Genomic DNA, 223,644 nt, shown 5'->3' on the forward strand with positions numbered 1-223,644 from the left:
CAGAGCAATTTCTACTCCGTCCTGGGTATCTCCCCGTGGCTGTTCGTGGCGGTGCTTGTGGCTGCGGTGGCCCTGGCCGTCCGGCACCACCTGGCCAAGCCGAAATTCGCCATGGCCGCCCTGCCGGCGTCGAAAACCGGACTGGCGCACCTCTTGTTCGAAAAGCCGTGGAATGCCTTCGCCACTGCCGTTGTCATCGGGCTCATTGCCACGGCAGCCTGGCCGCTGAGCTGGGCCACCGGCCGGGAGGACGGCCTGGGCATCACCACCCCCTCCTCCAAGCTGGTCAGCTACCTGGTCACCGGCGACGCCGAACTCGTGGACTGGGGCGTGTACCTGGTCATCGGCATCCTGCTCGGCTCCTTCATCGCAGCCAAAGGCAGCGGCGAATTCCGGGTCCGGGTCCCCGACGCCGCCACGGCAGTCAAGAGCCTCGGCGGCGGTGCCCTGATGGGCATCGGTGCCGCCCTGGCCGGAGGCTGCACCATCGGCAACGCCATGGTGCAGACGGCCCAGTTCACCTTCCAGGGCTGGACCGCGCTGATCTTCATGATCCTCGGCACCGGCGTGGCTGCGAGACTCACCATCATGAACCGCCGCCCGGCGCCTGCCTCCGCACGCGTTCCCGTCGGCGTCTAATTCCCCCACCAAAAGCTAGAAAAGGAAATACACCATGGCACAGGTCACCCTGGAAACCAACGGATCCGTCTGCCCCTTCCCCCTCGTGGAGGCCAAGCAGGCCATGACAACGCTTACGAGCGGCGACGAACTCGTCATCCACTTCGACTGCACCCAGGCCACGGACGCCATTCCGCGCTGGGCTGCGGAGAGCGGCTACCCGGTCACGGATTTCTCCAAGCGCGGTCCCGCGGAGTGGTCCATCACGGTGCAGAAGGCCTAGTCCTTCCGACGGGCACGGCTGGGCTGGACCCGCGGCGGCTCCCCCGGCATCTTCGGATAGTCCGGCGGGAAGGGCAGCTCGCCCAGCCCGTTGGCCAGGTCCCGTTCCCACCAGTCCAGCAGGACGTCGATGGACCCCGGCCGGGCTGACATTTCCGCCCAGGGGTCCCCGACAGTGCGCAGCCGCTCCGGGACGGTCTGCATCGTGAAGTCCCCCGGATGCACCCTTTCCAGTTCATCCCAGGTGATCGGGCAGGAGACGGGTGCGTTCGGGAGCGCCCGGGGGCTGTACGCACCCGCCATGGTGCGGTCGCGGTTGGCCTGGTTGAAGTCCACGAACACGCGTTGGCCGCGCTCCTCCTTCCACCAGGCCGTGGTCACCTTGTCCGGCATCCGGCGCTCCACCTCCCTGGCCGCCGCAATCACCGCGTGCCGGACGTCCAGGAATTCACGCTCCGGCCGGATCGGGGCGAACAGGTGGATGCCCCGGTTGCCCGAGGTCTTGATGAACGCGTCGAGCCCGGCCTCCGCGAGGATGGACCGCAGTTCCCGGGCCGGACGCACGGCGTCGTCGAAATCCGTGCCCGGCTGGGGATCGAGGTCGATCCGCAGCTGGTCCGGGTTGTCGGTATCTTCCGCCCTTGACGGCCAGGGATGGAAAACCACCGTGTTCATCTGGGCCGCCCACACCGCGGCGGCCGGCTCATCCAGCACCACCTGCGGGTGTGAACGGGCGCTCGGGTATTTCACGGTGACGGCGCGCATCCAGTCCGGCATTCCACGCGGCGGATTCTTGGAAAAGAACACCTCGCCGTCGATGCCCTCCGGAAAGCGCTCCAGCGAGACGGGCCGGCCGCCGTTGGCCCGGATGAATGCCTCGCCCACCTCCGCGAGATAACGGGCCAGATCCAGTTTCGTGATTCCGGGATTCGGCCAGAGGACCCGTCCCGGACTGGAGATGCGGACCTGCCGCTCCCCCTCCGGGCCGGGAACGGTCAAGGTGGTTTCCTCGCGTGCCATGGCTCTGCTTTCCCTCATCGGACAGTGTGGGAAAGAGGTTACCGTGTCAGGCGGCAGGCTTCGCCGGTACCGGTTCCGACGGTGCGCCGGGCCGGTAGTTCTTCCGCCCGTGGACAAAGTGGTACAGCACCGTGGAGGCCAGCAGGACGGCGGCCAGCACCCAGTACATGCCGTGGAATCCCATCAGCGGCAGGAGCATTCCCAGCAGCAGCGGGCCAAGGCCCACCCCGGCATCCATCAGGATGAAGAATGTGGACGTGGCCAGGCCGATTCGAGCCGGCGGCGCCGTCGTCACGGCAATCGCCTGCGCACACGGCATCAGCGCACCGAAGCCGAACCCCACGAACACGCCGGCCAGGGCCATCACCGTGTCATTGGGGGCGTAGGCCAGCAGCGCCAGGCCGACGGCGAAGGACACGAGCGTGGGATAGACCACGGCGTTGTCGCCGTGCCGGTCCTGGATGCGCCCCACAAACAGCCGTGAAACCAGCACCACGCACGCATAGACCACAAAGAAGAGGCTGGCGCCGAGCACCAGGCCTTCTGTCTGCGCGTAGGAGTTCAGGAAGGAGAGGATGCCGGCATAAGCCGCGCCGGCAATAAACATCACCGATGCAATGGCCAGGGCCGACGGATCGATGATGTCCGTTAGGTGCATCCGCCACTTGTTCTCCTGTTCCTCGGCGGTTGGCGTGCGTTCAGGCAGGGACAGCACCAGGGACAACACCAGTGCGACGGCAGCGCAGCCGGCAGCAAACAGGAACAGCGCGCGGTAACTGACGGACTCCGCCAGGAACACGGCCAGGAACGGGCCCACTGCAGTGGCCAGCGTGGTGGAGATGCCGAAGTAGCCGGTGCCCTCACCCCGCCGGTGAACGGGAATCAATCCCATTACGGAGGCGGAAATACTCGTGCTGGCCGCTCCGAATGCCATGCCGTGCAGGATCCGGACGGTCAGGAGCAGCGCCAGGCTGGACGCGGGGATGTACAGCAGCGACGCGACCACGAACACCGCAAGGCTCACGACCAGCAGCCTCCGCCGCCCCACGAAGTCCAGGAACTTGCCGGCGAACACCCTTGCCGCCAAGGCACCGAGGACGAAGGATCCGGAAGCGAATCCGGCGGCACTGTCGGATGCGGAGAACTCCTGCACCGTATAGAGCGCCATGGTGGTCATCAATAGATAAAACACCAGTGAGATAAAGAGATTGGTGATGATCGCCAGCACAAATCCCCTAGTCCATAATTTAGAACCGCTGCCAGCCACTGCCTTCTCCTGTTTGCTCGGAACAAGCGACCCAGATTGAAAGGCCGCCTAACAACCTTACGCGCCGTCTCCGCCGGCCGGGAAATCGGCCTGCTGCCTCCGCCCACGGGCTGGATTGGAGGAAATTTCAGTGATCCCGGACACTTTTTGCCCGTGCACTGGTGCGGTTGTGACGCAGGGGAAAACATCAGTCACTCCTGTACCGGAGGGTGGAATTCTCCGGCCCCAAGTCGCACCGGGCTGGACGCCGTTTCCGGAGTAGTGATACAGCTGTTACTAGTGGGATCACACGCGTAACACCTGCCACGACGCCTGGAAACTGCGGGCCGATCGGCATAAAGGGCGACGCTGTTAATATTGAGACTGGAGCAGGCCGAAGTGGCCGTTGAGGCCTATTTCGGGTAGCATATCGCGCCCCCGATCACACGCCCGAGAGAAGCAGATCACACAATGGTTATCCAACCGTAACTATCTTGTACGGTTATACCCATGCCGCTTTCTGATGCGGCTCCCCCGGGCTTGTTACCTAGCTCTGCCGCTGGTCCCGGGGTCCACAGAACGCACAACCACGGCAGAGGCGGGGGAACCAATTATGGGTTCCTTGAATCCTTGGGGTTAAGTCTCCGGTTTCACCGGCGGCCGGGTGTCTCCCATCCGAATCCGACAGCTCACCTCGCAGGTATCGGGAGAGGTTATTACATGACTTTCAACAAGACTCGTGGACGCCACCGCGCCGAGAACACCGTCGCAGCAGGCCGTGCACGGACCATCGGCAGCACCGCAGCCGTCGTCGTTGCCGGCTCCGGCATCATGCTCGGTATGGCCGCACCGGCCTCCGCCGGTGTTGTCGCCAACGACAACTACACCCCGGCACAGGCCGTTGCACCGGCTGCTCCGGTAGCTGCCGCACCGGTGGAAGCCGCACCGGTAGCTGCCCCCGCAGCTGCTGCCGCCACCCACACCGTTGTATCCGGTGACACCCTGGGCCAGATCTCCGCCGCTTACGGCGTTGGCCTGGACTCCGTCCTGGCACTCAACGGCTTGTCCCTGGCATCCATCATCTACCCCGGCGACGTCATCACCGTTGCCGGCGAAGCTGCTCCGGCTGCCGCACCCGCTGCGTTCTACGCCGCTCCGGCAGCTGCAGTAGCTGCACCGGCTGAGCCCGCCAACACCGGTGTGGTCACCACCCAGTCCACCAACATCACGCCGGCTGCAGCAACCCCCGCAGCCAGCGGCACCAATGCCATCATGCTGGCTTCGGCACAGTCGCAGCTGGGCGCAGCCCAGGACTGCACCGTCCTGGTTGAGGTTGCCCTGCGCGCCGCAGGCCACAGCGTCGGAGACCTCGGTCCCGCACAGCTGGCCGCCTACGGCACCCAGGTCTCCACCCCGGAGCCCGGTGACATGGTCTACTACGCTGACGGCGGCATGGGCCTGGCCCACATTGCCATCTACATCGGCAACGGCGAGGCCATCCACAGCGGCTGGAACGGCAACCAGACCGTAGTCCAGTCCGTCAACGTCGGCTCCGGCCCCGTGTTCTACCGCGCATAAGGCTTCCTAGCCCCACAGCGCCAAAATGAGCGTCCGACCCGCAAGGGCCGGGCGCTCATTGCGTTAAGCGGCCAGCCCCCGGATGCATCAGGGGACAAACCGGTAGCCCATGCCGTGTTCGGTGAGCAGATGCTCCGGAGCAGCAGGGTCACGCTCCAGTTTCCGCCTCAGCTGTCCGATGTACAGCCGCAGATAGCCCGAGTCCGTGGTGCCGGGCCCCCAGACATTGGTCAGCAGCGCCTGCTGGGTGACCAGCATCCCCGGATGGGCGAGCAGTTCGGACAGGAACCGCCACTCGGTGGGCGTCAGGCGGATGTCCGAGCCGTCGTCGAGCCGGGCGATGCGCCGCGCGGCGAGGTCCACCCGCACCGTTCCGAACGTGATTTCGCTGGGTCCGGCAGCCGCGGGCGATCGGCGGGAAAGCGCCCGGATCCGGGCCAGCAGCTCCTCGGTGGAGAAGGGTTTGGTGACGTAGTCATCCGCCCCCAGATCCAGCGCCCGGACCTTGTCCGCCGGGTCGATCCGGCCCGAGACCACCAGGATGGGCACGGCACTCCAGCCGCGGACGGCCTCGATGACATCCATGCCGCTGAGCCCCGGCATGCCCAGGTCCAGCACCAACAGGTCCGGATGGGTGTCCACGGCCTTCCGGATTGCGGCACTGCCGCTTTCCGCTGTCACTACCTCATAGCCGTAGGCGCTCAGGGTGATCCGCAGCGCCCGGAGGATCTGCACGTCATCGTCGGCGATCAGGATCTTCATCCGGCCACCGCCGGGGAGTGTTGTCCACCCGCGGGGACGCGGTGCCTGGCGGCCGGCAGTGAGAGGACCATGGTCAGTCCGCCGCCGGGGGTGTCTTCGGTTTCCAGTGTTCCGCCCATTCCTTCCGTAAATCCCTTGGCCAGGGCCAGGCCCAGGCCGAGCCCGGTCGAGTTATCGATGTCCCCCAGCCGCTGGAAGGGCACAAAGATCTCACCCCGCCGCTGCTCCGGAACGCCCGGTCCCGAGTCTATGACGCGGATTTCCACCCGGCCGGCAAACTCGCTGACGGACAGCACGCATTTGACGCCGTCCGGGCTGAAGCGCACCGCATTGGCCAGCAGGTTGACCAGCACCCGCTGCAGCAGCACCGGATCCGCCAGGACCACGCGGGGAACCGTGGGGATCTCCAGTTCCACGTCCGCCGGGCCCAGTTCCAGCTCCTCGAGTGCGGGCAGCACCGCATCCACGACATTCAGCGGCTCCAGGCTCACGCCCACGACGCCGGCCTGCAGTCTGCTCACATCCAGCAGGCTGGTGACCAGGCCGGAAAGGGACGCCAGCGATTCCTCGGCGGTGGCAAGAAGTTCGCTGCGGTCCTGCTCGGACCAGGTGACGTCCGTGGCCCGCAGGCCGGTGACGGCCGCGGTCGCGGCGGTCAGCGGACGGCGCAGGTCGTGCCCGACGGCGGCCAGCAGCGCCGTGCGGACCTTGTCCGCCGCGGCCAGGGAGCCCAGTCCCCTGGCGGTTTCTGTCAGTTCCCGGTGTTCCAGTGCTGCCTCCATCTGCGCGGTGATGACCGCCAGCAGCCGCCGGTCAGACGCCGCCAGTTCGCGCCCCCACAGGTCCAGGAAGCACCGCTCCCCGACCGGCAGGCGGGTCAAGGCGGGGTCGTCGGGAGAGACGGAGGCCGGCCAGTCGCCGTCGGCATACAGGTCTTCACCCTCTGACCGGATACGTGCGGCGCTCACATTGAAGGCCTCGCGGGTGCGGCTCACCAGGGCACCCAGTGCGTCCTCCCCGCGCAGCACGCTGCCGGCGACGGACGCCAGCAGCTCGGATTCCGACGCCGAACGCCGGGCGGTGCGGGCGCGCCGGGCGGCGGCATCCACCACGTAACTGACGAGCATCGCGTTTACGACGTAGAGTCCCAGCGCAAGCATGTGCGACGGCGTGGCGACGGTAACGGTATAGAGCGGCTGGATGAAGAAGAAGTCCAGGGTCAGGCCCGAGAGCAGGGCGGCGAACAGCGCCGGCCAGATGCCGCCGACCAGGGCCACCAGGATGACCAGCAGCTGGTAGCTCAGCACGTCGCCGGTGATCGTTTCGGAACTTCGGGCCGTGACCAGCCCGGCCGTAAGCAGCGGGCCGCCCACCAGGGCGAAGGCGAAGCCCAGCAGGCGCCGGCGCACCGAGAGGGCGCTGCCGAAATGCGGGAGTACCAGGGTCCGGGCGGCGGCCGAATGCGAGACCATGTGCACGTCAATGTCGCCGGACTCACGGATGACCGTGGCGCCGATTCCCGGCCCGGACAGCAGGGCGGCGATCCGGGGGCGCCGGCTGACGCCCACCACCAGCTGGGTGGCATTGACGCTGCGGGCAAAGTCCACCAGTGCACGCGGAACGTCGTTGCCCACGACCTGGTGGAAGCTGCCGCCGAGCTTTTCCACCAGGAGCCGCTGTGCGGCCAGCTCTGCCGGTTCCGGCCCGCGCAGTCCGTCGGCTCCGGAGACGTGGACGGCCAGCAGCTTGCCGCCGGCGGACCGGGCAGCAATCCGTGCCCCGCGGCGCAGCAGGGTGCGCCCTTCGGGGCCGCCGGTGAGCGCCACCACCACCCGCTCCCGTGCCTCCCATTTGCTGCTGATGCCGTGCTCTTCGCGGTAGCGGTTCAGGGCCGAATCCACCTCGTCGGCCAGCCACAGCAGCGCCAGTTCGCGCAGCGCCGTCAGGTTTCCGAGGCGGAAATAGTTGGACAGGGCCGCGTCCACCCGTTCGGCGGTATAAATGACGCCGTCGGCCAGGCGGCCGCGCAGCGACTGCGGCGTGAGGTCCACCAGCTCCACCTGTTCGGCTCCGCGCAGGACGGCGTCCGGCACGGTTTCGGCCTGCAGGGTGCCGGTGATCTGCTCGATCACGTCGTTCAGGGAATCGATGTGCTGGATGTTCACGGTGGACAGGACGTTGATCCCGGCGTCGAGCAGGGCCTGCACGTCCTGCCACCGCTTCTCGTGCTGCAGCCCGGGCACGTTGGTATGGGCCAGTTCATCCACCAGCGCGTATTCAGGCGCCCGGGCCAGGACGGCAGGCAGGTCCATCTCCTGCAGTTCCAGCCCGCGGTGGCGCAGGACGGCGCGCGGGACGGTCTCCAGGCCTTCGGCCACGGCGGCCGTCCCGGCACGTCCATGCGTTTCAACCAGCGCGATGACGACGTCGGATCCCTCATCCCGGAGGCGGCGCCCCTCTTCGAGCATGGCGTAGGTTTTGCCTACGCCGGGTGCCGCCCCCAGAAAAACCCTCAGTTGTCCTCGCGTCATGGACTAAGTGTCCAGCTCCGCCAGCGAAATGTTCAAAAGCAACACGTTGACGGTACTGCTCCCGAGAACTCCGGCGAACGGTGCCTGCGTGGCCTCGTCCACCAGGGCCTGCACCTGCTCCGGATCCAGTCCGCGTTCGGCGGCCACCCGGTCTACCTGCATCCGGGCGTATTCCGGGCTGATGTGCGGATCCAGTCCGGATCCCGATGCCGTGACGGCATCGGCGGGGACATCTTCCGGAGCCACACCTTCCAGCTCCGCCACGGCGGCCCGGCGCTCCGTTACGGCGGCGGCCAGGTCCTCGCTCAGCGGGCCGAGGTTGGAACCGCTGGAGGCACCGCCGTCGTACCCGTCCCCCGCTGCGGAGGGCCGGGACTGGAACCACTCGGGCAGCGCCGCGCCGTCGGCGTCCGTGAACGGCTGGCCGATCAGCTCGGATCCCACTTCACTGCCGCCGCTGCTGACCATCGAACCGTTGGCCCGGCCGTGCAGAGCGGCCTGGCCGATCCCGGCCACTGCCAGCGGATATACGACGCCGAGCAGGAGCGTAAGCACCGCCAGGGCGCGGAGGGAGACGCCAAGCTGGCGCATGCTGCTGCGGACGGGGTTCATTTCCTGCTCCTAGTAAAGGGGATGGTGCGGATGATGGTTGCCATGTCAGAACCCCGGGACCAGGCTGATCAGCAGGTCAATGAGCTTGATGCCGATGAACGGCGCAATCACGCCGCCCACCCCGTAGATCAGCAGGTTGCGGCTGAGGATCGAGGAGGATCCGGCAGCCCGGTACTTCACGCCGCGCAGCGCCAGCGGAATCAGCGCCACGATGATCACCGCGTTGAAGATCACCGCGGAGAGGATGGCCGAGGCCGGAGAGTGGAGCTGCATCAGGTTCAGTGCGGCAAGGCCGGGGAAAATCCCCACGAACATCGCCGGGATGATGGCGAAATACTTGGCAATGTCGTTGGCGATCGAGAAGGTGGTCAGGGCGCCGCGGGTAATAAGCAGCTGTTTGCCGATCCCGACAATGTCAATCAGCTTGGTGGGGTCCGAGTCCAGGTCCACCATGTTGCCGGCTTCCTTGGCCGCGGACGTGCCGGTGTTCATGGCCACGCCGACGTCGGCCTGGGCCAGCGCCGGGGCGTCGTTGGTGCCGTCGCCCGTCATGGCCACCAGATGCCCGCCCGCCTGTTCGCGGCGGATCAGGGCCATCTTGTCCTCGGGGGTGGCTTCGGCCAGGAAGTCGTCCACGCCTGCCTCGGCGGCAATGGCCTTGGCGGTGTAAGGGTTGTCGCCGGTGATCATCACGGTCCGGATGCCCATGGCCCGCAGCTGCGTGAAGCGTTCCTTCAGGCCGTCCTTGACCACGTCCTTCAGGTGGATCACACCGAGCACCCGGGTGCCGCCGTCGGCGTCCCGAACGGCCACCAGCAGCGGAGTGCCGCCGCCGGTGGAGATCTTCTTGACCTGGTCCTCGACCGCGATGAGGACGTCGACGTCGATGCCGCCGGACTCCGCCGTCCAGTCCAGGATGGCGGCGGAGGCGCCCTTGCGGATCTTCGCCCCGTCGGGGAAGTCCATGCCGCTCATCCGCGTCTGGGCAGTGAAGGGAACACTGGTGGAGCCGGCCGGCGGTTCCGGGCGGCAGCCCTTCGCGGCGGCCAGGTCCACCACGGACTTGCCCTCCGGGGTGGGATCACCGAAGGAGGACAACACGGCGGCGTCGATCAGGTCGGTGCTGTCGGTGCCGTTGATCGGGATGAACCCGGCGGCCTGGCGGTTGCCGTACGTGATGGTGCCCGTCTTGTCGAGCAGCAGCGTGGTGACGTCACCGGCGGCCTCTACCGCTCGGCCGGACATGGCCAGGACGTTGCGCTGGACCAGGCGGTCCATGCCGGCAATGCCGATGGCCGAAAGCAACGCGCCGATGGTGGTGGGGATCAGACAGACCAGCAGGGCCACCAGGACGGGGATGCTGACCGTGGCGGAGGAGTAGCTTGCCAGCGGGTTCAGCGTCAGCACCACCACGATGAAGATGAGCGACAGCGTGGCCAGGAGGATGTTCAGGGCAATTTCGTTGGGCGTCTTCTGCCGCGCGGCGCCTTCAACGAGCCGGATCATCCGGTCTACGAAGGTTTCCCCGGGCTTGCTGGTGATCCGGACAATAATCCGGTCGGACAGGACCCGGGTACCGCCGGTAACCGCCGAGCGGTCGCCGCCGGATTCGCGGACGACCGGGGCGGATTCGCCGGTGATTGCCGACTCGTCCACGGACGCGATGCCGTCAATGATGTCGCCGTCGCCGGGGATGATCTGCCCGGCCTCGACCACCACTACGTCGTCCAGCCCAAGGTCGGCCGAGGGGACCTCCGAGATGGTTGCCCCGAGGCCGGCGGGATCGCGGCCGGAGTCGTAACCCTCCAGCCGGTAGGCGGTGGTGGTAGCCCGGCTGTTGCGCAGGCTGGCCGCCTGCGCCTTCCCGCGGCCCTCGGCCACGGCTTCAGCGAGGTTGGCAAAGATGACGGTGGCCCAGAGCCAGCCGGCAATCAGCCAGGAGAAAGCACCGGGGACGGGGGTGCCGCCGGAGTCCTGCGGGCCGCCGAGGAAGGGCTCGGCGACGGCGATCGCGGTGATCAGTACGGCACCCGCTTCGACGATAAACATCACCGGGGTGCGGACCATCAGCCGCGGGTCCAGTTTCCGGAAGGCTCCGGGCAGGGCGGCGGCCAGCGAGCCTGCGGTTATGCCACGGGCGGCGGGAGCCCCTTCCGAAGCCGCTTCGGACTCCAGGGGTTTGGTAAGTGTGGACATGGTTATTGCAGTCCTTCCGCCAGGGGACCCAGCGCGAGTACGGGAAAGAAGGTCAGTGCAGTCACGATCACGGTGACGCCGCACAGCAGCGTCACGGACTGCGGCCGGTGGGTGGGCAGGGTGCCGGCCGAAGCGGGGACCTTGCCCTGCTCGGCGAAGGCTCCGGCCAGGGCGACCACGAAGACCATCGGCAGGAAGCGGCCCACAAGCATGGCCACGCCGAGTGCGGTGTTCAGCCACGGGGTGTTGGCCGTGAGTCCGGCGAACGCGGAGCCGTTGTTATTGGCTGCCGACGTGAAGGCGTACAGGACCTCGCTGAAGCCGTGGAGTCCGGTGTTCAGGATGGAGGTGCCCTCGATGTCTGCCCGGATGCCGGGAACCGCGAAGCTCAGCGCCGTCCCGACCAGGACCAGGGTGGGCATGGTGAGGATGTAGAGGCTGGCGAGTTTGATTTCCCTCGGGCCGATTTTCTTGCCGAGGTACTCGGGAGTGCGTCCCACCAGGAGCCCGGCCACAAACGCGGTGATGATCGCCAGGATCAGCATGCCGTAGAGCCCGGACCCGACGCCGCCCGGCGCCACTTCGCCGAGCATCATGTTCAGCATTGCCATCATGCCGCCCAGCGGGCTGAAGCTGTCATGCATGGCGTTCACCGCACCGGTGGACGTCAGCGTGCTGGTGGAGCCAAAGAGCGTCGACGCGGCAATGCCGAACCGTTGTTCCTTGCCTTCCATGGAACCGGCTGCACCGTCCGCGGCACCGAATTCGAAAGCGGTCATGGCCGCCAGGGAAACCGTGAAGATGGAGGCCATGGCCGCCAGGATGGCGTAACCCTGCCTGCGGTCCCCCACCATGGTGCCGAACGTGCGCGGCAGGCTGAACGGGATGACGAGCATCAGGAAGATTTCCACCAGGTTGGTCCACCCGCTGGGGTTTTCAAACGGGTGCGCGGAGTTGGCATTGAAGAAGCCGCCGCCGTTGGTGCCCAGCAGCTTAATGGCTTCCTGGGAGGCCACCGGCCCGCCGGGGATCGTGGAGGTTCCGCCGAGAAGGTTGGTGACGGAGGTGAAGCCGTTGAAGTTCTGGATCACGCCGCCGAGGATCAGCACCACGGCGCCCAGGAAAGCCCCGGGCAGCAGCAGCCGCAGCACGCTGCGGGTCAAATCCACCCAAAAGTTGCCGATGGTGGACGAGTTGCGGCCGGCCAGGCCGCGGATCAGTGCCACGGCCACGGCCAGGCCCACAGCTGCGGACAGGAAGTTCTGCACCGCCAGGCCGGCCATCTGCACCGCGTAGCCCATGGTGACCTCGGGCGAGTAGGACTGCCAGTTGGTGTTGGCCACGAAGGAAGCCGCAGTGTTGAAGGACAGGGCCTCGGGCACCGCCGGAAGGCCGAGCGAGCCCGGCAGCAGGTGCTGGAGGCGCTGCAGCAGGTAAAGCAGGAGCATGCTGGCCCCGGAGAAAACCAGCACTCCGCGCAGGTAGCTCTGCCAGGCCTGGCCGGAGGAACCGTCCACTCCGATCAGGCGGTAGAAGCCGCGCTCCGCACGGAGGTGTTTCTCGGAGGAGTAGAGCCGGGCCATGTAGTCGCCGAGCGGCCGGTAGACCGCCGCGAGCAGGACCACCAGGCTGAGTACCTGTGCGGCCGTTACCCAGCCGCCCATCAGAACCGCTCCGGTCGGACAAGTGCCACCAGGAGATAGCCGACGGCCGCCACCCCGAGGCAGAGTGCAAGGACGTTGAAAACGATCACAGCTTTTCCACCGCCCCGGCCATCAGGACAAACGCAGCGAAAAGCCCTACGAAGCCCACTACAAATAAAACGTCAAGCACGGGAATTGCCCCCAGCCGTTGAGCGTGCCGCCGCTTTGGCAGCACGGGCACACCTTGTGCCGCATTCGATTAGATGCCCTGGCCCGGGCGTAAAAGGCCATCCTCACGGTTTCCTCACGCCGGCACTCCAAACCCTTACGGAATGCGCATGCAAACGGCCTATTGCGACGCCGGGACACCGAGGCGGGAAGAGGCCGGGCCGGCGCGGTATACACTGTAAACTGACAACCACCGAAGGAACTGCCGTGTCCAGGAACCACCCCCTCAGCCCCGCCGCGATAGCTGCGGCCGCAGTCCGGATAGCGGACGCGGACGGCTTGGATGCCGTTTCCATGCGCAGGGTTGCGGCGGAGTTCGGGGTTTCAGCAATGGCACTTTACCGCCATGTGGCGGACCGCAGCGCACTGCTGCTGCTGATGGCCGATGCCGCCACCAAGGACTACGCGCTCCTGCCTGCCCGGAACCTGTCGTGGCAGGAAACCCTGGGCCACCTGGCCGATGCCCAGTGGCGGGCCTTCACCGCCCACCCGTGGCTGCTGCGCATTGTGCTGACTCCGCGCCGGCTCGTGAACATGGCCACCCCGGCCGAGGTGGAGCTGGTGCTCTCCCGGCTGGTCTCGGCCGGCCTGACCGAGGACGAGGGCTTCGACTGCCTGCTGGGCATTTCCGCGGCCGTGATCGGCACTGCGTCCATCACGGCCGCTGCCCACTTCGGCCCCCCGGGGAAGGCAGACGGCCCCGGGCCGGACGGCCACCTCCGCTGGGCGCCGGACGCCGTCGCGCAGCACCCGCAGGCGGCCCGGTTCCAGGCCCGGGGCATCAGCTATTCGGGCTCGCGCCGCTCACTGGACTTCTTCGTCGCCAGTTTCATTGCCGGCGTCGAACAGGACCTCAACAAAGCTCCGGGCGGCCCTACCCGCCCGGTTTCATGGAAGGAAGAAAATGAAACTCAGCAATAAGACCGCCATCATCACCGGCGGGGCCGGCGGAATCGGCCAGGGCATTGTCCGCCGTTTCCTTGCCGAAGGCGCCAAAGTCGCTGTGGTGGACATCGACCAGGCCCAGGGCGACAAGCTGCTGGCCGATCTTGAGGGCAAGGGCGAGGTCATTTTCATCGCCAAGGACATTTCCAAGCCCGAGAACGCCGCTGCCATCGTTGCCGAAACCGTCGAGCGTTTCGGGGGCCTGGACATCCTGGTCAACAACGCGCACGCGTCCAAGCAGGCGCCCATCATGGAAACCACGCCGGAGATCTGGGACCTGTCCTTCAATACGGGCACCATGGCAACCTTCCACCTGATGCGTGCCGCATACCCGGAACTGAAGAAGACGCGGGGCAGCATCATCAACTTCGGCTCCGGCGCCGGCATCAAGGGCCTGCCGAACCAGGTGGCCTACGCCGCGGCAAAGGAAGCCATCCGCGCCATTTCCCGCACGGCCGCCAATGAATGGGCCGTGGACGGCATCCGCGTCAACGTGGTTTCCCCCGTCGCCCTGACCCCCGGCATCGTCCAGTGGAGCCAGGCCTTCCCGGAGGCCTACCAGGAAGTCGTCGACGGCGTTCCCCTGGGCCGCCTGGGCGATCCCGAAACGGACATTGCCCCCATCGTGGTGTTCCTCGCCAGCGAGGATTCGCAGTACCTGACCGGCCAGACCCTCATGGCCGACGGCGGAACCATCAAGCTGTACTAGCCGCCGGTCGGCGCCAGGATTGCCCAGCCTTTCGCCGGCAGGGCCAGCCGCCTGCCCGGAACGTCCAGCCCGCCCGCGCCGGCCAGGACGTCCCGGGCAGCTTCGGGCACCTGTACGGTGACCGACGTGTCCTCAAGGTTCATGGCCACGAACAGGGAGTGGGCGGCGTCGAACACCTCGTAGACCAGCTGCTCGTTGGCCAGCGAATGCACCCGCGTGCGGGCGGCATGCACCCAGTGGTGCCGGCGGCGCAGGCCGATCAGTTCCTGGTGCAGGTGGTACAGCGGCTGCCCCACGGCCGAAAGCTCCCCGGGGGAAGCCGGGAAGGACGGACGGATGTCGTCGTCCCCTCCGGCACGGTCCTCCTTGTCGCCCCGGTAGCCCTGCTCGTCGCCGTAGTACACCGTCGGGGTGCCCGGCAGGGTGAACAGCAGCACCAGTGCGTGTGCGAGCCGGCCCGACGGCGCCAGGCGGCTGGCGATACGGGTGACGTCATGGTTGCCGACAAAGGTCAACGGCACAAAGGTGTCCAGGAACGTGTTGTGCCGCTCCAGCGCCGCGGACAGTTCGTAGAAGTTCGCTTCCGCCAGCGAACTCCAGACGGCCTTCCACAGTTCGTACTGGGTCACCGAATCCAGGTGCCCGGCGCGTACCTCCGCCGGGTAGTCCCCGTGGATGTACTCCCCCACGAAGTAGGCGTCGGGGAACTCCGTGCGGACGTCATCCAGCACGGGCGCCCAGAACGACGACGGCACGGCGTAAGCAGCGTCCAGCCGCCAGCCGTCGGCACCTCGGCGCAGCCAGTGCTTCATCACGTCGGCCACGAAGTCCGCCACCGCCGGCTCGGCATGGTTCAGGGCCGCCAGGTGGTGATGGCCCTCGAAGTCTCGATACCCGGGCTCCGTGCCCGGCGTCCAGCCGTCCGGCCAGATGAAGCTGAACCAGTCCGCCGTCGTCGCCCCCGGGCCCTGCTCGAGCGCCTGGCGGAAGGGGGCGAAGGAGCGGCCGGTGTGGTTGAAGACGCCGTCAAGGAGCACCCTGATCCCGCGTGCGTGCGCCTGGGCCACCAGTTCGTCGAAGTCGGCATCGTCGCCGAGCCGGGAATCGATCCGGTAATAGTCGGTGGTGTCGTACCCGTGGGTTTCGGAGGCAAACACGGGCCCGAGGGCAAGCCCGGAGGCCCCCATCTCCACGAGGTAATCGAGCCAAGGGACCAGCTGCGCCAGCCCGTGCCGCGCCGGGGCCTGCTCCGGGAGCGCAGACTTTTCCGCTCCGGCAAAGCCCAGCGGATAGACCTGCCACCACACCACGTGCTCCACCCAGTCCGGCGTCGTCATGCGTTTAGTTCCCTTCGCGTGGTGGAGTAATGCCTCTTACAGTCTGCCATCAGCACGCTTACCTTCGGGAATTTCCTCCCGGCTCGCGGCGCTTAAAACAGGAGAACCAACCGGACAAGAGAAGGACACCATGGCCTCAACAGCCGATTCCAAGCCCGAGCTTTCCACCCAGCAGCGCGTCATTGACTACGTCCGCCGCTACGGCAGGGTCCAGCCGCAGGACATCGCGGAGGAGTTTGACCTGGGCGGGGTTGAAACCCTCAACGTGCTGACCGCCCTCGAAGAGATGGGTGCGCTCCGGCTGGTCTCCGGCGGCGACGGCGTTGCCGCCGTCCCCACCGGCCAGTCCCTGTGTGATCCCTACACCGGCACCTGCATCTAGCCCTAGAGCATGCTGTCCGGAACGGAGGGGAAGTCCTTCGCTTCGTAGAGCTTGGCAACGGCGCTCATGTAGTCGGTCCACTGGGCACCGGCAATGGCGGATCCGTCCACGTAGGAGCGGGTGACGCCGTTGATCTCCTGGTTGTTCAGGGAGGAGTAGGAGTTCCAGTTCCCCACCCAGGACGCCGTGGCAATGCCGGTGGTGTAGCCGACGGTCCAGGTCTGCTCGGACATGTCGGTGGTGCCGGTCTTGGCCGCGGCCGGTACGCCGATGGGGTGGATGCTGCCCGGTGACCCCTCGACCAGTTTCTGCAGCGGCTGCGTCACGGCGGCGGCCACATCCGCACTGATGGCGCGGGTGCATTCGCCTGAGTCGACGTCGTAGGCGTTGCCGGAACCGTCGGTCACCTCGGTGAGGGCGGTGGGCTTGCAGTACTCGCCGCCGCTGGCGAAGGTGGCGTAGGCCGAAGCGATGGTCAGCGGGGAGACTTCCTGTCCGCCGAGGACAAAGGAGGGACTGGTGACTTCCAGGGGTTCCCCGTCCACTGCACGGTGGACACCCATGCTGGTGGCGGTATCCCGGATGTCGCACAGGTCGAGCTGGGCTGCCTGCGCCACCGTGGCGGTGTTGACGGACTGCCGCAGGCCCTCCGCAACGGTCATCTTCTTCTCAAAGCCCTCGGAGGCGTTCTTGAATTTCCATTCGTCGAACTCCGCATTCGGGCCGAGGCAGCTGGCCTTCCAGTCGAAGCCTGCCGGGTAGGACGTGCGCGTGGCGTCGATGGTGTCGTTGAGTCCGTGGCCGGCCGCCAGCCAGGCCGCGGTGGTGAAGGGCTTCATGGTGGAGCCGGGCTGGAAACCGTAGGGGGTGCCGCCCATGTCCGCGTCCACGTTGAAGTTGAGCTGGGTCTTACCGTTGCCAAGCTCCGGCGTGTACTCGGTGTTCTGGGCCATGGCAAGGATCTTGCCCGTACCCGGTTCCACGGAAACTATGGCAGAGCCGGCCCCGGAGGGATCCCCCACCGGAACCTGGGCTTCGATCTGCTTCTGTGCCTGCGACTGCAGCCTCGAGTCCAGGGTGGTCCTGATGGTCAGCCCGCCCCGTGCCAGGAGCTTGGCGCGCTCTTTGACGTCGGCGCCGAAGGCTTCCGACTGCAGGATGGTTTGTTCCACATAGCTGCAGAAGTACTGGGCCATCTCGGCTCCCGTGCATCCGGAGGTCACCGTCTGCGGGTTCAGGTCCAGTCCGCTTGCCACCGCTTCGTCATACTCGGCCTGGCTGATCTTGTCGTTTTTCAGCATGGCCGCAAGCACGGTGTCCCGGCGTGCCTGCGTCCCCTCGGGGTTGGTAAACGGGTTGTAATGGCTGGGCGACTGCACCATGCCGGCCAGCATGGCCGACTGTGCCGGATTGAGCTCCGAGGCGGAGATGCCGAAGTAGCTCTGAGCCGCAGCCTCCACACCGTAGGTCTGTCCCCCGAAGAGCACGATATTGAGGTAGCCCTCGAGGATCTCCTCCTTCGAGTACTCCTTTTCCACGGCGACGGCGAGCTTGGCTTCCCGGAGCTTGTCCCCCATGTCCTTGGTACCGCTGAGCGTAAGGTCGCTGCCGCCCTTGCCGGAGGCGATGTCACGGCTGATCAGCACGTTGTTCACGTACTGCATGGTCAGGGTCGAGGCGCCCTGCGTATTCGAGCCCGAGGCGTTGGAGGCCACGGCACGGGCAATCCCCATGAAGTCAATGCCGTTGTGCTCGTAGAAGCGCGCGTCCTCGATGGAGACTATGGCGTCCTGCATGCTCTGCGACATCTCGTCCAGCTCCACCGGAACCCGGTTCTGGGCATAGAAGGTGGCCAGCAGCACACCGTCGGCGCTGTAGATCTTCGATCCCTCGTCCAGGGGGCCGGTTTCCAGCTCGTCGGGCAGCTGGTCCAGCACTCCGACGGCCATGTCCGTGCCCGTGGCTGCGACTGCCGTCATGGGGATCAGGGTGCTGGCGGCCAACACGCCGGCCAGCAGGCTTACGAGGAGGAACGCGACTAACCGTCCGGGCACGGAAAGTCTCTCGAGGAATGAGGATTTGGGGGGACGCATCCCTACAAGTTATCGAGTTTGTCTGTGAAGGGTCTTGACCGAATGAGTCACATCGGGTAAAGGCGGGTGGATCCGGCGTCCCCGAAGCGGGCCGGAATCCCGCTCCAGCACTGGGATCGGGCCGGTGCCGCTCCGCGCTCCGGGCAACCCGCACCGGGGCCGACCCGGAAGCCCTGCGAGAACAAGATCACAGCAAACCCGCACTTCGCGCAGTGCAAAAGGAGGGGCCGCAGGTCGCTGGTGCGACTTACGGCCCCTCCTTTGGTGTGCTGGCTAAAGCCTCACAGCTGCGGCGACTTAGGCGTCAACGACAATCGCGGTGATCGCCGGCGTGCGGTTGTAGAAGCGGCGCATCCAGTTGGCGACGGCGCGCTCGATGACGTCTTCGAGGTCCTCGCTCTTCGGTCCGCGGCGGCTGCCCGCGGCGGCGTTGGCCAGGGCCTTCTCCACGGCTTCCTCCGCCTTGCGCAGGTCCTCGGGCTTGCAGGTGAAGCCCTTGGTGAAGAACTCGGCGGGCTCGGCGATCGTGCCGGTGTCGGCGTCGACCAGGGCCAGGACGGTGACGGCGCCTTCCTCGGCCAGCTGCATGCGTTCCTTCAGGGTCTCCTCGGTGGTATGGCCGACGCTGTCGCCGTCCACGAAGACCAGGTCCACCTGGTGCTTGCCGGAAATCGTGGCACGGCCGCGGCGCAGGTCGACGGTCATGCCGTTTTCCGCGATGACCACGTCGCGGGGATCCATTCCGGTCGCCTCTGCGATGGCTCCGTTGGCCTTGAGGTGGCGCCATTCGCCGTGCACCGGCATCACGTTGCGCGGCTTGACGATGTTGTAGCAGTAGGCGAGTTCGCCGGCACTGGCGTGGCCGGAGACGTGCACCTTGGCATTGCCCTTGTGCACCACATTGGCGCCGATCTTGGTCAGGTTGTTGATGATGCCGTAGATGGCGTTCTCGTTACCCGGGATCAGCGAACTGGCCATCAACACCGTGTCACCCTCGTGGATGCGGATCTGGTGGTCCTTGTTGGCCATGCGGGACAGGGCAGCCATGGGCTCGCCCTGCGAACCGGTGCAGATCAGCACCACCTTGTGGTCATCGGTGCGCTGCAGCGACTTGAAGTCCACCAGGATGCCCTTGGGGATGTTCAGGTAGCCCAGTTCCTCGGCGATGGTCATGTTGCGGATCATCGAGCGGCCCACGAAGGAGACCTTGCGGTTGTAGCGCGATGCCGCGTCGATGACCTGCTGGATGCGGTGGATGTGGCTGGCGAAGCTGGAAACGATGATCCGGCGCGGGGCGGTGCGGAACACGGTGTCGATGGCCGGGGCCAGTTCCTTCTCCGAAGCCATGAAGCCGGGGACCTCGGCATTGGTGGAGTCGGTCAAGAACAGGTCCACGCCCTCCACGCCCAGCCGGGCGAAGCCGGTGAGGTCGGTGATGCGGCGGTCCAGCGGGAACTGGTCCATCTTGAAGTCGCCGGTGTGCAGCGCCATGCCGGCCGCCGTGCGGATGGCGATGGCCAGGCCGTCGGGGATGGAGTGGTTCACGGCGAGGAACTCAAGGTCGAAGCCGCCGATGGTGCGGCGGTCGCCTTCCTTGACCTGGATCAGCTTGGGCTTGATCCGGTGTTCCTTCAGCTTGGCCTCGATGAACGCCAGGGTCAGCTTGGAGCCGACAATGGGGATGTCGGAGCGCTCACGAAGCAGGTACGGCACGCCGCCGATGTGGTCTTCGTGGCCGTGCGTCAGGACCACGGCGACGACGTCGTTCAGGCGGTCGCGGATGGCGGTGAAGTCCGGCAGGATCAGGTTTACGCCCGGGTGTTCTTCTTCGGGGAAGAGCACGCCGCAGTCGACGATCAGCAGCTTGCCGTCGAATTCGAAAACGGTCATGTTCCTGCCGATTTCGCCAAGGCCGCCGAGGTTCATGACACGCATGGTTCCCTTGGCGAGTTCCCGGGGGGCTTTCAGGACGGCAGGTGTTCTATTCACGGATGAGGGTTCTTTCGTTGGGGAGCGGATTGCAGGGTGGAACGGCAGCCGTACGGCGGCATTCCGGAAGTCTGTGGTGCGGCCAGAACAGGGCCGACAGCTGTTGTGCTTCTTTCATTCTATTGACTTTTCCGGCGCGCCGGGGACACCCGGCTCTCCCGGAGAGTCTCGGGCGGTTCCGGAGGGTGTTCGGCGGCCTGATTCCTTCGGTGCGGAAACGGCTCAGCCCCGTTGCAGGGCGTTCTTCTGCGACTTGTTGATCCCGGTGCTGCGGCCGCAGTTGGAGCAGGTAAAGGCGTAGCGGCGGCTGGTGGTGAGGACGGGGATGAAGAAAAGCGTCAACCGGTTGGCGCGCTCTTCCACATACTGCTCTGCGTAGACGCCGCAGTACTGGCAGGTGGCCGGCCGCGAAAAGAGTGATGAGAGCACGGTCTTGAATCCAATGAGCACGAACATCAGACCACTCTACGTCGGGCAGGCGGGCCGGGGCATGCGGACACGCGGCTTTTACTAAGGTTGCTTACCAACCGGGGTGTTGGATATCTTTCGGGCATGGAACGCCGCCTCCCCCAACTGGAGTACCTGCTGCCGCTGAAGTGGGCAGAGGACACCGGCCTGAACGAGCTGGTGGAATATCTGGAACTGCTGAGCAGGCACGTGCGGGTCCTGGTGGTGGACGGTTCCGGCGACGAGTTGTACTCCCGCCACGAGCGGGCCTTTCCTGCCGGGGTGCTCCACTGCCGGCCCAAGCACCCCGAGTGCCGGAACGGCAAAGTCGACGGCGTCCTCACCGGCGTCGACCTGGCCGAGGGGCAGCAGCTCATCATTGCCGACGACGACGTCCGCTACACGCCGCAGCAGCTGGAGCGGATCTGCGCACTATTGGAGGCGGCCGACGTCGTGCGTCCACAGAACTACTTTTCCTCGTCCTCTCCCCTGCCGTGGCATGCCCGGTGGGATACCGGCCGCATCCTCCTGAACCGTGCGTTCGGTGCCGACTACCCGGGAACGCTCGCGGTGCGGACCGAGGTCCTTCGGCAGGCCGGCGGCTACAGCGGGGACGTGTTGTTCGAGAACCTCGAACTGTTGCGTACCGTCCGGGCGGCCGGCGGTCTGGAGGTGCGTGCCGATGACCTGTTTGTTGCCCGGCTCCCCTCCTCCACAGCGCTCTTCTTCCGGCAGCGCGTGCGTCAGGCCTACGACGATTTTGCCCAGCCGCTGCGGCTGGCTGCCGAGCTGTCGCTGCTTCCGGTGCTGTGCTGGAGTGCCCGGAAGCCTCTGCGCCTGGCGGCACTGGCCGTCTCCGCCACCGCAGCCGCGGAATACGGGCGACGTCGCGACGGCGGGTGGCAGGTGTTCGGCCCGGCGTCGGCGCTGTGGGCTCCACTGTGGCTGGTTGAGCGGGCCTTGTGTGTCTGGCTGGCCGTGTATTGGCGGCTGCGGGGCGGCATTCCCTACTCAGGTGCGCGGCTGAGGACGGCTGCGCACTCGGTGCGCCGGATCCGGGAGCTTCGGGGGTTGGGTTAGGGGCTCTTCGGGGGCTGTCGGGCGGGAGTCCGCCTGCGAGCGCCGAAGGTCGGGGTAAGCCGGGAGGGTCTTCGTCTTGCGAGCGCTCAACTCCAGGGTGAGTCGGGAGCCCGCCTGCGAGTGCTGAACTCCGGGGCCTAACCTCAGGACAGGTTTCCGCCTATGAGCCCCCACCGGGGGGCGGCACCCACCCCCGGCACGAGCAATCAATCAGCCAGCCAGGCATTTGACCCCGGTTAGCGGACCGCAAAGACAGGTAGTAGTTCAGGTATTCCCCTCCTTCTCCTTGCCGCTTACCGTCGATAGACTCGAACACATGTTCGAATATCGTCCGGCGGAACACCACTTTAGAGCTGACCCCTCCCGTGTCAGCAGCGCCTCAGTGAACGCATGGGTGGGCGTTTTGAGTGAGGATGGCGACGCTGAGCATGCCCCAGAGCCGGACACAGAGCTGATCGACCGGATTCGTGCCCTGGAAGAGCTGAAGGCAGCAGCATCGGCAGCGCAGGCCCGGGCCGCCGCGGCGTTTGACGCCTCCCAGCGCCGGAAGCAGGCGTTGGAGGGAGTACCTAGGGACAAGCAGGGATGGGGCGTTGCTTCGCAGATGGCTTTGGCCCGGAGGGAATCGGCGAACCGCGGCGGGCGCCTGCTGGGGTTCGCCAAGGCCCTTACACAGGACATGCCCTGCACCCTTTACGCCCTGAGCCACGGAAAGATCAGCGAATGGCGGGCCACACTGCTGGTGCGTGAAACCGCGTGCCTAAGCAGAGAAGATCGGCAGCGCGTGGATGCGGAAGTGGCCGGGGATCCGGAGCTGCTGGAAACCCTGGGAGATCGGCAGCTGATTTCCCGCACCAGGGGTGCCTCTTACCGGCTGGACCCGCAGGCTGCCGTGAACCGGGCGGCCAAGGCTGCATCCGAACGTTTCGTTTCCTGCCGTCCCGCGCCGGACACCATGACGTATCTGACGGGACTTCTGCCGGTCGCCCAGGGTGTAGGCGTTTACGCTGCCCTCTCCCGTGAGGCAGATCGGCTGACTGCCGCCGGGGACGGGCGTACCCGCGGCCAGATCATGGCGGACACACTTGTAGGCCGAATCACCGGTCAGACACAGGCGGACGCCATGAAGGTGGAGGTCCAGCTGGTGATGACGGACCGGACACTGCTGGCCGGAGAATCAGAACCGGCTTTCGTTCCTGGCTATGGTCCGGTTCCGGCGCAATGGGCCAGGGATCTGGTCCGCAACCGGGATGGGGCCAAGGCCGTTCGCGATGACCGTAACCGCAAGGGCAAGGGCGAGAGCCGGTTCAGGGAGAACGCCGGTCGTGACGTCGATGGCACCGGCGACGCCCCGCCCGGCGGCACGAACAGGGGCCGTCCTCGGGATCGGAGCGACAGACCCGCCAAGGATGTCCAGACCTTCATCCGCAGGCTGTACACGGCTCCGGAAACCGGCGAGCTGGTCGCTATGGACGCCCGGGCACGCTTGTTCCCCACCTCCCTGGCCCGGTTCATCGCTGCACGGGACGCCACCTGCCGGATGCCGTGGTGTGGTGCTCCAATCCGAGCGTTCGACCATGTCCGGCGGCACAGCGACGGAGGTCCCACCAGCCTCGTGAACGGACAAGGACTCTGCGAAGCGTGCAACCACGCCAAGGAAGCGCCGGGCTGGTCTGCAAAGGTAATCAAACCTCCCGGCGCAACATCTGCAACCGGTGCAGAAACCGGCGCGGCGGGCGTGGCCGGGCAAGGCTCACCCGCACTACCCGCCCACACGGTGGAGACCTCCACCCCAACCGGACACACATATCGTTCCACTGCGCCGCCATTGGCAGGTGCTCCTGTTGAGGCGGGCCTCTCTGCCGTCGAAAGGATAGTGGTGGATCTGATCCGGGCTGCATAGCCGGGCGGCGTCGTCGGACAGCGAGCGCTCGCCGGCAGTCCCCGTCAGTCCCGGTCAGCGGCCGCCACCGGTAGGCTGTGGAGATGGCCAGATACTTTGACGTACACCCGGAAAACCCGCAGCCCAGGGCCATCGGCCAGATAGTGAACCTGCTCGAATCCGGCGGATTGATCGCCTACCCCACCGACTCCTGCTATGCGCTGGGAGTGCAGCTGGGCAACCGGGAGGGACTGGAACGCATCCGGCAGATCCGTCAGCTGGACGAGAAGCACCACTTCACCCTGGTCTGCCGCAACTTCGCGCAGCTGGGCCAGTTCGTGCAGCTGGACAACTCGGTGTTCCGCAGCATCAAGGCCGCCACCCCCGGAAGCTACACCTTCATCCTGCCGGCGGTGAAGGAAGTGCCCAAGTGGCTGCTCCAGCCCAAGAAGCGGACAGTCGGCGTGCGGATCCCGGACAACACGGTGGTGCAGTCGATCCTGGACGGCCTCGGCGAACCGCTGCTCTCCAGCACACTGCTGCTGCCCGGCGACGAGGATCCCATGACCCAGGGCTGGGAAATCAAGGAGCGTCTGGACCACCAGGTGGATGCCGTCATCGATTCCGGGTTCTGCGGCCCCGAGCCCACAACAGTCATCGATTTCTCCGGCGACTCGCCGGAAATCGTGCGGCGCGGAACCGGAGATCCGACGCCCTTCGAGTAACCCCTGCGGCCCGGAACCTTTATCGGTTCCTGCGGTTGACTCTCCCTTGGCATGCACGAAGTCTGGCACGCGTCAGGGGGAACCATCGCTAGGCACTCGCAGGGGAAACCACATGAAGAAGACGGCTAAAACACTATCAACGGCGATATTGGGTATCTGCGTCCTGGCGGGATGCGGCGTAGGTACCGGGCTTCCGGGCATAGGCGGCGGGAGCGGCCATCCCACCGGCTCCCCCGGACCCACCAAGACTTCCACAGCCACTCCCACCGCAACTTCCACACCCACCTCGTCCCCTACCGGAACACCCACACCAACGAAGACCCCGACCCCCTCACCGACAGACGACGGCGGCGGGCACGGGAACGACGACGCCGTCAACGTGATCCTGATGGTCGGCGACGGGATGGGGACGGCTCAACGCGACGCCATCCGGCTGGCCTCGGTAGGCCTGAGCGGGGAACTGGCCATGGATTCGCTGCCCGCGGTGGGCCGGGTCCACACCAACTCCGCGGATCCCGGCACCTTCATCACCGACTCGGCCGCTGCGGCCACGTCCATGGCCACCGGGGTGAAAACCTACAACGGCGCCATCGGTGTGGATCTGGAGCAGCAGCCCGTGACCTCGGCGCTGGAAATCGCCGAACGGCTCGGAAAGTCCTCCGGACTGGTTACGACCGCCCAGGTTACGGATGCAACCCCCGCCGCTTTCGGCTCGCATGTACTGGACCGGGATGAGCAGAGCGCCATCGCTGCCCAGTTCCTGCGCAGTTCCCACCCGGAAGTGATCCTGGGCGGCGGCGAGGACTACTGGTACCCGGCGGGCAATCCGGGCAGGTACCCCGACAATCCCGCAGAGGACGAATCCGAGGAAAGTGCCGGCACCGAGGGCAACCTGGTGGAAGAGGCCCAAGACCTGGGGTATGAATACGTCTGGGATCTGCCCGGCCTGCAGGCGGCAGATAGCGACATGCTCCTGGGACTCTTCGCCAACGAGGAGATGTTCCAGTACGGGGACGACGTCGAAGAGGCTTATGAGCCCACGGTTCCGCTGACCGAAATGACCCGGAAAGCCATTGACGTCCTGAACAACAACCAGGATGACAACGGCTTCTTCCTCATGGTGGAGGAAGAAGGCATCGACGCCATGAGCCATGTCAATAACGGGGCGTTGACCATCGAGTCCGGCATTCAGTTCGACAACTCCGTCGCCCTGGCCAAGGAGTTCGCCGAGCAGGACGGCAATACCCTGCTGATCACGGTGGGCGACCACCAGACCGGCGGTATGACCATCGAACCGCTGGGGGATGCTTCCAACCCGGACAGCCCGGTGCAGGAAGGTCCGTTCGACGTCGCTGGTTCCGACCAGCAGTTCCAGATCGATTGGACTACCGGCGGCCATACGGGCGACGACGTACCCCTGACCGCGATGGGACCCGGCGCAGAAATGCTGACGGGCGTCTACGAGAACACCAACATCTTCGATGTCATGGTTTCGGTGATGCGCTCCGGCACGGAACGGGACTTTGACCTCCAGGCGCACCGCGGCGGACGCGGAGAAGTAACCGAAGAATCCCTGGCAGCCTTCGCACACGCATTGGAACTGGGCGTCACCACCCTGGAACTGGACACGCACCTGACCGAGGACGGCCGGGTGATCGTCTGGCACGACGACATCATCCTGACCACAAAATGCGCTGATACGGCCCCTGCCACTTCCGGGGATCCGGAATTCCCCTACGTGGGCGACCGCGTAGCGGAATTGAGCCTTTTGCAGCTCCAGACCCTGAACTGCGGCTACCAGCAGCTGCCGGGTTACCCGGAGCAGGATGTCGCGGAGGGCAACCGGATTGCTGAGCTGAGCGATGTCTACCGCCTCGCCCGCGAGTACGGTGCACGCAAAATCCACTTCAATGTCGAAACCAAGGTTGAGGAGGGCCAGGCCGGCGGGCCGGGCAGTGTGGCCCTGACCGAGGCGGTGGTGGACGTGGTCCGGGATGCGAACCGGGAACGCCGCACCACCATCCAGTCCTTTGACTGGTCCACCCTGAACCTGCTCGAGCGGATCGCCCCGGAATTGACGCGGGTGGCATTGGCCAGCACGCCAAAAGACCTCGGCGTAGGCCAGCCGGGCGCAGCGCCGCAGCTGGGCGGAATCGATATAGATGACTTCGGCGGGTCCGTGGCCCGTGCCGCCCATGCCCAGGGTTACGACGTGCTGTCCCCCATCTACACCACCGTCACAGCGGAGATGATCGCCGAGGCACACGAACTCGGCCTGCCGGTCATTCCCTGGACCGTCAATGAGCTGGCAGACATGCACCGGCTCATTGACCTGGGTGTCGACGGACTCATCACCGACTACCCCACCCGGCTGCGCGCGGTAATGGAGGAGCGGGGCTTCGACCTGCCCCGGGCCTACCGCCCCTGAGTTCCTTCAAGGACTCGGGCAGCAAAGAACGGCCAAACACCGGACACCGTGCCGGGACCGAAGCATCGGTCCCGGCACGGTGCTGTCCAAGTACGGTGCTGTCCAAGTACGGTGCCGTTTCGGCAGGACAGATTCCGGATGGCATGCTGAACTAATGCCCGGTCTCTACATCCTCCCCTCCAGCTGGCTGCTCAATGCGACCCCCGAGACGGTGTGGGAGACCGTGGCCAGCCCGGAAATGAGCTGGCCGCGCTGGTGGCCCGGCTGCACGCTCCAGGACCTCGCCACCGACCCGGGGGCCGATACCGCAGACCCAACGTCACAACTGCTGGCCACTACCGTCCGTCTGCGCTTCCGTGCCGCTCTGGGCTACGACCTGTCCATCACCATCCAACCCACCGCCGCGGTCCGGCCACGGATCATAGAGTTCGACGCCGGCGGAGACCTGGCGGGCACCGGCAGGATCCGCCTGTTCCCCGTGGCGGCAGCCACCACCGGGAACGCCCCCGGTGGTGCGGCGCAGACCCGGATGGACATCGACTGGCGGGTACGGCCCACCCGGCGCTGGATGCGCCTGCTCACCCCCGTGGCACGGCCGGCCTTCACTGCCGCCCACTCGCTGCTGATGCGGCAGGGCGAACGCGGCCTGCGCCGGGAGCTGGCTCAGGCCACCCGTCGCGGACTGCCGAACAAGGTCCGCACCCCGGGCGAGTAATGCACCGTGTCCGGCGGCCCCTCGACGGGAAGTCCGGCCGCAGGCACCAGTTCATCGTGAAAGTGCGTCAGCCGTGCCGGATGCAGCGGCCACGGCCGGTGCGAGATGGGAATGAACGCTGTCCGGCCGGCGAAAGCCGCGTGCAGTCCGAAGCGTGCCGTGAGCAGGACGGACAGCTCATCATCAGCCTGCCGGGCATAGTCCGGCACCGCCGCGAAAGACGAGCGGGCCTGCCTCCCGAACCGCTCGACGTCGTACCCCACCCCCCACCCCGAACGGGTGGGACGGCAGCGGGACCAGACGTAGGGGATGCGCAGCGAACGGGCGGCCAGCACCGGGGCGAGCCTCGAGGCATCCAGGCTCAGGAACAGCACGCCCCGGCTGCCGTCCCTGCCGCGCGAATACAGGCGGACATTAACCTCGGTGAAGGATCCGAAAAACGGCACGGGGACCCTGCCGAGCTCGGTCTGCGACGCCCGGAAACCGATGAGCCCCACCCAGGTGGAACCGTGGAAGACATCCGGTTCGACGCCGGGCGGCATGTACGGGGCGGCAGCAGACGCGGGAATGCGCCAGTGGAGGAAAACCGTGCCGGCCCAGGTCTGGGCCATCAGTATCGGCGGCGTCACCCTTGGTCCCGCGGGCCAGGGATCCTCCGTGCCGTGGACGGGGGTACCCATGGCGCCAAGGTAACAGCGCGCCGGCCGGGCGGAAAGGGCAGGCTCGGGCTAGACCGCCGTATCCGGCCGTTCTTCGCCGAAGCGTTCCACGGCCGTCTTGCGGCGGATGCGGTCCAGCCGGTTGATCACCGGTGCTGCCGTGATCCCGTGCAGCACGATGGATGAGGCCACCACCAGGCCAAGCAGGCCCCACAGCTGCTCAGCGTCGTCGAAGTTCCCCTTGCCCAACGCGTAACCGAGGTAATAGAGGGAGCCGATGCCGCGGACTCCGAAGAAGGCGATAGCCATCCGCTCGCGGGGGCCGGGCCGGCCGCCCAGCAGACCCACCCATCCGGCGAGGGGCCGGACCAAGAGCAGGAATGCGGCGGCCACCGCCACCTCGCGCCAGCCGACGCCCGACAGCAGTCCGCGGGCAATGGCACCGCCGAGCAGCAGCAGCAGGACCACGGTCAGCAGCCGCTCCAGCTGCTCCACGTAGCTGTGCAGCACCCGGTGGTAGCCGTGGGTGCGTTCAGCGGCCCGGATGGTGACGGCACAGACGAAGACGGCAACAAAACCGTAGCCGTCCAGCATCTCGGTGATGCCGTAGGCCAGGAACGTGGCCGCCAGGGCCACAAAGCCTTCGGAGTGGTTGGAAAGGCGGATGCTTTCCAGCCGCGCGGAGAAGAAGAGGCGGCTCAGGACCTTGCCGGTGACGAGGCCGAGGAGGACGCCCATGCCGATCCGCCAGAAAACGTCCACGGCGATCCAGTGCGGGAACCAGTCCGACGGCGCCGTCCCCACCAGGCTCATGCCGATGGCCAGGTAGACAAACGGGAAGGCCAGGCCGTCATTCAGCCCGGCTTCGGAAGTCAGGCCGAACCGGACCTCGTCCTCGGCTTCGTGCTCCGAGTCCTCTTCCTCGTCGTCGGCCGGTTCGCCCACCTGCACTTCGGAAGCCAGGACCGGATCGGTCGGGGCCAGCGCCGCGGCCAGCAGGACGGCCGCTGCCAGGCCCAGTCCGAGGATCCACAGGTTCAGCAGGGTCAGGCCCAGCAGGCTCAGCGGCATGGCAATGCCCAGCATCCGCCAGGTGGTGGACCACCGCCGCCAGCCGACCGGCCGGTCCAGTGCCAGTCCCGCGCCCATCAGGGAAATGATCACGCACACCTCGGTCAGGTGCGTGGTGAATTCTCCATAGCGCACCGGGTCCGGGTCCGGCAGGTCCTTCAGGAGGCTGAACGTCAGGATGCCCGCACCAAGGAACACCATGGGCATGGAAACCGGAACGTTGCGCAGCACCTTGGGCAGCACGGCTGCAAGGAAAACTGCTAGGCCGGCTGCAAGGAAGACAAGGCTGGGTCCGTCAAACACCCCCCGACATTACCTTCGGCATCGGGCGCCCCGACAGGTGCCGCGCCGAACCGGCGTCGGCTCCCCTAGGCTTCGCGGATGGTGACCTGCCCGGGCTCCGCTCCCTCGGCACCGAAGACGAGCCAGCGGGTGGCGATTTTTTCGGTGAAGAACCGGTCGTGGCTGACCACTATGACGGCGCCGGGGAAATGCAGCAGGGCGCGTTCCATGACCTGCGTGCTGGACATGTCCAGGTGGTTGGTGGGTTCGTCCAGCAGCAGGACGGGAGCGCCCGAAAGCAGGCACTGGGCCATGGCGACGCGGGCGCGCTGCCCGCCGGAAAGGTTGCCGATCTTCTGTACCAGGTCCGCTTCGGAGAACTGGAACATCGTCAGGAAGCGGTTGACGGACTTTTTCGTGGCGCTGAAGGCGAGGGATCCCGGCAGCGAGTTCACCGCGTGGGTGACGGTGTCGGCGTCGTCGAGTTCCGCCAGCATCTTGTTGTAGGACACCATGGCCGGCCCCTTCGGCCAGGTGACGTCGCCGGCGTCGGGCTGTTCTTCGCCCGTGAGCACGCGCAGCAGCGTGGTCTTGCCGCTGCCGTTGGTTCCGGTGACGGCGATGCGGTCCCCCTTGTTCACCTCGAAGCTCAGGTCCTCGAAGAGCACCTTTTCCCCGTACGACTTGGACACACCGCGGACGCGGCCGAGTACGTCCTTGACGTGCAGGCCGTCGTAGATGCCGGTGATGATTTCATCCACGGGCCGGGGCGCGCGGGATTTCTTGATGCGGGCCAGCTGGGTGCTGAGCCGCCCGCCGGCTTTGGCCGCCTCGCGGCGGTCCGCAATGCCTTCGGCTTCAAAGGCCAGCAGTTCCGCCTCGTGGACGAACTGGGCCTGGAGGTTCTTCAAGCGGAACTGCTTCTGCACCACATACTCGGCGAAGTTCCCCGGGTATTCGTGCAGGTGGAAGTTCTCCACCTCGATGATGCGGGTTACGACGGCGTCGAGGAACTTCCGGTCGTGGGAGACGATGATGGCCGCTCCCCGGAAGTCGCGGAACCAGCCCTCAAGCCATTCGACGCCGGCCACGTCCAGGTAGTTGGTGGGTTCGTCGAGCAGCAGCACATCGGGCTGCTCCAGCAGGATCTTCGCCAGTGCCGCACGGTTCCGCCAGCCGCCGGACAGGGCGTCGATGGGGCAGATCCGGTGCGCGGCGGTGAAGCCGAGGGTGGTGAGCACGCTGTCAATGCGGCGCGGATAGTCCCAGCCATCGAGCCGGTCCATGGTTTCGAACAGTTCCGACTGGCGGCGGATGAGCCGGTCCATTTCCTTGCCGGAGGGATCTGCAGCAATAGCTTCATCGATGCCCGCCAGCTCAGCCTCGACGTCCTTGATTTCCGTGAAGACGGAGTCCAGGACCTCGGCAATGCTCGCCTGGCCGTCCAGTTCGGAGAACTGGGAGAAGTAGCCGATCTTCACGCCCGGTTCCACGGTCACGGTACCGGAGTCGGGCTGCACCTGGTCCAGGACCAGCTTCAGGATGGTGGATTTGCCGGAGCCGTTCCGGCCGATCAGGCCGATCCGGTCCTTGGGTTCGAGCCGCAGGAACGCTTCACGCAGCACCTGCTTGTTCTCGAAGGAAGTATTGACGTCCTGCAGCCGGATCAGGCTCATGGTGTCCTCTCAAAGGGGTTGGTTTCCTCGCCCCGCGGGACAACGACCATTCATCCTATCCGCTGCTGCCGGCCGCAGCGGCGGGAGGCCGGCCTGCCGGCCCGGACTAGCCGCGCAGGGTGTAGCTGCCCTGGGGGCGGCGGTTGAGGTGTGTGGAGGTGTCCACGTAGCTGCCCAGGTTGCGGGGGCGGGTGAGCGCCCGGCGGCCGGTGGAGACGTAGGTCCCCTCGGCACGCGGGGTGCCCAGCGGGCAGTCGTAGCGGCTGGTGTAGGTGCCCACTCGACGGGGCTGGGTTGCCGAAGCGGCATGTTCGGCAGAAGCCGTGGGAGCCGGGGTGCTTTCGGCGGCGGCTGTGCGGGGGGCGGCGGTTTCGGTGGTGGCCGCGGCGGTGTTTCGGTTGAGCAAGGTAGTCATGGGTGTCTCCTCAGTTGACGCTTGGGGTGAGACTCGGGCCGCGGCGGCAGGTTTTTGGGCAGCGTTCAGCCCGGGATGTGTCGCCGTTGATTGGTGCCCGCCGTAGGTATGGGCGGTGGTGCGCGTTAGCGGGCGGAGGAATCCGCCTGCTTGGCGCAGGTGCTGCAGATGCCGCTGAAGGTTACTTCGGCAGCCAGTACGGTAAAGCCGGAGTCGTCCGACGGGGTCAGGCAGGGTGCCTGGCCAATGACGCAGTCGACGTCCTTGATGGCTCCGCAGCGGATGCAGACCAGGTGGTGGTGGTTATCCCCCACCCGCGACTCGTACAGTGCCGGCGAACCGGCGGGCTCCACCCGCCTGGCCAGTCCGGCCTCGGTAAAGGCGGACAGGATGCCGTAGACGGCCTGCGCGGAAATGCCCGGCAGTTCCGCTCGGACGGAAGCCAGGACCTTGTCGGCGCTGGAATGCGGTTCCCGCTGCAGTGCTCCCAGCACTGCAGCGCGCTGTGACGTGGCTTTCAGCCCCGCTGACCGGATGTTTCCGGCCAGGGTTTCTGCTGTTTCCGCCGCGTTCTGCATACCTAAAACACTAACAGTTGTTTTGATTGCCTCAAGACAACTATGGCCCTTTTGCGCTGTGATTCCGGACGCTGTGACCGCCGCCGCAAGAAGGCGTTGACGCTGGCGAAATGCTTTAGTTTCCTTGGGTACCGAGTGCTTATCAACCAAAGGAGCCGGCTTGCGGAAGTCCACGGCGGCAGTCTGGGAGGCCGTACACGCTGAGCGGCGGCGTCTCGCTGCGGACCTCTCCCCGCTGCGGGCCGAACAGTGGGAGGTGCCCTCGCTCTGTCCCGGGTGGAGCGTCCATGATGTCCTGGCCCATCTCGTTGACACGGCACGCACCGGCAGGGTTGGCTTCGTACGCGGAATGCTCGGCGCACGCCTGAATTTCGACCGCCTGCCCCTCGGCCTCGTCGGAAGCTATCCGGAACCCGCGGTTGTCCAGGCCCTTGCCTACCAGGTCCGGACCCCGGTTGCGTTCGGCGGAGGACGCGAGCGGGCTGCGGGCCTGCGGTTGGTCGACCGGCGCACCGGGACGGCGTGGGGCGCCGGCACCGAGATCGAAGCCGATGCCCTGGACCTGCTGCTCACCGTGTCCGGGCGCCCCGTGGAGCTCGACCCGCCCGGATAGGGGACGATGGAAAGGAAAGTAGTACATCACCGTAAGGACGAGGGACCATGGGCACTTTGAAAGAGCAGCTGCAGGCGGACATGAAGACGCACATGAAGTCGGGCAACCGTGTGGCCCTGACCACCGTGCGCAACGTACTGGGCGAAATCACTACCCGGGAGAAGTCGGGGAAGACGCCGGTGGAGCTCGACGACGTCCAGATCGTGTCCCTGCTGCAGAAGGAAGCAGCCAAGCGCCGCGATACCGCCGGGATCTACACGGCGGCCGGTGAGACCGAGCGTGCTGCCGCCGAGGCGGCCGAGGCGGAAATCATCGAAGCCTACCTGCCCGCTCCCCTGACCCGGGCCGACGTGGAAGCCATTGTGGATGAAGCAATCGCGGATCTGCGTGCCGGCGGGGAAGAGCCGTCGATGCGGCAGATGGGACAGGTCATGAAGCCCGTCACCGCGAAGGTGGCCGGACGGTTTGACGGCAAGACCGTGAGCGAGATCGTCCGTTCCCGACTCGCCTAGCGGCAGCCGGTCCCACTGCTACTCTGGTTGCTGAACGCTCATTCCGCTGATCATCCGGAGGTACAGGTGCCCGCAACAGGTACGGGCCAGCGCCTGCTGGATTCCGCCACGGAGGCCTTCGCGGCGAAGGGTTTCCACGGCACCACCACCCGCGACATCGCCACGGCCGCCGGGGTCACCCCCGGCGCCGTCTATGTCCACCACCGTTCCAAGGAAGAGCTGCTCTACAGCATTTCCCGCCTCGGACACGAGCGCACCCTGGAACTGGTCCGTTCCGGTGCCGCTTCAAGCAGCGATCCGGTGCAGCAGATCTCGACCATGGTGCGCGACTTCGTCCAGTGGCAGGCAGCCAACCGCACCAAGTCCAGCGTGGTGAACTTCGAGCTTGCCGCCCTCACGGAGGACCACCGGGCCGAGGTGCTGAAGATCCGCCGGTCCGTGGACGCGGAGTTCCGGACCGTCGTCGACCGCGGACGGCAGGAAGGCCTGTTCGATATCGAGGACACCGGCCTTGCCGTCCTGGCCCTGCTCTCCCTCTGCGTGGACGTGGCGCGTTGGTACCGCAGCGACGGACGGCAGACCGCGGCCGGCATCGGGGAACACCACAGCCGGTTGGCGCTGCGGATGCTGGGCGCCGCCGTACCCGCGGAGCCCTAGCCCTGTTATCCGCCTCGGGGTGCCCGGCATACTGGAAGCCCGAACCTCAACAAGCGAGGTGCAGCATGGCTGAACCGACAACGCTGGTCTCCGGGATCGGCATGGGTGAATCCGCCCGCTGGCACGCCGACGAACTTTGGTTCGCGGACTGGACGGCGGGGACCATCTCCGCACTGAGCCCGGACGGGGACGTGCGGCGGGTGACGGCGGTGCCGTCCTTCCCCATCAGCTTTGACTGGCTGCCGGACGGGCGGATGGCCGTGGTCTCCGGGACGGACCGAACCGTCTTCCTGGAAATTCCCAATGCAGGACTGGTCCCGCACGCGGATTTGAGCGGACTGTCGGACCACCCCTGGAACGAGATTGCCGTGCACCCTTCCGGCAACATCTATGTGAACGGCTTGGGCTACGACTATTCGGCCGACCCGCAGAGCAGCGGGATCGTCGCGCTCATCCGGCCGGACGGCTCAGTGGTGCAGGTGGCTGACGGCCTGGCATTCCCCAACGGCATGCTGGTCTCCGACGACGGCGCCAGCCTCGTGGTCGCCGAGTCCCACGCCGGCCGCCTGACGTCCTTCGCTATTGCCGACGACGGCGCCCTCACGCCTGCCGGGGAATGGGCAGCGGTCTCGGGCAGCGCCCCCGACGGCATCTGCTGGGACGGCACCGGAGGCATCTGGTTCGCCGAAGTGCCCGGCGAACGCTGCGTCCGGGTCCGGGAGGGCGGGACCGTGCTGGAAACGGTGCAGCTGGACCAGGGCTGCTTCTCCTGCGCCATCGGAGGCAACGACGGCGGACTGCTGTTTATGCTGACCGCCCAGTGGCCGGCGGTGATGGATCCGGCCACCCCCGGCACCGGGCAGGTCCTGGGCCTGCGGGTCCGCTGACGCCGCTGACCCGAGAAGCAGCCGCCGAGCCGCCTTAAGCGAACGCGGACAGCCCGGTAATGTGCCGGCCCAGGATCAGTGACTGCATGGAATCGGTGCCCTCATAGGTGAACACCACCTCCATATCGGTCAGGTGCCGGGCCACATGGTTCTCCAGGAGCAGGCCGTTGCCGCCCATGATGTCGCGGGCCTCCGAGCAGACCCAGCGGCCCTGCCGGGCGGCGAACATCTTGGCCATGGATGCCATGGGGCCGGTCATCTTTCCCTGGTCGCCAAGCTCGTTGAGGCGGAAACAGGTCAGCTTGATCGCGGTGACCTGGGCAAGCATGTTCGCAAGCTTGTTCTGCACCAGCTGGAACCCGGCAAGGGGCTGACCGAACTGCACCCGGTCCTTGGCATACGCCACGGCAATCTCGTAGGCGGCCACGGCGTGCCCCAGCGCTTCCCACGCGACTCCCCCGCGGGTGGCCGCCAGCACCTTGTTGACGTCCTTGAACGAGTTGCAGTTTGCCAGGCGGTTTTCCGCGGGAATGCGGAGGTCCTCAATGACGATGTCCGGCTGCAGCACGGCCCGCTTGCCGATCTTGCCGGTGATTACGGTCGCCTGGTAGCCGGCGGGGTGGTTGCCGTCGGCATCCTTTTCCATCACGAACGCCTTGACTGCACCGTCAGCTTCGTCGCGGGCATAAATGATCACGATGTCGGCAAAGCTGGCGTTGCCGATCCACCGCTTGTTGCCGTTCAGAATGTAGGAATCGCCCTCCCGGCGGGCGGTGGTTTCCAGCGACACCGAATCGGACCCGTGGGTGGGCTCGGTCAGGGCAAACGCGCCGATCTTCTCGAACCTGGCCATGGCGGGCAGCCAGCGCTGCTTCTGTTCCTCGCTGCCAAGCATGTCGATGCTGCCCATCGCCAGGCCGGAGTGCACGCCGAAGAACGTGTTGATGGAACCGTCGCCCCGGGCAAGCTCGGCCGCGGCGGTGGAGGCGGCCAGCCGGCTCATCCCCGGGCAGCCGTGCCCCTTGATGGTGCCGCCGGCGATGTTCAGCGCGGCCAGCTTGGGCACGAGCTCGTACGGGACCTCTGCCCGCTCCCAGTAGTCGTTGATGACCGGCAGCAGATCGTTGTCAACGAACGCCCGGACCCGGTCCCGCACGTCGCGGGCCTCGTCGTCCAGCAGTTCGTCGAGAAGGTAAAGGTCAGCGTCGACGTCGCCCACTGCGGTGGGGTCGAAGGCTGGGCGCGCGGTCTGCGTGACGGTCATGGGGGCTCCTGACGGAAGGGCTAACTAATCGTTCATTTAGTATGGCGCGGATCACATTAGCGGTCAATGACGGTTTTTACCGGGTGGTGGGTTGGCCCGGTGCGCGGTCCGGGCGGCCGGATGCGCCGGTGCGCAGATGGCCGGCTACCAGTTCGCCGATCAGGACAGCTGTGGCAGCCGGTCCGCGCCGCGGTGCCGTAGGCAGGATCGAGGTATCCGCCACCCGGAGTCCGTGGATACCGTGGACGCGGCCGAAAGAGTCAACAACGGAATCCGGATCGTGCCGCGGTCCCATTCTGGCCGTTCCGCTCATGTGCAGGGCCGTACCCAGGTTTGACTCCATCCACTCATCAAGGAGGTGGTCATGAGCCAAGGCGGCCGGCAATGGTTCCGTGATCCGGGCGACCAGTGGCCGGAACGCGCGGGTCGAAAGGAGGGCTACGGCTGTCCGTACCGCGTAACGCATCCGCTGCCGGTCGGATTCCACGGCCAGGTAGTTGTACTCGAGCCGCGGCTGGACGTCCGGATTGGCGGACAAAATTGTGAGCCGGCCTCTGGCATGTTCCTCCTGGAGGGCAACCAGGAACTCCAGGTCCTCGCGGTGACCCGCCCGGCCCACCCGCGAGGTGCCGGCTGACAGCAGATAACTCATCGGCTTCAACATGGGCAGAATTTCCAGGTCACCCGCACCGCTCGCCTGCTGCCCGCCGGCATTGAAATTCAGGGAGCTTTCCATGATGCGCGGAACCGTGGTGTCCACCACGCCCCGCCGAGGGTTCCACCGGACCGCGACTTCCGGATGGTCGGTGAAACCTGCTCCCACGCCGGGTCTGTCGGCTGTGACAGGGATGCCTTGGGCCCGCAGGGCCGCTGCCGGCCCGATGCCCGAGAGCAGCAGCAGGTGCGCCGACTGGATGGCACCGGCGCAGAGCACTATCTCGTTGCCCCGGATTACCGATACTTTCCCCTCTGACTGCACCTCGACGCCCACTGCACGGGCGCCCTCGAAGAGGACCCGGCGGACTCTGGTCTGCCCCAGAATGGTCAGGTTCGCGGGGACACCCCGGGACACCAGATAGGTGAGCGCCGTATTGCATCGGAGGCCTCCTGCCACGTTCATGGGTACCGGCCCGACGCCGGGCTCACCGTCGGCGTTCTTATCCGGTTCCTCGGGGAACCCTAGTTCCCGGGCGGCCTGATGGAAGGCACGGGTGATGCTGTGGGACTGCGGCGGCCGCTGCACCGGCACCGGGCCCGCCGACCCGTGTCCCGGCACGGCCCCGAAGTCCTGGTCCGCTTCGAGTGCCGAATACAGCCTCGTCGCCTCGGCAAAGGACCACGCCGGTCCTCCCACTCGGGCCCACTGGTCAAAATCCTCCTTGGGTGCACGGACAAAATAGCCCCCGTTCAGCGCCGTCGATCCTCCGAGGATCCTGCCCCGGGCAATCGAATACGGCCTGCCGGGAGTGAGCTCACCCAGGAAGGACCAGTTGTTGGGATGCCCGGGCATTGCGCCTTGCACAGTGCCCGCGTCCAGAAGTTCGGAAGGGTATCCGGCGCGGTCTTCCGGAGCCGGACCTGCCTCAATCAGCGCCACCCGGCGGTCCGGATCCTCAGCCACACGGGCAGCGAGGGGTGCTCCGCTGCCTCCGCCACCCACCACAATCACGTCGTAGTGCTCCGGCATGTCCACCCCCATCCGCACCGGTTATTCTTCGGTCTGCCCCTCCAGAACATCCGGAAACAGCTTCAAAGACTCCTGCAGGATCCCGGTAAGTTCCGTGTCCGTTGTTTCCAGCCACTGCTCGTACGCAGCCAGGCACAAGCCCAGCAGCGCCCAGGCGATCGCCTGTGGCTTGAGGCTGCTCTCCGGCAGATCCAGCCGCTTGCCTGCAAACCTGGCCACCACCTGCCGCCAGGCAGCGTACCTCAGTGTGGAGTGTGCCAGCAGCGTAGGAACGCCCAGCAGGAGTTCCATCCGCTGCCGGTGATACGGAACCTCCTCGGGCGGCAGCCGGTTGAACTCAATGACCGCGTTGCAGAGTGCGCTGGCCAGCGGCACGGTTTCCGGCAGCGAATCCAGGTACCCGTCCATCCGGGCCAGGAGCTCCTCGAAGTCTCCCCACGGCAAATCGTTCTTCGACGGAAAGTACCGGAAAAAGGTCCGCCTGCCTATCCCCGCTGCGGCAGCGATCTCATCCACGGTGACCTGGTCAAAACCCTTCCGGTCAAAGAGGACCAGCGCCGTATGGCTGAGCTCTGCCTTGGAAGTGACCGGTTTCCTGCCGGCTCGTTCCGATTTCCCCAACGCCGCTGCAGTTGCCACGAAATTACCTCTTCCCAATGGCACTCGGTGCCGTTACTCTCGCCGGCACACAGAGTATCGCCGCCGAAGCCGGATTCTGCCAGAAGGAGCACCAATGCGAGCTGCACAAGACCCGATTGCAACCCCGCTCACCGGTTCCGTCCCCGAAGGACCCTTACGCACCGGCGCGGAACCGGAAGCCACGGAGGACCTGCTGCTGGAGGAAGTCTCCATCGACGGTATGTGCGGCGTTTACTAGGACCGGCGCGGAATGCAGACGTTTGATCTCAACCTCCCCTGGCGGCTGCACCCCCAGGTCTCGGTCCGTCCGGAACCTTTCGGCGCGCTGCTGTACCACTTCGGCACCCGCCGGCTGTCCTTTCTCAAGGACACGACCCTCCTGGCAATCGTGCAGCAGCTGCGTACCGAGCCGAGTGCCGGCGCGGCCTGTGCATCCGCCGGCGTCGACCTCGCGGACCTGCCCCGCTACCAGCGGGCCCTGGGCGCACTGGCCTCCTCAAATATGGTGATCGAGAGGACGCCATGACGGTGCTCTCCACTCCCCGGCCGGGGACCCTGGTCGATCTGTTCGAGACCGGCCTCGACGCTCCGATCTGCCTCACCTGGGAACTGACCTACGCCTGCAACCTCTCCTGCGTCCACTGTCTCTCCAGCTCCGGCCGGCGGGATCCCCGGGAACTGACCACGCTGGAGTGCAAGGCAGTGATCGACGAACTCGAAAGAATGCAGGTGTTCTATGTGAACATCGGCGGCGGGGAGCCCACGGTCCGCCCGGACTTCTGGGAGCTCGTCGACTACGCCACCGCCCACCACGTGGGCGTGAAGTTCTCCACCAACGGCGTGAAGATCACTCCCGACGTGGCAGCCCGGCTCGCGGCGAGCGATTACGTCGACGTGCAGATTTCCCTTGACGGGGCCACCGCGGACGTCAATGACGCCGTCCGCGGTCCCGGTTCGTTCGACACCGCGCTGCGCGCCATGCAGAACATGGCCGACGCAGGGTTCACCGGTTTCAAGATCTCCGTGGTCTGTACCCGGCAGAACATTCCCCAGCTGGACCGGTTCAAGGCCATTGCGGACAAGTACCAGGCCCAGCTGCGCCTGACCCGGCTGCGGCCCTCCGGCCGCGGCGCCGATGTTTGGGACGACCTGCACCCTACAGCCGCGCAGCAGCGGGAGCTCTACGACTGGCTGGTGGAACACGGCGAGGACGTGCTCACCGGCGATTCCTTCTTCCACCTGTCCGCGTACGGCGGATCCCTGCCGGGGCTGAATATGTGCGGTGCCGGCCGGGTGGTCTGCCTGATCGATCCGGTGGGCGACGTTTACGCCTGTCCCTTTGCCATCCACGACGAGTTCCTGGCCGGCAGCATCCGCAATCCCGGCGGGTTCTCCGAGGTATGGCGGCACTCGGAGCTTTTTACCCGGCTGCGTTCCCCGCAGACCGGCGGGGCCTGCTCCGGCTGCCCGTTCTTCGACACCTGCCGCGGCGGGTGCATGGCGGCCAAGTTCTTCACGGGGCTGCCGCTGGACGGACCGGACCCGGAGTGCGTCCGGGGACTGGGCGAGGCAGCCCTCGAGGCGCGGGCCGGGGAAGCCCTGCCCCGCCCCGACGGAGACCATTCCCACCGCACCTCTCCCCCGCGTCCTCGGACCGGGCCCGTGCCGGTCACCATCTCCCGGCGCCGGCCCGATGCCGCGCCGGTCAGTGCCTGTGCTGAAGATCCGCTCGCGGGCTTCAACCCTGCACCTGTTCCATCCGGCTGCGGCGGGAGCTGCGGCACCTAAGGTCCGGGCCGCAGCCGGCGGCCCGTCAAAAAAAGAAAGAAGGTACACGCAATGGGGCGTGTTGAAGGCAAAGTCGCATTCATTACCGGAGCCGCCCGCGGGCAAGGACGCAGCCACGCGCTGCGGCTGGCGCAGGAAGGGGCGGACATCATCGCCGTCGACCTCTGCGGCCAGGTGGGCACCGTCCACTATCCCATGGCTACTCCTGAGGATCTGGCGCAGACCGTCAAGGATGTGGAGGCGCTGGACCGCCGCATCGTGGCGCTCGAAGCCGACGTCAGGGATTACGGCGCGCTCAAGGCCGCGGTCGACGACGGCGTGGCCCAGTTGGGGCGACTGGACATCGTCAGTGCCAACGCAGGGATTGCGGGATTCGGTGCCGTCGATGAGCTGACTGATGAGGAATGGGGGGACATGCTGGACATCAACCTGACCGGTGTCTGGCACACGGCCAAGGCCGCCATCCCCCATCTGCGCGCCGGCGGGAACGGCGGATCCATCATCCTGACCAGCTCCACCGCCGGATTGATGGGCATCGCAAACCTTGCGCACTACGTGTCTGCGAAGCACGGTGTCGTCGGGTTGATGCGCGCCCTGGCGCTCGAGCTCGCGCCGGACATGATCCGGGTCAATTCCGTGCACCCCACAAGCGTGGATACGGACATGATCCACAACAGTGCCACCTACAACCTCTTCGCACCCGATCTGGACAATCCGACGCGCGAGCAGATCGGGGAACGGTTCCAAGCCTTGAATGTGCTGCCCATCAAGTGGGTGGACGCGGTGGACATTTCCAACGCCGTCCTGTTCCTCGCTTCCGATGAGGCCCGGTACATCACGGGCGTGACCCTTCCCATCGACGCCGGATCAACCGCGAAATAACCCTTTCGAGAATCAGGAGGCATGCCATGGGGCGTGTAGAAGGAAAAGTCGCTTTTATTACCGGAGCTGCCCGGGGGCAGGGCCGCAGCCATGCAGTCCGGCTGGCACAGGAGGGCGCGGACATCATCGCCGTGGACCTCTGCGACACCCTGCCGGGGGTCGGCTACCCGTCCGCCACGGAGGAAGATCTGGCCCAGACCGTCAAGGAAGTTGAGGCACTCGACCGGCGCATCATCGCCACCAAAGCCGACGTCCGGGACCGAGGCGCCCTGCAGAAAGCCATCGACACCGGCGTCGCGGAGCTCGGCCGGCTGGACATCGTGGTGGCCAACGCCGGCATCTGCATCATGAAGCCGTGGAACGAGGTCACCCCGGAGATCTGGAACGACACCGTGGGCACCAACCTGACCGGGGTGTGGAACACGGTACAGCTCGCGGCCCCGCATCTGGTGGAAGCGGGCGGCGGCTCCATCATTCTCACCAGCTCCGCCGCGGGGCTGAAGGGACTGCCGTTCCTGACCCCCTATGTCGCAGCCAAGCACGGCGTGGTGGGAATTATGCGTGCTTTCGCCACGGAACTGGCCGAGCACAACATCCGGGTCAACACGGTGCATCCCACCGGTGTCGATACGGCGATGGCTTCCGGTGACGGGATGGCGGCCATGGGCTCAATGCTGGAAGCCCACCCCCGGATCGGCGGCATGATGACCAACCTGCTGCCGGTGGACATTACGCAGCCGGTGGACATATCCAACGCCGTGCTTTTCCTTGCCTCGGATGAGGCACGTTACGTCACCTCGCTCGCGATGGCCGTCGACGCCGGCAACACCCAGTACTAAAACCAATCGAAGGGAGCACGCAATGGGGCGTGTCGAAGGAAAAGTAGCGTTCATCACCGGTGCCGCCCGCGGTCAGGGCCGGAGCCACGCCATCCGGCTGGCACAGGAGGGCGCGGACATCATCGCGGTCGATCTCTGCGACTCCGTCCCGGGTGTGAATTACCCGGCCGCCACGGAAGAGGACCTGGCGCAGACGGTCAAGGAGGTGGAGGCCCTGGACCGGCGGATCGTCGCCGCGAAAGCCGACGTCCGGGACCGGGCCGCCATGCAGCGGGTGCTCGACGCCGGCGTGGCCGAGCTGGGCAGACTGGACATCGTTGTCGCGAACGCCGGAATCATGATCATGAAGCCCTGGGATGAAACCACCCCGGACATGTGGGAGGAAACCGTCGGCATCAATCTCACCGGGGTCTGGAACACCGTCCAGCTGGCGGCCCCGCATCTGGTCGAGTCCGGCGGCGGCTCCATCATTCTCACCAGCTCCGCCGCCGGGCTGAAGGGACTGCCGTTCCTGGCCCCCTATGTGGCCGCCAAGCACGGCGTGGTGGGACTGATGCGGGCCTTTGCCACGGAGCTGGCCGAACACCATATCCGGGTCAATTCCATCCATCCCACCGGGGTGATGACCACCATGATCAGCGGCGAGGACATGCAGTCCTTTCCCGTCTGGCTGGAGGAGCACGCCCGGCTGGCCGGCATGTCAACCAACCTGCTGGACGTCCAGGCCGTACAGCCGGCGGATATTTCCAATGCGGTGCTGTTCCTCGCCTCCGACGAGGCCCGCTACGTGACATCCCTGGCCATGACCGTGGATGCAGGGGTTACCCAGTACTAAACCGACCGGCAACACACTCCCAGAAAAGGAAAGCACCATGGGAAACCTAGAAGGAAAAGTAGCGTTTATCACCGGTGCGGCCCGCGGCCAGGGACGGGCACACGCGCTGCGTCTGGCCCGGGAGGGGGCGGACATCATCGCCGTCGATCTCTGCGGGCCGGTGGACACCGTGACGGACTTCTATCCCCCGGCAACCCCGGAGGATCTCAAGGAAACAACGCAGCAGGTCGAAGCCCTGGACCGGCGCATTGTTGCGGTGGAGGCCGACGTCCGCGACATTGAGGCGCTCACTGCGGCCGTGAACGAGGGGGTGGCGCAGCTGGGCAGGCTGGACATCGTGGTGGCCAACGCCGGGATCTTCACCTTCGGTTCTGCCACGCACAAGGTTGACGAGCAGTCCTGGCAGGACCTGATGGACATCAATGTCACCGGTGTCTGGCATACCTATAAGGCGGCCGCCGAGCACCTGATCGCGTCCGGCCCCGGCGGCTCAGTGGTCATCATTTCCTCGCTGGCCGGGTTCAAGGGGCTGGCAAACGTCGCGGCGTACACCACCACCAAGCATGCAGTTGTGGGCCTGATGAAGGTGCTTGCCAACGAGCTCGGCCCGTTCGGGATCCGGGTCAACACCATCCATCCGAACTCCGTGGACACCCCGATGGTGAAGAACCGGAAGACCTATCAGTTGTTCCGGCCCGAACTGGACGATCCGCAGGCCGAGGACGCCGAAGCGGCGTTCGCGGGCACCAATCCCATGGGCAAGGCGTGGATCGAGCCCGAGCATGTGTCCAACGCCGTGGCATGGCTGGCCTCCGACCAGTCCTACTACGTTTCCGGCGGCCAGATCCCGGTCGACGCCGGCGGCGCCGTTCACTGACCGGCCGGGAAAGGAACCCTGTGCAGACCACGGATATCGGGGCCACCCGGGACCGCATCGCCGCGCACCTCGTCGGCCGTGAGCGTGAGCTGGAACTTACGCTCGCGGCCGTCGCCGCCGGCCGCGACATTGTCCTGGAGGGCCCTCCGGGCACCAGCAAAACCACCATGCTCAAGGCCATCACTGCCGAATGGGGCATTCCGCTGCTCTTCGTCGAGGGGAACGCGGATCTGACCCCGTCCAAACTCGTAGGACACCACAACCCGGCACGGGTACTGCGCGAGGACTACAGTGCGGACAACTTCGTTGCCGGTCCCCTGGTGGAAGCCATGCAGACCGGCGGATTCCTTTACATCGAAGAATTCAACCGGGCTCCGGAGGACACGCTCAACACGCTGCTGGCTGCCATGGCGGACCGTTCCATCACGGTCCCCCGTGTCGGCAACATACCGGCCCTGGACACATTCCGGGTGATCGCGTCCATGAATCCCTACGACAACCAAGGCACCACCCGGCTTTCCACTTCCGTGCATGACCGTTTGAACCGGCTCGCCGTCGGCTATCAGGACGACGACGCCGAGCGCGGCATCGTGGCACTGCGCACCAGCGCGCCGGGGGTACTCGGAGAAGCCCTCATCGCCGACGCCGTGGCACTGACGCGCGCCACCCGGAACCATCCGGATATCCGCCAAGGCTCCAGCGTCCGCGGCGCCATTGACTGCGTGCTGGTGTCCGGCCAGCTCGCCGGACTCCGCAGGATCTCGGATCCGGGTGGCGCCGGCTACCGCGAGTTGGTCTATGACGCGATGGCGGTTTCCCTCTCGGGACGGATCCACCTGGACGAAGCGGCCGAGACGACTCCTGAACGGGTGCTGCGGGAGATCTGGGAAGACCACTTCATCCTTAATCCTGCCGCGGCGGCACCGGGTTGAAGAGAGGTTTCCGCCGATTCACCGGTGTCGCGACGCACCGGACGCAGGCCGGACCGGCGCCCGCCGCTGCGCCGCGTCCCGAAACAGCTGACCGAGGATCCCTCCGTGTTTGAGCCGGTGCCCGGCGGTGGGCCGGGCGCGGTGATCCAGCCCGCCGGGGCACGCCGCCGCAGTCGGGGCGGCGCGGCCCCTCCCGGGGTGTCCCGCCCGGGATTCACCGATGATGTCGCTGCATCGGCCGCTGCCGAGGTAACCCCGGTGCCTGTGGACCCGGCGGTCCGCGCACGGGTGCGGCATATCGCCGCCCTGCTGTCCGTGCCCCGACCGCGGGCGGACGCGGTGCCGCGCCGCGGCAGCGGATCGCTCGCCAGTCTGCCCTACCGGGGCGGCAGCGATGACATCGATCTGGACCGGACACTGGAAGTGCTGGCCGAACGGCCGGTCCCCGAAGATGAAGACATCGTGGTCCGGGACCGGGTGCGCACCCGCCGGTCCGTGGTGCTCGCGGTGGACGTTTCGGGGTCGATGAAGGGCGAACGCCTGCAGACGGCCGCCGCCACTGTGGGGGCGTTGGCCGCCGAACTGCACCGCGACGCGCTGGCAGTTATTGCCTTCTGGTCCGATGCCGCCCTGCTGCTGCCGCTGGGCTCCGAGCTGAAGCCGATGGAGCTGTTGGACACGCTGCTGCGCATCCCGGCCCGGGGGCTCACCAACATCAGCTTTCCGCTGGAGCTCGCCCACCGTGAACTGCTGCGGATCCCGGTGAGGGACGCAAGGGTGCTGCTGCTCTCGGACTGCGTCCACAACGCCGGCCCGGATCCCCGGATTGCCGCTGCACGCCTGCCTCGGCTGGACGTCCTGATCGACACCAGTGCCGAAACCGACGTCGAACTGGGCCGTGAGCTCGCCCGGGAAGGACGCGGTACCGCCCGAACCATCCATACCTACCGGGACGTTGCACCTGCCGTAAGCGCAGTGTTCGCCACCTGAAGATCCAGTCTCAACCATGAAAGGCAGTGCCATGTTCACCAATCCCTGGTTCGAAACCGTTGCCGAGGCCCAGCGCCGCGCCAAGAGAAACCTGCCGAAGTCCGTCTACGGGGCCCTGGTCGCCGGGTCGGAGCGCGGCGTCACCGTGGAGGACAACATTGCCGCGTTTTCGGAGCTGGGCTTCGCCCCGCACGTGGTCGGACAGTCCGCAAAGCGCGACCTGACCACCACGGTCATGGGGCAGCAAATCGCGCTGCCGGTGATCATCTCCCCCACCGGCGTGCAGGCCGTGCACCCCGAGGGCGAGGTAGCAGTGGCACGTGCGGCCGCAAACCGCGGCACCGTGATGAGCCTGAGTTCGTTCGCCAGTAAACCCGTGGAACAGGTAGGAGCGGCTGCTCCCCAGCTGTTCTTCCAGATGTACTGGAGCGGAACGCGGGAGGCGATGGTCCAGCGGATGGAGCGTGCCCGGGCCGCCGGTGCCACGGGACTGATCTCCACTCTGGACTGGTCCTTCTCCAACGGCCGGGACTGGGGCAGTCCGGTGATCCCGGAAAAGATGACCCTGAAGGCCATGACCCGACTGGCTCCGGAAGTCATTCCGCATCCCCGCTGGCTGTTGGCTTTTGCCCGGTCCGGCCGGGTACCGGACCTGACGGTGCCGAACCTGGTCCCGCCGGGAGGTGAAGCCCCCACCTTCTTCGGGGCGTACGGCGAGTGGATGCAGACCCCGCCGCCTACCTGGGAGGACGTGGCCTGGCTGCGCGAGACGTGGGGAGGGCCGTTTATGCTCAAGGGCGTCACCCGCGTGGATGATGCCCGCCGGGCGGTCGACGCCGGCGTCACCGCACTGTCTGTCTCCAACCACGGCGGCAACAACCTCGACGGCACCCCGGCCACCATCCGGCTCCTCCCCGCCGTCGCCCAGGCCGTCGGCGGCCAGGTTGAGGTGCTGCTCGACGGGGGTATCCGGCGCGGCAGCGACGTGGCCAAGGCGTTGGCCCTGGGTGCCCGGGCCGTGATGATCGGCCGGGCCTACCTCTGGGGCCTGGCCGCGAACGGCCAGGCAGGGGTGGAGAACGTCCTGGACATTCTCCAGGGCGGCTTGGACTCCGCCCTGCGGGGGCTGGGGAAGACCTCCATCCATGAACTGCGTCCCGAGGACCTGGTCATTCCGCCCGGGTTCACCAGGTCAGTGGGAGACCCGCCCAAGGACAGGGAAAGCTGAGTGGCACCGTCCACGCCCTTGCCGCCGACGTCGTGGAGCCTGGCTGCACGCACCTGGCCGGAGGTCCGCAGGGGGGCCACGGTCCTGGTGCCCACCGGCTCCACCGAACAGCACGGCCCGCACCTGCCGCTGGACACGGATACCGTGATTGCGGCGGCGGTCGCGGCGGAGGCTGCCGCGATAACCGGGCGGGCCGACGTCGTCGTCGCCCCGGCGCTGGCCTACGGTGCCAGTGGGGAGCATCAGGACTTTCCCGGCACGGTGTCGCTGGGACATGAGGCACTGAACCTGATGCTGGTGGAGCTGGTCCGCTCGCTTTCGACCTGGGCGCGCCGGATTGTCTTCGTCAACGCGCACGGAGGAAACGCTGCGGGACTGGTCCGGGCGGTGGGGCAGCTGCTTGCCGAGAACCACTCGGTCGGATGGGTGCCCTGTACCTTCGGACCCGGGGATGCCCATGCGGGCCGGACGGAAACGTCGCTGATGCTGTATCTATCGCCCGGGAACGTCCACCTGGACCGGGCAGTCTGCGGCAACATACGCCCGCTTCCCGAGCTGATGCCGGTGCTGCGGTCCCGCGGCGTGAAGGCCGTCTCCCCGCTCGGCGTCCTGGGCGATCCGGCCGGGGCCTCCGCGGCGGAAGGGCAGGAGCTCCTCACGGGGGCCGCCGGGGCCGTGGCCGCCCGTTTGGCCGGCGCTCCGGATCGGTACGGGTGCCTCCAGCCCCTGCCGGCGGCAGTTCCGTGACCGGCCTTCCCGTCGGCTTCGGCATCCGGCTCTCCGACAGCGTGCGGGTGGGCGGCAGGGCGCAGGTGCTCACCGGCGGTTCTCCCCTGCGCGTACTGTTCCCGGGCGCGGCGGCACGGGATCTGCTCGCAACAGGCGGCTTCTCGGTCAGCGACGGTCCTTCCGCAGAGCTGGCGGAGAAACTGCTTGCCTTCGGGATGGCCGACCCCGCGGCCGCCAGCCTTGCGGCACCGGCCGACCAGGCAGTGACGTTCGTGGTGCCCGTGCGGGACCGCCCGGACCACCTGCGCCGGCTGCTGCAGAGTATCGGTCCGGGACAGCGCGTGGTGGTGGTGGATGACGCTTCCCTGTCCCCGCAGCCGATCGCCGACGCCGCGTCCGCCTACGCTGCCGAGTATGTTCCCCTGGCGGTGAACGCGGGGCCCGCGGCTGCCCGCAATGCCGGGCTGGCACGGGTCCGGACACCCTACGTGGCGTTTGTGGATTCCGACATGGTGCTGGATCCCGGGACCGTTCCTGCACTGCTGCGGCATTTCGCCGATCCCGGCGTAGCGCTTGTTGCGCCGCGGATCCTGGGCTGGAATCCGGGCAATGACGCCGGGTGGATCTGCCGTTATGAGGATTCCCGGTCCTCCCTCGATCTCGGCAGGCGCCCGGCACTGGTGCATCCACGCGGGACCGTGTCATGGCTCCCCGCGGCGTGTCTGGTGGGACGCGTGGAGGCGCTTGGAGGCGGATTCAGCGCCGAACTGCGGGTCGCGGAAGACGTGGATCTGGTCTGGAACCTGGTCCGTGAAGGCAAGCGCGTGCGTTACGACGCGTCGGTGGCTGCCCGGCACGAGCACCGGCGGGAGCTTGTACCGTGGCTTGCACGCAAGATGTTCTACGGGACCGGGGCGCACGAGCTTTCCCGGCGGCACGGCAGCAACGTGGCCCCTGCGGTGCTGGCACCGTGGAGCGTCGTGTTCCTTCTCGCCCTTTTGGCCCAGCGCCGCTGGTCACTGCCGGTGGCCGCCGCGCGGGCGGCGGCCACCCCGCTTCGCCGGGGCCGCCCCCACCGGCGCCGCCCAAAGCCCCTGCGGCTGGCATCTGTCCTCGTGGGACAGGGCGTCCTGGCTGCACTGGGGCAGGGATCAGCGCTGCTGCTGCGGCACTGGTGGCCGCTGACGGCCGTGGGCTGCCTGTTTTCCGGTCGCCTGCGCCGGGCAGCGCTTCTCGCCGGAGTGGTGGACGCTGCCGTGGAGTACCGACGCACCGGGGCCGAGCTGGATCCCGTCCGGTTCGCTGTGGCCCGCCGCCTGGACGATCTGGCCTACGGCGCCGGAGTGTGGTTGGGGGCGGTCCGGGGACACTCGGCGGGAGCGCTGCTGCCGGAAATCACCGGCCTCCGTACTACCCGACGGCGCCGACGGCGTTAGTGGATAGCCACACCCTCGGGCAGTTCGTTGGTGGGCCGGCGGACCAGGAACGACGCCGCGACGGCCACCAGCGAAACAACGGCTCCCCAGAAGAACGCCGTGTGCACGCCCGAGGCGGCAGCGGAGACCGGTGACGCGCCGTCGGCCAGGGCCGCCGTCGTGCCCGTGGTCATCAGGGTGATGAAGACTGCCGTTCCCGCTGCACCGGCAAGCTGCTGCAGCGTGTTGATGATGGCGCTGCCGTGGGAGTACAGGGACTTGTCCAACGAACCCAGGGCCGAGGTGAACAGCGGAGTGAAGATGAACCCCAGCCCGGCGTTCAGGAAGCAGTGCAGCAGGATCACGAGGCCCACGGGGGTTTCTTCCGTCAGCAGGGTCATCCCCCACAGGGCACCGCTGAGCACCAAGGCGCCCGGAACCACCAGCGGGCGGGGACCGAAACGGTCAAACAGGTTGCCGACTATCGGCGAGAGAACGGCCATCACGGCGCCGCCGGGGAGCAGCAGCAGGCCGGTGCGAAGCGTGTCCAGGCCCAGGACGTTCTGCAGGTACAGGGGCAGCACGATCAGGCAGCCGAACAGCGCCATCATGGACACCAGGACCATGATGATCGCCACCACGAAGGGCTTGCTGGTGAAGGTGCGCAGGTCCATCAGGGCGCGGTCGGTACGCTGGAGCACCAGCTGGCGCAGCACAAAGCCGGCCATGGCCAGGACGCCGACGGTCAGCGGGATCCACAGCGGCATCAGTTCCTTGCCCTGAGCGGCCTCGCCGATGCTGCTGAGGCCGAAGATGAGCCCGCCGAACGCGAAGGTGGACAACACGATCGACAGCACGTCGAACGGCAGGCGCTTGGTTTCAGTAAGATTCTGGATCTTCAACGCGCCAAGGCCCAGCGACAGCAGGGCAATGGGCAGGACCAGCCAGAACATCCAGCGCCAGTCCAGCGCGTTGAGGATGATGCCGGAGACCGTCGGGCCGATGGCCGGTGCAACTGCGATGACGATGGAAATGGTGCCCATCATCTGTCCGCGCTTATGGGCCGGAACAGCGTTCAGGACGGTGGTCATCAGCAGCGGCAGCATGATGGCGGTGCCGCCGGCCTGGATGATCCGGCCGCCCAGCAGGGTGCCGAACCCGGGGGCCAGGGCTGCGAGCAGCGTCCCGGCGCTGAAGAGGGACATGGCGGTCAGGAACAGGCCGCGCATGGAAAAACGCTGCAGCAGGAAGCCGGTGGCCGGAATGACCACGGCCATCGTCAGCATAAAGCCCGTGGTCAGCCACTGGGCGGTTCCGGCAGTGATGTCCAGGTCAGCCATGAGCCGGGGCAGGGCCACGCTCATGATTGTTTCGTTCAGGATGACCACGAACGAGGAGACCAGCAGCAGGCCGATCACGGTCTTGGTGCGGGGATCCAGGGTGGACGGAGCCCGCGTCGTTGCCGCGCGCCCGGAGGTTCCGGCAGCAGGCACGGGTTTTGCGGAGGGATCGATACTCAAAGAGGGAGGGTCCTATTCATGATGCGGATGCGCCGCATGCGTTCGGCGCGCGGAAACGGACGGCACTTCAGCGGGCCCGGCCTGCCATCCTATGCGGCGGCAGCTGCCTGCCCCGACGCCGGTACCCGTCCACCCGGCGTGTTCCACCGGATATTCGCCCAGCGCTGAACCGGGCACCCGGGCCGGAGGCCGGAACCGGCTAGAACCCGGTGACCAGCAGTCCGAAGCCGAGCACAAACAGCACCACCATCCAGCACCCGCCCACAATCGCGGCAGCTGCCGTGAGTACCAGCACCACCCAGCTGCGCTGGAACCGGTTGCGGATCCACTCGAAGACCAACGGCGCGGAGAGCAGCAGCATTACCGCCGAGGCCAGGATCAGGGCCAGCAGCACTATCGCCTGGACGGTTTCGGGAAAGACCCAGAGCTGCAGCACGACGACGGTGACGGCCAGCACCGCGGCCGCAGCCGACTGCACCAGCCAGGCAACGCCGAGATGCGGCCACGATTCCACGTTCTTGCTCATGTACGGGAAGTCTAGTGGCGTTCCGGACGGTCCATGGTGACGGTGCGCAGATCCAGGCGGCGCAGTACACGGTCCACGGCCTCCGGATCCATGCCGCGCTGCCGGCGGGCCTCGAGTACTTCCCGGCGTGCGGCGTCCATGGCTTCACGCTGGACCACGTCCATGATCTCCAGGGTGGCCTTTCGGTCCAGCATCTTCTGCGATTCATCCTCTTCGTCGCTCTCCAGCATGGAATGCAGCGAGGCCATCCGCTTGGCCAGTGCGGCGCGGCGGTCCGGCGGCAGCTGCTGGATCGCCGCAGAGCGCTTCATGGTCTCGACGGCGACCCGTTCGGCCCGGAGCGCGAGCTCGCGTTCCATCCGGTCCGCTTCCTTGTGGTCGTTAGGCAGCTTCAGGGCCCGCATCAGCCAAGGGAGGGTCAATCCCGGCAGCACCAGGGTCACCACCAGGACGGCGCACGCGCAGGCCACAACGAAGTTGCGTCCGGGCAGCGGGTCGCCGGCAAGCGTGGTGCCCGGCAGGGCGAGGGCAAGAGCCAGGGTTGCCAGACCGCGCATCCCGCACCAGGAAAGGACCAGGACCTCTTTCAGCGAACCCGGGACATGGTTCTTTTCGGTCCCGCCCATCCGGTAGATCGCCATCATCCACAGGAACCGGACAATGAGCACAGCTGCGCACACTGCCACGATCCCGGGGATGAAACTCAGGAGCTGGGCTCCCTCGTCCTCGATGATGTACCGCATCTCGATTCCCACCAGGCCAAACGCGGCACCGGTGGTCAGCAGTTCCACCACATCCCAGAAAGCGGTGCGGGTCAGCCGCTCCTCCGAGTCCTGGGGGCGGGCGCGCCGGCCGAGTTCCAATGCGGTGACGACGACGGCGACCACTCCGGAGAAGTGCACTTCTTCGGCGAGCAGGTAAACGGCGAACGGCGCAACCAGGGTGGATGCCGAACGTGCCACCAGGTTCGGTACGAACCGGTTCAGGCTGCCGACGATCCACGCCATCGCCAGGCCCAGCACCACGGCGCCGGCTGCGGCAATAAGGAATTCCGGCACAACCTCCCAGCCCACGTGCCCGCCGCTGGTGCTCGCCGCGACGGCTGCCTGGAAGATGACGATGGCGATGGCGTCGTTGAAGAGGCCCTCGGTCTGCAGCACCGTGATGAGCCGCCGCGGCATCCGGACCTTACCGGCGACCGCTTCCACGGCCACCGGATCGGGCGGAGCAACGATGGCTCCGAGTGCAATCGCGGCCGGCAGCCCGAGCGCCGGCACCATAATCCAGGACACACCGGCCACCACGGCCACAGTGACTGCCACCAATGCCACCGCCAGCAGCACCAGGGAGCGCCAGCGCAGCCGGAAAACGGACCAGGAGCTGCGCTGTGCGGCCGCAAAGAGCAGCGGGGGAAGGAACAGCGGGAGGATCAGTTCAGGGTTGATGTGCACTTCGGGGATGATCGGCAGGAACGCGATCAGGGCCGATGAGATCAGCATCAGTACGGGGTACGGCAGCCGGATGCGTTCGCCGATCCCTGCGGCCAGCACGGTTCCGAAAAGCAGCCCGACCAGGAGTATCAGGAAATCCACCGGCTCAGCCGTCCACTCGGAAGGTGCCTCGGACCGACCGCGCCGCGTATTCCATCCCCGCACCTGCTTCTTTCGGATTTGTAAGTATTTCGTTAATTATTGCATCGAGTGCATCTAACCACGGAGAGGTTTCAACTGTGTGTCCGGCGGCACGCCGCAGGAGGGTGGGTGGAGTAGTAGGTCATACGGGCCGGTAACTGAGATCACGGAAAACCGGGAGCCCGGGAACCTCCGCACGGCGCCGGAAACCCGGTAAACTTGAACGGAAATCTTTCCGTGTGTCCAAGGAAGCCGTCCTGGTGTCCATGAGCGACATCGGGCAAGGTCCCGGTGAATTGAGTTGAAGGTAGCCTGCTCCCGCCTTGTTGTATTGACCCCGCCTGCCATCCGTAAGGAGGCGTTGCACTCGTGACTGCCGTCTACGGTCTGGTAAGGGAAACCCGCAACCCCGCAGCTGCAATGAATGCACTGAGGGACAAGGCCTCCGGGCAGCCCGGCCAGGGCAGCCGGGAAAATTCTCCTTCCGCCACAGGTGCCGTCATTACCTGGGATCCCGATGACCTCCCCGGTGCCCTCAATCGGCTTCTTACGGCCCACCCCCGCCATTTCTCCAATCCGGAGGAAGTACCGGCTCGCCCTATCCCTTTCCGGATGCACCTCCTGGACGCGGATGTGCCCAAGCCGATCCAGCTGCACCCGCGGCCGGACCAGGCGTTGGCCGGTTATGTCCGTGAACAGACCCGCGGGGTCCCCTTGAACGCCGGAAACCGGAACTATAAGGACAGGTACGCCAAGTTTGAAGTAGCGGTAGCGCTCACTCCCCTTCGCGTGCTGTCAGGAGAGCGCAGCAGGGAAGAACTGCGTGCCATTGCCGACGGAGTGGACCTTCCATGGCTTCGCGCCTTATTGACGTTCCGGCATGAGATGCCGGTGCACGCCCTCCTCCGCATGGAGCCTTCCGAGACTGCGCGTGCACTCAGGGAAACCAGGGCCGCCATGGCCGGAGTGGCGGAAACGGACGGTCCCGCCGCAGACGCTGCTGCCGTTTTCCGCCGGCTTGAGCCGCTTTTCCCGGGCGACCGCGGGATTCTCATAGCCATCTGCATGAACCTCCTCAAGCTGGACCCCGGACAGGCCATGGTTACGCCCGCGGGGTGCCTCCACTCTTATCTATCCGGGCAGGCGCTGGTGGTTATGGGCCTGTCCGACAATGCCCTGAAGGCCGGGTTAACCACGGACTACGTGGACGTTGCCGAGCTGCAGCAGGTCCTGGACAACGGCCAGCCCGGCCCGGCACCTCTTAAGGTGGAGCGTATTGATGAGTGCCAGGAACATATTCCGCTCTGGAGCGAAGATCTCGACCTGCGCCGGACGGTGATCCACGGCGGCACCGCATCCATCCCGCTGGAACGGTTCACCGTTGTGCTCGCCGCACTGGGAGAAGCGATGGTTTCGGTGGGCGACGTGAGCACCTACTTGGAACAGGGTGCCAGCATGCTCTATCTGGGTGACCCGACGACGGCCGACGTCGAGGGCTCGGCACAGCTCTTCAGCGCGTCGAGGGAGTAGCAGCCGTCGGGCCCCTGCGGGTAGTGGCGGCAATGACCGCCACGGCCACGAGCGCCCCGATGGTCGTTTGGACGGCCCGGTCCAAGGTCACCGCCAGCACCGGCTGGCTAGCGACAAACCCCGTCATCAGCAGGGCCACCGGCGTCAGGAACACCATGGCCAGGCCGTAGTGCCGCACCACGTAGATTTCCCCGCATAACTGCAGCATGGCCAACAGCACCGCCAGCTCGACCGGCGACCACTGAACCTGGAGCAGCACTGCAGAGACCAGCACACCGGCGTAGGTGCCCAGGATGAAGTGCACGGCGCGGATCGCTCCCCCGGCTGCATCCACCGCCGCGATCGGAGCACAGGCGGCGAGCATCGCCCAGTATCCGTGCCCCAGTCCAAGCCCGGCCGAGACCGATCCGGCGGCGGCCACGGCAACGGCGTAGCGGCCCGAGTGACGCAGGATCCGCCCCCACGACGGCGGCCGGTACGGCGGCAGCGGGCGCGGAGTATGCCGGCGCGCGTGCAGCCGGCCGGCAAAACCCAGCACTACGGCGAGCAGTACGCTGCCCGTCACGGTCAGCGCCGCTTCCCACAACCGGCCCGGGAACGGCGCCGCGGACGTGGCGGTGAACGCGAAGATGTAGGTAAACGGACCGGCGGGCCGGACCCTGAGATAACTGGCCGCCACCGCAATGAGGCCGGCGATCAGGGTTCCGGCGCCCACGACAGTCCAGGAATCCGCGCCGGAAAGGGACAGGAACACACCGGCCACCACGGTCAGGACCATCAGCAGGCCCGACAGGGACTGGTGCTGCAGGCGCCGCCAGTGCAGTTCCGCACGACCGAAAATACCGGTCAGCGAACCGAAGATGGCGCACATCGTGAGATCGGTCCGTCCCAGCAGGATCAGGACCAGCAGCGGCAGGAACACCCCGAGCGCCACGCGGACGGCAGGCACCCGGTGCCCGCGCCCTGGAGGCACGGTGAGGAAGCTGCTGAGATGCTGCTGCACGGGGAACTGCACGGGGAACAAAGAACCTTTCACTGCGGCCGGAGGCACATGAGCCGCAGTTCAAGCCTAAAACCCTGGGACGACGGCGCCCGGCAGCTTCCCGTGTGACGGTCCTCGCACCCGCTGTTACATCCGGGCTTTTGTCCTTGCAGTGGCCTTGGCAGACCAGGGGTCCTCCGGCCACGGGTGCCTGGGGTACCGGCCGCGCATCTCGGACCGGACCTGTGCATAGGGGCCGGACCAGAAGGACGCCAGGTCGTCGGTGACGGCAAGCGGCCTGCCTGCCGGGGACAGCAGGTGGAAGAGCACCGGGACGCGTCCCTCCACGAGCCGCGGGGTTTCGGACCATCCGAAGCACTCCTGGAGCTTGACCGCCACCACGGGCCGGCCGTCGTCGTGCTCCGGATCCGGATAGTCGATCCGGACCCGTGAACCGCTGGGCACCTGGAGCCGTTCCGGTACGAGGTCGCCCAGCCGGGAAGCGTCCGGCCAGGGCAGCAGCCGCCGGAGCGCATCGGTGAGGTCGATGCTGTTGGCGGATGCCCCGCGGGCCAGTGCGTCCAGTTCCGGGCCGAGCCAGTCCTGGAGCCGGTCCAGCAGCGCCGGCTCACTGACGTCCGGCCACGGCTCCCCCAGCTCACGGTGGAGCAGGGCCAGTCGACGGCGCAGCGCGTCGGCTGCCGCGGAGAAACCAATCAGGCCCAGCCCCTGTACCGTCAGGGCGCGGGCGACGGCGGCGCGTCCCTCTTCGGCGGACGGGCGTACCGGGGTGGAGCCCAGCAGGATCGCGCCGAGCCGGCGTTCCCGGCGCGCGGTGACCCGGCCGCCGGCGAACTCCGCTTCAACGGTGTCCGTGACGAGGTGTTCGGCGGCTGCTTCGGCGGTGTCCAGGGTCAGCGGTGCTGCGGACCGGATCACCGCACCGGTGCCCGCGGCGTCGCGCCCCTCGGCCCGGGCGACATCGGCGACGGCCAGCCAGTCCTGTCCCGTGAGGGAGCTGCCCGCCGGCAACCCGGCACGGGTTCCGGAGGCGAGCAGGTAACGCTCCGGGCCCGCGCCGGGAACGCGCCGCGCAATCCGGTCCGGGAAGGCCAGGGCAATCACGTAGCCCGGCGCTTCGACGCCCGCGATCTCCCGTGCGCCCGGGGCTCCCCTTTCGGCAGGGCCGGCAGACTTTTCCCGGCGGGCCAGCTGCTCCAGCCGCCTTACGTCTTCGGACCACCGGCGGTCACCGGGCTCGCGTCCGGTCCGCATGCCGGCCAGCAAGCGGGGAAGGTCCGCTCCGGGTGCACGGTTGTCCCCCGAAAGCAGGGCAACAACCTCGGCAGCGGTCCGGGCACCCACCGCACCGGCGCCGTCGAGCAGTGCCCGTGCGAGCCGGGGATCGGCGGGCACGCGCGCGAGTGTTTTGCCCCGGGCCGTGGCCAGCCCCTCGGCGTCCACGGCACCGATCCCGCGCAGCACCTGGAGGGCGTCGCGCATGGCGGCCGGCGGCGGTGCGTCGGGAAGGGACAGGCCCTCGCCTCCGGGAGCACCCCAGCACGCCAGCACCAGGGCCGCGGCCGTGAGGTCCGCGACGGCGATTTCCGGGGTCTGGTGTGCGGGCGCGGCTCCGTAAGCCTTGTCGTCATAGCAGCGCACCACTGTACCCGGCCCCAGCCGGGCGGCGCGGCCGGCCCGCTGCTCCGCGGAGGCACGGGAGCAGGAGACGGTGACGAGGCCGGACATCCCGCGCATCGCATCCCGGCGCGGTTCGCGGGCGAGCCCCGAGTCAACCACCAGCCGGACGCCGGGAACGGTCAGCGAGGATTCAGCCAGCGACGTGGACACAATGATCCGGGCCGGCTCGCCCGGGGCGCGGCCGGAAACGGCCCGGTCCTGCTCCGCCGGACTGATCTGCCCATGCAGTTCCAAGACGTCTGTTCCCGCCGGGACCCGCGAACGCAGCCGGCCGGCCACCGTGGACACCTCGCGTGCGCCGGGCACAAACACCAAGGCATCGATGTCCGGATCCAGGGCCGCGGCACGGGAGTGGGCCTGCAGTGCGGTGTCGGCCACATGGTCCAGGAATCCGCGTGTCACGCCGCGTTCGTCGAAGCGGGGAACCGGCGCGGGAGCCCAGACCGTCCGGAGCGGGTGCAGCGCTGCCGGGCAGCCGACCACGGGTGCCGGCCCGGCGCCGTCGGGCGAACCGATCAGCACAGCGAACCGCGGCGCGTCCAGGGTTGCGGACATAGCCACGAGGGTCAGGTCTTCGCGCAGCTGGCGGACCTCGGTGAGCATGCCGAGCAGCAGGTCCGTTTCCAGCCCGCGTTCGTGGACTTCGTCCAGGATGACCGCGGCTGTTCCTTCCAGGCCGGGGTCGGCCAGCAGGCGGCGCAGCAGGATGCCCGGCGTCACGAATTCCACCAGCGTGGACGGGCCCGTGCGGCTTTCGCCCCGGACCGTGTAGCCAACCCGCCCGCCGAGGGCGGTGCCGTCCAGCGCTGCCAGCCGACGCGCTGCCGAGCGGACGGCCACGCGGCGGGGCTGGGTGACCACAACCCGGGGCTGGGTCCCGCCGCGGGCCAGAACGTTCGCGACGAGCGGCGGCACCAGGGTTGTCTTGCCGGTTCCCGGGGGTGCCTGGACGACGGCGGTGCCGGCTCCGTGGATTTCACCGGAACCGCCGTCGAGCACCGCCGCGAGCTGCGGGACCGACTCGGCAAAAACCAATCCCCCGCCGATGGCCGCAAGGTTGAAGGGCGGGTCGGTTGGATGCGGGGAGGCCGGAGAAGTCACTCCTACAGTCTGCCTCGTGCGGGAAGCGGTAAAATGTAAAGAGTCTCATCACTCGCCCCTGCCCTTCCTCTTCCTTGGAGGTAGCAGTTGCCATTTTCCAAAGGCCAGATCCTGGTCCATCCCCATCACGGCCCCGCCGTTGTCAGCTCCTTCCAAACGCATCCGCGCATGCAGAAGGACTGCATTGTCCTGGAGGTCCAGTCCTCCCACCTGATGGTCTGGGTGCCCGTTGACCAAGTGGACCACGTCGGCCTCCGTCCCGTCCTGGACCGGGCTGGACTCGACGCACTGTTTGGCGTCCTTCGCGCCCCCGCCGATAACGAAGACCCCCAGTGGTCGCGCCGGTACAAGGACAACACGGAGAAGATTGCCACCGGTGATCCGATGGTGATTGCCGCCGTGGTCCGCAACCTCATGCTGCGCGAGGCGGACCGCGGCCTCTCGCAGGCCGAACGGGAAATGCTCCGGCATGCCCGGCGGCCGCTGCTGACGGAGATTTCCCTGTCGCTCGGGCTCTCTGAAGGAGAAGCCGGGGAGAAACTGGACGCTGTGTGGCGTCCGTCCACCGCAGTCGCCTAGGCGTACAGGTCCGTTACCGAACGGCATGCCCTGCGGGCGTGCCGTTTCTGCTGCCTCCGCACAACCATGGGTGTGACGGACATCACCATGGCGCAGCCCTCGTTCTGCACTCCTCCGGGGTTTACTTGAAGCGTCAAGTGTCTGGAGACACGAACCGTTACCCCAAGGAGGTGTGCTGCGTATGAACGACGGCACTCTGGAGTCCATCCCCGCCATCGATGCCGCAGCCCTCGGCCTCCTCTTCCGTGACGCGCGCACGGTCTCGGAATTCACTACGGCCGCTGTCACAGACGAGCAGCTTCAAGCCATCTACGACTTGACCAAGATGGGTCCGACGGCGATGAACATCCAGCCGCTGCGGATCACCTGGGTGCGTTCCGCCGCGGCTCGGCAGCGGCTGGTGCAGCACATGGCAGAAGGCAACAAGGCCAAGACAGCCGAGGCTCCCATGGTTGCCGTGCTGAGCTTCGACCGCGACTGGCCGGAGCATTTCCCCACCGTTTTCCCGCCGGCTCCGCAGCAGGGTGCAGTCTTTGCCGCCAACCCGGAACTGAGTGCCGTGATGGGCAATGACAATGCGCATCTGCAGGCCGGCTACTTCCTCTTGGCAGTCCGCGCACTGGGCCTGGCCGCGGGGCCGATGGGCGGTTTCGACGCCGCCGGGCTGGATGCCGACCTGCACGCAGGCCTGAACCTGCAGTCCTTCCTCGTCGTCAACATCGGTGTGCCTGCCGGCGGGCCACGCCACCCGCGGCTGCCTCGACTGGATTACGCGACGGCGACCGCCGAACTCTAGGCCGCAGACAGTAGACCGCCGCCCTGGCTACCAGTGGCGGCGGTCGCTGGTTAAGCCTCGCCGCAGAGCAGGTGGTGCCAGCTGTCGGCAAGCACCTCCAGGGCGTGCTCACGGTTCGGTTCGAACTTCCGGCGCGTCCAGAGCGTTGCCACATAGTCCAGCTGCGTAAAGGCAAGGGTTCCGCGGATGTGACGGGTCTCTTCTGTGTAGCGTCCGGCCAGCTGCAGTCCGGTGACTATGTCGGAGATGACTTCCTCATGCCACGCGTCCATGATTTTCCGGATTTCCGGATCTGAGGCTGCCGCCTCATCCAGCACATCGAGGTAAGGCCGGAACACCGGCCACAGGGCTGCCCGCGATTCGAGCCAGGCGAGGATGCCGGGCAGCTCCCCGACCCGGACGACGGCGACCAGGTCCACGGCGGTGGAGGTGCTGCCCGGCCCCGCGGCACGCTCCAGGACGGAGTTCACGCGGCTCATGAAATCCTTCATGAGGTCAGTGCGCGAAGGGTAATACGCGTAGAAAGTCACACGCGTGGTCCCGGCAGCTGAGGCAATCTCGTCAATCGTCGTCGACGCGTACCCCTTGGCTGTGAAAAGCTCCAAGGCGCAGTCGACAATCCGGTCCCGCGTCAATTGTTTCTGGGCTTCACGGAGCGACGACATGAATCCCACCCTAACAGCGGTTATCGCCCCGCCGGCACCGGGGACCGAAGCGCGTCCGGGCCGATATTGGCCAGCCGCCGAAGCTTCGGAATCGGGATGCGGTAATTGACCGCAACGGACGTCCCCGAGCCGCCCGGGTGGGCCCACCGCAGGAGCATTGAGTTTTCCGCTCCGCCTGCTTCACGGAATTCGGGCGGGCCGGTCAGGGGTGTAAAGCCGACTGATTTCAGTGCCAGGCCGAACCCTTCCGTCCAGAAGTAGGGCTGGAAGTCATGTTCGGGAGCCTCGTCTCCGCGGAGCAATCCCAACGCCGCGGTTTTCGCCTGGTCGATAGCGCTGGTCCAGAGAGGAACCCTCTCTGTGCCCCGACGGGTCGGGAAGACGGCCACGTCCCCGGCAGCCACAATGGACGGCCCCACCCGTCCCCGTGAATCCGTGTGCAGCACGCCGTTCGCCAGGAGTCCGGATCCGGTGAGCCAGCCGGTGTTCGGCTCATCTCCGATGGCCGTAACCACCAGTTGGGCTTCCAGGACCGTGCCGTCGGCCAGGACTACCCGCGTCCCCTCGCCGGCGGACAGCAAAGATGCCCTGCCGCCCGCCACTATCCGCAGTCCGCGGCCAACGGCGGCGGATACAAAGAGCTCGGACAGATACCCGCCGAGTTGCCGGATAAGGGGCGGGCCGTCCGAAACCAGGGTGACCTCACAGCCGGCCTGCACGCAGCCCGAGGCCACTTCCATCCCGAGCGCACCGCCGCCGATGACGATGACCGACGGACGCGCTGCCACGCGCTGTTTCAAGGCAACGGCGTCTTCCAAGGTGCGCAGGGTCAGCTCCTGCGCGGGCATACCCGCCTCGGCCTCCGGAGAAAGCCGCCTTGCCCGGGAGCCGGACGCAATCACCAGCCCGTCGTAAGGCAGTGTTTCTCCCCCGGCCAGCCGGACGACCTGCGCCTCCGGATCCAGTCCCGCCGCGCTGACCCCTCTCAGTTCGGTGGCCCCATGCGTAGGGTGCGGCAGCTCGTGGGCAGTGCTTCCACCCTCACCGTGCAGCAGGGCCTTAGACAGCGCGGGGCGGCTGTAGGGACGGTGCACCTCGGAGCCCACCACCGTCAACTCGCCGTCGAATCCCGCCGAACGCAGGGAATCACAGGCAGTCAGCCCGGCGATGCCGTTGCCGACGACGACGACGCGGCGCATCCTCACGAAGCCAGCTTCAGGGCGGCAACCGGGCAGATCCGAACGGCCGCCTGCGCGGCTCCCATGTCCCCCTCGTCCACCTCAGGGACATCGATAATGAGCTCGCCGTCGTCGTCGAGATGCATCAGGTCGGGGGCGACCTCTTCGCACAGTCCATGGCCTTCACAGCGCGGCCGGTCCAGTTCGATCTTCATGCTGCCTCCACAATCGTCACCTGCAGCTTTTCCAGGCTGCGCGTCATGTTGCTTGGTATCCGGGCCTCGCCGTTCACGGTCAGGACCTCCGCCCGGCGGGCCAGGGCCGCAACGATGGCGTGTCCTTCGAGGCGGGCCAGGCCTTGTCCAGCGCAGCCGTGGGGGCCGTACCCGAAGGACAGGTGGTCCACCGGATTACGGGTCACGTCAAAGGAGTCCGGGTTTTCATAATGCCGCGGATCGCGGTTGCCGGCGCCGAACAAAATGCCGACCTGGGCACCTTCGGGAATAGTGACGCCGTCAACTTGCACGTCCCGCGTTGCCCGGCGCCCCCAGACGTGGATGGGAACCCAGTACCGAAGCACTTCGGCAAAGGCAGACGGTACCAGTTCCGGATTCTCGCGCACGAGGGCGAACTGTTCCGGATGCCGTCCGAACAGCGCCACTATGTTGCCGATGGATGCGATGGTCGTATCCACGCCGGCGCCAAGGTACTGGTGGATGATGTTTCCGGCGTATCCCTCGGGAATATCCCCGCGGGTTTCCGCATCGAAGATACCGCGGCCTATCGAACCGGGCGTCAGGTCTTCCGCTGTCACCGAAGAGCACCAGCCGTAAAGCTCACCGGCAATGGGAAAGCTCTCCTGCGTACGCTGGTTCAACGGTCCCAGCACCTGCATCGCGGCTTGTCCCCAGCGAAGCATGTTGTCCTTGACCTGCCCGTTGAAACCAATCAGGTCCGCAACGATCTCCAGCGGGAACGCCCGGGCCAGGGAATCCACGGCCTCAAAGCTTCCGGCGGCGGCCAGCTCGGCTACCAGCTTGTCCGCCTTTTCATCAATAACCACTTTGAGGCCGCGCAGCGCGCGGGGCGTGAGGTTCTGCGAGAGCGTTGCCCTGAGCTGCGTGTGCAGCGGGGGGTCGGACGCCAGGGACGTGCCCTGCAGCGCCTCGTTGACCATGGGGTTGAAGCCGATGGAGGTCGAGGAAAAGGCCTCCGGATCCCCGAGTGCGTCACGGATCAGGTCATACCTGGTCAGGGCGTAGACGTCGTTCCTGGGCAGATAAACCACCCCTGCCTGTTCGCGCAGTGCGGAGTAGGTGGGATAGGGATCGGCAAGGACGGCATCGTCCCAGAGGTCGATGTCTGATTCGGCGGGTGTCGTCATAACACTCTCCTGTCGGTGGATGCGTAGCGGCTGTCTTACAACCGTGCGTTCCCGAGACAGTGTGACTGGAAGCTTTACAATGTGTCAAGGATCACACTTGGACGCCGCGGCACATCTGGTCACCGAGACAAATTACTTGACATCGTGTAAAGAAAAGTGGAAAGCTGGCCACTCCGCATCATCCGCAGTGACGTCAGTCACGCAAATCCCCCTAGCTTCAAAGGAGAGGCAAGTGAGCCACTTCGCAGGCGCCGACGCCGCGTCCACATCCACCGGTACCCTGGGCGTCAACGGCCCAGGTAATATTCCGGGGGCTCTGGCCAACACCGTCCTGGGTCCCGTACCCGCCGCAGACCTGGGTGTTGTCGCCGTTCACGAAGCACTCCTCTCGGTGGTTCCGGGAGCGGAGCATGCCCCGGATATCAGCATGGACCGGGCCGAAATCTTCGAAACCCTTGCCGGGAAGCTGACGGACTTCCGGAAACACGGCGGCGGCGCCGTCGTCGACAGCACCGGCATGTTCCACGGCCGGGATCTTCCGCTGTATGAGGCCCTGTCCCGGGCAACCGGCGTGCATATCATCGCCTCCACCGGCATGGGGCCTGAGGAAATGCTCGGCGGCTACTTCCTGACCCCGCAGACCAACCCGCCCACGCCGTGGCCGGCGGACAAGTTCGCGGATCTCTTCTCCAAGGAGGTCACCGAGGGCATGGTGGTCCCCCGGGTTGAGCGCCGGGGCGCCGCCGGTCTCGTAACCACGGCCGCGGCCCGTTCCGGCATCACCCCCACCGAGGAAAGCCTGTTCCGCGGCGCCGCCAAGACTTCTCTGGCCACCGGTGTTCCGGTGTCGATCCGCTTCGGCACCGACGCGGTTGGCGAACTGGACCTGGTCCTGGCGGAGAACCTTCCGGCGGACCGCGTGCTGGTCGGCGGTCTGGACCGCAAGGACGCCGCCGGTGCCGCCCTCGAGGTGGCGCGCCGCGGCGCCTTCGTCGGCATCGACCATGTGGGTTCCACCGGCGGGGACGTCATCGACGACGAGTCACGGGCCGCCCTGGTCCTGGAACTGGTGCAGGCCGGCCATGCGGACCGGATCATTCTCTCCGCCAACGCCGTCGGCGTCGCCAAGGGCCAGCCGGACTACGACGTGCCGTACAGCTATGTCCTGTCCACGTTTATGCCGCTCCTCTCGGCCAGGGGCCTCAGCGATGAAGATGCCCGGCGCATTCTCACTGATAATCCGCACGCCCTGCTAACGGTGCGCTAAAAGCCGTGCGGCAGCGATGACCATAAAAGCTTTCTATTCTTTGAGGTGTAGGCATTGGCAAAGGTAAACACGGTACTAGGCACCATCCCGGCCGAAGAGCTGGGCATAGTGGCAGTCCACGAGCACATCGGCTACGGCATGCCCGGCAGCGAACTGGACTCCACCTGGTGGAAGACGCCGGAGCAGCGGTACGCGGAAACCGTGCCGAAGCTGCGGCAGTTCCATGAATACGGCGGCGGCACCTTCGTGGATGCGACCGGCATCTGCAACGGCCGCGACGTCGACTATTACAAGTCCCTCTCCGCCAAGACAGGTGTCCACATCGTGGCCTGCACCGGCTTCGTCGGCGGGGACACCGCGCTGCCGCACTTCGCCCGGGCCAGCGTGGAATACCTGGCCGAGGTGTTCATTCATGAAATCACCGTGGGCATCGGCACCACCGGCAGCAAGGCCGGCGTGATCAAAGTGGGCGTCAGTCGCGGCGGGCGCATGACCGAACTGGACAAGCGCATCTACCGCGCCGCCGCCCGCGCCTCAGTGGCCACCGGTGTACCGATCCTCACCCACCTGGCCATCGACCCGCAGCCGGCCATCGACATCTTCGCCGAAGAGTCCCTGCCGCTGGACCGTGTCCTCTTCGGGCACGCCGACGACGGCCTCAACGCAGAGAACACCCCCAGCGAATGGATCATGGGGCAGGGCGGGCGCATCGGCTTCGACACCTTCGGCTACGAGACCGAGCTCCCGGACCCGCCCTTCTGGGCCCGCCCCCGCAAGGAGCGGCTGGACCACTTTATGTCCTTGGTGGAGAAGGGGCACCTGAACCAGCTCCTGGTTTCCGCCGACGCCAACTGCAGCCCGCTTGGCTGGCCCGGAGTGAAGGGCCACACCGTGAACTACATCTTCGAGGACCTGATCCCCGACCTGCGCGGTGCCGGTCTCGATGAAGCAGCCATCAAAACCCTCTTCATCGACAACCCCGCCGGATTCCTTTCCATCTCCTCCTGACCCAGCCATATCCCGGCGCATAGGCGCGCCGGACACGAGAAAGCGAAGCAACCATGAAGACTTCCGAACTCAAAGACCTGAAGATCGCCATTGTCGGCGGCGGCTACGGCGGCGCGGCCGCAGCCATTGCCCTGCGGAACATCGGTGCCGGCAACGTCCACGTATACGAGCAGGCTCCCGCACTGGGCCAAGTGGGCGCCGGCATCGGCCTGCGCCCGATCACGGTTGAACTCTTCCGCCGGTGGGGCATCTTCGAGGAAATCGCTGCCGTGAGCTCGCCGAGCGACTACCTGGAAATCCTCAGCGCCGACGGACAGCAGGTCTATGCGCAGGAAGTCTGGCCCCAGCTCAACGACTTCGACCAGCCGAACCACACCCGCATCATCCACCGGGGCGATTTCATTGACGCGCTCCTGGGCGTCCTGCCGGCCGAGATGGTGCACATGGGCCACAAGCTCACCGGCATCAAGGACGACGGCGATGCGGCGACCCTCACCTTCGAAAACGGAAACACAGTCACGGCCGATCTGGTGATCGGCGCCGACGGCATCCGTTCCTTGATCCGCAAGGAACTGTTCTCCGACAATGAACCGATCTTCGCGGGGGAACACGCTTACCGGGCGGTCATCTCCGCAGACAATGCCTTCGGACTGGGAGTCGAGGACGACAACCCCCGCTTCTACATGGGTGACAACGGCACCATCGCCTACAACCTTCCGCTGCGCCACCGCAACCAGCTTTCCTACGACATCACCACCCGCTCCGAGGACGGCTCCTGGGCACCGGTTATCACCAATGACTACCTCGTCTCCCTGCTCGACGGCTTTGACGAACGCATTGTGGACATTGCCCGGAACCTGGACATCAGCCAGGTCACCAGCCGCTCCGTGTTCGACATCGATCCGGTGGATAACTGGCACACCGACAGCGTCGCCCTGCTCGGCGACTCGGCGCACGCCATGCTGCACCACCAGGGCCAGGGTGCGAACTCAGCCATCCAGGACGCCGCCGGGCTCGCGGATGCCCTGCTGCAGGCGGATTCCGTGAAGGAAGCCCTCACCCAGTACCAGGCCATCCGGAAACCGGTTACGGACGAACTGCAGCGCCTGTCACGCCTTGGCTGGAACCCCGGATCGGTGGAAACCGCCTTCCCCGAGCAGACCCCGGCGAAGTAGCCAGGCACTTCCGCTTCCCCCGCCCCGCAATACAGCAAGGACAAGCAATGACCATTCATCCCGAAATCGCCAAGGTACTCCGCAGCATCCCGGCCCCTGACGGTTCGCCGCTGGATCCGGCGGCGATGCGGGCCGGCGAGGCCGCGCAGGTTCCGCCGCTCGAGGACCGGATTCCGCTGCACGCGGTTGAGGACACCATCGCCTCCACCGACGCCGGGGAGGTCCCGGTACGCATTTACACACCCGTCGACGCCGACTCCTACGGGCTGATCGTGTACCTCCACGGCGGTGCCTTCTTCCTGGGCAGCCTGGACACCCACGACCACGTGGCACGCTCGCTGGCGAAGGAATCGGGCCACAAGGTCATCTCCGTCGGCTACCGGCTGGCACCGGAAGCCGCGTTCCCGGCTGGCCTGGCGGACAGCTACGGCGTGGTCCGCTGGGCCGCCGAGCAGGGCCAGGCCCTGAAGTGGAACGGCGGAACCCTTGCCGTCGCCGGTGACAGCTCGGGCGGGAACTTCGCCGCGGCTGTAACCGCCATGGCCCGCGAGGACGGCTTCAGCGGAATCACGCACCAGATCCTGTTCTACCCGTCGCTGGACCTGGACTTCGACGTCGACCGTTATGCCTCAATGCGGGAGAACGCCGAGGGTTACGGCTTGGAGACCGCAGGGCTGAAGCCCTTCAACGCGTTTTACCTCGAGAACGGTGCTGACCCGGCGGACCCGCTCGTCTCCCCCATCAAGCGTGTTGACCTCAGCGGCCTGCCGCAGGCACTCATCCTCACAGCGGAACACGATCCCCTGCGCGATGAGGGCGAACTGTACGGGCAGCGGCTCAAAGAAGCCGGCGTTGACGCAACCGTCCACCGCTACGCAGGGGCGAACCACGGCTTTGTTGCCAATTTCTCCTGGCTTCCGGAGTTCTACCGGGCCTTCCGGGAAGCCGGGGATTTCCTGAACGGCACCCCCTCCGACCGTCCCGCCTGAGAGAGGCACCCATGAGCAAAGGTACGGTTCACCCGCTGGTGTCCCCCTGGGGACGGTTTGGCCTCTACAGCTACTTCATCGATGCACCGGAGCCGGCGATCGTGGACACCGGCATAGGCTCCTCGCCGGCGGAGGGCATGATCCCCGCACTGGAGAAGCTGGGCCGGAGCATCGACGAGGTCCGCTGGATCCTGCTGACCCACGGCCACATCGATCACCTGGGCGGAGCGAAGGCCCTGTGGGAACTGACCGGTGGCAAAGCGAAGGTGGTAATCCACGAAGCCGACGCCCACCTGCTGCGGTCCCGCAAAGCGCACGTCGAAGAGTACGTGAACGGGCGCAGCAGGTACCTGAACGCGCCGGACGGCGCAGCAGCGCAGACCCGGACCACGCAGGCGGTCATTTCAGGCGAAATGGAACCGTCCGTGCTGGTGCGGGGAGGCGAAAAGCTGTCGCTGGGCGGGGACGTCACGGTCTCCGTGCACCATGTTCCGGGCCACACGGCCGGGTCCGTTGCCTACGAACTGGAGGGGGCCGCCTTTGTCGGCGATGCCGTGCAGATCCACGGCGCGGCCAACCGGTTCCCCGGCTACGAGGATCCGGATGCCTACCGCTCCAGCCTGGAGTATCTGCGCGACGTCCTCCGTCCGGAGCGGCTTTACCTCGGCCACCCGTACCGTCGGACCGACGGCCGGGAGTACGGCGTCGAACTTGATCACCGGCAGGCACGCGAGGCGCTCCAGGAGAGCCTGGACATCGAAGGCCGGGTCCGTGCCGCCGTCGCCGGCTATCTGCGGGACGGCCTCCGGGAAACCGATTCGGTGTACTCCCCGTTCGAACGGGTGGCCGAAGAGCTCGCCTACCAGGGCGATCCCACGCTGGACCCGTCCCCCTTCTTCACTACGCTGCACGGGTACCGCACCCGCTTCGGCAATGCCTAACGCAAGGAGCTACGCACTAATGGCTACTACCCACCACATCGACGCGGGCGGACAGGCGATTCGGGTCGCCAAGGACCTCCGCGTGCCGATGCGCGACGGCGTCGAGCTGGCCGCGGACGTCTATTCCGGCACCGAAGACCGGCCCCGGCCCGCACTGGTCGCGCTGAGCCCCTACGGCAAGGAGCTGCAGGCCCTGGCCCTGACCATGCCCCCGCAGCGGCGGCCCAGCCCGATGTGGGACGGCTGCATCGAAGCGGGCGATATTGCCCGGATCGTGAAGGAGGACTATGCACACGTCATCGGCGACCTGCGTGGTTCCGGCGCCTCCGGCGGCGAACACATCGGCAACTACAACGCTGGCGGGGTTTCCCTGGGCCAGGACGCCTACGACTTCATCGAATGGGTTGCCGAACAGCCGTGGTGCGACGGCAACGTGGGCATGGTCGGCATCTCCTACTTCGGTTCCATGCAGGTCCTGGCCGCCGCCGAACGGCCCCCGCATCTGAAGGCGATCTTCGTTTCCGGCGGGCACTACGACTTCTACGAGACCACCTACCACGGCGGAGTCATGTGGTTCATGCCGCGCGCCGCCCGCGAGGGCCGCGGCGGGGATTCCGGCTGGGCGTTCACCGACCAGACCAAGTCCCGCATGCTTGAGACCTATTCCCCGGGCGAGCTGCAGAAACTCGTTGCAGCACGCCTGGCGGACCCGGACGTCGCAGCATGGCCCAACCTCGTGCACGTACTGAACTACCCCAAGCACCACGAGGCATGGTTCGACATTGTGATGAACGAGCTCGACGGCGACTGGTACGAGGAACGCAATCCCATCACCCTGGCCCCGAACATCGACATCCCGGTCTACCTGCAGATCGACCAGGGCCGCGGCTGGACCATGGACGGGACCATCGAGCTGTTCGACGCCCTGAAGGGCCCGAAAAAGCTGGACATCGGCCCCTACCCGCCGATGCAGTCCCGGCCCTTCATCGAGGAACACGACAAGATGTTCCGGTGGTACGACTACTGGATCAAGGGCATCGACAACGGCATCATGGACGAGCCCGAAGTCAGCGTTTTCGTGGAAGGTTCCCGCGAGCACGTCACCGGCAGCGCCTGGCCGCCGAAGGACGTTGAGTACCGGCCGCTGTACCTGCGCCCCCGGCGCAAGCTGTCTCCCGAACCGGAACCGATGGGTGCTGAGTACGCTGCACCGGACGGCTTCTACCAGGCGCCGCTGACCGTGACGGACAAGGTGGAGATCCTGGACTGGAGCACGGATGCCTTCACCGAACCCACCGAGCTGATCGGCACCGGCGCCGCGCACATTTTCGCCGAGATCGACCAGGAGGACACCAACTTCATCCTCCGGCTCTGGGACAACGCCCCCAACGGGAAACGCCAGCTCGTCACCACCGGGTACCTGAAGGCCTCCCACCGCGAACTCGATGACCGGACCACGGAGGGCAACCCGCACCACCCGCACACGCGGGCCGTTCCCGTGGAGCCGGGCAGGATTGAGGAGTATGTGGTGCGGCTCTACCCGTTTGCCACGACGTTCCTCCCGGGCCACCGGCTGACCGTGGAACTGTCCAACGACGAACCGCTGGCGGATGAGCACAATGCGCTGCTACCGCCGGATTCGTTCCACCTGCCGGTCGGCCGTCCGGTCACGCACAAGATCTACCGCGACGCAGCGCACCCCTCGCGGCTGGTGCTGCCGTTCACCCGGCGGTCGGCAGGGTAAACGGATACGAAAAACAGCAGAGGGCGGACACCGTATCGGTGTCCGCCCTCTGCTGTTGTTGCTTTGTCTCTTTGCTTTACTCCGGGTTAGGAAGCCAGCGCCGGGATCTTCATGCCGTGCATGGTGACCAGCAGCTCGCGGGCGAACTCAGCCTGGCGGCGCTTTTCGGCGTCGTCCCAGCCCAGCTGCGGGGCCAGCAGGTCCGCCAGCTCGGTCAGCATGGCTTCGGACACCAGGCCGCGGAAGGCCAGTGAGGTGCGGCGGATCAGGATGTCGGCGAGCTGCGTGATCTGCTCGTTTTCCACCATGTAGGTCAGCTCGCGGGTGCTGAGCTCGTTGGTGGAGGCCAGCAGCTGGTCGCCGCCCTGGGACAGGAACTCCAGGACGTCGACGGCGCGCGTGCCGTAGCGGGTCAGCAGGACGCGGACGCGGTCACGGTCGGCCACGTCGGAGGCCATGCGGTTGACCCACAGGCGTTCCTCGGCCTCGGTGCGCGGGAAGTCCTTGCCGCCGCCGATCTGCAGTTCCGCCGTCGTCGTCTTCCGCGGCATGCCCAGAGCGGTCATCGCCTCGGTGGCCAGCGTCTCGGACAGCGCACGGAAGGTGGTCCACTTGCCGCCGACCAGGGACAGGCTCGTGACGTTCTTGCCGGCGCGGTTGTCCGTGCGCTTTTCCACGCGGTAGTCGCGGGACACGAAGCCGGGCTGCGTGTCGTCGTGCTTGGGCAGCGGGCGGACGCCGGAGAAGGTGTAGACGATGTGGTCGCGGCGCACGTCAACCGTGGGGAAGACGTGGGCGATCAGTTCGAAGAAGTACTCGATCTCTTCGTCGGTGCAGACCGATGCCTCGTTGATGTCCGCGTCGATGTCCGTGGTGCCCACCAGGACGCGGTCGCCCATCGGGTAGATCAGGACGATGCGGCCGTCGGTGTGCTCGAAGAACATTTCGCGGCCGGAGCAGGCTTCCAGCAGTTCCGGGTGGTCCAGGACGATGTGCGAGCCCTTGGTGCCGCCCATGAAGCTGGTGCGCTTGCCGAAGGAGTCGTTGGTCTCGTCAACCCAGGCGCCGGTGGCGTTGATGACGACGTCGGCGTCGAAGACGAACTCTTCGCCGGTGACCTCGTCGCGCAGCACGGTGCCGGCGTCGGTGGTGCCGACGGCGCTGACGTAGTTGCTGGCGCGGGACTGCGGGTTCGCCTCGAGGCCGTCGCGCAGCACGTCGAGGGTGAGGCGCTCGGGGTTGTGTACCGAGGCGTCAAAGTACGTAGCCGTGTACTTTACGTCCGGGCGCAGCTTCGGCAGTTCCTGCAGGGACTTCTTCTTGCCGACGAAGTTGTGCTTGGGGGCCACGCGGCCGCCGCGGGAGAAGAAGTCATACATCAGCAGGCCGGCCTTGATCAGCACGGCGCCGCGCTCGGTGTGCTTGCCCTGCTTGTGCGTCAGGAAACGCAGCGGAGCAGCAGTGATGCCCGAGAAGGTGGTGGTGATGGGGATGGTGGTCTGCAGCGGCTTGACGTAGTGCGGGGCCAGCCGGAGCAGGGCGTTGCGCTCGACGACGGACTCGTGCACGAGGCGGAACTCGCCGTTCTCCAGGTAGCGGATGCCGCCGTGGATCATGTGGGAAGACGCACCCGAAGCGCCCTGGCAGTAATCACCGCGCTCCACGAGGGCTACGTCCACGCCCTGCAGCGACAGGTCACGGAAGGTGCCGACGCCGTTGATGCCGCCGCCGATGATCAGCACCGAGGCCTTGGGCCGGTCCTTCAGCTGCTGTACCACCGGACGGGTCCGGGCGGCGGTCTTTGCCTTGCTGGGGTTCACGGAATTGTCCACGTATATCTCCAAACGCTTCTGTGGCTGCATTGCCATATCTACTCAATGGTCGAAGCCCGCGGCTCCCGGGACCCAACCAATGCACATACGTGCACCCTGCGATAATGGATTCATGGAGTACGCAACCGTGTCGATGGACGGCAAATGAACATTGGTGTCAGTGGCCGCTTCCCGGACGCCTCCGGGGCCGGACCTGCGGCGAACGAAAAGGAAAGCCGAGACCGGGATGCCCTCCGGGCCGCGCAGATGTACTACCTGCAGAGCCTGACCATGGAGGCCATCGCCCGGGAGCTCCGGATTTCGCGTTCCACCGTTTCCCGCCTGCTCTCCTACGCGCGCAGCACCGGGCTGGTCCGGATCGAAATCCGCAACCCGTCGGACCGTGCTCCGGCACTGGAACAGGAGATTGCCTCCCGCTTCCGGATCCAGGCCCACGTGGTTCCGGTCGCCGAAACCGTCTCCCCTGCCCAGGCACTGCAGCGGGTCGCCGTGCAGGCGGCACACCTGATCGGTCCGCTCATCGATTCGGATGCGATTATCGGCGTCGCGTGGGGTTCAACCCTGACGGCCGTGAGCCAGCACCTGCCGATCAAGAACACCCATGACAGCACAATCGTGCAGATGAACGGGGCAGGCAACTTCCGCACGTCGGGCATCACCTACGCCAGCGAAATCCTGCAGCGTTTCGGCCACGCCTACGGTGCGCGGGTGGTCCAGTTCCCGGTTCCGGCGTTCTTCGACCACGCCGAAACCAAGGAAGCGATGTGGCGGGAACGTCCGGTCCGCCGGGTGCTCGATCTGCAGGCGCGGATGAACACGGCGATTTTCGGCGTCGGTTCCATGGAGGCGGGGGTACCCAGCCATGTCTACAACGGCGCCTACCTCGACGAGGAAGACCTCCATGAGCTCATGGCCGAGGGGGTAGTGGGCGACGTCGCCACCATGTTCTACCGGGCGGACGGCACCTGGGACGGGATCAAGCTGAATTACCGCAGCACCGGCCCCGATCTGTCCACGCTGCGGCAGGTTCCGCGCCGGATCTGCGTGGTGGCCGGCGAAACCAAGACCACCAGCCTGCTCGGCGCCCTGCGTGCCGGCCTGGTCACGGACCTGATTCTGGACGAGAATTCGGCCCGGCGGCTGGCCGCGTCCTAGCCCTTGTATCCTGCAAGGGCTAGGTAAAGCCCGACCAGGAGGCCTCCGCATGGACAACAACGAACCAGCCCTCCGGCTGCAGTCGCTGCAGGCCGGTACCGACGCCGGGACCGCCTTGGAGTACTTTGATTCCCTGCCGCCGGTGCAGGTGCCGGAGCTGTACGGCTCCTGGCGGGGTACCGAAATACCTACTGGTCACCGTCTCGATGGGCTCCTCGAACCGCTGGGCTGGTACGGGAAACGGTTCGACGGCGCCGAGGACGTGTTTCCGCTGGTGTTTTCCGGAGCCGGCGGCGGTGTGTTCAACGTGAATCCGGGGTTGGTCCCGCTTTCGGCCGTGCTGCGTTTCGGCCCCTTGCTGCGGAAGCCTGGGCTGCTTTCGCAGGTCCGTCCGGCTCTGCGGTTGGCGAGGACGCGGCGCGTCGGCGCCCGGCTGCGGATGACCGAGTACCGCGGGGTATTGAGCGCGGCCATGATCTATGACGCCCTGCCTGTCGTGGATGTTTTCCGCCGGGTCGACGCCGGAACAGTGCTGGGTGCGATGGACCTCCGTGGTCCCGGGGCGCCGTTCTTTTTCGCCCTGCAGCGGGACTAGCTGTTCGGTATGTTTCTCTGCCGCAAAGCGTCCCGGCCTTTGGGGTAGAAGTAACCTCCAGCTATTTCATCAGCAACAGCAGCACCACTTAGTGGGATGCTGTGCTTGCTGGACCGGCAGAGCAGCTATTGGCAGAGCTGCGTGCCCGGATCGACCGAGATGGTTTCAATGACCTTGCCGGTGGAGGTGTCGATCACTACGGCTGAATCTTTGGGCCAGGTTTCGTCGGGGACGGGCTGGTAGCTGACATCGGACACGGCGGTGGGCTTGCCGGCGTCGTTCCGGCTGCGGTTGAAGGCGTCGATGGTCTTCCCGGTGTTGGTGTCAACAGTCACGGTTTCCTCCGGCAGATCGGTCGTATTCCCGGACACCGGCGTCGAATTCCACCAACCCTCGAAGCCGCCCACGCAAGCGGGCTCTTCGTTTGCGTCTTCCGCGCTGCTGGGCCCGTTGCTGCCGCAGCCGGATAGCACGGCGCCCAGTACCAGCAGGCCCGCAACCGCCATCTTCTTCATACCCCAGCCTCTCCCCCGATGATCCGGGGGAAGCCTAGCAGGCCTCGTCGGTTGTCCTGGCTTATTCGGCCATGCTCCGCACCGGTTGTACACATAACGGGCCTATGCGGCCAGCCCCCCGCACCCGATGTACAGATAACGGGCTTATCTGGCCGGCCCCCGCACCGGATGTACACATAACGGGCTTATCCGCTGCTCAGAGGGCCGTTATCTGTACTAGCGATGCGGTGGGCCCACTATCCAGCCGCTCCCGCACCCGTTGTACACATAACGGGCTTATCCGGCCAGACCCCGCACCCGATGTACAGATAACGGGCTTATCCGGCCGGCCCCCGCACCGGATGTACACATAACGGGCTTATCCGCTGCTCAGAGGGCCGTTATCTGTACTAGCGATGCGGTGGGCCCACTATCCGGCCAGACCCCGCACCGGTTGTACACATAACGGGCCTATGCGGCCAGACCCCGCACCGGATGTACACATAACGGGCTTATCCGCTGCTCAGAGGGCCGTTATCTGTACTAGCGATGCTGTGGGCCCACTATCCAGCCAGACCACCCCGCAGCGCCACGGCCGGAGTCGCCAGCTAATTCCGACCAGCCCCGCGTCACTTCGCGAGCATCGCCACCGAGCGGTTCCAGAGGCCCAAAGCCAGAGCGGCGTCCCCGGCCTGCTTGTTGGGCTTGGCCACCTTGCTCCGGACAAAGTACTTGCCGGTGGGATAGTCCGTTCCCGGCGTCCCCTCCGCCAGGAACACCAGCGTCCGGGCACCCTTTTCGGGCGTCGGAAGGAACCTGCGCAGGAGCGGCGACTGATAGACCGCACGCATTGCCGAACCCTCGGCGCTGGAGAAGCTCGACCCGATTACGCCCGGGTGGAAGGCTGTGGAAGTTGCACCATGCGAACGGTAGCGCCGGTCGAACTCCTCCGTGAACAGGATCTGCTCCAGCTTGGCGTTCCCATACGCCTTGCTGGGGTTGTACCCGTTTTCATTCTCGAGATCGTCCAGGTCCACGTTGCCAAACAACCGGTTTGCCAGGCTGGAAGTGTTGATGACCGTGCCCTTGGACTCAAGAAGCCGGTCGGTCAGCAGCTGGGTGAGCAGGAACGGCGCCAGATAGTTCACCTGGAACGTCATCTCGTGTCCGTCCGAGGTGACCTGCCGCTCATTGCCGAAAACCGCCCCCGCGTTGTTGGCCAGGACGTCGATGCGCGGGTAGCGCTGGAGCAGTTCCGAAGCCAGGGTACGCACGCTGCCCAGGTCCGCGAAGTCGGCCAGGAAGTACTCGCCGCCCGTGTCCTTTGCGACGGCGGCGGTCTTCTCGGGCGACCGTCCCACCACCACTACGTGATGCCCGTTTTCAGTGAGCTGCCTTGCTGCGGCGGCACCGATTCCGTCACTGGCGCCGGTGATCACGATGGTTTTGGGAGACACGAAGGCCTGCTTTCTTCAGAGCGCGGCCGTGGCGGCAGCACCCTGTCCACCTTAGCGGCGCGTGCCGCGGACACGGTAGGCGGTTTTCTTCCGCGGCATCAAAGAGCGCCGCATCAAAAAGCGCAGCGGAGTCGCCATGCAGCTGGGACCTGCTGTACCGGCTCAGCCGGGCTGGCCGCCTAGGAGATTTCTAGAACTTCCCGCGCTTATACTCAGCAAATAGACCCCTTCATCTGCTCACTAGATGCCGCTCCGGACGTTCATAGTGCAGTAAATGTTGCATGCTGACCGGCCAGGGGCATCTACCGCACTATGACTCGGCATGAGACTCCCATCGACGGCACAGCGTCCCACCGGGTGGTGTGAGTGTTCCTGATGTGACAGCCACGCCTGTCACAGCGACTGGGAAACCGTACCGGGTAGTCCACGTTCCAGCCGGCACCGCACCTGTCGCAGCCGCTGCCCCATTTCTTTTCCCGGCCACCGCACGCACCTATGTGTCCAGGCTGCTCGCGAAGCTGGGCGCCCGGGACCGGGCCCAGCTGGTGGGGATTGCGTACGAAACCGGGCTGGTGGTCCCGGGCGGCTGAGCACGTGCGCGGACCCAAACCCTAACCCTGCAGCCGCACCAGCTTGTCCGGATTGCGCATCGCGTACACCGCCTGCACCCGGCCATCCACCAGTTCCAGCTGAAACACGGTAGTGACCGCTCCTTCTTCCCGGAACGCCACCGCGGGCAGCCCGTTGAGCTCGACGAATTCGGGGACGGCCCCGGCGCCGTACTTGTCCGCCAGACCGATCATCAACCGTGCCACCTTCTCCGGACCGTAGACCGGCCGAAGCGCGGCGCTGACCTTGCCTCCGCCGTCGGATACCAAGACCACGTCCGGAGCCAGCACGTCCAGCAGGGCCTGGATCTGCCCGGTCATAGTGGCGGCCAGAAAACGTTCGACGGCGGCACGGTGCTCACCTGAGTCCGGCACAGTCCGGGACGTGCCGGATCTCAGGCGGGTCCGTGCCCGGTGAACGGTCTGCCGCACCGCGGGCACGCCCATCTCGAGGGTCGCCGCAATTTCGGGATAACCGAAGCCGAAAACCTCGTGCAGGATGAACGCCGCGCGCTCCGGACCGCTCAGGGTCTGCAGCAGTACCAGCATGGCCGTTGACACCTCGCTGGCGGTGAGTACCGCCGCCTCCGGATCCGCCGGCAGCCGTGCAGCGCCGGTAGGCAGCGGTTCGGGCAGCCACTCACCCGGATAATCCTCCCGCCGCCGGGACGCTGAGCGGAGGGAATTCAGCGCCTGTCGCGAGGCAATCCGGGCCAGGTAGGCCCGCGGGTTCTCCACCCGCTCCGCTACCTCCCGCCATCGCAGATAGGTTTCCTGCACAACGTCCTCGGCATCGGATACGGTGCCGAGGACGTCGTAGGCAATGGTGAAGAGCATCCCGCGGTGCTTCAGGAACTCGGAGTCACGGCAGGTCCGGACTCCGGTCAGCTCCGTGTCGTCGGTGCGGGAGCCGCCGTCGGCGCGGGCGCCGTCGTCCGCGCGGGAGCCGCCGTCGTCGCCTTGCCGGCCTGCGGACCTGTTGGCCATGTGTACGCTCCGCTTCGTTTCGCTTCACCGCGGATCCACCGCAGTGTCATCCGGCAGATTATTTCCTTTTGGACGGCTGCCGTCCTGCCGTGCAGGTGGAAGCGGATCGGAGAATCGTCGGCAGACAGGAACTGAACCGCTCCGTCACTGCGGCCCAGACTAATGCACAGGCCGCGGAATCCGCTGTCGTGCCGAACTTCGGCCTTTCCGTCCAGGGCCCGGAGGATGTTTCCCGCCGCTTCGGCCCCCATCGGCATGGCCGCCGCGCAGCACATCCGCAGGTAGGCGTAGAACGGGTCATCAATCACGGCTGCGTCGCCGGCTCCGTAAATGCGGTCCTGGCCGCGTACCCGCAGGGTCGGATCCAGGCTCAGCCGGCCGCCGTCGTTCACCGGAAGTCCGCTCGCCGCGGCCAGATCGGGCACTCCGAAGCCGGCACACCAGAGCACGACGTCGGCACCCAGGCCGGCGCGAACGTCTCCGCCGGCAGGCACAGGCGTCCCGCTGCGCAGTTCCACTCCTGCCCGTCGGAGGCTCTTCTCCACGGACCGGCGGGTCTGCGTGCGGAGCCCCGGCACCACGGGACCGGCGCTGTGCAGGCTCACCCGCAGGGAGCCGAAGGACCTGGCCGTCTCGGCGGCCGTCTCGACCGCGGTCAGCCCGCCGCCCACCACGGCAACGCGGGCACCGGCGGGCAGGGCGGCCAACTCCCTGCGAGCCGACGCTGCCCCTTCCAGGTGTTCGATCCGCACTGCACCGTCCGGCGCCGTCCCCGCTGCCGAGCCCACGGCGTACACCAGATAGTCGTAACCCGCTTCTGCTCCCCCGGCCAGCTGCACGGTCCGTTCCGGCCGAATCTGCACCGCCCGGTCCTGGATCCGACGCACGCCCGGATGCAGGAGAGAGCCAAAATCGGCAGTGGCATCGGCACGGACTCCGGCAGCGTATTCATGCAACCGGATCCGCTCCACGAACCGGGGCTCAGGCGTCACCAGGACGACGTCTAGTCCCGGCCTCCCACTGGCCGCCAGCCGGTTCGCTGCCATTACCCCTGCGTATCCCCCGCCCAGAACGACTGCTGTGGTGCCCATGAGTGCACTCCCTGCTTTCGCGTCTCATCCGGCTTCCGCGCCGGCTGAACATGAGACACCGCCCGGGGTGGTTTTGTGACCGGTTACGGAGAAATTACTCGGGCCGGACGGACACCGTGCCCGCAATTTCCTGCAGGGCCAACACATGCGCGTCGAAGCTCTTCCTGCCGGCGGGGGTAAGCGCCACCCAAGTGATCCGGCGGGCGTCCCGGCGGGCCGGCGACGTCGTCTTGGCCAGGCGCACGTAGCCGGCCTCCGCGAGGATCTTCAGTTGCTTCGAGAGCGTGGCATCGGAAATCCCCAGGGTGTCCCGGAGAACGGCGAAGTCCATCTCCTCCAGGGGGCGCAGCAGCCCGCAGATCCGCAACCGCGTCGGCGGGTGCACAACATCGTCAAACCGGGATTCAGGCATGCGGCAGGCTGACCGTACGGAGGTGGTCCACAGCGGCACGGTACGCAACTTCGGCGAGCCATGAGACAAGCACGAAAGCCGCAAGGCCGGTGAGCGTCACCGCCCACGTGATCCCCAGCGACACCAATCCCAGGCTCACTGAGAAAAGAAAGAGGCAGAGCAGAACAGCCGCGCTGACGGCTCCGGTGGCCCGCGGACCCAACCGGCGGAACTTCAGCCCGGTGTCGCGCTGGATCAAATGCAGGATGACGAACAGCAGTCCCACGAGCAGCCACGTCCAAGACGGCGATTCGTAGGCCGCTCCGGGATGGGTGTCTGCTGCTCCAGCCACCCAGCAGGCAGCCACGCCGCCGAGTCCGGCCAGCAGGGTACGCGGAGGAGCGGCACCTGCTGCCAGGGCGTTGCGGTCCGCGGCAAGGTTCCTGAGCCGGGCGGCAGCATCCTCAGCCGCACCCAAGTTGTTTTCCATGTTGGAAAGAGTATTGTCCGGCGACCCCGGAGTCAACGGTCGGCAGTCAACACCCGGGACACGGCTTACGGCAAGGGCTCGTGCGCCGGCTTCGTGGCCGGCTTGGGCGGGGCCGGAGGATGGTACAGCCCGGCGTACTCCTCCAGCGTGATGCCGGCCTCGTGGATCTTCCCGGCCGCGTCGGGGCCCAGATAACGCAGGTGCCACGACTCGTAGGCGTAGCCGGTAATAGCTTCGGCACCTGCGGGGTAGCGGATGATGAAGCCGTACCGATGGGCGTTCGCGGCTGCCCAGGCCCCGGCACCGGTCCCCTCGAAGCAGGCCTGCAGGGAGCACGCGCCGTCGGCGGCACCGATGTCCACGGCCAGCCCGGTCTGGTGTTCGCTGTGGCCAGGCATCGCCGAAATCGATTCCGCCAGCGCGGAGCCGTAGCGTCCGGTGTAGGCATCGTGCAGCCGGGACTGGGCTTCGGCGGTCCGGAATCCGCTCACGGCGTCAATGACGACGCCGGCCGCTGCGGCGTCGTTCTTCAGCTGGGCAAAGGCGTCCGCTGCTTCGCGGCGCAGCGGAACGCCACCGGCGTCGACCACGTCCTCCGGTGCGTAGCCGGGGTCACCGAGCGGCCGCTCCTTGTTCACAACCACGGAAACGCTGCCGGGAGAATCGAAATCCTGCCCCGGCGGTGCCGTGAAGGCGGACACCGGCTGGTCCACGGAAAAGAGGTAGGCCAGCAGCCCGAGGCACACGCAACCGAGGATAGCGATGTGCGTGGTGATGTGCTGGCGCGGCATTGGTCTTCCCTCCCCTCCCACTTTCCCATAGCTGCGGCCGGTCCGGGAGGATCGACGCGTAGGTTCGACAGTTCACACCCCGGTCACGCACAGATAAATGCCTAAAAACTCTGCATAGACCGACCTTGTTTCCACTGAAACCTAACGGTAAATTTAGGCGGCCGCTTCCTTTTCCGTACCGCAGCGCCGAAGGGACCATCATCAGCGACACCCAGAAAAACAGCTCCACATTATCCGCGCTTTGGACAATCCAAGCTCTTCTCGCAATAGTCGGTTCTGCTTCTTCGCTCGCCGTTTCCCTGGTCCTTTTTGAGAATTCTGCCAGCGCCGCGGTCCTTGCCGTTTCCACGTTCCTGGGAGCGGCAGCCGCCATCTATCTGGCCCCGTTGATCGGCGGGCTGACCGACCTCTTTTCCCGCCGTACCGCCATCTGCACGGTCAACACCGCCAACGCCGCCGCCATGGCTGCCATGGCCTGGGCGACCGCCATCCACAGCACGGCCCTGATGCTCGTTTTCGTTTTTGTCACGGCCATCTGTTCCACCGCCTTGGCCCTTACCCTGCAGGCATCGGTCCGGGTGCTGCGAACCGAAAAGGATCTGACCAAGGTCAACGGAATGCTCGGACTTATTGATTCAGCTCCCGTGCTGCTCGGTCCGCTGTTGGGTGCCGTCCTGTATTCGCTCGGGATACCCGTCGCAGTCTTCCTGGCCGACGCCGTACTGAGCGTTGCGGGGGCCGCGCTCGTCCTGCTGCTCCCCTGGCCGGCGGAGGAACCCCGGGCACGGAAAGTGCAGTATTTCGGCGGCAATGTGAAAGCCGGTTTCCGGTTCATCAATGAGCGCCGTGATTTACTGCGGCTCCAACTCGCCTTTGCGGTCTACAATTTTGCCGGCGGCCTCTGCGTACCGGTGGTAATTGTCTTTATCCTCTCTTTTCCGGGCACCGGAACACCGGAATGGAATCTTTCCGCAAGCAATATCGCCAGTGCCCTGGGCCTGATGGCCGGCGCTGCCCTGGTCGCCAGATTCGGCACCTCCGTCTCCCGGGCCAACCTCGTGTGCGGCTCAACGTTCCTGGGGTCGCTGTTCGGCCGCGCGCTGGTGGTGGTGGCGCCGACCCTCTGGCTCGTCATCCCGGGGATGTTTCTGCGGAATGCGATGGTGCAGGCCACCAATGCCCCGCTGACGGCGCTGTGGCAGGAACGGACACCGGTTCAGATCCAGGGCATCGTCTTCGGCTGCCGGCGGCTCCTCGGCCAGGGCCTCTTCCCGGTGGCAGTCCTGCTGGGCGGCGTGCTGGTGGATGCACTGGCAACGGTGGGCGGAATGGACCAGCTCAGTGCCGCCAAGGCAGTGCTCATCATCGGCGGAGCACTTGAAATCGCCTGCATCGCCTACATTCGCTTTTCCCGGACGAGCAGGGTCTTCGAACCGGTGGAGGTCCCGCAGTCCACGGCTCCGTGAGGTGCGCTTAAACAGCCGTGGGGGGGGGGGGGGGGGGGGGGGGGCGGGCGGGGGGGGGGGGGGGGGGGGGGTGGGCGCTGTCACCGCCGCGCGGCCGGGGGCGGGGGCCCCCCCCCCACGGCCGGTTTCTCCTTGACGCGGGCTAGACGCCTGCGGGAACCCGTTCCTGCTCTGCCGGGGCATCACCGTCGACCGGGTGCCCCTCGGTGCGCGGCGGCTTGAAGTGGTCGATAACGGCCACCGCTGCCAGTGAGGCTGCACCCCAGATGCCGAGGGTCAGCAGGTGGGACCAGACGGTATCCGAGCCGAAGTACAGGATCGAGCGGATCGACTCCACAGCGGCCGGCATCGGCAGCACCTCGTGCAGGAAGCGGAAGATCTCCGGTTCCATGTAGATGGACATCGCCGCACCGGAGGCGGGTACGCCGAGGAACATCAGGATGCCGATCACCGGAAGGATCGCGAGCATCCCCATGAACCGTTCGAAGACCGTGGTGAACATGGCGACGCAGAAAATAGCGACGGCGCCGGCTCCCGAAAGCGGAAGGAAGTGCCCGTCAATCGCCCCGACGAAGACGTCGGCGATGACCCAGAGGAAGGCCGACATACCGACGGCCCAGGCCGCGACGATGGGGAGCAGCATGCGCAGCGGACGGCTGGCCGGAGCCGCCGTCGAGCCGACCACAATGATCATGAACCCGGCCATGATCCAGCCCATCGCCAGGTACATGGTGGCCATGCCCATGGAGTCCGAATCCTTCAGCGGAGCAACATTGTCATGTCCCATCTCCATTTGCTGTCCCGCGGAGACCTGGCCGAACACCGAGGTGAGGACCTGCTGCTGACTCATGCCGCCGGCCTCGTTGGTGATGAGCGTGGCCGTGGGGTTTTCGGCCGAAGGCAGGACATAGGCGCCGACAACGGTCCGGTCCCGTACCTGCTCGCGGGCGTCGTCTGCGTTGCCCATCGCGCGCAGGTCAAAGAGCCCGGACATGTTTTCGTCCAGGCCGGACACCGCCTGCTCCGCCTGTTGCGCGGTGGAGCCGACGACGGCGACGGGCATGTCCCGCGGCGTCGGCTCGTACATCGCGCCCAGCATAAACGAGAGCATCATCGTGACCATGGCCAGCGGGAAGAAGGCCAGGGTGCCGTAGCGCCAGCGGCGGGTCTTCGGGCGCGGCCCGCCGTGCAGCGAGGCGACGTTGATTGCCGGCGGAGCAGCATTGGGCTTGCGGCGGCGCTTGACTGCATCAAGGATGAGGGTGAGCAGCAGGGCCGCCACCGCACCGATCACGAGCACCAGCAGGTGGGGACCGGCGCCGTTGCCGTCGAAGTACAGGAACGAACGCAGCGATTCACCGGTGGCGGCCGCAGGCAGGAAGCTGTGGAGGTACGGGTAGAGACCCGGCATGGTGTGGACCGACATGCTCATGTTGGAGGCGGGAACGCCCAGCACCATCAGGAACAGCATGCCGGCAAGGACGGCCATGGGGCCGAGGATCCGGGTGAGGAACAGCTGGACGCTGCCGACGGCGAAAACCGTCAGCCACGAGATCCCCAGCACGGCGGCGGAGTGTCCCTCGACGACGCCGAGCATCGGTCCCGTGACGGCCCAGACGAGACCGGCTATCAGTGCTGCCCAGCCGGCAAGCAGGGGAACGAAGCGGCGGAAGCGAAGCAGTTCGGGTGAGTTGGAAAGGACCAGGCTCAGCGGCATGTAGCCGGCCAGCATCAGGGCCGTGGTCAGGAACATTGCGCCCAGTCCGGCCATGTCATGGTCCGGCAGCGGGGCGAGGTCCTCGGACTGCAGGACCAGGCCCTGTCCCAGGACCTGCGGGGCCAGCAGCGCCGTGACGGTGCTGGACTGCGAGGCGCCGGCAGCACTTGCGGTATAAACCGAGGCAGTGCCCTCATTCAGCGACACTGCACCCGAGACTTCGCGGTCCAGGATCAGCTGGCGCGCTTCGGCGTCGGATTCCACCACGCGGACGTCGACGGCGTCGGGATCGGCGGATTCCAGTGCGTCGGCGAAGCGGTCCGCCTGCTGGCCGGAACCCGTGACGGCAATGGGCATGTTGTTCGGAACAGGTGCGTGCATGGCGGCGAGGTAGCCGCCCACCAGCATGGAAACCATCAGCAACGGCATCAGGAACATGGCGACATAACGGCCGATCTTCTCGGCCTTTGCGCGTTTGGCCGCGGCAAGGCCCTCGGCGTCCGACGACGGCGCCGGGGTTTCTCCTGCTGGATCCGTATCCGGCGGAGAACCTGGGGATGTCGGGGAAGTACTGGTCAAGGACGTGCTCCTGTAGCTGAATTCATGGGTGATGGTGCGAAGTGCGCGTCGACGCGATCGTCAAGGCGGGGTCTGTGGGACCAACTCGTCAAAATTACGCCATGTGGCGTAAATTAGATAATCGAAGCCGCATCAACGCCGACACAAGGGAACGCACATGGGACAGCACGGTGCGAAGGCACGCGAAACCCTGCTCGATGCCGCCGAAGAGCTGTTTGCCCGCTACGGCATCGACGCCGTGTCCAACCGCCGCATCGCCGAGCATGCCGGAACTGCCAACCATTCCGCCGTCGCCTATCACTTCGGCGGCCGGGATGAACTGCTGGAAGCCTTGATCACCCGCCATCTCGAGGACACCCACCGCCGCCGTGCGGTGCTCACCGAACAGCTGGACGACGGCGCCGGGCTCCGCGACCTCCTGGCCTGCCTGGTCTTGCCCTGGGTGGACCACCTGGCATCCCTGCCGGTGCCGAGCTGGCGGGCGCGTTTCCTGCACCAGATGCGTGCGGTGCCGTCCATGCAATCCGTACTTCAGCGGTCGGCCGTGGCCAACCCCGTCAGCGAGGACCTGATCCGCAGGACCCAGGCCGCGGTCGGGGACCTCGCCCCCGCTGTCCTGCACGGCCGTTCGTGGATCCTGGGCACCATGACCATCGGGGTCTGCGCGGAGTACGAGGCACGCATCCAAGACGGAGCCGAGACCCCGAACTGGACCGGTGTGGGCTACTTCCTCATCGATTCCTGTGCCGGAATGCTCTCCGCCCCGGTAACCCACCCCGGCGACTTCCTTCCGCAGCCGTCCCCGGTCTACCTGCTTTAGGGCTGCCGGCTCTAGGGCTGCCCGGCGGGACTACCCGCCAGCTCTACCCGGCGGCGGCCGAACTTCCGGTCATAAAGCACCGCGAAGATCATGGCGACCGCAACGGCTATGAGTATGAGGATGAGCATGCCGATGATCCCGCTCTGCAGGCCCGCGTCACCTTCGGCGTCAAAGTACAGGACCGCCCGGTTGGCCATGGTCATGTGGTAGAGCGGCTCGCCGCGGGCAATGAACGTGAAGAACCCCGGCAGGGCCTCCAGCGGCACCACTCCGGTCGCGGCAGGCAGGCCCATAAACACCACGTAGATCAGCGAGAGCACCATGCCGATGCTGCCGAACAGGGTGATCAGCGCCGTGGTGACCGCCGATACCGTGACAATGGACAGCCAGGTGGTGAGGAAGAACCAGCCGCCGTGCGGGATCGGCATCCCGACGGCGGAGGCCACCCACATCATGAAGCCCGCCGTCGGGAGGGCACCCAGGACAACGATGCCCCACTTGATCAGATAGGTTTTCCAGCGGGCAGGCTGCACCCTCGGCCCCAGGGAGAACCTCGGCCCCATTTCGACCGGCGCCACTCCGAGCCGCGAATCCACCAGGAAGTGGATTGCCACGGAACCACTGACGCCCACCACCATCAGCAGCACGGAGTAGAAGAACGCACCCATGCCAAGGGCGGAACCTTCCGGCGGGGTTTCATAGGCGGTGGTGGTGACAGAGATCGGCGCCCGGAGCAGGTCCGTTGATGTGCCGTCCACGGTTGGCGCCACCTGCTGCTGCACCTCTGCCGGCAGGCCCAGCTCCCCGAGCTCGCGCTGTTGTTCCGCCCGGGCTTCCATCTGCGCGTCCTCTGCAGCCGAGGCCAGCTGCTCCCCCAGGCCGGTGTTGGCCTGCTCGAGCGCCGGGTCGACGGCGGACGTCGCCAAGCTGCTCGCCAGTGGCCCGGCCAACGGGTTCGAGTAGACGGTGATGGACGGCCGCGTAACTTCCGTGTCCGTCAATGCACCGCTCACCAGCCCCAGGGCGTCAGCCGAAAAGGACTCGGGGATAACGACGGCGCCGTGGATCTGCCCCTTGCGCAGCTGCTCCTGGGCGTCGTCCCAGGACAGGACACGCAGATCGATTTCGTCGTTTTGCGCGAAGCCCTGCTGCATCTGGTCCGTGATGTTCTGCCCGAGGTTCTCCGGGCTGCCCCCGTCGGCCGGCGTCGCACCCCTGTCCTGGTTGACCACGGCCAGCGGAAAGTGCTTGAGGTGGTCCCCCGGGCTGCCCAGACCGCCGATGTACAGGGCAGTGCCGGCGCCGCCCAGCAGCAGAAGCACCAGCAGCGGCAGGAGCCAGAACCGCGGGGACCAATACGAGTGCCTGCCGTGCCCGCGCCCTCGGGAACGGGAATCGGATTCCATCGCATGTGCCGACATGGACACACCTCCCAGCTGAGCCTGAGTCGGGATTCGTCCTACCGTTTGAGGGTAGCCGCCGTGCAGGGCTGCGGATACAGCAGTGGGCCCGGCTGCGTCCGGATGGCCGATACCTGTGCCCGTCGCCTGCCTGACCGCCACGTGTCGCGCCTGACAACCGTGCCCGTTGCCGGACATCGCCCCTGAAGCTAGCCTCGGCAGATGAATGACCTCACCCTCGCCAACCTGCTCGAGCGCGAACACCTCGGCTGGCAGTCGCTGTGCCGCGGACAGGGCGGAGACTTCCACGGTGGGCTTATGACTCCGGATGCCGTGATGGTCCTGGTCAACGGCATGGTGCTGGACCGTTCCACTATCGCCTCTACCCTCAACGCGGCGCCGCCGTGGACTTCCTACCGCATCACGGATGAACACGTGGTGGCGGCAAGCACCGGCGCAGCAGCGCTGGTCTACCGTGCGGCTGCGTACCGCGCCGGGCAGGAGCCGTTCGAGGCGTTGATGTCCAGCGTTTACTGTCTCGTCGACGGGCGGATCCGGCTGGCCCTGTATCAGCAGACGACGGTTACCCACTAGTTCCTTGACCTTGCCGCAGCGTCAACTTCTAGGGTTGGTGGTGTCGAGAAGGAGCACCATGGACTGGTCCATTGCGGACGTGGCGAAACTGGCCGGGACAACCTCCCGGACCCTGCGCCACTACGACGGCATCGGGCTGCTGGCCCCCTCACGGGTCGGCGCCAACGGCTACCGGTATTACGACCGGGCAGCACTGGTCCGGCTACAGCGGATCCTGTTGCTGCGCCAGCTCGGGATGGGCCTGCCGCAGATCGGGCAGGTGTTGGAAGGCCAGCAGGATGATGCCGCTGCCTTGGCCGCGCATCTGGTGTATCTCCAGGACGAACAGGCCCGGCTGCACACACAGATACGTGCAGTGCGCTCGACGTTGAAGGCCCTGAAAGGAGATGAGGAAATCATGGCGGAAAAAATGTTCGAAGGTTTTGACCACACGCAGTACCGCGAGGAGGTGGAAGAACGCTGGGGCTCGGAGGCGTACGCCGAGTCCGACCAGTGGTGGCGTTCGCTGGACGACGCCGGGAAGCTCGGCTTCTCCGCGGAACATGCAGCACTGCAGGACGCGTGGGACGAGGCCCAGCGTCGGGGGCTGGCACCTGCGAGCGCCGAAGCGCAGGAACTCGCACGGCGGCATGCGGAATGGATCGCAGCCGGTACCCGGAAGGAGCCCGATCCGGAGATGCTGATCGGCCTCGCGGAAATGTATGTGGCTGATAACCGGTTCGGGGCCAACTACACCCGTGCATTCGAATCGGGTGCGAAGTATGTCCGCGACGCGCTGGTCACCTACGCCCGGGGTCTGCAGGGCTAGTCCGGATAGCTAATGTACAGATAACGGGGCTAAGAGCACCGGATAACCCCGTTACCTGTACACCGGACACCACACCAGAGGCGCCGGCAGCCCCGCTAGCTCCCCGCCTCCGCCAGCACCCGAAGGAGTGCGTCCAGCACCTGGGCCTGCCCCTTGACCAGCTTCCTGCGCGCCACAGCCTCCGGAAACCAGCCGGCCCGGTCGATCTCCGGATACTCGCGGACGGTGCCCGATCCCCGCGGCCATTCCAACTCGAACGTCACGGTCTTTTGCGCCGACTGCCGGAAACTGCCCAGCAGCAGGTACTCGGCCTCGGGGGCCTGCGTGCCCATCTCCTCGGCGAACTCCCGCAGCGCAGCCGCCAGCGGTTCTTCCTCCGGCTGGTACTCCCCCTTGGGAAGAGACCAGGCATGCTCGTCCTTCCGCGCCCAGAACGGGCCACCCATATGGCCGATCCACACTTCCAGGCCCACGGTACCGCGCCGGTACAGCAGGATCGCTGCACTGGAAATCATGTCGTTCTCCCCTCGAAGGCTCAGACGTCCGCAAACCCGAATGTGACAATGGGCGGCAGTCCGCTGCGCAACCGCTCTAAAACAAACCTTTCATGCGGGACGACGGCGCCGGGCAGGTCGTCGAGGGAAAACCATTCCAGCCGGGCCGCCTTGCCGGGCTCCATGATGCGCGGCTCCCCCGACCAACCGGAGCAGAGGAAGAAGAAGTCCACCCGCTCGTCCACGGCAGTCCCGGTGTCCTCCTGCGTGCGGTGCATGGACGTCAGCGGGACGACGTCGTCGGGCGCCACCGCTATCCCGAGTTCCTCCCGCGCCTCCCGCACGGCGGCCTGCACGGCCGATTCCCCCGCCTCCACATGTCCGGCTGCGGCCGTGGCCCAGTAGCCGTCCATGTACTCGGTGCCCTGCCTAAGCTGCAGCAGCACCCGGTCCCCGCGCTGGAAGATGAGATAGCTGGCCGGCACAACCTGGAATCGGTTCAACAACGCGGAGGTCCCCTCGGTCGGAAAGCTGGTGCCTCAGCCTATAGGTGTGCACGGGTATCCCGGCGGATCAGGTCTCCACGAAGGCGCCCCTCACCGCATGATCCGTGCGAGGATCGGCCTATGACCCAGCGCCTGATGCTCCTCGACACCGCGTCACTGTACTTCCGCGCCTTCTACGGCGTCCCCGACAGCATCCGCCGGTCCGACGGTACGCCGGTGAACGCCGTACGCGGCCTGCTGGACATGATCGCCAGGCTCACCACCGACTACGAGGCCACGCACCTGATCGCCTGCTGGGACGACGACTGGCGGCCGCAGTGGCGGGTGGAGCTGCTCCCTACCTACAAGGCGCACCGGGTGGCCGAAGAGGTGAGCGGGAACCCCGACGTCGAAACGGTTCCCGATCCCCTCGAGGCCCAGATCCCGATGATCCGCCGCACGCTGGAGCTGGCGGGCATCGCCGTCGTCGGCGCCGCGGAACACGAGGCCGACGACGTGATCGGCACCTACGCGTCCACTGCGTCCATGCCGGTGGACGTGGTGACCGGGGACCGTGACCTGTTCCAGGTGATCGACGACCGCAGGGACGCGCGCGTGATCTACACCGCCCGCGGCATGAAGAACCTGGACGTGATGACCGATGCGTCAATGGTGGCAAAGTACCAGGTGCTGCCCGAGCAGTACGCGGACTACGCAACCCTGCGTGGCGATGCCTCCGACGGACTGCCCGGCGTGTCCGGGATCGGTGAGAAAACCGCGGCGTCGCTGCTGGCCGAATATGGCACCCTGGATTCCCTGCTGGCCGCGGCGCAGGACCCGGACAGCGGCCTTGCGGGCCCGGTCCGGTCCAAGCTCGCCAAGGCGGCGGACTATCTGGCGGTTGCACCGAAGGTAGTAAAGGTGGTGAGGGACCTGGATCTTCCCACGCCCAAGAAGGCGGGGGCCGAGCTGCATGCGATCGCCGGGGAAGAGCGTTCCGAACTTGAGCGCCTGGCCGAGGACTGGAACCTGGGCGGGTCCGTGAAGCGGCTGCTGGACGCCTTCGACCGCTACGCGTAGGCAGCGCGGCAAAAGAAAACACCCCGGTCCGAAGACCGGGGTGTTTCCGTCTGCAACAAACTGGTGCCCGAAGTGGGACTCGAACCCACACACCTTTCGATACTGCATTTTGAGTGCAGCGCGTCTGCCAATTCCGCCATTCGGGCGTGCCCTGCGTCACGAAGCACTAGTACTTACCGTGTTGAGCGCAAAACTACTCTACATGCGGATACGCTGATTGTGTGAACCGCCGGTCTGCCGGCGGGAGAGACCGTATCTGAGGAGCCATCTGTGTCTGAGTCCACCGAGTCCGCGCCCGCCGCGTCGACCAACGCTGCGTCTGCCAACACCGCGCCGTCCAACAGCCCGGCCCGCCGTGTACTCGTCGCCGAAGACGAGACCCTGATCCGTCTGGACATTGTCGAGATCCTCACCGGCGAGGGTTACGACGTCGTGGGCGAGGCGGACAACGGTGAGAAGGCCGTCCAGCTGGCCAACGAGTTGAAGCCGGACCTGGTCCTGATGGACGTCAAGATGCCACTGATGGACGGCATCACGGCCGCCGAACAGATCGTCAAGGCACGCATTGCCCCTGTGGTGCTGCTGACAGCGTTCAGCCAGAAGGAACTGGTGGAGCGTGCACGCGAGGCCGGCGCCATGGCCTACGTGGTCAAGCCCTTCACCCCCGCGGACCTGATTCCCGCCATCGAGATCGCCCTGTCCCGCCACGAGGAGATCAAGGCCCTCGAAGCCGAGGTCACCGACCTGAAGGAACAGTTCGCCACCCGCAAGCTGGTCGAACGCGCCAAGTCGCTGTTGACCACCAAGATGGGCCTCACCGAACCCGAGGCCTTCCGCTGGATCCAGAAGACCTCCATGGACCGCCGGCTGAGCATGCGCGAAGTTGCCGAGACCATCATCAACCAGGTCAACTAGCACCTACTCCCCCGCAGGAACCAACAGGAAAGGTCCCGTCCAATCGGACGGGACCTTTCCTTTTAGTGCAGGGAAGCCGGAAACCTAGATGGCCTTGGCCTGGCCCTTCTTGCTTTCCTTGACCGGCCACGGGCCGACCTTTTCCTTGACCCGCTCCTGGCCGTCAGCGCGCTGGCCTGCGTCGGCGATGTCGCCCACGCGGTGCACCTTGATGCTGTTGGTGGAGCCGGCCTGTCCGGGAGGCGAACCGGCAGCGATAACCACCAGGTCATCGTCTTCCACCAGGCCCTCTTCGAGCAGGGTGCGGTCCACCTGGGCGGTCATCTGGTCGGTGTGCTCGGCGAACTCCACGAGCATGGGGGCCACGCCCCAGAACAGCGTCATGTAGCGGTAGGTGTCCTCCACGGGGGTGAACGCAAATACCGGCTTGGACGGACGCAGGCGGGAGAGGCGGCGGGCGGAGTCGCCGGACTGGGTGAAGGTACAGATGTACTTCGCATCCAGCTGGTCGGAGATCTCCACTGCTGCACGGGTGATGGCGCCGCCGCGGGTCCGCGGCTTGGAGCCCAGCGGCGGAACGCGGTTCAGGCCGTGCTGCTCGGTGGACTCAATGATCCGGGCCATGGTTTCGACGGTTTCGATCGCGTAGGAACCCACCGAGGTTTCACCCGAGAGCATGACGGCGTCCGCGCCGTCGAGTACGGCGTTGGCGCAGTCGGAGGCCTCGGCACGGGTCGGGCGGGGGTTGTCGATCATGGATTCGAGCACCTGGGTGGCCACGATGACGGGCTTGGCCCAGCGGCGGGCCAGTTCAATGGCTTTCTTCTGCACGATCGGAACCTCTTCGAGCGGCAGTTCGACGCCGAGGTCACCGCGGGCAACCATGATGGAGTCGAACGCGTCGATGATCTCTTCGAGGTTCTCCACGGCCTGCGGCTTCTCGATCTTGGCGATGACCGGCACGCGGCGGCCTTCCTCGTCCATGATCTCGTGCACGCGGGAAATATCGCCGGCGTTGCGGACGAAGGAAAGGGCAACCATGTCGACGCCGCGGCGCATGGCCCAGCGGAGGTCGTCCTCATCCTTTTCGCTCAGTGCCGGAACGTTGACGGCTACGCCGGGGAGGTTGATGCCCTTGTTGTTCGACACCTTGCCCGGCACTACTACCTCGGTGACAACGTTGTTGGCGGTCACCTCAACGGCACGCAGCTTGACCTTGCCGTCGTCAATCAGCAGGAAGTCGCCCGCCTTCACGTCGCCGGGCAGGCCCTTGTACGTGGTGGAGCAGATTTCCTTGGTGCCGGGAATGTCATCAGTGGTGATGGTGAAGGTATCGCCCACGTTCAGGAAGTGGGGTTCCTCGGTGAACCGGCCGAGCCGGATCTTGGGGCCCTGGAGGTCGGCGAAGATGCCCACGGGCATCCCCAGCTCGGCGGAGGCCTTGCGCACGTTTTCGTACGTGGCGTTGTGTACGGAGTGGTCGCCGTGGCTCATATTCATACGGGCGACATTCACGCCCGCGCGAAGAACCGCTACGGTATTTTCATAGCTGGCGATCGCTGGTCCAAATGTGGCAACAATCTTTGCGCGTCTCATACTTCTAGCCTAGTCTCCCTCGGCAGTTTGCGCATGGGACGGGGCCGTCTGCGCGGCCGGAACCAGAGCCGGGAGGCACTGCCATGCACCTGTTGACCCCTACGGGTAGTGGGGTGGCGTGCACAGATTCCCAGAAAGCGGGAAAGGCCAAGGATTCCGGGCGTCGGTAGGCGGTATGCCGGCCAGCCGGGGTGGGAATCTGTGCACGCCCCCAGCCCCGTTTAGTTCACCCGACGCCGGTAAATGGCCGTGGCACCGGCGTAAGCGAGGCCCAGAATGCCGACCAGCCAGAGAAGTGCGACCCAGAAATCGCTGCCGACGGGTTCCTGGGCAAGCATTGCCCGGAGGGTGTCCACAATGGAAGTCACGGGCTGGTTCTCGGCAAACCACGCCACCGGCCCGGGCATGGTGCTGGTGGGCACAAACGCCGAGCTGATGAACGGCAGGAAAATCAGCGGGTAACTGAACGCACTCGCGCCCTCAACTGTTTTCGCGCCCAGCCCGGCAATCACGGCCAGCCACGTCAGGGCGAGGGTGAACAGGACCAGGATGCCGACGACGGCGAGCCACGCCGCCGGCGACGCACCGGTGCGGAAGCCCGCGATCAGGGCCACGCCGATGACGAGCGCGAGCGAGGCCAGGTTCGCACTCACGGAGGTGAGGACGTGTGCCCAGAGCACACCGGAGCGCGAAATGGGCATCGATTGGAAGCGTTCGAACATTCCCCCCTGCCGATCAAGGAACAAACGGTAGGCGGTGTAGGCCACGCCGGAGGCAACGGTGATCAGCAGGATGCCGGGCAGTGTGTAGTTGATGTAGGACTCCCCCGATCCGGTGCTGATTGCGCCGCCGAAAACGTACACAAACATCAGCATCAGCGCGACCGGCGTAACCGCCGTCGTAATAATCGTGTCCGGACTGCGGAGGACGTGGCGCAGGGAGCGGCCGGTGAGGGCGGCGGTGTCATGAAACATCTGGGTGGTCATCGGTTTCCCTCTTTCTGCTGCGCCGGGGGAAGTCCGTCCCGGGGCGGTGTGTCCTCACCGGTGTCGCCGGTGAGGGCGAGGAAGACGTCCTCGAGGGACGGCTGTTTTGTGACGTACTCGGCCTTCGCCGGCGGCAGGAGTTGCTGCAGTTCAACCAGGGTCCCGTTCTGGATGATGACGCCCCGGTGCAGGATCCCGATCCGGTCCGCAAGCTGCTCCGCCTCGTCGAGGTACTGCGTGGTGAGCAGCACCGTCGTGCCGCCGTCGGCAAGCTCCCGGATGGTTTTCCACACCTCGTTGCGCGCCTGCGGATCCAGGCCCGCCGTCGGCTCGTCAAGGAAGATGATTTTCGGGTTCCCCACCAGGCTCATGGCGATATCCAGCCGGCGGCGCATACCGCCGGAGTACGCCCCAGCCTTCCGGTTCCCCGCGTCGGTGAGAGCGAAACGGGCCAGCATGTCATCCGCGACCGAGCCCGGGTCCTTCCGGTGGCGGAGCTTCGCGATAAGGACCAGGTTCTCCCGGCCTGTCAGCACTTCGTCGATTGCGGCGAATTGCCCGGTCAGGCTGATCGACCGCCGCACGTCCCCCGGACGGGCGGCGACGTCGAACCCGTCCACTGCGGCCGTACCGTCGTCGGCCTTCAACAGCGTTGACAGGATCCGCACCAGCGTTGTCTTGCCCGCTCCGTTGGAGCCCAGCAGCGCGAAGATGCTGCCGGCAGTCACGTCAAAGTCGACGCCGCGCAGCACCTGCAGATCCCGAAAGGATTTCTTGATGCCCTGTACCCGGATGGCGGGTTCGAGGGTTTGGTCGGTATACATATCCGGTCTCCAATCCGGTGTTTTATACCTCTTCGGCGGACCGGTCGATGGTCTCGACAAGGCGCCTGCGCTCCTTGTCGATCCACTGGCCGTCCGCGTAATTCGCAATGAAGGCCTCCGCGAACTCCACCGGATCCTCTCCGACAATGCTGCGGACCGGAGTGCCGTCAACAGCGGCACGCTCAACCAGATCAACAAGGTCTTCGAGCATCTGGACGTAAACATCGCCCTTCGCAATCGGCGCCGCATACATGAAGTAGCGTTCGAGGCCGTCCATGGCCCTTCGGTATCCGGCGGGCAGTTGTTCCTTGCGCTGCTTGAACCTGCGCCAGCGCCTTTTTTCCTCCAATGGTCCCGTGACCAGCTCTATCCATTTGGCGGTCATGATGGGTCTCCTTCGTGCGGGTGCTTAACAAGCTGTTGGAGTTGTTCGATCCGGGAAGCCAGGAAGCCCCAGGTTCCCCAGAACTCATCGAGGTACTCGGCGCCCTGGGTGCTCAAGGTGTAGACCTTCCGCGGCGGTCCCTTTTCCGAGGGAACCTTCTCGACGTCGACCAGTCCGCGTTTCTCGATCCGGACCAGGAGCGCATACACGGTTCCCTCGGCAATCTCGGTGAAGCCCTGCTCACGCAGCCGCGCGGTGATGTCGTAACCGTAGGCGGGCGAAACGGCGAGGATCCCCAGGATGATGCCTTCGAGGGTCCCCTTTAGCATCTCCGTCATCTGCTTACCCATGGAGCCGTGCCTATCTACCTAGTAGTGCTATCTACCGGTAGACAGTAACACTAGGTACCGGTGCCGCAAAGGGTTTTCGGCAAAGAAAAAGCCCGGAGATCACGTGGGTGATCTCCGGGCTCAGACGGCGCGTCCTACTGCTTGCCGGGTCCCGGCGCAGGCGGAGCGGTGTAGTCGGCCGGTGCGTTGTACTGCGGCGGAGACTGCGGCGCCGCGGTGTACGGGGCCGGAGCGGTGTAGCCCGGCGGGGCGGTGTAGCCCGCCGGGGCGTTGTACTGCGGCGCCGCGTTGGCGAATCCCGGGTACTGGGGCGGGGCCGCCACTCCCCCGGGAGCCGGCGCGGGAACGGGCTTGGGATTGAGCTCTGCACCGATCTCGGCCAACACGAAAGGCAGTCCGGCCTTGGAAAGGTACAGGGGACGGACCACCGTGGCCACCAATATGGCTGCGACGGAGACGGCATAGGTGGGCACGCCCCGATAGATCACGAGGAACAAACCCAGGCTCACGGTCAGCAACATAACGCCGATGAGCAGGGCCAGACCGATGAGCCCCCTCGGACTAAACCGGACCTCCATCTGCGGGCGCAGCGGGTGCCGCTTGAGTTGCCGGGCCTTCACCAGATACATCACCAGCACGGCGCCCCCGAAGCCGAACACCGCGCACACGACCATCGTCGTGAAAGCAATCCACATATTTCTGTCCCCCAACATAAGCGTGCTTGTGTATGTGTGCACCGACACCCTACCGGACTTCGGAAGCAGGCCGGCGCAGTAAAGCAGGCGCCGGAAAGTCTCCGACGCCTGCTTTGTTTATGCGGTTTTCTACAGCACCGTGATGGCCCGGTCCGTCGGCGCCACCGGTGCGGGCAGGCGGGTCGATCCCATCAGCCACTGGTCTACGGCAGCCGCAGCGGCCCGGCCTTCGGCGATGGCCCAGACAATCAGGGACTGTCCACGCCCGGCGTCACCGGCAGCGAAGACCCCCGGGGTTCCGGTCATGTAGTAGCCGTCGCGGGCCACGTTGCCGCGGTCGTCGAACTCCGCGGAGACCTGCTCGGCCAGACCGGCCGGCTCCGGGCCGGTGAAGCCCAGGGACAGGAACACCAGGTCCGCCGGAATAATCCGCTCCGTACCGGCCTTCGGCAGCCGTCGTCCGTCCACGAATTCGGTCTCAGCCACCTTCACCCCGGTGAGCTTCCCGTCCTCCCCCACGAACTCCACGGTGGACGCCAGGAACGTGCGTTCCCCGCCTTCCTCGTGGGCGCTGGCCATCTCGAACAGCGTCGGGTACATCGGCCACGGCTGGTGCGCGGCCCGCTCGGCGGGCGGCTGCTGGCCGATCGCCAGGGTGGTCACCGAGGCAGCCTGCTGGCGGTGCGCGGTGCCGAGGCAGTCCGCCCCGGTGTCGCCGCCGCCAAGAATGACGACGTGCTTACCCTCGGCGCTGATCTGGTTCTTCACGCTGTCTCCGGCCACGGCACGGTTGGACTGCACCAGGTAGTCCATGGCGAAATGCACGCCGGACAGTTCCCGGCCCGGGATCGGCAGGTTCCGCGGAACGGTGGCGCCGGTGGCGATCACCACGGCGTCGTAGCGGCGGCGCAGCTGCTCCCAGCTGATGTCCTTGCCCACTTCGACGCCGGTGCGGAAGCGGGTGCCTTCGGCGCGCATCTGCTCCAGCCGGCGGTCCACCTGGATTTTTTCCATCTTGAAATCCGGGATGCCGTACCGCAGCAGCCCGCCGATCCGGTCATCCCGCTCGTAGACGGCCACGGTGTGCCCGGCACGGGTGAGCTGCTGCGCGGCAGCCAGACCGGCGGGGCCGGAGCCGACGACGGCGATGGTCCGGTCGGTCAGCCGCTCCGGCGGATGCGGGGTAACCCAGCCCTCGCCCCAGGCTTCGTCGATGATGGAGACCTCTACCTGCTTGATGGTGACCGGCGGCTGGTTGATGCCCAGCACGCAGGAGGCCTCGCAGGGCGCGGGGCAGAGCCGGCCGGTGAACTCCGGGAAGTTGTTCGTGGCGTGCAGCCGTTCAATGGCCTCGGCGCCCTTGTCCCGCCACATCAGGTCATTCCACTCCGGAATGAGGTTGCCCAGTGGGCAGCCCTGGTGGCAGAACGGGATGCCGCAGTCCATGCAGCGTCCGGCCTGGGCCTGCAGCACACCTTTTTCCTGCGCTTCGTAGACCTCCTTGTAGTCCATGATGCGCACCGGCACCGGACGCCGCGGCTGGGTTTCCCGCTCCCGTACCTTCAAGAATCCGCGTGGATCAGCCACCGGTAACCTCCAAAATCTTGTTCCATGCCTCGGCGCCGTCGGGATCGAGTCCCGCTTCGGCGGCGGAGGCGCGGGCGCCGAGCACTGCCGCGTAGTCCCGCGGCAGCACCTTGGTAATGCGGGTAACCGTGTCCTCGAAGTTCTCCAGCATTTTCTGGGCCAGGTCCGAGCCGGTCTCCTCCAGGTGCCGGACCAGCAGCCCGCGGATGATGTCGACGTCCTCGGCGTCCGGGGCAACGAGCAGCAGCTCGCCGCGCTCCAGGGACTCCTTGTTGACGCGGGCGGATTCCAGGTCCACCACAAACGCGGTGCCGCCGGACATACCCGCGCCGAAGTTCCGGCCCGTGGGTCCCAGGATCAGGGCCTGACCGCCGGTCATGTACTCACAGCCGTGGTCGCCGATGCCTTCGACGACGGCGGTGGCCCCGGAGTTGCGGACCAGGAAGCGTTCGCCCACCTGGCCGCTGAGGAACATCTCGCCGCTGGTGGCGCCGTAGCCGATCACGTTGCCGGCAATGACGTTGCGTTCCGCCGCGAAGACGTTGCCACGGTCCGGGCGGACGATGATCCGGCCGCCGGACAGGCCCTTGCCCACGTAGTCGTTCGAGTCGCCGAACAGCCGCAGGGTGATCCCGGCAGGCAGGAACGCGCCGAGCGACTGCCCGGCCTGCCCGGTGAGGGTGACGTCGATGGTGTCCGGAGCCAGGGTGTCCACGCCGAAGGTCTTGGTGACGGTGTGCCCGAGCATGGTGCCCACGGACCGGTCGGTGTTGACTACATCCAGCGCAATCCGCACCGGCGCCCGGTTCTGCAGCGCGTCGGCGCTCATCTCAATGAGCTTGTTGTCGAAGTGCTGATCCAGTTCGTGGTTCTGCTGCACCAGGTTCCGCAGCGGCGCGCCGGGGTCCACCTCGGGTCCCCGCAGGATCGGTTCCAGGTCCAGGCCGTCCGCCTTCCAGTGGTCGATGGCGGCCTGCGTGTCCAGCAGCTCGGTGCGGCCAATGGCCTCTTCGAGGGTCCGGAAGCCCAGCTCGGCCAGGATTTCGCGGATCTCTTCGGCAATGAACTCGAAGAAGTTCACCACGAACTCCGGCTTGCCGGTGAAGCGCGCCCGCAGTTCGGGGTTCTGCGTCGCCACGCCCACCGGGCAGGTGTCCAGATGGCAGACGCGCATCATCACGCAGCCGGAGACCACCAGCGGTGCGGTGGCGAAACCGAATTCCTCGCCGCCCAGCAGCGCCGCCATCACGACGTCGCGACCCGTCTTGAGCTGGCCGTCCACCTGGACCACCACCCGGTCCCGCAGGCCGTTGAGCATCAGGGTCTGCTGGGTTTCGGCCAGGCCGAGTTCCCAGGGAGCCCCGGCATGCTTGAGCGAGTTCAGCGGCGAGGCGCCCGTGCCGCCGTCGTGCCCGGAGACCAGCACGACGTCGGCCTTCGCCTTGGTCACGCCGGCCGCCACGGTGCCGATCCCGGCTTCGGACACCAGCTTCACGTGCACCCGGGCGCTCGGGTTGGAGCGCTTCAGGTCATAGATCAGCTGGGCGAGGTCCTCGATGGAATAGATGTCGTGGTGCGGCGGCGGGGAGATCAGCCCGACGCCGGGGGTCGAGTGGCGGGTGCGGGCCACCCACGGGTAGACCTTCTGGGCCATCAGCTGGCCGCCCTCGCCGGGCTTGGCGCCCTGGGCCATCTTGATCTGGATGTCCTGCGCGTTGGTCAGGTACAGGCTGGTGACGCCGAACCGGCCGGAGGCCACCTGCTTGATCGCCGAGTTGCGCTCGGGGTCCAGCAGCCGTTCCGGGTCTTCGCCGCCCTCACCGGTGTTGGACTTGGCGCCCAGGCGGTTCATCGCGATGGCCAGCGTTTCGTGTGCTTCCTGGGAGATGGAGCCGTAGCTCATGGCTCCGGTGGAGAAGCGCTTGACGATGCTGGAGACGGGCTCCACCTCGTCCAGCGGCACGGGTGTGCGGTCCCCGGTGCGGAAGTCCAGCAGCCCGCGCAGGGTCATGAGGTTCCGGGACTGGTCGTTCACGCCGTTGGTGTAGGCCTTGAACACGTCATACCGGCGTTCGCGGGTGGCGTGCTGCAGCCGGAAGACCGTCTCGGGGTTGAACAGGTGCGGCGGTCCTTCGCGGCGCCACTGGTATTCGCCGCCGTTGTCCAGGGCGCGGTGCGGTTCCTCCACGCCGTCGCTCGGGTACGCATCGGCATGCCGGGCAGCGGCTTCGGCGGCGACCACGTCCAGCCCGACGCCGCCGAGCTGGGTCTGCGTGCCGTGGAAGAACTCGTCCACCAGTTCCTGGCCCAGGCCAAGTGCCTCGAAGGTCTGCGCGCCGCAGTAGGACGCGACGGTGGAAATGCCCATCTTGGACATGATCTTCAGGACGCCCTTGCCCAGGCCCTTGATCAGGTTGGCGACGGCCTCTTCGCCGGTGACACCGGTGATGTCGCCGTTGCGGACCAGTTCCTCGCAGCTTTCCATGGCCAGGTACGGGTTCACGGCGGAGGCGCCGTAGCCGATCAGCAGGGCCACGTGGTGGACCTCGCGGACGTCGCCGGCTTCCACCAGCAGGGAGATCTTGGTGCGGTTGGCGCTCTTGAGCAGGTGGTTGTGCACCGCGGAGAGCAGCAGCAGGGACGGGATGGGTGCCCACTGCGCGTTGGAGTCCCGGTCCGAGAGCACGATGTACTGCACACCGCGGTTCACTGCACCGGAAACCTTTTCGCAGATCTCGCTGATCCTTGCCCGCAGTTCGGCTTCGCCGCCTTCAGGGCGGTAGAGGCCGCGGACCTTCAGCGCTATCCGGTCGCCCTCGTCGTCGGTGAGGTTGGCGATCTTGGCGAGCTCGTCGTTGTTGATCACCGGGAACTTCAACGCAACCTGGCTGGTTTTCACCTGCTTCAGGGACAGCAGGTTTCCGTTGGGGCCAATCGAGGCCTGCAGGGAGGTGACCAGTTCCTCGCGGATGGAATCCAGCGGCGGGTTGGTGACCTGGGCGAAGGACTGCACAAAGTAGTCGAAGAGCAGCCGCGGCCGCTTGGAGAGCACGGCGATGGGGGTGTCGGAGCCCATGGCGCCCAGCGGTTCGGCGCCGGTGCGCGCCATCGGGCCCAGCAGGATCCGCAGTTCCTCCACCGTGTAGCCGAAGGTCCGCTGCCGGCGGTTGATCGACGCCTTGGTGTGCAGCACGTGTTCGCGTTCGGGCAGTTCCTCCAGGCGGACCTGGTTTTCCTTCACCCATTCCGCCCACGGGTTGGCGGCGGAAACCTCGGCCTTGATCTCTTCGTCTTCGATCAGCCGGCCCTCGGCGGTGTCCACCAGGAACATCTTGCCCGGGGAAACGCGGCCCTTGCGGACCACCTTGGCGGGGTCAATGTCCACCACGCCCACTTCGGAGGCCAGGACCACCAGGCCGTCGTCGGTCACCCAGTAGCGGGCGGGACGCAGCCCGTTGCGGTCCAGCACCGCGCCTACCTGCACGCCGTCGGTGAAGGACACGGCGGCGGGACCGTCCCACGGTTCCATAAGCATGGAGTGGTACTGGTAGAACGCCCGGCGGGCCGGGTCCATGGTTGCGTGGTTTTCCCAGGCCTCCGGGATCATCATCATGATCGCGTGGGTGATGGGCCGGCCGGAGAGCATCAGCAGTTCGGCCACCTCGTCGAAGGACGCGGAGTCCGAAGCGCCGGGGGTGCAGATGGGGAAGAGCTCTTCCGGGGTCTGTCCCAGCAGCGGGTTCTTCATCTGCGACTGTCGGGCGCGCATCCAGTTCCGGTTGCCCTTGACCGTGTTGATCTCACCGTTGTGCGCGATGGCGCGGAACGGCTGAGCCAAGGGCCAGGACGGGAACGTGTTGGTGGAGAAGCGGGAGTGGACAATGCCCAGCCGGGTCTTGAACCGCGGGTCGGACAGGTCCGGGAAGAACGGTTCCAGCTGCGCGGTGGTCACCATGCCCTTGTAGACCATGGTGCGAGAGGACAGCGAGGGGAAATACACACCGAACTTGTTCTGCGAACGCTTCCGGACGCGGAAGGCCCGGGCGTCCAGGTCCTCGGTTCCGATCCCCTCTTCGGGGGCCAGGAACACCTGGACAAAGTGCGGCATGCAGGCGCGGGACATGGCTCCCACGAGTTCGGCCACGATGGGCACCTCGCGCCAGCCCAGCACCCGCAGCCCCTCGCTGGCGGCAATGAGCTCGACGCCGGCGCGTGCGGTCAGCTGCTCCCGGTCCTCGGTGGGCAGGAAGGCGGTGCCGACGGCGTAGCCTCCGGCCGCGGGAAGTTCAAAGTCCACTACTGCGCGGAAGAATTCGTCCGGAACCTGGGTCAGGAGACCGGCGCCGTCGCCGGTGCCTTCATCGGCGCCCACCGCACCGCGGTGTTCGAGGTTGCGCAGGGCTGCCAGGGCGGCGTCGACAATCCCGTGGGTGGGCTCGCCCCGCAGGGTGGCAATAACGGCCAGGCCGCAGGCGTCCTTTTCATTCCCGGCGCGGTACAGGCCGGAATCCTCCGGGAGCGCGGCGAAGCGGGTGAACGGTGACACCACGGTGTCCGGAAAAGCAGACAGGGAATCAGTCATAAGAAGTGAGTCCTTCCCCCTTGTAGAACGTTGGGAGGGGACAGCGCTGGCCCCTGCGGGAATCCACGAGGGACGCTCCGCGGCGTTGATTGATTTTACGGCTCACTTCACCCCGGTAAACCCGGAAACTGATCCGGTTTTACTGGGAATCTTTGGTGCCGTTAACCGCCGCTTTTCCGGAGGGGTGTCCCGGTGCTGCAGCCGCCTGGCGCCACGTCAATGTGGCTCCGCCTGCAGCGCCGGGAGGGTAACCCGGAGGTTCAGGCAGAAGGTCCGTTGTCCTTGGACCGGTGAGGAAGGGACTCCTCGGTTTTTGTCTCTGCGAGATTAGCACGCACGGGGCGTTCGGCTGATGCCGATTCCGCATTCCCGGCTTCTGTTTCGTTCTTGTTATCCGAAGCCGTAATACCGTCCTGAGGTGCGGGTTCGTGGCCCGGCAGGTAAAGCGAGCCTTCCCCGCCCTTGCGGGCCTTGAAAGTAAGGTAAATGAACATCGCGATGGAGGCGATCAGGATCAGCAGACTGGTCCAGACATTGAGGCGTTGTGTGACGCCGAGCAGCGTAATCATTTCGGCATCGTCAATGCGCAGGAGCTCAATCCAGAGCCGTCCGGCGGTGTAGAACGCGGCGTAGATCCAGAACAGGCGGCCGCCGCGGAGCCGGAAGCGGCGGTCAAGCAGCAGGAGCAGGGCAACGCCGGCCAGGTTCCAGAGGGACTCGTAGAGGAACGTGGGGTGGAAGGTAGTGCCGGGTGCGGCGCCGTCGGGGAAGTTGGCGTTGTCCGCGTCGATTTCCAGGCCCCAGGGCGCATCCGTTTCGGAACCGAACAGCTCCTGGTTGAACCAGTTGCCCCAGCGGCCCACGGCCTGGGCCAGCAGCAGGCCGGGGGCACCGACGTCGGCGAACGTGGACAGCTTGATACCGGCACGGCGGCAGCCGATCCAGGCACCGACGGCGCCCAGGGCCACCGCACCCCAGATGCCCAGCCCGCCGAGCCAGATCTGCGGAATAAGGGACAGGTCCCCGTCCGGGCCGAAGTAGGCGTCCGGGGAGGAGAACACGTGGTAGAGCCGGCCGCCGATGATGCCGAACGGGATGGCCCAGATGGAGATGTCCCAGACCGCGTCTGCGGGCAGTCCGCGGGCGTTCCAGCGCCGGGAGGTCATCCACAGGGCGAGCATGATGCCGGCCAGGATGCACAGCGCGTACGCGTGGATGGTCAGCGGCCCCAGCGAGAAGCTGCTGAAATCGGCAGGCGGGCTGGGGATGCTGGCGTACACGGACATCGGGTTCATTTGCTGGCCTTCGGAGTTCCGGTACTGAGGTCACGGGTAAGGGTTGCGACGGCGTCGGTGCCGCCGTCCCGCAGGGCGGCCACCAGGGCGGTACCCACGATGACGCCGTCGGCATAGGCGCCGATCTCTTTCACATGTTCGGCGCGGGAGACACCCAGCCCGACGCAGACGCGTTCCGCGCCGGCCTCGCGGGCGGCGCTGACCACGCTCTGGGCGGCGTCGCTGACGCTGTCGCGGGCGCCGGTGACGCCCATGATCGACACGGCGTAGACGAAGCCACGGCTGGCGGCCACGGTGGTCTTCATCCGGGCCGGTGTGGAGGACGGGGCGACCAGGAATACGCGGTCCAGGCCGTACTTGTCGGAGGCTTCCAGCCATTCGGAGGCTTCATCCGGGACCAGGTCCGGGGTGATCAGCCCCGCTCCCCCGGCTTCGGCCAGGCGGCGGGAGAACTCGTCCACACCCATCCGGACTACCGGGTTCCAGTAGGTCATCACGAGCACGGCCGCGTCGGTGGCTGCCGTGATGCCGGCGACGACGTCGAACACCTGCGCCACACGGAAGCCGTCGGCCAGCGCCTGGGTGGTGGCGGCCTGGATGACGTGGCCGTCCATCACCGGGTCGGAATACGGGATGCCGATTTCGATCAGGTCGGCACCGTTTTCCGCCAGGGCAATGCCTGCGGCAATGGTGGCTTCCACGGTGGGGAATCCAGCGGGCAGGTAGCCGATGAGCGCTGCACGCCCCTCGGCGGCGGCCCGGTCAATCGCGGCCGCGGACTTGCTCTGCATTACCTCGGTGCTCAAAGCTGTTCCCCTTCTTTGCCGATCTCGGCTTCGGCTGAGCGCTCGTCCAGCAGGTTGAACCATTCGGCGGCGGTGGCCACGTCCTTGTCCCCGCGGCCGGAAAGGTTCACCAGGACAATCTTCTCGGAAACATTTCCGTCGGAGCCGGCCTCTTCGGCGAGCCGCCGGCCCACCTTGATGGCACCGGCCAGGGCGTGCGCGGACTCGATCGCGGGGATGATGCCCTCGGTGCGGCAGAGCAGCTGGAAGGCGTCCATGGCTTCGGCATCGGTGATCGGCTCGTAGCTGACCCGCCCGATGTCGGCCAGGTGGGCGTGTTCGGGTCCGACGCCCGGGTAGTCCAGGCCGGCGGAGATGGAATGCGATTCGATCGTCTGGCCGTCGTCGTCCTGCATGAGGTAGGAGCGGGCGCCGTGCAGCACGCCGGGTCGGCCCAGGGTGATGGTGGCGGCGTGGCGGCCGGTTTCGACGCCGTCGCCGCCGGCCTCGAAGCCGTAGATCTTCACTTCGGGATCATCCAGGAAGCCGTGGAAAATGCCAATGGCGTTGGAACCGCCGCCGATGCAGGCGCACACTGCGTCCGGCAGCCGGCCGGCCTGCTCCAGCATCTGGGCGCGGGCCTCTTCGCCGATCACTTCGTGGAAGTAGCGGACCATGGCCGGGAAGGGGTGCGCCCCAGCGGCGGTGCCGAGCAGGTAGTGGGTGTTGTCCACGTTCGCGACCCAGTCCCGCAGTGCCTCGTTAATGGCGTCCTTCAGGGTCTGGGAACCGTTGGTCACCGGGATGACCTTCGCGCCGAGCAGTTCCATCCGGGCCACATTCAGTGCCTGGCGGCGGCAGTCCTCGGCACCCATGTAGACCACGCATTCCAGGCCGAGCAGTGCTGCTGCGGTGGCGCTGGCGACGCCGTGCTGGCCGGCACCGGTTTCCGCGATCACGCGGGTCTTGCCCATCCGCTTGGCAAGCAGGGCCTGGCCCAGGACGTTGTTGATCTTGTGGGATCCGGTGTGGTTGAGGTCTTCGCGCTTGAGGAAGATCCGCACCCCGCCGGCGTGCTCGGAGAAGCGCTTGGCCTCGGTGAGCAGGGACGGGCGGCCGGAGTAGTTTTTGTTCAGGTCGGCAACCTGGGCGGTGAACTCCGGATCGGCCTTGGCCTTCTCGAAGGTGTCTTCCAGTTCATCCAGCGCCGCGATCAGGGATTCGGGCATCCATCGGCCGCCATACTCGCCGAAGTACGGACCGGACGCGTGCCGCAGGGAGGGAACTTCCCCGTTCAGGAAGGCCTCCGTAACGCTTCCGGTTCCGGTTTCCGCGGCAGCACCGGCTGCCTGTGCCTGTTCCGACTTCCCGATCATGGGCTTTGTGTCCTGTCCTGCTTGAGCCCGGGCCGTTCCTGCCCGGACAGGGAGTTGGTGCTATGGGTCAGCTTTCACCGTGGTGCCGGGCGCGGGCGGCAAGCGCCTTGGCGCCGACGGCGGTGAATTCGCCGATGGTTTCGGCCGGGGATGCGTGCTTCACGAGGGCTTCGCCCACCAGCACGGCGTTGGCTCCGTTGGAAGCGTAGTGCTCGACGTCGGCAACGTCACGGACGCCGGATTCGGCGATCACCACCGGTCCGGAGGGAATGCCGCCGGCAAGGGAGGCGAAAACCGAACGGTCGACGTCGAGGGTCTTCAGGTTGCGCACGTTGATGCCGATGATCCGTGCACCCAGGGCCAGGGCCCGGTCCACTTCTTCGGCGGTGTGGGTCTCGACGAGGGCGTTCATACCCAGCTCGTGTGTGAGGTCCAGGAAGCTGCGCAGCTGCTCGTCCTCCAGTGCCGCGACAATGAGCAGGATCAGGTCTGCGCCGTGGGCACGGGCTTCCCAGATCTGGTACTCGTCGACAGTGAAGTCCTTGCGCAGCACGGGGATTCCGACGGCGGCCCGCACCGCGTCCAGGTCCGCCAGGGATCCGCGGAAGCGGCGCTGTTCGGTGAGGACGCTGATGACGGCTGCTCCCCCGCGCTCATACGCTGCGGCGAGGGAAGCGGGGTCGGCGATATCCGCGAGTTCACCCTTGGAGGGGCTGCTGCGCTTGACCTCGGCGATGACCCGCAGTTCGGTGCGGGGTTCCGCGTTTCCGCCCAGTGCTGCGTAGGCGTCCAGCGGTGCCGGGGCCTGCAGCGCCTGCCCGCGGACCTCCTCGAGCGAGACATTCTGCCGGCGTTCGGAAAGGTCTTCCCGAACGCCGGCAATGATGTCGTCGAGAACGCTCACTCAGTGGCTGCTGTTCTTCAGCTTCGATCCGTTGACGCCGTAGCCTGCCTTGCGCATGATGAAGCCGACCAGCAGGCCGACCAGCATCACGGCGATGCCGGCGAAGAAGCCGACGTAGCTGGCCATGATGTAGGCAACGGAAGACACAGCGGCGCCGACGATCATGATCAGCACGCAGGTCCAGGCTGCGGGGGTGTTGCCGTGCCCGATGGTTTCATCGTGGATGCTGGCGTGGCTTTCGCCCTCGTTTTCCTGACCGGCTTCCAGGTGCTGTTCGGTGTTTGTGCTCATGCTGAATCTCCTCGTTAACGAATCTGGTTTCCATTCTGCCATTACTGGGCGGAAACCCTTTCACACATTGCGCCGGTGTTCGGCCCAATCTGGTGGCTGTGGGGGGACCTACTTGGGGTCCGTGGGGTCCTCGCCGCGGGTGAGCCGGTCCCAGCTGTCGATTTCATCGACGGGCGGGCCTGCCGCGGCATCCTTGGGGTTGCGTGCATCCGGGCTGGTGCCGGGCGCGGCACCGGTGCCTTCAGCAGCGGCACCGGTGTCCGGATCGCCGGGCTCGGCCGTGGGGGCGTAACGGCGCGACGTCGTCCAGTGCCGGCCCGCGAGGGCGAACCAGATACCCGCGAGGGCAATGAGGATGCCGATGGCCAGTGCGGCGTAGGGCATGGGCGTCAGTTCCACCTGAGTACCCTCGGCGGAGCTGACGCCGATGGCCTTGCCGATGGCGCCGGCAGCGCCCTGCAGGGGGTCGCTGATGATCCGGGAGCTGGCCACGGCCACTCCGACGCCGGAAACCACGATGATGACGCTGATGATCCAGCGCGCAATCCGTCCGGCGATTCCGGCGGCCAGGGCGGCGGCCACTCCCACCACGGCAAACGCGGTGACGGCGGTGGCGGCATCGCTGCCCGAGACGGCGACGTCGGGCGTGACGACGTTCGCGGCGGGCAGGGTGACGTTCAGCCAGGTGCGGGTGGTGGTGCCGAAGGCCAGTGCCGCCAGCAGGACGGTCACCATGATGACGATGCCCTTGCGCTGCCAGCGGGGGGTGGTGGTGCTCACTTGTCTGCTTCCTGTGCGATGGTGCCGGCGGGAGTTCCGGCGGGAGTTGCCGCGACGGTCTCCAGCGATCCGGCGAGGAGGGCGGCCCGCAGCGGAGCGGCCGCCTTGTTGACGGTTTCCTGCGCTTCTGCTTCGAGGTCGGAGTCGTTGACGATTCCGCCGCCGGCCTGGACGTACGCCTTCCCGTCGCGCAGCAATGCGGAGCGGATGGCGATGGCCATGTCCATGTCTCCGGCGAAGTCGAGGTACCCCACTACCCCGCCGTAAATGCCGCGGCGGTGCGGTTCCACTTCGTCCAGCAGCCGCAGGGCGCGGGGCTTCGGCGCGCCGGACAGCGTTCCGGCCGGGAAGGTCGCGGCGAGGACGTCATAGGCGGTGGACGCGTCCGCGAGCCGGCCGACGACGGTGGAGACCAGATGCATGATGTGGCTGAACCGCTCCACCTCCATGAACTGGGTGACGTCTATGCTGCCGGGCCGGCAGACCTTGGAGAGGTCGTTGCGGGCCAGGTCCACCAGCATCAGGTGTTCGGCCCGCTCCTTTTCGTCCTCCAGCAGTTCCTCGGCCAGCGCCCGATCCTGTTCCTGCGTCTTGCCGCGGGGCCGGGAGCCGGCGATCGGATGGGTGATAACGTCGCGGCCGGTCACGGTGACGAGCGCTTCCGGGGATGAGCCCACCACGTTGAACGGGTTGCCGTGCGCGTCCTCGAAGTTGAACAGGTACATGTACGGGCTGGGGTTGGTGGTGCGCAGCACCCGGTAGACGTCCAGCGCCTCGGCGCGGCATTCGGCCTCGAAGCGGCGCGAGATGACCACCTGGAAGACTTCGCCGTCGACAATGGCCTGCTTGCCGCGCTCCACCGCCCGGGTGTAGTCGGGCTTGGGCCAGCTTTCCTTCACATTGGCGGCGACGTCGACGGCGGTTCCCGGAGCCAGCACGGACACGGCCTGCGGGGCGGATCCCGCGAGCCGGCCGAGCATCGACCGGACGCGGGCCACGGCGTCGTGCCACGCCTCATCCACGCGCTCATCGGAGCCGTCGAAGTTGATCGCATTGGCCACCAGCGTGACGGTGCCGTCGCTGTTGTCGTGGATGGCCATGTCCGAGACCAGGTTCATCGCCATCTCCGGCAGGTCCAGGTCATCGGCCGGCGGGTTGGGCAGCTTCTCCCAGTGCCGCACGGTTTCCCAGCCGACAAAGCCGACCATGCCGGAGGTGAACGGAGGCAGCTCGTCGAACCGGTCGGTGGCCAGCAGGTCCACGGTGCGGGCCAGGGCCTCGACCGGGCTGCCGTCCAGCGGAACACCGGCGGGCGGCTCGCCCAGCCAGCGGACCTGCCCGTCGAGGGTGGTCAGGGTGGCGCGGGACCGGGCGCCGATGAAGGAGTAGCGGGACCAGACGCCGCCGGACGCGGCCGATTCCATCAGGAAGGTGCCGGCCTCGCCGTTGGTGAGCTTGCGGTAGATGCCGATGGGGGTGTGCGCGTCCGCCAGGACTGTCAGGCGCACGGGAATCACCCGGCGGTCGCGTGCCAGGGCCCGGAATTCGTCCAGGGTGGGGCGGATGGCTCCTAGATCCTGCATGGTGTGGTTCCTACTTCTTCCCTACGAGGTGGGTGGAGCGGGTTTAGGCGGCGGGTTTAGGCGGCGCCGACGACGGCGGGCAGCTCACGGCCGTCGAAGCAGGTGCGGGTGCCGGTGTGGCAGGCCGCCCCCACCTGGTCCACGCGGACCAGCAGGGCGTCGCCGTCGCAGTCGAGGGCCACGGACTTCACCCACTGCACGTGTCCGGAGGTGTCCCCCTTGCGCCAGTATTCCTTCCGGGAGCGGGACCAGAAGGTCACCCGGCCCGAGGTCAGGGTGCGGTGCAGGGCTTCGTCATCCATCCAGCCGAGCATCAGGACCTGGTTGGTGTCGTACTGCTGGATGACGGCGGCCACCAGCCCGGCGTCGTCGCGCTTCAAGGAAGCGGCGAGCTCGGGATCGAGGGAAGCCGGCGGATTCTGGGGGGAAGGTGTGGGAAGCATCGCTACCGATTCTACTGCCCGACGGAAAAACGCCGCCTTACACGTTCTTTTGGTGCCGCAGCCCCGGCAAAAGACGGGGTTCCATGCTAGTTTCAGCAGTGATGCATTTCGTTGATCCGTCCCGTGAAGTCCTGGCCGAGACGCTGCTTGCAGCCGGGCCCAATGCACCCACGCTTTGCGAGGGGTGGCAGACCAAGGAGCTCGCAGCTCACCTCTATCTGCGCGAGCACCGGATGAGTGCTGCCCTGGGCGCGTTCATCAAGCCCCTTGCCGCACGCGCGGACAAGGCGCTGGAGGAAACTGCGCAGAAGGCGTCCACTACTGAGAGCTACGCCAAGCTGGTCCGCGCCTTCCGCGCCGGCCCGCCGCGGCTCTCCCCCATGCACCTCAAAGCCGTGGACAACAGCGCCAACCTGAGCGAGTACTTCGTCCACACCGAAGACATTCGGCGTGCCTCGGACCGCTGGGCTCCGCGTGCGCTGGACTCGGACTATTCGGACGCCCTGTGGGCCGAGCTGATCAAGCGCGCGGCCATCCTGTACCGCGGCGTGGACCTGGGCATTGTGCTGGTCCGGCCGGACGGTCCCCGGCATGTGGCCAAGCGCGCTCCGGTGTCGGTGGCGATTGTCGGCGAGCCCTGCGAGCTGCTGCTGCACGCGCACGGCCGTACCGGGCATGCGCTGGTGATGTACGAGGGCCAGCCGGACGCCGTCGCGCTGCTTGAGAGTGCGGAAATCGGGCTTTAGCCTGCCTTTCCCGTTTGTTCGCGGCGTTCTCCGCGGGATCTCCACGCCGCCGGACTGATCATGTGGCGACGCGGTGCCCGAATCCGCTGGCGGCAGGTCGGGTGCCTGCGCCTAAGAGTTCGGTGTACAGATAATGGGCCCATTCCGCGCCGATAAGCCCGTTATCTGTACAACCAACGGTGCAGACGACCGGATAAGCCCGTTATCTGTACAACCAACGGTGAAGACACCCCGGGTAAGCCCGTTATCTGTACAACCAACGGTGAAGACACCCCGCGTAAGCCCGTTATCTGTACAACCAACGGTGAAGACACCCGGAAAAGCCCGTGACAACGAACGAAGACACATCTGGGAAGGCATAGTTGCCTAGCGGCATGTCGCGGAGAACGCGCGGCCGGGCCATGATATTTCGGGCACCGGTATTGACAGTCCGCCTGCCCTCTCTGGATCTTGGGCGTGTGCCATTCCAAACTTAGTGCCGGACGGTGCTGCGCCTGCGCCGCTGAGACGCCTCGCATTCTCTCGGCCACCGCGCTGGTTCTCTCGCCCGCCAGACTAGGAGATAGCCATGAGCCGTGTCCGCGTTGACCTGAACATCTCGCTCGACGGCTTCGCCACCACAACGGACCAAACTCCGGAGAACCCCTTCGGCGACGACTGGGGGCGCCTCACCGCCGCCTACGCTGCCACGCGCACCTTCCGCCAGCGGGTGCTGCACGACGAAAGCGGAGAAGGAACCACCGGCGTCGACGACCGCTATGCCGAGCACTACTTCGAAGACATTGGCGCGGAGATCATGGGCGCAGCCATGTTCGGGTTACATGCGAACCCTGGTGACCCGGATTGGCGCGGATGGTGGGGCGAGGACCCGCCCTTCCATGTTCCCGTCTATGTGCTGACGCACGAGCAGCGGCAGCCGCTCGAAATGGCAGGAGGCACTACCTTCGAGTTCCTCACGGCAACACCCGAGGAGGCGCTGGATACTGCCGCCGCGGCCGCCGGCGGCGGAGATGTGCGGGTTGGCGGGGGCGCGTCGACCGTGCGCGATTTCCTTCGGGCCGGCCTCGTGGACGACCTCCACGTCGCCATCGCGCCTCTCGTCCTCGGCCGCGGTGTCTGGCTGTGGGACGATCTGCGCGGACTGGAAGCGGACTGCCAGGTCACGGCGGAAGCGGCACCGAGCGGCACCACGCATGTCACGTTCCGGCGCGGGGAGCGATCCTGACGCTGCCCGGTCTGCTCCCGGATTGTCGAAAACCCGCACGCACGCAAAAAGGGGCGGCCCCCTTAGCAAAGGAGGCCGCCCCTGAGACAGGAGTCCAGGTTAGCCGGCGGGGTCGACGTCGGGGTTCCCCGAACTGTGCCCGGCTGCTGCCGACCTGGCCTCACCGTCTTCATGTCCGTCCTTCTTGCCGAACGGCAGGACCTTCTTCAGCGGGTGCAGAATCGCCATGACAACCAGGCCCCACGCCAGTCCGACGATGGCCGAACAGAGGGTGTTCACGAGCCAGCCCAGGATGCCGCCCACAACTGCGAGGCCGGCCACGGGGTGCTCCAGCGTGTGGACCAGATCGTACGGTGCGTGCCAGCCGAGGTCCGAGACGCCTACCAGCATGATGTGCCCGCCCACCCAGAGCATGGCGATGGTTCCAACGAAGGTGATGGCTGCCAACACGGCAGGCATTCCCTTCACCAGCAGTCCGCCGAGGCGCTGGGAGCCTGCTGAGTCCTTCTTGGCCAGGTGCAGGCCGATGTCGTCCATTTTGACGATCAGCCCCACGGCCCCGTACACGAGGATGGTGATTGCAATGGCGACCACCACGAGGATGATTGCCCGGACCCAGATGGACGCATCGCCCACCTCGTTCATGGAGATGACCATGATCTCGCAGGACAGGATGAAGTCGGTGGTGATGGCTCCCTTGATCACCTTGGACTCGGCGTCGGGCCCCCGCTCTACCGCCGGCGCCTCCTTGTCCTCATGGTGGCCGAAGAACTTGTGCCAGACCTTCTCCGCGCCCTCGTAGCAGAGGTAGGTGCCGCCCAGCATAAGAATGAACGGGATCACAGCGGGGATGAAGGCACTGATCAGCAGCAGCGCCGGCAGGATGATCAGCAGCTTGTTCCGGAGCGACCCCCAGAAGATCTTTTTGATCATCGGCAGTTCACGGGACGGGTCGGCACCGGACACGTACTGCGGGGTTACGGCGGCATCATCGATGACGACGCCGGCGGCCTTGGCTCCCGCTTTCGCGGCTCCGGCAGCAATGTCATCCACGGAAGCCGCGGCTATTCGTGCAAGCGCGGCAACGTCATCCAGCAGGGCGACGAGTCCCCCGCTCACAGTCCGGCTCCATGATGCGGGACGGGCAGGTGTTCGTAGATGGCGCCCTCGAGACGCAGAATTGGCATGTGCTCAATTATAGGCGGGCAGCGACTACGGCGGTTTACGCCGGCTTTACACGGATGGTGTTTCCTCCGGTACCCACCTTGCCCTTATGTCCCCCGTTGCCCGCACCAAACCTGGCTACACCTTAACGCAGAAACGCCCCGCCAACCGGCGGGGCGCCGCTGCTATCAACTAGCCTCTGCTGTCAACTAACGGATTAGATAGTCGCCGCGTCAATGACGAACCGGTAGCGGACGTCGGACTTCAGCACACGCTCGTAGGCGGTGTTGATGTCCTCGGCCTTGATCAGCTCGATCTCGGGGGCAATATTGTGTTCGGCGCAGAAGTCCAGCATTTCCTGGGTTTCGCTGATGCCGCCGATGTTCGAGGCGGCGTAGGAGCGGCGCTTGCTCATCAGGGTGAAGACAGAGATGGGCAGTGCCTCGGGCGGAGCACCCACGCTGACCATGGTGCCGTCCAGGCGCAGCAGCGACAGGTACTGCTGCAGATCGATCGGCGCGCTGACCGTGTTGATGATCAGGTCGAACGTGTTCGCGAGCTTCTCGAACGTGGTGTCATCGCTGGTGGCGTAGTAGTGCTCGGCACCGAAACGAAGGCCGTCTTCCTGCTTGCTCAGCGTCTGGGACAGCACGGTGACCTCGGCACCCATGGCAACGGCGATCTTCACGGCCATGTGGCCGAGTCCACCCATGCCGACGACGGCGACCCGCTTGCCCGGTCCTGCGTTCCAGTGTGCGAGGGGCGAGTAGGTGGTGATGCCGGCGCAGAGCAGCGGAGCGGCTGCTTCATACGGGATGCTTTCCGGGACGCGGAGCACGAAGCGGTCATTCACGACGACGGACGTGGCGTAGCCGCCCTGGGTGATGGTGCCGTCGCGGTCCTTGCTGGCGTAGGTGCCGACGTTGCCGTTGAGGCAGTAGTTCTCCATGCCGGCCTGGCAGTTTTCGCATTCGCCGCAGGAGTTAACCATGCAGCCAACGCCCACGCGGTCGCCGACCTTGTGGGCGGTGACGTCGGCTCCGACCTCGGCGACGGTGCCGACAATTTCGTGGCCGACGACCTGCGGGTACGCGATGGGTCCCCATTCGCCGCGGACGGTGTGGATGTCCGAGTGGCAGACACCGGCATAGGCAATGTCGATGAGGACGTCATGCGGGCCGACCTCGCGGCGTTCGATCGTGGTGGGGACCAGCGGATCGGTGGCGGAAGTGGCTGCGTAAGCGCGTGCGGTACTCATAAATCTCCAAGCTGTGGGGTAACCGTGCCATAGGGCACTTAAAGCACAAGCCCGATCCGGCGTCGTTTATTTCCTCGGGGTACCGACGACGGCGGACCCGGCACGTTTTGAGCCCAGCCGCCGGTACGCCAGGCCAATGCCGCCGCAGATCAGGTAGGCCGCGCCTATGAACAGCCACCCGGCGAGGAACCCGCCGGAGTATTGGAGCAGCAGGCCCATGGCCAGCGGTCCCAGCGCGAAACCGGAGTACATGCCCAGCGAGACGGCCCCGGACGCCGCGCCCACCCGTTCCCGGGGAACCTCGCGCAGCACGCCGGCCATCACCACCACGTTCACGCCCAGCACGGAGGCGCCGTGGAAGACGACGCCGGCCCACAGCAGTGCGGGCGCGCCGGTTTGCCCGGCCGCAAGGAGCAGGGCAGCACCGCAGACAGCACCGGCGGCGAGGATCAGCAGCAGGGTGGAGGCGCGGACGCCGTCGGCCATCCTTCGTCCCCAGAGCACCCGGGAGGTCACGCCGACGACGCCGGCCACCGCCGCCGTAACGCCGCCCATAAGCAGCGAGAAGCCGATCTCCCGCTGGGCAAACAGGGGCAGGTAGACATTGGTGGCCTGCATGCCCGCTCCGGAGAACAGGGCAAACGCTGCCAGCAGCCAGACCGAGGCGGGGAACTTGCGGTCTGCGTGTTGACGGGGCGCTGTCGAAGCGTGGGGCGTCGGTTCGGGCGGCAGCCGGAACCACGCGTACGCGAGCAGCAGGAACAGCACGACGACGGCGCCGACGGCAGCCCCGCGCCATCCGGCGACCAGCGCGGCGGCCGGGAAGAAGAGACTGGAGAACAGCTGGCTGGCCTGCACACCGGATTGCTTGATTCCCATCCAGCCGGGCCGTTTGCCCGGTTCGACGGCGTGGATGATGATCCGGTTCGTGGTGGGGTTGGAGATGGCCTGCGCGGGGCCGGAAAGCAGGACGGCGGCCAGCAGCCAGAAGTAGTTGCCGGACAAGGCGGCGAAGCCCAGGGCGAGGGCGGTGCCGCCGAAGATAATCAGCAGTTGGGAGCGGGCGCTGATCCGGTCGCTCAGCCGGCCCAGCCACATGGACGACACAGCAGCTCCCGCGAAACAGGTGGCCGCCAGCACGCCGAACTGCGCTTCGCTGATTCCCAGGTCCGCCATGATCAGCGTGCTCGTCGCGGAGAGCCCGTAGTTCATCATCGGGCCGGCGCCCATGGCGCAGACCAGCACAAACAGCAGGCCGGGTCCGGCGGTGGAGCGCACGCGTATTCCTTTCGTGGATCAACAGGACCCATTGTGGCCTGTGGACACGAAGGTTACCGACTGAGTCCGCCGGGGTGTCCGGATATCATTGGTGGGCGCAGCATCTCCCCCTGCCGACCGCAATTCGCCACTTCACCCGCTAGGAACCCGTTGAACAGGAAATCACTCAAGGACGACGGCTTCACCGGCTTCCGGCCCATCGACGGTCTGGACGTCAACCGGATCCCGCAGCGTCAGGGCATTTTCGCCGTGCTGCGGCCCGAGGGGTTCGAACCGCGGTTCCTCAAGGAAAGCACGGCCGGGGTGTTCAAAAAGAAGAAGCCAACCCTGTCCCGGGATGAGCTCGCCGCCGAGTGGGTGGCGGATGCCGACGTGCTGTTTCTCGGCAAGGCCGGCGCCGGCAGCCAGGGCAACCGCGGTCTGCGACGGCAGATCTCCGAATTCGTGGACTTCGGCAGGGGAAAGCCGCCGGGGCACTGGGACGGCCGGCTGGTCTGGCAGCTGCTCGATGCAGAGGATCTTCTGGTGGCGTGGAAGGAACTGCCGCCCGACGCGCTCAACCCGGCCCTCGCAAAGTACCAGGCGGAGTTTGTCCGTTTATACGGCAGGCTGCCCTTCGCCAACCTCGTCCAGGCCCGCGCTTAGGGCCTGCTGGGTTTTAGAAATACGCGTAAGGGTCACTCAGGGCAGAGACCGTTCCGGCGGCAACCGTGAGGGCTGTGAGCAGGGTGAACGCCGAAAAGGGCCACCACCTTTGAAGCCACGTCCTCCCCTGCCGGACCCGGATGGTCAGATACAGCGAGAAGCCGACCCAGGGCAGGGCCACCAATGCGAAGACCATCAGCGCAATCTCCATGCCCATTTCGTCGCAGCCCGAGCCGTACCCGGTTTCCGGTGTGCACACCATGCGGGTCGGGTAAAACCCCAGTGTCAGACCGAACCAGAGTGCAGGAAAGGCACAGAGAATAACCCCTGCCAGAATGACGCCGGCGGCTCCCTTGCTCAGGATCCCCGGGCGTTCATACGTCCCCATGCGTTCACCCCAGCAATACCCGGTTATCCCCTTCGGCAGGGCTGAGCATCTTGCTGAACAGCACATATTCGCCGTCCTGGCCCGTGGCCTCATAGCCCGCGCCCTGGTAGAGCAGGCGTGCCTGGTTGGTGCGGTACACGCCGATCTCCACAACGCGGGCTCCGCTGGCGCCGGCCTTCTCCTCGAACGCATCCAGGAGGAGCCGCCCGAGTCCTTGGCGGCGACGGCCGTCGAGGACACTGATCGAGATCAGGGTTGCGGTGTCACCGTCAAGGCTCCACATGACATACCCAAGCGGGTGCCCATCTGCATCAATGCAGAAGATCGTGGAGGGAAGGCAATCGATCCAGACTTCCAGGTTCTGGTCGAGAACCGTCAGCCAACCCTGGAGCGCATACGGCTCGATGGTCTCCATGTACTCGCGCTCCTGGCGGAGGATGAAAGGCAGATCGCTTACTTCGGCGGGCCGAAGGCGTGTTGGCATAGTCATGGACGTGAGCATGCCACAGTCATCCGCGCTCACAGCAGAAGACGAGCGCCCCGCGCGCCCTCACGGCCGGAGCGGCCGTGAGGGGGTTCCCTACCGTTAGCGGACGTCGAACCCTGCGTCGCGGATGGCCTGCTTGACCTGATGGATCGCATCATCCGGGCCGAAGTGGAACACCGAGGCGGCCAGGACGGCGTCGGCCCCGGCGATCACGGCGGCCGGGAAGTGCTCCGGCTTGCCGGCCCCGCCCGACGCGATCAGCGGCACGTCGACGGCGGCGCGGACGGCGCGGATCATCTCGATGTCGAAGCCCTCGCGGGTGCCGTCGGCGTCGATGGAGTTCAGCAGGATCTCCCCCACGCCGCGGTCGGCCGCTTCCTTGGCCCAGGCGACGGCGTCGATCCCGGTGCCGGTGCGCCCGCCGTGGGTGGTGACCTCGAATCCCGACGGCGTGGCGCCGTCGTGCGTGCGCCGGGCATCCACGGAGAGCGTCAGGACCTGGGAGCCGAAGTGCCGGGTGATTTCGTCAATCACGTCGGGGCGGGCGACGGCGGCGGTGTTGATGGAGGCCTTGTCCGCGCCGTAGCGCAGCAGCCGGTCCACGTCGGCGATGGAGCGCACTCCCCCGCCGACGGTCAGCGGAATGAAGACCTCTTCGGCGGTGCGGGCCACGACGTCGAACGTGGTGTCGCGGTTGCCGGAGGAGGCGGTGACGTCGAGGAAGGTCAGTTCGTCGGCGCCGGCACGGTCATACCGGTGCGCGAGCTCCACCGGATCGCCGGCGTCGCGCAGGCCTTCGAAGTTGATCCCCTTGACCACCCGGCCGGCGTCGACGTCCAGGCAGGGGATGACGCGGATGGCAACACTCATGGCGTGTCCCCTCCCCTAGATCCGGCAGGCGTGGATGCTGCTGACCAGGATGGCGCGCGCGCCGATGTCGTAGAGCTCGTCCATGATCCGGTTTGTGTCCGACTTCTTGATCATGGAGCGCACGGCCACCCAGTCGCTGTTCTGCAGTGGGGAGACGGTGGGCGATTCCAGGCCCGGGGTCAGCGCGGCGGCCTCGTCCACGAGGTCCTTGCGGACGTCGTAGTCCATCATCACGTACTGGCGTGCCACCAGGACGCCGCGCAGGCGGCGGATCAGCACGTCGACGCCGGCGGGGCTGGCACCCTTGCGGCCGATCAGCACGGCCTCGGACTTCAGGATCGGTTCGCCGAAGATTTCCATCCCGGCGGCACGGAGGGTGGTGCCGGTTTCGACGACGTCGGCAATCGCGTCCGCGACGCCGAGGCGCACGGAGGATTCCACGGCGCCGTCGAGCCGGACCACGGAGGCGTTGATGCCGCGTTCGGACAGGTAGGAGCGCAGCAGGCCGTCGTAGCTGGTGGCCAGGCGCTTGCCTTCGAGCTGGTCGATGGAGGAGAAGTCCCCCACCGGGCCGGCGAAGCGGAAGGTGGAGGCGCCGAAGCCGAGGTTCATCAGTTCTTCGGCGTCCACCTGCGCGTCCAGGAACAGGTCGCGGCCGGTGATGCCGACGTCGAGCGTTCCGGCGCCGACGTAGACGGCGATGTCGCGGGGGCGGAGGAAGAAGAATTCGACGTCGTTGTCGGGGTCCACCATGACCAGTTCGCGGGTGTCGCGGCGCTGGCGGTAGCCCGCCTCGTTGAGCATGGCGGAGGCGGATTCGGACAGGGCACCCTTGTTGGGTACGGCTACACGGAGCATGGGAGCATCTTTCGCTGGAAGTTCGTCTGGGAAGGTTCGACCGGCGGGCCACACGCTGAGAGTCAGCGCGCGGCTAGAGATGCTTGTAAACGTCCTGCAGGGTCAGTCCCTTGGCCAGCATCAGGACCTGGAGGTGGTAGAGCAGCTGGGAGATTTCTTCGGCGCATTCGGCATCGGATTCGTATTCGGCGGCCATCCAGACTTCGGCGGCCTCCTCAACAACCTTCTTACCGATGCCATGCACGCCCGACTCGAATTCGGCCACGGTGCGTGACCCGGCGGGGCGGTCCTGAACTTTCTGGCTCAGCTCGGCAAAGAGGTCTTCGAAGGTTTTCACACTGCCAAGGGTACGCTGTGGCGCCGTGTGGGGCGGAATCGTGGGGCGTGGTGTGACGTCGGATCCGGCCTGTACGGCTTCCCGCCTTTATCACTGCCCTTGCTGGAGGATGACGACTGCCCTTTCCAACCGTTCACTCAACGTCTTGCTGGTGCCACGGAAAACCGGCGGTGGACTGACTAGCGGAGCGAACGTGCTCAATATTTCGGGCCGATTATTCTGCGCACCGCTCCACTCCTCAAAGCAGAGCGCGAACACCCGCAATCGCACTCGGATACTGTCTAGGGTGCGAGGGAGATCAGCGCTGGCGGGTGTTTCCACTATTGGGAAGCATAGATCGTGGAGACTCATGAGATCTACTCTTATTTCCGATAGGAGGAGAAGCACTGACGTGCCATCCTTGGAGGCGCCGATCAAAGGGGCCCAATCCCGCATGCCAGACAGTAGTCGGCGGATAGATTGATCGAGAATTTCATGTCCCCAAGCAGGCAAGGAAGCATCAAACCCAACCGGAAGCTTTCGCGGATCGTCACCGGTAAGTATCTCGCGCCCGCTCCGCAGCCATCGCAGAGGCTTGCCATCGTCGCGCCAGTGAGCCCAATACTGCGGACTGATCTGATCAGGCGGAGTTCGGAGAACTAAGATAGCCAGGGCTGCTTCGACATCTATAACGTGATCTACCATTCCGCCCACACCAGCCCCAGTCAGGCCTTCGACCATTTCTTCCTGGCGCCTTTGTTCACCTCGCTCATAGACTAAGAAAACGAGTCCCACGAGAAGAATGGAGGATAATAGACTGGTCAATACCGAGTGATCGGCCCAAAAGGTATTCAGGAGCTCCCAGGGCCAATCTGTCAACACCATTCCCAACAACCCGACAGAGCAGGATATCGCAGCTGCCAGAGCAATCCGGCTGGAGAGGGTGCCATCACGAACCTTGTGGGTGGTAAGCGCGATTCCTAACGCTAGAACCACGACCATCCCGCCATAAAGTGTTTCGGTCATTACAGTCCTATTTCTCGGTTAGGCCAAATCCGAGGCCTTGGTTCACGGTGTCTAAGCGTACTTGTTTTGCTCGGCGATTTTGAATCAAACAATACGGATCGCCTGCAGCCGCATATTATCTGCACATTTTTCCCTGAAGTTAAGTTACTGGAATGTCCCTGGGACCCGGCAATGCCCCATGGCTGCTTTCATGAGGCGCCAGCGTGTATGGTTTGCAATCGATGTGGACGATAAGCAGCTGCGGGTTCTCGCCCGCAGGTCATCGCCGTCCTCGTCCGCCGCGGAGCCGACTTCGCGGCCGACCTGGCTCGGCCAAATCATCCACCAGGGCAACTTCCCACTCGTTTCCGCCGCTGTGGGCGACGTACCCTGAGCTATGGAATCCGAAGTCCGGGATCTTCCGCTTCGCACCGGCATCACGGTGCCGTGCCTCGTCCAGGGCGAGCCCGAGGCACCACCGGTCTTGCTCCTGCACGCGTGGGCCGAATCGCGCCGGAGCTTCGACCGGCTGGTGCCCGGGCTGGCCGACTTCCGGGTGTGCGCTCCGGACCTCCGCGGCCAGGGCGATGCCGACAAACCGCAGGCCGGATACTCGCTGGCAGAACAGGCCCAGGATGCCGCCGCGGTTCTGGACGCCCTGGAGGTGCCGTCGGCGTCGGTCCTTGGCTCCTCGAGCGGCGGCTATGTAGCCCAGCAACTGGCTGTGAAGTACCCCGACCGGGTGGCGGCGCTTGTGCTGGTGGGTTCCCCTTTGACCCTGCAGGGCCGGCCCGGGTTCGCCGACGACGTCGACGGTCTGACGGATCCCGTCGCCGAGGACTGGGTGCGCGGTCTCCTCGCCTCGTTTCCCCTCATCCAAGAGGTTCCCCCGTGGTTCATCGAGGACCGGGTGCGCGACGGCGTCAAGATGCCCTGCTACGCGTGGAAGCTCAGCCTGCGCGGCTTGTACACGGCCAGGCCGCCCACGGAAACGGGCGCCATCGAGGTTCCCACGCTGATCCTGTGGGGCGGGCAGGACGGATTGCTGCCCCGTGCGGACCAGGACACTCTGGCCGCCCGCATTGTGGGCGCGCAACTGAAGGTCTACCTCGACGCCGCCCACCTGGTTTTATGGGAATGCCCGGGACAGGTGGCGGCGGATGCGGCGGCGTTCCTGGGTTCTCTCGCTTGAGGCCCGGCCCCGGCAAAAAACCGCTAAGCCTCGGCAGGTGCCCGGCGGGCCGTTCCGCGGTTGAGCGCGAGATGCCCGCCCAGGAATCCGGAACCCGCCAGAACCGCATTGCCCGCAAGGGCCAGCGCCACACCGAGCCCGTGCCGGCCGCGTGTCCTGGCGATCAGGGATCCGAGATTGGCAAACACCGCCACATCGGTGCCCAGGGCATGAACGGCGCCGATTCGACGCGCGTCGCCGGTCATTCCCGCCCAGTCGCTGGCACCGGCGATAGCCGTGGGCACCGCCGCGGCCAGCCCCGCGCCCACCAGGACGGTGGCACCGTGGCGTGACTGGACTCCGCCGGCCAGATCGAGGATGGACGCGCTGCCCCAGCAGCCAAGCGTCAGATCAGTGAGAGGCGGATGGATCGAGTGGCCCAGGACGCCGGTATGGAAGGGGCTTTTCCTTGCCCACTCGAGCACCGGCCTGTAGAGGAACTCCTGCGCGGCGGCGACGTGTTCCGAGACCGGGCTGGCGCCCACGGCACGGGCCAAACGCAACGGCAGCGAAACTTCACTCACGCTTATTGACGCTACGCCCGGCGGGCCCAGCTGCAAAGGCTCCGCCGAAACCCGCGCAGACGGCCGCGGAAACGGCGCAGCAAGTCCATGTCGAAATCCCTTCCCCCGTTCCGTCCCAGCATTAAGCACAGCCACAATGGCGGTGTCGTTGGAGGAACAGTTGCAGGAGAACAAGGGAGACCGTCATGGCCAAGTATCTGTTGCTCAAGCACTACCGCGGCGCACCCGAAGCGCTCAACAACGTACCGATGGACCAGTGGACACCGGACGAAGTCGCAGCCCACATGCAGTTCATGGCGGACTACGCCGAACGGCTGCAGGCCAACGGCGAATACGTCGAGGGCCAGGCCCTCTCCCCCGAAGGAACCTTCGTACGGTACGACGGCGAAGGCCGACCCCCGGTAACGGACGGACCGTTCGCGGAAACCAAGGACCTGATCGCCGGCTGGTTCGCCATCGACGTGGACGGCTATGACCGCGCACTCGAACTGGCCGGAGAACTGTCCGCGGCACCGGCCGCCGGCGGCAAGCCGCTGCACGAGTGGATCGAGGTCCGTCCGTTCCTGGCCCAGCCCGTCACGATCACGGAATAACCACCGGTGGAGGAAAGCCGGCTGCGGGTTCTCACCCCGCAGGTCATCGCCGCCCTCGTCCGCCGCGGAGCCGACTTCGCGGCGGCCGAGGACGCAGTGCAGGACGCCCTGCTCGAAGCCCTGCACACATGGCCGGAGCATCCGCCCCGGGACCCGAAGGGCTGGCTCGTCACCGTCGCGTGGCGCAAGTTCCTGGATGCCGTCCGCGCGGAGTCGTCCCGCCGTCGTCGTGAACTAAAGGTCGACGGCGAACCCGCGCCCGGCGTCGTCGGCTCCATTGACGACACGCTGCAGCTGTATTTCCTCTGCGCCCACCCGTCGCTGTCCCCATCGTCGGCGGTGGCATTGACCCTGCGTGCCGTGGGCGGGCTGACCACCCGGCAGATTGCCGCCGCGTATCTGGTGGGCGAGGCGACCATGGCGCAGCGGATCAGCCGGGCCAAACGGACCGTGGCCGGCGTCCGGTTCGATACGCCCGGAGATGTCGCCACCGTGCTGCGGGTGCTGTACCTGGTCTTCAACGAGGGCTACTCGGGCGACGTCGACCTCGCCGCCGAAGCCATCCGCCTCACCCGGCAGCTGGCCGCCGCCGTCGACCACCCGGAGGTGCAGGGACTGCTGGCGCTCATGCTGCTGCACCACGCCCGCCGGCCGGCACGGACCGACGACGACGGCCGGCTCGTGCCGCTGGCCCAGCAGGACCGCAGCCGCTGGGATACCCGGCTGATCACGGAAGGGGTGTCCATCCTGCAGCGGGCACTGGCGCGCGACCGGCTGGGTGAATACCAGGCGCAGGCGGCCGTTGCCGCCCTGCACGCGGATGCGCAGACGGCGGAGGAGACCGACTGGCCGCAGATTATCCAGTGGTACGACGAACTGGTCCGGTTCACGGGCAGCCCGGTCGCGAGGCTGAACCGGGCCGTCGCCGTCGGGGAGGCAGACGGGCCGCATGCCGGCCTGGCTGCCCTGGCGGAACTGGATCCATCGCTCCCCCGGCATACGGCGGCGCGGGCGTACCTGCACGAGAAGAGCGGCGACGTCGGACAGGCCGCACGGCTCTATGCGGAGGCGGCGCTGCTGGCGCCGAACCTGGCCGAACGCGACCACCTGACGCTGCAGGCCGCGCGGCTGAATGCGGCTGCGCGGCACAGCTCCGGCCAAGCGCACAGATAGGCGGGCCTGGCGGAGGACACCGGGACGCACGTTACGGGACTAAAGCGTCTCCGGGATTTTGCGGCCGGGAAAGAGCGTCGAATATTGTCGCCGATACATTCGGCGCCCCACGAGGCGGTAGGCAAGTCGGACCGGCGCAGGGATTTCCTTGAAGAAAGCCTTTCGGTCGTCCGGAGGGTTCGTAGCCATCATCATCCCGAGGTAGCCCACCAAAAACTTCTTGTCGAACTGTTCAATCCCGTGCTGACCGACCGCGGCCATTTCCTTTTCGCTCAGCACCCTGTCCACGACGGGCATCACCTCAGTGACTTCGCGGCGCAGATGCACTTTAAGCAGAGCGGAGAGGTCCTCATAGCGTTCAGCGAGTTCCTCGCGGGCCGCCTCGTCTGCCGTCTCCATCCAGCGTCTCCGGACAGGTTCGATGTGTTCAAGCCGCTGCCCCACCTGCCGATGCTGTTCCAGCATCTGCGCTACGTGCAGGGCGCACCCCGGTGCCCGGCCCTCCAGCTGGGGATACATGAGCAGGTCCTCGCCCTCGTGGTGGATGTGCAGCACGCCGTCGAAGTTTCCGAGCACTTCCCCAACGTATGCGGCGCGATCTGTATCGCCGATAGGGGTGGACCGCACCAGACCGGGTGCCTCATCGTAGGCCCAAAGGAAAAAACGGTGAACGCGCCGCATTCCGACCGTCCCGGTACAGAGGATGGGCCCCGGCGGCAAGGGAGCCGCGGTCTCGCCCGGTTGAGCTGTAAAGAAGTCAGTCATTTGGATTGCCCCTTACGGGATTATGTAAGACCAAGGGCTCCCCCGCGAACATTTTAAGGTCGTTCGTCAAACGGAACAATGGTTTAATCCAGCGGGGTTGCGGCGAGCTTCAGCGTAGGCCGGTTCCTTTGGTTCCCCTCATGCGCGGGCCCGCCCTTAGCAGGTATGCCTGCCCCGGCCTGCGTACGTTGAGCCGAAGGGGGGACGGCTTTAAAATAGCGCCATGCTGTCTGGGGGGCCGGACGACTGAAGGATGCACTAATGAAGGCTTTGTTTACCGTTTCGGCAGCACAGCTTGCGCTCGGCCTGGCCGGTCTCCGGAAGGCGCTGCGGGATCGGACCAGCTACGACGTCTGGAAACTCAAGGGCGACCCCAGACACGCAGCACGCGACCAGTGGGTCATGGGAACCAATCTTTCGGCCCCGGGCCTGATGCTGATCCTTCAAGGGCTGGCCACGGCAGGGCTGCTGAGCCGCAGGTGGCGCCGCACCGCCGCTAAGACCCTCGCCATTCTGGGCGCGATAATGAGCGGCGGATACCCCGCAGAGAAATCTATCCGTCAGGCCTGGCGTGGGAAGTCCCGGGACAAATCACTACTGCCAATGACGGCGGCCGCAGCGGCCCTCGCAACGCTGATGGCCGTGCTCGGCCGGAAAGACATGAATCGGCTACCGAAGGCGGGCTGAAGGACAGGCGGCCGGGCTCAACGCTGCTGCGCGGCACGGGCCCGACTAGGCTCCGGCTCCGGCTCCGGCTCCGGCTCCGGCTAGGCGCATAAACCGGCGGGTCGGTAAAGTTTTGATGGCCAGATTTTCCCCGCACCGAGAGTAACCCCCACATGAGCAAGCACGCAGCATCCCCCGAACGTCCCGAACCGACGCCGATCCCGAACCCCGAGCGCACGCTCACCGTGTGGGAGGACGGGGTGCAGCTGGACTTCACCTTCGCCGACTGCATGAAGTACCACGGGCCCGGCTTCCCCGGCGGCGTCGCGCACGCCTTCGCAGCACTCGGCCGGGCACTGCCGGAACTGGCAGCCCGCACCCCCGGCGGCCGCGTCGAGCGCCGCGAGATCCGGATCCGCACCCCCTTCGGCGGTCCCGGCGCCCGGGATGCCTTCGAACTCGTGACCCGCGCGGTCACCGGAGACCGCTACGCCGTACTGCCGGAACTCGCCCGGCCCGAACGCGGTAACACCCTGGCCCGTTACGTCTTCGAGCTGACCGCCGGGGATGCAGCCGTCACCTGCGTGATCCGGAATGAGGGCATCGTCGCGGACGAGTTCATCGAGCTCACAGCGAAGCCGGAGAAGACCGCCTCCGAACTGGCCCACCTGGAAGTCCTCAAGCGCGAAATGCGGGACCGCATCCTCGAGCGCGACCCGGCTCAGGTCTACGACGTCGAAGGCTAGTTTCGACCTGCTGGAAACTGGTCCTTCGCCTAGTGCCTGCGGGATCGATTATTTGCCGAGGGGTCCGGATGTTCTTCGCAGATTGAGGCAACCACCTTGGTCCCCGTTTCATCCGGGCTAATCCGAATATTCACCGGCCGCCCGTAGGTGTCTGTGGCCGGTATGTCGTATGGGTTCAGCGTGGTTTTGCTCTGGACGGTCAGGATGAGCGTCTTGGGATGATCCACTGTGTAGCCGTGTTCCTGCCGCAGCATTTCCGCGATCCTGCCTTTAGCCGTTGATAGTTTCCTCTTGGCTGCAACACCGGCCTTGATGATCACGGCAAAAGAAGCAATGTAAACGGCCAGAAGAATGATGATCCCCAGCATCAGCAGGTCTTTATAACCCTCAGCCTTAGGGTCACCCATCAATTCGCTGGCGACGATCATTCCACCGATCGATGCGATCGCCAGCACGATTGCCAGCCATGGGGCGGGCACCTTGGGAACGAGGGTTTCGCCCGCCTCTACGCCGGGGATTTCTTTGGCTTTTGACACTTGAGACCTAACGGTAAAAGGCGCACGGAACAATAACTTCAGCAGTAGCAGTGTAACGATACGGCGGCTTCACGGATCAAGGATTAAACCAAAACCGGTTCAAGCGTGAGGGGGAATCACCAAGAGATCCCCGACCTCACAATCCAGCGCATTGCAGATCGCGGTCAGTGTGGAGAACCTGATGGCTTTGGCCCGGTCATTCTTGAGGACCGACAGATTCACGAGGCTGACACCGACCTGCCGGCTCAGTTCCGTCAGCGTCATGCCGCGGGCTTCCAGGAGTTCATCAAGACGGCAGTGGACGTTCGAGGAATCATCCGCCGGCATCAGACCAGGCCATCCGTATCCTGCTGAATCCGACGTCCGTATTGGAAGACTCCCGCAACCAGTATCAAGACGAGGCTAAGCACCAGCGGCCAGGGGCTCAGCGTGCCTTCAAACAGGACCAGTTCGTCGCCCGTCTGGCGCTCCATTACAACCAGGTCCGCCACGCGGGGCAGCGCGATTCCGTAGAGGCCCTGGCTAAACGTCCCTACCAGCAGCAGGACGATACCGCAGGCCCCGATGATCCTCACGGACACGGCGGTGAACAGGACCGCGCTGCGGAGCCGGTAGGCCAGCAGGAAGACCAGCGCCTGGACGGCGAGCACACCTGCCTGGTGCAGTGCTGAAGAGCAAGCGAGGAGCACTGCGGGACCGGAGGGAAGAGCGGGAACCGTAGCCGTCAGTGTTGTGTAGTGCGCTGTCACTCCGGCGGTCAGCCCGTCCACACTCTGGTCCTGTGCGCTGACCGGAAGCTCCAGCGTCACCGGGCCGGTGAAGTACCCGACGATTTCGGAGATTGAAAAGGCAGTGCTTACAACCGCGGCCAATGCCGCCACAATCATGAAGACGGTCGCGTCCGTCCGCGAAACGATTCTCTTTTCGCCTGCCGGCGCGGCGCCGGTGTTTTTCATCAGCTTCATGGTCCCCCCATATCGACTGTCGTTAATAACGATTGTCGATAAGCTACGCCGCGGCGGTGCCGGCGTCAATGCCCCCGGCAACCGTCTCACTCTGGCCGCCCAACCCGGCCGACGTTAGGCTCCTGCACTTGGGGCCGGGCGGATCCGGAAGCCCGCCATCTTCGGAAGGACCGGCATGCGCATTGTGCGGACGTGGCGCGGCGTTGTCCGCGGCCAAGACCTTGAGGCGTACGTCGAATACGTGCAACAGACAGGAATCGTGGAATACCGCGCCACGGCGGGCAACCTCGGCGCCTGGATTCTCACCCGCAGCCTGGACGAGGGGCGCAGCGAGATTGTCACGGTTTCGCTGTGGGTTTCCCTCGATGCGATTCGCGCTTTCGCGGGCGACGACGTCGGCCGGGCCGTCTTCTATCCCGAGGACGACCGCTTCCTCCTGGAGCGTGACCGCACCGTGTCGCACTATGAGCTCGCCGGTTAGTCCCGGCGTTCGTGACGGTAGCCGGCAGCCTGAAGCATCAGCAGCGCAAGGGCACCGGCCAGGCCGAAGGGCAGCAGATACACGCCCATCATCTGGAAGTTCATCACCGCAACGTCCTGGGCACTCGTGACTGCACTGCCGCCGCTGTAAATGGCCGACGTTATTTGGAGGTTGCCGGAGAGCCAGATCAGTCCAAGGACAAGCATCATCGCCACAACTGCCCACGCGGCCCAGAGATAGGGGTTAGACCGGCTCCTGGAGGCAGCAGCCGTATCGACGGGCCCTTCAGCAGTGGCGCCGCCACGGTCCGCGTCGCTGAACTCCGCTCCGGTACGGGCGGTAAGACTGGACGCCTGCGGAGGTTCACCGCCGTCGGACACCACTTCCACCCAGTCCGCGCTTTCCCCAGGCATCGGCCGGGAGTAAAGCCGGTAATCAGATTTGCTGATGCTTCGCCGTGTTCCCATGGCCCGAAGCCTACTACGCGCCGGGTCCGGCCTTTCCCTGCACCGTCGGCGCGGTTATCCGGCTCCTTGCAGCAAGGCCCTGAGGTAGCGGCCGGTGCTGCTGGCAGGGTTGGCGGCGACGTCGTCGGGCGTACCCGTGGCGATGATCCGGCCACCGGCTTCGCCCCCGCCTGGCCCCAGGTCGATGACGTGGTCAGCGTTCGCAATCAGGTCCAGGTCGTGTTCGATGACGACGATCGTGGCACCCCTGGCCAGGAGCCGGTCCAGCACCTTGATCAGCACCCGCGTGTCGATCGGATGCAGGCCGACGGTGGGCTCGTCGAGGATAAACAGGGTGCCGGACTGGTCCCGGCCCAGCTCGCCGGCGAGCTTGAGCCGCTGTGCCTCGCCGCCGGACAGTGCCGGGGTGTCCTCCCCCAGCGTCAGATAGCCGAGGCCGAGGTCCTTCAGGGTCCGCAGCTTCCGGCGGACCTTCGGCAAGGCGGCAAGGACCTCGTACGCCTCGCGCACGGTCAGGGCGAGGAGACCCGGCAGCGAAAACCTGCCGCCGGCGGTATCCAGCACGACGTCGTCGGCGGCCGGGGCGTACCGGGAGCCGGTGCAGTCGGGGCAGGGAATGTCGACGTCGGGCAGGAACTGGACATCCAGCACCACCTGTCCGGTGCCCTCGCAGCGCGGGCAGCGCAGCGAGCCGGTGTTGTAGGAGAAATCCCCCGCCGACAGCCCGCGTTCCTTGGCGGCGTCCGTGGCGGCGTAGGCACGGCGCAGGGTGTCGAGGATACCCGAGTAGGTGGCGACGGTGGAGCGGATGTTCACGCCGATGGGGGTCGCATCCACCACGTCCGCCCGGGACAGGCCGGCCGGATCCACGGACACCACGTGCTCCGGAAGCGCCGTGCCGTTTGCCGCGGCCGTGATGGCCGGGACGAGGCTCTCCAGCACCAGGGTCGTTTTCCCGGACCCCGACATACCGGTCACCGCCGTGAGCCTGCCCTTGGGGATGGCGACGTCGAGTGCGTGGACGGTGTGCAGCGGCGAGGTCGCCAGGTGGGCAGTGCCGACGTCGTACATTGCGTCCGCGGCAGCGCGTTGGCGGACTATCGGCTCTCCGCTGCCCTCAAGGAACGGCCCAATCAGGGAAGCAGGATCCGCAGTAATACCGCTGATTGGCCCCTGCGCGATCACGGTCCCGCCCTCGGCGCCGGAGCCCGGCCCGATTTCGATCATCCAGTCGGCCTCGCGCAGCACCTGCACGTCATGGTCCACGAGCACCACCGAGTTCCCGCCGTCCAGCAGGTCCCGCATGATCCCGATGAGGCCTTCGACGTTGGCCGGGTGCATGCCGATGGACGGTTCGTCGAGGACGTACAGCACGCCGGTGGTTTCGTTGCGCACCGCGCGGGCCAGCTGCACCCGCTGCCGCTCCCCCGTGGACAGAGTGGAACCGGCGCGGTCGAGGCTCAGGTAGCCCAGGCCCAGCTGAACCAGGCGCCGGGCCATCTCCTCGAACTGGGCCACGGTCATCCGGGCCATCTGATGCATTTCCGCCGGCAGCGGGGCGACGACGGTCGGCACCCAGACGAGCGTCTCCTCCAATGTCTTGGCCGACGCGTCAGCGAGGTTGATGCCGGCCACTTCCGTTCCCAGGGCGGCCCCGGACAGGCGCGTTCCCTGGCACACCGGGCAGGTGTGCGCGCTGATGAAACGGGCCACCCGGGCCAAACCCGCCTCACTGGTGGCGTTCCTCATTGCTTCCTGCACCGCTAGGCGGGCGTTGCGGTAGGTTATGTTCACCTCGAACAGCTTGCCGTTACTGGTCGCTGCGCTGATGTGCTTCTTCTCCTCCGGGCCGGCAAGCACAATCTGCCGCTCACGCTCGGTGAGTTCGGCGTACGGAACGTCAGTGCGCACACCGAATTCGGCCACTACGCGCGACATCATGGTCAGGCCGAACATGCCCCAGGGGGCCACAGCGCCGTCGTTGATGGTTTTGGACCGGTCCGGGACTAGGGCGGCGTCGTCGACCTCCCGGACCGTGCCGGTGCCTTCACAGGCTGGACAGGCGCCGGAGGAGTTAAAGGCCAGGGACTCCGCGCCCGGCGGAGGGAAGGCCGTCCCGCATTCGGGGCACACGAGTTCCTTGCCTGCGGCGACGTCGATGGTCGGGGGCAGGCGGTGCCCGTTGGGGCACAGATGGGACCCCAGCCGGGAGAACATTACCCGCAGCACATTCAGCAGCTCCGTGGAAGTCCCGAAGGTCGAACGGACCCCGGGTACGCCGGGCCGTTGGCGCAGGGCCAGTGCGGCGGGGACGTGGCGCACGGAGTCGACGGCGGCGCGGGCCGCGTGCGACATCCGCCGTCGGGTATAGGTGGACAGCGCCTCGATGTATCGCCGGGACCCCTCCGCATAGAGCACCCCCATCGCGAGCGAGGATTTTCCCGAGCCGGAGACTCCCGCAACGGCCACCAACCGGTCCAACGGGATGTCGACGTCGACGTTCTTCAGGTTGTGGACCCGGGCGCCTCGGATCTGGACCACGGCCGACGGCGGAGCCACGGTGGGCGCGGGTTCGGTGCTGTGCGTGCGGTCCGGCTCGACCATGGATTCTCCCTACTGGCACTTAGCGGGTGCGGTCACCACACTAGGCGCCTGCACCTCTGGCGGCCCTCCCAGCATTTCTGATTCCCCCTGTTTCGCAACAGGGGACGCCCGCATCGGGGCCGCGCAAACGCTTGAGCCGCACACTCCAACACCCGGCCGGACAGTCGCCGATAAGCGCCGATGCCCGTGTTCCGGTGAGGGAACACGGGCATCGGTACCAAGCGGATAGGGGGTCAAGGCGGGCAAACCGTGCCCCGCCTAGCTCTCTTCCACCTCCGAGAACAGGGCGATGAAGGTGGTCCCGGTGGCCTTCAGCTGACCGAAGAGGTCCGCGGCCGCAGGTGTTGTTACGGCAGCCGAGGCGTCCTCGTAGCTGTCGAAGTACAGGTCAAGCGTCCGGTGGGCAGGCGTGGGTGAGCCGTTTTCCTTCGGCCAGACCTTGCCGGCCTCGTAACGGCGCAGCTTCGAGAGCTGCTTGGCGCTGTCCGCGATGCCTTTGTAGGCGGTCTCAAACGCGTCGGGGTCGGCGGGGTTGTCGATGACGAACGTGATCTTGGTGGGCATAGGGGTCTTTCCTTTCGGGGGTGCGGATGGTTGAAGTTTCCGGGCACGTGGGACCCTTGTCTACCGTGCCGCGGTCTCCAGGAGCCGGAGCCAGACTTCACTGATCGTGGGATACGCCGGAACCGCATGCCAAAGCCGGTCGAGCGGTACTTCCCCGGCGATCGCAATGGTTGCCGCGTGCACCAGCTCGGTCACGTCAGGTCCGACGGCGGTGAACCCGACAATCGTGTTGGTGTCCTCATTGATGAGGATGCCTGCGCGGCCGGTATAGCCGTCGGCATGCAGTGAGGCGCCGGCAACGGATCCAAGGTCGTATTCCACGGAACGGACCCGGATCCCGGCGTCGACGGCGCCGGCCAGGGTGAGGCCGGCGGAGGCAATCTCGGGGTCGGTGAAGATGACCTGCGGAACTGCCCGGAGGTCGGCGGTCGCCGCATGACGCCCCCAGGGGAAGTCCTCGACGGGGGCGCCTGTTGCCCGTGCCACAATCGCGTCTCCCGCAGCCCGGGCCTGGTACTTCCCCTGGTGGGTGAGCAGCGCACGACCGTTGACGTCGCCCGCGGCGTAAAGCCAGCCGCCGTCGGGCACGGTGCCGTCGGGGCCGATCACCCGCAGCGTCTCATCCACGCTCAGCCAGCCGGAGGCCGCGAGCCCGAGGTGTTCAAGCCCGAGGTCGCCGGTGTTGGGCCTGCGTCCCGTGGCAACCAGGACCTCGTCGGCGTCGATACTCCCGCCGCCGGCCAGGGTTACGTGCACGGTGCCGCGCGCGTCGCGGGTCACCTCGCTCGGGCTTGCACCGATCAGCACCCGCACTCCAGCGCTTTCCAAGGAGGCGACGACGTGCTCGGCGGCGTACGGCTCGACCCGCGGCAGGACGCCGTCGCGCGCGATGAGCGTCACCGCGGCGCCCAGCGCGCTGAAGGCGGTCGCCATTTCCGTGCCGACGACGCCGCCGCCGATGATCGCGAGCCGCTCCGGGATTTTCTTCACGGACACCGCTTCACGGCTGGTCCACGGGGCAGCGTCCGCCAGTCCCGGGATCGGCGGCAGCGCCGCGCTGCTGCCGGTGGCGATGACGACGGCGTGCCGTGCCGTGATCGTGCTGACCGTGCCGTCCCGGCCGGTGACTTCCACGGTCCGCGGGGCACTGATCCGCCCGTGCCCGCGGACCAGGGTGATGCCGGCCTGTTGGAGCCACGCCACCTGGCCCTCGTCGTCCCAGTTCGAGGCGAACCGGTCCCGGCGGGCCAGCACCGCATCGACGTCGAGCCTGCCGGTTACTGCCGCGGCGGCACCGGGCAGCTGCCGGACCGCGCGGAGTGCGGCCGCGTCCCGCAGCAGCGCCTTGGTAGGCATGCATGCCCAGTAGGAGCACTCGCCGCCCACCAGCTCGGATTCGACAATCACCGCACTGAGGCCGCCGGCAACTAGCCGGTCCGCAACGTTCTCCCCCACCGTACCGGCGCCGATAACAATAACGTCGGTGGTCTCAACCGGTCAACGCACCGCCCGTGATCGGATATGAAAGTGATGGGAATGGTGCGTGATTATGGGTTTACTGCTGAGCAGCAGGATCAGCTGTGGGAATACTGGCGACGTGGAGACTCTCTACGGTCGATCGCTAGGAACCTGGGTACGAATACTCAGCGGGTGAGGAACTTCCTGCTGCAGTCCGGTGGTATTCGGTTGCCGGCATCGAAGCGCAGTGACCGGCACCTGTCGATGGCTGACAGGGAGGAAATATCCCGGGGTATCGCCGCCGGCCACTCAGCCGCCGTCATCGCTGAAAGCTTGGGGCGTGCGGCCTCAACGGTCTCGAGGGAGATCCGCCGCAATGGCGGGCGTGAGAACTACCGTGCTGTGAGTGCTGATCAGCGCGCGGTGTTGCTGGCGAAGCGGCCAAAGCCGCAGCGGCTGGATGTGAACCATATGCTGCTCATCGTGGTGGCCTTCAAGCTGGGGCAGGACTGGTCACCGGAGCAGATTTCCCAGTGGCTACGCCGCACGTACCCGGAGGATGCCTCGATGCGGTTGTCGCACGAAGCGATCTACCGGTCCATCTACATCGCTGAGCGCAAAGCCCTCGCGCGATGCCTGGTCCGGCCGTCGCATCATCTGCGGTCGGGACGCACGATGCGCATTCCAAGGGCCCCTCGGGTAAGCAACAGGGGACGCCTGAAGAAAATGGTCTCCATCCACCGCCGCCCAACTGACATCGAACAACGGACTGAGATCGGTCATTGGGAGGGCGATTTGGTGATGGGTGCACGCCCATCTGCTATCGCAACCCTCGTTGATCGCAAGACCCGGTATGTCCGGCTGGTACAGCTGCCCAATGGAATCAAAGCCGACGTCGTCCGGACCGCCCTGACATCAACCTTCCGCGGGCTACCGGCTGAGCAACGGCTGTCCCTGACCTGGGACCGGGGACGCGAGCTGGCTGAGCATCAGGAGCTCACGGCCGAGCTGGGCCTGCCCGTATACTTCTGCGATAAACGCAGCCCCTGCCAACGCGGAACGAACGAAAACACCAACAGGCTCCTACGCCAATATCTACCCAAGAACGGTGACCTTCGTCAGTTCAGCCAGCAGGACCTCAATGAGATAGCAGACAGGATCAACACAAGACCACGAAAGGTACTGGACTGGGCAACCTCCTCAGATGCGTTCAACCCCTCAGCAAGGGCCCCTGCTCCAGTCCTATAAAAGGATGGTTATCCGCTTCGTAGCGGAGCCTGCGGGCCTCGACGCTCAGAAGCTGACGCCCGTGGAAACGGCCGACCTGATCCAGCAGGTTGCAGAGCTCTATCCGGCCCAGCGGAGACGCCTTGATCACGTGATCTGGCGCCATGTTTACGGGCGGGATACGGTCAAGGCCGATGAGTTGGTCTAGCATCGCTACTGTTGCGAGACGAGGTCTCATGGTTGAAGAATGGCGGATGACCATCTCCGACCATGACACGTACATCGCTGCGGCTCCGGAACAGTTCCGCCCACTGCTGACCACGTTGCGTGCTCAGCTCGCGCGTACCCTGCCGGACGCGGAAGAGGTCATTGAGTACAACATGCCGGGGTTCCGAATTGGACGATCGATTGTCGCCAGTTACGCCGCCTTCAGTAAGCAATGCGGCCTTTATCTCGCCCCAGGCGCCATCACCGCTCATGCCGAAGACATCGCCGCCGCCGGGCTGAAGGCCACCAAAACCGGCATCAAATTTCCCGTGAACAAACCCATCCCTGACGACCTCGTCGAACAGCTCGCCCTAACCTCGCGGAAGGACGTTGGGCTGTAACGCTGTGGACGATCCTTCTGCGGGACATCTGTGGTGTCGGGGCCGCTACTCGTCGTATTCCACGTCAGCGAAGGCTTTGACCTCTGATCGAAGTTGCTCCGCGATACTGGCACCCTCAGCCTTCCATTCACGTTCCTTGGCGCGTGAACTCCAACCGTTTTCATAAAGGTTCTCGGCATCCCAGGCGTCGTACCAAGCGCGAAGTCGGTCAGTTAGGGTTTCTGACAGCCCGAAGTCTGCCGGCTCCATTGTGTATTTGCTCGGGTGGCCGGGGGTGCTGTTCTCCCAAAGTGGCCACCGGTGCCCGTAGTCAGGAAACAGGCGGATGACTCGACGGGCGGGGTCGTCTGGCATGACCAAATACTAGCCCCAAGCGGGCATCCTAATGCCGGCCTTCCGGTGTTGATCGGACTGCCTGTAAGCCGATCCTCCACCGCTCGCCCTCGTCGTCCGCAGGATCAACGTGGTCATTTCTTCCCGGAACAGCTGGGTTGATTGAGTAATTAGCTTTTCTCGGAGGCACTACCAGACAGCAAGTTGGAAACAACAGAGGTCTTGGACTGCGTGTAGTCATCCCAGTTTCTTGCTGCTTTCGCGGCGCCGACCTTGGTATGAAGGTATTCAGCACGGGCGCTTTCGTCGGACCTGAGTAGATCACGAAAGCTAATGCGCCTGCGCCACGGCAGGCTTTCGTATTCCACTACATGAACAATGTAGGTACGGGATGATCTGGAAGGATGACTAAGCCAACAATGGTGATCGCGTTCACCTTCAAGATCGAACCCGATCGTGGCGAGATGCTGTGAAACGCTGCTGACTCTATCTGCTTCGACACCAACAAGGATGTCCACAACATCCTTGGCAGGAAGATCAGGCACGGCAGTGGAACCAATGTGCTCCAGATGGACACCGTGGACCTGTTGACGGATCTTGTCCATCATTTCAGCCGCCATTCCCGTCCATTCGGAGTAGCGGCTCGGAACGAGGAAAACAGGTTGATCGGGTGTCATGGAGTCATCTTTGCATAGGCCCCATCCTGGCTGCTGCAGGCGCTGTAGAACAAGCTTCACCCAGTGCTTAGCGGATCCTCCAGTGGTCAGCGGCGAAGCAGGCGTTATGGCTCACCGCTGACGTCGCATTCAGCCTAGTCAACTGCCTTGGATGGCCGCGGTTTAACGACGGTCAAGGGCGCTAGACGTAACGAGGGATCCAGCTGCCTGAACAATCAACGGCATGGAAGGATCGTTTTCGTGCCAACAATCCATTTTTTATCTCGCTGTTTGTTCCCGGTAAGGCTTGGGGCCATCCATGTATGCTCGTCACCAATCTAGCGCTGCTTTGAAGGGGATAAATGTGACGATGAAGTTGGACTGGTCCGGGCTGGTCAATGCCAGAGATCTTGGTGGAATCCCGCTGGAGGGCGGCGGTTACACAGTTGCAGGGGCTTTTGCGCGCTCGGACCATCCCCTGATGCTTACGCCGACAGGGTGGGAACAACTGGCCTCTTACGGTATTCGCACGATCGTTTCTCTGGAGACAGGAGGCCTGGAAGGAGAAGCCGCCCTACGTGCAAACCGCCCCGTTGAAGTCCCTGAGGGCATATCGGCGGAGCTGCTTCGCTTGCCGATCGAAGACGGATCCGACGACGACTTTATGGAACGGTGGGCGCGTACAGGCCTTTGGGCAACCCCCCTGTATTTCAAAGACGCCCTGGAACGCTGGCCCGATCTGTACGGCTCCGCCCTGAATGCATTTGCTGACGCAGAGCGGCCAGTTCTTTTGCACTGCGGTCGTGGCCACGACAGGACGGGCATCATGTCGCTGCTCCTGCTCACCCTCGCCGGCGCCACAGCAGAAGGAATTGCAGAGGACTATCTTCTCAGCGCCCGCAATCTCCAAGCGCGCGAACCAGGCGCCGCGGAAAAACTGGATACTGCCCTACAACGGGCCGACACAACGGCCCTAGAAAGCATCCAGGCTGCGATGGCTGTGGTCACCGACGACTGGTTGGGTGCAGCCGGCGTCATGGAGGAAGTACCAGCGATCATCAAATCGTCCTTGCTCGGAGCTGAGACGCAGTCCTTTTAATAGAAGGGCCGCTACCGACCGTTCTATGGAGTGAAGCACCGTAGAACGGTCCCTCACCGTGCTCTTATGCGCTCCAGCACAGCTTCATATATCCATTGACATCGCCGATGTACGCAAGACCAGTACGGTGAAATGCACGGTGAGGGCACCTTATCTGAAACACTGTCCGGGTGAAGATTGGATATGCACGCGTCTCGACCAACGAACAAGACCTCACCTCTCAGCGGGACGGTTTGGCGGTCCTCGGAGTTGACCCCGAGAACATCTATGTCGATCACGGACTCACTGGGACAAACCGCACGCGGCCAGGATTGCGTGAGGCCATGGCTGCCGTCAGATCCGGGGACACTCTGGTTGTTACCAAACTCGACCGACTCGCGCGCTCCCTTCCTGACGCACGCGACATTGCCGACGAGCTCACACGCAAGGGCGTATCACTGAGCCTGGGTGCCAGCGTCTACGACCCCACGGATCCCGTTGGGCGTCTTCTCTTTAACGTCCTCGGCATGGTCGCTGAATTCGAGGCCGATCTCATTCGCATGAGGACCCGTGAGGGCATGGCCGTCGCCAAAGCCAAGGGGCGGCTGCGGGGGAAGACGCCGAAGCTATCTGCTTCACAGCGCCGGCACTTACTCGAGCTGCACGACAAAGGCGAGCACACCCAGGCCGAACTCGCTGAACTATTCTCAGTCTCTCGAACGACGATCTACCGTGAAGTGCAGCGACGAGCAATCGCGGCCATGCCACAGCCCCGTCAATAAAATTGGTTTGACCACGGTGCATTGACCGGTTGAGACCACCTCCGTAACGGTCCCGGTCATCGTGTGCCGGCCTTCGCAAGACGCTGCAGCCGGATCGCGGAGAGGAGGAAGAACACGCCGCCGAGGGTGGCGTATCCCGCGACACCGGTGAGGGCCGCTGCGGAAGTGTCGGACATCAGAATGAATCCGGTGCCGGCGAGGCTGGAGATGCCGCCGCTGAGAATCATCGGCCACTGCCCGCCCAGCCGCAGGCGGGAAATGGCAACGGCGAGCTGGACGGCGCCCGCGGTAATAGCCCAGACACCCCAGACAACCAGCACGGCGGGCACCCCCGAGGTGACGGCCACACCGAGGGCGACGGCGGTCAGCAGGCTAAGCGCCATATTCACCAGGAGCAGCGGGCCGGGACGGGTGGCGCGGGAGGCGCGGTGGTCGACGACGGCGGCCGCGACGTCGAACAGCGGGTAGAGGATGAGCAGGGCGATGCTGAGGGGTCCGAGGGTGGAGGCGGTCAGGGCAATGAGGACTGCCCAGACGATGGCGAATCCGAAGCGGACGAAGTACAGCTTCCGTAGGACCGGTGAGATCGCCGGTGGGGTCTGGGTGGTTGATGTGGTCATGATGTTCCGTTCTGTTTGAAGTGTTTGAAAGCGGGAAGGGGGTGTCTGGTGAGGGGTCATCGGACGGTTACCGCCGACGTCGCGGCCTGGAGAATGAGACCCGCGACGGTCGAGGGACGACTGACCATGACGGCATGGGAGGCCTCGACCTCTATGACGGCCGCGTCGGTCCGGCGGGCCATCATCCGCTGCACCTCCGGGTCGATGGCCCGATCCGCCGTGGTGACGAGTACATAGGCCGGCACGGTGCGGAAGGCCTCCCGGCTGATCGGTTCCGCTACCGCACGGACGTTTGCAGGACGCTGGACGATGCCGAGGACACCAGCCGTGCGCTGGTCGACGTCGGCCGCAAAGGCTGCGCGGAAACCCTCCGGGCTGATGTGCACCTCAGGCCCGCTTGGTGTTTCGACTGTCACCAAGGGCAGCGGGGTCGATGATTGTGCGGCCAGCTGGCCGACCGTCTCCCCCGCGATCGGGATAAATGCCGCGACGTAGACGAGGGCCTGCACGTCCACGGTACTCGTATCGATGTTCGTGATGACTGCACCGCCGTACCAATGGCCGACGAGCACCACGGGACCCTCGATCGCTGCCAGGTAGCTGGCCAGGTAGGCCGTGTCATGCTCCACGCCGCGCAGCGGGTTCGCAACGGCCCGGACCGGGAATCCGGCATGCAGGAGTTCGTTGATCACCGGCTCCCAGCTGGAGGAATCGGCCCACGCGCCGTGCACAAGCACGATGGTCGGCAATCCCTGGTTTTCGCCGGCGTCGGAATCAGTAGTGGTTCCCAGTCGAGATGAACTGTTCAACATTTCACATGTCCTTTCGTAGTAGTTGAAGCCGTCCGGCGTCCGTACGGACAGCGGACGGCCCGCTGGTAGAATGACTAGTCACTCTACTTCGAAGGACTGTAATCTGGATCATGGAGACACGCAAGGGCAACCGGAAGGAAATCTCATGGCGGAGGCTGTGAAGGTATCGATGAGGGAACGTCTCGTCGAAGCCGCGACTGAGCTGTTCTATGCCGAGGGGCTTCGAGCGGTCAGCGTCGACAAGGTGATCGACCGTGCCGGAACGACGAAAGTGACCTTCTACCGGCATTTCAAAAGCAAGGATGACCTGGTGGTGGCCCATCTGGAACGCCGGGCAAAGATCGAGCGTGAGGGAATCGGCGCTGCAATGGAACACGCCGGCGGGGATGCCGACAAAACCTTGCAACTAATCGCGAACCAATTAGGCACTATGTCCTGTGAGCCCGGATTCCGCGGGTGTCCCTTCATCAACGCCGCAGCCGAATACCCGGACCCCGCCAGCGCAGTCCGTAAAACCATCAGGGACCACCGCGAATGGTGCAAGGCCGCGTTCGCTGAAATCGCCCGTCCCCTGGCTCCCGCCGATCCGAAGGCGGCAGCCGAGGATCTGATGCTTCTTCGCGACGGAGCGATGGTTGCCGGCTACCTTGACGACGACGGCGACGCCCTCGCCGCTTCCTTCCTGCGCAGCTGCCGGGCGGTCGTCAACGCCGGCTGACTGCGGGTAGATCCAGGAGCGTCGAAGGCGGCCAGCCGCGAACGTGTGCGGCAGCTCGTTGCCCGCCTAGATCGCCGGAAGTGTGGCCGTGTCGATGACGAAGCGGTACCGTACGTCGGATGCGAGCACACGTTCGTAGGCATCGTTGATGGCGTCGGCGGCTATGAGCTCAATTTCGGGTGCGATGCTGTGCTCGGCGCAGAAGTCCAGCATGTCCTGGGTCTCACGGATACTGCCGATACCAGTGCCGGCGAACGAGCGCCGGTTGCTGCACAGCGTGTACACCTGTACCGGCAGTACCTCCGTCGGCGCACCGATGTTCACCATGGTTCCGTCGAGGCCGAGCAGCATGAGGTAGGCATCCACGTCGATCTTGGCACTCACCGTGTTGATGATGAGATCAAAGGTGTTGGCGAGGGTTTCGAATGTAGCCGGGTCGCTCGTGGCGTAGTAGGAGTCAGCACCGAACCGCAGCCCGTCCTCCTGCTTACTAAGCGAGTGCGAGAGAACCGTGGTTTCCGCTCCCATGGCATGTGAAATCTTTACGGCCATGTGACCGAGCCCGCCCATCCCAATGACGGCTACCTTCTTGCCTGGGCCGGCATTCCAGTGCGCCAGTGGTGAATAGGTCGTAATGCCGGCGCACAAGAGGGGCGCGGCCGCTTCGTACGGGATGCTCTGCGGAACACTCAGCACGAAGTCCTCCACCACGACGATATGCGTGGAGTACCCGCCCTGTGTGATGGTGCCGTCGCGGTCCACGGCGCCGTAGGTAGCGGTGTTGCCGTTGAGGCAGTACTGCTCTGCACCTGCGCGGCAATTGGCGCATTCACGGCAGGAGTTGACGAGGCACCCCACGCCGACGCGGTCGCCGACTTGGTGCTGCGTGACGTCTGCACCAATCTCGCTGACAACCCCGACGATCTCGTGGCCCACCGTCAACGGGTACTGCACCGGCCCCCAGTCACCCCGGACAGTGTGGATGTCTGAGTGGCAGATCCCCACGTAGGCGATCTCGATAAGTACGTCTTTCGCGCCAACGCTGCGTCGTTCAATCGTGGTAGCGACAAGCGGGTCGGTGGGCGATATCGCGGCGTAGGCACTCACGGTCCGAGTCGGACGAGTCGCAATCTGAACTGGTGAAACCATGGTGGGCTCCTAAAAACAGGCTATCTTTCGTAGCGGTTTAGCGGTTCAGGACTCCGTTCGGCACGGACACAATTGCCGTCCTGCAGCGTGCAGGCTCCGGATTTGTGAGTCGTGAATCTACTTAGCCCTCAGAGTGTTAGCCAGTGCCCCCGCGGTCGGGGGCACTGGCAGAGCCCCCCTTTGCCTACAGGTCCACGCTTTTACCCATTCCACAACAGGTAAGGGCCCATATCCCGGAAGTACATATGCAACTAGATGAAACGCTTGATCCGCGCACTTCAACACTCAATACTCGGCCGGACATTCGTCGATGAGTGAGGTATCCAATGATGATTACCAAAAGAGTGCGCGCATGGTCAGCGGCCGGAATAGCGGTTGGCCTGACGGCGACCGGCACGGCATTTGCCAGCTCCCCCGCTGCGCACGATGCCAACGAAGACTACCGGGCCCACTACCCCGTCGTCTCGACCGACAAGGGCGAGGTGCAGGGGGAAGCGACGTCGATGGTCACCTCGTTCAAAGGCATCCCCTATGCCGCTCCCCCGGTCGGCGACCTGCGCTGGAAGGCCCCGGCCGACGTCGAGCCGTGGGAAGGCGTGCTGGACGCCACGCAATTCGGGGGCTCATGCACCCAGGGCACCGGATGGGACCCGGGCTATGACCAGCCCACACTGAACGAGGACTGTCTGTACCTCAACGTGTACCGGCCGAGCGAGCCGTCGTCGAAAAAGCTGCCGGTATTCGTGTGGAACCACGGTGGAGGCAATGTCGCCGGCGCCGGCCGCGACACCGACCCGAACAAGTTCATCACCAAGAGCGAGGCGGTGTTCGTCACCATCAACTACCGCGTGGGTGCGATGGGCTGGCTCGACACCACCGGGCTGGAAGCGGACAACCCGGACGGTGCGGCAGGCAACTTCGGCCTGCTCGACCAGCAGGCCGCACTGACCTGGATCCAGGAGAACATCGGAAGGTTCGGCGGTGACGCACGGAATGTCACCCTCGCCGGCCAGTCAGCCGGGGCGTCGAATACCTGCGCACAGCTCGCCTCCCCCGGAGCCGACGGCTTGTTCGACCAGGCGATCCTGCAAAGTGGCGGGTGTTCGGCCCGCACGCCCCAGGTGGCACGCGCGTCCGGCGCCCAGTTCGCGGCGGAGATCGGCTGCCCCGACCCGGCAACCGAACTCGCCTGCCTCCGGGCGAAGTCACCGGCCGAGGTGCTCGCCGCCCAGACGGTGGTGCGGCAGAGCGGCGCGGTTCACGGCAACGCCGTCCTCCCGTCCGACCCGCTCGAGCTGTTGAAGGCCGGCCGGCTCACGAGGCTTCCGGTGATTGTGGGCGGTACGGCGGATGAGTCGCAGCAGAGCGTCTTTGCCGCCTACGACTACGTTGGCAATCCGATCACCGAAGAGATGCTCGCCGATCTGATCGCCACCACGTATCCGAACGATGCTGCGCAGGTGGCGGCGGCCTACCCTGCCGCCAACTATCCCTCACCCACCGTTGCGTGGGGAGATGTGCAGAGCGATCAGCGTGCCTGCCGCGACCAGACCCTGCGGGACCGGATGGCCGCCGACACCAGGACATATGCCTACGAGTTTGCGGAGAAGGACGGGCCGGCGTTCACCTCCATCTGGCGGCTCGGCACCGACTACCCGTTCGGCGCCACCCACGTCAATGACCTTGGCTACCTGTGGGATTACCTCGGCACCGCGCTGCCGTTCAGCACCGAACAGGTACAGCTCTCGGACCAGATGATCAGCTACTGGTCCAGCTTCGCCGACGAAGGACGTCCGGATGTGAACTTCGCTCCGGAGTGGCCGCGCTACCGCCCGCAGGGAGAGATGCTGCAATTCGTTGCCCCCAGCGCCCAAGTGGTCAGTCATGCAACGGTCGATGCCGAGCACGGGTGTGAACTGTGGGACCGGGTGAGCCCGGCACCTTAGTATTTCGTTCATGACCAGCGCGGCCAGCAGCCCCTCCGGTACCACCCGGCTGCTGGCCGTCGCTATTCTCGCCACCTTCGTGGCGTTCCCCGGCGGGTCCATCGCCACCGCGGTTCCGCTCTTCATTGGGCGACGCCGGGGACGGCCTGGACTGTAGCGCGGCTACCCATCGAGGTCGCGACGGCGAAAACCAGTGAAACCGATCAGCAGGAACACAGCAGTGACGGCGGAGATTCCCACCAACCCGCCCCACCCGGCGTCGTCGACGGAAACGTTGGGAACGTGCCAGAACGGACTGATCGCCAGTACCCAGTCCCAGAGCCTGAACGTCGGGCCCAGCAACGTGAGCACGAAGGAAATAAACACACCAGCCCAGGACGCGATTAGCACCTGCGGCCGCGCACCGACGACCGCCACCGAAACGGCGGTGGCCGTCCATACGGCCGGAACCGTCACCACGGCCTGCAGCAGAACCTTGCCGGCGTCGATGCCCAGGTCCCCAGAGGCCAGCGCCGTGATGATGGCTCCAGCGAGAAGCAGGTAGATGGTTGGTGTGGCCAATGCGAGCATGACGTTTGCTGTGAAGTAACGGGAGCGCGGAACGGCGGCGGCCAGAACGGGTTCCAGCCGGCCCTCCAGTTCCTCGATCCGCACCTTCTGCAGGATCTGTACGCCGGGAATGGCGGCGAGAATACCGACCAGGCTCAGGATCGTCACCAGGAAGGCCGGCGCGAGGGCATCCGGTGTGGCTGCACCGGAAGCGAGAACCGAGGCGGCTGCGCTGTCACCGCTCAGGATGTCCTTAAAGGAGCGGGCAAAAAACCCGAAGACCACCCCGATAATCATGAATGCAACGGTCCACGTCAGGAGCGGGGCGCGGTTCAGCCGGACCACCAGGCTCCACGGAGTTCCAACCCTGCCCCGGGCGGGGCCGGGTCCGGGGACGATTGCCCCCTGCCCGAAGTCGCGCCGCGACTGCAGCAGGAAGGCTATAGCGAGCAGGACCAGAGTAAGAGCCATTGCGGGGATCAGCGGCCACCAGTGGTTGCCGCTGGCCGGTCGGGTTTCCGTCATCCAACTCAACGGATTTATCCAGGACGTCCAGTCCGGTGCCTCCACCGAATACAAGAAGCCGCGCAGCAGGAACAGCGCACCGAAGGTACCCACAGCCAGCGAGTTGGCCGTCCGCGCATCGGATCCTAACTGCGCGGTCACGGCGGCGACCGCAGCGAACATCCAACCGGTGGCAGTGAACGTTGCTCCCAGCAGCAGGGACGCATTCCAGCCGCCGCCGCACCAGGAAGTGACGACTCCGGCGACGCCTCCCAGAGCCACCGAGCCGATCAGGGCCAGGCTCACTCCCGCCAGCAGACGGCTGCTCCGGCCCAGGACACCGGATGCCAGAAGCTCGGCCTGTCCGGAGTCCTCCTGGCCCCGGCTGGACCGGGTGACGGTGAAAATCGATCCGAGTGCGGCGAGGAAACCGCCCAGGGCGAGGCTGCGCCAAGCGTTGAAACCGTCGTCGGTGCTCAGATCGTAGGCCGGCCCGAAGATCAGGCCCAGTGCCGGGTTGGAGCCAATGGCAAGGGCTAGTCCGAGGCGGTCCTGCTGGGTCGGAAAGACCCATGGGTAGACGAGCACGGAGGACGCTGAGAGCGCCGTCGCGATCATGATCCACGGTACAAAGCTACGTCCGTCGAACCGGACAGTAGCGCGCAGCAGGGGCCGGGTACCTGTCAGGGCGTTGCTCATGGGCGCGCCCGTGTGGAGGGGGTGTCATCGTCATACAGCCGCAGGAAGAGGCTCTCCAGCGAGGGCGGTTCAACGGTCAGCGATGTGATGCCGAACGGAGTGAGTGCTGCCATTGCCTCACCCACCCGTGCGGACTCCACCACAGCCGTGAGTTTGCCGCCGTCCAGGTGCACGTCCTCGAATGCGGCCAGCTGGCCGGGCTGTGGGTCACGTTCCAAAGTGGCGTGGACGGCGGCGGTGGTATGCCCGCGAAGCTGGGCCAGTGTGCCTTCCTCCACGATCCGTCCGTCCCGGATAATGCTCACCCGGTCCGCGAGGGTTTCGACTTCGGCGAGGATGTGGCTGCTGAGCAGCACCGTGGTGCCCCGTTGCTTTGCCTCACCGATCACTTCCTGGAAGACGTTCTCCATCAGCGGGTCCAGACCGCTGGTTGGCTCATCGAGGATCAGGAGCTCGACGTCGGAGGCCAGGGCGGCGACGATGGCTACCTTTTGCCGGTTACCTTTGGAGTACTGGCGGCCCCGCTTCGCGGGATCCAGTTCAAACCGCTGGATCAGTTCCGCCCGCCGCCCCTCGTCCAGCCCGCCGCGGAGCGATCCCAGCAGGTCGATGGCCTCGCCGCCGGTCATGCCCGGCCATAACGCGACATCGCCCGGCACATAGGCAAGCCGCCGGTGCAGCGGCACGGCCTCCCGCCACGGATCCTTTCCCAGGACATGCAGGTCTCCGGCGTCGGCCTTCAACAGCCCCAAGAGCACGCGGATAGTTGTTGACTTCCCGGCACCGTTTGGCCCAAGAAAACCGTGCACCTGCCCACGCTGAACCTGTAGGTCCAGCCCGTTCAGAGCCTGGAATCTCCCGAAAGCCTTCTCCAGCCCGTGAACACTGATGACCATCTCCGCGCTCATAGCCTCCCCGTTCTCTGTCCATCCCTACAGCTAGTGTGCTGGCAAATCCGCCATGGAAGCTCCGCGTTACGCTCATGCGATGGACTCAGCAGCGTATCTTCGTGATCTCTTCGGCGTGCATGGCCGCGTGGCACTCGTGACGGGAGGAAGTTCGGGTATTGGCAAAGCGATAGCACTCGCACTCAGCGCAGCGGGTGCACACGTACTCATCGCGGCCCGGACCGCAGCGGCGATCGACGCGACAGTAACGGAAATACGCGAAGCGGGAGGCTCCGCCGACGGCGTCGTCGTGGACCTCTCAACCCGCAAGGGAGCACACCTTCTTGCCGATGCTGCCGGTGACGTCGACATCCTGGTCAACTCAGCCGGTATCAATCTCCGCCCCCTAATGCCCGAGCTCGACGAAGCCACCTGGGATGAGACCATGCGAGTCAACCTTGAGGCGCCGTTCATCCTCGGTCAGCGTCTCGCGCCCGGAATGGCAGAACGCGGTTTCGGCCGGATCATTCACATCAGCTCTCAGCAGGCACATCGGGCATTCGCGTCAAGCGGTGCCTACGGAGTATCGAAAGCAGGAATCGAGGCTTTGGCCCGATCGCAATCCGAGGCCTGGGCACCCTACGGTGTCACCGCAAACGTATTGGTGCCGGGCTTCGTGGAAACCCCCTTGAACAAGCGGCTCAGCTCGGATCCAGCAGCCGTCCAAGCTCTGGCCCGGCGCACACTCGTCGGGCGAAATGGCCTGCCCGAGGACTTCGCAGGCGCGGCTGTGTTCCTGGCCAGCGCTGCGTCGGCTTACGTCGTCGGGCAGTTGATCACCGTCGATGGAGGATTTTCGGTCCACTAATGCTTTTTGAAGGTGGAAGTACTAGCCGGCGGCCTTATAGGGCTCGCACCGGGTCTGGAGTTCCGTGGCGGCCGCGGTCCAGACCGCGGCGTTAAACATCCACGCCCTGGAAGGATCCTCGGCCTGCATAATGACGTTCTCAGTGGCCGAAGACAGCTCTTTCAGCAAGGGGGCCATGTCTGCGGACGCATTCTCGGTTATGGCGAGGACTTCTTCGTGGAGCGGACGTGCATCCGCCGCGCTCATCTCGACGCCGCTGGTCCCGCCGCCGATCCTCACAACGGAAATCATCCGGTTCAGCGGTCCCTGACCGTCTGCCCCCAGGAGCTTGAGACAGGACTGCTCTTCCGTATCCTCAGCCACTGTTTCCTTGGAGGGCTCCGCAGACGCCGGAGGCGAAGAGGGCTTGGCTTCCACCTCCGCGTTGGCCGCACTGCAGCCGGTGACAAGCAGCAGGGCCAGGACAGGGACTGCGGCAGCTTTTCTCATGGTTCTTTCCCCCGGGAATCGTAGACGGTGGTGCCAACCTAGCGGCTAACCGCCCGCCCGGCCAAGCGGCGGCAGTGCGCCTCGCCGACGACGGCGGCCCGGCGCTCTCTGGGTGAGGCGCCGAAGGTCCCGCCGTCGTCGTCGTGCCGCGGCGCTGCCGGCTAGAACCCGGACCGCCAGTCAAGGATGATGTCCGCAACCTCGTCGAGGTGTGACTCCAGGAGGAAGTGGCCGCCGTCGAGAAGTTCCACGCGCGCCTTGGCGACGTCCTGGAGGAATGCCGATGCCCCGGCCGGGCCGAAGATTTCGTCATTCCGCCCCCACACGGCAAGCACCGGAACCTGGGCGGAACGCAGCCATTCATGGAGCGCCGGATACAGTGCCCGGTTGGTGTGGTAGTCACCGAAGAGCGCCAGCTGGGCCTCGTCGACGCCGGGGCGGGCCAGGAGCGCCAGATCGTGCTCCCAGGCGTCCGGGTCCACGGTAGTGGGATCCGGAACGCCGTGCTTGTACTGCCACTCGACTGCCTCCCGGCCCAAAGCCGGACGCAGGGCCGCCTTGTTTTCCGGCGAAGGGTCCGCACCGTAGGCCCAGATGGGAGCCCAGAAGTCGGGCACAAACCCCTCTTCGTAGGCGTTGCCGTTCTGCGAAATCACCCCTTCCACCGCTGCCGGGTTGGCCAGCGCCAGCCGCCAGGCGATGGGGGCGCCGTAGTCCTGGGTGTAGACCGTGTAGGCGTCCACGCCGAGTTCCGCCAGGAAAGCACGCGTCACCTCGGCCAGTCCGTCGAATGTGTACGTAAACTCCTCGACTGACGGCGCCGACGAGCGGCCGAAGCCTATATGGTCCGGGGCGATCACCCGGTATTGTTCGGCGAGCCTGGGGATGAGGTGGCGGAACATGTGCGAGCTTGTGGGATATCCGTGCAGGAGTAGCAGCACCGGGGCGTCCACGGGGCCGGCTTCGCGGTAAAACACGTCTAGGCCGTTGAAGGAAACGGTTCGGTGATGGACGGCAACCATGGACTAACCCCTATCAATCGTTTTAATGGTTATGGGAAGGTACCATGGAAACCGTGCCGTGGACCCGCGTGAACCGGGAAAGCGTGCCATGCACCATCCGCGTGAAAGGAACCCGATGCTAGAGGATGAAGACCTGCTGCTCGCGCTGCTGAACAGCACACCCGTTGTCGCGGGCCGTCCCACGGATGAACTCGCGGGCGCATCCGGCGTCGAGTTCGTTGCACGCTACGGAGGCACGGGCTCTCCAGCCGAGCTTGAACATCTTCGACGGATGCGGGAGTGCCTGCAGGACGCTGTCCGGGGATCCGGGGACGCACTGTCCCGCCTTTCAACAGTGCTGGGCGACGGCGCCCTCGTCCCCCGGGTCACTCCGCAGGGACTCCGCTGGGAAGTCCGGGCTCCGGAGGACGAGCGGCTAGCCTTCCGCGTGGCGCTTGCCTGGTCCCGTGTGATCCAGGAGTTTCCCGGCCGTCTGCGTCCCTGCGCCAACAACGAATGCAACCTCTTCCTCATCGACAGGAGCAGGCCGGGCACCGCCAAGTGGTGTTCCATGGCAGTGTGCGGCAACCGGATGAAGGCCCGCACGCATGCCGGCCGCCAGCGGGCGGCAGCAGAGCGGCCGTAACGGGGCTGATTGTGAGTCGGATGGGGTCCGGATCAGCGTAGCGTCCCAGGACCGTTTGACCATCCTGTTAGGTTCTGACCATGGGGACAATCGAGAGCCGCACACTGCATGCCCTCGTGGATGCCGCCATTGACGGGCTGCCCCCGGGGACACAAGCAGCGCCCCGGTCGATTGTGGACATAGGGTCGGCACATATCGTGGTGCTGCTGGACGGCGCCGCCGCCGTTCGGATCGGACGGGGCCCGGGCACGGCGGCCGCCATGCGGAAGCGGCAGCAGCTGGTGGACAGCATTCCGAAGTCGGTCGGCTTACTGCTCCCCTGGTCCTTGGGACCAGTCGTGGAGCTCGGTGGGTTTTCGGCTGTCGCCACCCGGCTGATCCCCGGCGGACCCTGCCCGCCAGGCGAAGGCGACCCCGGCCAGCTCCGAAACCTGCTCAACTCCGTATCCTCCATTGCCACTGAGCCGCTCGAAGGATTGCTGACCGAACCCCTGGCCTTCTGCGGAGGATCGGACTGGTATCGGATCCAATGCGAAGAGGTTCTGCCGCGTCTCGCTCAGGACGTTCGGGTGCGGGCCGCTGATGCGGTCTCCGCCTTGGCGAACCTCGACCCGGTCCGCGAGGTGTTCGCCCACGGTGACCTCGGAGGACACAACGTGTTCTGGGAAGGGAACCGCATAGTCGGCGTAGTGGATTGGGATCTGGCGTCCCGGAGCGACCGCTCCACAGATCTCGCCTGCATCGGTGTCTGGAACGGGTGGGACAAGCTGCCGCTGATCGCCGGCTCCTCGGAAGTGGGCCGTGCTGTCATCCGGCGGAACACCTTCCGGCTGCAGCAAGTCGCGTTCGCTGTACTGAACCGTCGGCCGGCGGACGAGATTGAGCAGGCGGTCACCCGGGCAAACACCTGGCTCCGGGAAAGGCTGTAACCGGTGGACTCCAACGAACCTCGCTACCGGACAGTTGCGTTGCGAGTTGTTGTGCCCGGTGCCTGCCTGCTGCTTGGGCTCGCGCTTGTCCTGCCATCTGCCACCGGGTGGATCCTCGTCGTCGGTTCCCGCATCGTCAGCCCCTGGCCGGCGGCCGCCGCGCTGCTGCTGGCCTCCGTGGCGATTCGGTGGCTCGGCTCTCGGAACGGAGCCGGCGACCGCAAGAATCCCCGGTTGCACTCCCCCGTTCCGGCACTGCTGGCGGCCGCCGTCGCGGGGGTCGGAATCGCCGTCGGATCGCTGCTCGATGCAGGGACCGAGAGCCTCATTCTGGACCCCCAGGGACCGGAGGGCTGCCGCGCCGCAGTGCGGGAGTCCGCTTTCCTCATGTCAGGAAGCGGCAAGGTTTACGCGGTCGGCAGCCACGGAATCGGCAGGCTGGCCGGTGAGTGGAACACCGACGACGGCTACCGGCCCATCGAGGCCGGCGACTACACCTTGGTTTGGAGCGCCATCGGCGGGCAGCTCACCGTCGACGGCGCCTCCACCCCCAACGGGTATCGGCTGGTCGAAGCAAGCGAATACACCGTGCAGCTGGACGCCGACGGCAACGAGCTCAGCGGTTACGTACCCGTGGGACCGACAGAGTTTGAGCAGCAGCCGGTCGCCTGCCGGTAAAGCCCGCCTGTCCGGGCTGGTTCAGCTAAAGAATCTCCTAGCGCAAATAGCCTTCTCATTGTTGACTAATGCCTATGCCAGCCGTTGAAATCCGCCGAGCCACCGAAAATGACGCCCACGACCTCGCGCGGGTCCATGTCCAAGCATGGAAATGGGCCTACCGCGGATTGATGCCCGATTCCCTCCTCGATGGACTGGACGTTGAGCGAAGGGCTGCGGGCTGGAAGCGAATGATTTACGAAGGGCGGGTGCCTCAACCGCATCTGGCCGTGATCGGCTCGAAGGTCGCGGGGTTCTCCCACGCAAATACCAGCGGCGACGACGACGCCGATCCTCACGTCGGAGAGGTCACGGCCCTCTACCTCCTGGAGGAATATGTCGGTACGGGAGTCGGGCGCCACTTGTGGGAGGCGGCGCTTGACCAGTTACGCGAAAGCGGACACACCGCTTTGTCCGTGTGGGTGCTGGATTCAAATCTGCGCGGAAGGAATTTCTACGAACGAATGGGAATGGTCCCGGACGGAACAACTAAACAAGAGCTGATTGGGGATTCAACGCTGACGGAAGTTCGCTACCGCTCACCGTTCAGGGATGCAGATTGATCCCGTCTGAGGGTGCAATGCTGAAGTCCGTAAACCGCACGTTTAACCCGCCGCGTTCCGGAGAGCATGCCATCAGCCCTACCTGGCAACGACTCTCCAGGGGAAGGTAGCCCAGCCGCAGACTGCTCCACTGCCCATCCAAGCCGCCGCGTTCCAGGTACTGCACATGGACCGCGGTGGCCTGCCGGGTCAGCCTCAGGGTTATCTCGTCCTGGGTTGTGCCGAGAGGACGCAGAGACCAGTCCGAAGTGCCGTTGGTAATCACCGTGCTGAGCTGAAGCGCGCCGTCGCTGTTCTCAACTCCGGTCTTCAGCCAGGTTCGCTCATCGGTCCGAAGCATCAGTCCCGCCTGATCATAGAGCGTGGTGAAATCGCCCGAAAACGTCGCGGTGGCCACAAAGTCACCCGTTACTTCCGTGTAGAAGAAATGTCCGGTGTCGCGGATGAATCCGTAGTGGGTTTCTCGCCAGAAATCCGTGGAGGCAGCAGTTTCCAAAGTCAGCGAGTCCCCGCTGACTTTCCAACTGGCCGGCTCGTTCAGCCACGACATGTTCTCGAACATATTCATCCATTTCTTGGTGCAGGCGTGGAAAGGATACGACGAAGCATAATCGGCGCAAGGAAGATGAGGACGCCGAGGGCAGCCACGGCAACCATCGCGCCGCGCAGCCCTGCCGCGTCCGGTACCCGTACGGCGGTACTCCTCAGGGGCTTGTGGGTTCGGCGTCGTGCAGGACCGTCCCGTCACGAAGGGTGATGGTGTAGGCGAGGTCAGGTGCGGGCCCGCCGTTGCCCTCAAGCTCGGAACCGAACGCGGTTCCCGGCCACCAGGCCACGTACCGGCCGTCTTCGAGGGAGGCCTGGACCTGCTGCCCATCGGCCGTGTGAATGGTTACGCCGACAACGTTGTCCCCGATATGGCCCTGGGTGAGGGAAACCGTAGGCCGGGGCCGGCTGATCAGCGTCCTGCGGTCGTTGTATTCGGTGATGGGACCCTGAGTGAACTGATCCCCGACGGGCACTGCACCTTTTCCGCCGCTGCCCGAGGTTGCGACGTCGTCCGCCCGGCCGCTGCCTACCGGCACATGCGCCAGACAGTCCGCGGAGGTATCGTTCGCTCCGGCGTAAAGGAGCACTACCCACTCCCCCCGGCGCTCGGCGATATCGAGTGACGGAGAGTCGATGTTCAGGCCCTGCTCGCGGCATGCCTTTTCCGTGGTGGCCAGGTCTGCCTCGGTCAGGGTCTCAGGCACGGGGGTCCAGGAAGCGTAAGCATTTTCGGCGCTAAGCAGGTTCGGGGCCAGTACGACGGCGGCCGCCAGGACAGCGACGACAGCGGGTACCGCTATCCAGCGGGCGTGCCGGTGCTTCCCGTGAGGTGCCGACTCGATCCGTTCGGCTGTTGCTCCCGCCCCGGCCGAGGGATCGGTGGCAAGGATCTGCTGCAGTCCCGTCTCGTACCGCCGTCGGGATTCGCCGTCCGGTGCGGAACGTGGTGCCGGGTCCAGCGTGCGCAGGGCCCTTAGATAGGTATCGGGTTTCATATCAATTCCTCCAAGGTCGAGTAGTCCGGCGCCCGGTGCCGAAGGGCACGGTGCAGGGACTGGCGTGCGCGGTGGAGACGGATACGGTAGGCGGCCGCAGAAATTCCCAGTACGCGGCCGGCCTGCGGAGAGGTCAGGTTTTCCCACACTGCGAGCGACAGCACTTCCCGGTCCTCGGGCCGGACCCTGCTCCAAGCGGCCGCCAAGTCCACTTGGAGGGCAACCAAGTCGTCCTCCGGATCGATGAATTCCGGGATATGGGAGGCTATCCGAACCTCAAGGGCACCTTGGCGCGCACGGGAACGCTGATCGTTGAGCAGACAGTTGCGGGCCGTGCCGTACAGCCATGCCCGCGCATCCCCTGGCTCCCGAGGCAGGTCATCCAGCCGGCGCCATGCTGCCATGAAGGCTTCGTGGGTTACGTCTTCGGCCCGGTGCGGTTCGGTCCGGCGCTGCACAACGCAGGACGTCACCGTATGTTGTCGCGTAGAGCGCGGCGAAGCGGGCCTCGCGTTCCTTAGAGCTTCGTGTTGTCCCCATACCTCTACATGTCCGGCTCGGTGCCAAGTGTTACTAACCAGAGAAGATCACTGGATCGTACAGTGCCGGTGACGGATGGCAGTCTCTGCCACACGCCAGGTTAAGACCGACATCCCCGGCCGCCTCGGCACTCTTGACAGCGGCATACCTGTAAAGCGAATTAGACATGTAAAGCAAGCTGTACATCCGAGGAGGCCGGCAATGTCTGTTGAGCAAACCCGCACAAATTGGGGATATGCCAAGTTCGGAACCGGCCGCGTACCGGCCGCAGCCATCGCTGTTCCTTGTGGATTAGCTCTGGGAGCAGCAGGAGGTTTGCTGTCTGTCTTGCTCGGCATCACCGATCCGAATCCTGCGCTCAGCTTCTGGGTCTTTTTTGCCTGCATCGCCATGCCCGCTGTGGCCCTGGTCTATCTCCTGGTCGTGGATCGAAACACTTTGATCGGTGCAACCGAGCGGCCTGACGACTCCGTCGAGTCCGGGTGGTACGAGAAGGCGGCTGCGGGTTCCTTCACGGATCTGATCCTGCTGCTTGGGGTCGCCGCTACCGTTCTGGCCTTCGTCCCATGGGACTTTTCCGTCGACCTGAAGCTCGTCCTTCCGGCCATGATCGCTCTGGGCTTCGCCTCCTTCGGCATCCGGTACCTGGTGCTGCGGCGGAAAGGCTGACGTGAGGAACCTGGTGCATGAGTCGCGGCAGCGCCTGGCCTGGTCCCAACAGCGGCTCGCTGACGAGTTGGGTGTATCCCGCCAGACCGTCATCTCCATCGAGCGCGGACGTTTCGACCCGTCATTGCCGCTGGCCTTTCGGATCGCAGCGGTCTTCAACAGCACAATCGAGGACCTTTTCTTTCCCGATGAGCAGCAATGAGATGCGCTGGCGCCAGCAGCATTCCGGCAGCGGAGAACTCACTTCATTTTCATGTGAGTGATTGCCCCGTTGACGAGCTGCGCGTTGGCCTGCTCCCAGTGCTTCACGATGCTCCCGCCGCCGTGGCCGTCCCCCTCGTCGATAACGAGTTTTGGTCCCGGCCACTGTTGGTGGAGTTCCCAGGCCGTGAGCGCGGGGCCGGAGATGTCGCGGCGCCCGTGAATAAGCGATCCCGGAATGCCGTGCAGGCGGTCCATGGCGGCAAGGATCGGCGGGTCACTCACGCCGGCAGAAGCCCAGTAATGCGCGGTGAGCCGGGCGAAGGCGATCCGGTAGCCGTCGTCGTTCCACCGGGGATCGCGGCGGAAGCCGTCTGTGCCGATGGAGATATGGGTGTCCTCCCACAGCGCCCACTCGCGGGAGGCGGCGTCACGGACGGCAGGATCCGGCGAGTTCAGCAGCCGCAGGTAGGCCTCGACCAGCCGTCCGCGTCCGCGCTCGTACCCCATCCCGCTTCGCTCTGCGTGCGCGGCGAAGCGATTCCAGGCTTCCGGGAAAATCGCGCCGACGCCTTCGGTGATCCAGTCCACTTCCCGTCGGCTCGTCGTCGTAACCGCGACCAGCACCATGCCGAGGACGCGTTCGGGATGCGTCTGGGCATAGGCAAGGGCAAGGGTGGAGCCCCAGGACACTCCGTTGACGATCCACTTCTCGACGCCGCGGGCTTCGCGCAGGGTTTCGATGTCGTGAATCAGGTGGGCAACTGTGTTGGTCTCCAGGGGCGTAGAAGGATCCGACGCATGCGGGCGGGAACGTCCGCAGCCGCGTTGCTCCAGGCCAAGCAGTCGGGTTCGCGTGAGGTCGAAACGGTGCCGGTACCCGCTTGTTCCCAGCGTGCCCCCGGGGCCGCCGTGCAGATAGAGCGCGGGCACGCCGTCGGGCTGCCCCCACTCTTCCCAGTAAATGCTCTGACCGTCTCCACCATCGAGCATTCCCTGCTCCCGCGGTGTCTCCCCCATCAGCTCCCCTTTTCAATCTTCCCGGCGCCGAGTCCACCGCTGATCCGGACCAAACGAATGTGAGTCCTTCAAGCAGGCTTAATCGACCAGTGCTGTGGGTTTCAGGAGCCTGAACGCTTCATCGAGCAGTACCCGGGATGTCACCGCACCGTTGCGGTGCACCAACTCGGCTGAGGAAACGTCGAGGCAGGTCAGAGCACACAGTGTGATGGCCCGTGCGTGATACTGCCGCTCCGCCTCGGGGCCATTCAGGGCATCGGCGACCAGCGGCACAAGAACAGTCATCCAAGCGAGGTGCTTCTCCGTGTTCCGGGCGCGCAGAGAAGGCGTGCTGATCATCACTCGCGTTGCACGCAGGGCCCGTTCAGGGTCCGCTTCGATTGTCTCCACGACCGCCTCGAACCCCGACCGCAGGGCCTGCCATACGGGCATCGATTCCAGGCTTTGGGCCAGCCGCTGCCGAACGGGCTCGCCGTACAGCATGGGGTCACCCAAAACCACGTCTTCCTTGGAGGCGAAGTACCGGAAGAAGCTCCGGGGCGAAATGCAGGCCGCTGCTGCGATTTGGTCGACGGTGGTCTCATCAAAACCCTGCTCGTCAAAAATTACGAGAGCAAGCTCCGCGATCTGCTGGCGTACGGCATCGCGTGTGCGCTGCCGCAGCCCGATCCCGTCACTACTTGCACTCATGCTCCGAGCATACCTTGCCTCTGTTGACAGTCTCTGCCACATCAGGCATAGACTGCTGGCACGACGGCGCGCCAGCGCTTCCGGCGCCGCTCGATCCACCCCATGAGGAGACATAATGCAGACACGCACTTTGGGCACGCAAGGCCTGACCACTTCAGCCATTGGCTACGGCTCGATGGGCATCTCGCTTGCCTACGGTCCTAGTGATGAGCAGGAAGGCATTGCGGCGATCCAGAAAGCGCATGAGCTAGGCGTGACGTTCTTTGACACCGCCGAGCTGTACGGCTGGGGTGCGAACGAGGAGATCGTTGGCCGGGCCGTGAAGAGCTTCCGTGACGAGGTCGTCATCGCCACGAAGTTCGGCTTCACGCGCGACGGCGGTTTCGATAGCCGCCCGGAACACATCCGCGACGTCGTCGAGAACAGCTTGAGTCGTCTCGGAGTAGACCACATCGATGTGCTCTACCAGCACAGGGTGGATCCCAGCGTTCCCATCGAGGACGTCGCCGGGACCGTGAAGGAGTTTATCGATGCCGGCAAGGTGAAGTACTTCGGTCTCAGCGAAGCTGGCCCGGAGACCTTGCGCCGCGCCCATGCCGTGCAGCCCGTCTCGGTCCTTCAGACCGAGTACTCCCTCTTCGAGCGCGACGTGGAGGTGCTGTTCCCCGTCCTCAACGAGCTCGGCATCGGATTCGTGCCCTACTCACCCCTCGGGCGCGGGTTTCTAACCGGTACCGCGAAGCCGGCCGCCGAGTATGACGAGACCGACATGCGCAGCTGGGACGCCCGCTGGCAGCCCGGCAACTTCGAGAAGAACGTCGAAGCCACCCGCCAGCTGACGGAACTCGCCGCGTCCAAGGACGCCACCGTGGCGCAGCTCGCCCTCGCCTGGCTGCTCGCGCAGGGTGAACACATTGTCCCGATCCCCGGCACCCGCAGCGCCAAGCGCGTCGAGGAGAACGTCGGCGCCGTCGACCTCAGTCTCACCGATGCCGATCTCGCCCGCATCGCAGAGATCCTTCCGACCGGCGGATTCGGCTCCCGCTACCCCGAGGAAATGAGCCCGACCTGGCAGTAATCAGCTAAAGGAACGCCGAGGCGCGGGACCCGCAATGGGCCCCGCGCCTTCGCTTGCGCCGACTGATCCTGCTGTCGGTCAGTGAACGGCGCCGAGTTCGATGAGCAGGACACCGCCGGCAATAAGCACTATTCCCAGCCCCATCAGCCAGGTGAAGGGCTCCTTGAACCAGACCCTTCCTATAACCGCAGTCAGCGCGACGCCGGCCGCCGCCCAGATCCCGTAGGCGACACCCAGCGGCAGACCGTGGGCGAGGGTGAGGGTAAGCATGGCGAACGCAACCAGGTAGCCGACGGCGACCCCGCCATACCAGCGCTTGTCATCGACGGCGAGGCGGAGGCAGACGGTGCCGGCCACTTCGAAGAGGATCGCGCCGATCAGGAACAGGTAGGCCATTACGAGGTTTCGGCTTTCTCATGTGCCGCTTGTGACCCGAGTTCAACGCAGAGCACCCCGGCAATGACAACCGCGATACCAATGCCCATCAGCAGGGTGAGCGGTTCTCCGAAGAAGACCAGGGAGCCGATAGCGGTCAGGGCGACGCCGCTTGCTCCCCAGACGCCGTACGCGACACCCAAGGCCATGCCGGTACGCAGCACGCCGGCGAGCAGGACGAAAGAGCCTAGGTAACCGGCGGCGACAACGGCATAGAGCCCGGCATGCTCCAGCGCACCTTTGAGCGAGAGCGACGCCGTCACTTCGGCCAGGATGGCGGCGGACAGGAGCAGCCACCCTTTTGCGGCGTTGTTCATCGGCCGGTTCCTTCCGGGATGTAGTAGCGGGCGGACCTACGGCATAGTAGCCGGAACTAGTTCCCCTGTTCTCCGGAGCGGCCGTGTTCCAGTCCGGTAGGAATACCAAGGAACGCAGGTTCCGGCGCCGAGCAGCAGGACTCAACGGCGGGTGCAGCAGCCGCAGTCGGCTCCGGTGCGCCGCAGCAGGAATCAACGGGTGCAGCAGCGGCCGGTTCGGGCACTCCGCAGCAGGCGGAGTCCCCCTGATCAGCGCCGGCGTCGGTGCCGCAGCTGGACACGGTGTCGCAGCTGCCGCCCAGATCCGTGGAGCAGACCCCGGTTTCGGGCAGCACGAGTTCGACGTCGTCGGCCGCCTTCTGGTCTCCGGCCAGGGCTGCGGCAATGGAACGGACCTGCTCGTAGCCGGTGGCCATCAGGAATGTCGGCGCCCGGCCGTAGGACTTCATGCCGACAATGTAGAAGTCCTTTTCCGGGTGGGACAGCAGGCGGGCGCCGTGCGGTGTCACGGTGCCGCAGCTGTGGAGCTCCGGGTCGATGAGCGGCCCGAGTGCCCGCGGCGCTTCCACGGCCGGGTCCAGATCAAGGCGGACTTCCCGCAGCATGTCCAGGTTCGGCCGGAAGCCGGTGGCCGGAACCAGCAGGTCGACGTCCAACTGCGTCTCCCCGCACGGCGTCGTCCCGACGACGGTCAGGGTGTCTGCGCTTTTGAACCCGGTAATGGTGAACGAGGTGTGCAGTTCGATGCGGCCTTCCTCGACCAGGGTCCGCAGCCGGCTGCCCAGCGCGCCGCGGGCGGGCAGCCCGTCGAGGTCGCCGCCGCCGTACACGCTTGCCGCCGAGGACCGGCGGATGGCCCAGCTGATCCGGGTGTCGGGTTCCTGCTCGGCCAGCTCCCCCAGTGCCAGCAGCGTGTTGGCCGCCGAATGGCCGGCGCCGACCACCAGGATGTGCTTGCCGGCGAAACGGGCACGGTCACGGCCGGTTACATCGGGCAGCGGGGCGGTGATGAAGCCCTCCGCGTAGGCCTCGGCCTCACCCGGTGCTGCAAGTCCCGCCGAGCCCAATGGGTTCGGCGAATTCCAGGTGCCGGACGCGTCGATGACGGCGCGGACCCGGTGATCGGCGGTTGTGCCGTCGGCGTTCCGGACGCGGACCAGGAACGGGGTGGTATCCCGTCCGCCGGTGCGGGTCTTGTCCAGGCCTTCGCGGCTGACGGCAACAACTTCGCTGTCCGTGTGCAGGGCGTTCCGGATGGCGGGGACGGCGGCCAGCGGCAGCAGGTACTGCTCGAGGAGTTCCGTGCCGGTCGGCAGGGTTTCGGCGTCCGGTTCCTGCCAGCCGGTGCCGGTGAGCAGGCGGCGGGCGGCGGCGTCGACGTCGTACTGCCAGGGTGAGAACAGCCGGATGTGTCCCCATCTGCGGACGGCGGCGGCAGGTGAGTCGCCGGCCTCGAAGATGACCGGCGTCAGTCCGCGTTCAAGCAGATGGGCGGCGGCAGCCAGGCCGACGGGGCCGGAGCCGATGACGGCGACGGGAAGCCGGGACAGATCAGTGTTCATTGGTGCTTTTCCTCAAGGAGTACGAAGGTTTTGCTAGGCCGGCAGGAGGTCGGCGATGAGCGCGGTGATCCGCGCCTTGATGTCGTCGCGGATGGGGCGGACGGCCTCCACGCCCTGGCCAGCCGGGTCGTCGAGCTTCCAGTCCTCGTAGCGCTTGCCGGGGAAGATCGGGCAGGCGTCGCCGCAGCCCATGGTGATCACGACGTCGGAGTCCTTCACGGCCTCGGTGGTCAGTACCTTGGGCAGCTCGGCGGACATGTCGATGCCTTCCTCGGCCATGGCTTCCACGGCGGCCGGGTTGACCGAGTCGGCGGGCGCGGAGCCGGCGGAGCGGACCTCGATCCGTCCCTCGCCGAGTGTGCGCAGGTAGGCGGCGGCCATCTGCGACCGTCCGGCGTTGTGCACGCAGACGAACAGGACGGAGGGCTTGGCTGCGGTTTCAGTGGTGCTCATCGGTTCATCTTTTCTGTGGAGGCGTCTGTGGAGGCGGGAGGGATGGGAGCGGCGGCGGGCCAGTATTTCTTCTGCGCCCAGAGGGCGACGTAGACCAGCGCGACCAGGACGGGGACTTCGATCAGGGGCCCGACGACGCCGGCCAGTGCCTGCCCGGAAGTCACGCCGTAGGTGCCGATCGCCACGGCAATGGCGAGTTCGAAGTTGTTGCCGGCGGCGGTGAAGGCCAGCGTGGTGGTGCGCGGGTAGCCCAGGTGCAGGAGTTTGCCCAGCAGCATGCCGGCGCCGAACACCACCAGGAAGTAGACCAGCAGCGGCAGGGCGATGCGGGCGACGTCGAGCGGGTTCGAGGTAATCTCATCCCCCTGCAGGGCGAAGAGCAGCACGATGGTGAACAGCAGGCCGTAGAGCGCCCACGGGCCGATCTTCGGCAGGAACGTGCCCTCGTACCAGTCGCGGCCCTTCGCCTTTTCGCCGAGGGTGCGGGTGAGGAAGCCGGCCAGCAGCGGGATGCCCAGGAAGATGAGCACACTGGCCGTGATGGACCAGAAGGAGAAACCGGCGCTGGTGGTTTCCAGTCCCAGCCAGCCGGGCAGGACCTGCAGGTAGAACCAGCCAAGGGCGCCAAAGGCGAGGACCTGGAAGACGGAGTTGATGGCCACCAGCACGGCGGCGGCTTCGCGGTCACCGCAGGCGAGGTCGTTCCAGATCATCACCATCGCGATGCAGCGGGCCAGGCCGACGATGATCAGCCCGGTGCGGTATTCGGGCAGGTCCGGCAGGAAGATCCAGGCCAGCGCAAACATAAACGCCGGGGCGGCGACCCAGTTGAGCACCAGCGACGTGACCATCAGCTTCCGGTCCGCGACGACCTTCGAGGTTTCGTCGTAGCGGACCTTGGCCAGCACCGGATACATCATCACCAGCAGGCCAACGGCGATGGGCAGCGACACATTCGACACCTTCACCGAGTCCAGCGCGGGCCCGATGCCCGGAACCAGGCGGCCCAGCAGCAGTCCGGCGGCCATCGCGGCGAGGATCCAGAGCGGCAGGAAGCGGTCCAGGGTGGAGAGCCTGGCGGTGACCTGGCCGGTCTGGGGTGGTGCGGTGGACGTGCTCACAAAGCTCCTCGGCAGGGACATCGACAGGGCAACCTACATTGAAGAACATCGATATCCTTCGATGTTGAGTATCCCTAGATATATCGATGCCTGTCAATCTGTGCATAATGGGCAGGTGACCACTGCACTGACAGTTCCCGCTCCCGCCGTCGAGGCCTGCTGCACCCCGCTGACTTCAGAAGCGTTGAGCGTCGAAGACGCCCAGCGCTTCGCCCAGCTGCTCAAGGCCGTGGCCGAGCCGACCCGGCTGCGCCTGGTCTCGCTGATCGCCGCCCAGGAGAACAAGGAAGCCTGCGTGTGTGACCTCACCGAGCCGATCGGACTGGGCCAGCCGACGGTGTCCCACCATCTGAAGATCCTGGTCGACGCCGGCATCCTGCACCGTGAGAAGCGCGGCGTCTGGGCCTACTACTCCATCGTTCCGGGTGCACTGGAACGCGCGGCTGCGGTCCTGTCTCCCCGGTGAGCAGCACGCCTGCCGCGGTGCCGGGCGGGGCGATCCTCATCCGTTCCCTGCTGGCTTCCGACTGGCCCTCGGTGCGCAGCATCTACGCAGCGGGGATTGCCACCGGCCACGCCACCTTCGAGAGCAAGGTGCCCGACTGGGAAGCCTTTGATTCCGCCCATCTACCCGGGCTCCGGCTTGTTGCCGACGCAGGAAACGGCCTTCTGGGATGGGCGGCGGCCTCCCCCGTTTCCACCCGTGATGCCTACCGGGGCGTCGTCGAACATTCTGTTTACATCGCCCCCGCCGCCCGAGGACGCGGCATCGGACGGCTTCTGCTGCGCGCACTGGTGGCGTCCGCTGAAACCTCGGGAATCTGGACGCTTCAGTGCAGTATCTTTCCGGAGAACACGGCCAGCCTCGCCCTGCACCAGGCAGAGGGCTTCCGCGTGGTTGGCAGGCGCCAACGCGTGGCGAAAATGACGCACGGACCGCACACCGGTGAATGGCGGGACACCCTGTTCCTGGAGCGGCGCAGCGACGCCGTCGGAACCGACGACTAGTACCCCTCCACTGCCTTGCTACGCCGGGCCCAGAACAGCACCGGGATCAGCAGCAAGGCCAGGATGCCGCCCGAAAGGGCGAGTGTGGCGTAGCTGGTGCCCGCCATCACCACGCCGGACAGGGTTCCCCCGCCGGCCCCGGCCAAGGCAACGAGCACATCGATCTTGCCTTGGACACGTGGGCGGATCTCCGGGGACGTGTTATCAACAACCAGTGCCGTGCCGGCAATAAGGCCGAAGTTCCAGCCAATGCCGAGCAGGGCGAGGGCCAGGATCAGCAGGCCCAGAGATTCCCCCGGTGCGAAGGCGGCGGTGACTCCGGCCAGGAGCAGGGTCACCCCGGAGGCAACCGCCATTGGAGTACGCCCGATTTTGTCCACTAAGACGCCCGTGACAAGCGACGGCAGGTACATCGCGCCGATGTGCACACCGATGACCATGCCGACTGCAGCAAGGTCATGGTGATGGGCCCGCATATGGACCGGCGTCATGGTCATGATCGCCACCATCGCGATCTGGGTTAGCACCATCACGGCGGCGCCCACGTAGACTCCGGCCCCCGGACGTTCCGCTGCCGCGCCGACGGTGCTCTGCACCGTCTCCGCTGCCTGGTTCCGCAACCGGCGTGCCAGAAAGAACGGGTCCGGGCGCAAAAGCACCAGCAGTACGACGCCGGCGGCCAGGAACGCTGTTCCAGCAAGAAGGAACGGGCCGGCCAGGGCGGGAATACCCAGGCCCTCGGCTAAGCGGCCCATGGGTGTAACCAGATTGGGTCCGGCAACCGCCCCGAACGTCGTCGCGACCATCGCAATGCTGATGGCCTGTCCCCTGCGGTCCGGCAGCGCCAGGTCCGTTCCGGCATATCGAGCCTGCAAATTGGTGGCCGTTCCCGCCCCATAAAGGAACAGGGCCGCAAACAGCAGAAGAGGGCTGTCCACCACCGCGGCTAGGACCACGCCCAGGGCACCGAGACCGCCGGCGACGAACCCGGCTCCGAGTCCAATGCGCCGTCCGGCCCGCTGGGTGACTCTTCCCACCAGGTAAGCAGCCAGCGCGGAACCCAGGGTGATCAATCCGGCGGGCAGGCCGGCGAGGCCCTCCGACCCAAGCATGTCCTGAGCCAGAAGTGCCCCCACCGTGACACCTGCTGCCAGCCCCGCCCCGCCGAGGATCTGGCTGAGGACAACCACGGCGAGGGTACGCCGCTGAACCGAGACGCGGCGCGCCTCATCCAGCACGATGGTTGGGCGGGTCTGCTTCATTGCCGGTCCGGTCTCCCTGTCAGTACTGCACGACGCCGGTGAGCACCAGGACGGGGAACACGACTGCCGGGGAACTCGTCATGAGGTTCACGAGCAGATGCGCGATGGTGATCGGCAACAGGCGCCCCTGAGCCCGGACGATGAGCGCCGACCCGAGTCCCCACACGGTGAAGGCAACCACGTACACAACCATCGCGTCAGTAGTCGGAGCGAAGAAAGCATGCTGCGCGCCGAAGGCCAGGGAACAGACGAGCATCGCCGGCCACGGAGACCACGAGGCCGAGAGCCGGGACTGCGCGTAGCCGCGGTAGACGGCTTCCTCGGCAGGCGCATTCAGCGGAGCGAACGTCACCACAGCAAGGATGCCGAGGATCAGTGACCAGGCCGGTGAGGCGATCGTGGCGGCGTCGGGGTCGTAGAACACGGTGGCGAACGCATCGAACATGCCGGATCCGTGCAGCACCCACATCGTGGCCATAACGGCGAGGACAAACGGTATATAGAGGACGGCGATCCACAGCAGGCCCCACCCGGCGTCCCGAAGCACCGAGCGACCCGGCGCAAAGAGGGACCGCAGGTTGGACCCCTCGCTTCGCAGCAGGCGCGAAACGAGCAGCAGCGAAGCGATGTTCACCGGAATCAGGCTGAGGGACGCCAGCATCGGTGAGGACGGGAACGTGGCCGTACCGTCAACGGCGCGCATGATGAGCCACGCCGCCACCGTTGCTGCCGCCACCATTCCGATGCGGGCAAGGAGGAGGCACGTTGCCCGCCGTCCAACAGCGCCGACGTCGAGCCGTCGGACGGGCGGCACCACCTGCCCTTGTTTCATGTGCACAGGCTAGCAAGCCAGATAGGGCTGGATGCCGGTACGCCCCTGAAAATCCAGCTGTCCAGGGCCTCCCCTATGGTTTGGCGCTGTATCGGTACAGGAACGCGGCCATCGCGTCGCGGTTGATGGACTCCAGCGGGCGGTAGCTCCGGGTGCCGTTGGCTTCGGTCCAGCCGGTGCTGATGCCCTTCTCTGCCAGCCACGCCATTTCCTTGTAGAACTGCTGTCCCGTGGAGACATCCGCAAACGGAGACTTCGACGGCTGGGCGTACATCGGAGAGCCTGCGGCGCGGTAGAGGAACGCGGCCATCGCGTCGCGGTTGATGGACTGCGATGGACGATAGGTCCGGGTGCCGTTGGCTTCGGTCCAGCCGGTGGAAATCCCCTGATCAGCCAGCCAGGCCATTTCCTTGTAGAACTGCTGTCCCGTGGAGACATCCGCAAACGGAGACTTCGACGGTTGGTTGTACGGCGGAGAGCCTGCGGCGCGGTAGAGGAACGCTGCCATCGCGTCGCGGTTGATGGGCTGCAGCGGACGATAGGATCGGGTGCCGTTGGCGTCGGTCCAGCCCGTGCTGATGCCCTTCTCGGCCAGCCAGGCCATTTCCTTGTAGAACTGCTGCCCGGTGGAGACATCCGCAAACGGCGACGTTACCGGCGGCGTGTACGGGTCGGACTTTTTGCTGAAGGTGTTGGTCCATGTGGTGATACCACCCTTGACGAGAAAGTAGCCGGTAGCTGCCTTTGCGGTCACAGTGACAGTGTCCGTGCCGGGATAGGTACCGGTCGCTATGGTCTTGCCACCCACCTGATAATCGACGCCCTCGACGGAGGGAATGGTGTAGGTGTCGTGAGCCGTGCCGTCCTTGTCGGTGAAGACGACAGCCGCCGGGGTGGCCTGCAGCGGGGCCTTACTGAAGGTCTTCACCCATTTATCAGTCGCACCGGGTGTCAGGACGTAGCCGTCGCCCGCCGGCTTTGCAGTGACAGTGACGGTGCCCGAGCCAGGGTAGGTTCCAGGCTCGTGGGTCTCCCCGTGGAGTTGGTAATCCACGCCCAACACGCTCGGGATGGTGAAGGTATCCTGAGCCGTGCCGTCCTTGTCGGTGAAGACGACAGGTGCCGGGGTGGCCTGCAGGGCATTGGGAAAGTCGTGCCACCATGAGGCCCGCCCCAACAACTTATAGCCATCCTCTGCAACGGCAGCCACACGGACCAGTGCGGACGTTGAGCTATATGTGCCCGCCGATGCAGCAACGTCATCGACGTAGTAATCCACGCCCGTGGTGGTGGGAATCGAATATCGGTGGGCCTGGTCATCAAACGTTGGTGCCGACGCACGAGTGACGACCGGATAGGGAACGTCCAGTGACGGGCGACCATCAAAGTAATCCTGGGCAGTCCTGTAGGTGCCGGCAGGAGGTGTGTGGAAGTCAAAAAGGTTGAGCGTGGCCCAGATGTAGCAGTCTTTTGAATTCTGTACGCAGTCGCCAGTCACGGCGATGCCTACACCCATTGTGGTGATTTCCGGGCGGCTCATATTCTTATTGTGTCCCGGCGACATTTCCCAGCCGAAAACTATCGCCTCACCCGAACCGTTCGAGGTGTATGCAACATTCTCACCGGCAGCCGTCCATCGGTCCACAACGCGCTCGTCGGTGTAATAACCCGGGTTATGCCACATATCGCGTGCGGATTCCATAGTGTCAGACCAGTCTTCAGCCATTTCTGAAACGGTGACGTTGAAGGTGAGCGGCTCCAAACCCTTATCGGTGCGGAACTTATTGACATAGTTAAAGGTGTCAACGATGTGCTCTTCATTCTCCAGGTTCAGCGTGCTCGGCGCGGGGGTGCCGAGCATACTACTTTCAGTCTCCGCAACTGCCGCAGGTGCCCCCGCTATCAGCGCCGAAATACCCATTAGCAGCGCAACCAAGGCACCAGAAACAATTTTGAAACGAACCATATTCAGGATGTGTACTTTCCGCGAGACAGGGAAAAGGCAAGAGACTTTTCTGGAGTGTACTACACGGTTTGCTACAGATATCCCGCCCATGGAAGCGGTGAATATATCCGCCCAATTACAGCATCAAACCGAATTCCAGCCGGCCGTGCCGGACCCCGTTGACCTGCACCTCCAGGGCATGCGTGCCCGCATAGTGCCGCCGGGTGGTCATCTGCCGGAAGCCATGCCGGCCGCGCAACAGTCGGGACTCCCCCGGCTCCAGGGACACCGTGGTCAGCTTGAAGACCTTTTCCGCCGTGGACCCGTTCGCCTTGACGTAATGGACCGCGTAATCAACCGACAGCCGGGCCGGAGCGTCGCCGGTATTGGTCAGGACAAAGTCGAAGCCCAGCTCGCCGGGCAGCTGCAGGATGGACGCTTCCGCCCGGAGCTCGGTTACGCTCACCTCGGCCGGAGTGAAACCCATCAGCTCGAGCGCACCGGGATTTCCCTTCTTCACCAGGGTGCGAAGGCTCCGCCGAACCACCCAGGCGCTGCCAGGAGTTCCCGTCTGCTGCCAGCGCGCGGCTGCCTCAAGCACGAGCTCGGGTGCGTGCCGCGCGAGGTCGTTGGCGTGGTTGGCGACGGACCGGCGCACGTATTCGGACTCGTCGTTGTGCATCGCATCCAGCAGCGGCAGCGTGGCCCCTGACGTAGCGAGCAGCATCGGCACCCGGACGGCCCACGGCAGGTAGGGCCGGGTTCCCTCACTGGCCAGCCGGCGTACGTGTTCGTCGGGGTGGTCGGTCCAGGTGCGGATGATCGCCAAAGCGCGCTCGTGATCGGCTTTCAGCAGCCGCCGGATGGCGAACTCGCTGGTCAGCCCCGGGGTCAGTTCCGCGAGCAGTGCCACAGCGTCGTCGAAGGCCGGGGTGCCGCCGTCGGCCAGTGCCAAGGTGACGGCAGCCTCGGTGACCGGCCACAGAGCCCAACCGGTGAAGGTCGGATCGTCCAGCGCGGCGCGGAACGCAACCGCGGCGGCCGGATAGGTGCCCAGCGCGTTAACGAGGGCGTGCGCGACGGCGTCGGTGCGGCCGCGCAGCGACAACGGTTCCAGCCGGGTCCGGGTGTCCAGCAGTTCGTCCCAATTGATACCGGGCTCCGCGCCGACCAACGCATCGTGCAGGGTCTTGACCTCGTTCGGCCCCAGCAGGTCATCCATCGCGCCCATGATGTTCCCCCCGTTCCGGCTTGCTTCAATACCCTCATCGGGCGAAGCCAGCTTATCGGAACCGTAAAACGCTGAACGCTCAGGCCTCGTCGTAGCCCAGATGGCTGGACAGGTCCCGGTTTGCGGCAGCCCACTCCTGCAGCAGCCCGGCCCGGGCTTCGAAGGCTTCGACCGCGTCGGCTCCGGCCGGGAACCGCAGCGGCGGGTCGTCGGATTCCGCCAGGCGAATCAGGGCATCGGCGAGCTTGGCCGGGTCGCCGCTCTGCCTCCCGTCCATGCTCCGCCACGCTTCAACGGTTTGCCGGTTGCGCTCTGCATAGTCCGGAATGGTGGATTCGGCGTAGCGCGTGGATGCCGGGGTGAGCAGCTCTGTGCGGAAGAATCCCGGCTCCACCAGCATGACGCGGATGCCGAACGGGGCCACTTCCGGGGCCAGGGACTCAGCCCAGCCCTCCACGCCGAACTTCGAGGCGGCATAGGCGGTCTGGAATTCCCCGCCGGCTAGTCCCGCGGTGGAGGAAATGACGATGACGGTGCCCGAGCGTTGGGACCGCATGGTCGGAAGTGCTGCGCGGGTAACGTTCAGCGGGCCGAAGAACGTGGTCTCGATCTGGGCGCGGAAGTCCTGCGGCGTCATCTCCTCGAAGAATCCGGCGTTGAAGTTGCCTGCGTTGTTGACCAGCACATCGATTCGGCCGAACCGGTCAAGCGCTCCCGCGACGGCGGTTTCAGCTTCAGCAGGATCCGTTACATCGAGCCGAACTGCCAGGAGACGCTCGTTCTCCCCCACCGCCTGCGTCACCTTGTCCGGGTTGCGGCCGGTGGCGACGACGGCGTGTCCGGCGGCCAATGCCGCCTGGGCGATGCTGGTTCCCAGGCCGCGGCCGGCGCCGGTGATGAACCAGACCTTCTGCTCAGCGTTCTGCTCACTCATGAGTCATCCTTTGGGTCGGTTCCGCTGCCCGGGGTTTCCGCGGTAACGTGCCGGTAGGACTCGGCAATGATCCCTCCGAGGACATCCAGGTCCACCTTAGCCAGATCCTTGATGTAGAGGCAGCCCGCACCCGTCGTGTGGTTGCCAAGGCGGGACAGTTGCTCGGCGTATGTGTCCACTCCGTCAGGAAGATATACCGTGGTGGCGCCCTTGCGCGGAGAAAATGCCGCCGCCCCGGCGTTGCCTTCCCGGCCGCTGGCGTATTTGTAGTGGTAGCTGCCGAAGCCGACAATCGACGGCCCCCACATGGCTGGCTGCTCGCCCGTGATCCGCGTCATCAGCGCGACCAGGGTCTGGGCGTCGCGGCGGCGAACGGGCGATGCCACACCGTCGATGAAGCTGCTGACGCTGGTGCTGGTTGCTTCCATGGTGCGCCTCCTCGTTGCCGGTCCGGCTTCCAGCCTGGACGCCGGACCCGGGTTTAGCTGCCGGCCACGGGTTCTTTACCGCGTCCGCGGATCAGGCATCATCACTTCCACCTGCGGCTTCTCGTCGCGCTTGGCCTTCCACCAGACGAAGAAGCCGGCAAGAGTGAAGCCGCCGTAGAAGAGGTACATAAAGGCTGTGGCGTAGTAACCGGCACTGAAGAGCAGCGGCACGCCCACTATGTCTACGGCCACCCAGATGAGCCAGAACTCGACCCACCCCTTGGCCATGCCGTAAGTGGCCAGCAGCGAACCGACGAAGGTCCAGGCGTCGGCCCACACCGGTTCGTAGGAACCGAGCCGGGCGAAGACCGGTGTCAGGGCAACGGTGCCCAGCAGCATGATGGTCACCAACCCGATTCGTTCCTTGGTGGAGGCCCACTGCGGGGTCACCGCGCTCTCGCCGTGGGACTTGCTCTGCTGCCAGCGCCGCCAGCCGTAGATGGACACCGCAATGAACATGATCTGCCGGCCGGCCTGGCCCAGCAGGGTGGCCGTATCGGCCCCGCCGAACATGGAGCCGAGGAAGACGGTCAGCAGGAGCAGGTTGCCCAGGATGCCGACGGGCCAGGCCCACACTTTACGGCGCATACCGCCGAAGGCGCTGAGCAGCCCGAAGATGTTGCCCACTAGTTCGCGCACCAGCAGTGAGCTTGAGCCCACCGGAATCTGTGCCTCAAAGAGCCATCGCAGAAAATCCATGTCGTCCTTATCCCTAAGCGGGTGCTCCGGGGGTACGACAGTACGATGCGTCGCCCGGGTGCGACCGGTCCGAGGGGTCACCCCTGCAAAAGGGGACCTCGAAGGGTCAGCAAAGCCGGCGGAACAACAAACTGCACGTGCTTCTCCCATCCAGACTTTAACTGTCGGTATCGGAATTTCACCGATTCAACCGAACCGCCTCCCCGAGGTTCTCGGATCAGCAGTGCGGGTCGCGGACTATAACCGCCGGTTCGGAATTACACCGACCCCGGAGCACGTTTGTTGCTAGCTATTCTTGCACAGCCGCTTCGGCAGATGCGCGCAATTTGCGGATAGCGTCATTGGGATCACCAGCGCCGTACACGGCCGAGCCGGCCACGAACACATTCGCGCCGGCCTCGGCTGCCCGTTCGATGGTCTCCGGGGAGATTCCACCGTCTACCTGGATAGCCAGCGGCAGCCCGGAGCCGCGGACGGCCTCGGCGGCCCGCCGGATCTTGGGCAGCGTCACGTCGAGGAACTTCTGTCCACCGAAGCCCGGCTCCACCGTCATGATCAGCAGCATGTCCAGCTCGGACAGCATGTCCAGGTACGGCTCCACCGGGGTCGCCGGGCGCAGGGCCATGCCGGCCTTCGCGCCGCGCTCCCGCAGGTCGCGGGCGAGCTTGATCGGCGCCGTCGACGCTTCTACATGGAAGGTCACGGACGCGAGGCCGGCCTCGGCGTACAGCGGCGCCCAGCGGTCGACGTCGGCGATCATCAGGTGCGCGTCCAGCGGCAGTGCGGACACCTGCTGGATCCGTTCCACCACGGGCAGCCCGATGGTCAGGTTCGGGACGAAGTGGTTGTCCATCACGTCCACGTGCACGGCGTCCGCGGCGCTGATCCGCTGGAGCTCGGCTTCGAGGTTCACGAAGTCAGCCGAGAGGATGCTCGGGTTGATGCAGCACTTGCTCACGAAGGTTCTCCTAGATTTTGCGGCGGATCAGCGCCAGGAACATGGCGTCGGTGGCGTGGATGTGCGGCCACAGCTGGGCAGTGGACTCGTGGCCGGCTTCCAGCGCACCGGGCAGGCTGACGGCGTCCAGCGCGGCGCCGGCGTCGAGCAGTTCCAGGTCGTTGCGCTTGCGCATCACGTCGGCGACGACGGCGGTGGTTTCCGCAGGGTGCGGGGAACACGTTACGTAGGCCACCACTCCCCCGGGTTTTACCGCGTCCACGGCGGTGGTGAGCAGCTCGCGCTGCAGGATACCGAGTTCGCCGACGTCGGTGGGCTTGCGACGCCAGCGGGACTCCGGGCGGCGGCGCAGCGCGCCCAGGCCGGTGCAGGGCGCGTCGACGAGGATCCGGTCGAAGGTCTCCGGGTAGTCCTCGGCGATGGTGCGGCCGTCTCCGGTCCGTACGTTCCAGGTTTCCCCGGGCACGGCGTCAAGGGCCTGGCGGACCAGCTGCGCGCGGTGCGGGGCGGGCTCGTTGGCCAGCAGCACGGCACCGGATTCGTGCGCGAGGGCGGCGAGCAGCGCCGCCTTGCCACCGGGGCCGGCGCACATGTCCAGCCACTTTTCGACGCCGTCTTCATCGACGGACGCGCCGCCGAGGTCCAGTTCGGCCAGGGCACGGGCGACCAGCTGGGAGCCGGCGTCCTGCACCCGGGTGGTGCCGGCGCGGACCGAGTCCAGCCGGCCGACGTCGCCGGCGGAGAACAGTGCGGAGTCCTTCACGAGCTCGCCGTCGGTTGCTCCGGCGGCGCGGGCCTCATCGAGGTCGCCGAGGCCGGGCAGGGCGACCAGATTCACCACGGGAGCGTCGTTGTCGGCACGCAGCAGGTCGGTGATCTCGTCGACGCTGCGTCCGTGGGCCACCAATGACTGGCGCAGGGCCCGGACAATCCACTCCGGGTGCGAGTGCTCAATGGCGGAGCGCTTAACGGCGTCGGTTTCGCCTTCGGTAAGGATCTCCACCCACTCGTCCAGGCTGCGGGCGGACACCTTGCGCAGCACCGCGTTGATCAGTGCCGACGGGCCGGCCCCGATGACGGCACGGGCCAGGCCCACAGTCTGGTCGAGGGCGGCATGCGCAGGAACGCGCATGGCCAGCAGCTGATGGGTGCCGATGCGCAGGGCGTCCAGGACAGCGGGGTCCAGGCGTTCCAGCGGGCGGTCCACGCACTTGGCGAGGATGGCGTCATACGTGCCCTGGCCGCGCAGGGCGCCGTAGGCCAGTTCGGTGGCGAAGCCGGCATCGCGCTTGTCCAACCGGTGCTTGCGGATGCTTTTCGGCAGCACGAGGTTGGCGTAGGCATCCTCGCCGGAGACGGCGCGCAGCACTTCAAAGGCGACCAGCCGGGCCGGATCGGCTGCGCGGGTGCGCTGGCCGGGGGCGGCGGCGGTGCGGGTCTTCACGGCGGCGCGGCGGCGTTCGTGGCCCTTGTCGTTACGGTGTTTGTTGGGCTGGTCGGGCTGGGGGGTCATTCGAAGACCACGTCCTCACGGTTGGCGAGGCCGCGGGCCCAGTCGGCCCCCGGCATCATTTTCTTGCCTGCGGGCTGGACACGCAGCAGTTCGAGTCCGTGCGAGCCGGTGCCCACGACGGCGGCGGCGTCCCCGCCGCCGGTGAAGCGAACCTGGCCGGGGCGCAGGTCGGTGACGTCGGAGCGCAGTCTGGCCGCGCCGATCTTGAACCGGGCGCCGTCCCAGGTGGTCCACGCGCCGGGTTCGGGAGTGACGCCGTTGATGCGGCGGCGGATAGCCAGGGCCGGCTGCTGCCAGTCCACACGGGCATCGTCGATGCTGAGCTTGGGTGCCAGGGTGATGTCACCCTGCTGCGGCACCGGTACGGCCGCGCCGGCGTCGACCGCGCTGAGTGTCTGGGCCAGCAAGACGGCACCGGAATGCGAGAGGCGTTCGAGCAGGTCACCGCTGGTGTCCTCGGGCCGCACCGTTTCCGTGAGTGTGCCGTAGACCGGGCCGGTGTCCAGCCCGGTTTCGAGCAGGAAGGTCGACGCGCCGGTGATGTCGTCACCGGCAATCACGGCGTGCTGCACGGGGGCGGCGCCGCGCCAGGCGGGCAGCAGCGAGAAGTGCAGGTTGATCCAGCCGTGCTTCGGCACGGTGAGGGCGCGGGCCGGAACGAGTGCGCCGTACGCAACGATCGCGGCGACGTCGGGTTCCAAGGCGGCAATGGCCGCGATGGCTTCGTCGTCCACCTTCGACGCGCGGATTACGGGCAGGCCCAGTTCCTCGGCGCGGGCGGCGACCGGGGAGGGCGTCAGGACCTTCTTGCGGCCCAGCGGGGCATCGGGGCGGGTAAGGACGCCGACGACGTCGAATCCGGCGTCAACCAAGGCGTCCAGGGACGGCACGGCCACGGAGGGTGTGCCGGCAAACAGGACGCGAAGTGCCGCGGTCACCTAGGCTCCGGCCTGGGTGCCGAACGTACCCTTGGCCGCCTGGCCGAAGGTACCGAAGCTGGAGCCCACGCTTTGGGCACGCTGCGCTGCGGTACGGTCCGCGATCGCGTCGTACTCGCGCTGCCGGATGGCCCGGAGTGCTTCCTTGCGCTGCTCGCCTTCGAGCCGGTCGATATAGAGAGCGCCGTTCAGGTGGTCCGTTTCGTGCTGGAAGCAGCGGGCCAGCATCCCTTCGCCCTCGATACTGATCGGGTTGCCGTGCAGGTCCTGGCCGGAGACGCGGGCCCAGCGGAAGCGCGGTGTCTGGTAGCCAAGCCCGGGGATGGACAGGCAGCCCTCCAGATGGTCCGGCTGGAGGTCGTCGCTCAGTTCCAGGACGGGATTGACCACATGCCCGGCCTGGCCGTCCACACGGTAGGTGAAGACCCGCAGGCTGACGCCGACCTGGGGTGCTGCCAGCCCGGCACCTTCGACGTCCTCCATGGTTTCCTCCATGTCCGCTACCAGCTTCGCCAGTTCGGGGCCGAAGTCGGTCACGTCTTCGGCGCGGGTCCGCAGGACCGGGTCGCCGAGCGTGCGGATAGTCAGGATGGCCATCGGGGGTTTGTTCCTTACTCTTGCTGCAGGGGATCGGAATCCAGTCTAGTTGGCTCCGCCGCCCGCCGGGACGCTCAGGCCTGTGGAGCGCCCGCTGCCACTGAAGTCTGTGGATCCGCAGTCTCTGCAGGTACAGCCTCCGGGGCTGATGCCTGGGCAGCAGGGGCTTCGTGCGCGCCGACCGGGGGCGGCGGCACGGGCAGCAGGGCACGGCCGGCGGCAACGGCATCAATACTGGTCTGCCAGACCCGGCGCAATGCGCAGAACTTGAACCAGTGCTGGGGCAACACCTCAGGATTGGCCCGCATGGGACGCACCTCCGTCTGGCCAACAGCGACGCCCAGCAGCAGCGGGTCCTGTCCGTAGGCCCACGGCTCCCAGGTGCCGGCACCGGCGTCGACCAGCGACTCCTGTGCCTTCATCCCGGCGACGAGCTGCATCACGACCTTGTCATCCAGCTGTTTCACCTGCCCGTCGCGGTCGGTGTTCTTGGTCTTGTAATCGATCAGGCACAGCCGGCCGCCGATCCGAGCGACCAGGTCCAGGGTGCCGGCGTAGCCCAGCTCGGCGTTCCACACGGTGATTTCCGGCGCGATGGGCTGGACGTCGTAGAGCTTCCACCATTCGTCGAACCGGTCCGCGAACTGGTGCTCGCCGCGGGCCGCAAGCTCCTCGCGGGCACGTTCGAGTTCATGCGGGCGGTCCAGAGCGCGGAGCGCAACCTGCTCACAGTAGAAATGGACGCGTGTACCCCGCTGCGCGGCGGCGTCGCGGTAGCGTTCCGAAGCCGAGGACGCCTCCTTCACCACGGAGCGCAGCTGCGACGGGCTGCCGAGGGCGGCGGTCAGTTTGGGATCCTTGACGACGGCGGAGGCGGCCATATAGCTGTGCCAGCCGTCCAGGGACGTAGACCCCTGGGAAATCACCGTGGTGATGGACGGGACCGTGGGCGGCTCGGAGAGCGACCGCGAATACATGCGTCCGTATTCGGTTGCGTGTGCCAGTGCTGGTTCAGTCATGTTTCCAGTCTGCCACCCGGCGGTGACAGTCTGCTTTCGGCTCCCCGCACGGTCTGTGCCTAGCGGCGTCCGCCTGCGCGGACCCGGTCCATCACGGCATCGACGCGGCTTCGAATTTCATCCTTGCCTCCGACCAGCCCGAAAGGAGGGCCGTCGTCCGTAGTGCCCCACGGCACGAGTACGTCAAAGTCCAGATCACGGACCTGCGCGAGGCTGGCGAGGTAATCGCCTCGAAGGTGCTCGTCCAGAACCACCGCTTTCCACTCGCCGTGCTCAATCCAGATGAAGTCCCCGGTGAACAGGAAGCGCCTGTCCCCGTTGTTCCATAGGTAGCTTGTTGTGCCCGCAGTGTGTCCCGGCGTCGGAATTACCTCAAGGTCTTCGCCGATCATCTGACGCCGGTCAAACACGGCCGACACCGGAAGCGACCCGGCCACCTCGGCCCGGTCCCCCTCATGGACGTATACCGGAATATCGAACTCCGGCGCTCCGTACATCGCTTCATGGGCGTGGTTGATCAGCAGCCGAGCAGCTCCACCCCGGTCCATGATGGCCTCCGCGGAGCTGTTGATCCCCGGCGAGTTGTAAACAATCATGTTGCCGCCGGGCCGCTCGAGGACGAACGAGCGAAGCAGCACGTTGTGCTGATAGGGCAGGCGCACGGCGGAAGTGGCAAGCAGCCCGTCCAAGGGTGCGTGCAACGGGCCGGTATCCGGAAGGGTCACGATTGGCTCCGTAGTCATTGGGTCCGCAGTGTGGATGCAGGACATAACTACGCCCCAAAAGGAGCCGGCGCCAGATAGACGCAAAAAGCCGCCACCTTCCCGAAGGAAAGTGACGGCCAGTGAAGGGTGGGCGATACTGGGTTCGAACCAGTGACCTCTTCGGTGTGAACGAAGCGCGCTACCACTGCGCCAATCGCCCTTCAATTTATGCACTCGCGTTGATGCGCCCGGAAGCACTCCAACGTGTAAAGATGCTAGCCCAGATCCCGCCCGAGTCCAAACCAGGGCCGTTCCCGGGGCCGATTGGACGAACCCGCAAACGTCCTATAGAGTTTTTCTTCGTTGGAAAGCGGGGGTTCGCCGCGGAAAGCGCAAGCAATCCGGGGACGATAGCTCCCAACCTGATCAACATGCGGACGTAGCTCAGCTGGCTAGAGCACCACCTTGCCAAGGTGGATGTCGCGGGTTCGAATCCCGTCGTCCGCTCGCAAGTCACTGTACAAGCCGCTCCCGGTTTTGCCGGGTTCGGTTCTCCAAAGCTTTATGCGGCGGTTACGGTGGGGTGGCCGAGAGGCGAGGCAGCGGCCTGCAAAGCCGTATACGCGGGTTCGAATCCCGTCCCCACCTCCACAGTGGATTGTAAAGAACCCATTTATGGGCGCGATTGGCGCAGCGGTAGCGCGCTTCCCTGACACGGAAGAGGTCACTGGTTCGATCCCAGTATCGCGCACGAACAGTACTGTTTCAGTGCTTTTCTTGCGGACGTAGCTCAGCTGGCTAGAGCACCACCTTGCCAAGGTGGATGTCGCGGGTTCGAATCCCGTCGTCCGCTCTCCCTTCTGCTTATGGTTTTCCAGGAGTAATCCTGAACGGGCCGAGCAGTTTAGGGCGCGATTGGCGCAGCGGTAGCGCGCTTCCCTGACACGGAAGAGGTCACTGGTTCGATCCCAGTATCGCGCACGGACAGTTTCGACTGTTTGCATTTGCGGACGTAGCTCAGCTGGCTAGAGCACCACCTTGCCAAGGTGGATGTCGCGGGTTCGAATCCCGTCGTCCGCTCTCCCCCGGTTTTGGCCGGCTTAGAAGGAACAGGTTTTTACCTGTTCCTTCTTTTGTTTAACCCGCAGTTCATACCGGCCTGATCTGCTCGGTGGTAAAAGCTAAGTTTGCTTATTAGTCGGCCTACAGATAATGTCTTTCGAGTAGAGAAAATGTCGACCTGGTTTCAGTAGCGGGATCAAAGTTGCATGGCCGATAGGCCGCTCACACCACTACTTGAGGAGAACCACATGGCTAATACGCAGACTCACAACGAGCACACGAACACCACCGTTCGCAACGCCAACGACATCAAGGTGTCCACGCGGACCCTCGAATTCGCCGTTTACGTCCTGGCCGTTATCGCCACGATCATCACGGCAGCTGTTGTTGGCGACAACGCCAGCGAAAACGGCCTTGACGCGTTCAACGCCGCACAGGCGATGGAATACATCACCTTCCTCACGGTCGGTCTGATGGTTGCCCGCGGCTTGGCCAAGTCCGGCCACCGCGGACACAACAGCAACAACAACGCGTAACCAGCGTTTTCCGGCCTTGTGCCGGACACTTATTCCGGCGCGGCGCTCTTTGAGCTCCGTGCCGGAATTGTTTTAACTGCTTAGAGTGTGGCCTATGGAAATCCGCCCGCTGGACATCAATGATGACCGCGCTATGTCCGAGGCCTACCGCGTTGAATGCGTGGCAAACCAAAGCGTAAGGCCCGGCTGGATTCCTCTCAGCAGGGAATCACGCATTCTCGGCTGGCGCACGCCTAACGGATGGCGGAACCATCTCCTCGGAGTTTGGAACGGGGCCACGCTAATTGGTTTCGCGGCCGGTATGAATTCAACCGACACTCCGGACACCACATGGATATTCGTTTGGGTCGACCCCGCCCACCAAAATGCAGGGATTGGTTCGGCATTGGCCCGTGCGGCGGAAGACGCCAGTCCGGCGTCGACGGCGAGGTTCGTGGCAAGCGCTTACCGGTCCACCACAAGCGAGATCGACGCGCTCACGCGGGCCTTCGCCTCTCCTTTGGGCTATTCCCAGGCAACCACTGAAACCGTCGTGGAACTTGATCTCCGTGATATGCAGCTAGCGAGTCCGACGACGGCGCCCGGCTACGAAATCTCAACGCACGTCAACGGCGTCCCGGAGCGGTTCCGCGAACAGGTAGGCCAGATCAAGGGCCTGGTCGATGCCGAGGCGCCCAACGGCGAGCTCGGCTGGGGTGAGGCACCGGTATCGCCCGATGAATATGCCGATGAGCTGGACCTGTGGGTCGCTCAGGGTTCCACGGTGTTCGAGTCCATAGCCGTGGACGCTGCCGGAAAGGTTGCGGCCTGGACCTGCTTGGTAGCGGCAGCCGACGCTGAACGGCCGGCACAGATTGAAGGAACGCTCGTCGTCTCCGGCCACCGCGGCCACGGCCTCGGAGCAGCCGTGAAGTTGGCGTCCCTGCACCGGGCTGTCGAATCCGGCAAGGTGCATAGGGTCCGGACCAGCAGCGATGCCCGAAATGTCTGGATGCGTTCCATCAACTCCGCGCTGGGTTTCACGCCCGTGGAGACGGAAATCATCCTGCAGAAGGAAACCGTCAGCCCGTGACCGCGTCCGCTGCCACGCTTGCGGTATACAACGTCTCAAAAGTGGAATGCAGCGGCCAGAACTGTGCGGCAGGAATGGCGGCGCCGGCGACGGCGGCTTCCAAATACACGAGGTGGGTAATCCAGCCGGGGCCGTAGGAATCGACGAGGGTCCCCAGACCGTAGTGCACGAAGTCCATCACCGCCCCCGCCTCCGTGTCACCCAGCCGGATGCTGATCCGCGACTCGGGTTCCTCGGGGAACTCCCAGCTCATGGCCAACCGGCGAGGCTCGTCCATGTCAGTAATGACGCTGCGCGACAAGTAGCCTCCGCTATGGTCGACGACGATTGTTCCGCCGGTCCGAGCGTCGCATTCAAGGGGACGGCCCAGCCACTGGGACAAAAGGGCGGCGTCAGTGAACCCCGCCCACACGGCTTGTGCCGGGGCGGAAAACGCCCAGGAAATCAGAAGCGAACCGTCGGCGGTTGATACAGAGGTGAGCGGCATGTCGAAGATTGTGGCATACGGATACGCGTGCCGCACGGATCAGTTTCCGATGGCCAGTGCCATCTGTTCAGCGGACGCGAGATCAGCCAGCACCACCTGGTAGCGGTGGCCACCGGCGTCGGAGAACGTGACAGCACCGGCGCCGCCCATATTCAGTCTCGTCAGGGAGCCGCGTCCGTGCCGCGTCACCGGCCAGTTCACGAGTCCGGTGTTCTGCCCGTTGTCTTTGGCCACCATGATGTCCTGCACGTTTTGGCGCTGAATGGTGCGCTTCCACAGGGGACCTCTCAGGGTGACGGCCTGCTGGTCCACCGAGACCGTAATCCGCGCAACGAAACACCACCAGCCGGCAGCGAGCAGGAACGCTGCGGCGGCTACATACAGATGCCAGACCGACTCGACAGCTGCCCCACCCGCCAACGCGGCCCCGACGGCCGCAAGAAAGGCACCGCCTCCCCACCGAAGCCATCCGGGCGAACGTTCCACGAACCTGACACTGCTTGCCGGTGCCTGCGGCGCCATGGCTTTCCCCCTCATCGTTTCCACGGGCGGTCCTGATTAGGGAACGCTACCCCATTTCCCTGCCGCCCCGAGGTGCAGCCGCCTATCGCATCCGTTCTTCCAGCTCGGCCAGGAACTCACGGGCAGCGGGCATGCCGGGGTCCGCGGCATCGGCGCGACGGATGGCACCCGAGAGGATCTTGGCGGCCTGGGCCGTATCGCCCTTGCTGTCAGCGAGGACTACGGCGTTGTCCAGGCTGCGGCCAAGGGGCGAGGACTCTGTCTCAGCCTGCGGAACCGGGGCTTCGTTCATGATTCGAATCCAGTTTCCCGCCGGATCGATCAGGCTGAATCCGGTCCTCCCATCCGCATTCGTGCGCCTCCGCGGGCGGGTGACGCGGGGATAGCCCGAAATCGGCAGCTTGCCGTAGGCAGCCTGCAGACCTGCTGCAAACGAGTCAAAGAGCGCTCCCGTGTCCGGCACCAGGATCCCGCAGGTGCTGTGTGATTCTTCGGCGCGGTGCCCCTCCAGCACGTAGTAGTGCAACGGAAAACCGTATCCTTCCAGTGCCAGGTAGGGGTTCGGCTTAATCTGCCGGTACCGGACCTGGAACGCCATCGCGGAAAAGAAGGCGGCTATCTCGTCAATGTCCGCGCACGGCAGCATCGGAATGACTTGCGGAGGCATGCCCTTATTCTGCGCCTCGGTCCAGCTCGCGAACAGGGCGCAGTGGTCCTTCCGGGCTCCTGCTGACCGCTGCGCACATCGGTTCGGTCTAGGGTGACGCCATGGAGGACATCGAACCGTACTGGCTGCCGCGGCCACCGCTGGGAGATCGCGTTGCCGAATCCGATCTTGAGGCAGCGGCGGCATCCGTTCACACCGCCGACGGCGGATGGGTCCAGCCGCCGCCGGGGCTCCCTGTCTGGGTTTTCCTGGACCGGCTGGTCCATTCCTTCGGGTACCTGCTTCACGGGTCACCGGACCCGGGAATTGAAGTGTTTGAACCGCGGACACCCGTTGACTACTCCCCCGATGACTTCAGTAAACAGAAGGCCGTTTATGCCGCCGGTGACGGGATCTGGCCGATTTTCTATGCGGTGGTCAGCCGCCCCCAGCCGGGCCTGAGGTTCCTCAACAGCGCGCTCCAGTTTGTCCGGCACAACGGAGCCACCAGTGGAATGCACTATTTCTTCTCGGTCTCCCCGGGAAATGCGTTGGCTCCCCTGTGGCGGAACGGAACCGTATATGTTCTGCCCCGGAAGGGATTTTCCCGCCAGCCGCGTGAACGTCTCGGGCGGCATGTCATCGAGGAGCCCCATTGGGCATCACCGTCTCCTGTGCGGCCTCTCGCGAAAGTCGCTGTCGTACCGGCGGATTTTCCCTTCATGGGGAAGGTACGGAAACACGACGCGGCGGAGGTCGACGTGAAAGCCCTGAAAGACCCGGATGGCTACCCCTGGCTCTGACCCGTCCTGCCGCGTCCGGCGTCGTCCCGTCACCGCACCTGACTCGCTGGTGACCCAGCCGGTCCGGGCATAGTCTTTCACCACTCCCGCGGGTCCACCTGAAAGGAACCTTCATGACCATTGCCATCTTCGGCGCGACCGGACAACTTGGCGGACTCACCATCGATGCCCTGATCGGACGCGGTGTCGCGCCGGGCGATGTCCTAGCCCTGGGCCGGAACCAGGACCGGCTGGCTGAGTTCGCCGGCCGCGGCCTGCGTACGGCACGGGTTGACCTCAACGAAGCCGCCACCACAGCGGGTGTGCTGGACGGCGTCGAAAAGGTCCTGCTCATTTCCATGAGCGAACCGGGACGCAGGATTGCGCAGCACACAAACGCAGTCGAGGCAGCGCAGACCGCCGGCGTCCGCCACCTTGTCTACACGTCGGTCCTTAATGCGCCGACGACGGTGCTCGCCCTCGCTCCGGAGCATCGGGCAACCGAGGAACTCATCACCGCATCCGGCATTCCGGCGACCTTTCTGCGCCACGGCTGGTACACGCAAAACCACCGGCAGGAGTTCGACGCCGCGAGGCAAACCGGCGTCGTCGCCAACAGTGTGGGTTCAGGGCGCATTGCCAGCGCGCCGCGCCGGGACTATGCCGAGGCAGCCGCCGTCGTGCTCAGCACGCCAGGCCACGAAGGCAAGGCCTATGAACTATCCGGCGATACGGCCTGGACCTACACGGAGTTCGCGGCTGCCGCGCAGGAGGTGCTTGAAACCCCGGTGCGCTACGAGGTCCTGACTCCGGAGGAGGAACAGAAACAGTTGATCGCCCTCGGGCTTGATGAGGTGACCGCGGGCTTCCTGGGTACGCTCAATGCCAACATGCGCGACGGTGCGTTGGCTCCGGCACCCGGTGAGCTGTCCAAACTGATCGGGCGGCCTACCGAGCCGCTGATCGAGACTATGCGGGCCTGGGCCCGCTGATAGCGCCTGCTTGCGCCTCGTCAGCCCGCCCGGCGCTGCAGCCGCCGGCGTACGGCTATGAAGACAACGCCGGCAAGGATGATGTGCACTTAGACCAGGGCGATCGCATCCGGTTCAACCCAGGTGATGGTCCATCCTGATTCGAGCCATCCCGTTCCCCCGAGAATGGTGCGGGTGACGGTCAGCTGCGTCCAGTGGAACGCGACCGCCACCAACAACGCGCCGGGCACGGGGATGCGCCGGGCCGCCACCAGTGCCAGCCCGAACAGCACCAGCTGCACGATGTAGACAACGGGGTCGTTGCCCGCCGGGAACACCTCGATTCCTCCTCCGTCGCCTCCGAGCACCGTGGTGATCGCCCACCGCACCGGTCCCACCACCACTCCTACGAATGGGAACAACGCAGTGGTCACCAGCGTCGCAACCGCCAGCCCCCAGCCGTCCCGCAGGTTCGTCCAGACATACCCGCGCAGGGCAAGTTCCTCCGGAAGCGCCTCATAAAGGGCCAGCACCACGCCGTTCAGGAGCAGGAAACCCAGGAAAGCGGCGACGTCGAGCTCTTCCACCCGTATCCATCCGGCCTGGCCGGCGGGTATCCAGACGAGAAGGCCGGTGAGTGCACCCACAGTCACACCCAGAGCCAGTGGCCGGGCGGCTGACCTGCTGAGGCCGAGTCCCTCCAGGCGGCGGTGGTCCAGCCGCCGACGCAGCAGCACAATGCCCGGCACCACGACGGCGGTCATCAGGACTGCCTGCAGCAGGACTTCCGTCAGCCGTCCCCAGCCAAAAGCCCGGCCGAGGGCTTCGGCGACCCCTATGGCCGTGCCAAGGCCGATGCCGAGGAACACCCATCCAAGGACCACAGCCCGAAGTGCGTGTCTCCGCGGAATCGGTTGTCGCGTCTGGTCCGGCAGTTGAGACAGCGTCATTGCAGTCGGTGTGCGTGCAGGCATTAGTTCGGTCCTCGTTCATCGGCATCAGGGCAGTTGTGCTGACCGACGCCAGTCCACCACGAAGACCCGGGCAATCCACGCAACCGCGCCTGCTGCGGTGATTGCGTCGGCGACCGAGACGGTGGCAGCGTCCATCCGGGCAGCGACGGCGGCGCCACGAAAAATTACTCGCTTACACACCCCGTCGACTACTTGGTTTTTCTGAACGCCGAGCCGGGGCATGTGCCAAAACTACGTGTTCGCAGAACCCAGCCGCCCCTAGGCTTTGTATGCCTTGGCCGGGGGCGTGGCCGGGATCCACGGGAGGCCAAGAGGCGAGTCTCGCATTGCACCGCACCAATGCTGAGGAGATCACCGTGAAGAAATCATCACCTGCCCTCGCCGTTCTTGCCGCATCCGCAGCGCTGGGGCTCGCAGCCTCACCTGCGACCGCCGGCGGACGGCACCACCCACCATCACCCTCACCCGCACCTGTTGCCGGGGAAGTGACCACCGTTGCCGAGGGGCTGCTCGGTCCCTTGAGTTTCGCCGTCGGTCGTGGCGGCACCCTCGACGTAGCCCAATCATTCACTACGCTCCTGACCCGCATCACTGACGGCGGGGAACCCGAGGTTCTCGCAACGGCGCCCGAAGGCTATTCCCCCGGTTCCGTTTCCCGCGACCGTGGAGCTACTTATTACACAGTTGCTACCGGTGCCGGAACCAACGACCCGGTAGCCAACATCACCTTGTTGCAGTCGGTTGACCGGGACGGCACCGTCGAAACGATTGCGGATATTTCTGCTTACGAATTCGCAGAAAACCCGGACAGCATCAACACCTACGGCTTCGAGGAGGCGCTTCCCGCCGGATGCGCGGCACAGTTGCCGGAAGGCATACCCGCGTCGCCCTACACCGGGCTGCCGGACTCAAACCCGGCGGGTTCCCTTCCCGGGCGGTTCGGCGGGACCATTGTGGCGGACGCAGGAATGAACGCCCTCATCCAGGTAAGCGACGACGGCGACATCGCCACGGTCGCGGTGCTACCGCCGATCCCCGTGACCGTACCCGCCGGGATCGGCTGGCCGGATTGCGCAGTGGGACTGGCCTACAACGCGGAACCGGTACCGACCGACGTCGAACGCGGTCCCGACGGCGCTCTGTACGTGACCTCTCTGCCCGGAAGCCCCGAAGGAGGCCCCACGGGATCAGTCTTCCGGATCGACCCTGCCACTCTCGAACCGGAACTCGTGGCGACCGGCTTCGTCGGGGCCACCGGTCTGGCCGTAAACGACAACGGCGATATCTTCGTGGCGGAGCTGTTCGCTAACCGGATCTCGGTGGTACCGTCCGGCTCGAATACCCCCCAACTGTTCCTAGAGGCAAACCAACCTGCTGCCCTGGAACTGCGGGGTGATGCCCTGTATGCGTCAGTGGATGCTCTTGCCGGACTACCGACCGGCCCAGACCCCGAGGCACCGCCAGCTGCGGAGCCTCCGGCTGAGCCGGCCCCGGCGACCGGCAGCATCATCCGGATTGAGCTGGACGACAACTGCGGCGGGTACCATCACCACCACGGAGGAGCTGACCGGCACTCGGGTGACGGTGTCCGCGGCGACGGGTCGGAGGAATAGTCGGGATATGCCTGCAGAGAAAGCCCTTTCCTCCATCCCCTTGCAGTCCTACGATTGTGGGGAACGGGAAACGAGCGGGTTTCCCCTGTGAAAGGAGGTGATCCGTGTCTGTATTTGACGAGCTCAAGGGCAGGGCCGGTGAGCTGAAGGAAAAGGCCACCGGACTTGTCGGACAGAATGCCGACAAGATCAAGGGCGGCATCGATCAGGCGGGAAACTTCGTCGACCAGAAGACCGGCGGCAAGTACTCCAGCAAGATCGATGGCTTCCAGAGCAAGGCCTCGGAAGCAGTTGACAAGACCAACCGCAACCGGGAGCCGGGTACCGGCAACGGTCCCGAGCAGACGCCTCCGGCCTAACCAGCCCCAAGAGCACGACAAAGAAGCGCCGGTCCCGCCGAGAGGCGGCACCGGCGCTTCCGCCGTTTAAAGGAGCAGTCCTACGACGCTTCTCCGGTCTGGCCTTCGCGAGCCAGCGCGGTCAGGCGGGAGACGGCGCGGAAGTACTTCTTCATGTACCCGCCCGCCATCATTTCCTTGGTGAACAGCTGATCGAACGGCACCCCGCTGGCCAGGATCGGCACGTCTTTGTCGTACAGCCGGTCAGCGAGCACCACAAAGCGCAGCGCCACGGACTGTTCGGTGATGGTCTGCACGTTGTGCCAGGCCACGGCTTCCACCCCGTCGAGCAGCTGCCGGTACCGGCTCGGGTGGACCTGGGAAAGGTGGTTGATGAGTTCGGAGAAGTCATCCACAGCGACGGTCCGGCCGGAGAATTCGGTTTCCATCCGGGCTTCCAGTTCCCCGTCCTGCAGCGGCTGCGGCGACTCGGGCAGACCGCGGTGGCGGTAGTCCTCACCGTCGATGCGGACGACGTCGAACTGATCCGCCAGCACCTGGATCTCGCGCTGGAAGTCGACGGCGGCAAAGCGGCCCTCGCCCAAGGAACCCGGCAGGGTGTTGGACGTAGCCGCAAGCTTCACGCCGGCGTCGGCCAGTTCGCGCATCAGGCGGGACATCAGCACCGTGTCGCCCGGATCGTCGAGCTCGAATTCGTCAATGCAGACCAGCTTGTAGGCGCTCAGCGCATCCACCGTCTTGCGGAAGGTGAGCGCACCCACGAGGTTGGTGTACTCCACGAACGTGCCGAAGGCCTTCGGTCCTTCCACGGCATGCCAGAGCGAGGCCAGCAGGTGGGTCTTGCCGACGCCGAATCCGCCGTCCAGGTAGAACCCGGCCTTGGTTTCGGGCTTCTTGCCACCAAAGAACTTCCGCAGGCCGCTCGGCTCCGGGGTGTCGACGTCGGCCGCGAAGGAACGCATCGCGCCCACGGCTTTGGCCTGGGAGGGCTGTTCGGGATCGGGGCGGTAGGAATCGAAGGACACGCTGCCGAACCGGGGCGAGGGGAAGAATCCCTGCAGCAGTTCATCCACCGATACCTGGGGAGTCCGTTCTGTCAGGTGCTCGAGTTGTGCCACTGCGCGCTTTTCCGTCCGTTTGATGCCTGCATCCGGCACCATACGTGCCGGTTCTGCGGCGTTCTGCCGCCCTCGCAACGATACGCCAACGCGTCCGGGAATTTGGAACTGTTGCCAGTGGACTGTGGCTGTGTCTGCGGTCCATAGTCTGAGCATGACGTGGCAGCGGGACACGGTAGGCGCCTCAGCTTATTCGTCCGAAGAACGGGCTTTGATGGGACTGGAGTTCGGCACGGCCGGGGCAGCCCTTGGTGGCGGCATCCTTCTGGCCCTGCGGCCCAATGGCGCTTTCCTGCACGCTGATCCGTCCGTGCTGCGGCGGACGCCGTTTCGGGACTGGCGGCTTCCGGGCCTTCTCCTTGCCATGGGTTGCGGCGGCGGTTACCTGGCCGCTGGGATGCTGCACTTTCGACGCCACCGGGCTGCCCGGCCGGTTTCTCTGGCGGCCGGGCTCGCCCTGATCGGTCTCGAGGCTTGGGAAATGGCGTTCATTGAGTTTCAGCCGTTGGAGGCAGTATTCATTGGAATCGGTGGCGCCGTCGTCGTGCTGGCGTTACGCCTTCCCTCGGAGACGCCCGCTCCAGGGGCACTAGGCGCTGCAGGTGCACTCGCGCCGGCACATTCCCTGCACCGCCGGCGGCGCCGCGGAGGCGCCGGATGAACGCTGCCCCACGGCGACCGTAACGGATGCCCGTCTGCATCTCTGAGGGGACCGGGTCAGAACGGGGGCAGCTGTTCCTGCAACGAATCTTCCAGGTCTGACTCCCCCGGTCCCTCTCGGGTGGAGTACATACCCGGATTCGGTGCCGTGTCCGGTGAGCCAAGTTCCAGGAAGGGTTCCGTGCGGTAGACGCGTCCGGTTGGCGAGGTCCACTCGATCACCCCGGGCACGGGTTGGTTTGCCTTCCAATACCCGAGGGTCTTGAACCGGTGGTGACGGCGGCACAGGTGTTCCAGGTTTCCGTGGTCGGTGGGACCATTTTTGGCCCAGTCGACGGTGTGGTCGATGTCCGCGTTCGCGGTGCTGACCCGGCAGCCGGGGAACCTGCAGGTTCCATCCCTTGCGCGTAGCCATCGGCGGAGTCCGGCCGGGACTTTTCGGCGTCGTCCCACGCCCAGAATTTCGCCCGTCTGCGGGTCTTGGGCCAATCCGGTCCAACCGACGGCGTTCCTAGCCAGCCTGCGGGCTTCTTCGGCGCTGATGGGTCCGTAACCGTGAAGTTCCGCAGGTTGGTCGTCGGCTCCGAAGAGGGTTTCGGCGTTGATCATGACCATGATTTCCGTCCGGGGTACGATTCCCTCGTCCGGTCCTGCCCCGCCTTCCCCGGTTCCGTGCGCACCGCTGGGAGCACCGCCGGTTCCGCTCTCACCGACTGCGCCGCCCACCCCGCCAGCACGGGTTGAGCCGAGGCCGCCCATCAGCAACTGAGCCAGAATGTCCGCACGCAGCTGATCCGTGGACCGGGAATCACCCGCCGCCTGTTCACCCCGTGCCGCGGTACTCAGGGCGGTATAGATCTGCTGGGCTTCTGCCGCCTGCAGATAGGCCGACAGGCAGGACATGCCGTCCTCTTCCCGGTCCAGAGTGACCTTGCGCTGCTCGAACGCGGTCAGATGCCGTTTGCTGACGGTGTCCGGGAACTTCTTTTCGCGCAGCCGCCTGGCTTTGCAGGAGAACTGTGCCCGGGTCTGCCCGGGAGCGGCGGCCAGCAAATCGGCTTCAAACTCAGGAAGCTGGTCGGGAGGAACGTTCTGGCACTGGTCCAGCACCACCTGCGCGTGCTGGTAACTAAGCTGTCCTTCTTCCAAGGCGGTCAGGGTGGCGGTATGGGTGCTGCACAGGTTGAGCGCTTCGAACATCATGCGCTGGGCGGTGACCTGCGGGAGATTCAGGATGGCTGCACATTCTGACGCTGCCAGAGTGAACGCTATCCCGGGTTCGAGCCGCCCCGAAGCGGCGTGGAAGTCCTCCCGGAAGATCTCTTCCATCCGGTTCACCAGACGTGCCTCCTGTGCCTGCACCCAGGACATCAAATGCGCCATCCGGGACAGGGCATCGCCCACCATCTGCTCGTCGAAGGCTTCAAGGTTCTGCAGCGCCAGGGTCCCGGTAAAACCGTCCGGGAAACCGCTGGCAGCCTCGCCGTCCGGCCCTGCGTGGGCAGCGCCATCTGGCTCTGTAGATGCGGTTTCTGCGTCGTCGGGAGCGGAAGCGTCCTCGGCATCTTCGTTCGGGGGGACACCGGGATTGGAGCTACCGGTCTCCCCGACGGGATGGTCGGCGGCCTCGGCGCCGTCCTTCGGAGTGGTGGCGGCGGAAGTGTCGGCACTCGCGTCAGCAGGCCCGGCAGGCTCAGCGGTCCCGGCAGGCTCGGCTGCTAGTTCAGCCCGGTACACCGACAGGGTGCAGGCCGCACGGGGCTCATCCCTTTCACCAGCGGTGCCATCGGGCTGCTGGTCTTCACTGCCTGGTTCTTCGGTTGTCCATTCGGTGTTCCCGAGCTGATCCATACCTCAGGATTTCATCCCGCACTGACATTTCCGGGCCGAAAACAGGCTCAAACGAGCCTCCGCGGAAACCTAAAATACGCGTCTTTTTGAGACGACTACGTGCTGAGAAAACGGGCATTTTGACCTGGCAGCAGGACCAAACAGACCCCATCCGAATATGGCCCTCAGGCCATCCCTCTCGGCCCTCCGTCTCGGCCCTCCGGTGCCTCGGGAAGCTTGCGTGTGGCACCCGCCCAGGGCGGCGGCACAGCATCCCACCGAGTGGTGCTGCCGGGGCCAGTGGGACCTCAGTAGACACCACCAACCCGAAACCGTGGGACAGCGTGCCGGATGGCTTCACCTCCCAGGTTCAGCCCGTGGAAGTTTTCGGCCCCCGTCGTCGTTAGGCTAGATAGAAGCCCAATTGCCGAGGAAAGAAGTTTCGCGTATGTCGATCGCAGCTGACAGCAGCCCCAAGTTCTCCGCCTATGCCCATCCGGAACGCCTGGTCTCCACACAGTGGCTGGCAGAGAACCTGGAGGCTGAGAAGCTGGTGGTCCTTGAATCGAACGAGGACATCCTGCTGTACGAAACGGGACACATCCCCGGTGCCCGGAAAATCGACTGGCACACCGACCTCAACGATTCCGATACGCGGGACTTCGTAGACGGCAAGGCCTTCGCCCAGCTGATGGCCCGCAAGGGCATCACCCGGGACTCCACCGTGGTGATCTACGGCGACAAGAGCAACTGGTGGGCGGCCTACGCCCTGTGGGTTTTCACCCTCTTCGGCCACGAGGACGTTCGGCTGCTCGACGGCGGCCGCGACAAGTGGATTGCAGAAGGCCGGCCGGTGACCACGGACAAGGTTTCCGTGGACCCCACCGAATACCCCGTGGTAGAGCGCGACGACGAGAAGATCCGCGCGTTCCTGCCCGACGTCGTCGGACACCTGGGCAAGGGTCCGCTGATCGACGTACGGTCCCCCGCCGAATACACGGGCGAACGCACCCACATGCCCGACTACATGGACGAGGGTGCAATGAAGGGCGGGCACATCCCCACCGCAAAGTCCGTCCCGTGGAGCAAGGCCGCAGCCGAAGACGGAACCTTCCGCGCACGCGAGGAACTCGAGGCGCTCTACAAGGACGACGCCGGGCTGAAGGAAGGCGACGACGTCGTGGCCTACTGCCGCATCGGCGAACGTTCCAGCCATACCTGGTTTGTGCTGAAGCACCTGCTCGGCTTCGAGTCCGTTCGTAACTACGACGGGTCCTGGACCGAATGGGGCAACGCCGTGCGCGTCCCGATTGCCCGCGGTGAAGAACCCGGCAACGCCCCCAGCTGAAGCCCCAAGTAAGAGAGATTTACCCATGACTGCCACACCCGAAAACGCCGTCCCGGACTCCCTGGCCGAGATCATCGACGACTTCCAGGCGATGGAGGAATCCGACCGGCTGGAACTGCTGCTGGAATTCTCCCGCAGCCTGCCCGAACTGCCGGCCGAAATAGCCGACCGGCCCGAGCTCCTGGAACAGGTAGTGGAATGCCAGTCGCCGGTGTTCCTCAGCCTGGATGTGGATGACTCCCCCGAGCACCGAGTTGCGCTGTTCTTCAAGGCACCGCCGGAGGCTCCCACCACCCGCGGGTTCGCCAGCGTGCTCTACGAAGGCCTGAACGGTCTTCCGGCCGCCGAAATCCTAGCTGTCCCGGCCGATGTTCCTGACCGTCTGGGCCTCACCCGGGCCATCACCCCGCTGCGCATGCGGGGAATGTCCGCCATGCTGGGACGCATCAAGCGTCGGCTCGCCCAGCACGAAAAACTGGCACAGCAGCCGGCGTAGCCGTAGCCGGCCGGGCTTAGGTAGTAACTAGGGCGGCCGCAGAAGCACAGGAGGCGCAGCCATGTCAGGACACCGGGACAAGCATTCGGGGAAGGGCGCGACGCCGGCCACCAAGGTACTGGACGACGCCGGGGTTACGTACACGGTGCGTCACTATGAGCACGACGCCGGCGCGCCGTCGTACGGGATGGAAGCCGCGGAGAAGCTGGGCGTGCCGCCCGAAGCTGTCTACAAGACGCTGATGGTGGACCTGGGCGGGCACCTCGCCGTGGCCATGGTTCCGGTGGCCCTGAACCTGGACCTGAAGAAGTTCGCCGCGCTGATGGGTGCGCGCAAGGCCGTGATGGCCGACCGCCGGGACGCGGAGCGGCGGACCGGCTACATGGTGGGCGGCATTTCGCCGCTGGGCCAGAAGCACTCTTCCCCCGCAGGAATCGATTCCCGAGTGGAACTGCTGGACACGGTGTATGTATCGGGCGGCCGGCGGGGCCTGCAGATCGGACTTTCACCCTTTGATCTGATCCGGCTCACCCACGCCATCACGGCCCCCATCGCCGCGGCGCCTGCTTAGCGGCGGTTCCGCTCTCCTTTGGAAAGGTGGTGCAGCGCGTAGCCGTAGCTGAGCCGGACGCGCTGCGGTTCCTGGGCTAGCCATTCATCGGCCGTCCCGTTTGGGAACTCCATGCTGACCACGTCAACCAGGTCCTGAGGACTATCAAAGGTCCAGCTGCTCATGACCAGGGATGTGGCGGCACCCTGCTGCGCCCACCAGTCTTTGATGTACTTGCCCTCGCCCTGATGCGCCGATGCGTTGGCCGCCTCAAGCAGGCCGGCAAAGTCGCCGTCGTGCTGGTCGTTGTCGATGACGACCAGCGATCCGCCCGGACGCAGGACCCGCAGGACTTCCTCCAGCCCCGCCGTGCAGTCGTTCTGGGGCGAAGGAAAGAAGTACGCGAACCGGGCATGGACAACATCCACCGAGGCGTCCGGCAGCGGGATGTGCTCAGCCGAGCCATGCAGGACCTCGGCTCCGCCGGGCCTGGACCGGGCGGCCGCGAGCAGCTCCGGATCGGGTTCGACGCCGATGACCGACTTTGCGAGTTCGGCGTAGCGCGGAAGCCAGAAGCCGGTTCCGCAGCCGAGATCGAGGAGAGTCCGTCCGGCCCAGGGCGCAAGGCGGGCAAGTGCGTCCCAGACCGTCCCCTCTCGGTCAAAGGCCCGGTTCTCCACCTCGTACAGCTCAGGATGGGCGCCTTGGTTCCAGGCCGGGAAAAAGTCGTCCAGTGGAGCGGTCCCCTGTTGGTCCTGCATTTTTTGTTCCCCCCTAAATGTGTCAGTGCGCATCTAACCTACTCGGTGCCGGCGCTTGTCCTGGGTCCGGTCCGACGCCCGGCCTGATTTCCCTGCAGTTTGTGCATTTCCCTGCGCCGCGCTGCGCGGGGATTGTCACAAACCGCAGGGTTTTACCCAAAACGGAGGAAAACCACCGGCCGTGATGGGCATGAGGCCACCGCGTTCAACCCAGATGGCCCACCTCGCTGAGCGCCACCACTTGCCGGTCACGGTAGAAATCGTCTTCCCGCAGATGCGTAATGCTGCCAGGCGCCACATTGAATTTCACGTAGCCGGCAGCATGCAGGGGCATCCCGATCCAGGCTGCGATGAGATAGGTTGCCGTACCCCCGTGCGTAACCACAATCATGTCCCGGGCACCCGTTGCCAGGATGCGGTCCAATACCCGGTAAGCACGGCCTGCCCACTCGAACCTGGTCTCGGACCCCTCATTTCCGTCGTGATGGTGCATCCGGTCGCCATTTGCGGGCGGAGGTTGGTAAGGGGTGGTACCGACGGGAGTGCCTTCGGCGCTGCCGTAGGACTGCTCACGGAGATCCGGGTCGAAAACTGCCTCCAACCCCAGCAGTTCACCAACGGCCTCTGCCGTCTGGCGGGTCCGCAACAGGTCCGAGCCGAACAGCACTGTGCCGCCATCGCCGGGTATCCGGCCGCGCACTGCCCTTGCCGCCCGTTGGGCATCCGCCAGGCCGCGGGAAGTCAGGGCGGAATCGTGCCAGCCGCCCACCAGGTTCTCCACGTGATGGGTCGCCTCCGGGTGGGTGACGACGTACAAATTCCGCATGGCCGTATTTCTACCCTAATTGGCCGGCCTTCGGAGACGACTGGCAGGATGAGCCGACGCTGAAACGAACTCCCCGGCTAGCTACTCCGCGTCGAGACGGTGCTCCGAAGGATGCCGGGTGCGGCCCAGGGCGTCGTTAAGCCAGCCCAGGACCACACGCTCCCACCGCTCGGGATCCACGTTGTATTCCTTGGTGTGCCGGGCCTTGGTGAAGGGTTCGAAGGTGATGACGTCCGGGTTTTTCTCCGCCAGTTCCGCAGACGGCCCGTACGGTACGAAGTCGTCGTCCTTGCTGTGCAGGATCAGGGTAGGGATCCGGATTTCCTCCGCACGCGTCACCCAGTCCATGCTCTTGAGGTCCAGCGGAGCCGCCAGTCCGGTGAGCGCGCGTCCGGCAGCGTTGGAGATCAGCCACTGGCCCAGCCGGCCGGCCTGCGCCGGAATCCGGTTCACCCGGGCATGGTGGGCCAGCACGTCCACCCAGTTGATCACCGGCCCGTCCAGCACCATGGCACGGATGTACCGGCGCAGCGGCGAGCGGTCCGCAGCCTGCAGGCTGATCGCCCCGCCCATGGACCAGCCGAACAGCACCACGTCGCCGGCTCCGTGGTCCAGGGCGTAGCGGATGGCCGCCTCCACATCCTGCCACTCGGTCAGGCCGAGCCCGTACCGGCCGTCGGAGGCGTAGGGGGCCTCGCCGTCGTTCCGGTAGGAAATCACCAGGCTGGTGAGCCCGGCTTCTCGGGCGGTACGCAGCGCGCGAAGGCATTCGGTCCGGCGCGCGCCACGGCCGTGGACCATGATGGCCCACGTGTCGGCACCGGGGGTACGCACCAGCCAGGCCGGTGCCGTTCCGTTTTCGACCGGGATCTCGACTTCCTCCTCGGGCAGCCCGACGGCGGCCGGCGAGGGATAGACCGAACCGCTCCACCAGCCACGCCGTGCCTTGCTCAGATCGCCGCTGTACACCTCTTCCACATCCCGCTGCACCGTGCCCTCACGCGGCACGTAGGAACGGATGGCCCCGATCCGCGCATGCCCGTCGCCGTTGTCGAAGTACAGGCTGTACGTGCCTTCGACCGTGGTGTCCAGGTTTGCCGGCAGGATGACCTGCCGACCGTGTTCGCTGTCCGTGACCGCCAGGATCTCCAGGTTCGCGTCCCGCGTGCGGGCCGGGGTGACCACCTGGCGCGCGAAGTAGATGCCGAGACCGGAGGCGGCCGCTACGACGGCGGTGGAAGCCGCAGCACCGATGCCGGCGCCGAACGCCGTCCAACGGACCCACGGAACCGAGAGAACCGGGGTGGTGCCGGAGGATGCATCGGAAGGAACGGAGATAGCCATAGAACATTTTTACCGGATGCGCGCCGGGACCGTGTAACGGCAGGCCGGTAGCCCCCGGTGGGGCGGGAGGGACAGGCGTACTAGGCTGGTGCGCATGACTTCGACAATTGTGGTGCTGACGGAAGAATCGCTGGGTAGCCGCGACATAGAGAACCTGCGGTCCTTGGTAGGCGATGCCCCCGTCCGCTTTGACGTGCTGGTGCCCGCCGATCCGGGCCGGAACCTGCTGGTGGACGTGCTGGACAACCTCAGCCTGCTGGATTTTGCGGAGGCCTTCCGGAACCTGACCGGCGGCCGCCCGTCCAAGGCCGACGAGGTGAAGGAAGCGGTCACTTCGCTCGCCGATTCCCTGGAAGAGCTGCAGGCAGCCGGCCTGGAGGCCACCGGCACGGTCACGGGTGAAGACCCGGTGGCCGCCGTCGTCGAAACCGCCAAGCGCACGCACGCGGACCAGGTGGTCGTGATTACCCGGCCGCACGCCGTCGAAGACACTTTCCGTACGGACTGGGCCAACGAGGCGCAGGACCGGCTCGGCGTTCCCGTGCTGCACCTGTACAGCGGCTCGGGATTTATTGGTGACTCTTAAGCGTTGACGCTGACATGACTACCGAAGAGAACACCGGAACCGTCCCGGTCCAGAAAACCGACGAGCAGTGGCGCGAGGAACTCACTCCGCAGGAGTACGCGGTGCTGCGCAAGGCCGGCACCGAGCGGCCGTACACCGGCGAGTACTGGGACACCAAGACCGCCGGCGTTTACCAGTGCCGTGCCTGCGGCAGCGATCTGTTCACCAGCAGTGAGAAATTCGATTCGCACTGCGGCTGGCCGTCCTTCTTCGCCCCGCTGGCCGAGGGCAAGGTCCGTTATTTGCATGACCGCAGCATGGGCATGGACCGGATTGAAGTCCGCTGCGCCAACTGCGATTCCCACATGGGACACCTGTTCGAAGGCGAAGGTTTCGACACGCCCACCGATCAGCGGTTCTGCATCAACTCGATCTCCGTGAAGCTGGTCCCCGCCGCTGGTACAGCGGAGTAGGAACCCATGGAGCACGGAGTTTTTTCCGGGGAAACGGTTGCCGGGCCGGACATTCCGGACGAGGTCATTGACCGGTACCGGGAGCTGAGCGCGGACATCGCGTCCGGCGTCGGCGTGGTGTCAACGCGACTGCGCGGACGGGATTACGCGGCGACCGTCAGCGGGTTCCTCTCCGTCTCCTACGATCCGCCCACCCTCCTGGTGAGCCTGTACGCCGAGGCACGCATTGCCGAAGCAGTGATCGACGCCGGCAGCTGGGCCCTGAGCCTGCTGCCGGCGCGGCTGCGCGGCACTGCCAACTGGCTTGCCAGTCCCGGCTCGCCCGTCGAAGGGCTGCTGAACCAGGTGAACTACGGCCGGGCACCGGAAACCGGTGCCGCCGTCATCGAGGATTCCATCGCCTGGTTCGAGGTCCGCACCACGCAGGTGACGACGGCGGCCACCCACCAGCTGATCGTGGGCGAGGTGGTGGCCATGGGCCGCCGGGCCGGCGCCGACGACGAGGCGGACCCGCTGCTGCACTTTGCCTCCGCCTACGCCCGGCTGGCCCGCTGACCTTTCGTTCCTTCCGCCTCGGCCGCTCCGCCCGGCCGGAACCATTGTTTCCCCACCGTGCCCCACGTAACGTCGATGAACGGGGGAACGTTCGCAGCCGGCTGGACGCTGCGGAGCCACCGGTCCTCAGGAGATGCAAATGGGCACAGACCAGTACCATGAGCCGCCTTCCGAACTTCCCGCAGAAACGCGGACCTTTGCGCGTATGTGCGCCAGCCTGGCCGAAGAAGCCGAAGCCATTGGCTGGTATGTGCAGCGGATGGCCGTGGAGCCCGATGCCGAATCCCGGGCCATCATGCTCGATTCGCTCGGTGAGGAGTTCAAGCACTTCAGCATGGAACTTGAATTCCTGCTTCGCCGCACTCCCCTCTGGCGGGAAATCGCCTACGGCATCCTCTTCACTGAGGGCGACATAGTCCGCCACGGTGAAGCCTCGGAGGCCGAAGCCACCGGAGACTAGCCCGCAGCAACCCGCAACCACTCCTCCGCTCAGGGAGGTGCCGCATGGCACGCAACAGCCTGCTGGACCGTTTCCGACCCGTCGGCGCGCCTGGACCGGCCGGCCCGGCCGGCGTCCCGGCCGCTGACCACGAAGGAACAGCCGCCGAACTTATCCCCGTCTTCGAAGCACTTGACCCAACGATCGAGAAGGGCAGCGGGCAGACCCGAACCGCCGGAGACCAGGCACAGCAGACCGTCGCCGCTGCCCGGCGCCAGGCCGCTGCCCTGGTGGAGCAGGCCCGGATGGACAGTGCGGCCGTGCGGGCCGACGCCGCAGCGCGGGTCTCCGCCGACGCTGAACGCGAAAATGAACGCCTGCTCGACGAAGCACGGGACGAGGCCCGGAGACTCCGGAGCCAAGGTGAATCACGGGTTCCGGAACTTGCCTCCGCCATAGTGGCGGACCTGGTGCAGGACCTGCTGGGCCGCGGAACGGATGCCGGCCAATGAGGGCGGATTGGGTGGCAGCCAGCGTGCGGGCCCGGTCCATGGCGCAGCGGAGGGTAGGCGCCGGCGCCTGCCGGGAACTCTCCGCGCTGCCGGACCTGACGGCCGCCGTTGAAGCCTTGGAGGGATCGGTCTACGCCGATCAGTTGTCCGGCGCCCGGACACTTGGATCCTCCCAGCAGGCCACCCGGCGAACCGTGCTCTGGCAGCTGCGTGTCCTGGCGGGTTGGCTGCCGGCCGGCCAGGACACGCAGCTGGTCCGGGCAGCCGCCGCACGGTTCGAGGCGGACAACATCGTTGCCCTCGCCGCTGCGCTGCAGCGGAATTCCGGGTTGGAGCCGGAGCCAGGCTCCGATTCGGCCTCTGAGTACGATCTGGGCGGACTGGCCACGGCCTGGCCCCGGCTGCGTACGGCCGACTCCCCCGAAAGCCTTCAGGTGATGCTGGCCGCGTCGCCCTGGGGCGACCCCGGACCTGCACCGGCACTGCCGGACATGCTCACCGCCGTCTGGCTGCGCCGGCTGGCCTCGGCCGCCCCTGCAACACGCCCGTGGGCTGTTGTCGGTGCCGTGCTGCTGGCCGCCCGCCTGCTGCTGGTGACCGGAACCGGCACCACGGACCGGCTGGTATCCCTGCTCCGTCCACTGATCGGCACCGGCTGGACCGAAGCTGCGTCGCTGCCGGAGTTGACTGCGTCATTGAGTCCGGCCGCCGGACAGGTCCTGGCCGAGGTCCAGGAGCCGCAGGACCTGTGGCGGGCGGAAGCCCGTCTCGCCGCGCAGGTGGAAACGGACGGCTTCGGCCTGCTGCGCGCCGGGCTGCCCGGCCCGGACGTGGTGCTCGGCGCCATGGCGGTCCTCGCTGCCGATGCCTGGCGGGTCCGGGCTGCACTGGCCGCCGCGGCTGCCGGCACCGGAAGAAGCGAGGTGCTCGATGCCGTGGCGTGAAACCCTCAGTCCGGTACGGATGGAACGCATTGCCCTGGTCTGGCCGCTCGAGGGCCGCCGGCCGGTGCTGACCGAGGTGGCGGACAGCGCCGCCGTCGAACTGGATCTACCCTACGAACCCGGTGACGGACCCGACGAGCTGGACCGCGCCGCGGACGCCGCCGTCGTGCACGGTCCCGTGGCCGCGCTGGTTGGCTGGTCCCCCACACGGCAGCTGCCGGAACTCCGGAAGGCCCTGGAACCGCACGGCGCTTCGGCGGTTCCCCTGCGCCGGCCGCACGGCGTGCAGCCGCCCACCCAGCTGACCGGCGAGGAACGACGCCGGCCCCGTCTGTCACGGCTGCTCGTGGACACGTACACCACCGTTCCCTATGCGGATCTGGACCCTGCACGGATAGCCGCGGTGGCGTACGTGGTGATGTTCGGGATGATGTTCGGCGATGCCGGACAGGGGGCGTTGCTGGTGATTGCCGGGCTGTTGGTCCGGTTCCTTCGCGTGCCCTGGCTGGACCGCTACCGCAGGACGTGGCTGTTCATTACCGGCGCGGGTGCCGCTGCGGTGTTTTTCGGGTTCCTCTACGGGGAGTTCTTCGGCCCCACCCATGTGCTGCCGGTGCTGTGGCTGGAACCACTCGAAGAACCCATCCCACTGATCGTCGCCGCCCTGGTGCTGGGCGCCGTCCTGCTGGCCGGGTCCTACGCACTGGGCACCATCAACCGGGTCCGCGAGGGCGGCTGGGGGTACGCCCTCTACGCCCGCTCGGGGCTGGCCGGCGCACTGCTGTTCGCGGCGATCGGGCTGGTGGCGTGGGGGCTGCTGGCCGGCAGTGCAGTGATCCTGGTGGCCGCCGGAACCGCCGCACTGATCGCTTTGGTGTTCATCTTCATCGGCCTGTTCGTGGAATCCGGCGGCGGACCCACCGGCGGGCTCCAGGCCACCGTGGAGCTGGTGGACACCGTGGTGCAGCTGGCCTCCAACCTGGTGTCCTTTACCCGGCTGGCCGCGTTCGGCCTCACCCACGCCGCCCTGATGATGGTGGTCTGGCAGGCTACAACGGCCATCTGGGAACCGGGCTGGCGGATCATCCCCGCCATCCTGATGTTCGTGCTGGGCAATGTGCTCACCTTCGCCCTGGAAGGCCTCGTCGCCGGCATCCAGGCCCTGCGGCTGGAGTACTACGAGCTCTTCTCCCGCGTCTTCACAGAGGAGGGACGCCCGTTCCGCCCCTGGGCCCCCGATCTTGGCCCCGCCTCCGCTGCCTCCGCCCCTGCTGAAAGGCACCTGCCGTGAATCCCTGGTTTGTCGTCCTTCCACTGGCCCTGTTCCTTACCGTCCTGCTGGCCGGGGGTGCCCTGGCCCTGATGCGCCGCCGCCGGCGGGCGGGCGTCCGCGCGCTGCTCGGGTTGAACGGCGTCCTCATGGCCGGAGCGCTGGCCCTGCTGGTCTCCGCCCTGAACGCGGTCCCGGCCACGGCCGGCGACGGCGGAGCTGCCGCCACCGCCGTCGCTGCGGCGACCGATGGCAGCGACAGCAGCGGTGCAGCCCTGATCGGCGCCGCGATCGCCGTCGCCGGTTCCTCCATCGGCGCGGCCATCGCCGTGGCCTACACCGGCTCGGCTGCCCTGGCGGCGATGAGTGAGCGGCCGGAAATCTTCGGCCGCGCCATGGTGGTGGTTGGGCTTGCCGAAGGCATCGCGATTTACGGGCTGATCATTTCCATCATCCTCATTGGCCAGGCATGAGCAGCCGGGAAGGAACCGTGGCGGCGGTGGGCAACCCGGCCCTGCTGGAGGGATACCGGCTGGCAGGGGCCGTGCTTTACCCGGCCGCGGGAGCAGCGGACGTGCGGGCGGTCTGGGCCGGCCTGCCGGACTCGGTGTGCGTTGTCTTGCTTACGCCCGACGCCGCCGCGGAGCTGGGCATCGAACTGGCGGATCCGGCGTCGCCCCTCACCGCGGTGCTGCCTTCATGACCCGGCTGCCGCAGGGCGCGGAGGCAGCCCTGGACCCGGTGCGGCAGGCACTGCGTCGGAACGCCGAAACGGAAGCTGCCCGGCTGGACGCCGAGGCCAGGCAACAGGCGGCGGATCTGCTCGGCCGGGCCCAGGCGGAGGCGGACGCTATCCACCGAACCGCGCAGCGCGAGGGGGCCGAAGCCGCCAGGGCCGACGCCGCTGCCTCCTCCGCACGCGCCCGCCGGGAGGCACGCCGGACGGTGCTGGCCGAACAGGAACACCTGCGGTCGCTGCTGGCCGAACAGGTGCAGGAGCAGGTGCACGAAGTCCGGAGGGACCCGCGCTACCCGCAGATCCTGCGGCGGCTGACCGCGCAGGCGGACCGCGTTCTCGGACCCATGGCTTCCGTGACCGAGAGCTACAAGGGCGGCGTGATCGGAACGGCGGGCTCGCGGCGGCTGGACCTGTCGCTGCCCACCCTGGCCGATCAGGCACTGGAGGACCACGCCGGGGAGGTGCGGCGGTTATGGGACGACGCGTGAGGACTCCGGACCCGGCAAAATCAGCAGGCGACGGCCGGATCACCCGGGTGAGCGGACCGCTGGTGGAAATCAGCGGACTGCCTGGGCTGTCCATGCTGGAGGTGGTCAATATCGGCCCGGACGGCATTGCCGCGCAGGCCATCGCCATCAACGGCGACGAAGCCACCCTGCAGGCGTATGAATACACCGGCGGGTTGAAGGCCGGCGACCGTGCCGAACGGACCGGCCATCAGCTGGCCGGGCTGCTGGGTCCGGGACTGCTGGGCACGGTCTTCGACGGGCTGCTGCGCCCCTTGTCTTCGGCGCCCCTGTGGCTGACGCAGGAGCGGCAGAGTTCCGCGGAAGACCCGGCAGTGCTGGAAACCCGGTGGGAGTTCGCGCCGTCGGTAGCCGTCGGCGAGACGGTGCAGGCCGGCCAGGTATTGGGCACCGTGCCCGGAGTGGGGACGATCGAGTTCCGGGTGCTGGCGCCGCCGTCGGTCTCCGGGGAGGTGAGCTGGCTGGCCGAAGGCAAGGTCCGGCCGTTGGATCCCGTGGCCCGGATCGGCGGGGTGGAGGTGCCGCTGGCGCAGCGCTGGCCGGTGCATAGCCCCCGGCCTTTCGGCGAGCGCATCACCGATGTGGTTCCGCTGCAGACCGGGCAGCGGGTGCTGGACCTGCTCTTCCCGGTGCCCCGCGGCGCGGCAGCCGCGGTACCCGGTGGCTTCGGCACCGGAAAGACCCTCACCCTGCAGCAGATTGCCAAGTGGTCGGACGCGGATGTGATTGTCTATGTGGGCTGCGGCGAGCGTGGTAACGAGATGGCGGACGTGCTGGACGGGCTCTCCGGGCTGGACGATCCCCGTACCGGCGGGAAGCTGATTGACCGGACCGTCATCATCGCCAATACCTCCAACATGCCCATGATGGCCCGGGAAGCATCCATCGCCACCGGCGTCACCGTGGCCGAGTTCTTCCGGGACATGGGCTACGACGCCGTCGTGATTGCCGATTCCACCTCCCGCTGGGCCGAGGCGCTGCGTGAGTTCGCCAACCGCAACGGCGACCTCCCTGCCGAGGAAGGGTATCCGGCCTCCCTTGCCAGCGAACTCGCGGCATTCTATGAGCGGGCCGCCCGGGTACGCACGTTGGGCGGGGCGACGGCGTCGGTCACCGTGATCGGGGCGGTCTCCCCTCCCGGCGGGGACATGAGCGAACCGGTGACCACCGGCACCCAGCGCTTTGTCCGCACGCTGTGGCTGCTGGACCGGGACCTCGCCTACTCCCGGCATTACCCTGCCGTCAGCTGGCGCGGCTCCTTCTCCCGGGATGCCGAGGCACTGGGCCGCTGGTACTCCGCCCACGGGGATCCGCAGTGGGCGCAGCGCCGGGCGCAGGCTTCCCTGCTCCTCTCGGAAGCTGACCGGCTGACCGCCCTGGCGGAAATCATCGGTGCTTCCTCCCTCCCCGGGCATGAACAGATGGTCCTCCTCGGCGGGCGGCTGATCCGCGACGGGGTGCTGCTGCAGAACGCGCTCAGCCCCAATGACGGCTACAGCTCCGAGGAAAAGGGTGCCGCCCTGCTGCAGGCGGTGCTGGACGTGGTGGAGACCTGCCAGACCCTTGTGGCGCGCGGAGTGCCGCCGGCCGACATCGACCGCTATGACTTCTCCCCCATCCTGCGCCTGCGCGAGGACACCGGGCCCACGGACGCCGCCGGCGTGCAGGAGCGCGGGCGGGCCTTCGTGCGGCGGCTTACCGAGACACTGGACCAGCCATCGACGGGAGAAGCCCATGGCTAGCGGCAACCGGGCCCGGGTGGGCCACAGTGATGTGCGTGAGCTGCGCGGACCGCTGCTGGTTCTCGGCGACACGGAGGGCGTGGGCTGGGACGAGTTCGCGACCGTCGACGTCGACGGCGGTCCCCAGCGGCACGGGCTGGTGCTGGAGATTGACGGCGACGAAACCACCCTGCAGGTACTCGAAGGCACCGAGGGTATTGCACTGGGAGGAGTGGAGGTCCGGTTCCAGGGCCGGCCGCTGGCGGTCCCGGTAGGCACCGGCTGGCTCGGGCGGGTATGCAACGGGAGGGGGGAACCGCTCGACGGCGGTCCGCCGGTCACTGCGGACGATACTTCCCCGGTGGGCGGCTGGCCGCTGAACCCCGTTTTCCGGGAGCCGCCGCAGGACCCGGTGATCACCGGTATCTCCGTGGTGGATGCCCTCACCACCCTGGTCCGCGGACAGAAGCTGCCCATCTTCTCCATCCCGGGGCTGCCGCACCTCACCCTGGCCACGCAGATCGCCGCGCAGGCGACCGCGTCCTCCGGGCGGGCGTTCCGGGTGGTGTTCGCCGCCATGGGGATGACCCATGCCGATATCGCCTATGTCCGCGACCGGCTGGAGGAACGCTCCGCCGCCGGTGAACTGGTCCTGCTGCTGAACGCGGCCGACGATCCGGTGATTGAACGCATCCTGACCCCGCGCATCGCCCTGACCATCGCGGAGTCCCTGGCCTACGACGACGGTTCCGATGTGCTGGTGGTGATGTCGGATATGACCAGCTACGCCGAGGCAGTGCGCGAAGTGTCCGCCGCCCGCCGGGAAATCCCCGCCCGGCGCGGCTACCCGGGTTATCTCTACAGCGACCTGGCCACCCTGTACGAACGCTGCGGACGGGTCCGCGGCCGGGAGGGGTCGGTGACCATTGTCCCGGTGCTGACCATGCCCGCCGGAGATATCACCCACCCGGTGCCGGACCTGACCGGCTACATTACCGAGGGGCAGGTGGTGCTCGACGGCGACATCGACGCCCGCGGCATCTACCCCCCGGTGGATGTGCTCTCTTCGCTGTCCCGGCTGATGCGCAGCGGCGCCGGGCGGGGACGCACCCGCGAGGACCACCTCGACGTCGCCGCGCAGATCCTGTCCGCTATGGCCCGCGCCCGGTCCGCCTCGGAACTGGCCGAACTGGTGGGAGCGGCCGCGCTGAGCGAAACCGACAAGGCCTACATCGAGTTCCGCACCGTGGTGGAGAAGGAGCTGCTCAACCAGGGGCGGGACGAGCTGCGCACCCTGGAGCAGACACTGGATCTGGCCTGGCAGGCGTTGTCCCTGCTGCCGCGGCGGGAACTGACCATGCTGTCCGCCGAGTTCCTGGACCGGTACCTTCCCGGGGCGGGCGGCGCCGCGCCGTGAGCGGAGACCGGTTGTGAGCGGGTTCCGGTCCGGCGGCAGCCGCGCCGAGCGGTCCGAGGTGCAGCGGCGGCTCGCCACCGCCCGGCGCGGGGCCGAGCTGCTGGACCGGAAGCAGCGCATCCTGCAGGCGGCCATCGACGGGCTGCAGGAACGCGCTGATGCGGGGGCCCGTGCCTGGGAAACCAGCGCCCGGACGGCTGCGGTGTGGCTGCAGCGCAGTACCGGTCTGGATGGTGCGGACCGGCTGCTGGAGGCCTCGCCGGCGGACCCCGCGGTCGCCGTCGTGCAGTGGGGCGGAGCGATGGGCATCTCGTATCCCGAGTCCGCATCCTGCACGGTCCCGGCGTCTCCGCCGGCCGGCGGCAGTTCCGCCCTGGCCTTCGCGGCGGCGGCGCACCGGGCAGCCTTGGAAGCGGCCGTGGCTGCGGCGGCCGGGCAGCGGGCGCTGCTGCTGGTGTCGGAGGAACTCGCTGCTACCCGGACGCGGCAGCGGGCGGTGGAGAACCGGTGGATCCCCCGGCTGGAGGAACAGTTGGCGGCCATTGAACGCCGGATCGCCGAGCAGGAACTGGAGGAGAGCCTGCGGCTGCGCTGGGCCGCCGGGCTGATGTGAGGGCGGGCTGATGTGAGGGCGGGCTGATGTGAGGCGGTGCGGCTCTGAGCGGGACAAGGACCCGCTCAGGGCACGTTGTGGCCCGCTGCCTGCAGGAGTCCGTACCACTCGCCCCTGGTCAGCGGAATGTCCGATCCCTGTGCGGCATCGGTGACGCGCTGCGGCGTCGTGGTCCCGAGGACCACCTGCATCCCGGCCGGATGCCGGGCGATCCAGGCGACCGCGATCGCGGTAGGAGTCACCCCGTACTTCACCGCGAGCCTGTCGAGTTCGGCATTCAACTCCGGGTAGTCGGGCGACCCGAAGAAGACGCCGCCCTGGAACCCTCTCTGGAACGGCGACCAGGCCTGCAGCGTGATCTTGTTGATCCGGGCATAGTCGACCAGGCCGCCGCCGTCGCGGGTGATCGAGTCGTCATGGCTGGTCATGTTCGATGACAGGCCCTGGGCGATAATCGTGGAGTGCGTGATCGAGAGCTGCACCTGGTTAGCCACGATCGGCTGCCGCACCGCGGTCTTCAGCAGGTCGATCTGGCGCGGGGTGTGGTTGGAGACTCCGAAGGAGCGGACCTTTCCGCTGGACTCCAGGTGGTCGAAGGCACGGGCGACTTCCTCGGGTTCGACCAGGGCGTCAGGCCGGTGCAGCAGCAGCACATCGAGGTAGTCGGTGCGCAGCGCCTTCAGCGATTCCTCTGCCGAGGAGACGATGTGTTCGTACGACTGGTCGTAGCCCCAGGGGTCGTCGACGATGCCCGTCTTGGTCTGCAGGTTGATCTGCCCGCGCTCTGAGGAGGTCAGCTGCAGCGCCTCGGCGAAACGGCGCTCGCACAGGTGGTAGCCACCGCCCGGGTGGTTGAACCCGTACAGGTCGGCGTGGTCGAAGAAGTCGATCCCCGCCTCGCGGGACGCCGTATACAGGGCACGGATCTGCTCATCGGTGTCGCCGGCGATGCGCATCATTCCCGCAATGACGTTGGGCACCAAAAGGTCGGTACTGCCGAAGGGCACAGTCTTCATTGGTTCCTCCAGGTGGGCTTTGGTCGGGGAGGCATTTCCCGGGGCCCCAGCCTATCGGGTTGCTGCTCGGCCTGGTGCTGGACCGCCGGAACCGGGAACGGGTCAGGGCCTAAACGCCACGGCACGCACGGGTGAACCGTCCAGCCCCTCCAGCCGCAGCGGCAGCGCGGAGAACCACGGATCCGCCCACGGCACGGCGCCCAGGTTTGTCAGGTTCTCGACGATCCCACCCCCGGCCCCCAGGAAAACATCGTGGAACGGCAGGAACGTTTCGCCCTGCGCGTGCCCGGGTGCCGCCGGTCCGGGCGTTGGATCCGGGTTAAGGGTATCGACGCCGACCAGCCGCACCCCGGCCGCCACAAGATGCTCGGCGATCTCGGCATCGAAGGTCGGGTGCTCCAGGTAGGCGGGCGTATCGAAGTGCCGGGACCAGCCCGTGGAAAACAGCACGATGGTTCCGGGCAGCAGGTTCTCCAGTTGCCCGATCAGATCTTGCCAGCGGAGGACGGCATTGGCGGCAGGCTCGGGCAGGGAAACGATCCGCGCCGGTCCCATCAGGGCCTCCAACGGCATCGCGTCCACTGCCGCGCCGCCCTGCACGGTATGCAGCGGCGCATCCAGATGTGTTCCGGAGTGGCTGCCCAGGTGCAGCTGCGCCACGGCGAAGCCGTCCGCAGCCACGGTGGCGGCACTGCGGAACTCTACGGACGGGTCGCCCGGAAACACCTGCATTCCGGTGCGGACCGGATGGCTGAGGTCGATTGCCTGCATCGGGCTAGGCTGCCCCGCCGGGAACCGGGGCAGGTTCGCTCAGGTGCAGGGACTGCGGCCGTCCCGGAACCACGCGGCCGGTCAGAGCACACCAGCCGAGGTAGAGGACAAAGGTGACCGCGAAGGTGGGGATGGTGGCTCCGAGCGGGCTGGGCAGCACATAGGTCAGCAGCAGGGAAGCACCCGCGCCCACCAGCCAGGCCACCAGGGCCGCCGCGTTAATGCCGCGCCGGAACCAGTACCGTCCCCCGCTGCCAAGCAGGATGTCCGCGCTGTACGAACGCTTCTGCACTACGTAATAGTCCGCGATCATCACCGCGAACACCGGAATGAACAGGGAGCCGATAACGGTCAGGAAGGACGTGAAACTGTCCAGCAGTCCCAGCCAGGTGGAACCGAGGACGGACACGGCACCCAGCACCACGGCCGTGGGAAGGAAACGGATCCGCCGGGACGGCACCATGTTCACCACGGAGGAGACCATGCCGTACACCACCATGGTGTTCGTGGCCATCACGGACAGGAAAATCACCACGGCCAGCGGTGCGCCGAAGATCCCCACGATCAGGGCCGGATCGAAGCCCACCGCCTCGCCGCCGTCGAGCACCACGTAGCCGATGGCGGTGGCGCCCAGCGCCATGGCCAGAACTGTCGAGACCACGTAACCGACGGCGGAGCCGGCCATGCCGGCGGTCTGCGACTTGGCCAGCCGGTTGAACTCGGCGGAAAGGACGGTCCAGGAGATGGCCGTGGCAATAACGATGTCGAGCACCGAGATCGCGGACATCCCGGCCTCGGCGTCCCGCGGAATGGCAGCAAAATCGGCCACCGGGAATTCCCGGAACGCGACCGTGAAGACATAGGCCATGATGGCCAGGATGACCAGGGCCAGCCACGGCTCCACCCGGGCGATGCCCTTGTGGCCGAAGATGGCCAGGGCCACCACCAGCAGCTGGCAGAGCACGGAGAAGAGGACGGGGCTGGAGAAACCGGTGGCGCGTTCCACCAGGAAGTTCACCGTGACTCCGGCAAGCATGGCCTGGACCCAGCTCCACCCCATCAGGATGACCACGTTCGCGGCCACGGGCAGGAACGAGCCGCGTAGTCCGAACGATCCCTTGGTCAGGGACATGGTGGGCAGCCCGGTGCGGGTGCCCATGTTGCCCACCAGTACCAGTACGGCTCCCCCGATCAGGGTGCCCAGGACAATCATGCCCAGTGCCATGGGCCAGCTGACGCCGGGAACAAACAGGGTGCCGGTGAGCAGCGTGGTGACCACTAGGTTGGCGGCCAGCCAGATCATGCCGATGCGTCCGACGCCGAGGGTGCCGCGGAGCGGACCGTAGCCCTCGGCGTCCTTGTCGAGGCGGTGGGATAGACGGGCCCAGGCGGACGGCTGCGCGGTTGCTGACATCGGATTCCCCTTAGGCAACAACGACGACGGGTGTGACGGCGGCGTCGGCGCTTTCTGCGGCACCCGCATCCGCCGGCTCAAGGCTGAAGCCGGGGTCCGGCACCGGCGAAAGATGCTCGTGGACAGCCAGGATCCGGTCACCGGACCGGACGAAGACGATCGTTTCCCGTTCCCTGGTCGTCGCCGTTGCCCCCGGGGTACCCGCCGTTGTCAGCACTGTGTGGCTGAATACGGCGCTGGGACCGTACACCTGCACATGTGCATCGGTGCTCTCGCACGCCGAGACGGACCAGCCTTCAGTGAGCCAGAACGCCCAGAGTGCCTCGTATTCGGCGCGGCTTTCGAGCCTGGCCGGCTCCGTGTGGAAGACAAAGGTTGCGTCCGGAGCGAACGCCGCGAAGTACTCCTCGGTGTCCGTGCGGGAGAAGGCGCCGACCAGGCGTGCCGCGGCTTCGAGGACATCGTTTTCGGACAGGGACCGGGCCGGAGTGGGGGTATCCATGGCCAGCCTTTCAGAACGGGCTGCGCACAGCGTGGGCGGGTGAGACATTCTCCAAAAGCGCACTCAAATGAAACAAGTGGTGCGTATTAGAAAACCTGCTCTAGTGTGAAGTGAGCCGGGTCACGTGTCAAGCGGAGGAGATCCCACGCGATGTTCGCGCAGTCGGGATCATGGCCTAAATCCCGTCCATGTACTAGCCTCGCCACCAACAGGGCCGTCAGCGGCTGGGGGAAGTCATGGATCAAAGGAGAACCATGCGCGGCATAAAGAAGACCTTTATTGCATTGACAGTCGTGGGCCTGGCCCTTACCGGCTGCTCCGGCGATTCCAGCGGGGAGGACTCCCAGACCCTGCTGATTGCGTACAAGAAGGCCGACCCGGTCCTCGAATCCCTGATGGAAGACACCAAAGAGCAGTTTGAGGCTGCCAATGAGGGCATCACCGTGGAACTGAGCCCGATTGAGGGCAACGACGACGATTACGCGACCAAGCTGGCTCTCTCACAGCGCTCCCCCGACACCGCTCCGGACGTCTTCGTGGAGGATTCGTTCAAGCTGCGGGCCGACGTCGACGCCGGCTACGTCCTCGCGCTGGACGAGTACCTCGCCGACTGGGAGGACTGGGACGCGTTCAACGAAACCGCGAAGGAAGCCGGAACGGGCGACGACGGCGGCATCTACGCGGTCCCGCTGGAAGCGGACACCCGGGTCATTTGGTACAACCGGAATGTCCTTGGCGCCGCCGGTATCGAGCTGCCGTGGCAGCCTGAAAACTGGGACGACCTGCTGGAGATGGCCCGCACAGTCAAGGCGGCCAACCCCGACGTGGTGCCGTTCAGCATGTATGCAGGCACCATGCAGAGCTTCTACGAACTGCTGTACGGCACGAAAGACGGTGCCCTGTACGACGAGGACGAACAGAAGTGGGTAGTCGGCTCCCAAGGGTTCATCGATTCATTGGACTTCCTGAAGACCATCTACGACGAAGGGCTGGCAGTCACTCCGGCCCAGGCGCTGGATCCGAACATCTGGCAGGAGATTGTGGGCGACATGCTGCCGCAGGACCGCATGGGCGCCACCGTCGAAGGCTCCTACGCCCCGCAGTTCTGGCAGGAAGGGGCGGATTATGAATGGCCGGAATACGGCGAAGTGATGGCGACGTCACCGTTCCCCACCCAGAACGGACAGGAGCCCGGCGCCGTGAGCATGTCCGGCGGCTGGACCCTCGCCGTGGGTGCCGGAAGCGAAAACCCCGAGCTGGCCGTGGACTTCGTGAAGATGGCCATGAACTTCGACAACTCGCTGGCCTACACGGTGGACGCCTCGAAGATAGCCGTGCGCAACGACGTCGCTGAAACTTCCGAATACCAGGACATGAACCCCTTCGCCGGGGAGGTCACCGAGGTGCTGGAAGTGAGCCGCTACCGCCCGGCAACAGCAGACTTCGCCGAAATCGACACCGCGGTGCTCACGGCCACCCAGGAAGTAGTGGCCGGAGGTAAGAGCCCGGAGGAGGCAGCAGCCGACTATGACGAGGCCCTGAAACGGATCGTCGGCGAAGACAACGTCATTGAAAAGTAGTCCGGACCTGTCCAGCACGTCCCCCGCCCGGGCCGCCGGCACAACCGCGGGCCGGGACCGGGACCGGCCCGTCGGGCAGGCTCCCCGGCCGCGGACACCGCCGTCGACCGTGCGGCTGCGGCAGACCGTCCGCCTCCTGCCGCTGCTGCCCGCCGTCGCGCTGCTGCTCGTGTTCCTCGGCGGACCCATCCTCTGGGCCTTCTACGGTTCCTTCACCGATGCGGGCCTCACCGGCGCCAGTGCCCGAAACCCGGAATGGATCGGGCTGGACAACTACGCCACCCTGCTCACCGATCCGCAGTTTCCGCACTCCCTGTGGCTGACGTTCCTGTTTGTCCTCGGATCCGCCGTCATTGGCCAGAACTGCCTGGGACTGGCGCTGGCCCTGGTTATGCAGCGCGCCAACCGCGTGGTGGCTGCGATTGTGGGCACCTGCGTGGTGGCCGCATGGGTGCTGCCTGAAATTGTCGCTGCTTTTATTGCCTACGCGTTCTTCTTCCGGGACGGAATGCTCAACCAGCTCACCGGACTGGCAGGGCTGCCCGTAGTGGACTGGCTCTACGAATACCCCATGCTGGCCCTGGTATTCGCGAACATCTGGCGGGGCACCGCCTTCTCGATGATGAACTACCAGGCCGCGTTGAACGACGTTCCGCCGGAGATCACCGAATCAGCAACCATCGACGGTGCCGGCGGAATACAGCGGCTGCGGTTCATCACGCTGCCCATGATCAAGAGCAGTATCGCCACCAACCTGATGCTGATCACCCTGCTGACCCTGGGCACGTTCACCCTCATCTACGTGGTGACCAGCGGCGGGCCGCTCAATGCCAGCACCACGCTGCCGATCATGGCTTACGAGCAGGCCTTCCAATACGGAGACATCGGCTACGGCACCGCCATTGCCGTTGTGATGCTGCTTATCGGAGCGGTGTTCTCCATCGCCTATATCCGCATGCTGCGGGAAAGGAAGGACTAGTCCATGGCCGCCGTCGCCACCGCTGCGCCCGCCGCCCCCGCCCGCGGGGCCGGTAAAACCCGCAGCGCCCGCACCGCCAATATTGTGCTGGTACTGCTGGCAGGCTGCTTCCTGCTGCCGCTCAGCTGGCTGCTGGCCGCCTCGGTGAATGCAGACGCCACCTACGAACTGGCTGTCCCCACAACACTCACCCTGGAGAACTTCCGCGCCATCATGACGGCGCAGCAGACGTTCATTCCCCTGCTGAACAGCTTCATCCTCGCCGTCGGTTCCGCCTTGGTCACCGTCACGGCAGCAGTGCTCGCCGCCTACCCGCTTTCCCGCTACCAGATGCGCTTCAAGCGCCCGTTTATGTACACCATCCTCTTTGGCACCTGCCTGCCGATCACCGCCATCATGGTGCCGGTGTACAGCCTGTTCGTGCAACTGAACCTGCTGGATTCGCTGGCCGGCACCATCTTCTTTATGGGCGCCACCTTCCTGCCGATCGCGATCTGGATGACCAAGAACTTCATGGACTCCGTGCCCGTGTCGCTCGAGGAGGCGGCCTGGATTGACGGGGCTTCCTCCATGAAGGCGCTGTTCTACGTGGTGCTCCCGCTGATGCGGCCGGGTCTGGCAGTGGTGTTCATCTTCGTGTTCCTGGAGGCGTGGGGAAACTTCTTCGTTCCGTTCATCCTCCTTTTCTCACCCGACAGCCAGCCTGCGGCAGTGAGCATCTTCCGCTTCTTCGACGAGTACGGCGGCGTGGCCTACGGCGAGCTGGCAGCCTTCTCCATCCTGTATTCGCTTCCGGTGATCGTTCTGTACATCGTTTCCCGCGCATTGGGCGGCTCGTTTGCCCTCAGCGGGGCAATGAAAGGTTAGGGTGACCGGTGCACGCGAACCGCGAACTTGTTGAAGCCCGCATCAGCCGGTTCCTGAGGGAACGGCTCGAACCTGCACGGTGGCGGGAACGGCGGCCGCTGGACATTGCCGCCTGGACGGAACCGGGCGAACCGGTGTCCTTCGGGGAAGCAGCAGGCCGGGAATTCCTCCCCTTCAATGCGGGCCAGGCCTGGGGCGCCCCGTGGGACACCACATGGTTTCGGGTCAGCGGAACGGTACCCGATGGCTGGTCCGAAGCGGACGGCGTCCGGCCCGAACTGGTCATCGATCTGGGGTTCAACGGCGATGGCCCGGGTTTCCAGGCCGAGGCGCTGGTCTACACGGAGCAGGGAGCGATAGTAAAAGCGGTGGAACCGCGGAACCTGCATGTTCCGCTCCCCCACCGGCCGGGCGAAACCTTCACCTACTACATCGAGGCCGCGTCCAATCCCAACGTGATCGCGGGCTTCACTTACGCACCCACTCCAATGGGCGACCGGACGACGGCGGGCAGCGCCCCACTGTATGTGTTCCGCGCCGCGGACCTCGCCCTGCTGGACGTCCCGGCCTGGAACCTGGCGAGGGACTTCTGGACCCTCAACGGGCTAATGCATGAGCTGCCCATGGACCTGCCCCGCCGGTACGAAATCCTGCGCGCAATGGAACGCGCTGTCGATGCGGTTGACCCCTCCGACATCCCGGGCACCGCCGGCGCCGGCCGGGCAGCGCTGGCCGCGGTGCTGGCCAGCCCGTCGTATGCGAGCGCGCACCGGATCTCCGCGGTGGGACACGCACATATCGATACGGCTTGGCTGTGGCCTGTGCGGGAAACCGTCCGCAAGGTTGCCCGGACCTTCGCCAATGTGCTGGAGCTGATGGATCACGAACCCGAGTTCGTTTTCACTGCCTCCTCAGCCCAGCAGTATGCCTGGCTGAGGGACCACTATCCGGACCTGTTTGACCGGGTCGCAAAAAAGGTGCGCAGCGGACAGTTCGTGCCCACCGGCGGGATGTGGGTGGAATCGGACACGAACCTGCCCGGCGGTGAAGCGCTGGCGCGGCAGTTCGTGGCCGGAAAGCGCTTCTTCCGGGAGGAGTTCGGGGTGGACCCCGAGGTGGTCTGGCTGCCTGACTCATTCGGGTACTCCGCAGCGCTGCCGCAGATCGCCCGGGCCGCAGGCGCCCGGTGGTTCCTTACGCAGAAAATCTCCTGGAACGAAACCAACACCATGCCGCACTCCACGTTCCTCTGGGAGGGCATCGACGGCACCCGCCTGTTCACGCACTTTCCGTCCGTGGACACCTACAACTCCGAGCTCTCCGGCCAGGAACTGGCCCGTGCACAGCGCCAGTACGCCGAGAAGGGCTTCGGGAACACGTCCCTGGTTCCGTTCGGGTGGGGCGACGGCGGCGGCGGCCCCACGCGGGAAATGCTCGCCGCGGCGGAGCGCACCGCGGACCTGGAAGGGTCCCCGCAGGTGCGGTTTTCCAGCCCGGAACGGTTTTTTGCCGCAGCAGAGGAGGAACTGGCCGTGCCTCCCGTATGGTCCGGGGAGCTCTACCTGGAGTTTCACCGCGGCACCTACACGAGCCAGGCCAACACCAAGAAGGGCAACCGGCGCAGCGAGCACCTCCTGCGGGAAGCCGAGTTGTGGGCAGCGACTGCCACGGTGCGCACCGGCGCCGCATACCCCTACGACGTGCTCGAACAGTCTTGGCACACGGTCCTGCTCCAGCAGTTCCACGACATCCTGCCCGGCACCTCCATCGCCTGGGTGCATCAGGAAGCCGAGCGTAACTACGCCCGGGTGGCGGCAACACTTGAGGCGGTGATCGAGGACGCCGCCGGGACCCTGTTGGGCAGCGGCGACACCTTGGCGGTGCTGAACGCGGGGCCGTATCCGCAGCAGGGCGTGCCCGCGGGAGGTGCGGCAGCGGCGTCGGCTTTTGCGGAAAGCTCCGGCAGCTGGGAACGCACCGACTCCGGCTGGCACCTGACGGGACCCCGCCTTCGGCTGACCGTGAACGACGCCGGACTGTTTACCTCCCTGATTGCCGACGGCCGGGAAGTGTTCCTGACCGGCCGGCCCGGGAACCACTTCCAGCTCTTCCGCGACGTCCCCAACCAATGGGACGCCTGGGATCTGGACGCACACTACCGGTTCAGCAGCACCGAGCTGATGCAGCCCGACGCCGTAAAGATGGAGGATGATGGCCGGGTGTTGAGCATCGAGCGGTCTTTCGGCGCTTCCACCCTGGTGCAGCGCATTACGCTCAGCCCGGACGGTACGGCGGTGGACCTCACCGTCGATGTGGATTGGCACGAGCGGCAGAAGCTGCTCAAACTCGCCTTTCCGCTGGACGTGCACGCGGACCGCGCGGCGTCGGAAATCCAGTTTGGCCACCTCTACCGCCCCACCCATGCCAACACCTCCTGGGACGCGGCGCGCTTTGAAACCGTGGCGCACCGCTGGATCCACGTCGGGGAGCCCGGATTCGGCGTCGCCGTGGCCAATGACCGGACCTACGGGCACGATACGATCCGGGACGAGGTGGACGGGCGGACCTGCACCACGGTCCGGCTGTCGCTGCTGCGCGCTCCGGTGTTCCCGGATCCGGGCACGGACCAGGGCCCTCACCGGTTCCGGTTCTCGCTGCGTCCGGCTGCGGGGATCCCCGAGGCAGTGTCGGAGGGATACCGGCTGAACCTGCCGGTGCGCACGGTATCCGGAGTTGCTGCCGCCGATACCGTCCCGCTGCTGGCAGTAGACAATCCCGCGGTGGTGATCGAGGCGGTGAAGCTCGCGGAGGACCGCAGCGGCGACGTCATCGTCCGGCTCTACGAGGCGTTCGGCGGGCGGGCGACGGCGCAGGTCACGGCCGGTTTCGGCTACTCCTCAGTTGCGGCGACGGACCTGCTGGAGCGACCGGTGGACTCTCTGGCCGTGGGCCGCGCCGGAGACGGCGGGGCTCAATTGTCGCTGCGGCCTTTCGAGTTGGTGACGCTGCGCTTCCGGGTCGGCTGACGGGCCGGTCCCCGGACAAATGCGTCAGGGGACCGGGGACATGGGGCCCGACGCCGCCGCTACAGCCGGAAGCCCTCGTCCAGCCGCTCGATGATGGTGACGTTCGCCTGGCCGCCGCCCTCGCACATGGTCTGCAGCCCGTAGCGGCCGCCCGTACGTTCAAGCTCATGCAGCAGGGTGGTCATGATCCGGGCACCGGTGGCCCCGATCGGGTGGCCCAGGGCTATGCCGCCCCCGTTCACGTTGACCTTGTCCATATCCACGCCGAGTTCACGCTGCCAGGCCAGCACCACGGAGGCGAAGGCCTCGTTGATTTCCAGCAGGTCCATATCCTCGATGCTCATGCCGGTGCGCTTCAGTGCATGCCGGGTCGCCTCGATGGGGGCGCTGAGCATCATGACCGGATCATCCCCGCGGGCCGAGATGGAGTGGATGCGGGCCCGCGGCTTCAGACCGTACCGGCGCACCGCATCCTCGGAGGCAAGCAGCAGGACGGCGGCGGCGTCGGAAATCTGGGAGGAGGTGGCAGCGGTGAGGTGCCCGCCTTCGGCCAGCGGGGCCAGGGTGGCAATCTTCGCGCGGTCGGGGTCACGGGGCCCCTCGTCCGCGGTGACTCCGTTCATCGCCAGGATTTCCCGGTCAAACCGCCCCTCGGCCTGCGCAGCGATGGCGCGTACATGGGATTCGACGGCGAAGTCCTCCATCTCCTCGCGGGTCAGCCCCCACTGCTTCACCATCATTTCGGCGCCGATGAACTGCGAGATCTGCTGGTTCCCGTAGCGCTTTTCCCATCCCACCGAGCCGGCGAACGGGTTCGGGAAGCCCAGCTCCTTGGCCGCCGAGTTGGCGAAGGACAACGGGACGGAGGACATGCTCTGCACGCCGCCGGCAATCACGAGATCGCTGGTGCCGCTCATGACGGCCTGCGCCGCGTAGGACACGGCCTGCTGGCCGGAGCCGCACTGGCGCTCCACGGTGGTGCCGGGAACGCGTTCGGACAGACCCGCTGCCAGCCATGAGGTGCGGGCAATGTCCATGGCCTGCGGTCCCACCTGGTCAATCGCACCGAGGATGACCTCGTCATACTCCTCGGAGTCGATCCCCGTGCGCCGGACCGTTTCGGCAATCACGTGCGCGGCCAGGTCTGCGGGGTGGATCTTGCTCAGTCCCCCGTTGCGCTTGCCGACGGGAGTGCGGACGGCGTCGATGATGAACGCTTCAGCCATAGTCGAGGGCCTTTCGTCGTTGTAAGGCAGGTTTGTTGCCAAGTCCTCGGGACCCGGGTTCGGCACTGAATACAGAAGGCATGTGCCGTGCACCACAATAGGTGATTCCGGCACGCTGGTAACCAAACCGGCGGTATGTGCCCGGCCGTGCCGCGAGCTGGGCTGTGTCCTCCGGGCCGGAATCCCCTCTGGGTTTGTGCACTGCCCCCAGCCGAGTCCCTGCACTTTGTCCGGATCCCCGCGGTTTGTGCACTGCCCCCAGCCGAGTCCCTGCACTTTGTTCGGATCCCCGCGGTTTGAGCACTGCCCCCAGCCGAGTCCCTGCACTTTGTCCGGATCCCCGCGGTTTGTCCGGATCCCCGCGGTTTGTCCGGATCCCTGCGCCGCGCGGAGCAGGGATTGCGACATTCCGCAGGGATTACGACAAACCGCAGGGATTTCGTCCCGCCCAGCGCCAGCACGGTCCATCCAATCCCCGCGACCCCGCGAAGCGCACCGACCCCCGCGACCCCGATCCCACGCCGACCCGCCCCCAACGGCATCCTGAGCAGCATCGACCAGGGACTGCGCATCGTTTCGCCGCTGGCCGGAGCCGGAATGCTCGCCCTCTGGGGAATGCACACCGTTGTACTGCTTGCCAGCGCCTGCTTCCTTGCCGCCGCGCTGATCCTGGCCACCCTGAAACTGGCCGAAACGGTCGCCACCAAGGACGCCGGTGAGACGTTCTGGCAGAGCACGACGGCGGGTGTCCGTTTCATGGCCCGGCACCGCCTGCTCGGCCGCGCACTGCTGACCCTGGGTATCGCCATGGGTGCCACCGGAATCCTCAACGTGACCATCTTCGCCACGGTGGAGCAGGGCCTGGGCAAGCCGCCGGAATTCCTTAGCGTGCTGCTGGGTGCGCAGGGAGTCATGGCCGTTCTGGGCGGGCTCACGGCAAGCCTGGTGATCCGGCGTTTCGGTGTCCGCCGCTGCATGGTCTTCGGCGTCGCCCTGCTCGCCGGCGGCATACTGACCACCGCGCTTACCTTCCTGCCCCTGGTGCTGGCCGGCGCTGCCGCGGTCGGCATGGGCGCTTCGTGGATGATCATCGCCTTTGTCACGCTGCGGCAGGAAGAGACACCGCCCGGCATGCAGGGCCGGACCGCCGCCGTGACGCAGGTAATGACCAACCTCCCCCAGGTCGCAGCCTCGATGCTTGCGGCGGTGCTGATCGGGCTCCTGCCCTACCAGGTGCTGGTGATGGCCATGAGCGTCGGCTGCCTGTTGGCGGCGGCACCCCTGCTCTCCCGGCACGCACGGTCGGCCGTCCCGGCAGTCGCGGGCGAACCGGTAGACGCAGGCGAACCGGTAGACGCAGGCGAACCGGCAGACGCAGGCGACGCAGGCGACGACGACGGCACCGGCACACCCGTCCGGGCGTTCGACGGGCGGCGGGTAGAATGAAAAAGCTGTGTTCTGAGCAGCCGGCTGCCGGGGAGAAGTCCCGCCCGACAAGCAGTCCCACCCACCAGAGTCTGAAAGCAGCGGAGTGTCCCAACAGGTTTCCACCCCCGTCAGCGCCACCGCCACCAAAGAGATCGTCAAGGAATCCGCCCGCCGGCGTACCTTTGCCGTGATCTCGCACCCCGACGCCGGTAAGTCCACGCTCACCGAAGCGCTGGCCCTGCACGCCCGGGTGATCGGCACGGCCGGTGCCACCAACGGCAAGGAAAACCGCCGCGAAACGGTCTCCGACTGGATGCAGATGGAAAAGGACCGCGGCATCTCGATCAGCTCCACGGCCCTGCAGTTTGCCTACCGCGACACCGTAATCAACCTGCTGGACACCCCCGGCCACGCCGACTTCTCCGAGGACACCTACCGCGTCCTTGCAGCCGTGGACTGCGCCGTGATGCTGGTGGACGCCGCCAAGGGCCTGGAAACCCAGACCATGAAGCTCTTCGAGGTCTGCCGCTCCCGGAACCTGCCGATCATCACCGTCATCAACAAGTGGGACCGGCCCGGCCTGGACCCGCTGGCCCTGATGGACGAAATCACCGAACGCACCGGCCTCGAGCCGATGCCGCTGACCTGGGCCGTGGGCATCGCCGGCGATTTCCGCGGGGTCTGGGACCTGCAGAAGGACGAATACGTCCACTTCGAACGGCAGAACTCCGGTGCCTCCCTCGCCAAGGAAGACCACTTCACCCCCGAGCAGGCCCTGGAACGCGAAGGCGACGTCTGGACCGACTCGCTGGACGAAGCCGAGCTGGTCATTGACGGCCGCGAGTTCGACCGCAACAAGTTCCTGGACGCCAAGGCCACCCCCATCCTCTTCTCCTCGGCAGCCCTGAACTTCGGCGTGAAGCAGATCCTCGACGCCCTGGTGGACCTCGCGCCGTCGGCCTCCGCCCGCGAGGACAAGGACGGCGGGCTCCGCCCCGTCGAGGCGCCGTTCTCCGGCTTCGTGTTCAAGGTCCAGGCCGGCATGAACAAGGCCCACCGCGACCACGTGGCGTTCATCCGCGTCTGCTCCGGCATCTTCGAACGCGGCATGGTGGTCACGCACTCCAACACCGGCAAGACTTTCGCCACGAAGTACGCCCAGCACCTGTTCGGCCGCGAACGCGAAGTGATCGACCAGGCGTACCCGGGCGACGTCGTCGGGCTGGTCAACGCATCTGCCCTGCGGGTGGGTGACAGCCTCTACGTCGAGGAACCGGTGGAATACCCGCCCATTCCGTTCTTCTCCCCCGAACACTTCCGCGTCGCGCGGTCCCAGGACCCCAGCCGCTACAAGCAGTTCCGCCGCGGCATTGACCAGCTCGAGCACGAGGGCATCATCCAGGTGCTGCGCTCGGACCGGCGCGGCGATCAGGCACCGGTCCTGGCAGCCGTCGGCCCGATGCAGTTCGAAGTGGTCGAGGACCGCATGACGCAGGACTTCAATGCGCCCATGCGCTACGAGCAGCTCTCCTACTCGCTGGCCCGGCTCACCACTGCCGACGCCGCGGAAATCCTGTCCAACGTGCATGGGGCCGAGGTCCTGGTACGCACCGACGGCGCCTATGTGGCCGTGTTCAACGATGTCTGGGCGCTGCGCCGGGTGGAAAAGAACCACCCGGAGGTGTCCCTGACCGTCATCGGCACCGAATCACCTAACAGCAGCCGCGGCTACTAGGCGCTGCTGCCCACCTGCCGTCGGCATCCGCGAAAAGATCCTCCCCCGGGGTGCACCATTCGGTTCCTTTGTGCGCTAGCCTGCCCGAATGATGCGTAACGGGATAGTTGCATGCTGTGCACTCTTGGCTGCCTCACTGCTGACGACGGGGTGCGGGGGCGGCGCGGACGCGGTGCCGGCCGACCCGGTCGCGTCCCTGGACCCCGCACTGCCGGGCCAGATTGCGGTGCAACCTGCCCCGCAGACCGGATGTCCGAGCGGCGCGGACGCCGTGCCGACCGATCCGGCCACCCCCGTAGAACCTGCACCGGCGGTCCAGTCTGTCCCGCCGGATGAGGCGGCCTCGGAGGCAACACCTACGGACCCCGATCCGTGCGGCCTGTCCAGCGCCCGCACGGCACCACTCGACGAGACGGGGTACTGGACGCAGGAACGTATGGATAGCGCGACCTCGGCTCCGATGCCCGTCGAGAACGAGCCCCGCCGAGAAGACAGCCGTTCGCCGTCCGACCCAAGCGAGACCATTGGAGTGACCCCTGCCACATCCCGTTGAGCATAAGCTTTACTAATTGCTCCGGTGCTTTCAGGTAAGCGTTAGGAATTTGTGAGTATGCTGGCCGCAACTACTCCACCTGCCGCCCCCGGTCTCACGGGAAGGCCCTTCCCGGAAGGCACAGCACCATGTCCTCCTCAATTTTCCCTTCCCTGTCCCGCCCGGTTTTCGCCGCCGTTACCGGGGACGTCCGGCCCGAGGAATCCGAAGCCTGGACCGCGCTGAAACAGGCGGCCACTGCTCTTCAGCCGCTCCAGAACAAGAACGGCTCGGTGGATCCGGAATACCACGGGCAGGCAGCTGAACTGATTGGAACCGTTGCCGCTGCCGTCACCGCACTGGCTCCGGCTTTCCCGCACGACGCCGAGTACCTGCACCTCGTGGTGGAGGACTTTGAACGCTGGGTAGCCGGCGGACTGGAAAAGGAACCCGATTTCCTCGATTCCCTGATGGCCTTCGCCCCGCAGCGGGACCGCGTGAACGGGCTTGCCCACCTGGTGGTCTTCCCCATGTACACGCAGAACGGCTCCACCAACCGCCTCGTGGAAGCCGTGCTGATCGAGGTCATCTGGCCTGAATTCGTCGCCGAACTCGAGGCCGGCGAGTACTCCAACGGGCTCTTCGTCCCCATCCGTTTCCTGGACTTCACCCCCGGTTACGACACCAACTCCGCGGTGCTCTTCCCGGAAACCGTGGCCGTGCGCGAAACTCCCGCCTTCACCTGGGGCGCCATCTTCGCCGACCGCGAGGCCGCCCGCTTCCGCAAGGTCCTGGCCGCCGCAGCGGACATCACCTCGCTGCAGCTGCCCGCCGAGGCCGCCGAACTGCTGCACAACCAGCAGCTCACCGAGGAAACCTTCATCATGTGGGACCTCATCCACGACCGCACCCACATGCGCGGCGACCTCCCGTTCGATCCGTTCATGATCAAACAGCGCATGCCCTACTTCCTCTACTCCCTGGAGGAACTGCGCTGCGACCTCACCGCCTTCCGCGAGGCCGTGAAGATCCAGCACGACGAGGACGCCCCCGAGGAAACCCGCCGGCACGCCCGGCTGGTCCAGTACGCGGTGATCTTCGACCGCATCTTCCGCTTCGCGATCACCGGCAGCCGGGTGCGCAACTACGACGGGCTCGGTGGCCAGCTGCTCTTCGCCTGGATGCACCAGAACCACGTACTCCACTGGACCGACGGAAAGCTGAGCATCGACTGGGAGGAAACGGCCGACGTCGTCGTCCGGCTCGGTGCGGAAATCGAGGAACTCTACTGGCGTTCCATCGACCGGCCCAAGACGGCGCACTGGCTCGCGGCGTACGATCTGGTGGCAGGAACCCTGACGCCGAACCCGGCCTCGGTCTGGGCACAGGGCCCGCAGGCGCTCCCGCTGGACGGACCGCCGCGCGGACTTACCGACCAGGTGCTCGACGACGAGTTCCCGCTCTCCATGTTCTACGAGGCCCTGTCCAAGAAGATGGCCCCGGTCATCGAGTCCACGGCCGGGATCACCGGCTACAGCACGGGAGGCACCCCCGAATGAGCACCGAACCCGGCACGGCAGCAGAGACCGCCGCGGCCCCGCTGAAGGGCCGGACCGTCCTGGTGGCCGGCGCCGGGAGCCCCTCCGGCACCGCCGTCTGCGAAGCCCTGGAGGCGGCAGGTGCCAAGGTGGTTGCAGTAGGCCGCGATGCCGCACGGCTGGAGAACACACTGTTCCGCCTTTACGACGCCGACCTGCGCACCTGCGACCTCAGCGACACCGGGGAGGTGGCGGCCCTCGCGGCCGACATGCAGGAAACCTACGGCGGGATCGACGGCCTGATCCACCTCGTGGGCGGCTGGCGCGCCGGTACCGGCATCGGTTCCCAGAGCGAGGCGGACTGGGACTTCCTGGAAACGAACATCCTGCGCACCCTGCGCAATGTCAGCCGCAGCTTCTACGACCAGCTCGAGGCCTCCCCGGACGGACGGCTGGCGATCGTTTCCTCCACGGCGGTGGAGTCCCCCACAGCTGCCGGAGCAGGATATGCGGCTGCCAAAGCCGCGGCCGAAGCATGGGTCCGGGCCATCGCCGCGGGTTTCCGCAGCGCCCAATCCGGACGGAAGGAAAACCCGGAACCCCAGCGCTCTGCCGCCGTCGTCTTCGTGGTCAAGGCACTGGTGGACTCCGCACAGCGCGCCGCTGCCCTGGACCGCCGGTTCCCCGGCTACACCGACGTCGCGGACCTGGCCGCCGCCGTCGTCCGGCTCTTCCAGCAGGACGCCGCCGAGGTCAACGGGCAGCGGATTCGCCTCTCCCCGGAGAAGTGACCTGAACTACATCAAGGTAAGAGATACTAGGAACCGTGACTGACATACTCCCCCTGCACGACACCGCAATTAAGGCTTTTGCTTCCGACAACTACTCCGGTGTCCATCCGGAAATTCTCGCGGCACTCACCGCCGCGAACCAGGGCCATCAGGTGGCCTACGGCGAAGATGTGTACACCGCGAAGCTGCGCGAGGTTCTGACCGACCAGTTCGGCAAGCACATCCGTGCGTTCCCCGTCTTCAACGGCACCGGCGCGAACGTTATCGCCCTGCAGTCACTGCTGCCCCGCTGGGGTGCCGTCATCTGCCCGACGACGGCGCACATCAACGTGGACGAAAACGGCGCCCCGGAGCGGATCGGCGGCATGAAGCTGCTGGGCATCCCCACCGACGACGGCAAGCTCACCCCCGAGCTGATCGACCGCGAGGCGTGGGGTTGGGGCGACGAGCACCGTGCCCAGCCGCTGGCCGTGTCCATCACCCAGTCCACCGAGCTCGGCACGCTGTACACGGTGGAGGAAATCGCCGCCATCGCGGACCACATCCACGCACGCGGCATGAAGCTGCACATGGACGGCGCGCGCCTGGGCAACGCCGCCGCAGCGCTGGGCGTGTCCTTCAAGGAAATGACGGCCGACGCCGGTGTGGACATCCTCTCCCTGGGCGGCACCAAGAACGGGATGATGTACGGCGAATGCATCATCACCTTCGACCCCGAGGCCTCCCCCGGACTGGACTACCTGCGCAAGATGAACATGCAGCTGGCCTCCAAGATGCGGTTCATCTCCGCCCAGTTCATCACCCTGTACGGTACGGACCTGTGGCACCGGTCAGCCTCGCACGCGAATGCCATGGCGAGCCGGCTCCGGGCCGCCGTCGAGCAGATCGACGGGGTGGAAATCACCCAGCCCAGCCAGGTCAACGCTGTCTTCGCCAAGCTGCCCGCCGGGGTCGCCGACCGGTTGCGCGGCGACTTCCGGTTCTACGACTGGGACCAGTCCACCGGTGAGGTGCGCTGGATGTGCACCTTCGATACCTCCGAGGATGATGTTGATGCCTTCGCTGCGGCCATTGCCCGCGAAGTCGCTGCGGATCCGGCACCGCTGGCCGCGCGCTAAGCCGATGTTGCCTGCCGTCCGGCCGCTGGCGCGGAGCGGACGGCAGGTAACGAAACGGCCACAGCGGCGAGCCTGCCCCGCCCCCGGCGCTGCACAGCCCGTAGTCTGCGGAGGTGAGTGCAATAGGTGACCTGTCCCAGGTACCCCCGGATTTCCTGACCGCGCTCGGCGCCCTGCGCCGGGCGGCCTGCCGGGCGGAGCTGAAGCTGGAAGAAATCCCGGCACCCACGCGCCTGGCCCCGTATGCCGTCTCACTCGGCGCCGAGGTGCTCGCTCCCGGACCCGTCGGTCCCGGCAGCCTGCACGGACCCGCAGCCCCGCCGGTCCCCGATCAACTTGAGCTGGCCACCGGACGCTTCATACTGCTCCACGATCCCGCAGGTTCCCCGGTCTGGAACGGCACCTTCCGCATCGTCACCTATATCCGCGCCGAGCTGGAACAGGACATGGGCAATGACCAACTGCTTGGCTCAGTTGCCTGGACCTGGCTGGTGGAAGCGCTGGAGCAGCACGATGCCCGGTATTCCATGGCCGGCGGAACGGCCACCCGGGTGCTGTCGGAGAGTTACGGAACCCTCGAGCGCCGGGACGATTCGATCGACATAGAGCTCCGCGCCTCCTGGACCCCGGCCGACGCCGACGTGCAGTCCCATCTGGAAGCCTGGTCAGACATGGTATGCACCTTCGCCGGCCTGCCCCCGCTGCCCGACGGCGTTACGCCCCTTCCCGGCCGACGCCGGAGCTGAGCGCGCACCTGCCGCGGCGGCGGACCCGGCGGCTGTCCCTGCTGTCCGCAGCCACGGCCTTCCTCGGTAGAATGGAATCCTTATGACCGCGCACATACCCGGCAAGACCGAAAATCAGTCCAGCACCACACCCGACCCAGCCGGGGAACAACCGGAGCCGCAGCCGATTCCGGTGCTGGAAATGCCGCGGGACGGCGTGCCGCTGGTCATTGATTCCCAGCGCGGCCTCGAACGGGCCGCAGCCGCCCTGGCTGCGGGAACCGGGCCGGCCGGCGTCGACGCGGAACGCGCCTCCGGATTCCGCTACGGCCAGCGCGCGTTCCTGGTCCAGATCCGCCGCGAAGGCGCCGGCACATGGCTGATCGATCCGGAAGCCTTCGGCGACCTGCGCATCATCAACGAGGCCCTGAGCGGCGTCGAATGGATCCTGCACGCCGCGACGCAGGACCTGCCCTGCCTTTCGGCACTGGGCATGTGGCCCGACAAGCTCTTCGACACCGAACTTGCGGCGCGCCTCGCCGGCCTGCCCCGGGTGGGCCTGGCCGCCGTCATCGAAACCCTGCTCGGCTTCTCGCTGGCCAAGGAGCACTCGGCTGCGGACTGGTCCACCCGTCCGCTGCCCGAACCGTGGCTGCGCTACGCCGCGCTCGACGTCGAGGTCCTCGCCGAGCTGCGCCTGGAACTGATCCGCGTGCTGGAGGAAGCCGGCAAGCTGGAACTGGCCGAAGAGGAATTCGAAGCCATCCGTACCGCTCCGCCGGCACCCCCGCGGGTGGACCCCTGGCGCCGCACCTCCGGGATGCACCAACTCCGGGACCGCCGCCAGCTGGCCGCCGTGCGCGAACTCTGGACCGAGCGCGAGCATCTTGCCGAACTGCGGGACACCGCACCCGGCCGGCTGATTCCGGATTCGGCCATTGTCGCCGCCGCCCGGGCCATGCCGACGACGGTGCCGCAGCTGCTCAAGACCCCCGGCTTCCACGGCCGTGCCGCGCAGAAGGAGGCGCCCCGGTGGCTCCGCTGCATCTCTGCGGCGCGCTCTTCCGCGGACCTGCCCCCGCTGCATATTCCGACCCACGCCCCGCCGCCTCCCCGCGTCTGGGCCAAGAATGATCCGGCTGCCGCCGCCCGCCTGCAGACCGCCAAGCCTCGGCTCACCGCCCTGGCGGAGAAGCTGAACCTGCCGCTGGAGAACCTGCTCACTCCGGACCATCTGCGGCGTCTGGCCTGGCGGCCGCCTGCCGAGATCAATCTGGAGACAGTGGGTGCTGCCCTGCGCGCACTCGGCGCCCGCGAGTGGCAGATCGAGCAGACCGCGGCCGTCCTCACCGTGGCTTTCCTCGATCCTGATCCGCTGGAGGAAAAGCAGGCTGAGGACAATTCCGGAGGGGAGCAACCGGCTCGTGGCCGGCGCCGCTAAACGCCGGACTACGCTTTCCTAGCCCGTAACTGCCGGCTGCCCCAAATCCAGTTCAAGCACCCAAGCCTGAGCGGTTTCCGCGCGCGGGTCGATCACGAACCCCAGCCGTCGGTAGGCACGCAGGGCGACCGTGTTCCCCTTGGTGACCTTCAGCCGCGCGCTCCGGGCACCCTGTGCGCACGCCTGATCCAGCACCAGCCGTATCAGCTGCTGCGAGAGGCCCCGCCCGCGGAGCAACGGGTCAATGATGACCCGCGCTATATGCGCGGTCCCGTTCTCTACCCGAAGTTCGGCCTGACCGAACGCTGGTGTGCGCCCGGCACACAGAACCCACGGGGTAAGTCCCGGCACGGCAGCCAGGTCCGCGAACTGCTCGCCGGTAGGCGGCCAGGCCATCCGGGGACCGGTGAACATCAAAAGGGCGGCGTCGTCGGGAATCCAGTTGATGATGGTTTCCAGGTCCTCGACAGTACGTCGGCGGAGGGATAGCGGTGCAGTCATGTATGGATTATTGTCAACCGCTACGGCGCCTGGAAGTGCCGCCCCACAGGAAAGCGGATCCACTATGGACGAAACAATTTACCGCACACACGTTGCAGCCCCTCCCGGCCGGGTCTGGGCGGAGTTGACTGCCACCGATATTCCCAGGGCCTGGATGTGGGACTCTGTCCTGATCGGATCGCTGGCCGAGGGCAGTTCCTATGCCTTCCAGTACGACGGCGAGGACCTGATCACCGGAACAGTCCTTGCAGTGGAGGCACCCGTACGCCTGGCACTGACTTTCAACCCGCAGTGGGATGGAACGGTGGCCGGCGAAGCCCCCGGCGTCCTCGAATACACCTTGCAGCAAACCGGAGACGGATGTGACCTGGCTGTGCGTATCACCGGGCTGCACGGTGCTTCTGCCACCTCCGTGGAACATGACACACCGGGTATCTACGCCGGGCTGAAGACTCTGGTGGAAGCAATTCCCGTGGCTGGACACGCTGAGCCTGCCTAAGGGTTGGGTAGCTGCGTCCTCGAGCGCAATAATGACGGATGCCGCTTCTCACATCGACCCCGGATACGCTCCAGGTGGGGAGGTTCACCCTCCACATCCTTACGGCTGCGGACTGGCGCCTCGACCAGGCCTTGTCCAGGGACGACGACGTCATCCGCTGGACCCTCTTCCCGCCGGACCTCAGCGACGATCGAGCCCGCTCCCGGATGGACCGCGCAGCGGAAGCACGCGGCGAGAGCCTCTTGGCACGGTATTCGCTGCGGCAGGGCGGGGAGGTGCTGGGCACAGCGGGAATCTCCTCCACCATGGAGGGCACGCCGGAGCTTATGTATGCACTGTTGCCCTCCGGGCGCGGCCGGGGCGCCGCCACTGCCGCCACCCGCGGGCTCAGCGACTGGGCACTGGCCAGCGGCATCCCAGAGGTCGCCCTGCGCACCATTTACGGAAACAGCCTGAGCGAGGCGGTTGCGCGCCGGGCCGGCTTCCATCCGGTGCGGACCGAGCAGCAACGCCAGCGCGGTGCGCTGGTCAAGATGCACTACTGGACGCGGTCAGCTTCGGACAGCGCTGTCCTGTCGGACTAGTCGCCGGTGGAGCCGTCCAGCAGCTCGCGCAGTATGTCCAGGTGCCCGCAGTGCCTGCTGGTTTCCTCGATCATATGGACCAGGACCCAGCGCACGCTCTGTCCCTTGCTGCCGCCCCGGCAGCGGTCCTCCAGTCCATACCGTGCCAGCACTTCGCGCGACTCACCGCAGGCCGCCTCATAATCGGCAAGGAGCCGGACCAGGCTGTCTGACTCGGAAACACGGAACTCGCCGTCGGGATCCTCTGCCGACCAACGGAGCGGCACCCCCTGCTGCCCGTCGATCCGGTCCTGGAACCAGAGCCGCTCTACGTCGGTCAGGTGCTGCACGAGTCCCGAGACCGTTGTCAGCGAGGGCAGCAGCTGCTTGGCTCCGTCGGCGTCGCTGAGTCCTGCCGCCTTCAGATGGACTGTGGCCCGGAAGTAGTCCAGGAAACCGATCAGGGTCTCGCGTTCGCCTGCTGCCTCGGGCGGTTCCACGCGCGTGTCATTTTCCATGGGCTCAATCTAATCGAACTTGTCCCCGCGCTGGCCGCATTTACACCGGGGCCCGAACACGCTAGTGTTGTAATCCCTTGGTTTAGACGCGGGCCTGGGTTCCTCTGTTTAGGACACTCAATGACCCAACGTCCCATTGTTTCGATTGACCTTTTCCCGGATTTTTCCGCTATGACGGATAGCACGCTCGAATCCTTGTGCGATCAGGCATTTACCCAACTTGAAGACGGCCCCGTCGTTGAGGGCCTGCTTGCGTTCT

Annotated in this window: 232 protein-coding genes, 8 tRNA genes, 1 pseudogene and 2 riboswitches (2 of these 243 only partly in view); of the genes and pseudogenes, 115 read left to right on the forward strand and 126 right to left on the reverse strand. The window is 66.1% G+C overall.

What is annotated here, in order from left to right; translation table 11 throughout:
* Together NNX38_RS09685 and NNX38_RS09690 are read left to right on the forward strand one after the other, a co-directional pair.
* Positions 1-639, forward strand: the 3' portion of a protein-coding gene (locus tag NNX38_RS09685) for a YeeE/YedE family protein (RefSeq protein WP_255797794.1). 414 nt of this gene lie to the left of the window's left edge; only the last 639 of its 1,053 coding nucleotides appear in the window; the start codon falls outside the window, past its left edge; the stop codon is at positions 637-639.
* A 34-nt stretch (positions 640-673) separates the two neighbouring features.
* Positions 674-901, forward strand: coding sequence for a sulfurtransferase TusA family protein (locus NNX38_RS09690; RefSeq protein ID WP_229952011.1), 228 nt, complete (start codon positions 674-676; stop codon positions 899-901).
* Here NNX38_RS09690 and ligD read toward each other — a convergent pair.
* A complete protein-coding gene (gene ligD / locus NNX38_RS09695; protein WP_255797795.1) occupies positions 898-1,920 on the reverse strand; it encodes a non-homologous end-joining DNA ligase in 1,023 nt (340 codons plus the stop codon). The two genes, NNX38_RS09690 and ligD, sit on opposite strands and share 4 nt — an antisense overlap.
* 46 nt (positions 1,921-1,966) lie before the next feature.
* Positions 1,967-3,148 (reverse strand): MFS transporter, encoded by a 1,182-nt coding sequence (locus NNX38_RS09700; protein WP_255797796.1) that lies wholly within the window; start codon positions 3,146-3,148, stop codon positions 1,967-1,969.
* 590 nt (positions 3,149-3,738) lie between these two features.
* Positions 3,739-3,883: riboswitch (cyclic di-AMP (ydaO/yuaA leader) on the forward strand.
* A gap of 3 nt (positions 3,884-3,886) precedes the next feature.
* Between NNX38_RS09700 and NNX38_RS09705 the strand changes: the two genes are divergently transcribed.
* Entirely contained in the window at positions 3,887-4,744 is an 858-nt protein-coding gene (locus NNX38_RS09705) for a LysM peptidoglycan-binding domain-containing protein (RefSeq protein WP_255797797.1), read from the forward strand.
* An 87-nt stretch (positions 4,745-4,831) separates the two neighbouring features.
* Here NNX38_RS09705 and NNX38_RS09710 read toward each other — a convergent pair whose 3' ends face one another.
* Genes NNX38_RS09710 through NNX38_RS09735 form a run of 6 tightly spaced genes read right to left on the reverse strand, consistent with a single transcriptional unit; the run spans position 4,832 to position 12,598 of the window.
* Positions 4,832-5,506, reverse strand: coding sequence for a response regulator (locus NNX38_RS09710; protein WP_255797798.1), 675 nt, complete (start codon positions 5,504-5,506; stop codon positions 4,832-4,834).
* Positions 5,503-8,037, reverse strand: coding sequence for an ATP-binding protein (locus NNX38_RS09715; RefSeq protein ID WP_255797799.1), 2,535 nt, complete (start codon positions 8,035-8,037; stop codon positions 5,503-5,505). The genes NNX38_RS09710 and NNX38_RS09715 overlap by 4 nt, the downstream gene beginning before the upstream one ends.
* Positions 8,038-8,040: 3 nt before the next feature.
* Entirely contained in the window at positions 8,041-8,649 is a 609-nt protein-coding gene (gene kdpC, locus NNX38_RS09720) for a potassium-transporting ATPase subunit KdpC (protein WP_255797800.1), read from the reverse strand.
* Between the two features lie 45 nt (positions 8,650-8,694).
* Positions 8,695-10,845 (reverse strand): potassium-transporting ATPase subunit KdpB, encoded by a 2,151-nt coding sequence (kdpB, locus tag NNX38_RS09725; protein WP_255797801.1) that lies wholly within the window; start codon positions 10,843-10,845, stop codon positions 8,695-8,697.
* Positions 10,846-10,847: 2 nt separating this feature from the next.
* Positions 10,848-12,509, reverse strand: a complete 1,662-nt coding sequence (gene kdpA, locus NNX38_RS09730) for a potassium-transporting ATPase subunit KdpA (RefSeq protein WP_255797802.1) — start codon at positions 12,507-12,509, stop codon at positions 10,848-10,850.
* Complete coding sequence (locus NNX38_RS09735; RefSeq protein ID WP_227921892.1) at positions 12,509-12,598, reverse strand: potassium-transporting ATPase subunit F; 90 nt, start codon at positions 12,596-12,598, stop codon at positions 12,509-12,511. Before NNX38_RS09735 ends, kdpA begins: the two co-directional genes overlap by 1 nt.
* A 325-nt stretch (positions 12,599-12,923) precedes the next feature.
* Here NNX38_RS09735 and NNX38_RS09740 point away from each other — a divergent pair, with 325 nt between their 5' ends.
* Together NNX38_RS09740 and NNX38_RS09745 are read left to right on the forward strand one after the other, a co-directional pair.
* Positions 12,924-13,637, forward strand: coding sequence for a TetR/AcrR family transcriptional regulator (locus NNX38_RS09740; RefSeq protein WP_255797803.1), 714 nt, complete (start codon positions 12,924-12,926; stop codon positions 13,635-13,637).
* Complete coding sequence (locus NNX38_RS09745; protein WP_255797804.1) at positions 13,621-14,370, forward strand: SDR family NAD(P)-dependent oxidoreductase; 750 nt, start codon at positions 13,621-13,623, stop codon at positions 14,368-14,370. The genes NNX38_RS09740 and NNX38_RS09745 overlap by 17 nt, the downstream gene beginning before the upstream one ends.
* Here NNX38_RS09745 and NNX38_RS09750 read toward each other — a convergent pair.
* Complete coding sequence (locus NNX38_RS09750; protein WP_255797805.1) at positions 14,367-15,707, reverse strand: alpha-amylase family glycosyl hydrolase; 1,341 nt, start codon at positions 15,705-15,707, stop codon at positions 14,367-14,369. The two genes, NNX38_RS09745 and NNX38_RS09750, sit on opposite strands and share 4 nt — an antisense overlap.
* A 130-nt stretch (positions 15,708-15,837) precedes the next feature.
* On the opposite strand from NNX38_RS09750, the gene NNX38_RS09755 reads away from it, so the two are divergent.
* On the forward strand, positions 15,838-16,089 hold the full coding sequence (locus NNX38_RS09755) for a hypothetical protein (RefSeq protein ID WP_255797806.1): 252 nt from the start codon (positions 15,838-15,840) through the stop codon (positions 16,087-16,089).
* Between the two features lie 2 nt (positions 16,090-16,091).
* Here NNX38_RS09755 and NNX38_RS09760 read toward each other — a convergent pair whose 3' ends face one another.
* The 3 genes from NNX38_RS09760 to NNX38_RS09770 all read right to left on the reverse strand — a co-directional run bounded on the left by NNX38_RS09760 (position 16,092) and on the right by NNX38_RS09770 (position 20,627).
* Positions 16,092-18,143 (reverse strand): transglycosylase domain-containing protein, encoded by a 2,052-nt coding sequence (locus NNX38_RS09760; RefSeq protein ID WP_255797807.1) that lies wholly within the window; start codon positions 18,141-18,143, stop codon positions 16,092-16,094.
* Between the two features lie 336 nt (positions 18,144-18,479).
* Positions 18,480-20,117, reverse strand: a complete 1,638-nt coding sequence (locus tag NNX38_RS09765; RefSeq protein ID WP_255798162.1) for a ribonuclease J — start codon at positions 20,115-20,117, stop codon at positions 18,480-18,482.
* A gap of 276 nt (positions 20,118-20,393) precedes the next feature.
* Positions 20,394-20,627, reverse strand: coding sequence for a zinc-ribbon domain-containing protein (locus tag NNX38_RS09770; protein WP_229952025.1), 234 nt, complete (start codon positions 20,625-20,627; stop codon positions 20,394-20,396).
* Between the two features lie 96 nt (positions 20,628-20,723).
* Here NNX38_RS09770 and NNX38_RS09775 point away from each other — a divergent pair, with 96 nt between their 5' ends.
* From NNX38_RS09775 to NNX38_RS09795, 5 genes are all read left to right on the forward strand, one after another.
* Complete coding sequence (locus tag NNX38_RS09775) at positions 20,724-21,698, forward strand: glycosyltransferase family 2 protein (RefSeq protein WP_255797808.1); 975 nt, start codon at positions 20,724-20,726, stop codon at positions 21,696-21,698.
* A gap of 316 nt (positions 21,699-22,014) precedes the next feature.
* Positions 22,015-23,601 (forward strand): HNH endonuclease signature motif containing protein, encoded by a 1,587-nt coding sequence (locus tag NNX38_RS09780; RefSeq protein ID WP_255797809.1) that lies wholly within the window; start codon positions 22,015-22,017, stop codon positions 23,599-23,601.
* 83 nt (positions 23,602-23,684) lie between these two features.
* On the forward strand, positions 23,685-24,305 hold the full coding sequence (locus tag NNX38_RS09785; RefSeq protein WP_255797810.1) for an L-threonylcarbamoyladenylate synthase: 621 nt from the start codon (positions 23,685-23,687) through the stop codon (positions 24,303-24,305).
* A gap of 112 nt (positions 24,306-24,417) precedes the next feature.
* Positions 24,418-26,733, forward strand: coding sequence for an alkaline phosphatase (locus NNX38_RS09790; protein ID WP_255797811.1), 2,316 nt, complete (start codon positions 24,418-24,420; stop codon positions 26,731-26,733).
* 154 nt (positions 26,734-26,887) lie between these two features.
* Complete coding sequence (locus NNX38_RS09795) at positions 26,888-27,448, forward strand: SRPBCC family protein (RefSeq protein WP_255797812.1); 561 nt, start codon at positions 26,888-26,890, stop codon at positions 27,446-27,448.
* Here NNX38_RS09795 and NNX38_RS09800 read toward each other — a convergent pair.
* The 5 genes from NNX38_RS09800 to NNX38_RS09820 all read right to left on the reverse strand — a co-directional run bounded on the left by NNX38_RS09800 (position 27,397) and on the right by NNX38_RS09820 (position 32,129).
* On the reverse strand, positions 27,397-28,128 hold the full coding sequence (locus NNX38_RS09800; RefSeq protein ID WP_255797813.1) for a YqjF family protein: 732 nt from the start codon (positions 28,126-28,128) through the stop codon (positions 27,397-27,399). The two genes, NNX38_RS09795 and NNX38_RS09800, sit on opposite strands and share 52 nt — an antisense overlap.
* Positions 28,129-28,176: 48 nt before the next feature.
* Positions 28,177-29,481, reverse strand: coding sequence for a sodium:proton antiporter (locus tag NNX38_RS09805; protein WP_255797814.1), 1,305 nt, complete (start codon positions 29,479-29,481; stop codon positions 28,177-28,179).
* A gap of 65 nt (positions 29,482-29,546) precedes the next feature.
* Complete coding sequence (locus tag NNX38_RS09810; RefSeq protein WP_255797815.1) at positions 29,547-31,136, reverse strand: ABC-F family ATP-binding cassette domain-containing protein; 1,590 nt, start codon at positions 31,134-31,136, stop codon at positions 29,547-29,549.
* Positions 31,137-31,242: 106 nt separating this feature from the next.
* Positions 31,243-31,551: a hypothetical protein gene (locus NNX38_RS09815; protein ID WP_255797816.1), complete on the reverse strand. Its 309-nt coding sequence runs from the start codon at positions 31,549-31,551 to the stop codon at positions 31,243-31,245.
* A gap of 125 nt (positions 31,552-31,676) precedes the next feature.
* Positions 31,677-32,129, reverse strand: a complete 453-nt coding sequence (locus tag NNX38_RS09820) for a Fur family transcriptional regulator (RefSeq protein ID WP_255797817.1) — start codon at positions 32,127-32,129, stop codon at positions 31,677-31,679.
* 160 nt (positions 32,130-32,289) lie between these two features.
* Here NNX38_RS09820 and NNX38_RS09825 point away from each other — a divergent pair, with 160 nt between their 5' ends.
* From NNX38_RS09825 to NNX38_RS09840, 4 genes are all read left to right on the forward strand, one after another.
* Positions 32,290-32,742: a maleylpyruvate isomerase family mycothiol-dependent enzyme gene (locus NNX38_RS09825; RefSeq protein ID WP_255797818.1), complete on the forward strand. Its 453-nt coding sequence runs from the start codon at positions 32,290-32,292 to the stop codon at positions 32,740-32,742.
* Between the two features lie 47 nt (positions 32,743-32,789).
* Entirely contained in the window at positions 32,790-33,254 is a 465-nt protein-coding gene (locus tag NNX38_RS09830; protein WP_255797819.1) for a GatB/YqeY domain-containing protein, read from the forward strand.
* Positions 33,255-33,320: 66 nt separating this feature from the next.
* Positions 33,321-33,911 (forward strand): TetR/AcrR family transcriptional regulator, encoded by a 591-nt coding sequence (locus tag NNX38_RS09835; protein WP_255797820.1) that lies wholly within the window; start codon positions 33,321-33,323, stop codon positions 33,909-33,911.
* Positions 33,912-33,976: 65 nt separating this feature from the next.
* Positions 33,977-34,798: an SMP-30/gluconolactonase/LRE family protein gene (locus NNX38_RS09840; RefSeq protein ID WP_255797821.1), complete on the forward strand. Its 822-nt coding sequence runs from the start codon at positions 33,977-33,979 to the stop codon at positions 34,796-34,798.
* A 34-nt stretch (positions 34,799-34,832) separates the two neighbouring features.
* Here NNX38_RS09840 and NNX38_RS09845 read toward each other — a convergent pair whose 3' ends face one another.
* From NNX38_RS09845 to mftR, 3 genes are all read right to left on the reverse strand, one after another.
* Positions 34,833-36,062, reverse strand: coding sequence for an acyl-CoA dehydrogenase family protein (locus NNX38_RS09845; RefSeq protein ID WP_255797822.1), 1,230 nt, complete (start codon positions 36,060-36,062; stop codon positions 34,833-34,835).
* Between the two features lie 76 nt (positions 36,063-36,138).
* Positions 36,139-37,749 carry a mycofactocin system GMC family oxidoreductase MftG gene (gene mftG, locus NNX38_RS09850; protein WP_255797823.1) on the reverse strand — a complete coding sequence of 537 codons (1,611 nt, stop codon included), beginning with the start codon at positions 37,747-37,749 and terminating at the stop codon, positions 36,139-36,141.
* A 21-nt stretch (positions 37,750-37,770) separates the two neighbouring features.
* On the reverse strand, positions 37,771-38,388 hold the full coding sequence (gene mftR, locus NNX38_RS09855; RefSeq protein ID WP_255797824.1) for a mycofactocin system transcriptional regulator: 618 nt from the start codon (positions 38,386-38,388) through the stop codon (positions 37,771-37,773).
* 94 nt (positions 38,389-38,482) lie between these two features.
* Between mftR and mftA the strand changes: the two genes are divergently transcribed.
* From mftA to mftF, 12 genes are read left to right on the forward strand one after another with little or no spacing between them, the layout of a single operon-like run.
* Positions 38,483-38,626, forward strand: coding sequence for a mycofactocin precursor MftA (gene mftA / locus NNX38_RS09860; protein WP_255797825.1), 144 nt, complete (start codon positions 38,483-38,485; stop codon positions 38,624-38,626).
* A gap of 12 nt (positions 38,627-38,638) precedes the next feature.
* The gene (mftB, locus tag NNX38_RS09865; protein ID WP_255797826.1) at positions 38,639-38,914 is read left to right on the forward strand and encodes a mycofactocin biosynthesis chaperone MftB; all 276 of its coding nucleotides are present in this window, start codon (positions 38,639-38,641) and stop codon (positions 38,912-38,914) included.
* Positions 38,911-40,176, forward strand: coding sequence for a mycofactocin radical SAM maturase (gene mftC, locus NNX38_RS09870; protein WP_255797827.1), 1,266 nt, complete (start codon positions 38,911-38,913; stop codon positions 40,174-40,176). The genes mftB and mftC overlap by 4 nt, the downstream gene beginning before the upstream one ends.
* 51 nt (positions 40,177-40,227) lie before the next feature.
* Positions 40,228-41,058: a mycofactocin-coupled SDR family oxidoreductase gene (locus tag NNX38_RS09875; protein WP_255797828.1), complete on the forward strand. Its 831-nt coding sequence runs from the start codon at positions 40,228-40,230 to the stop codon at positions 41,056-41,058.
* A 26-nt stretch (positions 41,059-41,084) separates the two neighbouring features.
* Positions 41,085-41,897 carry a mycofactocin-coupled SDR family oxidoreductase gene (locus NNX38_RS09880; protein WP_255797829.1) on the forward strand — a complete coding sequence of 271 codons (813 nt, stop codon included), beginning with the start codon at positions 41,085-41,087 and terminating at the stop codon, positions 41,895-41,897.
* Between the two features lie 22 nt (positions 41,898-41,919).
* Entirely contained in the window at positions 41,920-42,732 is an 813-nt protein-coding gene (locus NNX38_RS09885) for a mycofactocin-coupled SDR family oxidoreductase (RefSeq protein WP_255797830.1), read from the forward strand.
* A gap of 37 nt (positions 42,733-42,769) precedes the next feature.
* Complete coding sequence (locus tag NNX38_RS09890; RefSeq protein ID WP_255797831.1) at positions 42,770-43,609, forward strand: mycofactocin-coupled SDR family oxidoreductase; 840 nt, start codon at positions 42,770-42,772, stop codon at positions 43,607-43,609.
* A 20-nt stretch (positions 43,610-43,629) separates the two neighbouring features.
* Entirely contained in the window at positions 43,630-44,541 is a 912-nt protein-coding gene (locus NNX38_RS09895) for a MoxR family ATPase (RefSeq protein ID WP_255797832.1), read from the forward strand.
* 24 nt (positions 44,542-44,565) lie between these two features.
* Entirely contained in the window at positions 44,566-45,531 is a 966-nt protein-coding gene (locus NNX38_RS16935; RefSeq protein ID WP_255797833.1) for a VWA domain-containing protein, read from the forward strand.
* A 31-nt stretch (positions 45,532-45,562) separates the two neighbouring features.
* Entirely contained in the window at positions 45,563-46,759 is a 1,197-nt protein-coding gene (gene mftD / locus NNX38_RS09905) for a pre-mycofactocin synthase MftD (protein ID WP_255797834.1), read from the forward strand.
* Positions 46,760-47,506 (forward strand): mycofactocin biosynthesis peptidyl-dipeptidase MftE, encoded by a 747-nt coding sequence (gene mftE, locus NNX38_RS09910; protein ID WP_255797835.1) that lies wholly within the window; start codon positions 46,760-46,762, stop codon positions 47,504-47,506.
* Entirely contained in the window at positions 47,503-48,924 is a 1,422-nt protein-coding gene (gene mftF / locus NNX38_RS09915; RefSeq protein WP_255797836.1) for a mycofactocin biosynthesis glycosyltransferase MftF, read from the forward strand. The genes mftE and mftF overlap by 4 nt, the downstream gene beginning before the upstream one ends.
* On the opposite strand, the gene NNX38_RS09920 is transcribed toward mftF, so the two are convergent.
* From NNX38_RS09920 to NNX38_RS09930, 3 genes are all read right to left on the reverse strand, one after another.
* Positions 48,921-50,423: an MDR family MFS transporter gene (locus tag NNX38_RS09920; RefSeq protein ID WP_370646414.1), complete on the reverse strand. Its 1,503-nt coding sequence runs from the start codon at positions 50,421-50,423 to the stop codon at positions 48,921-48,923. The two genes, mftF and NNX38_RS09920, sit on opposite strands and share 4 nt — an antisense overlap.
* Positions 50,424-50,622: 199 nt before the next feature.
* On the reverse strand, positions 50,623-50,949 hold the full coding sequence (locus NNX38_RS09925; protein ID WP_255797837.1) for a hypothetical protein: 327 nt from the start codon (positions 50,947-50,949) through the stop codon (positions 50,623-50,625).
* 11 nt (positions 50,950-50,960) lie between these two features.
* Entirely contained in the window at positions 50,961-52,541 is a 1,581-nt protein-coding gene (locus NNX38_RS09930) for a Na+/H+ antiporter (protein WP_255797838.1), read from the reverse strand.
* A 408-nt stretch (positions 52,542-52,949) separates the two neighbouring features.
* Here NNX38_RS09930 and NNX38_RS09935 point away from each other — a divergent pair, with 408 nt between their 5' ends.
* Positions 52,950-54,110 (forward strand): hypothetical protein, encoded by a 1,161-nt coding sequence (locus tag NNX38_RS09935; RefSeq protein WP_255797839.1) that lies wholly within the window; start codon positions 52,950-52,952, stop codon positions 54,108-54,110.
* Here NNX38_RS09935 and NNX38_RS09940 read toward each other — a convergent pair.
* Entirely contained in the window at positions 54,091-55,125 is a 1,035-nt protein-coding gene (locus NNX38_RS09940) for an FUSC family protein (protein ID WP_255797840.1), read from the reverse strand. The two genes, NNX38_RS09935 and NNX38_RS09940, sit on opposite strands and share 20 nt — an antisense overlap.
* 114 nt (positions 55,126-55,239) lie before the next feature.
* Positions 55,240-57,894: an ATP-dependent helicase HrpB gene (hrpB, locus tag NNX38_RS09945; RefSeq protein WP_255797841.1), complete on the reverse strand. Its 2,655-nt coding sequence runs from the start codon at positions 57,892-57,894 to the stop codon at positions 55,240-55,242.
* Positions 57,895-57,981: 87 nt separating this feature from the next.
* Here hrpB and NNX38_RS09950 point away from each other — a divergent pair, with 87 nt between their 5' ends.
* A complete protein-coding gene (locus tag NNX38_RS09950; RefSeq protein WP_255797842.1) occupies positions 57,982-58,473 on the forward strand; it encodes a CarD family transcriptional regulator in 492 nt (163 codons plus the stop codon).
* 181 nt (positions 58,474-58,654) lie between these two features.
* Positions 58,655-59,269 (forward strand): malonic semialdehyde reductase, encoded by a 615-nt coding sequence (locus tag NNX38_RS09955; protein WP_255797843.1) that lies wholly within the window; start codon positions 58,655-58,657, stop codon positions 59,267-59,269.
* Between the two features lie 50 nt (positions 59,270-59,319).
* On the opposite strand, the gene NNX38_RS09960 is transcribed toward NNX38_RS09955, so the two are convergent.
* From NNX38_RS09960 to NNX38_RS09975, 4 genes are read right to left on the reverse strand one after another with little or no spacing between them, the layout of a single operon-like run.
* Positions 59,320-59,934, reverse strand: a complete 615-nt coding sequence (locus NNX38_RS09960; RefSeq protein ID WP_255797844.1) for a TetR/AcrR family transcriptional regulator — start codon at positions 59,932-59,934, stop codon at positions 59,320-59,322.
* 20 nt (positions 59,935-59,954) lie between these two features.
* A complete protein-coding gene (locus NNX38_RS09965; RefSeq protein ID WP_255798164.1) occupies positions 59,955-61,133 on the reverse strand; it encodes an NAD(P)/FAD-dependent oxidoreductase in 1,179 nt (392 codons plus the stop codon).
* 2 nt (positions 61,134-61,135) lie between these two features.
* Positions 61,136-61,327, reverse strand: a complete 192-nt coding sequence (locus NNX38_RS09970) for a ferredoxin (protein ID WP_255797845.1) — start codon at positions 61,325-61,327, stop codon at positions 61,136-61,138.
* Positions 61,324-62,496, reverse strand: a complete 1,173-nt coding sequence (locus NNX38_RS09975; RefSeq protein WP_255797846.1) for a cytochrome P450 — start codon at positions 62,494-62,496, stop codon at positions 61,324-61,326. The genes NNX38_RS09970 and NNX38_RS09975 overlap by 4 nt, the downstream gene beginning before the upstream one ends.
* A 232-nt stretch (positions 62,497-62,728) precedes the next feature.
* Here NNX38_RS09975 and NNX38_RS09980 point away from each other — a divergent pair, with 232 nt between their 5' ends.
* From NNX38_RS09980 to NNX38_RS10005, 6 genes are read left to right on the forward strand one after another with little or no spacing between them, the layout of a single operon-like run.
* Positions 62,729-63,763, forward strand: a complete 1,035-nt coding sequence (locus NNX38_RS09980) for a phosphotriesterase (protein ID WP_255797847.1) — start codon at positions 62,729-62,731, stop codon at positions 63,761-63,763.
* A gap of 54 nt (positions 63,764-63,817) precedes the next feature.
* On the forward strand, positions 63,818-64,771 hold the full coding sequence (locus NNX38_RS09985) for a phosphotriesterase (protein WP_255797848.1): 954 nt from the start codon (positions 63,818-63,820) through the stop codon (positions 64,769-64,771).
* 53 nt (positions 64,772-64,824) lie between these two features.
* Positions 64,825-65,946 carry an NAD(P)/FAD-dependent oxidoreductase gene (locus NNX38_RS09990; protein ID WP_255797849.1) on the forward strand — a complete coding sequence of 374 codons (1,122 nt, stop codon included), beginning with the start codon at positions 64,825-64,827 and terminating at the stop codon, positions 65,944-65,946.
* Between the two features lie 47 nt (positions 65,947-65,993).
* Complete coding sequence (locus NNX38_RS09995) at positions 65,994-66,935, forward strand: alpha/beta hydrolase (RefSeq protein WP_255797850.1); 942 nt, start codon at positions 65,994-65,996, stop codon at positions 66,933-66,935.
* An 11-nt stretch (positions 66,936-66,946) separates the two neighbouring features.
* A complete protein-coding gene (locus NNX38_RS10000; protein WP_255797851.1) occupies positions 66,947-67,876 on the forward strand; it encodes an MBL fold metallo-hydrolase in 930 nt (309 codons plus the stop codon).
* 19 nt (positions 67,877-67,895) lie between these two features.
* The gene (locus tag NNX38_RS10005) at positions 67,896-69,620 is read left to right on the forward strand and encodes a CocE/NonD family hydrolase (RefSeq protein ID WP_255797852.1); all 1,725 of its coding nucleotides are present in this window, start codon (positions 67,896-67,898) and stop codon (positions 69,618-69,620) included.
* An 86-nt stretch (positions 69,621-69,706) separates the two neighbouring features.
* Here the strand turns inward: NNX38_RS10005 and NNX38_RS10010 are convergent, their stop codons facing one another.
* Positions 69,707-71,452, reverse strand: coding sequence for a glycerol-3-phosphate dehydrogenase/oxidase (locus NNX38_RS10010; protein WP_370646415.1), 1,746 nt, complete (start codon positions 71,450-71,452; stop codon positions 69,707-69,709).
* Between the two features lie 246 nt (positions 71,453-71,698).
* Between NNX38_RS10010 and NNX38_RS10015 the strand changes: the two genes are divergently transcribed.
* Positions 71,699-72,607 (forward strand): sugar-binding transcriptional regulator, encoded by a 909-nt coding sequence (locus NNX38_RS10015; protein ID WP_255798166.1) that lies wholly within the window; start codon positions 71,699-71,701, stop codon positions 72,605-72,607.
* A gap of 49 nt (positions 72,608-72,656) precedes the next feature.
* Positions 72,657-73,202: a DUF4334 domain-containing protein gene (locus NNX38_RS10020; protein WP_255797853.1), complete on the forward strand. Its 546-nt coding sequence runs from the start codon at positions 72,657-72,659 to the stop codon at positions 73,200-73,202.
* Between the two features lie 125 nt (positions 73,203-73,327).
* Here NNX38_RS10020 and NNX38_RS10025 read toward each other — a convergent pair whose 3' ends face one another.
* Entirely contained in the window at positions 73,328-73,717 is a 390-nt protein-coding gene (locus tag NNX38_RS10025) for a hypothetical protein (RefSeq protein ID WP_255797854.1), read from the reverse strand.
* Between the two features lie 608 nt (positions 73,718-74,325).
* On the reverse strand, positions 74,326-75,153 hold the full coding sequence (locus NNX38_RS10030) for an SDR family NAD(P)-dependent oxidoreductase (RefSeq protein ID WP_255797855.1): 828 nt from the start codon (positions 75,151-75,153) through the stop codon (positions 74,326-74,328).
* Positions 75,154-75,608: 455 nt separating this feature from the next.
* Here NNX38_RS10030 and NNX38_RS10035 point away from each other — a divergent pair.
* A pseudogene (locus NNX38_RS10035) lies at positions 75,609-75,743 on the forward strand (DNA-binding response regulator); the annotation flags it as partial.
* A gap of 21 nt (positions 75,744-75,764) precedes the next feature.
* On the opposite strand, the gene sigJ reads toward NNX38_RS10035, so the two are convergent.
* From sigJ to NNX38_RS10060, 5 genes are all read right to left on the reverse strand, one after another.
* Complete coding sequence (sigJ, locus tag NNX38_RS10040) at positions 75,765-76,748, reverse strand: RNA polymerase sigma factor SigJ (RefSeq protein WP_255797856.1); 984 nt, start codon at positions 76,746-76,748, stop codon at positions 75,765-75,767.
* Positions 76,646-77,839 (reverse strand): NAD(P)/FAD-dependent oxidoreductase, encoded by a 1,194-nt coding sequence (locus NNX38_RS10045; RefSeq protein ID WP_255797857.1) that lies wholly within the window; start codon positions 77,837-77,839, stop codon positions 76,646-76,648. The genes sigJ and NNX38_RS10045 overlap by 103 nt, the downstream gene beginning before the upstream one ends.
* A 94-nt stretch (positions 77,840-77,933) precedes the next feature.
* Positions 77,934-78,251, reverse strand: coding sequence for a transcriptional regulator (locus tag NNX38_RS10050; RefSeq protein ID WP_255797858.1), 318 nt, complete (start codon positions 78,249-78,251; stop codon positions 77,934-77,936).
* Positions 78,244-78,720: a hypothetical protein gene (locus tag NNX38_RS10055; RefSeq protein WP_255797859.1), complete on the reverse strand. Its 477-nt coding sequence runs from the start codon at positions 78,718-78,720 to the stop codon at positions 78,244-78,246. Before NNX38_RS10055 ends, NNX38_RS10050 begins: the two co-directional genes overlap by 8 nt.
* A 65-nt stretch (positions 78,721-78,785) precedes the next feature.
* Complete coding sequence (locus tag NNX38_RS10060; RefSeq protein WP_255797860.1) at positions 78,786-79,511, reverse strand: D-alanyl-D-alanine carboxypeptidase family protein; 726 nt, start codon at positions 79,509-79,511, stop codon at positions 78,786-78,788.
* A 125-nt stretch (positions 79,512-79,636) separates the two neighbouring features.
* Here NNX38_RS10060 and NNX38_RS10065 point away from each other — a divergent pair, with 125 nt between their 5' ends.
* Entirely contained in the window at positions 79,637-80,977 is a 1,341-nt protein-coding gene (locus NNX38_RS10065) for an MFS transporter (RefSeq protein WP_255797861.1), read from the forward strand.
* Positions 80,978-81,119: 142 nt separating this feature from the next.
* Here the strand turns inward: NNX38_RS10065 and NNX38_RS10070 are convergent, their stop codons facing one another.
* Entirely contained in the window at positions 81,120-83,273 is a 2,154-nt protein-coding gene (locus NNX38_RS10070) for an ABC transporter permease (RefSeq protein WP_255797862.1), read from the reverse strand.
* Between the two features lie 157 nt (positions 83,274-83,430).
* On the opposite strand from NNX38_RS10070, the gene NNX38_RS10075 reads away from it, so the two are divergent.
* Positions 83,431-84,093 carry a TetR/AcrR family transcriptional regulator gene (locus tag NNX38_RS10075; protein WP_255797863.1) on the forward strand — a complete coding sequence of 221 codons (663 nt, stop codon included), beginning with the start codon at positions 83,431-83,433 and terminating at the stop codon, positions 84,091-84,093.
* 11 nt (positions 84,094-84,104) lie between these two features.
* Here the strand turns inward: NNX38_RS10075 and NNX38_RS10080 are convergent, their stop codons facing one another.
* Positions 84,105-85,514, reverse strand: a complete 1,410-nt coding sequence (locus tag NNX38_RS10080) for a YhgE/Pip domain-containing protein (RefSeq protein ID WP_255797864.1) — start codon at positions 85,512-85,514, stop codon at positions 84,105-84,107.
* A 201-nt stretch (positions 85,515-85,715) separates the two neighbouring features.
* On the opposite strand from NNX38_RS10080, the gene NNX38_RS10085 reads away from it, so the two are divergent.
* Positions 85,716-86,087: a nuclear transport factor 2 family protein gene (locus NNX38_RS10085; RefSeq protein ID WP_255797865.1), complete on the forward strand. Its 372-nt coding sequence runs from the start codon at positions 85,716-85,718 to the stop codon at positions 86,085-86,087.
* A 58-nt stretch (positions 86,088-86,145) separates the two neighbouring features.
* Positions 86,146-86,895, forward strand: a complete 750-nt coding sequence (locus NNX38_RS10090) for a MerR family transcriptional regulator (protein WP_255797866.1) — start codon at positions 86,146-86,148, stop codon at positions 86,893-86,895.
* Between the two features lie 95 nt (positions 86,896-86,990).
* On the opposite strand, the gene NNX38_RS10095 is transcribed toward NNX38_RS10090, so the two are convergent.
* Complete coding sequence (locus tag NNX38_RS10095) at positions 86,991-87,410, reverse strand: NUDIX domain-containing protein (protein ID WP_255797867.1); 420 nt, start codon at positions 87,408-87,410, stop codon at positions 86,991-86,993.
* A gap of 20 nt (positions 87,411-87,430) precedes the next feature.
* Positions 87,431-87,892 (reverse strand): NUDIX domain-containing protein, encoded by a 462-nt coding sequence (locus NNX38_RS10100; protein ID WP_255797868.1) that lies wholly within the window; start codon positions 87,890-87,892, stop codon positions 87,431-87,433.
* 123 nt (positions 87,893-88,015) lie between these two features.
* On the opposite strand from NNX38_RS10100, the gene NNX38_RS10105 reads away from it, so the two are divergent.
* Complete coding sequence (locus tag NNX38_RS10105) at positions 88,016-88,954, forward strand: 5'-3' exonuclease (RefSeq protein ID WP_255797869.1); 939 nt, start codon at positions 88,016-88,018, stop codon at positions 88,952-88,954.
* 61 nt (positions 88,955-89,015) lie between these two features.
* Here the strand turns inward: NNX38_RS10105 and NNX38_RS10110 are convergent.
* Positions 89,016-89,100 (reverse strand) — tRNA-Leu (locus NNX38_RS10110).
* Between the two features lie 124 nt (positions 89,101-89,224).
* Between NNX38_RS10110 and NNX38_RS10115 the strand changes: the two genes are divergently transcribed.
* Complete coding sequence (locus tag NNX38_RS10115) at positions 89,225-89,869, forward strand: ANTAR domain-containing response regulator (RefSeq protein ID WP_255797870.1); 645 nt, start codon at positions 89,225-89,227, stop codon at positions 89,867-89,869.
* An 84-nt stretch (positions 89,870-89,953) separates the two neighbouring features.
* Here NNX38_RS10115 and pyk read toward each other — a convergent pair whose 3' ends face one another.
* The 16 genes from pyk to hisI all read right to left on the reverse strand — a co-directional run bounded on the left by pyk (position 89,954) and on the right by hisI (position 108,331).
* Positions 89,954-91,465, reverse strand: coding sequence for a pyruvate kinase (gene pyk, locus NNX38_RS10120; RefSeq protein ID WP_255797871.1), 1,512 nt, complete (start codon positions 91,463-91,465; stop codon positions 89,954-89,956).
* Positions 91,466-91,686: 221 nt separating this feature from the next.
* Entirely contained in the window at positions 91,687-92,451 is a 765-nt protein-coding gene (locus NNX38_RS10125; protein WP_255797872.1) for an ABC transporter permease, read from the reverse strand.
* The gene (locus tag NNX38_RS10130; RefSeq protein ID WP_255797873.1) at positions 92,448-93,275 is read right to left on the reverse strand and encodes an ABC transporter ATP-binding protein; all 828 of its coding nucleotides are present in this window, start codon (positions 93,273-93,275) and stop codon (positions 92,448-92,450) included. Before NNX38_RS10130 ends, NNX38_RS10125 begins: the two co-directional genes overlap by 4 nt.
* Positions 93,276-93,297: 22 nt before the next feature.
* Positions 93,298-93,660, reverse strand: a complete 363-nt coding sequence (locus NNX38_RS10135) for a DUF1048 domain-containing protein (protein WP_227933393.1) — start codon at positions 93,658-93,660, stop codon at positions 93,298-93,300.
* The gene (locus tag NNX38_RS10140; RefSeq protein WP_255797874.1) at positions 93,657-94,010 is read right to left on the reverse strand and encodes a PadR family transcriptional regulator; all 354 of its coding nucleotides are present in this window, start codon (positions 94,008-94,010) and stop codon (positions 93,657-93,659) included. Before NNX38_RS10140 ends, NNX38_RS10135 begins: the two co-directional genes overlap by 4 nt.
* Positions 94,011-94,144: 134 nt before the next feature.
* Positions 94,145-94,705: a hypothetical protein gene (locus NNX38_RS10145; protein WP_255797875.1), complete on the reverse strand. Its 561-nt coding sequence runs from the start codon at positions 94,703-94,705 to the stop codon at positions 94,145-94,147.
* 129 nt (positions 94,706-94,834) lie between these two features.
* Entirely contained in the window at positions 94,835-96,292 is a 1,458-nt protein-coding gene (locus NNX38_RS10150) for a glutamate synthase subunit beta (RefSeq protein WP_255797876.1), read from the reverse strand.
* Positions 96,285-100,874: a glutamate synthase large subunit gene (gltB, locus tag NNX38_RS10155; protein ID WP_255797877.1), complete on the reverse strand. Its 4,590-nt coding sequence runs from the start codon at positions 100,872-100,874 to the stop codon at positions 96,285-96,287. Before gltB ends, NNX38_RS10150 begins: the two co-directional genes overlap by 8 nt.
* Before the next feature lie 260 nt (positions 100,875-101,134).
* Positions 101,135-102,169 (reverse strand): prolipoprotein diacylglyceryl transferase, encoded by a 1,035-nt coding sequence (gene lgt / locus NNX38_RS10160; protein ID WP_229952073.1) that lies wholly within the window; start codon positions 102,167-102,169, stop codon positions 101,135-101,137.
* On the reverse strand, positions 102,166-102,960 hold the full coding sequence (trpA, locus tag NNX38_RS10165; RefSeq protein ID WP_229952260.1) for a tryptophan synthase subunit alpha: 795 nt from the start codon (positions 102,958-102,960) through the stop codon (positions 102,166-102,168). The genes lgt and trpA overlap by 4 nt, the downstream gene beginning before the upstream one ends.
* Before the next feature lie 11 nt (positions 102,961-102,971).
* The gene (trpB, locus tag NNX38_RS10170; RefSeq protein WP_255797878.1) at positions 102,972-104,330 is read right to left on the reverse strand and encodes a tryptophan synthase subunit beta; all 1,359 of its coding nucleotides are present in this window, start codon (positions 104,328-104,330) and stop codon (positions 102,972-102,974) included.
* A 67-nt stretch (positions 104,331-104,397) separates the two neighbouring features.
* On the reverse strand, positions 104,398-105,234 hold the full coding sequence (trpC, locus tag NNX38_RS10175) for an indole-3-glycerol phosphate synthase TrpC (RefSeq protein WP_255797879.1): 837 nt from the start codon (positions 105,232-105,234) through the stop codon (positions 104,398-104,400).
* Positions 105,235-105,525, reverse strand: coding sequence for an HGxxPAAW family protein (locus NNX38_RS10180; RefSeq protein ID WP_255797880.1), 291 nt, complete (start codon positions 105,523-105,525; stop codon positions 105,235-105,237).
* Positions 105,526-105,633: 108 nt separating this feature from the next.
* Entirely contained in the window at positions 105,634-106,305 is a 672-nt protein-coding gene (locus tag NNX38_RS10185; protein ID WP_255797881.1) for a Trp biosynthesis-associated membrane protein, read from the reverse strand.
* On the reverse strand, positions 106,302-107,888 hold the full coding sequence (locus NNX38_RS10190; RefSeq protein WP_255797882.1) for an anthranilate synthase component I: 1,587 nt from the start codon (positions 107,886-107,888) through the stop codon (positions 106,302-106,304). Before NNX38_RS10190 ends, NNX38_RS10185 begins: the two co-directional genes overlap by 4 nt.
* Before the next feature lie 56 nt (positions 107,889-107,944).
* Entirely contained in the window at positions 107,945-108,331 is a 387-nt protein-coding gene (gene hisI / locus NNX38_RS10195; protein WP_255797883.1) for a phosphoribosyl-AMP cyclohydrolase, read from the reverse strand.
* Positions 108,332-108,432: 101 nt separating this feature from the next.
* Between hisI and NNX38_RS10200 the strand changes: the two genes are divergently transcribed.
* Together NNX38_RS10200 and NNX38_RS10205 are read left to right on the forward strand one after the other, a co-directional pair.
* A complete protein-coding gene (locus NNX38_RS10200; protein ID WP_255798167.1) occupies positions 108,433-109,077 on the forward strand; it encodes a TIGR03085 family metal-binding protein in 645 nt (214 codons plus the stop codon).
* Positions 109,078-109,645: 568 nt separating this feature from the next.
* Positions 109,646-110,302: a dihydrofolate reductase family protein gene (locus NNX38_RS10205; protein WP_255797884.1), complete on the forward strand. Its 657-nt coding sequence runs from the start codon at positions 109,646-109,648 to the stop codon at positions 110,300-110,302.
* Between the two features lie 99 nt (positions 110,303-110,401).
* On the opposite strand, the gene NNX38_RS10210 is transcribed toward NNX38_RS10205, so the two are convergent.
* The 3 genes from NNX38_RS10210 to NNX38_RS10220 form a co-directional block, all read right to left on the reverse strand.
* Entirely contained in the window at positions 110,402-111,421 is a 1,020-nt protein-coding gene (locus NNX38_RS10210; protein ID WP_255797885.1) for a DUF808 domain-containing protein, read from the reverse strand.
* A 262-nt stretch (positions 111,422-111,683) separates the two neighbouring features.
* Positions 111,684-112,724: an NAD(P)-dependent alcohol dehydrogenase gene (locus NNX38_RS10215; protein WP_255797886.1), complete on the reverse strand. Its 1,041-nt coding sequence runs from the start codon at positions 112,722-112,724 to the stop codon at positions 111,684-111,686.
* Positions 112,725-112,790: 66 nt separating this feature from the next.
* Entirely contained in the window at positions 112,791-114,002 is a 1,212-nt protein-coding gene (locus NNX38_RS10220) for an MFS transporter (RefSeq protein ID WP_255797887.1), read from the reverse strand.
* Between the two features lie 150 nt (positions 114,003-114,152).
* Between NNX38_RS10220 and NNX38_RS10225 the strand changes: the two genes are divergently transcribed.
* The gene (locus tag NNX38_RS10225) at positions 114,153-114,647 is read left to right on the forward strand and encodes a hypothetical protein (RefSeq protein WP_255797888.1); all 495 of its coding nucleotides are present in this window, start codon (positions 114,153-114,155) and stop codon (positions 114,645-114,647) included.
* Between the two features lie 13 nt (positions 114,648-114,660).
* Here NNX38_RS10225 and NNX38_RS10230 read toward each other — a convergent pair whose 3' ends face one another.
* The 6 genes from NNX38_RS10230 to NNX38_RS10255 all read right to left on the reverse strand — a co-directional run bounded on the left by NNX38_RS10230 (position 114,661) and on the right by NNX38_RS10255 (position 118,592).
* Complete coding sequence (locus NNX38_RS10230) at positions 114,661-115,035, reverse strand: hypothetical protein (protein WP_255797889.1); 375 nt, start codon at positions 115,033-115,035, stop codon at positions 114,661-114,663.
* Positions 115,036-115,039: 4 nt separating this feature from the next.
* Positions 115,040-115,525: a GNAT family N-acetyltransferase gene (locus tag NNX38_RS10235; protein WP_255797890.1), complete on the reverse strand. Its 486-nt coding sequence runs from the start codon at positions 115,523-115,525 to the stop codon at positions 115,040-115,042.
* A gap of 96 nt (positions 115,526-115,621) precedes the next feature.
* Positions 115,622-116,392, reverse strand: a complete 771-nt coding sequence (hisF, locus tag NNX38_RS10240) for an imidazole glycerol phosphate synthase subunit HisF (RefSeq protein WP_229952087.1) — start codon at positions 116,390-116,392, stop codon at positions 115,622-115,624.
* A 15-nt stretch (positions 116,393-116,407) separates the two neighbouring features.
* Positions 116,408-117,250, reverse strand: a complete 843-nt coding sequence (gene hisG, locus NNX38_RS10245; protein WP_227922084.1) for an ATP phosphoribosyltransferase — start codon at positions 117,248-117,250, stop codon at positions 116,408-116,410.
* A gap of 73 nt (positions 117,251-117,323) precedes the next feature.
* The gene (locus tag NNX38_RS10250; RefSeq protein WP_152218540.1) at positions 117,324-117,587 is read right to left on the reverse strand and encodes a phosphoribosyl-ATP diphosphatase; all 264 of its coding nucleotides are present in this window, start codon (positions 117,585-117,587) and stop codon (positions 117,324-117,326) included.
* 90 nt (positions 117,588-117,677) lie between these two features.
* Positions 117,678-118,592, reverse strand: a complete 915-nt coding sequence (locus NNX38_RS10255) for a hypothetical protein (RefSeq protein WP_255797891.1) — start codon at positions 118,590-118,592, stop codon at positions 117,678-117,680.
* Positions 118,593-118,968: 376 nt separating this feature from the next.
* Here NNX38_RS10255 and NNX38_RS10260 point away from each other — a divergent pair, with 376 nt between their 5' ends.
* Positions 118,969-119,763 carry an alpha/beta fold hydrolase gene (locus tag NNX38_RS10260; RefSeq protein WP_255797892.1) on the forward strand — a complete coding sequence of 265 codons (795 nt, stop codon included), beginning with the start codon at positions 118,969-118,971 and terminating at the stop codon, positions 119,761-119,763.
* Positions 119,764-119,786: 23 nt separating this feature from the next.
* Here the strand turns inward: NNX38_RS10260 and NNX38_RS10265 are convergent, their stop codons facing one another.
* A complete protein-coding gene (locus tag NNX38_RS10265; RefSeq protein WP_255797893.1) occupies positions 119,787-120,326 on the reverse strand; it encodes a DUF2231 domain-containing protein in 540 nt (179 codons plus the stop codon).
* Positions 120,327-120,511: 185 nt separating this feature from the next.
* Here NNX38_RS10265 and NNX38_RS10270 point away from each other — a divergent pair, with 185 nt between their 5' ends.
* Together NNX38_RS10270 and NNX38_RS10275 are read left to right on the forward strand one after the other, a co-directional pair.
* Positions 120,512-120,919, forward strand: a complete 408-nt coding sequence (locus NNX38_RS10270; protein ID WP_229952091.1) for a YciI family protein — start codon at positions 120,512-120,514, stop codon at positions 120,917-120,919.
* Between the two features lie 6 nt (positions 120,920-120,925).
* Positions 120,926-122,092 carry a DUF6596 domain-containing protein gene (locus NNX38_RS10275; protein WP_255797894.1) on the forward strand — a complete coding sequence of 389 codons (1,167 nt, stop codon included), beginning with the start codon at positions 120,926-120,928 and terminating at the stop codon, positions 122,090-122,092.
* 39 nt (positions 122,093-122,131) lie between these two features.
* Here NNX38_RS10275 and NNX38_RS10280 read toward each other — a convergent pair whose 3' ends face one another.
* Positions 122,132-122,857, reverse strand: a complete 726-nt coding sequence (locus NNX38_RS10280) for a hemerythrin domain-containing protein (RefSeq protein ID WP_370646417.1) — start codon at positions 122,855-122,857, stop codon at positions 122,132-122,134.
* Between the two features lie 261 nt (positions 122,858-123,118).
* Between NNX38_RS10280 and NNX38_RS10285 the strand changes: the two genes are divergently transcribed.
* Positions 123,119-123,544, forward strand: a complete 426-nt coding sequence (locus tag NNX38_RS10285; RefSeq protein WP_255797896.1) for a hypothetical protein — start codon at positions 123,119-123,121, stop codon at positions 123,542-123,544.
* 152 nt (positions 123,545-123,696) lie between these two features.
* On the forward strand, positions 123,697-124,269 hold the full coding sequence (locus NNX38_RS10290) for a hypothetical protein (RefSeq protein ID WP_255797897.1): 573 nt from the start codon (positions 123,697-123,699) through the stop codon (positions 124,267-124,269).
* Positions 124,270-124,298: 29 nt separating this feature from the next.
* On the opposite strand, the gene NNX38_RS10295 is transcribed toward NNX38_RS10290, so the two are convergent.
* The 3 genes from NNX38_RS10295 to NNX38_RS10305 all read right to left on the reverse strand — a co-directional run bounded on the left by NNX38_RS10295 (position 124,299) and on the right by NNX38_RS10305 (position 125,770).
* Positions 124,299-124,805 carry a hypothetical protein gene (locus tag NNX38_RS10295; protein ID WP_255797898.1) on the reverse strand — a complete coding sequence of 169 codons (507 nt, stop codon included), beginning with the start codon at positions 124,803-124,805 and terminating at the stop codon, positions 124,299-124,301.
* Positions 124,806-124,904: 99 nt separating this feature from the next.
* Positions 124,905-125,132 (reverse strand): helix-turn-helix transcriptional regulator, encoded by a 228-nt coding sequence (locus NNX38_RS10300; protein WP_255797899.1) that lies wholly within the window; start codon positions 125,130-125,132, stop codon positions 124,905-124,907.
* Positions 125,132-125,770 (reverse strand): hypothetical protein, encoded by a 639-nt coding sequence (locus NNX38_RS10305; protein ID WP_255797900.1) that lies wholly within the window; start codon positions 125,768-125,770, stop codon positions 125,132-125,134. The genes NNX38_RS10300 and NNX38_RS10305 overlap by 1 nt, the downstream gene beginning before the upstream one ends.
* Positions 125,771-125,945: 175 nt before the next feature.
* Here NNX38_RS10305 and NNX38_RS10310 point away from each other — a divergent pair, with 175 nt between their 5' ends.
* Positions 125,946-126,251: a hypothetical protein gene (locus NNX38_RS10310; RefSeq protein WP_255797901.1), complete on the forward strand. Its 306-nt coding sequence runs from the start codon at positions 125,946-125,948 to the stop codon at positions 126,249-126,251.
* On the opposite strand, the gene NNX38_RS10315 is transcribed toward NNX38_RS10310, so the two are convergent.
* The 4 genes from NNX38_RS10315 to NNX38_RS10330 form a co-directional block, all read right to left on the reverse strand.
* Complete coding sequence (locus NNX38_RS10315) at positions 126,248-126,664, reverse strand: hypothetical protein (protein WP_255797902.1); 417 nt, start codon at positions 126,662-126,664, stop codon at positions 126,248-126,250. The genes NNX38_RS10310 and NNX38_RS10315 overlap by 4 nt on opposite strands.
* Before the next feature lie 108 nt (positions 126,665-126,772).
* Complete coding sequence (locus tag NNX38_RS10320; protein ID WP_255797903.1) at positions 126,773-129,322, reverse strand: excinuclease ABC subunit UvrA; 2,550 nt, start codon at positions 129,320-129,322, stop codon at positions 126,773-126,775.
* A 258-nt stretch (positions 129,323-129,580) separates the two neighbouring features.
* Complete coding sequence (locus tag NNX38_RS10325) at positions 129,581-129,886, reverse strand: EthD family reductase (RefSeq protein ID WP_255797904.1); 306 nt, start codon at positions 129,884-129,886, stop codon at positions 129,581-129,583.
* Between the two features lie 60 nt (positions 129,887-129,946).
* A complete protein-coding gene (locus NNX38_RS10330) occupies positions 129,947-131,362 on the reverse strand; it encodes an NAD(P)/FAD-dependent oxidoreductase (RefSeq protein WP_255798168.1) in 1,416 nt (471 codons plus the stop codon).
* A gap of 174 nt (positions 131,363-131,536) precedes the next feature.
* On the opposite strand from NNX38_RS10330, the gene NNX38_RS10335 reads away from it, so the two are divergent.
* The 3 genes from NNX38_RS10335 to NNX38_RS10345 are packed head-to-tail and all read left to right on the forward strand — an operon-like array spanning position 131,537 to position 133,179.
* Positions 131,537-132,592, forward strand: coding sequence for an IS30 family transposase (locus NNX38_RS10335; RefSeq protein WP_255797905.1), 1,056 nt, complete (start codon positions 131,537-131,539; stop codon positions 132,590-132,592).
* Positions 132,593-132,596: 4 nt separating this feature from the next.
* Positions 132,597-132,779, forward strand: a complete 183-nt coding sequence (locus NNX38_RS10340; protein ID WP_255797906.1) for a hypothetical protein — start codon at positions 132,597-132,599, stop codon at positions 132,777-132,779.
* A 46-nt stretch (positions 132,780-132,825) separates the two neighbouring features.
* Positions 132,826-133,179, forward strand: coding sequence for an iron chaperone (locus NNX38_RS10345; protein ID WP_229965962.1), 354 nt, complete (start codon positions 132,826-132,828; stop codon positions 133,177-133,179).
* A gap of 45 nt (positions 133,180-133,224) precedes the next feature.
* Here NNX38_RS10345 and NNX38_RS10350 read toward each other — a convergent pair whose 3' ends face one another.
* Both NNX38_RS10350 and NNX38_RS10355 read right to left on the reverse strand, forming a co-directional pair.
* The gene (locus NNX38_RS10350) at positions 133,225-133,533 is read right to left on the reverse strand and encodes a hypothetical protein (protein ID WP_255797907.1); all 309 of its coding nucleotides are present in this window, start codon (positions 133,531-133,533) and stop codon (positions 133,225-133,227) included.
* A gap of 149 nt (positions 133,534-133,682) precedes the next feature.
* Positions 133,683-134,189: a GrpB family protein gene (locus NNX38_RS10355; protein WP_255797908.1), complete on the reverse strand. Its 507-nt coding sequence runs from the start codon at positions 134,187-134,189 to the stop codon at positions 133,683-133,685.
* A gap of 349 nt (positions 134,190-134,538) precedes the next feature.
* Between NNX38_RS10355 and NNX38_RS10360 the strand changes: the two genes are divergently transcribed.
* Positions 134,539-135,267: a tyrosine-protein phosphatase gene (locus NNX38_RS10360; RefSeq protein ID WP_255798169.1), complete on the forward strand. Its 729-nt coding sequence runs from the start codon at positions 134,539-134,541 to the stop codon at positions 135,265-135,267.
* A gap of 170 nt (positions 135,268-135,437) precedes the next feature.
* Positions 135,438-136,028, forward strand: a complete 591-nt coding sequence (locus NNX38_RS10365; protein ID WP_255797909.1) for a recombinase family protein — start codon at positions 135,438-135,440, stop codon at positions 136,026-136,028.
* A gap of 56 nt (positions 136,029-136,084) precedes the next feature.
* Here NNX38_RS10365 and NNX38_RS10370 read toward each other — a convergent pair whose 3' ends face one another.
* The gene (locus NNX38_RS10370; RefSeq protein ID WP_255797910.1) at positions 136,085-136,648 is read right to left on the reverse strand and encodes a hypothetical protein; all 564 of its coding nucleotides are present in this window, start codon (positions 136,646-136,648) and stop codon (positions 136,085-136,087) included.
* Between the two features lie 56 nt (positions 136,649-136,704).
* Positions 136,705-137,460, reverse strand: a complete 756-nt coding sequence (locus NNX38_RS10375; protein ID WP_255797911.1) for an alpha/beta fold hydrolase — start codon at positions 137,458-137,460, stop codon at positions 136,705-136,707.
* 145 nt (positions 137,461-137,605) lie between these two features.
* Between NNX38_RS10375 and NNX38_RS10380 the strand changes: the two genes are divergently transcribed.
* Entirely contained in the window at positions 137,606-138,178 is a 573-nt protein-coding gene (locus tag NNX38_RS10380; protein ID WP_255797912.1) for a TetR/AcrR family transcriptional regulator, read from the forward strand.
* Between the two features lie 66 nt (positions 138,179-138,244).
* Here the strand turns inward: NNX38_RS10380 and NNX38_RS10385 are convergent, their stop codons facing one another.
* Positions 138,245-139,327, reverse strand: a complete 1,083-nt coding sequence (locus NNX38_RS10385) for an NAD(P)-dependent alcohol dehydrogenase (RefSeq protein ID WP_255797913.1) — start codon at positions 139,325-139,327, stop codon at positions 138,245-138,247.
* 329 nt (positions 139,328-139,656) lie between these two features.
* Here NNX38_RS10385 and NNX38_RS10390 point away from each other — a divergent pair, with 329 nt between their 5' ends.
* Positions 139,657-141,273 (forward strand): carboxylesterase/lipase family protein, encoded by a 1,617-nt coding sequence (locus tag NNX38_RS10390; RefSeq protein ID WP_255797914.1) that lies wholly within the window; start codon positions 139,657-139,659, stop codon positions 141,271-141,273.
* 10 nt (positions 141,274-141,283) lie between these two features.
* Positions 141,284-141,430 carry a hypothetical protein gene (locus NNX38_RS10395; protein WP_255797915.1) on the forward strand — a complete coding sequence of 49 codons (147 nt, stop codon included), beginning with the start codon at positions 141,284-141,286 and terminating at the stop codon, positions 141,428-141,430.
* A gap of 5 nt (positions 141,431-141,435) precedes the next feature.
* Here NNX38_RS10395 and NNX38_RS10400 read toward each other — a convergent pair whose 3' ends face one another.
* Entirely contained in the window at positions 141,436-143,025 is a 1,590-nt protein-coding gene (locus NNX38_RS10400; RefSeq protein WP_255797916.1) for an ABC transporter permease, read from the reverse strand.
* Entirely contained in the window at positions 143,022-143,933 is a 912-nt protein-coding gene (locus NNX38_RS10405) for an ABC transporter ATP-binding protein (protein WP_255797917.1), read from the reverse strand. Before NNX38_RS10405 ends, NNX38_RS10400 begins: the two co-directional genes overlap by 4 nt.
* Before the next feature lie 79 nt (positions 143,934-144,012).
* Here NNX38_RS10405 and NNX38_RS10410 point away from each other — a divergent pair, with 79 nt between their 5' ends.
* Positions 144,013-144,780 (forward strand): SDR family NAD(P)-dependent oxidoreductase, encoded by a 768-nt coding sequence (locus NNX38_RS10410; protein ID WP_255797918.1) that lies wholly within the window; start codon positions 144,013-144,015, stop codon positions 144,778-144,780.
* 21 nt (positions 144,781-144,801) lie between these two features.
* Here the strand turns inward: NNX38_RS10410 and NNX38_RS10415 are convergent, their stop codons facing one another.
* Complete coding sequence (locus tag NNX38_RS10415) at positions 144,802-145,269, reverse strand: hypothetical protein (RefSeq protein ID WP_255797919.1); 468 nt, start codon at positions 145,267-145,269, stop codon at positions 144,802-144,804.
* A 161-nt stretch (positions 145,270-145,430) separates the two neighbouring features.
* Positions 145,431-146,291 (reverse strand): alpha/beta fold hydrolase, encoded by an 861-nt coding sequence (locus NNX38_RS10420; protein WP_255797920.1) that lies wholly within the window; start codon positions 146,289-146,291, stop codon positions 145,431-145,433.
* 115 nt (positions 146,292-146,406) lie between these two features.
* On the opposite strand from NNX38_RS10420, the gene NNX38_RS10425 reads away from it, so the two are divergent.
* The 4 genes from NNX38_RS10425 to NNX38_RS10440 all read left to right on the forward strand — a co-directional run bounded on the left by NNX38_RS10425 (position 146,407) and on the right by NNX38_RS10440 (position 149,125).
* Positions 146,407-146,916, forward strand: a complete 510-nt coding sequence (locus NNX38_RS10425; protein WP_255797921.1) for a CGNR zinc finger domain-containing protein — start codon at positions 146,407-146,409, stop codon at positions 146,914-146,916.
* Between the two features lie 80 nt (positions 146,917-146,996).
* A complete protein-coding gene (locus NNX38_RS10430; RefSeq protein ID WP_255797922.1) occupies positions 146,997-147,845 on the forward strand; it encodes a phosphotransferase in 849 nt (282 codons plus the stop codon).
* 3 nt (positions 147,846-147,848) lie between these two features.
* Complete coding sequence (locus tag NNX38_RS10435) at positions 147,849-148,523, forward strand: hypothetical protein (protein ID WP_255797923.1); 675 nt, start codon at positions 147,849-147,851, stop codon at positions 148,521-148,523.
* 74 nt (positions 148,524-148,597) lie between these two features.
* The gene (locus NNX38_RS10440; protein ID WP_255797924.1) at positions 148,598-149,125 is read left to right on the forward strand and encodes a GNAT family N-acetyltransferase; all 528 of its coding nucleotides are present in this window, start codon (positions 148,598-148,600) and stop codon (positions 149,123-149,125) included.
* Here the strand turns inward: NNX38_RS10440 and NNX38_RS10445 are convergent.
* The 3 genes from NNX38_RS10445 to NNX38_RS10455 form a co-directional block, all read right to left on the reverse strand.
* Positions 149,109-149,687 carry a DUF1349 domain-containing protein gene (locus tag NNX38_RS10445; RefSeq protein ID WP_255797925.1) on the reverse strand — a complete coding sequence of 193 codons (579 nt, stop codon included), beginning with the start codon at positions 149,685-149,687 and terminating at the stop codon, positions 149,109-149,111. The genes NNX38_RS10440 and NNX38_RS10445 overlap by 17 nt on opposite strands.
* A 142-nt stretch (positions 149,688-149,829) precedes the next feature.
* Positions 149,830-150,669, reverse strand: coding sequence for a hypothetical protein (locus NNX38_RS10450; protein ID WP_255797926.1), 840 nt, complete (start codon positions 150,667-150,669; stop codon positions 149,830-149,832).
* Positions 150,666-151,142 carry a sigma-70 family RNA polymerase sigma factor gene (locus NNX38_RS10455; RefSeq protein WP_255797927.1) on the reverse strand — a complete coding sequence of 159 codons (477 nt, stop codon included), beginning with the start codon at positions 151,140-151,142 and terminating at the stop codon, positions 150,666-150,668. The genes NNX38_RS10450 and NNX38_RS10455 overlap by 4 nt, the downstream gene beginning before the upstream one ends.
* Positions 151,143-151,524: 382 nt before the next feature.
* Here NNX38_RS10455 and NNX38_RS10460 point away from each other — a divergent pair, with 382 nt between their 5' ends.
* Entirely contained in the window at positions 151,525-151,878 is a 354-nt protein-coding gene (locus tag NNX38_RS10460) for a hypothetical protein (RefSeq protein WP_255797928.1), read from the forward strand.
* A 13-nt stretch (positions 151,879-151,891) separates the two neighbouring features.
* The gene (locus NNX38_RS10465) at positions 151,892-152,080 is read left to right on the forward strand and encodes a helix-turn-helix transcriptional regulator (RefSeq protein WP_370646419.1); all 189 of its coding nucleotides are present in this window, start codon (positions 151,892-151,894) and stop codon (positions 152,078-152,080) included.
* Positions 152,081-152,118: 38 nt separating this feature from the next.
* On the opposite strand, the gene NNX38_RS10470 is transcribed toward NNX38_RS10465, so the two are convergent.
* Together NNX38_RS10470 and NNX38_RS10475 are read right to left on the reverse strand one after the other, a co-directional pair.
* Positions 152,119-153,099 carry an alpha/beta fold hydrolase gene (locus tag NNX38_RS10470; protein WP_255797930.1) on the reverse strand — a complete coding sequence of 327 codons (981 nt, stop codon included), beginning with the start codon at positions 153,097-153,099 and terminating at the stop codon, positions 152,119-152,121.
* A 78-nt stretch (positions 153,100-153,177) separates the two neighbouring features.
* Positions 153,178-153,789 carry a TetR family transcriptional regulator gene (locus NNX38_RS10475; protein ID WP_255797931.1) on the reverse strand — a complete coding sequence of 204 codons (612 nt, stop codon included), beginning with the start codon at positions 153,787-153,789 and terminating at the stop codon, positions 153,178-153,180.
* Positions 153,790-153,904: 115 nt separating this feature from the next.
* Between NNX38_RS10475 and NNX38_RS10480 the strand changes: the two genes are divergently transcribed.
* Positions 153,905-154,867, forward strand: a complete 963-nt coding sequence (locus NNX38_RS10480) for an aldo/keto reductase (RefSeq protein ID WP_255797932.1) — start codon at positions 153,905-153,907, stop codon at positions 154,865-154,867.
* A gap of 78 nt (positions 154,868-154,945) precedes the next feature.
* Here the strand turns inward: NNX38_RS10480 and NNX38_RS10485 are convergent, their stop codons facing one another.
* From NNX38_RS10485 to arsB, 5 genes are read right to left on the reverse strand one after another with little or no spacing between them, the layout of a single operon-like run.
* Positions 154,946-155,263, reverse strand: coding sequence for a multidrug efflux SMR transporter (locus tag NNX38_RS10485; protein ID WP_255797933.1), 318 nt, complete (start codon positions 155,261-155,263; stop codon positions 154,946-154,948).
* Positions 155,263-155,619: a multidrug efflux SMR transporter gene (locus tag NNX38_RS10490; protein ID WP_255797934.1), complete on the reverse strand. Its 357-nt coding sequence runs from the start codon at positions 155,617-155,619 to the stop codon at positions 155,263-155,265. The genes NNX38_RS10485 and NNX38_RS10490 overlap by 1 nt, the downstream gene beginning before the upstream one ends.
* 56 nt (positions 155,620-155,675) lie before the next feature.
* A complete protein-coding gene (locus NNX38_RS10495) occupies positions 155,676-157,181 on the reverse strand; it encodes an FAD-dependent oxidoreductase (protein ID WP_255797935.1) in 1,506 nt (501 codons plus the stop codon).
* 33 nt (positions 157,182-157,214) lie between these two features.
* Entirely contained in the window at positions 157,215-157,634 is a 420-nt protein-coding gene (locus NNX38_RS10500) for an arsenate reductase ArsC (protein WP_255797936.1), read from the reverse strand.
* On the reverse strand, positions 157,631-158,776 hold the full coding sequence (gene arsB / locus NNX38_RS10505; protein ID WP_255797937.1) for an ACR3 family arsenite efflux transporter: 1,146 nt from the start codon (positions 158,774-158,776) through the stop codon (positions 157,631-157,633). The genes NNX38_RS10500 and arsB overlap by 4 nt, the downstream gene beginning before the upstream one ends.
* Positions 158,777-158,870: 94 nt before the next feature.
* Here arsB and NNX38_RS10510 point away from each other — a divergent pair, with 94 nt between their 5' ends.
* Together NNX38_RS10510 and NNX38_RS10515 are read left to right on the forward strand one after the other, a co-directional pair.
* Positions 158,871-159,221, forward strand: a complete 351-nt coding sequence (locus NNX38_RS10510; protein ID WP_255792453.1) for a helix-turn-helix transcriptional regulator — start codon at positions 158,871-158,873, stop codon at positions 159,219-159,221.
* Positions 159,218-159,763, forward strand: coding sequence for a GNAT family N-acetyltransferase (locus NNX38_RS10515; protein ID WP_255797938.1), 546 nt, complete (start codon positions 159,218-159,220; stop codon positions 159,761-159,763). The genes NNX38_RS10510 and NNX38_RS10515 overlap by 4 nt, the downstream gene beginning before the upstream one ends.
* On the opposite strand, the gene NNX38_RS10520 is transcribed toward NNX38_RS10515, so the two are convergent.
* The 14 genes from NNX38_RS10520 to NNX38_RS10585 all read right to left on the reverse strand — a co-directional run bounded on the left by NNX38_RS10520 (position 159,760) and on the right by NNX38_RS10585 (position 173,103).
* Positions 159,760-161,025, reverse strand: coding sequence for an MFS transporter (locus NNX38_RS10520; protein WP_255797939.1), 1,266 nt, complete (start codon positions 161,023-161,025; stop codon positions 159,760-159,762). The genes NNX38_RS10515 and NNX38_RS10520 overlap by 4 nt on opposite strands.
* 19 nt (positions 161,026-161,044) lie before the next feature.
* Entirely contained in the window at positions 161,045-161,857 is an 813-nt protein-coding gene (locus tag NNX38_RS10525) for a CPBP family intramembrane glutamic endopeptidase (RefSeq protein WP_255797940.1), read from the reverse strand.
* A 73-nt stretch (positions 161,858-161,930) separates the two neighbouring features.
* Complete coding sequence (locus NNX38_RS10530) at positions 161,931-163,823, reverse strand: CAP domain-containing protein (RefSeq protein WP_255797941.1); 1,893 nt, start codon at positions 163,821-163,823, stop codon at positions 161,931-161,933.
* A 115-nt stretch (positions 163,824-163,938) separates the two neighbouring features.
* A complete protein-coding gene (locus NNX38_RS10535) occupies positions 163,939-165,033 on the reverse strand; it encodes a DNA alkylation repair protein (RefSeq protein WP_255797942.1) in 1,095 nt (364 codons plus the stop codon).
* A gap of 79 nt (positions 165,034-165,112) precedes the next feature.
* Complete coding sequence (locus NNX38_RS10540) at positions 165,113-165,967, reverse strand: SDR family oxidoreductase (RefSeq protein ID WP_255797943.1); 855 nt, start codon at positions 165,965-165,967, stop codon at positions 165,113-165,115.
* The gene (locus tag NNX38_RS10545; RefSeq protein WP_255797944.1) at positions 165,964-166,395 is read right to left on the reverse strand and encodes a DUF1801 domain-containing protein; all 432 of its coding nucleotides are present in this window, start codon (positions 166,393-166,395) and stop codon (positions 165,964-165,966) included. The genes NNX38_RS10540 and NNX38_RS10545 overlap by 4 nt, the downstream gene beginning before the upstream one ends.
* A gap of 75 nt (positions 166,396-166,470) precedes the next feature.
* Positions 166,471-167,154, reverse strand: coding sequence for a nicotinamide riboside transporter PnuC (gene pnuC / locus NNX38_RS10550; RefSeq protein WP_255797945.1), 684 nt, complete (start codon positions 167,152-167,154; stop codon positions 166,471-166,473).
* Between the two features lie 133 nt (positions 167,155-167,287).
* Positions 167,288-167,435: riboswitch (FMN riboswitch) on the reverse strand.
* 8 nt (positions 167,436-167,443) lie between these two features.
* Complete coding sequence (gene rpe, locus NNX38_RS10555) at positions 167,444-168,112, reverse strand: ribulose-phosphate 3-epimerase (RefSeq protein WP_229952130.1); 669 nt, start codon at positions 168,110-168,112, stop codon at positions 167,444-167,446.
* Between the two features lie 10 nt (positions 168,113-168,122).
* A complete protein-coding gene (locus NNX38_RS10560; RefSeq protein ID WP_255797946.1) occupies positions 168,123-169,625 on the reverse strand; it encodes an RsmB/NOP family class I SAM-dependent RNA methyltransferase in 1,503 nt (500 codons plus the stop codon).
* Positions 169,622-170,563, reverse strand: coding sequence for a methionyl-tRNA formyltransferase (gene fmt, locus NNX38_RS10565; RefSeq protein ID WP_255797947.1), 942 nt, complete (start codon positions 170,561-170,563; stop codon positions 169,622-169,624). The genes NNX38_RS10560 and fmt overlap by 4 nt, the downstream gene beginning before the upstream one ends.
* Entirely contained in the window at positions 170,564-171,160 is a 597-nt protein-coding gene (def, locus tag NNX38_RS10570; RefSeq protein ID WP_229952133.1) for a peptide deformylase, read from the reverse strand.
* A gap of 74 nt (positions 171,161-171,234) precedes the next feature.
* Positions 171,235-172,179 carry a PD-(D/E)XK nuclease family protein gene (locus NNX38_RS10575; protein WP_255797948.1) on the reverse strand — a complete coding sequence of 315 codons (945 nt, stop codon included), beginning with the start codon at positions 172,177-172,179 and terminating at the stop codon, positions 171,235-171,237.
* Between the two features lie 59 nt (positions 172,180-172,238).
* Positions 172,239-172,922 carry an MBL fold metallo-hydrolase gene (locus tag NNX38_RS10580; RefSeq protein WP_255797949.1) on the reverse strand — a complete coding sequence of 228 codons (684 nt, stop codon included), beginning with the start codon at positions 172,920-172,922 and terminating at the stop codon, positions 172,239-172,241.
* A 109-nt stretch (positions 172,923-173,031) separates the two neighbouring features.
* A tRNA-Val gene (locus NNX38_RS10585) sits at positions 173,032-173,103 on the reverse strand.
* Between the two features lie 213 nt (positions 173,104-173,316).
* On the opposite strand from NNX38_RS10585, the gene NNX38_RS10590 reads away from it, so the two are divergent.
* The 6 genes from NNX38_RS10590 (at position 173,317) to NNX38_RS10615 (ending at position 173,963) form a co-directional block, all read left to right on the forward strand.
* Positions 173,317-173,390, forward strand: a tRNA-Gly gene (locus tag NNX38_RS10590).
* 70 nt (positions 173,391-173,460) lie between these two features.
* Positions 173,461-173,534, forward strand: a tRNA-Cys gene (locus tag NNX38_RS10595).
* A 28-nt stretch (positions 173,535-173,562) separates the two neighbouring features.
* A tRNA-Val gene (locus NNX38_RS10600) sits at positions 173,563-173,634 on the forward strand.
* A 28-nt stretch (positions 173,635-173,662) separates the two neighbouring features.
* Positions 173,663-173,736: transfer RNA gene (locus NNX38_RS10605), tRNA-Gly, on the forward strand.
* 56 nt (positions 173,737-173,792) lie between these two features.
* Positions 173,793-173,864: transfer RNA gene (locus NNX38_RS10610), tRNA-Val, on the forward strand.
* 25 nt (positions 173,865-173,889) lie between these two features.
* A tRNA-Gly gene (locus tag NNX38_RS10615) sits at positions 173,890-173,963 on the forward strand.
* Between the two features lie 212 nt (positions 173,964-174,175).
* On the opposite strand, the gene NNX38_RS16940 is transcribed toward NNX38_RS10615, so the two are convergent.
* Positions 174,176-174,460, reverse strand: a complete 285-nt coding sequence (locus tag NNX38_RS16940; protein WP_370646422.1) for a hypothetical protein — start codon at positions 174,458-174,460, stop codon at positions 174,176-174,178.
* Positions 174,461-174,614: 154 nt separating this feature from the next.
* Between NNX38_RS16940 and NNX38_RS10625 the strand changes: the two genes are divergently transcribed.
* A complete protein-coding gene (locus NNX38_RS10625) occupies positions 174,615-175,553 on the forward strand; it encodes a GNAT family N-acetyltransferase (protein ID WP_255798170.1) in 939 nt (312 codons plus the stop codon).
* Here the strand turns inward: NNX38_RS10625 and NNX38_RS10630 are convergent.
* The 3 genes from NNX38_RS10630 to NNX38_RS10640 are packed head-to-tail and all read right to left on the reverse strand — an operon-like array spanning position 175,543 to position 177,229.
* Positions 175,543-176,040 carry an SRPBCC domain-containing protein gene (locus NNX38_RS10630; protein ID WP_255797951.1) on the reverse strand — a complete coding sequence of 166 codons (498 nt, stop codon included), beginning with the start codon at positions 176,038-176,040 and terminating at the stop codon, positions 175,543-175,545. The genes NNX38_RS10625 and NNX38_RS10630 overlap by 11 nt on opposite strands.
* 39 nt (positions 176,041-176,079) lie before the next feature.
* A complete protein-coding gene (locus NNX38_RS10635) occupies positions 176,080-176,586 on the reverse strand; it encodes a hypothetical protein (protein ID WP_255797952.1) in 507 nt (168 codons plus the stop codon).
* Positions 176,587-176,644: 58 nt separating this feature from the next.
* Positions 176,645-177,229: a hypothetical protein gene (locus NNX38_RS10640; RefSeq protein ID WP_255797953.1), complete on the reverse strand. Its 585-nt coding sequence runs from the start codon at positions 177,227-177,229 to the stop codon at positions 176,645-176,647.
* Between the two features lie 101 nt (positions 177,230-177,330).
* Between NNX38_RS10640 and NNX38_RS10645 the strand changes: the two genes are divergently transcribed.
* The gene (locus NNX38_RS10645) at positions 177,331-178,011 is read left to right on the forward strand and encodes a hypothetical protein (RefSeq protein ID WP_255797954.1); all 681 of its coding nucleotides are present in this window, start codon (positions 177,331-177,333) and stop codon (positions 178,009-178,011) included.
* A gap of 113 nt (positions 178,012-178,124) precedes the next feature.
* Positions 178,125-178,982: an SDR family oxidoreductase gene (locus tag NNX38_RS10650; RefSeq protein WP_255797955.1), complete on the forward strand. Its 858-nt coding sequence runs from the start codon at positions 178,125-178,127 to the stop codon at positions 178,980-178,982.
* A gap of 89 nt (positions 178,983-179,071) precedes the next feature.
* Here NNX38_RS10650 and NNX38_RS10655 read toward each other — a convergent pair whose 3' ends face one another.
* Positions 179,072-179,935, reverse strand: a complete 864-nt coding sequence (locus NNX38_RS10655; protein ID WP_255797956.1) for a CPBP family intramembrane metalloprotease — start codon at positions 179,933-179,935, stop codon at positions 179,072-179,074.
* Positions 179,936-180,291: 356 nt separating this feature from the next.
* Here NNX38_RS10655 and NNX38_RS10660 point away from each other — a divergent pair, with 356 nt between their 5' ends.
* Positions 180,292-181,548, forward strand: a complete 1,257-nt coding sequence (locus NNX38_RS10660) for a ScyD/ScyE family protein (protein WP_255797957.1) — start codon at positions 180,292-180,294, stop codon at positions 181,546-181,548.
* 104 nt (positions 181,549-181,652) lie between these two features.
* Entirely contained in the window at positions 181,653-181,907 is a 255-nt protein-coding gene (locus NNX38_RS10665) for an antitoxin (RefSeq protein ID WP_255797958.1), read from the forward strand.
* Positions 181,908-181,987: 80 nt separating this feature from the next.
* Here NNX38_RS10665 and zapE read toward each other — a convergent pair whose 3' ends face one another.
* Positions 181,988-183,025, reverse strand: coding sequence for a cell division protein ZapE (zapE, locus tag NNX38_RS10670; protein WP_255797959.1), 1,038 nt, complete (start codon positions 183,023-183,025; stop codon positions 181,988-181,990).
* 154 nt (positions 183,026-183,179) lie between these two features.
* Between zapE and NNX38_RS10675 the strand changes: the two genes are divergently transcribed.
* Positions 183,180-183,686, forward strand: a complete 507-nt coding sequence (locus NNX38_RS10675) for a hypothetical protein (RefSeq protein ID WP_255797960.1) — start codon at positions 183,180-183,182, stop codon at positions 183,684-183,686.
* A gap of 56 nt (positions 183,687-183,742) precedes the next feature.
* Here the strand turns inward: NNX38_RS10675 and NNX38_RS10680 are convergent, their stop codons facing one another.
* Complete coding sequence (locus tag NNX38_RS10680; RefSeq protein WP_255797961.1) at positions 183,743-185,536, reverse strand: DUF222 domain-containing protein; 1,794 nt, start codon at positions 185,534-185,536, stop codon at positions 183,743-183,745.
* 427 nt (positions 185,537-185,963) lie between these two features.
* Here NNX38_RS10680 and NNX38_RS10685 point away from each other — a divergent pair, with 427 nt between their 5' ends.
* The 3 genes from NNX38_RS10685 (at position 185,964) to ybaK (ending at position 187,930) form a co-directional block, all read left to right on the forward strand.
* A complete protein-coding gene (locus NNX38_RS10685) occupies positions 185,964-186,863 on the forward strand; it encodes a sulfurtransferase (RefSeq protein ID WP_255797962.1) in 900 nt (299 codons plus the stop codon).
* Positions 186,864-186,888: 25 nt separating this feature from the next.
* Entirely contained in the window at positions 186,889-187,359 is a 471-nt protein-coding gene (locus NNX38_RS10690) for a SufE family protein (RefSeq protein ID WP_255797963.1), read from the forward strand.
* Positions 187,360-187,420: 61 nt separating this feature from the next.
* Complete coding sequence (ybaK, locus tag NNX38_RS10695; protein WP_255797964.1) at positions 187,421-187,930, forward strand: Cys-tRNA(Pro) deacylase; 510 nt, start codon at positions 187,421-187,423, stop codon at positions 187,928-187,930.
* Here the strand turns inward: ybaK and NNX38_RS10700 are convergent.
* The 3 genes from NNX38_RS10700 to NNX38_RS10710 all read right to left on the reverse strand — a co-directional run bounded on the left by NNX38_RS10700 (position 187,927) and on the right by NNX38_RS10710 (position 190,840).
* Positions 187,927-188,670 carry a class I SAM-dependent methyltransferase gene (locus NNX38_RS10700; protein ID WP_255797965.1) on the reverse strand — a complete coding sequence of 248 codons (744 nt, stop codon included), beginning with the start codon at positions 188,668-188,670 and terminating at the stop codon, positions 187,927-187,929. The two genes, ybaK and NNX38_RS10700, sit on opposite strands and share 4 nt — an antisense overlap.
* A gap of 205 nt (positions 188,671-188,875) precedes the next feature.
* Positions 188,876-189,496, reverse strand: a complete 621-nt coding sequence (locus NNX38_RS10705; RefSeq protein ID WP_255797966.1) for a histidine phosphatase family protein — start codon at positions 189,494-189,496, stop codon at positions 188,876-188,878.
* 81 nt (positions 189,497-189,577) lie between these two features.
* Positions 189,578-190,840 carry a S9 family peptidase gene (locus NNX38_RS10710; RefSeq protein ID WP_255797967.1) on the reverse strand — a complete coding sequence of 421 codons (1,263 nt, stop codon included), beginning with the start codon at positions 190,838-190,840 and terminating at the stop codon, positions 189,578-189,580.
* Between the two features lie 94 nt (positions 190,841-190,934).
* Between NNX38_RS10710 and NNX38_RS10715 the strand changes: the two genes are divergently transcribed.
* The 13 genes from NNX38_RS10715 to NNX38_RS10775 all read left to right on the forward strand — a co-directional run bounded on the left by NNX38_RS10715 (position 190,935) and on the right by NNX38_RS10775 (position 200,615).
* Entirely contained in the window at positions 190,935-191,426 is a 492-nt protein-coding gene (locus NNX38_RS10715) for a hypothetical protein (RefSeq protein ID WP_255797968.1), read from the forward strand.
* Between the two features lie 14 nt (positions 191,427-191,440).
* Positions 191,441-191,878, forward strand: a complete 438-nt coding sequence (msrB, locus tag NNX38_RS10720; RefSeq protein ID WP_255797969.1) for a peptide-methionine (R)-S-oxide reductase MsrB — start codon at positions 191,441-191,443, stop codon at positions 191,876-191,878.
* 6 nt (positions 191,879-191,884) lie between these two features.
* Positions 191,885-192,433, forward strand: coding sequence for a flavin reductase family protein (locus tag NNX38_RS10725; RefSeq protein ID WP_255797970.1), 549 nt, complete (start codon positions 191,885-191,887; stop codon positions 192,431-192,433).
* Between the two features lie 139 nt (positions 192,434-192,572).
* Positions 192,573-192,893, forward strand: coding sequence for a hypothetical protein (locus NNX38_RS10730; RefSeq protein ID WP_255797971.1), 321 nt, complete (start codon positions 192,573-192,575; stop codon positions 192,891-192,893).
* 44 nt (positions 192,894-192,937) lie between these two features.
* Positions 192,938-193,384 (forward strand): hypothetical protein, encoded by a 447-nt coding sequence (locus NNX38_RS10735; RefSeq protein ID WP_255797972.1) that lies wholly within the window; start codon positions 192,938-192,940, stop codon positions 193,382-193,384.
* Positions 193,381-194,328, forward strand: coding sequence for a hypothetical protein (locus NNX38_RS10740; protein WP_255797973.1), 948 nt, complete (start codon positions 193,381-193,383; stop codon positions 194,326-194,328). The genes NNX38_RS10735 and NNX38_RS10740 overlap by 4 nt, the downstream gene beginning before the upstream one ends.
* Complete coding sequence (locus NNX38_RS10745) at positions 194,315-195,619, forward strand: V-type ATPase 116kDa subunit family protein (RefSeq protein ID WP_255797974.1); 1,305 nt, start codon at positions 194,315-194,317, stop codon at positions 195,617-195,619. The genes NNX38_RS10740 and NNX38_RS10745 overlap by 14 nt, the downstream gene beginning before the upstream one ends.
* Complete coding sequence (locus NNX38_RS10750) at positions 195,616-196,071, forward strand: ATP synthase subunit C (protein ID WP_255797975.1); 456 nt, start codon at positions 195,616-195,618, stop codon at positions 196,069-196,071. The genes NNX38_RS10745 and NNX38_RS10750 overlap by 4 nt, the downstream gene beginning before the upstream one ends.
* Complete coding sequence (locus NNX38_RS10755) at positions 196,068-196,301, forward strand: hypothetical protein (protein WP_255797976.1); 234 nt, start codon at positions 196,068-196,070, stop codon at positions 196,299-196,301. The genes NNX38_RS10750 and NNX38_RS10755 overlap by 4 nt, the downstream gene beginning before the upstream one ends.
* Positions 196,298-196,825 carry a V-type ATP synthase subunit E family protein gene (locus tag NNX38_RS10760; protein ID WP_255797977.1) on the forward strand — a complete coding sequence of 176 codons (528 nt, stop codon included), beginning with the start codon at positions 196,298-196,300 and terminating at the stop codon, positions 196,823-196,825. The genes NNX38_RS10755 and NNX38_RS10760 overlap by 4 nt, the downstream gene beginning before the upstream one ends.
* Positions 196,822-198,606 (forward strand): V-type ATP synthase subunit A, encoded by a 1,785-nt coding sequence (locus tag NNX38_RS10765; protein ID WP_255797978.1) that lies wholly within the window; start codon positions 196,822-196,824, stop codon positions 198,604-198,606. The genes NNX38_RS10760 and NNX38_RS10765 overlap by 4 nt, the downstream gene beginning before the upstream one ends.
* On the forward strand, positions 198,599-200,002 hold the full coding sequence (locus NNX38_RS10770; RefSeq protein WP_255797979.1) for a V-type ATP synthase subunit B: 1,404 nt from the start codon (positions 198,599-198,601) through the stop codon (positions 200,000-200,002). The genes NNX38_RS10765 and NNX38_RS10770 overlap by 8 nt, the downstream gene beginning before the upstream one ends.
* Before the next feature lie 13 nt (positions 200,003-200,015).
* The gene (locus NNX38_RS10775) at positions 200,016-200,615 is read left to right on the forward strand and encodes a V-type ATP synthase subunit D (RefSeq protein WP_255797980.1); all 600 of its coding nucleotides are present in this window, start codon (positions 200,016-200,018) and stop codon (positions 200,613-200,615) included.
* Between the two features lie 65 nt (positions 200,616-200,680).
* Here the strand turns inward: NNX38_RS10775 and NNX38_RS10780 are convergent, their stop codons facing one another.
* From NNX38_RS10780 to NNX38_RS10795, 4 genes are all read right to left on the reverse strand, one after another.
* Entirely contained in the window at positions 200,681-201,631 is a 951-nt protein-coding gene (locus NNX38_RS10780; RefSeq protein ID WP_255797981.1) for an aldo/keto reductase family oxidoreductase, read from the reverse strand.
* Between the two features lie 102 nt (positions 201,632-201,733).
* Entirely contained in the window at positions 201,734-202,402 is a 669-nt protein-coding gene (locus NNX38_RS10785; protein WP_255797982.1) for a cyclase family protein, read from the reverse strand.
* A 4-nt stretch (positions 202,403-202,406) separates the two neighbouring features.
* The gene (locus tag NNX38_RS10790) at positions 202,407-203,816 is read right to left on the reverse strand and encodes a cytosine permease (RefSeq protein WP_255797983.1); all 1,410 of its coding nucleotides are present in this window, start codon (positions 203,814-203,816) and stop codon (positions 202,407-202,409) included.
* A gap of 10 nt (positions 203,817-203,826) precedes the next feature.
* Complete coding sequence (locus NNX38_RS10795) at positions 203,827-204,318, reverse strand: nuclear transport factor 2 family protein (protein WP_255797984.1); 492 nt, start codon at positions 204,316-204,318, stop codon at positions 203,827-203,829.
* A gap of 254 nt (positions 204,319-204,572) precedes the next feature.
* Between NNX38_RS10795 and NNX38_RS10800 the strand changes: the two genes are divergently transcribed.
* The 4 genes from NNX38_RS10800 to NNX38_RS10815 all read left to right on the forward strand — a co-directional run bounded on the left by NNX38_RS10800 (position 204,573) and on the right by NNX38_RS10815 (position 210,770).
* Positions 204,573-205,898: an extracellular solute-binding protein gene (locus NNX38_RS10800; RefSeq protein WP_255797985.1), complete on the forward strand. Its 1,326-nt coding sequence runs from the start codon at positions 204,573-204,575 to the stop codon at positions 205,896-205,898.
* 109 nt (positions 205,899-206,007) lie between these two features.
* A complete protein-coding gene (locus NNX38_RS10805) occupies positions 206,008-206,877 on the forward strand; it encodes a carbohydrate ABC transporter permease (RefSeq protein WP_255798171.1) in 870 nt (289 codons plus the stop codon).
* A gap of 3 nt (positions 206,878-206,880) precedes the next feature.
* Positions 206,881-207,744 (forward strand): carbohydrate ABC transporter permease, encoded by an 864-nt coding sequence (locus tag NNX38_RS10810; protein ID WP_255797986.1) that lies wholly within the window; start codon positions 206,881-206,883, stop codon positions 207,742-207,744.
* An 8-nt stretch (positions 207,745-207,752) separates the two neighbouring features.
* Positions 207,753-210,770 (forward strand): glycoside hydrolase family 38 C-terminal domain-containing protein, encoded by a 3,018-nt coding sequence (locus NNX38_RS10815; RefSeq protein WP_255797987.1) that lies wholly within the window; start codon positions 207,753-207,755, stop codon positions 210,768-210,770.
* A 59-nt stretch (positions 210,771-210,829) separates the two neighbouring features.
* Here the strand turns inward: NNX38_RS10815 and NNX38_RS10820 are convergent, their stop codons facing one another.
* Complete coding sequence (locus tag NNX38_RS10820; RefSeq protein ID WP_255797988.1) at positions 210,830-211,996, reverse strand: acetyl-CoA C-acetyltransferase; 1,167 nt, start codon at positions 211,994-211,996, stop codon at positions 210,830-210,832.
* Positions 211,997-212,395: 399 nt separating this feature from the next.
* Here NNX38_RS10820 and NNX38_RS10825 point away from each other — a divergent pair, with 399 nt between their 5' ends.
* The 8 genes from NNX38_RS10825 to NNX38_RS10860 all read left to right on the forward strand — a co-directional run bounded on the left by NNX38_RS10825 (position 212,396) and on the right by NNX38_RS10860 (position 221,304).
* Positions 212,396-213,442, forward strand: coding sequence for an MFS transporter (locus NNX38_RS10825; protein ID WP_255797989.1), 1,047 nt, complete (start codon positions 212,396-212,398; stop codon positions 213,440-213,442).
* 85 nt (positions 213,443-213,527) lie between these two features.
* The gene (locus NNX38_RS10830) at positions 213,528-215,159 is read left to right on the forward strand and encodes a peptide chain release factor 3 (protein ID WP_255797990.1); all 1,632 of its coding nucleotides are present in this window, start codon (positions 213,528-213,530) and stop codon (positions 215,157-215,159) included.
* 124 nt (positions 215,160-215,283) lie between these two features.
* Complete coding sequence (locus NNX38_RS10835; RefSeq protein ID WP_255797991.1) at positions 215,284-215,712, forward strand: hypothetical protein; 429 nt, start codon at positions 215,284-215,286, stop codon at positions 215,710-215,712.
* Between the two features lie 128 nt (positions 215,713-215,840).
* Positions 215,841-217,250 carry a DUF6421 family protein gene (locus NNX38_RS10840; RefSeq protein ID WP_255797992.1) on the forward strand — a complete coding sequence of 470 codons (1,410 nt, stop codon included), beginning with the start codon at positions 215,841-215,843 and terminating at the stop codon, positions 217,248-217,250.
* On the forward strand, positions 217,247-218,020 hold the full coding sequence (locus tag NNX38_RS10845; RefSeq protein ID WP_255797993.1) for an SDR family oxidoreductase: 774 nt from the start codon (positions 217,247-217,249) through the stop codon (positions 218,018-218,020). The genes NNX38_RS10840 and NNX38_RS10845 overlap by 4 nt, the downstream gene beginning before the upstream one ends.
* Positions 218,021-218,055: 35 nt before the next feature.
* Entirely contained in the window at positions 218,056-219,138 is a 1,083-nt protein-coding gene (locus NNX38_RS10850) for a low specificity L-threonine aldolase (RefSeq protein WP_255797994.1), read from the forward strand.
* 122 nt (positions 219,139-219,260) lie between these two features.
* On the forward strand, positions 219,261-219,884 hold the full coding sequence (locus NNX38_RS10855) for a DUF3000 domain-containing protein (RefSeq protein WP_255798172.1): 624 nt from the start codon (positions 219,261-219,263) through the stop codon (positions 219,882-219,884).
* A gap of 82 nt (positions 219,885-219,966) precedes the next feature.
* Positions 219,967-221,304, forward strand: coding sequence for an HRDC domain-containing protein (locus NNX38_RS10860; protein WP_255797995.1), 1,338 nt, complete (start codon positions 219,967-219,969; stop codon positions 221,302-221,304).
* 18 nt (positions 221,305-221,322) lie between these two features.
* Here the strand turns inward: NNX38_RS10860 and NNX38_RS10865 are convergent, their stop codons facing one another.
* Positions 221,323-221,805, reverse strand: a complete 483-nt coding sequence (locus NNX38_RS10865) for an N-acetyltransferase (protein ID WP_255797996.1) — start codon at positions 221,803-221,805, stop codon at positions 221,323-221,325.
* Positions 221,806-221,869: 64 nt separating this feature from the next.
* On the opposite strand from NNX38_RS10865, the gene NNX38_RS10870 reads away from it, so the two are divergent.
* On the forward strand, positions 221,870-222,304 hold the full coding sequence (locus NNX38_RS10870; protein WP_255797997.1) for an SRPBCC domain-containing protein: 435 nt from the start codon (positions 221,870-221,872) through the stop codon (positions 222,302-222,304).
* A gap of 38 nt (positions 222,305-222,342) precedes the next feature.
* Entirely contained in the window at positions 222,343-222,888 is a 546-nt protein-coding gene (locus tag NNX38_RS10875) for a GNAT family N-acetyltransferase (RefSeq protein ID WP_255797998.1), read from the forward strand.
* Here the strand turns inward: NNX38_RS10875 and NNX38_RS10880 are convergent.
* Positions 222,885-223,385: a DinB family protein gene (locus NNX38_RS10880; protein ID WP_255797999.1), complete on the reverse strand. Its 501-nt coding sequence runs from the start codon at positions 223,383-223,385 to the stop codon at positions 222,885-222,887. The two genes, NNX38_RS10875 and NNX38_RS10880, sit on opposite strands and share 4 nt — an antisense overlap.
* A 120-nt stretch (positions 223,386-223,505) precedes the next feature.
* Between NNX38_RS10880 and NNX38_RS10885 the strand changes: the two genes are divergently transcribed.
* Positions 223,506-223,644, forward strand: partial view of a hypothetical protein gene (locus NNX38_RS10885; RefSeq protein WP_255798000.1) — the 5' portion only. It continues 104 nt past the right edge of the window; 139 of the gene's 243 nt are visible here — the first part of the coding sequence; the start codon lies at positions 223,506-223,508; its stop codon lies off the right edge, out of view.

This window comes from Arthrobacter sp. zg-Y238, from assembly GCF_024385525.1.
GTDB classification, from domain to species: domain Bacteria; phylum Actinomycetota; class Actinomycetes; order Actinomycetales; family Micrococcaceae; genus Arthrobacter_B; species Arthrobacter_B jinronghuae.

Coding starts and splice junctions, on each gene's coding strand:
- NNX38_RS10380 (WP_255797912.1), top strand. CDS start 137,606: ATGGCGGAGGCTGTGAAGGTATCGATGAGGGAACGTCTCGTCGAAGCC.
- NNX38_RS10080 (WP_255797864.1), bottom strand. CDS start 85,514: ATGTCGGCACATGCGATGGAATCCGATTCCCGTTCCCGAGGGCGCGGG.
- NNX38_RS10325 (WP_255797904.1), bottom strand. CDS start 129,886: ATGCCCACCAAGATCACGTTCGTCATCGACAACCCCGCCGACCCCGAC.
- NNX38_RS10725 (WP_255797970.1), top strand. CDS start 191,885: ATGGAGCACGGAGTTTTTTCCGGGGAAACGGTTGCCGGGCCGGACATT.
- NNX38_RS09970 (WP_255797845.1), bottom strand. CDS start 61,327: ATGAAGATCGAACTGGACCGGCCGCGCTGTGAAGGCCATGGACTGTGC.
- NNX38_RS10875 (WP_255797998.1), top strand. CDS start 222,343: ATGCCGCTTCTCACATCGACCCCGGATACGCTCCAGGTGGGGAGGTTC.
- pyk (WP_255797871.1), bottom strand. CDS start 91,465: ATGAGACGCGCAAAGATTGTTGCCACATTTGGACCAGCGATCGCCAGC.
- NNX38_RS09755 (WP_255797806.1), top strand. CDS start 15,838: ATGGCCTCAACAGCCGATTCCAAGCCCGAGCTTTCCACCCAGCAGCGC.
- NNX38_RS10060 (WP_255797860.1), bottom strand. CDS start 79,511: ATGCCGCGCCAGCACATCACCACGCACATCGCTATCCTCGGTTGCGTG.
- NNX38_RS10675 (WP_255797960.1), top strand. CDS start 183,180: ATGACGTGGCAGCGGGACACGGTAGGCGCCTCAGCTTATTCGTCCGAA.
- NNX38_RS09770 (WP_229952025.1), bottom strand. CDS start 20,627: ATGTTCGTGCTCATTGGATTCAAGACCGTGCTCTCATCACTCTTTTCG.
- NNX38_RS10320 (WP_255797903.1), bottom strand. CDS start 129,322: ATGGTCGAGCCGGACCGCACGCACAGCACCGAACCCGCGCCCACCGTG.
- NNX38_RS10340 (WP_255797906.1), top strand. CDS start 132,597: ATGGTTATCCGCTTCGTAGCGGAGCCTGCGGGCCTCGACGCTCAGAAG.
- NNX38_RS10540 (WP_255797943.1), bottom strand. CDS start 165,967: ATGAGTGAGCAGAACGCTGAGCAGAAGGTCTGGTTCATCACCGGCGCC.
- NNX38_RS10270 (WP_229952091.1), top strand. CDS start 120,512: ATGGCCAAGTATCTGTTGCTCAAGCACTACCGCGGCGCACCCGAAGCG.
- mftG (WP_255797823.1), bottom strand. CDS start 37,749: ATGCCGGAGCACTACGACGTGATTGTGGTGGGTGGCGGAGGCAGCGGA.
- NNX38_RS10645 (WP_255797954.1), top strand. CDS start 177,331: ATGGAGGACATCGAACCGTACTGGCTGCCGCGGCCACCGCTGGGAGAT.
- NNX38_RS10400 (WP_255797916.1), bottom strand. CDS start 143,025: ATGAGCAACGCCCTGACAGGTACCCGGCCCCTGCTGCGCGCTACTGTC.
- mftD (WP_255797834.1), top strand. CDS start 45,563: ATGTTCACCAATCCCTGGTTCGAAACCGTTGCCGAGGCCCAGCGCCGC.
- NNX38_RS09965 (WP_255798164.1), bottom strand. CDS start 61,133: ATGCGCCGCGTCGTCGTCGTCGGCAACGGCATCGCCGGGCTGACTGCC.
- NNX38_RS10440 (WP_255797924.1), top strand. CDS start 148,598: ATGCCAGCCGTTGAAATCCGCCGAGCCACCGAAAATGACGCCCACGAC.
- NNX38_RS09710 (WP_255797798.1), bottom strand. CDS start 5,506: ATGAAGATCCTGATCGCCGACGATGACGTGCAGATCCTCCGGGCGCTG.
- NNX38_RS10095 (WP_255797867.1), bottom strand. CDS start 87,410: ATGATTTCCAGTGCAGCGATCCTGCTGTACCGGCGCGGTACCGTGGGC.
- NNX38_RS09705 (WP_255797797.1), top strand. CDS start 3,887: ATGACTTTCAACAAGACTCGTGGACGCCACCGCGCCGAGAACACCGTC.
- NNX38_RS10310 (WP_255797901.1), top strand. CDS start 125,946: ATGCGCATTGTGCGGACGTGGCGCGGCGTTGTCCGCGGCCAAGACCTT.
- NNX38_RS10300 (WP_255797899.1), bottom strand. CDS start 125,132: ATGCCGGCGGATGATTCCTCGAACGTCCACTGCCGTCTTGATGAACTC.
- sigJ (WP_255797856.1), bottom strand. CDS start 76,748: ATGGCCAACAGGTCCGCAGGCCGGCAAGGCGACGACGGCGGCTCCCGC.
- mftA (WP_255797825.1), top strand. CDS start 38,483: ATGCGAGCTGCACAAGACCCGATTGCAACCCCGCTCACCGGTTCCGTC.
- NNX38_RS10470 (WP_255797930.1), bottom strand. CDS start 153,099: ATGGGGGAGACACCGCGGGAGCAGGGAATGCTCGATGGTGGAGACGGT.
- NNX38_RS10410 (WP_255797918.1), top strand. CDS start 144,013: ATGGACTCAGCAGCGTATCTTCGTGATCTCTTCGGCGTGCATGGCCGC.
- NNX38_RS10360 (WP_255798169.1), top strand. CDS start 134,539: ATGAAGTTGGACTGGTCCGGGCTGGTCAATGCCAGAGATCTTGGTGGA.
- NNX38_RS09845 (WP_255797822.1), bottom strand. CDS start 36,062: ATGACCGTCACGCAGACCGCGCGCCCAGCCTTCGACCCCACCGCAGTG.
- NNX38_RS10055 (WP_255797859.1), bottom strand. CDS start 78,720: ATGGAAAACAACTTGGGTGCGGCTGAGGATGCTGCCGCCCGGCTCAGG.
- NNX38_RS09800 (WP_255797813.1), bottom strand. CDS start 28,128: ATGGGTACCCCCGTCCACGGCACGGAGGATCCCTGGCCCGCGGGACCA.
- NNX38_RS10135 (WP_227933393.1), bottom strand. CDS start 93,660: ATGACCGCCAAATGGATAGAGCTGGTCACGGGACCATTGGAGGAAAAA.
- NNX38_RS10045 (WP_255797857.1), bottom strand. CDS start 77,839: ATGGGCACCACAGCAGTCGTTCTGGGCGGGGGATACGCAGGGGTAATG.
- NNX38_RS10495 (WP_255797935.1), bottom strand. CDS start 157,181: ATGAACACTGATCTGTCCCGGCTTCCCGTCGCCGTCATCGGCTCCGGC.
- NNX38_RS10425 (WP_255797921.1), top strand. CDS start 146,407: ATGCTAGAGGATGAAGACCTGCTGCTCGCGCTGCTGAACAGCACACCC.
- ybaK (WP_255797964.1), top strand. CDS start 187,421: ATGTCAGGACACCGGGACAAGCATTCGGGGAAGGGCGCGACGCCGGCC.
- NNX38_RS09790 (WP_255797811.1), top strand. CDS start 24,418: ATGAAGAAGACGGCTAAAACACTATCAACGGCGATATTGGGTATCTGC.
- NNX38_RS10145 (WP_255797875.1), bottom strand. CDS start 94,705: ATGTGGATTGCTTTCACGACGATGGTCGTGTGCGCGGTGTTCGGCTTC.
- NNX38_RS10780 (WP_255797981.1), bottom strand. CDS start 201,631: ATGAAGACTGTGCCCTTCGGCAGTACCGACCTTTTGGTGCCCAACGTC.
- NNX38_RS09815 (WP_255797816.1), bottom strand. CDS start 31,551: ATGACTACCTTGCTCAACCGAAACACCGCCGCGGCCACCACCGAAACC.
- NNX38_RS10575 (WP_255797948.1), bottom strand. CDS start 172,179: ATGACTGAACCAGCACTGGCACACGCAACCGAATACGGACGCATGTAT.
- NNX38_RS10370 (WP_255797910.1), bottom strand. CDS start 136,648: ATGACCACATCAACCACCCAGACCCCACCGGCGATCTCACCGGTCCTA.
- NNX38_RS10445 (WP_255797925.1), bottom strand. CDS start 149,687: ATGTTCGAGAACATGTCGTGGCTGAACGAGCCGGCCAGTTGGAAAGTC.
- NNX38_RS10285 (WP_255797896.1), top strand. CDS start 123,119: ATGAAGGCTTTGTTTACCGTTTCGGCAGCACAGCTTGCGCTCGGCCTG.
- NNX38_RS10375 (WP_255797911.1), bottom strand. CDS start 137,460: ATGTTGAACAGTTCATCTCGACTGGGAACCACTACTGATTCCGACGCC.
- arsB (WP_255797937.1), bottom strand. CDS start 158,776: ATGTCCCTGCCGAGGAGCTTTGTGAGCACGTCCACCGCACCACCCCAG.
- NNX38_RS10680 (WP_255797961.1), bottom strand. CDS start 185,536: ATGGATCAGCTCGGGAACACCGAATGGACAACCGAAGAACCAGGCAGT.
- NNX38_RS10560 (WP_255797946.1), bottom strand. CDS start 169,625: ATGACCCCCCAGCCCGACCAGCCCAACAAACACCGTAACGACAAGGGC.
- NNX38_RS09795 (WP_255797812.1), top strand. CDS start 26,888: ATGCCCGGTCTCTACATCCTCCCCTCCAGCTGGCTGCTCAATGCGACC.
- NNX38_RS10845 (WP_255797993.1), top strand. CDS start 217,247: ATGAGCACCGAACCCGGCACGGCAGCAGAGACCGCCGCGGCCCCGCTG.
- NNX38_RS10525 (WP_255797940.1), bottom strand. CDS start 161,857: ATGAAACAAGGGCAGGTGGTGCCGCCCGTCCGACGGCTCGACGTCGGC.
- NNX38_RS10685 (WP_255797962.1), top strand. CDS start 185,964: ATGTCGATCGCAGCTGACAGCAGCCCCAAGTTCTCCGCCTATGCCCAT.
- NNX38_RS09830 (WP_255797819.1), top strand. CDS start 32,790: ATGGGCACTTTGAAAGAGCAGCTGCAGGCGGACATGAAGACGCACATG.
- NNX38_RS10405 (WP_255797917.1), bottom strand. CDS start 143,933: ATGAGCGCGGAGATGGTCATCAGTGTTCACGGGCTGGAGAAGGCTTTC.
- lgt (WP_229952073.1), bottom strand. CDS start 102,169: ATGAACCCGATGTCCGTGTACGCCAGCATCCCCAGCCCGCCTGCCGAT.
- NNX38_RS09840 (WP_255797821.1), top strand. CDS start 33,977: ATGGCTGAACCGACAACGCTGGTCTCCGGGATCGGCATGGGTGAATCC.
- NNX38_RS10640 (WP_255797953.1), bottom strand. CDS start 177,229: ATGCCTCCGCAAGTCATTCCGATGCTGCCGTGCGCGGACATTGACGAG.
- NNX38_RS09780 (WP_255797809.1), top strand. CDS start 22,015: ATGTTCGAATATCGTCCGGCGGAACACCACTTTAGAGCTGACCCCTCC.
- NNX38_RS10705 (WP_255797966.1), bottom strand. CDS start 189,496: ATGCGGAATTTGTACGTCGTCACCCACCCGGAGGCGACCCATCACGTG.
- NNX38_RS10755 (WP_255797976.1), top strand. CDS start 196,068: ATGAGCAGCCGGGAAGGAACCGTGGCGGCGGTGGGCAACCCGGCCCTG.
- NNX38_RS10025 (WP_255797854.1), bottom strand. CDS start 73,717: ATGAAGAAGATGGCGGTTGCGGGCCTGCTGGTACTGGGCGCCGTGCTA.
- NNX38_RS10800 (WP_255797985.1), top strand. CDS start 204,573: ATGCGCGGCATAAAGAAGACCTTTATTGCATTGACAGTCGTGGGCCTG.
- NNX38_RS10625 (WP_255798170.1), top strand. CDS start 174,615: ATGTCCGAGGCCTACCGCGTTGAATGCGTGGCAAACCAAAGCGTAAGG.
- NNX38_RS10500 (WP_255797936.1), bottom strand. CDS start 157,634: ATGAGCACCACTGAAACCGCAGCCAAGCCCTCCGTCCTGTTCGTCTGC.
- NNX38_RS09880 (WP_255797829.1), top strand. CDS start 41,085: ATGGGGCGTGTAGAAGGAAAAGTCGCTTTTATTACCGGAGCTGCCCGG.
- NNX38_RS09995 (WP_255797850.1), top strand. CDS start 65,994: ATGACCATTCATCCCGAAATCGCCAAGGTACTCCGCAGCATCCCGGCC.
- NNX38_RS10390 (WP_255797914.1), top strand. CDS start 139,657: ATGATTACCAAAAGAGTGCGCGCATGGTCAGCGGCCGGAATAGCGGTT.
- NNX38_RS10230 (WP_255797889.1), bottom strand. CDS start 115,035: ATGGGGACGTATGAACGCCCGGGGATCCTGAGCAAGGGAGCCGCCGGC.
- NNX38_RS10085 (WP_255797865.1), top strand. CDS start 85,716: ATGAATGACCTCACCCTCGCCAACCTGCTCGAGCGCGAACACCTCGGC.
- NNX38_RS10050 (WP_255797858.1), bottom strand. CDS start 78,251: ATGCCTGAATCCCGGTTTGACGATGTTGTGCACCCGCCGACGCGGTTG.
- NNX38_RS10200 (WP_255798167.1), top strand. CDS start 108,433: ATGCATTTCGTTGATCCGTCCCGTGAAGTCCTGGCCGAGACGCTGCTT.
- NNX38_RS10090 (WP_255797866.1), top strand. CDS start 86,146: ATGGACTGGTCCATTGCGGACGTGGCGAAACTGGCCGGGACAACCTCC.
- NNX38_RS10215 (WP_255797886.1), bottom strand. CDS start 112,724: ATGAGTACCGCACGCGCTTACGCAGCCACTTCCGCCACCGATCCGCTG.
- kdpB (WP_255797801.1), bottom strand. CDS start 10,845: ATGTCCACACTTACCAAACCCCTGGAGTCCGAAGCGGCTTCGGAAGGG.
- hisG (WP_227922084.1), bottom strand. CDS start 117,250: ATGCTCCGTGTAGCCGTACCCAACAAGGGTGCCCTGTCCGAATCCGCC.
- NNX38_RS09955 (WP_255797843.1), top strand. CDS start 58,655: ATGAACGACGGCACTCTGGAGTCCATCCCCGCCATCGATGCCGCAGCC.
- NNX38_RS10125 (WP_255797872.1), bottom strand. CDS start 92,451: ATGACCACCCAGATGTTTCATGACACCGCCGCCCTCACCGGCCGCTCC.
- NNX38_RS10345 (WP_229965962.1), top strand. CDS start 132,826: ATGACCATCTCCGACCATGACACGTACATCGCTGCGGCTCCGGAACAG.
- NNX38_RS10860 (WP_255797995.1), top strand. CDS start 219,967: ATGACCGCGCACATACCCGGCAAGACCGAAAATCAGTCCAGCACCACA.
- NNX38_RS10740 (WP_255797973.1), top strand. CDS start 193,381: ATGAGGGCGGATTGGGTGGCAGCCAGCGTGCGGGCCCGGTCCATGGCG.
- NNX38_RS10290 (WP_255797897.1), top strand. CDS start 123,697: ATGAGCAAGCACGCAGCATCCCCCGAACGTCCCGAACCGACGCCGATC.
- NNX38_RS10795 (WP_255797984.1), bottom strand. CDS start 204,318: ATGGATACCCCCACTCCGGCCCGGTCCCTGTCCGAAAACGATGTCCTC.
- NNX38_RS10745 (WP_255797974.1), top strand. CDS start 194,315: ATGCCGTGGCGTGAAACCCTCAGTCCGGTACGGATGGAACGCATTGCC.
- def (WP_229952133.1), bottom strand. CDS start 171,160: ATGGCCATCCTGACTATCCGCACGCTCGGCGACCCGGTCCTGCGGACC.
- NNX38_RS10655 (WP_255797956.1), bottom strand. CDS start 179,935: ATGCCTGCACGCACACCGACTGCAATGACGCTGTCTCAACTGCCGGAC.
- NNX38_RS09990 (WP_255797849.1), top strand. CDS start 64,825: ATGAAGACTTCCGAACTCAAAGACCTGAAGATCGCCATTGTCGGCGGC.
- NNX38_RS10690 (WP_255797963.1), top strand. CDS start 186,889: ATGACTGCCACACCCGAAAACGCCGTCCCGGACTCCCTGGCCGAGATC.
- trpB (WP_255797878.1), bottom strand. CDS start 104,330: ATGATCGGGAAGTCGGAACAGGCACAGGCAGCCGGTGCTGCCGCGGAA.
- NNX38_RS10105 (WP_255797869.1), top strand. CDS start 88,016: ATGACCCAGCGCCTGATGCTCCTCGACACCGCGTCACTGTACTTCCGC.
- NNX38_RS09690 (WP_229952011.1), top strand. CDS start 674: ATGGCACAGGTCACCCTGGAAACCAACGGATCCGTCTGCCCCTTCCCC.
- NNX38_RS10020 (WP_255797853.1), top strand. CDS start 72,657: ATGGACAACAACGAACCAGCCCTCCGGCTGCAGTCGCTGCAGGCCGGT.
- NNX38_RS09975 (WP_255797846.1), bottom strand. CDS start 62,496: ATGACGACACCCGCCGAATCAGACATCGACCTCTGGGACGATGCCGTC.
- NNX38_RS10880 (WP_255797999.1), bottom strand. CDS start 223,385: ATGGAAAATGACACGCGCGTGGAACCGCCCGAGGCAGCAGGCGAACGC.
- hisI (WP_255797883.1), bottom strand. CDS start 108,331: ATGCTTCCCACACCTTCCCCCCAGAATCCGCCGGCTTCCCTCGATCCC.
- NNX38_RS10005 (WP_255797852.1), top strand. CDS start 67,896: ATGGCTACTACCCACCACATCGACGCGGGCGGACAGGCGATTCGGGTC.
- NNX38_RS10205 (WP_255797884.1), top strand. CDS start 109,646: ATGAGCCGTGTCCGCGTTGACCTGAACATCTCGCTCGACGGCTTCGCC.
- NNX38_RS09885 (WP_255797830.1), top strand. CDS start 41,920: ATGGGGCGTGTCGAAGGAAAAGTAGCGTTCATCACCGGTGCCGCCCGC.
- NNX38_RS10735 (WP_255797972.1), top strand. CDS start 192,938: ATGGCACGCAACAGCCTGCTGGACCGTTTCCGACCCGTCGGCGCGCCT.
- NNX38_RS10820 (WP_255797988.1), bottom strand. CDS start 211,996: ATGGCTGAAGCGTTCATCATCGACGCCGTCCGCACTCCCGTCGGCAAG.
- trpA (WP_229952260.1), bottom strand. CDS start 102,960: ATGCAGAGCAAGTCCGCGGCCGCGATTGACCGGGCCGCCGCCGAGGGG.
- NNX38_RS10180 (WP_255797880.1), bottom strand. CDS start 105,525: ATGAGCACAAACACCGAACAGCACCTGGAAGCCGGTCAGGAAAACGAG.
- NNX38_RS10450 (WP_255797926.1), bottom strand. CDS start 150,669: ATGAAACCCGATACCTATCTAAGGGCCCTGCGCACGCTGGACCCGGCA.
- NNX38_RS10480 (WP_255797932.1), top strand. CDS start 153,905: ATGCAGACACGCACTTTGGGCACGCAAGGCCTGACCACTTCAGCCATT.
- NNX38_RS10530 (WP_255797941.1), bottom strand. CDS start 163,823: ATGGTTCGTTTCAAAATTGTTTCTGGTGCCTTGGTTGCGCTGCTAATG.
- NNX38_RS10810 (WP_255797986.1), top strand. CDS start 206,881: ATGGCCGCCGTCGCCACCGCTGCGCCCGCCGCCCCCGCCCGCGGGGCC.
- NNX38_RS09925 (WP_255797837.1), bottom strand. CDS start 50,949: ATGAGCAAGAACGTGGAATCGTGGCCGCATCTCGGCGTTGCCTGGCTG.
- ligD (WP_255797795.1), bottom strand. CDS start 1,920: ATGGCACGCGAGGAAACCACCTTGACCGTTCCCGGCCCGGAGGGGGAG.
- NNX38_RS10015 (WP_255798166.1), top strand. CDS start 71,699: ATGTACTACCTGCAGAGCCTGACCATGGAGGCCATCGCCCGGGAGCTC.
- NNX38_RS10130 (WP_255797873.1), bottom strand. CDS start 93,275: ATGTATACCGACCAAACCCTCGAACCCGCCATCCGGGTACAGGGCATC.
- NNX38_RS10490 (WP_255797934.1), bottom strand. CDS start 155,619: ATGAACAACGCCGCAAAAGGGTGGCTGCTCCTGTCCGCCGCCATCCTG.
- NNX38_RS10535 (WP_255797942.1), bottom strand. CDS start 165,033: ATGGGCGCGATGGATGACCTGCTGGGGCCGAACGAGGTCAAGACCCTG.
- NNX38_RS10075 (WP_255797863.1), top strand. CDS start 83,431: ATGGGACAGCACGGTGCGAAGGCACGCGAAACCCTGCTCGATGCCGCC.
- NNX38_RS10355 (WP_255797908.1), bottom strand. CDS start 134,189: ATGACACCCGATCAACCTGTTTTCCTCGTTCCGAGCCGCTACTCCGAA.
- NNX38_RS10485 (WP_255797933.1), bottom strand. CDS start 155,263: ATGGCCTACCTGTTCCTGATCGGCGCGATCCTCTTCGAAGTGGCCGGC.
- NNX38_RS09775 (WP_255797808.1), top strand. CDS start 20,724: ATGGAACGCCGCCTCCCCCAACTGGAGTACCTGCTGCCGCTGAAGTGG.
- mftB (WP_255797826.1), top strand. CDS start 38,639: ATGCAGACGTTTGATCTCAACCTCCCCTGGCGGCTGCACCCCCAGGTC.
- NNX38_RS10700 (WP_255797965.1), bottom strand. CDS start 188,670: ATGCAGGACCAACAGGGGACCGCTCCACTGGACGACTTTTTCCCGGCC.
- NNX38_RS09715 (WP_255797799.1), bottom strand. CDS start 8,037: ATGACGCGAGGACAACTGAGGGTTTTTCTGGGGGCGGCACCCGGCGTA.
- NNX38_RS10430 (WP_255797922.1), top strand. CDS start 146,997: ATGGGGACAATCGAGAGCCGCACACTGCATGCCCTCGTGGATGCCGCC.
- NNX38_RS09785 (WP_255797810.1), top strand. CDS start 23,685: ATGGCCAGATACTTTGACGTACACCCGGAAAACCCGCAGCCCAGGGCC.
- NNX38_RS09820 (WP_255797817.1), bottom strand. CDS start 32,129: ATGCAGAACGCGGCGGAAACAGCAGAAACCCTGGCCGGAAACATCCGG.
- pnuC (WP_255797945.1), bottom strand. CDS start 167,154: ATGGATTTTCTGCGATGGCTCTTTGAGGCACAGATTCCGGTGGGCTCA.
- NNX38_RS10840 (WP_255797992.1), top strand. CDS start 215,841: ATGTCCTCCTCAATTTTCCCTTCCCTGTCCCGCCCGGTTTTCGCCGCC.
- kdpA (WP_255797802.1), bottom strand. CDS start 12,509: ATGGGCGGCTGGGTAACGGCCGCACAGGTACTCAGCCTGGTGGTCCTG.
- NNX38_RS09750 (WP_255797805.1), bottom strand. CDS start 15,707: ATGACGACGCCGGACTGGGTGGAGCACGTGGTGTGGTGGCAGGTCTAT.
- NNX38_RS10865 (WP_255797996.1), bottom strand. CDS start 221,805: ATGACTGCACCGCTATCCCTCCGCCGACGTACTGTCGAGGACCTGGAA.
- NNX38_RS10870 (WP_255797997.1), top strand. CDS start 221,870: ATGGACGAAACAATTTACCGCACACACGTTGCAGCCCCTCCCGGCCGG.
- gltB (WP_255797877.1), bottom strand. CDS start 100,874: ATGACTGATTCCCTGTCTGCTTTTCCGGACACCGTGGTGTCACCGTTC.
- NNX38_RS10630 (WP_255797951.1), bottom strand. CDS start 176,040: ATGCCGCTCACCTCTGTATCAACCGCCGACGGTTCGCTTCTGATTTCC.
- NNX38_RS10580 (WP_255797949.1), bottom strand. CDS start 172,922: ATGACTACGGAGCCAATCGTGACCCTTCCGGATACCGGCCCGTTGCAC.
- NNX38_RS10305 (WP_255797900.1), bottom strand. CDS start 125,770: ATGAAGCTGATGAAAAACACCGGCGCCGCGCCGGCAGGCGAAAAGAGA.
- NNX38_RS09960 (WP_255797844.1), bottom strand. CDS start 59,934: ATGTCGTCGCTCCGTGAAGCCCAGAAACAATTGACGCGGGACCGGATT.
- kdpC (WP_255797800.1), bottom strand. CDS start 8,649: ATGAACCCCGTCCGCAGCAGCATGCGCCAGCTTGGCGTCTCCCTCCGC.
- NNX38_RS10260 (WP_255797892.1), top strand. CDS start 118,969: ATGGAATCCGAAGTCCGGGATCTTCCGCTTCGCACCGGCATCACGGTG.
- NNX38_RS10475 (WP_255797931.1), bottom strand. CDS start 153,789: ATGAGTGCAAGTAGTGACGGGATCGGGCTGCGGCAGCGCACACGCGAT.
- NNX38_RS10000 (WP_255797851.1), top strand. CDS start 66,947: ATGAGCAAAGGTACGGTTCACCCGCTGGTGTCCCCCTGGGGACGGTTT.
- NNX38_RS09810 (WP_255797815.1), bottom strand. CDS start 31,136: ATGAGCCTGATCCGGCTGCAGGACGTCAATACTTCCTTCGAGAACAAG.
- NNX38_RS09890 (WP_255797831.1), top strand. CDS start 42,770: ATGGGAAACCTAGAAGGAAAAGTAGCGTTTATCACCGGTGCGGCCCGC.
- NNX38_RS10235 (WP_255797890.1), bottom strand. CDS start 115,525: ATGACTATGCCAACACGCCTTCGGCCCGCCGAAGTAAGCGATCTGCCT.
- NNX38_RS10350 (WP_255797907.1), bottom strand. CDS start 133,533: ATGCCAGACGACCCCGCCCGTCGAGTCATCCGCCTGTTTCCTGACTAC.
- NNX38_RS10790 (WP_255797983.1), bottom strand. CDS start 203,816: ATGTCAGCAACCGCGCAGCCGTCCGCCTGGGCCCGTCTATCCCACCGC.
- NNX38_RS10415 (WP_255797919.1), bottom strand. CDS start 145,269: ATGAGAAAAGCTGCCGCAGTCCCTGTCCTGGCCCTGCTGCTTGTCACC.
- NNX38_RS10715 (WP_255797968.1), top strand. CDS start 190,935: ATGACTTCGACAATTGTGGTGCTGACGGAAGAATCGCTGGGTAGCCGC.
- NNX38_RS10315 (WP_255797902.1), bottom strand. CDS start 126,664: ATGCCTGGGGAAAGCGCGGACTGGGTGGAAGTGGTGTCCGACGGCGGT.
- NNX38_RS10190 (WP_255797882.1), bottom strand. CDS start 107,888: ATGCAGGATCTAGGAGCCATCCGCCCCACCCTGGACGAATTCCGGGCC.
- NNX38_RS09745 (WP_255797804.1), top strand. CDS start 13,621: ATGAAACTCAGCAATAAGACCGCCATCATCACCGGCGGGGCCGGCGGA.
- hisF (WP_229952087.1), bottom strand. CDS start 116,392: ATGAGTGTTGCCATCCGCGTCATCCCCTGCCTGGACGTCGACGCCGGC.
- NNX38_RS09875 (WP_255797828.1), top strand. CDS start 40,228: ATGGGGCGTGTTGAAGGCAAAGTCGCATTCATTACCGGAGCCGCCCGC.
- NNX38_RS10650 (WP_255797955.1), top strand. CDS start 178,125: ATGACCATTGCCATCTTCGGCGCGACCGGACAACTTGGCGGACTCACC.
- NNX38_RS10785 (WP_255797982.1), bottom strand. CDS start 202,402: ATGCAGGCAATCGACCTCAGCCATCCGGTCCGCACCGGAATGCAGGTG.
- NNX38_RS10395 (WP_255797915.1), top strand. CDS start 141,284: ATGACCAGCGCGGCCAGCAGCCCCTCCGGTACCACCCGGCTGCTGGCC.
- NNX38_RS10770 (WP_255797979.1), top strand. CDS start 198,599: ATGGCTAGCGGCAACCGGGCCCGGGTGGGCCACAGTGATGTGCGTGAG.
- NNX38_RS10710 (WP_255797967.1), bottom strand. CDS start 190,840: ATGGCTATCTCCGTTCCTTCCGATGCATCCTCCGGCACCACCCCGGTT.
- NNX38_RS10140 (WP_255797874.1), bottom strand. CDS start 94,010: ATGGGTAAGCAGATGACGGAGATGCTAAAGGGGACCCTCGAAGGCATC.
- NNX38_RS10730 (WP_255797971.1), top strand. CDS start 192,573: ATGGGCACAGACCAGTACCATGAGCCGCCTTCCGAACTTCCCGCAGAA.
- NNX38_RS10420 (WP_255797920.1), bottom strand. CDS start 146,291: ATGGTTGCCGTCCATCACCGAACCGTTTCCTTCAACGGCCTAGACGTG.
- NNX38_RS10385 (WP_255797913.1), bottom strand. CDS start 139,327: ATGGTTTCACCAGTTCAGATTGCGACTCGTCCGACTCGGACCGTGAGT.
- NNX38_RS10280 (WP_370646417.1), bottom strand. CDS start 122,857: ATGACTGACTTCTTTACAGCTCAACCGGGCGAGACCGCGGCTCCCTTG.
- mftC (WP_255797827.1), top strand. CDS start 38,911: ATGACGGTGCTCTCCACTCCCCGGCCGGGGACCCTGGTCGATCTGTTC.
- NNX38_RS10520 (WP_255797939.1), bottom strand. CDS start 161,025: ATGAAGCAGACCCGCCCAACCATCGTGCTGGATGAGGCGCGCCGCGTC.
- msrB (WP_255797969.1), top strand. CDS start 191,441: ATGACTACCGAAGAGAACACCGGAACCGTCCCGGTCCAGAAAACCGAC.
- NNX38_RS10760 (WP_255797977.1), top strand. CDS start 196,298: ATGACCCGGCTGCCGCAGGGCGCGGAGGCAGCCCTGGACCCGGTGCGG.
- NNX38_RS10255 (WP_255797891.1), bottom strand. CDS start 118,592: ATGACCGAAACACTTTATGGCGGGATGGTCGTGGTTCTAGCGTTAGGA.
- NNX38_RS09765 (WP_255798162.1), bottom strand. CDS start 20,117: ATGCGTGTCATGAACCTCGGCGGCCTTGGCGAAATCGGCAGGAACATG.
- NNX38_RS10545 (WP_255797944.1), bottom strand. CDS start 166,395: ATGGAAGCAACCAGCACCAGCGTCAGCAGCTTCATCGACGGTGTGGCA.